The organism is Bosea vestrisii, assembly GCF_030144325.1.
Taxonomy (GTDB): domain Bacteria; phylum Pseudomonadota; class Alphaproteobacteria; order Rhizobiales; family Beijerinckiaceae; genus Allobosea; species Allobosea vestrisii_A.
In genome coordinates this window covers 3,199,203-3,423,161 of sequence record NZ_CP126307.1, presented here as the reverse complement: position 1 = coordinate 3,423,161, position 223,959 = coordinate 3,199,203, and the positions used below count along the sequence as shown (strand labels likewise).

Below are 223,959 nucleotides of genomic sequence, written 5' to 3'. Positions count from 1 at the left end.
CCAACCAGCAGCAGTGACGCGAGCTCCAGGCTCGGGCTACATGACGAAGGTCTGCCTTCGCGCAATGTCGCAACGTCCGCAGGTGGCGCTGCGCGACCGTGCCCCCTTTGCAGCGCGAGTTTTCGGGCCGGCCGTCCGGCGCTCCATTGAAAGGATGGGCTCGTCACCCGCTCGGACTTCGCGATTGGCGGCAGACCCAGGCTTCAGAAGATCCAGCCCAGCGCGCTTGAGAACTGTCGGCAAGTCCGTCATCTGCCGGGGCGTTTCGCTATCGGTCCGCTTGGCCGTGGCGCCCCTCTGCTGATTGGAGCGGAGGCAGAACAGGCCTCTCTATGACCTGACGGAGCGCAAAGCTTGATTGGATCCGTGCAACGTGCGGCAATCGGGATAACTGCGTCTTGTGAACATGCTCAAAGTCCTCGACGTCTCGGGCGACGACAGTGAGCAGATAATCGTCCTCCCCCGACATCAAGAAGCACCTCAGAACCGAGGGGCATTTGGCGACGGCCTTTTCGAATGCAGAAAGGGCGTCTTCGCTCTGGCTGTTCAGAGCCAATCTGATGATGACGGTGACCCCTAGACCAAGCACCTTCTGGCTCAATCGTGCGTGATAGCCGACGATCACGCCCTCCTCCTCCAGGGCGCGTTGTCGTCGGGCTACTGCTGTAGCGGACAAGCCGACGCGCTCGGCGAGCTTGATATGGCTTGCACGGCCATCTTCCACCAGTTCGGACAAAAGGATGCGCGACAGATTATCTAGAGCCATGTTGTGTTCCTGCGACCACGGCCAAGCTTACGCACGATACTAGCGTCATATCCGCAATCATCGCTTGAATCCGATGACACTGGCGATAATTCCACCGCAATTCGTCGAAATTCGCTCAGGCTCCTGCGCTATTATCGCCGCTCCAAACGCGGGAGGATCAAATGCGCGTAGGCGTTCCCAAGGAAATCAAGGTTCATGAGTACCGGGTCGGCCTGACGCCGGAAGCCGCGCGAGAATATGTGTCTGCCGGGCACGAGGTGCTTGTCGAGACGAATGCCGGTGCTGGCATCTCCGCCTCAGATCAGGCTTACGAAACTGCCGGCGCACGCATCATGGCAACCGCAGCCGAGATTTTTGCCAAAGCTGAGATGATCGTAAAGGTCAAAGAGCCTCAGCCGTCGGAGTGGACCCAGCTTCGCGAAGGACAAATCCTCTTCACGTACCTGCACTTGGCTCCGGATCCGGAGCAGACGGCCGGTCTGCTGAATTCCGGCGTAACCGCGGTCGCCTATGAAACGGTGACGGATCGTTTTGGCGGCCTCCCTCTGCTCGCTCCCATGAGCGAAGTTGCCGGCCGACTTTCGATCGAAGCAGCGGGGTCTTGCCTGCAGCGGCACTCGGGTGGCCGAGGCATCCTGATCGGAGGGGTGCCGGGCGTAGCACCCGCGCGCGTTGCCATCATTGGCGGTGGGGTGGTTGGGACACACGCCGCCCGGATGGCCGCTGGGCTTGGAGCTGACGTTGTCATTCTCGATCGGTCCCTCCCCCGCCTTAGGCAACTGGACGAGCACTTTGGTGGCCGCGCAAGGACGCGCTTTTCCACCCAACAGGCCATCGAAGAAGAGGTGCTCGCGGCCGACGTGGTAATCGGGGCCGTCCTCATTCCGGGCGCAGCAGCCCCCGTCTCGTTTCCCGCGAACAGCTTTCGCGGATGAAACGCGGAGCGGTGCTCGTCGATGTTGCGATCGATCAAGGCGGCTGTTTCGAAACATCCCGACCGACGACGCACGCTTCGCCGACCTTCGAGATCGAAGGGGTCATTCATTATTGCGTCGCCAACATGCCCGGAGCTGTGCCGCTCACATCGAGTTATGCCTTGAACAACGCCACGCTGCCGTTCGGCCTGGCATTGGCGGCACGTGGCCTGAAGGCGATCGAAGAAGACCCGCACCTCGCCGCCGGCCTGAATGTGCATCGAGGCCGAATCACAAATCTCCAGGTCGCCGAGAGCCTCAATAAGCCTCACGTGCCGGTTCAAAAGGCGATTGCCGCCTGATGATCGAGCTCTAGCTTCAAGGGACGACAGGGGGCGGAAGCGCACTGTGATCCTGCCCCCTTTCCGTGCTCTTACAAGTCCTGAAACGCCTCCTTCCGGACCGCACTGGGGGCAGCCGACCACAAGCGAATGTCCCCACCAGCCCTTTTTTGGAGAGAATAAGGATGTTCACTCACGTCATGATAGGCAGCAACGACTTGGAGCGGGCTAGAGTTTTTTACGACGCCACATTCGCCGCGTTAGGAGGCGAGCCGGGCGAGATGGATGCCAGGGGCAGGTTGATCTATGCCCACAACGACGGTCGGCTGATGATCACGAAGCCGATCGACGGCAATCCAGCGACCGCGGCCAACGGTGGGACTATCGGGATCGCCGCGGCGAGCCGTGATCATGTTCTCGCGTGGCATAAGGCGGGCACCACGCATGGTGGGACGGCGATCGAGAGCCCACCCAGCGAGCGCCCGAATGGAGCGTTTGTCGCCTACCTTCGCGATCCGGACGGAAACAAGCTCACCGCGCGCTCTCGGCCGACGAAGTAACACAATCGGCAACAGCCGCGCCGAAGATCATCCCGAATTTCTGGAAATCCGCCGGCAAGCGGGCGGTCCGATCTGGGCCTCTCCTTTCGAATCAATCGGCCCGCCAGGAAGCGAACCTCCGCGCAGTCCCAGCGGCTTTCCAAGCGCGAGCCCGGCGACGATCGCGAGCAGCAGCATCCCGCGGCCGTCGAGGACGACATGTCGACGGTCGCGATCGGGGCGGCCTGGTCGAGCTTGAAGCCGGATTTGAGGGCGACCTCCTCGGAGACGAGTTCGGGCACGCGCTGTCGTTAAAGCCTACCGGCGCAAGATGCGAGCCAACGTGCGGCGATTGTCGAAGTCGTAGCAAGCTTGAGGAGCGGTTCTCATTGCCGCTGCGGCGCGTTGTCCTGCTTCGCTTCCTCCCAGGCTCGGATATCGGCAACCAGTCTGCCGAGCTCGTCAGCCTGCGGCGTACCCTCGGCATAATTGGCGAGATCCGCCACTCTTTGTGTCGCCGCCTCATACTGCTCCAGCGAGCTGATTGGATTGGTCATGGCTGCCGTTGCGGGAGAATCCTGCTTCAGCCGATAGGCATTGACGGCATCGATCAGCCCAACCCTTTCCGCCTCCTCGTCAGAACCCTCAGGTGCGATAGCCAGCCTGGCGATCCGCGCCTCTGCGGTCAGGCAATCGTCGGAATTCAGGATGGGGCGTCCGCCGAAGCCGACCTCTGGAGTGCTGAGCATGATGGTTCTCACTAGTTGGCTGTTTGAGCGCAACCTTTCGCGCGCCGCTGTGTTCCGCCCATAACGCGACATACCTAACAGCGTTCGGAACCTTCGCGTGCGGCCGGCATTAAACCCGCGAGCTCAGCGAGACAGAACAATAAGGGAGGATGCCATGAGCAGTCGCAAGCCAAAGCACGACGATACGGTTGGCCAGCCACGTAGGGCCTCAGATAGCCGGCCACGTCCCGGATTCGGCACACAGACAGCCAATGAGCCGCGTGGAAATGAAGGGCCGCCGCCGCGCAGTTCCAAAGGCGAGCGGAAGCCTTCGGAGTCATCGAGCGCTCTCGACCCGGGCCGGCCGTCCAAGGATGATTAAGAACGACGTCCCATCCCAACGAACCCGCCGCCGGCCAAGTTCCATCCATCGACCGAGTTGCGAAGACGCTGGTCAGATTGAAGTCGAGCTGGGCGCGCCAGCGCCCTTGCTCAGCGTCACCGCGCCCCCTGCGGCGGAACCACCGACATTGTTGACGAGGATGTCGATCGTGCCGAACTGCTCGATGCAGGCTCGGACCGCGGCCGCGACCTGGCCGCTATCGCCGCGCCTGCGAGGCTATCGCGTCTTCATCATCAGGACACTGGCGTCGCTCTCCGCCCATCGCTTCAGGACGTTGATGGTCACGTCGTTTTTGTGCCGATGCACGCGCAAGTCGAACTGGGAGCGAGCCAGTTTCAGACCTCGAAGCGTAATGTCGTCGAGAAACGACGGGAGGACCGGGTCGATCAACTTGATCTCGTTGGTGGCCGCCGGCAGTTCCAGCCCCAGACAGGCAGCCAGCATCGCAAAGGGGGCTGCCGCTGCCCAGGCCTGGGGCGAGCAGGCGACCGGATATGCGGTCGGCCCGCGTCGGCGCCTTCTCAGGAAGCCGCAGAATAGCTCCGGCAAGCGTTGCTGGTCCTGATAGGTCGACGCATCGAAGGTCGCCTCAAACAGCCGTGCTGCTTCGGGCTTTAAGCCATACTTGGCGAAGCCCAGCGCGATGAGGGCATTGTCGTGCGGCCACACCGAACCATTGTGATAGGACATTGGGTTGTAGCGGATCTCGCCGGCATTCAGTGTCCGGATTCCCCAGCCGCCGAAGCTGCCTTCACTCATCAAGGTCGCAGCGACTTTGGCCGCGCGCTCAGGCAGAGCAATGCCGGCGAACAAGGCATGCCCAGCGTTCGATGCCCGCACGCGACAAGGCCGCTTGTCACCATCGAGCGCCAGCGCGTAGGAGCCGATCTCCTCGCACCAGAAGGCGCGATCAAACTTCTCCCGCAGAGTAGACGCTGCCTGCTCGAGCTCAATCGCGCGATCGATAAGCCCCATGGCTCCCGCCATCGTCGCTGCCGCCCGCTTGGCGGCGTAGACATAGGCCTGCACCTCGACCAGCGCGATCGGGCCTTGGGCGAGGGACCCGTCGGCATGGGAGATCGAGTCGTGACTGTCCTTCCAGCCCTGATTGGCCAGGCCTTTATCCGTCTCGCGGTAATATTCGACGAAGCCATCGCCGTCGCGATCGCCGAAAGTATCGCACCACTGAAGCGCCCCCTGGATATGTTCCCAAAGTCGCTCGATCGTGGCGAGATCGCCGGTGCGCTCGAAATACTGCCCCGCTAACATGATAAAGAGCGGAGTGGCGTCCACGGAGCCATAGTAGAATCCGAAGGGCACCTCGCCGAGATTGGCCATCTCACCGCTGCGCCGTTCGTGCAGGATCTTGCCGGGCTGCGCGTCGGCTTCGGGATCGGTCGTGAGGGCCTGGGCTTTGGCCAATTGCAGCAGGACACCCCGTGCCACCGCCGGATCGGCCCAGAGCAGCATCATGGCGGTGATGATTCCGTCGCGCCCGAACATCGTCGAAAACCACGGAATACCGGCATAGGGATAGATGCCCTCGGAGCTGCGCGTCATCAGCGTATAAAGGTCCGAAGTCGAGCGCGTGATCAGGTCTGTGAAGAGGGCATTCGTCGATTCGACCTTGGTAATGTTCGACGTCAGCGCGCGCAAATCCCGGCGAGCATCCTGATAGGCCTTGGCAAAGCCTTGAGCCGGCACCCCGGACGCGTTCTGGATAGGTGACGCGTCCCGGCTCTGGGCATCGACCAGATCGCAGGCGACGGCCACGAGAAGCGAGGCTCGCTCGCCAGGCTTGAGAACGAACCGGAACGAGGCGCAATCTTTCGTCACCTGCACCGGTTCGGGGCTAAAGCGAAGGACCGTTCTGCGGATTCTGTCGTCGAGCCCGCGATAGGCGAAGCGCATGATGTTCGAAGCGACGTTCGTTTCCATTTCGCCGCGACGCGCCCGCTTCATTCCCCTGACTTCAAAGAGGTCGCGAAAATCCGCCGCGAAGCGCAAGGTCAGCCTGAATTCATGCGGCAGACGGTCGAAATTGCGCAATCCGATCCGCTCGTAACAGACCGAATTCCAGAGAAATTTCGTCCGCTCAATAGCGATGGCATCGCGGGGAATCATCGTTGTTCCATCCGCTCGCGTAATCTCTGGATTGGCCAGGTCCACGGTCAAGGACACGTTATCGTCCTGGATCACCGAGCTGAGCAGAAGGGGGCGCTTGTCTTCGAAGAACAGCTGCAGCCGCGAAAGGTGCCTGGTGTCGTTGCAGAATAGCCCTTCCGAGGTGTCCGCGGTGGTCCCCATGTCACCATAGCTATCGAGCACCGCGAAGGCGTCGCCGGATTTCAAAGTACGCAGTGGGCGATCGACGAGCGACGGGTGCGCATCGAGGGCATGATCGGCCGATCGTTCGTGCGGAGGCGGAATTTCGCGCTCGCTTGGAGCGACGCTGAGCTCATCCATCCGACTGCTCCTCTGCGGGGATCAGGTTCGAACCGATTGGGCCATGGCTCTGCGTCTATTCTGCGGCCCTGCGCGGTTCTCGTGATGAAGCCAGCAGACGGTCAAATGCGTCGAGATAGTCGCTCGCCATCCTCGCCGCGGTAAAATGGCTTTCGAAATACTGCCGCACCTGGAGGCGGTCTATTATCGCGCTGCGATGGGCGGCGGCGACCGCTTCAGCCATGGTGTCGACGATGATTCCGGACACGCCGTCTTGGACCACTTCGGGCACAGACCCATTACGCCAGGCGATGACCGGTGTTCCCGCCGACATGGCTTCGATCATAACGAGCCCGAAGGGCTCGGGCCAATCGATCGGGAAAAGGAGGGCCCGCGCTCCACCAAGAAATGCTGCCTTTTCTGCTTCGTCGATCTCACCAATAAATTCGATCAGGGGATGATCGAGCAGCGGCTTGATTTCGGTTCTGAAATAGTCGGCATCGACCGGGTCGACCTTTGCGGCGAGCTTGAGAGGCATGCCGGCCTGCTTGGCGATCTCAATCGCGCGATCCGGCCGCTTTTCGGGCGTGATGCGCCCGAGGAATGCCAGATAGTCCCCGCCCTGATTATCGAACGGGCACAAGCCGGGGCCCAGTCCATGATGGACCGTCGCCAACCAGTTCGCCGTGTCCGGCATCGGTTGGCGCTGACAATCCGAAATCGAGATCAGGGGCATCTTCGGAAAAGTTCGGTAGACTGGGAGAAAATCCGGCAGGTCCAGGCGGCCATGCAGCGTTGTCACGCATTTATGGGCGAGATCGCGGAATAATGCATGCTGCAGCAGATCGAGATGGAAATGGATGATATCGAACGCCGACGCCTGGTCTAACACCTTGGCAAGCATGGCAAGATGGCTCGCGGTATGATCGCGAATGCCCGCAAGCCGCAGGCCTTGCGGGGCGCACGATACCAGTTCGGCGGAGGTGGTTGAATCGCCCGACGCGAAGAGCGTAACCTGATGTCCTTGCCGAACGAGTTCTTCGGTGAGCCACGACGCGACGCGCTCCGTGCCCCCGTACATCTTCGGTGGAACTGACTCCGCCAGCGGTGCAACCTGCGCGATCCGCATTCCATTTCTCCGGCCCCCAAACGCCACCAAACTCAAGCCTGCAAGCAACGCCGATTCTGCCGAAAAGTTCGAAATCAGGTGCCGGTGAAGCTTTTTTAAGCTTGGGCTTTGGGAACCGTTTCGGGCATGGCCACCATCATCAGAACAAGGGCGACCAACGCCACACCGGACAAGACGGCAAAAGCGACACTGTATCCGGCCCAGACGACGAGGCTGCCGGCAAACACGTAACTCGATGCTCCGCCGACGCCCTGAATCGTGCCGATGATGCCGCGGGCTAGGTTGTAACGACCGCTGCCCTGGACGGCGCCGAGAAGAACCAGCGGCAGCAAGACGTCGAATAGTCCGGCTCCCACCCCGTCGAGCAGCTGGAAGCCGATCATCCAGTAGGGATCGTCGACAAGGGCAAACAGGATGCCGCGCAGCGGCACGGCGGCGAAGGCCAAAATAAGCAGGGTCCTCCCGCCGATCAGATTGGCCCGCATGACCAGGAAGGCCATCGGGATCGTCGCGAGCTGGGCGACGATGATCGCTGCTGAGGTCACGGCTGACTCGAAGCCTTTTGCCTCGAGCGCCAGTTTCTGGCTCGCGAGGGCCAGCATCGGGGCATTGGCGAAATGGAACAGGGCAGTCCCGAGTGCCAACACCACGAAAGGTCTCTCGGCAAATAACTGCCGCCAGCCGTAGGGGCGGCTCCGACTGTGATCGGTCTCCTCAAGACCGCGAGCCAGTTCATGATCGATGGCATGTGGCGGAATTGAAAGGACCGCAATCGTCGTCAGCGCGGCGAATAGCGGAAGCATATAAAAAACCCCGCGTTGCCCGAAGTAGGTGCCGACCACCCCTGCTAGCGCGGCGATAAACAAATTGCCGAAACGGTCGAATACGGCGTTGCGGCCGAGCTGGGCGGCGACGCCGCGAGACCCGAACAGACCAAGTGTGATGGCGGCGACTGTCGGCGCGAACACCGCGCCCAATAGCGCCATAGTGACATCCGCTACGAAGACAACGCTGAGCGTTGGGAAAGTCACAATCGCGACTCCCAACAGCGCCAGCGCCCAGGCACCGCCAATAATGAGAGCCCGCTTGGCGCGGGTACCATCGATCAGGGCGCCGATCGGTGCATGAAACGCAATACCGATCAGCCCGCTTGCGGTCATGAGAGCGCCGATCGTCGCCTGATCCCAGCCGGCCTCCGTTAGCAGAAACACGTTGACGTAGGGTCCAAGGCCACCCCTTAGGTCGGCCAGCAAGAAGTTCAACCAGTCGAGGCTCGGCCGATACGACACTGGATCCTCGCTTGGGCATGAGCAGGGGTCAGGCGCAAAATTAGTTCCGAGCGAGCTCCAAGCTTTTATCGCTGCGTTCTACGCCGCCTCGGCTTATGGCTTCGCACTCAAAGCAAAAGTGCGGATTCTCCACGAACATCGCGGCCCGCCCATTGTTCCCGATGGACCAGCTGAAGACCTGGCCGCGACTCACGGCCCGCCGGATTCTTCAACACGGTGGATTGCTGACGTCTTCAATGCTAATCCGCCGCCAGGCAACTCGTCTTCATTTACGGTCCGGTCGTCTCGGGAAAGCTAACGATTGCGCGGGAAATCGCCGAGCAAGCCGGCTTCGCGCTGTTTCATAACCACCTGGTCGTGGATAGCGTCGATGCCGAGCCGGGCGGCTTTCGGCAAACTCCGCTCCGTCGAGCTTCTACGGGAACTTCGGCCTGTCCACGTCTTGGGCACCGCACGCGACCAGCAAAGACGTGGATGGTCGGGACGAGCCCGACCATGACGGAGGAGACGGATTCACAGCCTCCGGAATGCATGCCGCACGCGGCCGCCCTCAGAAGCCCTGCGGTAGGACGCCGCTGCCATAAAAGTCGGTCTGCCGGGTCGTGCTGTTGATGCCGGAGCGGACATAGGCGGGCCCGCCCTCGCGAGCCGGAGGCAGGCCGAGATCGAGCGTGCCGCCATCCGGCGGTGGCGCGGACCGCACGACGCGAGTCCGCACCGGAGCGGGCTCCGAGACGCCGATGGGCTCCTCGCGCGAGACGCAGCCGCCGAGCAGGGCGACGAGAACGGCGGTGGCGCCGAAATGATAGAGGTTCATGGGTTTTCCAGTGCGGCGCGCAGGCTGCGGCGAGCGGGATGAGTCCGCCGCAGCCTGCATGACTGGCACGATCGGCGCAAGCGCCGGAAGGCGCTTTAGCGGTGTGTCAGACGCCGGTCGAAGCGCATCATCAAGGCGTTGCAGGTGACGGCGAAGACGGTCAGCAGCAGCGCGATCGCCATGATCGTGTCGATCTGGCCGATATTGATGGCGCTGGTCAGCATGAAGCCGAGGCCGCGCTGCGAAGCGAACATCTCGCCGATCAGCACGCCGAGCAGCGTCAGCGAAAAGCCGAGCCGGACGCCGGAAATGATCTCGGGCAGGATCGCCGGCATGATCACGGTGAAGGCGTTCTGCGAGGCCGAGAGCCGCATCACCTGCGACGTCCGGCGATAGACCGGCTTCATCTGGCGGATGGCGTTCATCGAGAACAGCGTGATCGGGATCAGCCCGTGCATCACGCCGAAAGCGATCTTGGCGGAGATGCCGAGGCCAAAGCAGAGCAGCACCAGCGGATAAAGCACGACCTTCGGAATCGAATAGAGCGTCGTCAGGATCGGCTCGGCGACATTGCCGGCGAGCTTGCGGACGCCGAGCACGATGCCGAGCGTGATGCCGCCGGCAAGCGAGATCGCGAAGGCGGCGACGAAGGCGCGCATCGTCTCGGAGACGTTGAGCCAGAACTCGCCGGTGGCGAGCAGGGCGGCGAGCTTGGTGACCGTGTGTACCGGCGAGGCCAACGAAGAGGCGCCGACCAGCAGATGCAGGCCCTGCCAGAGAACGATGAGGGCCAGGAGGACGAGGAGCGTACCAGCTGACCGTGGCATGAGAGCTGTCATGGCGTCACCGCTGCCGGCGCGCCTGGAGGCGCCGATCGACAATGTTGAGGAGGGTGTTGACGACGGTGACGACGATGAGCACGAGCAGCATCAGCGCGTACATGTGCCCGTTCTCGAACAGGTTGTAGGCATAGGCGATCGCGTAGCCGACGCCGGCACCCGACAGGATGAACTCCGAGGCGATGACGCCGATGAAGGAATAGGCGACCGAGAGCTTCACCCCGGTGAAGAGGTAGGGCATCGCTGCCGGCAGCTCGATCAGCAGCGCGGTCTTCATCCGTGACATCCGGTAGATCTGGCCGGTCTTGCGCAGCACGCGCGGGATGCGGTCGAGCCCGCTCAGCGTCGCTGTGACCATCGAGACGACCGCAAGCAGCACCGCGATCGCGATGATCGAGGCGGAGCCAACGCCGAAGAGGGTGATGAAGATCGGATAAAAGACGAAGGTCGGGACGGCGTAATAGCTCGCCAGCAGCGGCTCGATCGCATCGCGCAGGCTCGGCAGCGAGTAGATGATCACCCCGGCCGCGAAACCGAGCAGCACCGAGAGCACGGTCGAGATCGCGATATTGGTGAAGGTGATCTGGATATCGGCCGAGAACTGCCCGGAGGCGAGGATCTTGCCGAGCTCGACGACCATGTCGGACGGGGCGATCATCACCATGCGCGGGATGACGTCGACGCGGCAGAGCGCCTCGACCAGCAGGATCATCGCGGTGACGACCGCGACGCGCAGCCATTTCTCGGACATGGTTCAGGCCTTTCCGGCCGACATGATCTTCAGCGCCTCGATGCGCAGCTTTTCCCAGAGCCGGGCGGTGATGTCGCCGAAATGCGGCGTCGAGACGACGCGGCTGTCCCGATCTCGTTCCCAGCCGGTCTCGACGAAATCGATGAAGGTGCCGGGGCGGGTCGACATCACGCCGACGCGGTCTGACAGCATCGCGGCTTCGTCGAGCGCGTGGGTGATGAGCAGCACGGTGGCGGAGGTCTCGCGCCAGAGCCGCAGCAATTCGTCGCCCATCAGCAGCCGGGTCTGCTGGTCGAGCGCGCCGAAGGGCTCGTCGAGCAGGATCAATCTGGGCTGCAGCACAAGCGTCCGCGCAATGCAAACCCGCTGGCGCATGCCGCCGGAGAGCTGCGCCGGATAGGAGCCGGCGAAGTCCTTCAGCCCCATGAAGCCAACGGCATAATCGACCCGCCTGGCGATCTCAGCCGGATCCACGCCGGCACGCCTCAGCCCGAAGGCGACATTGTCGCGTACGCTGAGCCAGGGAAACGACGCGTCCTCCTGGAAAACGACGCCGACACCATCAGGCACACCCCTGATCGGCTTGCCCTCGAACTCGGCCGTGCCAGCTTGTGGCTCGCTCAGGCCGGCAAGAATATCGAGCAGGGTCGACTTGCCGCAGCCGGACGGACCGACCACCGAGAAGAACTCGCCCTTGGCGAGATCGAGATCGATCGGGCCAAGCGCATGCAGGGTCGATTTCGGCAGTTCGAAGACCCGGGTGACGCCGCGCAACCTGGCGTGTGCGTCGATGGCTGTGGCCTGGGGCGCGAGCGGCACGATCTTGGCCCCCGATGCCGCCGCGCTCATTGCTTGGCCTGGAGGTCGGCGGGCAGATAGGACTTGTCGAGGATGGCCGACCAGTCGACATCGGCCTTGACCTCGCCGATCAGCTTGAGACCCTCGACCATGCGGTTGAGCTCGGAGACGCTGAACTCGCCCTCGCTCCACATCTTCGGCCCTATCATGTTGTCGACGGCTTCCTTGGCGATCGGCGGATCGAGCTTGTAAATCTTCTCGATGATCTTGGCCGTCTCGGCCGGGTCCTTGTAGATCGCCTGTACCCCGGCGCGGCGGCCGGCGATGATCGCCTTGAGCTTCTCGGGGTTCTCCTGCGCAAATTTGCGCGTGGTGATGCCGACCGAGGTCGTCATCGGCTGCAGGATGTCGCCGGCCTTGTAGAGCGTGCGGTACTTGTCCTTGCGGATGATCGAGAGCGGCTCGATCAGCACCGAGCCGACGACGGCGTTCTGCTCGAGCATGGTCAGGGCCGGCACATAGCCGCCGGCCGCGACGCGCTGGACCTTGCTTTGGTCGACGCCCTTCTCGCGCAGCACCATCAGCAACAGCATTTCCGACACCGATTTCGGCGAGGTGATCGCGACCTTCTTGCCAACGAGGTCCTCGACACTCTTGAGCGGCGAGTCCGGCATGACGACCATCGATGCCTCGGCGACGCTGCGCGTGCCGGTGTTGACGATGATCAAGTCGAGCCCCTGCGCCTTGGCGGCGAGCGCAGCGGAGACGGCGACCTCGCCATAGGGCGTCGCGCTGGCGAGAATGTTGCGGACCGTGGTGCCGCCGCCGCCCGAGCCGATGATGCCGGTGATGTCGATGCCGGCCTGCTTGAACAGGCCCTTCTCCATCGCGACCGCGTAAGGCGCGCCATAGAGGCTCGCGCCCCATTGGGTGACGGAGATTTCCTCGGCGCGTGCCGGCGCCTGCAGAGTGAGCACGGCCGCAGCCGCCATGGCCGCGAGACGGTTGAACGAAGTCAGGCCAAGCCAAGCGGTCATGTCACTCTCCCATTGAGGCACGCCGCCGATCGTTATCGTTGCAGCAGGCCGGACATTCGCGTCCAAATTTCATTTGTATGCAAACAACGATCTCAATGGATTTGAAGCTTGTCAAGCGATTTGAGACCGACGAATTGCAAACTGCAGGCCGCAGCGCGGAAGCGAGACTATCGTGCCAGAATCCGTTCGCAACTGCGAAATCGAACGGGCTTCGAACAGAGCCGTGCCAGCAGAATTCGGCGTGAAATCACCGACTTGCGGCGCGCGCGAGTGGCTTGGGTGCCGAGGCGCAGAGCACAAGGCGATCGGCGACTCGCGCCAGCACTTACCGGCATCGAGACGGATCCCTTCAAACAGGGCCGCTCTTTTTATTTGTATACAAACGACCTGGTGAAGTCCTGGCTGCCGCAGGGAATCGAACTGCCCTATCGTCCCCGCCTAACCTCGGACTCGACTCTGACGTTACGATAAGCAACCATAAGTTGCCGCCGGTTGGAGGGCCATCAGCCGCGGTTGGGGGATGGGGATGGGGGCTCAAGCTTGGCCGCAGGCCGGCACAGGCCGGGCGTATGCGTCCGGCCTGCCCGCGGAGATCGCGTTTCTGGCTGAGCAAGGCGTTCCGCCTGCGCAATTGCGGGAGGCGGCCAGGCTCTCGGAACGGATCGGCGTCTCATCAAGCCGGCAGGTCATCGCGTCGGGCCTTGTCACGGAAGAGCAGTTTTATCGCGCGCTGGCAGCCGAACTCGAACTCCGTTTCCAGCCCGGCTCACCACCCTTGCAACCCGGGGGCGACGTTTCGGCGATCCTGCGCGAAGGCATGGCCGCGACAGTCGCTCGCCCTGAAAGCCCGGTCCGGTTTGCGGTCGCGCCTCCCCCGGGGCGGCGCTGCGCCGCTTTCTCGCAGCGAAACCCTATACCCGCCACGATATCGTGGTTCTGACGCCGGCAACGCTGGCGGCCGAGTTGTGGCGCGCCAATGCCGGAGCCCTCGCCTGCGAGGCAGCCTGGATGGATGAAGCCGGACTTCAGCGTTTCAGTGCGCGAACCGGCACGAGCTGGCCACAGAAGCTCCTGGCGTTTCTCGCCCTCGGTCTTCTCTGCGCAATCGGCGCACTCGAACCTGTCACGACATTGATCGGCGTGGCTCTGGCCCTGGGGGCCCTCTTCTTCGCCACCGTGGTCCTCCGGCTGGCCGCCCTGATCGAAAAGGCGCCAGTTGATCTCTGGCGCGAGCATCGCTGGCAAGTCGATGACAGCCGGCTGCCGGTCTATACCGTCGCCGTCCCGATCTTCGGCGAGGAAGCCGTGCTCGATCAGTTAATCGAGGGACTGTCTGCTCTCGACTATCCTGCCGCCAAGCTCGACATCCGTATCCTTGTCGAGGAAATCGACTGGGGCCTGCGCCGCGCCCTCGCCGCCCGCGAGCTTCCGCCTTTCATGCAGGTCATGATCATCCCGCGCGGCGTCCCACAGACCAAGGCGCGCGCGCTCAACCGGGCACTGGCCGAAGCGCGCGGCGAGCTGTTCACCATCTTCGACGCCGAGGATGTCCCCGATCCCCGGCAGTTGCGTCTTGCTGCAGCCCGCTTCCTTCGCTCGGATGCCGAGCTCGTCTGCCTGCAGGCCCGTCTCGTCATCGACAACCCCGATGACGGCTGGCTCTCCGGTTGCTTCGCGCTCGAATATGCCGGCTTGTTCGACGTGCTCAACCCCGGCCTGTTGCAATCGGGCCTGCCGATCATGCTCGGCGGCACCTCCAATCATTTCCGGACCGAAGCGCTGCGACGGGTCGGCGGCTGGGATCCCTGGAATGTCACGGAGGATGCCGATATCGGCTTTCGCCTCGTCCGCGCCGGCGGCTACATGGCCGACCTGCCCTGCCGCACGCTCGAAGAGGCCCCGCACCACCTGCCAGCCTGGCTGAGGCGTTGGCACAAGGGCTATCTGCAAACGCTGATCAGCCATCTGCTAAGGCCCGCCCGCTTCCTGCGCGAGGCGGGTTTCACTGCCACGCTGACCTTTCTGGCGCTGGTGCTGGGCACCTTGCTCGGAACGCTCTTCTACCCGCTGTTCATCGCGACGACGGTACTGGCAGTGCTCGACGGCTCGTTGTTCGTGCCACGCAATGCCCTGGAGCTGCTGTGCTCCTCACTTGCGCTGGCGCTGGCCGGAAGCGGCATTTGCGCCATCTTCCTCGTGCCCGCGCTCGGCGCCTGGCGGCGCGGCGCAATCGATTTATGGCGTTGGCTGCCGCTCCTGCCGATCTATTATCTGCTCGCCTCGCTGGCAGCGTGGCTCGCGCTCTACGATTACTTCCACGACCGGTTCGGCTGGCACAAGACCGCGCACGGCCTCGCCCGCTCCTCACGCTACCGCAGGCGAGCGCGCGGCCGACCGCGCCTAGACTCAAAGTGAGAGACCGATTCACCGACCAGATTGATTCAATCTGATCGAATTAGGTTCTAGAGATGGCGCAGCCATTCCTGCGCCGCCTCCGCCGGCGGGCGCTCGATATTGAAGGCCCCGACAAAGCCGCCGTTCTTGTCCATCAGATAGACCAGGGCGGTATGGTCCATGGTGTAGTCGCCATCCTTGAGCGGCACCTTGCGGGAATAGGCACGGTAGGCCTTGATCGTCGCATCTATCGCGGCGCGCTCGCCGGTTAGCCCGACGATGCGCGGGTCGAACGAGCCGAGATAGCTCTTCATCGTCTCGGCCGTGTCGCGCTCCGGATCGACCGAGATGAACAGCGCCTTGAGCTTTTCGCCCTTGGCTCCGGCCGCCCGCAGCACCTCCGAGATCTCGAACAGCTTGGTCGGGCAGATGTCGGGACAATGGGTGAAGCCGAAGAAGACGAGGAAGGGCGCGCCGCGCAGATCCTTGTCGGTCAGCGTCTTGCCCTCGCTGTTGGTGAGCGAGAACGGGCCGCCGACGCTCGAGGCAAGGCTCTGCCCGCTCTGACGGGAGCCGGGCGCAAAGGTGATGAAGGCGGCTGCGGCGAGCGCGGCGGCACCCAGCACGAAGACCAGCAGGGGCAGGAGCAGGCGGCGATTCACGGGGGACATCCTCGAATGCGGGCGAAGTGCCGCTCAGAAGCAGGCGAGGAGCGCGGCGATCAGCCCGTCGGTGAACAGGCGATCGCCCTCGCGCCACCAGAGCAGCAGGCCAGCCGCCAGTAGCAGGCCAAAGCCGCCGGCGAGCAGCCAGAGGCCAAAGCGTGGGCTCGGCGCTGCATCCTGCATCTCGGTCTGTAGAGGTGCGCTCATCGCAGCAATCTAGCGCTGCAAAGCCTCAGCCGAAAGCGGCGTTCATGCCGCAGGGGCACACCGCGGAAGCGGGACGCTCGACAATGTCGGAAATTTGGAGCGGGCGATCGGGATCGAACCGACGACATTCAGCTTGGGAAGCTGACGTTCTACCACTGAACTACGCCCGCACTCCTGTCCGTATAGCCGGGCCGGGCTGCCGGCCGCAAGCCGGCCGATCGGAGATTTCCGACCGTGGAACAGAAAACCGCGCCGGACCCCTGTCGTCCGGCGCGGCTTGGTTCAGACGTAGGACGTCTTAGTAGCAGCCGTAATAGCCGCAGCCATAGCCATAACCGTAGCCGTAATGGCGGCGGGACGAAGCGGCGATGACCGCACCGCCGACCGCGCCAGCGACGACACCGGCCGCGACCGCGTTGCTGGCCTGGGCATTGGAGCGGCGGAAGCTCTGGAAGACCTCGCTGCGGCAGCGCTCGAAAGCGCGGGTGCCGGGGCGATGGCCGGCATCGATGCAGACCTGGTCGGACTCGGCCGCCGATTGCTCGACGGACTGGCAACCGGCGAGGCCGGCGGCGAGAACGCCGGCGATGATGAGGGCGCGCATGAGAAATCCTTTCCCTGTAGACGTTTGGCTAGAAAAGCCATTGAGCGGGAGGCCGTCAACTGCGCCCCGCTGGTGACACAAGCATGAACACGCCGCAGGCCAGGGGCCGGCGGCGTCCTCCGCGCTTGCTGCCATCTGACACGGAATCGCCACCATGTCGCCCCGAAGGTTGCCGCCAAGGTAGCATTCGCTGGCAAAACAGGAATCTGCGGCTAACGAAGGCTTGAGCCGACCGCGCAGAGCGAGCGGTTCTTGTAACCAGGCTAGCTGCGGAAATGCTTGGAGAGCTTCAGCGCCTGGCCCTGATAGTTCGAGGTGCCGATCGCGCCATAGAGGGCATCGGGCTCGGCGGCCATGCGCTCGAAGGCGAGGCGACCGACCACCTGCCCGTCCTCGAGCAGGAAGGGCACCTCATGGCTCCTGACCTCGAGCACACCGCGACTGCCGGGCATGCCGCCGGCACCGGCGCCAAAGCCCGGATCGAAGAAGCCTGCGTAGTGGACGCGGAATTCGCCCATGGTCGGATCGATCGGAGCCATCTCGGCGGCATAACCCGGCGGAATATGCAGCTTCTCCTTGGAGGCGAGGATGTAGAACTGATGCGGATCGAGGATGAGCCTCTTGTTTGGCCTTGCCAGGATCGGCGTCCAGAAATCGCCGACTGAATAGTGACCGACGCGATCAACATCGATCACGTCGGTGAAGCGTTGCGCTTGATATCCTATGGTTTCCTGCTCATGGGAGCCGGCAAGGTGGATGCTAAAATTGAGGCCATTGCGAATTGTGGCGTGGCCATCAACGAGCGGCGTTTCTTCGTGGACTTTCTGGAGCTCTTTATCGTCAAGGCGGAAGCCAGATGCCTCGTCTTGCATCGAACCGCGGCGCCGAAAGCGAAGCTGATTGAGGCGGCTGCCCTTACGCACCCTGATCGAAAAACTGGAAGGCGAGATTTCAGCGTAGAGCTTGCCGGAGTAACCGCCAAGAATGGTGTCAAAGACTTCACTGCGGTCGGCGATCAGGCGGGTGAAGACGTCGAGCCGGCCGGTCGAGCTCTTCGGATTGGCGAAAGCGGAGATGCTCGTCGGCAATGCGTGCAGCGACTCCATCAGCTCGACGACATAAACGCAGTTCCTTTCCAAGATGGCACCGTCACCTTCAAGTGACATTTCGTCTTGGGTGAGTTCACTGAGCACCTGCGCGACGCTCTTGTTGGGCCCGGGCAGGAAGCTGGCGCGCACCCGATAGGCCTTGTGGCCGAGGCGCAGGTCGAGGCTGGCCGGCTGGTATTGGCTCTCGGCGAAGGCGCCCGAGGTCGAACGGAGCATGTTGCGTTGGACGAGCTTGCGGATGTCCTGGCGCGGCAGCACGCCGGAGGGGCCGGCGAGCGAAGCCGGGGCAGTCGCGATTTCAGCCAGCATGTCAGGCGCATTTGCCATGGCGCTATCAGACCACCTTGTGAAGTGCGGCGCAAAGCTAAGCCCGCCGCGAGATTGACCGTTCTTCTTGCCGCGGCGGAGCGCGGCTGGCGAGTCCGACGTCGCGTTGTCCACATGCCCGCTCGCCGCCGGGCTGGCCCGCAAGTACAACCGGCTGATGGCATTGACGCTGCGCCGCGCCAAGTCATAACAAGGCCTTCCCGCCCTGCCGGCACGGAACCGCGATCATGTACCAGGCCGAAACGCATGGCGTGCGCGTAACCGCCTCGCCCAAGTTCATGGACTCTGAGTCCACGCCCGACCAGAGCCGCTATTTCTGGGCCTATACGATCGAGATCGAGAATTTCTCGCCGCGCACCATGCAGCTGATGACACGCCACTGGTTCATCACCGACGGGCGCGGCGAGGTGCACGAGGTCCGCGGCGACGGCGTGATCGGCCAGCAGCCGGTGCTGCAACCGGGCGAGCGCTTCAGCTACACCTCCGGCTGCCCGCTGATGACGCCCGACGGCAGCATGCGCGGCTTCTACGCCATGCTCGGCGAGGACGGCGTGATCTTCGATGTCGAGGTGCCGCTTTTCCCGCTCGACTCGCCCTATGTGAAGAAGGTCCTGCATTGAACGCGACAACACCGACCGGGCAGCGCTACCAGCCGCTCGATATGCTTGCCCGCCTCGTCGCCTTCGACACGGTGAGCCATAAATCCAATCTCGACCTGATCGCCTTCGTCGAGGACTACCTCGCGGGCTGGGGCGTGCCATCCGTGCGTTTTCCGAATGCGACAGGGGACAAGGCCGCGCTGTTCGCCACGATCGGCCCGCAGGACAAGGGCGGTGTCGTCCTCTCCGGCCATACCGATGTCGTGCCGGTCGAAGGCCAGGCCTGGTCGCGCGATCCGTTCACGCTGCATGTCGAGGACGGCAAGGCCTATGGCCGCGGCTCTGTCGACATGAAGGGCTTCGTCGCACTGGCGCTTGCGCTCGTGCCGGATTTTCTCGCTGCGAACCTCAAGACGCCGATCCACCTGTTCTTCTCCTATGACGAGGAGGTGACCTGCCTCGGCGTCGTCGACGGCATCGCCGCGATGGGCAAGAGCCTGCCGCGGCCGCGCGCCGTGATCGTCGGTGAACCGACCTCGCTCGAACTCGCCGACGCGCATAAGGGCATCCGGACCTTCTTCACCACCATCACCGGCTTTGCGGCGCATTCCTCGAAGCCGCATCTTGGCGCCAGCGCGATCCATGCCGGGACGCGGCTCGCCGCTGGGCTCGTCGCCATGGCCGACGAGCACGAAGGCCGCCTCGACGAGAGCGGCCGCTTCGATCCGCCCTACGACACCGTCCATATCGGCAAGTTCCATGGCGGCATCGCCCGCAACATCCTGGCCGATCGCTGCGATCTCGCCTGGGAGGTGCGCACGCTGCCGGGCTCCAACCCGCAGGAAGTGCCGGCCCGCTTCGCCGCGCTGTCGCAGGAGGTGCTGGCGCGCATGCGCAGGACCGCGCCATCGGCGGCGATCGAGACGGTGATGAGCTCGGACGTGCCGGGCCTGGCGCCCGATCCCGGCTCGGAAGCCGAGACGCTCGTGATGCGCCTTGCCGGGCGCAACAGCACCATCGCCGTCGCCTATGCGACCGAGGCCGGGCATTTCCAGCGCGCGGGACTGCCGACGATCGTCTGCGGCCCGGGCTCGATCGACCAGGCGCATCAGCCGGACGAGTACATCACGCTGGAGCAGTTCGCCGCGGGCGAAGCCTTCATGCGCCGGCTGATGGCCGAGTGCCGGGCGTAAGCGATACCGTCATGGTCGGGCTTGTCCCGACCATCCACGTCTTCGCTTCAATGCGTGAGAGGGCTGTGTTCAAAACGTGGATGCTCGCCACAAGGGCGAGCATGACGCGTGTTATGGCCCCGCCGAGATCTCCACCTCGACCTCGGCCGGGTCGAAGCTGTAGCGGCGAGAGCAGAATTCGCAGGTGACGCCGAGCGTGCCGTCATCGGCGATCATCGCCTTGCGGTCGTCGGCCGAGAAGCCTCTGAGCATGCCGAGCACGCGCTCGCGCGAGCAGCGGCAGGCCTCGTGCACCGCGACTGGCTCGAAGACATGGGCGCCGCGCTCGTGGAACAGCCGGTAGAGCAGGCGCTCGCTCTCCAGCAGCGGATCGAGCAGTTCGTGATGCTCTACCGTCTCGACCAGCGAGCGCGCCTCGGCCCAGGCGTCGTCGCTGATGCCGTCATCATTGTCGGCGGCAAGGATCTCGTGCCCTTCCGGCGCATCACCGGGATGGAGGTCGGCGGCGCGCATTCGATCGGGCGAATTCGGCATGAACTGGACGATCAGACCACCGGCGCGCCAGGCCAGGCCGCTCCCGGTCAGGACCGTGCCGACGCCAAGGCGAATGCGGCTCGGGATCTGCTCTGACTGGCGGAAATACTGGTGGCCGGCCTCTTCCAGGCTTTGACCGTCCAGCGCGACGACACCCTGATAGCGCGTCGCTTCCGTGCCCTGGTCGACGGTCATGGCGAGATGACCCTTGCCGAGCAACTCGCCGGTCGAGACCGCATTCGTGACGATCGCAGCTGCCAGCTGGTCGGCGTCGTAGCGGGCCATGGCTCGATAGCAGTCGGGCGCGTTGAAATCGACGACCAGCATCGAGATCGGTCCGTCGCTCTTGGTCTGGAGCTGGAAACGGCCTTCACCCTTGAGCGTGGTTCCGAGCATGACGGTCAGCGCCGCAGCCTCGGCAAGGACGCGCGCGACGGGCTCGGGATAATGGTGCCGCTCGAGGATCTGGTCGAGCGAAGGGCCGAGCCTGACGACCCGGCCGCGCACGTCGAGCTCAGGCACCGCGAAAGGCAGCACCCGATCATCGGGTGCGCCCGCTGGCAAGCTGTCAGCCATCAGGCCGCCACCGCACCGAAGCACCAGGCCAGGATACCCTTCTGGGCATGCAGCCGGTTCTCGGCCTCGTCGAACACCGCCGATTGCGGACCATCCATGACCTGATCGGTCACTTCCTCGCCGCGCGAGGCCGGCAGGCAGTGCATGAAGATCGCGTCCTTCTCGGCGCGGCCGAGCAGCCGCTCGTCGACCTGATAGGGCCGCAGCAGGTTGTGGCGCGTGCCTTCCTGATCACCCATCGAGACCCAGCAATCGGTGATGACGCAGTCGGCGCCTTCGACCGCGGCTTCGGGCCGGCTGGTCAGTTGCAGCTTCGCGCCCTGCTCGCGGGCCCAATCGAGCAATGCAGGCGGGGGCGCGAGCTCTTCAGGCGTCGCAATGGCGAGCTCGAAATCGAGCCGGCCAGCGGCATGAACCCAGGAGGTCAGGACATTGTTGGTGTCGCCGGTCCAGGCAATGCGCTTGCCCTTGATCGAGCCCTTGCGTTCCTCGAAGGTCATGACATCGGCCATGACCTGGCAGGGATGCTGGCGCTTGGTCAGGCCGTTGATCACCGGCACGGTTGCGTATTTCGCCATTTCGACCACGGCATCATGGTCGAGCATACGGATCATGATCGCGTCGACATAGCGCGAGAGCACGCGTGCCGTATCGGCGATGGTCTCGCGTTCGCCGAGCTCGATCTCCTGGCCGGTGACCATCATCGGCGAGCCACCGAGCTCACGGATACCGACATCGAAGGAGACGCGGGTCCGGAGCGAGGGCTGCTCGAAGATCATGGCGATGACCTTGCCTTCGAGCAGACGATCGCCGGCAGCGTCGGGCGTGCGCCGACGGGTCTTGATCGCCTCGCCGGCCTTGAGGATGGCGCGGAGTTCACCCGCGGAGAAGTCCGAGAGATCGAGAAAATGACGCACTGGAGTCTCCATGCTCATTCAGCCGCCGGCCGGGTGAGCTCGGCCTCGACCGCGCCCGCCGCCTTGTCGAGCCGCGCCACTGCCTCGGCGACCTCGCTCTCGCCGATGATCAGCGGCGGCAGCAGACGCACGACATTGTCGCCGGCGGCGACGACGAGCAGGCCGGCGGCCCGCGCCTGGGCGACGAAATCGGTGTTTGGCGTCCTGAGCTTGAGACCAAGCATCAGACCTTCGCCGCGGATCTCCTCGATCACGTCCGGGTGGTGATCCTTGAGTTGGGCCAGCGATTGGCGCAGGCGCAGCGCCGTCTTCTGGACCTGCTCGAGGAAGCCCGGCGCCAGGATGACGTCGAGCACGGCATTGCCGACCGCCATGGCGAGCGGATTGCCACCGAAAGTGGTGCCGTGCGTGCCAAGCGTCATGCCGGAGGCCGCCTCTTCAGTCGCGAGGCAGGCACCCATCGGGAAGCCACCGCCGATGCCCTTGGCGATCGACATGATGTCGGGGGCGACACCGTAATGCTCATAGGCGAAGAACTTGCCGGTGCGGCCGACACCGGTCTGGATCTCGTCGAAGATCAGCATCAGACCGTGCTCGTCGCAGAGCTCGCGCAGCTGCTTGAGGACACGCATCGGCACCGAGCGCAGGCCGCCCTCGCCCTGGATCGGCTCGATCATAAGCGCAGCCGTCTCGGGCCCGATCGCCGCCTTCAGCGCGGTCTCGTCGTCGAAGGGCACCTGGTCGAAGCCGTCGACCTTCGGACCAAAGCCGTCGATGTATTTCTGCTGGCCGCCGGCGGCGATGGTCGCAAGCGTGCGACCATGGAAGGCGCCCTCGAAGGTGACGATCCGATAGCGCTCGGGATGGCCTTTCGCGGCGTGGTACTTGCGCGCCATCTTGATCGCGCACTCGTTCGCCTCGGCGCCCGAATTGGTGAAGAAGACGCGTTCGGCGAAGGTCGCCTCGCAGAGCCGGCGCGCCAACTTCTCGCCCTCGGGCATCGTGTAGAGGTTCGAGGTGTGCCAGATGCGCTGCGCCTGCTGGGTCAACGCCTCGACCAGATGCGGATGGGCGTGGCCGAGCGAATTGACGGCGATGCCGGCGCCGAAATCGAGATAACGCTGGCCATCGGCGGTGATCGCCCAAGCACCTTCACCACGCTCGAGAGCGATCGGGGCGCGGGCATAGGTCGGCAGGAGAACAGAGGAAGCGGCGGAAACGGGAGTGGTGCTCATGGAGCGAAATCCTTGCGGCGAAACAGGGAGGAAGCGCGGAACCTCAAGTCGGGAACGGAGATGCGGAGCGCTCGCGGCATGATGCCGGCATGATACGACCCGCCGGCGACATTATCGTCGCTGGCCGTTCCCGCCGTCTCGTCGCGCGTCAAGCCGCATTGATGGAAAGTCCCGATCGCTCAAAAACATAAGCGCCGCCCGATAGGGGCGGCTGCGTGATGCGACTATGCAAAACCGTCCCTGCCCTGTCAATCGCAGCTGACCTCGCGGCAGGCGACCGGGCCTGAACTCAGCCCTCATCCTGAGGAGCCGCATAGCGGCGTCTCGAAGGGTGCTTCAGGAGGCTCCCGAACCGGCTGGAACATCCTTCGAGACGCAAGCTGCGCTTGCTCCTCAGGATGAGGGCTCAAGCTTCATCTGCAATTGCCCCGACCTCACGGCAGCGTTGCCGATTAGACTCACCGTCTCGCCGTCTGCAGTGATTGGCTGGGGAAAAGCCGGATTACGATTCGGCGACTCTTGTGGCCGAGTCAGGCCATATTGTATGGTCCTCTTCGTCAGATACGACATCTCGTGCGGCGTCTCCAGTATCGTCAGTCCCGGGCGTAACGGCTTCCGTTCAGCAACGGAGGCTGCCGGTATCGGATTCCGCCATGATCTTTCCCTATGCCTCGCCGGCCAGCCGGCGGGACATGACGAAGACAGGTGCAACTCCATGACCGAAGCCGGAGCCTGGACCGAGGAACGCGTCGAGCTGCTCAAGAAGCTCTGGAACGACGGCCTGAGCGCAAGCCAGATCGCGGCGGAGCTCGGCAGCGTCACGCGCAACGCCGTCATCGGCAAGGTGCATCGCCTTGGGCTGTCGGGCCGCGCCAAGAGCCCGGGCTCGGCAACGCCGCGCCCGCGCAAACCGATAGCCCGCCCGCCAAGCCATCCCGCTGGCCACCACAGCAGCGGCGGCGCCGGCCTGACCCGCGGCAATACCGCACTTGCCCCGCAGTTCGCTCCGGAGATCGAAGCCGAAGCGCAGGTCGCGCGCGAGCCGGCTCCGTCCGAGGACGTGGTCGTGCCGTTCTCCGAGCGGGTCACGATCATGGAGCTGCGCGAATATATGTGCCGCTGGCCGATGGGCGACCCGACCACGCCGGAGTTCCGCTTCTGCGGCGGACGTTCGGCGACCGGAATGCCCTATTGCGCCTACCATGCCCGCATCGCCTACCAGCCGGCCGCTGACCGCCGCCGCGACCGCAAGATCATTCGCGCCTGACGACAGCGAAGCACTCGAACAGAAAAGCCGGCCGCGAGGCCGGCTTTTTTCATGAGCGCTCGCCTCGCAGAAGCAGCGTCAGCTGCGCGCGAATGTTTCGTCAAAGGCGTAACCGGCGCCGCGCACGGTGCGCAACGGGTCCTTGGCATTGGCCGGCGTGATCGCCTTGCGCAGGCGCCCGACATGGACGTCGACGGTGCGCTCATCGATGTAGACATCGCGGCCCCAGACAGCATCGAGCAGCTGAGCCCGGGAATAGACCCGGCCCGGCGCCTGCATCAGGAATTCGAGCAGGCGGAACTCGGTCGGCCCGAGATGCAATTCGGCGCCGGCCCGGCGGACGCGCCGTGTCGTGCGGTCGAGCTCGAGATCGCCGGCGGCAAGCAGCCCGGCGACATGGCCGGGTTTGGCGCGGCGCAGCAGCGCCTGGATGCGGGCGATCAGCTCCGGCAGCGAGAACGGCTTCACGACATAATCGTCGGCGCCGGTGGCGAGGCCGCGCACGCGCTCGGTCTCCTCGCCGCGGGCGGTCAGCATGATGATCGGCACGCGCTCGGTGTCGCGCCGCGTGCGCAGGCGCCGGCAGAGCTCGATGCCGGAGAGGCCGGGCAGCATCCAGTCGAGCAGCACCAGATCCGGCGTGTGATCGCGCAGATGCAATTCGGCGTCGTCGCCGCGCGCCACGCTGTCGACCTCGAAGCCTTCGGCCTCGAGATTGTAGCGCAGGAGCAGGGTCAGCGGCTCCTCGTCCTCGACGATCAGGATGCGTGCGGGCATGTCTAGCGTCCGTTCAGGCGCGCGCCCGCTCAGCCATTGGCCGAGGCGGGCAGGTCGACGAGGATGTTGGTGGTATCGAGCTTCGGCCGGGTCTCGTCGATCGACTGACCGGTGACGAGGTAATGGATGGTCTCGGCGATGTTGGTGGTGTGATCGCCGATGCGCTCGACGTTCTTGGCGCAGAACAGGAGATGCGTGCAGAAGGTGATGTTGCGCGGGTCCTCCATCATGTAGGTCAGGAGCTCGCGGAACAGCGAGGTGTAGAGCGCGTCGATCTCGTCGTCGCGGCGCCAGACATCCATCGCCTTCTGCTCGTTGCTCGCCGCATAGGCGTCGAGCACGTCCTTGAGCTGGGCCTGGACCAGGCGGCTCATATGCTCGAGGCCGACGACGGCGCGATGCGGCGGCGAGAACTGGCCGGAGATCGCGACGGCGCGCTTGGCGATGTTCTTGGCGAGGTCGCCGACGCGCTCGATATCGGCCGCGATGCGGATCGCCGAGATCAGCTCGCGCAGGTCGTTGGCGAGCGGCTGGCGCCGGGCGATGGTCAGCACCGCCTTCTCCTCGACATCGCGCTGGAGATTGTCGAGGCGCTGGTCGGCACTGATGATCTTCTGGGCGAGCGCAGTGTCGCGGCGCACCAGCGCCACGGTCGAGTCGCCGAGCATGCGCTCGGACATGCCGCCCATCTCGGCGAGGCTGCGGCGCAGGCCCTCGAGATCGGCGTCGTAGGAGCGGACGATATGGTCGGACATCGGGGCGTATCCTGTGACGGAGGCGAGCGGACTTGCGGGTGTCAACCGAAGCGGCCGGTGACGTAGTCCTGCGTCTGCTTCTTGTGCGGGTTCATGAAGATCGTGTTGGTGGCGGCGAACTCGATGACTTCACCGAGATACATGAAGGCGGTATACTGCGAGATGCGCGCCGCCTGCTGCATGTTGTGCGTGACGATGACGATGGTGAAGTCGGTCTTGAGCTGCTCGAGCAGGTCCTCGATCTTGCCGGTCGAGATCGGGTCCAGCGCCGAGGTGGGCTCGTCGAACAGGATGACCTCGGGCTTCTGCGCGATGGTACGGGCGATGCACAGGCGCTGCTGCTGGCCGCCGGACAGGCCCATGCCGGAGCTCTTCAGCTTGTCCTTGACCTCGTCCCAGAGCGCGGCGCGGCGCAGCGCGCCCTCGACGCGATCGTCGAGTTCTGACTTCGGCGGCTTCTCGTAGAGGCGGATGCCGAAGGCGACGTTGTCGTAGATCGACATCGGGAACGGCGTCGGCTTCTGGAAGACCATGCCGATGCGCGAGCGCAATTCGTTCACGTCGACGTTGTTGGAGATGATGTTGCGGCCGTCGAGCAGGATTTCGCCGGTCGCCTTCTGCTCGGGATAGAGCGAGTAGATGCGGTTGAAGATGCGCAGCAAGGTCGACTTACCGCAGCCGGACGGGCCGATCAGCGCGGTGACATGGCGGTCGCGGAAGTCGAGATTGACGTTCTTCAGCGCCTTGTGCTCGCCGTAATAGAAATCGAGGTTCTTCACGGCAATGCGGACGGGCGCTTCGGCATCCAGCGTCTGCGGGCTCAATTCCAGGGTCGAAAGCATCTGCATGGTCCTTCCGATCGGACGCTGATCAGGTGTTGGTTTATTTGCCGCCGCGCACGATGCGCCGGGCGATGATGGAAAGCACGAGGATTGAGACGGTGATGATCAGCGAACCCGCCCAGGCGAGCTGCTGCCAGTTCTCGTACGGAGCAGAGGCGAACTGGTAGATCGTCACCGGCAGGTTGGAGACACCGCCGATCAGGTTCGGCGAGAACCAGAAATTGTTGTTGAGCGCGGTGAAGATCAGCGGCGCGGTCTCGCCGGCGATGCGGGCGAGCGCCAAGAGGATGCCGGTGACCATGCCAGACTTCGCCGCCCGCCAGGTGATCGAGGTGATGACCACCGATGGCGGGGCGCCGAGCGCAGCGCCGGCCTCGCGCAGCGGGCCGGGCACGAGACGCAGCATGTCCTCGGTGGTGCGCACGATCACCGGGATCGCGATGATACCGAGCGCGACGCCGCCGGCCCAGCCGGAATAGCCGCGGAACGGCTCGACCATGATGACGTAGACGAACAGGCCGATCAGGATCGAGGGCGCCGAGAGCAGGATGTCGTTGATGAAGCGGATCAGGTCGGCGAGCTTCGAACCCTTGCCGTATTCGGCGAGATAGGTACCGGCGAGCACGCCGATCGGCGTCGCAACGGCGATGCCGAGGAAGGTCAGCACGATCGAGCCGACGATGGCGTTGGCGAGGCCGCCGCCTTCCGTGCCGGGACCGGGCGTGACCTGGGTGAAGGTCGTGGCGGAAAGCCCGCCGAGCCCTTTCACGATCAGCATGCCGAGGATCCAGAACAGCACGGAGATTGCGATCAGCGTGAAGCCGGTCGCGATGACCTTCATCAGCCGGTCGGCGGTGCGGCGCGACTGGCGGACGCGGCCCCAGGTGACCTCGGGCAGCTTGCGGACGGTGGAGGGGGTAGCAAGGCTCATGATCCGCTCCCGTTCAGTAGCGCTTGACGCGCGAGACGAGGATGCGCGCGATGACGAGGACGACGAAGGTGACGAAGAACAGGATGCAGCCGAGCGCGATCAGCGAGTTGAGCTGCAGGCCGAGCGCCTCGTTGAACTCGTTGGCGATGCGCGAGGCGATGGTCGAGCCCGGATCCATGACCGAGGCCGAGAGCCGGTTGGCGTTGCCGACGACGAAGGTCACCGCCATGGTCTCGCCGAGCGCACGGCCGAGGCCGAGCATGATCGCGCCAATGATCGAGACGCCGGCCTGGGGCACCAGCACATGGCGCACCACTTCCCACGTCGTCGCCCCAATTCCATAAGCGCTCTCACGCAGCACCGACGGGATCTGGTCGAGCATGTCGCGGGTGATCGAGGCGATGAAGGGGATGATCATGAAAGCCAGGATGATCCCGGCGGTCAGGATGCCCAGCCCCGAGGGCGAGCGCGAATACAGGACCGTACCGATGATCGGCATGCCCTCGACGATGTTCGAAAGCGGGATCTGCACATAGGCCGCGAACAGCGGCGCGAAGACGAACAGCCCCCACATCCCGTAGATGATCGAGGGCACGGCGGCGAGCAGCTCGATCGCGGTCGAGACCGGCTGCTTGAACCAGGGCGGCGCCAGCTGGGTCAGGAAGACGGCGATGCCGAGCGAGAGCGGGACGCCGACGACAAGCGCGATCAGCGCCGTCGAGAGGGTGCCGACGATGGCGGGCCAGGCACCGTATTGCTCGTTCTGGGTGTCCCAGACACTGGAGGTCAGGAAGCCGAAGCCGAACTCGCGGAAGGCTGGCCAGCCGCCGATGACCATCGAGGCCATGATGCCGGCGAGCAGCACCAGCACGAACAGCGCCGCCAGGAAGCTGGCGTTGCGGAAGACGAGATCGAAGGTCCCCTTCGGGGTCTTGCGCACCGGCGCACTGGGCGCGGCGAACTGATCGGTCACGGCAGACATCCGTGGTTACTCCGGTCTCGAAAGGCGACTATCGGGGCGAAACGAGGCTCTGGTGGTCATGAAGCGGGGGCCGCAGTCGGCCCCCGCTCTGTTTTCGTATGCGGGAGCGATCAGAAGATCGGCTTGCCCGCCGGGTCGGTCACGCCCTTCCAGGCGTTGCGGACCTGATCCTTGACGTTGGCCGGCAGCGGCACGTAGTCGAGGTCGAGGGCGAGCTGGTCGCCGCTCTTGTAGGCCCAGTCGACGAACTTCAACGCAGCCTGCACCTCTTCCGGTTTCTCGGGCTTGGCGTGCACCAGCAGGAAGGTGGCGGAGGTGATCGGCCAGGCCTGGGCACCCTTCTGGTTGTTCAGCGAGATGCCGAAGCCGGGAGCCTCGTTCCAGTTGGCATTGGCGGCAGCAGCCTGGAAGGCCTTGTCGTCCGGAGCCGGGAAGTTGCCATCGGCGTTCTTGACGAGGGCGTGGGCCAGCTTGTTCTGCTTGGCGTAGGCGTATTCGACATAGCCGATCGAGTTGGCGACCTGCTTGACCGAGGCGGAGACGCCCTCATTGCCCTTGCCGCCGATGCCGACGGGCCATTGCACCGCGGTGTTGGTGCCGATCTTCGACTTCCAATCGGGCGAGACCTTGGAGAGGTAGTCGGTGAACACGAAGGTCGTGCCCGAGCCGTCCGAACGGTAGACCGGGTTGATGTTGGCGTCGGGCAGCTTCAGGTCGCCGTTCAGCGCAACGATCTTCGGGTCGTTCCACTTCTTGATGTTGCCGAGATAGATCTCGGCGATCAGGTCGCCCGAGAGCTTCAGCTTGCCGGGCTCGACGCCGGCGATGTTGATCGCCGGAACGACGCCGCCCATCACGGTCGGGAACTGGATCAGGCCGTCCTTGGTGAGTTCCTCGCCCTTGAGCGGAGCGTCGGTGGCGCCGAAGGCGACGGTCTTCGCCTTGATCTGGCGGATGCCGCCACCCGAGCCGATCGACTGGTAGTTGAGCCCGATATTGGTCTCTTTCTTATAGGCCTCGGCCCATTTGGAGTAGATCGGGAACGGGAACGTCGCGCCGGCGCCGGTGATGTCGGCAGCCTGGGCAACGCCCGACAGGCCGACGGCAGCGGCCGCGAGAATGAGAAGTTTGCGCATGAGATGTCCTCTCTGGGTCGCAAGTGCAGCGGCCCTGCTAGAACACCGGCCATATGACAGCTGGATGACAGACAGTCATGAAAGCGGACCCGGCGTCGTCACAAATCGTTAACGGACCGCCGCGGGCAGGCGCGGCAGGATTGCCCGGAATGTTGCGCCCTGGCCGACCACGCTCTCGATGGTGAGGCGGCCACGATGGCGCAGGACGATGTGCTTGACGATCGCGAGCCCGAGCCCGGTGCCGCCGGCCTCGCGGCTGGCGGCGGTATCGACGCGATAGAAGCGCTCGGTCAGGCGCGGCAGATGTTCCGGCGCGATGCCGGCGCCGTCGTCGCGCACGGCGAGACTGGCCTCCTCGCCGGCCACGGCGACGGTGATGTCGACCTGGCCGCCACGCTGGCCGTATTTGATCGCGTTCTCGACCAGGTTCTCGATCAGCCGCAGCAATTCGTCGCGGTCGCCCGCGACGGTGACGGGGTTTGGCGGCACATCAAGCTTCAGCGTCACGTCGCGCTCGCGCGCCATCAGCACGAGCGAATCCAGAATCTCGCGGGCGATGCCGGCGAGATCGACCGGCGTCTCCGGCGCGAGATGGGCGCGCAGTTCGATGCGCGAGAGCGAGAGCAGGTCGTCGACGAGGCGTGCCATGCGCAGGCCCTGTTCACGCATGATCGCCAGGAAACGATCGCGCGCGGCAGCATCGTTGCGCGCCGGCCCCTGCAAGGTCTCGACGAAACCGAGCACGGAAGCGAGCGGCGTGCGCAGTTCGTGGCTGGCATTGGCGACGAAATCGACGCGCATGCGCTCGGTCATGCGCTGCTCGCTCAGATCCTCGAAGGTCAGCAGCACGGCCCGGCGCGGGCCGCCGCCGGCGAGCGCAGCGATATGGATGCGGAAGGTGCGCTCGACCGGGACGCGCTCGATCAACTCGACGGCGCGGCGGCCGCCATGGCGCGAGACCAGCTCGATCGCGTCGATCAGATCAGGATCACGCATCACCAAAGCGAGCGGCTTGCCGGTGGCGAGCGCCGTGACCAGTGCCGGCGCTGTCGGGCTGAGCGCCTGGATCACGCCCTGCGGGTCGAGCAGTACGGCGGGAACGCCGATCGCTTCGATCAGTGCGGCAGTGACCGGCGCCCGGGGATCGACCAAAGCGTTCATGCGGCTCCTGCCTTCCACGCAATCATTGCGAAGCGAGGTCTCATAGCCTGCTTTCCGCCCCGCTGAAATCGGTCACTGACGAGATGCGGCGACAGATAGGCGAGCGCGCGCGCCGCCAGGCGGGAGGCGGCTAGAGCTCGTGCCGCCTGATCCGCCGGATCATCTCGTTCAGCGCCAGCAGCGCCAGCGCCAGGATGAAAGGCAGGATGTAGTAGATGATCCGGAAGAGCACGAGCGCGCCGACCACCTGCTCATAAGGCAGCCGGTTGAGCGCCAGCAGCATGGTCGCCTCGAACACGCCCGCGCCGCCGGGAGCATGGCTGGCGATGCCGATCAGGCAGGCGAAGATGTAGGCCGCCAGGAAAGCCGGGTATTCGAGGTTGTGCCCGCCCGGGAGCAGGACGAAGAGCACGGCAGCCGCGGCGCAGACCTCGGCGGCGCCGAGCAGCATCTGCGCCAGTGTCACGCCAAGCCCGGGCAATGGCAGGTTCCAGCCGCGGACCCGCAAGGTGCGCTCGCCGGTCGCGACCCAGGCGAGATAGCCGATCGTCCCGAGCGCGACGGCGACACCGACCGCCTGGATCACCAGCGGCGAAGTGCGCGCCAGCTGCGCCACCGGTTCGGTGGCGTAGAACAGGCTGGCGCAAAGGATCATGCCGAGGCCGAGCCAGAAGGTCAGGCCGGCGATCACGGTAAGGCTCGCGACCTCGGAGGCGCGCACGCCCTTGGCCGAATAGACCCAGTAGCGCACCGTGCCGCCGGTCACGATCGGAAAGCCGAGGGTGAAGGCGACGGAATAGCTGGTGAAGGACGCAAGCGCCGTGGTCCGATAGGGGATGGAGAGACCGAGCCGCTTCAGCGCCAGCGCGTCGTAGCCGGTGAGCAGCAGGTAGCTCAGGGCGGTAAAGCCGAGCGCCAACCCGATCTGGCGCCAGCTCGTTCGCGAGAAGGTGCTGGCGATCTCGGCCGGCTCGATCTCGCGAACGATGTAGTAGAGCACCACCAGCGAGGCGATGAAGATCACCGAGCTGGCGAGCGGGCCGAGCCACCACCAGCGGCTGCGCTTGCGCAGCGGCATCCCTGGCTCGTGCGGGCCAAACGACATCAGCACTCTTGTCGGGTTGTGCTCGCACGCAGCGGGCAAGGCGGGTTTATGGCGGCTGGCCCTGACGGCCGGACCCGAGAGATAGCGCCTCCGCCGCGATGCACAAGCCGGTGCACCGCGGCGAATGCGCGCCATGAAGCTGGTGCAGGACACGCCGACGCCGGGCGAGCGGAAGCGTAAGTTGCTAGCCCGCGCCCGCCATGGCCTCCGTGAAGAACGCTTCGGGATCGTCGACCTCGAGCAGCCGCCTCCGGTCGATCTGCCAGAAGCGGTTGCCGATGGCCCGCACGAAGCTGCGATCGTGCGAGACCAGCAGGCAACTGGTCTCGCCGGCGGTGAGCTCGGCTTCCAGGGCTTCCTGCCCCTCGATATCGAGATGGTTGGTCGGCTCGTCCAGCAGGTAGAAATTCGGCCTGGCGAGGCGCAGCGCCAGCATGGCGAGCCGCGCGCGCTGCCCACCCGAGAGCGCGCCGATCGGACCGGTCTGGCGGTCGATGACGATACCGGCGCCGGCAAGCAGGCCGCGGGCCGGCTGGTCGCCGATATCGAAGCGCCGGCTGATCAGCCCGTGCGGCGTGTCGGCATCGGGCAGCTCGGCGAGACTCTGGCTGGCATGGCCGAGCACCAGCGACGGCGTCGGCCTGATGCCGGGCTGGTCGTCGCCTCCGATCGCCTTGTGGAGCATGGCGATGAAGCGCGACTTGCCGGCGCCGTTCAAGCCGAGCAGCACGATGCGGTCACCGGGGCTGATCCAGCGCTTGCCGGTCTTGAACAGCAGCCGTCCGTCCGGCGTCTCGACAGCAGCATCGTCGAGCGCGATCAACGCCCTGACATGCGTGCCGCGACCGGCGAGCCGGATCGCGCCAGCCGAACGCTCGCGATGGGCCGGGCGGGCCACGGCTTCGAGTTCGTCGGCCCGTCGCTTGAGCTGCTTGGTCTTGCTCAGCAGGAGATCGCTGCCGGAATTGATGCCGATATTGCCCAGCTTCGCCGCCTGCCGCCGCATTTGCTGGACCGCCTTGAGATCGCGCTCGTTGCGGCGCGCCATGGCAGCGTCGCTCTCGTCGAGCGCGATGCGGGCTCGCGAATAGGGCAGCGCGAAGAGCTGCGAGTGCTCCTGGCGCAGAAATAGCGTCTTGCCGGTCGCGCTGTCGAGGAAGGCCCGGTCATGGCTCGACAGGATCACCGCCACGTCGCGCGGCAGGCCGGCAAGCCAGCTTTCAAGCAGGCCGATGCGCGCGAGATCGAGATGGTTGGTCGGCTCGTCGAGCAGGAGCAGGTCCGGCTCGGCGACGCCGGCGCGCGCGAGCAGGACGAGCCTCTGCCAGCCGCCGCTCAATTGCCCGAGCGGGCGTCGGCGCAGCTCCTCGGGAACGGCGAGCGCATCGAGCGCGACCTCGACACGCCAATGCTCGCTCTCGCGCTGATCGGCGGGCAAGGCGTCGCGCATCAGCTGGTCGACGGGCCGATCCAGCAATTGCGGCGGAACATCCTGTTCGACATGGCCGATACGCAGGCCACGTGAACGGGTGATCTCGCCGCCGGACGGCTCGACCAGGCCGGCGAGGCAGCGCAGCAAGGTCGACTTGCCGCGGCCATTTGCGGCGACGAGGCCGAGGCGATCGCCGGCAACGAGGGAGAAGGAGAGATCAGAAAAGAGTGGTGCGCCCAGCGTGACGCCAAGATTGCGCAGGGTGATCAAGGTCATAGTCGGTCTCTGGACTGCCCGAGCCGCGCGCCGCCATTCGACCGGAGACCTATCGCCCCGACCATCGCGAATGCGGAACGCCGTGCTCGATGAGGAAACGAAGCGCAGCCGGCCGAGCTTCAAACTCGGAGATGCTGCGCCCTCACGAAGGGCAGACCTGGAAGAGAACCGTGGGGATCGCTTGTGCGGTCAGCCCTGCAAGACGGCTTGCAGGGCCTGAACGGGGCCGCGCTGACGATGGTGACGAAAGAACGTGATCACGCAGCCCTCCTTGTCTCGTGTGGTTCGACGGTGAGAGCTAACGCCATTCACCCGCCGGTGCAATCATCTCGGGCGGCTTTGCGCCTCAGGCGGTCTTGCGGAAGATGCGGAGCGTCTTGAACTCGCCGATCTCCTCGACCGGCCGGGACTTCGCCCAGTCCGCGATGATCGGCTTGGCCGTCTCGTAGGCGAAGGAACCGGTGTAGAACAGGATGTAGCCGCCGGCATCGGTCTGGTCGGTAAAGAGCTGCATCACTTCGAGGTCAGTGAGCGCGCCATAGGCGTCGTTCTTCTCGGTGCGGAACTCACAGGAATGGAAGAGCGTGACGACGTCAAAGCGCGGCAGCAGCTTGGCGTTGCTGGTGTAGATGTCGCCGAAATAAGCGCTGTAGGTCTTGGTGATTGTCGGATTGTCGATCGCGAGCTTGACGAAGGCGTCGTACTCCTTCGGCGAGGCGGTGATGCCGAGCACCGTGTTGTCGAACTCCGGCTCGGCGCAGCGAATGCCGACATAATGGTGGCCGCCGGTGCCGAAATGGTAGACGCGCTTTCCGGTCAGGCCCTGCTCTTCCAGCCATTCGACGAAATGCACGTCGCAGGGACACTGCTCGACGCGCAGGCCCCAATAGACGTCCCAGATGTTCAGCATGCGAAAGCTCCGTTTTTGAAGGGCCGGTCTACCCGGCACTGAATGAATGGATTCCGGATTGCGCCTCGACCTCAGCCGCCCCCGGCTTCGGCGAGCGTTGTCGAACGCGCGGCATCGACAGAGGCGATACGGGCGACGCCGCCGGCGCGGCGCATAGTGAGGTGGCGGTCGGCGGCCTCGGCAAACCCGGGGCTCTGGCCGATCAGCAACATCACCGCATTCGGCCGCGCCGACCTCAGTCGCGCCAGCAATTCCAGCGCAGCATCGGTCTCCAGCCCGCTCGTCGCTTCGTCGAGCACGAGGATGTCGGGCGCCGCCAGTTCGGTCCGCGCCAGAGCGAGGCGCTGGCGGTCGCCGGTGGTGAGCGCCTTGTCCCAGTCACGCGACAGATCGATCTGGGGCACGAGGCCCGAAAGCCCGTAATGCCGCAGCGCAGCCGCCGCCTCTTCGTCGCTATGGCCGCCGATCGGGTCGAGCGCTGCGCGCAAGCTGCCTTCCGAGAGATGCAGATGCTGCGGCAGCACCGCGATACGCGCCTCGTCCGGCAGCGCAACCGAGCCGCGGCCCCAGGGCCAGAGGCCCGCGACGGCCTGGATCAAGGCGGCCTTGCCGTGCCCCATCTCGCCGGCGACATGGATCGTTGCTCCGGCCGGCAGCGCCAGGCCGAAATCGGCGAGGAGCGTACGGCCGTCGCGGTCGGTCAAGGTCAGCTCGTCGAGCTGCAAGCCACCGTCCTTGCTCGGCAGGACGATGATGTCGCTTTCCGCCGAGCCGGCCTCGATCGCGCCCAGCGCAATGGCGAGCTCGTTGACGCGCCGCGCCGAGGCCAGCCACTCGGCAATCCGCATGAAGTTGTCGAGCACCCAGTTGAAGGCGTTCTGCACGGCAACGAAAGCGGCGGCGACCTGGACGACGTCGCCGAGCGACATCTCGCCGGATAGGTATTTCGGCGCTGCCAACAAGAGCGGCACGACCGGGACGAGAGCCCCGCTGCCATTGGTGATCCAGGTCAGCCGGCCGCGCTGGCGGATCATGGCGAGCCAGCGCGCGACCAGCGTGTCATAGGTCGCAGCGACGGCGCGGCGCTCGCCGACCTCGGCGCGAGAGAGCGCAATGGTCTCGCCATGATCGCGGATGCGCATCAGCGCGAAGCGCAGGCGTGCCTCGCCCTCGTTGCGAGCGGCGATGAGGCGCGGCAGCGGCCGGCCAACCAAGGTGATCAGCCCGGAGACCAGGACGGCATAGATGATCGCGGCCAGGACCATATAGGCCGGGATTTCGAAGGGAACGCCATGAGCCTCGACGCTGAGCGAGCCGCCGATCGACCAGAGGATGCCGATGAAGGTGATCGCGGTGATCACCGCCGAGAGCAGGCCGATGGCGAAGTCGACCACCGGCTCGGTCGCCCAGCGCACATCGTCGGCGATGCGGTATTCCGGATTGGCCGGCTCGTAGCCGGAGAGGCCGAGCCGGTAGAAGCGGCGCTCGCCGATCCAACCATCGGCGAGCTTGGCCGTGACATAGGCGCGCCAGTGGACCTGGACGGTCTCGCGCGAGAGCAGAATGACGACGCCCAGCCCCGCCGCGATCAGCACCAATACGGGGAAGACCGCCATGGCGATCAGCGCGCTTTCGCCGTCCTTCTTCTCGAGCGCGTCGAAGAACCAGCCGTTCCAGCGATTGACGGTGACGTTGGCGAAGACGGAGAGGATGATCGCGCTCGCCAGGCACAGCGACCAGAACCAGGCTCGGCCGGCGGTGCCGCCGCTCCAGAAGCCGCCGGTCAGGCGCGCAAAGCTCTTGGCGACCTGCCAATCGGATGGCGGGCCGGCGGCCTGGATACGCTGGTCGACGGCCTTGAGCACAGCCGAAAGATCCCCCGGATCGTGACATCGGAGGCGGGGCCCGCCGGGTGTTCCCGGTCAGGCTGCGCCAGCATGCCGCTTAGCCGGCGGGGGATGAACTGCCGGTGAATGGCGGATGAACGATACTCCGCCCCTTTACGCCACCGCGTTGGCCGGCTCGCCGAGCATCCGGGCCAGGCTTTCGAGCAACTCATGCGAGCCTTCCTCGCGCTGGATCGGGCCGTCCTTGCCGTCGAGATAGGCGCCCTGTTCGGTGAAGACGAACCTGGTGCCGGTCCCTTCGGGCATGAATTCCATCGTCAGCAGCGAGCCCGACAGCGGCGCGCCGTCGATCGCCATGGCGTAGGCGAGGATGATGCGCTCGTTCGGCTGGATCACCTGATAGACGGTGTCATTGGTGATCGGCGGACCGCCCTGGAAGCGGAAGCGGCTGCGCTCATGGCCGCCGACGCGGAAATCGACGTCAAACTGCTCGACCTCCCAGCCCTCGCCCTCGGCGAACCAGCGACGCTTCTGCGCAGGGTCGGCGAAGGCGGCGAAGATCCGGGCGGGCGAGGCGGCATAGCTGCGTTCGATGGTGAAGCTGGCATGGACGACGGGGGTGGCGGTCATCGTTGTTTCCTTTGGGCGATGGCGAGGGTTGAAGACAATCGGACTAGCGGGAGAGCCCGGCATCGCCGGGATTGCGCGGGAAGAACTCGAAATAGGGCTCGGCCTCAGCCAAAGCGCGGGCATAGGACGGACGGGTGCGCAGGCGCTCGAAATAGGCCCAGAGCCGCGGATGGCTGTCGTGGAAGGACAGCGCCCGCTCGGCATAGAACAGCGCCGGCGCGGCCGCGCAGTCGGCCATGGTGAAAGCGTCGCCGGTCAGCCAGTGCCGGTCGCCGAGCTCGGCCTCCAGCACGTCATAAGCTGACGCAAGCGTCGCCTTGGCCTCGGCGACGCCAACCGGGTCATGACTGCCCTCCGGGCGAAGCCGGTCGAGCACCACCTTCTGCATGGGGATGGCGACATAGAGATCGAAAATCCGGTCGAGCCGCCGGACTTCGAGCGCCGCGACCGGGTTCTCCGGCAGCAGCGTCATCGGACCGGGGTAGTGCAAAGCGAGGTACTCGATGATCAGGCTGGTCTCCGGCACCAGCCTGCCATTGCTGTCGTCGCGCAGCAGCGGGAACTTGCCGATCGGCCAGAGCTTCAGGAAGTCCGCCCGCTCCGTGGAATCGCCGAAATCGACGAGTTGCGGCGTGAACGGCGTCTCGTTCTCGTAAAGCGCGACCAGCGCCTTCTGGCAGAAGCCCGAAAGCGGATGGAAATAGAGCGTCAGGGACATGGCTGTGCATTCCTGCTTCTGAAAAAGGAGCGGGCTGAAAGGGTTTTCAGTCGAAGATGGAGCGGTTCAGGCTGGCGCCTGCTCCTGCTCCTGCTCCTGCGCGAGATAGTCCGCCAGCCTGTCGAAGCCGATGCGCGAGCCCTGCTCGCGCCAGTCCGGCCGGTCATGGCCGTCGAGGAAGGCAGCCTGCTCGGTGAAGAGCAGCCTCGTGCCGGCGCCGTCGCGATGGAACTCGATCGTCGCCAGCGAAATCGACAGGCGAATATCGTCGCGCAGCAATTCGTAGCTGTAGATGATGCGCTGCTCCGGCACGATCTCCGCGAAGGTCGCGTTCATCGCAAAGACACCACTTTCCGCCGGAGCGCCGCGCATCGTCTCGCGGCCGCCCTCACGGAAATCGAGTATGTGCTCGCCGAGCCCGCCCTCGTCATGACAGGCCGACCAGCGCCGCTTGGCCACGGGATCGGCGAAGGCGGCGAAGACCCGGGCCGGACTCGCATCGTAGCGGCGCTCGATACTGAAATCGGTATGGACGACGGTCCGTTCGGTCATTGTCCGTCTCCTCCCTTCAAATCCTGGTCCTGCTCGGCGAGGAAGGCGCCGAGCCGGTCGAAACGTCGCTCCCAGAGGGAGCGGCGCTCGCTGATCCAGCGCTCCGCCGCCCGCAGCGCCTGCGTGTCGAGCTGGCAGGTGCGGACCCGTCCGAGCTTCTGCGAACGCACCAGCCCTGATCCTTCCAGAACCGCGAGATGCTGCACCACCGCCGACAGCGTCATCTGCAGCGGCGCGGCAAGTTCGCTGACGCTCGCCGGCCCCTCGCAGAGCCGCTGCACCATCTGCCGGCGGTTCGGATCCGCCAGCGCCTGGAACATCAGGTCGAGCTGCTCTGGTTGGTGAAGCATGCGCTTAAGTATCGCGACTTAAATGAGCTGTCCAGAAAAAAACTTTAGAGGTCACTAAAGTGTCTAACCTGCGGCATCCAGTCGACATCGCCGCATTGCCTCCAAGGGCTCCGAGCGGCTATGAATCCCGGCACGCTCCCTTTCGCCGCGTGCGCTTTTTCACCGTCTGCGCCAGCCGCCGGAGCTTTCATCATGCGCATCGAGAACGATCCGAAACTCGACTTCCGCGACGTGCTGATCCGACCGAAGCGCTCGACGCTCGGCAGCCGCGCCGAGGTCGACGTCAACAGGAGCTTTCGTTTCGCGCATACCGGCCGCGAATGGACCGGCTTCCCGCTGATCGCCGCCAACATGGACGTGGTCGGCACCATGGCGATGGCGCGCGCCTTGCTGAAGCACGGCGCCATGGTGGCGCTGCACAAGCATTACGACGCCGACGAGCTGATCGCCTTCTTCAAGGAGCCGGGCTCGGCCAACGCCTTCTATTCGCTGGGCACGACCGATTCCGACCATGACAAGCTCAAGGCGGTGCATGCCAAGGCGCCGATCGACAAGATCTGCCTCGACGTCGCCAACGGCTACACCGAGAAGTTCGTCGATACGGTCAAGGCGATCCGCGACGCCTTCCCGAACGCGGCGATCATGGCCGGTAACGTCGTCACCGGCGACATGACCGAGGCGCTGATCCTGGCCGGCGCCGATATCGTCAAGGTCGGCATCGGGCCGGGCTCGGTCTGCACCACCCGCAAAATGACCGGTGTCGGCTATCCGCAGCTCTCGGCGATCATCGAATGCTCCGACGCCGCCCACGGACTGAAAGGCCTGGTCTGCGGCGATGGCGGGCTGACCGTGCCCGGCGACGTCGCCAAGGCCTATGGCGGCGGCTCCGATTTCGTGATGATGGGCGGCATGCTCGCCGGCCATGACGAATGCGAGGGTGAGATCCGCTACGAAACCCATGACGGCGAGAAGGTGCCGGTCGCGATGGTCTTCTACGGCATGTCCTCCGACACGGCGATGAAGCGGTATTCCGGCGGCGTCGCCAAATACCGGGCCTCCGAGGGCAAGACCGTCGAGGTGCCCTATCGCGGCCCGGTCGAGGGCACGATGCAGGAGATCATGGGCGGCGTGCGCTCGGCAATGACCTATATCGGCGCGGTCCGGCTCAAGGAGATGCCGAAGCGCACCACCTTCATCATGGTCGGCAGCCAGCTCAACACCGTGTTCGGCAATTGAGCGAGCCCGATATCGCCATCATCGGCGCCGGCCCGGCCGGGTTGATCGCGGCCGAGCGGTTGGCCGGGGCGGGCCACAGGGTCGCGATCTACGAACGGATGGCCTCGCCGGCGCGCAAATTCCTGCTCGCCGGCCGCGGCGGACTCAACCTGACGCATTCGGAGCCGCTCGACGCCCTGCTCGACCGCTATGGCACGGCGCGCGCCTGGCTGGAGCCGGCGATCCGCGCCTTCCCGCCACAGGCGCTACGCGACTGGGCCGATGGGCTCGGCGCCGAAAGCTTCACCGGTTCGAGCGGCCGCATCTTCCCCCGGGCGATGAAGGCCTCGCCGCTGCTGCGCGCCTGGTTGGCCCGGCTCGACGGGCTCGGCGTGGCACTGCATGCGGGCCGGCTCTGGAGAGGTTGGGACGAGAGCGGCGCGCTGCGACTTGCGCTTCGCGATGGCTCGATCGAAACCGTGAACCCCCGCGCAACCCTGCTGGCGCTCGGTGGAGCGAGCTGGCCGCGGCTTGGCGGGGATGGGTCCTGGGTCGAGCTGCTGCAACAGAAGGGCGTCGCGATTGCGCCTCTGCGCCCGGCCAATGCCGGCTTCTCGGTCGCCTGGTCAGCGCTTATGCGCGAGCGCTTCGCGGGGCAGCCGCTGAAGCGGATTGCGCTGAGCTTCGCCGGGCAGCGTGTCCTCGGCGAGGCGATGATCGACGCTGGCGGCATCGAGGGCGGAGCGATCTACGCCTTGTCCGGTCCGTTGCGCGAGGCGCTTGCCAGCGATGGCGAGGCGACCCTGACGATCGATCTTCGCCCGGACCTGAGCGAGGCCGACCTCGCGAGCCGGCTGGCCAAGCGCCGCCAAGGTGAGACGGTCAGCAATCATCTGCGCAAGGCGGCCGGGCTTTCGCCGGTGGCGACAGCCGTGCTGCGCGAGGGAACTGACGGGCCGTTGCCGGCCGAGCCCAATGTGCTCGCCCAACGGATCAAGGCTGCTCCCGTGCGATTGACCGGCATGGCCTCGATCACCCGCGCGATCTCGACAGCGGGCGGAATCCGAACCGAGGAAGTCGATGACGACTTCATGTTGAAGCGCCTGCCCGGCACCTTCATCGCCGGCGAGATGCTCGACTGGGAGGCGCCAACCGGCGGCTATCTGCTGCAGGCCTGCTTTGCGACCGGTGTGGCGGCGGCGGAGGGGATAGGGCGCCGCCTCAGTTCAACCTTTTGAGCTTGTAGAGCGCCTCCAGCGCCTCGCGCGGCGTCATCTCGTCAGGATCAAACGTGGCGAGCGCCTCGCGCAATTCATCGGGACCGGCGACCGGCGCCGCGGCCGGCGCAGGCTTGCGCATCTGCACGGCGAAGAGCGGGAGGTCGTCGACCAGCGCCGCGACCGGCTTCTCGCGCTCGCTCTTCTCCAGCTCGGAGAGGATAGCGCGGGCGCGCTCGACCACCGCCGGCGGCAGGCCGGCGAGCTTGGCGACCTGGATACCGTAGGAGCGATCGGCCGCGCCCGGCACGACCTCGTGCAGGAAAATAACCTCGCCATTCCATTCGGTGACGCGCACGGTGGCGTTGACAACGCGGTCGAGCCGCTCCGCCAGCGCCGTCAGCTCGTGATAATGCGTCGCGAACAGGGCGCGGCAGCGATTGGCCTCGTGCAGATGCTCGATCGCGGCCCAAGCGATCGAGAGCCCGTCGAAGGTCGCCGTGCCCCGACCGATCTCGTCGAGGATCACCAGCGCGCGCGGTCCGGCCTGGTTGAGGATCGCGGCGGTCTCGACCATCTCGACCATGAAGGTCGAGCGGCCCCGCGCCAGATCGTCGGCGGCGCCGACGCGCGAGAACAGCCGGTCGACAATGCCGATATGGGCACTCTGCGCCGGCACGAAGGAACCCATCTGGGCAAGCACCGCGATCAGCGCGTTCTGGCGCAGGAAGGTTGATTTACCGGCCATGTTGGGGCCGGTGATCAGGCAGATGCGGCCGTCGCGGCCTTGTACGGCGGCGGACAGCTCGCTGTCATTGGCGACGAAGGGCTGGCCCTGCCGCTTCAGCGCCGCCTCGACCACCGGATGGCGGCCGGCCTTGATCGTGAAGGCGGCACCGTCATCGATGATGGGGCGCGTCCAGCCGCCATCGACGGCGAGCTCGGCCAGCGCCGCAGCGACATCGATCACCGCCAGTGCCTGCGCCGCCGCCTTGATCGGCTCGGCTTGCGCCAACACGGCCTCGGTCAATGCGGCGAAGATCGAGAGTTCCAGCTTCAGCGCCCGGTCGGCAGCCGAGGCAATCTTGGCCTCGAGCTCGCCGAGCTCGACCGAGGAGAAGCGCATCGCATCCGACATGGTCTGGCGATGGACGAAGACCGCGCGCCACGGCTCTCTCAGGAAGGTCTCGCCGACCGCCTGCGGCACCTCGACGAAATAGCCGAGCATGGAGTTGTGCTTGATCCGCAGCGTCCGGCATTCGGTCTCGCTGGCATAGCGAGCCTGCAGTTGCGCGATCACCTTGCGCGAATCGACCTGGAGCAGCCTGAGTTCGTCGAGCGCCGCGTCGAAGCCCTCGCGTACGAAGCGGCCGTCGCGCTTCAAAAGCGGTAATTCGTCGGCGAGCGTGGCGGAGAGGCGGATCGCCAGATCGGGGTCGGTGCGGCCGAGCGCGAGGGCCGCCTCGCGCAGTTCGTCGGGCAGATCACCCTGGCGCAGCAGCGCCGCGGCAACGCCGCGTCCCGCCTCCAGCCCAGCGCCGAGCGCGGCAAGGTCGCGCGGGCCGCCGCGGTCGAGTGAGAGCCGCGCCAGGGCACGGGCTATGTCAGGCACGCGGGAGAGATCGCGCCGCAGCGCCTCGCGCAGCGACGACGTCTCGACCAGGAGCGTGACGGCATCGTGCCGCCTGCCGATCGCAATCGGATCGGTGAGCGGCCCAGCGAGGCGCTCGGCAAGCAGGCGGCTGCCGCCCGGCGTCTCGGTGCGGTCGATGGTGGCGAGCAGGCTGCCCGAGCGTTCACCGGCGAGGGTTCGGGTCAGTTCGAGATTGGCGCGTGTCGCCGCGTCGATCAGCATGGTCGCGCTCTGGCCCTCGCGGACCGGCGGCGAGAGAGGCGGGCGGGCGCCGAGCTGGGTGCGCTCGACATAGGCGAGCGCGGCAGCGGCGGCGGCAATCTCGGCGCGGCTGAAGGCACCGAAAGCGTCGAGCGTGGCGACGCCGAAGAACTCCTTCAGCCGGCGCTCGCCCGAGGCCGGGTCGAGCCCTTCGCGCGCCAGCGGCGTCACGGGCGCCGCGATATCGCGCCAGAATTCCTTCAGCTCGGGATCGTCATGGATCGCGTCGGGACAGACGATCTCGCGTGGCTCCAGGCGGGCGAGCTCGACGGCAAGGCCGCGCTGGTCGGTTTCGAGCACGGCGAAGCGGCCGGTCGAGATGTCGAGCGCGGCGATGCCATAGGCATAGACCTCGTCCGAGAGCCGGCGCCTGGCCACGGCGACGAGCAGGCTCGCCCGGCCGGGGTCGAGCAGGCGTTCCTCGGTGATGGTACCGGGGGTGACGAGGCGCACGACATCGCGCTTCACCACCGACTTGGCGCCGCGCTTCTTCGCTTCCGCCGGGTCCTCGGTCTGCTCGCAGACGGCGACGCGGTGGCCGGCGGCGATCAGCTTCTGCAGATAATCGTCGGCGCGCTCGACCGGGACGCCGCACATGGCGATGTCCTCGCCGAGATGCTTGCCGCGCTTGGTCAGCACGATGCCGAGCGTGCGGGAGGCGATCTCGGCGTCCTGGAAGAACAATTCGTAGAAATCGCCCATCCGGTAAAACAGCAGGCAGTCCGAATTATTGGCCTTGATCTCGACGTACTGCGCCATCATCGGCGTGACACGGCCGGCATCGACCGATCCGGCGGGCTTCGCTTCCGCAACGTCTGTTGGCGTGGTGTGGCGCATGGGGGGCGCACGCTAGCAAATCGCGCCGGCAAGGCCATCCGTTAGGATGGCTTTCAACAAATTAAAGCAGCCTCATCGCGCCGTTCCCGGCCAAGGGCCCGCCATGTCGCTGTTCATCAACCTGATCGAGAGCCTGTCCTTCCTGCTGCTGGCTGCCTTGATCCTGACGGCGGCCGCCACCTGGATCGACCGGCGCTCGCTGCTGCGCCAGCTCGTCGTCGGCGCCCTTTTCGCGGCTGGCGCCCTTTGCAGCATGGCAAATCCCTTCGTGATCCAGCCGGGGCTGGTCGTCGATTCGCGCAACACCTTCGCGATCCTGGCCGGCCCGATCGGCGGGCCGCTCGCCGCATTGCTGACTGCTGTCCCCCTGGCCGCTGCGCGCTACAATCTGGGTGGCGTCGGGATGCCGACCGGGATCGCCGGAATCGTCCTGCACGCCGTTGCCGGCGTGATCTATGCCGCCTGGCTCGGCCGGCAGAAGCGCTCGCTGACGCTGCGCGACCTCGTGCTTCTCAGCCTGATCAGCGCCGGCTGTCTCATCGCTTCGAACGTCTTCATGCCGAACTGGCCTGCGGCGGAACGCTTCCTGCGCGAGGCCGTGCCGATCATGATCGTGGTCAGCACGATCGGCACCATCCTGGTCGGGCTCGTCCTCAGCAACGACCGCGACCGGCGCGAAACCGGCTATCGCCTGCGTACGCTCATTCAGCGCGCTCCAGGAACTCTTTACCAGCGTATCGTCAGTCCGGATGGCACATTGCGCTATCAGTTCGCATCCTTCGCCATCGACAAGCTCCTGGGGGTAACCAGGGAGGAGGTCGAGCGCGATCCAGAGGCCTGGCTCGGCAAGATGCTGCCGGAGGATCGGCAGCGTTTCGAGGCAGCGCGGGCCGCTCTGACAGCCCTGGACGATGTCTGGCGCTTCGAGGCGCGCTATGCCGCGCCCGATGGCGGCATCGTCTGGCTACGCAGCGAGGCGACGATGCGTCGCCTGCCCGATGGAACGGCGATCTGGGATGGCATCCTGCTTGACGTCACGCCCGAGAAGACATTGGAGACCCGCCGGGATGAGATTGAAAGCTTGCGCCGCGCGGCGCTCGAGGAGCTGGCCGTAAATCTCGAAGTGACAGTGGGCAAGGCATTGCGCCGGGTCGGCGATTCGGCGCGCGGCATGCACGAGGCGGCGCAAGGCATGGCGGCGAACGCCGACCGGACCACGGCCCGGGCCGGGGAAGCGACCGAGCAGGCCGAGCTCGCCTCGCAACGGGTCGGCAGCGTCGCCCAGGCCGCCGAGCGGATCGACGCCTCGATCCGCGAGCTCACCCGCCAGACGGACTTTGCCGCCGAGACCGCCCGGCAGGCGGCCGGCCATGTCCGCACGACGCGCCGCGACGTTCATGGGCTCGCAGTCGCCGCCGACAAGGTCGGTGCGGTGCTCGCCTTCATCGAAGACATCGCGGTGCGCACCAATCTGCTTGCGCTCAACGCGACGATCGAGGCCGCACGCGCCGGCGTGGCCGGGCGCGGCTTCTCGGTGGTCGCTGGCGAGGTCAAGAATCTCGCCGAGCAGACCCAGCAGGCGACGCAGAACATTGCAGCCACCCTGCAGGAGATCCGCGGCGCCGCGGCCACCGCAGCCGATGCCGTCGGGCAGATCGAAGGCACGATGGGCACGATCGAGACCACCTCGGGCGCAATTGCCCAGGTCGTCGCCGGCCAGGGTGGGATCGCCTCCGGCATCGCCCTCGATGCCCAGGCCGTGGCGGGCTCGGCTGCAACCGTCACCGACCATGTCGCTGCGGCGGGGGAAGAAGCCCGCGCCACCGGCGAGGCGGCCACACGCGTAGTCGAGGCGGCACGCCTCGTCAGCGAGCAGGCGGTCGAGCTCGATCGCTATGTCGGCGACTTCGTGACTCGCGTCCGCGCCGGCCTCTGACCCTTCCGGCGCCATCCCGATCCCTGCCGCCACAGGAAAGGTGCTGTCGCGCAATCGCGCCTTGTCGAGGAAAGCGGCGCTACCCTATGGTCGGCTCCCCTGAGGAAACGCCTTTGAAAAAGAACAAGCGCATGAACGATCGCTCCCCGCCGCCCAAGCGCACCCGTCCGACCTTCACCGACCAGGAGGCGCTGCTCTTCCACTCGCAGGGGCGGCCAGGCAAGCTCGAGATCATTCCAACCGTGCCGATGGCAACGCAGCGTGACCTGTCGCTGGCCTATTCGCCCGGTGTCGCGGTGCCGGTCCTGGCCATCGCCGAGGACCCCAGCCGCGCCTATGACTACACCGCCCGCGCCAATCTCGTCGCGGTGATCACGAACGGTACCGCCATCCTCGGCCTCGGCAATCTGGGCGCGCTCGCCTCCAAGCCAGTGATGGAAGGCAAGTCGATCCTGTTCAAGCGTTTCGCCGATGTCGATTCGATCGATCTCGAGGTCGACACCGAGGACGCCGACAAGTTCATCGAAGCCGTGCGCTATCTCGGCCCGTCCTTCGGCGGCATCAACCTCGAGGACATCAAGGCGCCGGAATGCTTCATCATCGAGCAGCGCCTGCGCGAGCTGATGGACATCCCGGTCTTCCATGACGACCAGCATGGCACCGCGATCATCGCCGCCGCCGGCCTGATCAACGCGCTCGACCTGACGGAGCGCGACGTCAAGTCGACGAAGCTCGTCATCAACGGCGCCGGCGCCGCCGCCATCGCCTGCATCGAACTGCTCAAGGCGATGGGCTTCAAGCCCGACAACGTCATCCTCTGCGACACCAAGGGCGTGATCTACCAGGGCCGCACCGAGGGCATGAACCAGTGGAAATCAGCCCATGCGGCGGTCACCGACCGGCGCACGCTGGCGCAGGCGCTGGAAGGGGCCGACGCCTTCTTCGGCCTGTCGCAGAAGGGCGCGGTGACGCCTGAGATGGTCGCCTCGATGGCGGCGAACCCGATCATCTTCGCCATGGCCAATCCCGATCCCGAGATCACGCCGGAAGAGGTGCACGCCATCCGTGACGACGCGATCATGGCGACCGGGCGTTCGGACTATCCGAACCAGGTCAACAACGTGCTCGGCTTCCCCTTCATCTTCCGTGGCGCACTCGATGTCCGAGCCACCACGATCAACATGGAGATGAAGATCGCCGCGGCCGAGGCACTGGCCTCGCTGGCGCGCGAGGACGTCCCCGACGAGGTCGCCGCCGCCTATCAGGGCGCGCGCCCGCGCTATGGCAAGGACTACATCATCCCGGTGCCTTTCGATCCGCGGCTGATCCATGTCGTGCCGATGGCGGTCGCCAAGGCGGCGATGGATACGGGCGTCGCCGGCAAGCCGATCGTCGACACCGGCGCCTACAAGGCGCAGCTCTCGGCAAGGCGCGACCCGGTCACCGGCGCGCTCAACCGCATCTTCGAGCGCGTCCGGCGCTACCCCAAGCGCGTCGTCTTCGCCGAGGGCGAGGAGGAGCAGGTCATCCGCGCCGCTGCATCCTTCGTCAACCAGGAGCTCGGCAAGGCGATCCTGGTCGGACGCGAGGAGCGCATCAACGAGACGGCAGAGCACCTCGGCGTCGACCTTGCCGCCAAGGGCATCGAGATCCAGAACGCCAGGCTCTCGCACCGCAATTCGGCCTATGCGCAGTATCTCTACGAGCGGCTGCAGCGGCACGGCTACCTGTTCCGCGACTGCCAGCGCCTGATCAACCAGGATCGCAACCATTTCGCCGCGGCCATGGTAGCGCTCGGCGATGCCGATGCGATGGTCACCGGCGTCACCCGCAACTACTCGATCGCGCTGGAAGAGGTCCGCCGCGTCATCGACGACCGGCCGGGCCACCGCCTGATCGGCGTCTCGCTCGCGATCACGCGCGGCCGCACCGTGCTGGTCGCCGACACCGCGATCACCGAGATGCCCACGGCGCAGGAGCTGTCGGAGATCGCGATCGAGGCCGCCGGCGTCGCGCGTCGCCTGGGCTACGAGCCGAAGGTCGCGATGCTCGCCTTCTCGACCTTCGGCCATCCGGCGGGGGAGCGTTCGGAGAAGGTGCGCGACGCCGTGACGATCCTCGACGGCCAGCGCGTCGACTTCGAATACGATGGCGAGATGGCCGCCGACGTCGCGCTCAATCGCGATCTGATGGCGCAGTATCCGTTCTGCCGGCTGACCGGGCCGGCGAACGTCCTGATCATGCCGGCGTTCCACTCGGCCTCGATCTCGACCAAGATGCTGCAGGAGCTCGGCGGCGCCACCGTGATCGGGCCGCTGCTGGTCGGCCTCGACAAGCCGGTGCAGATCGTGCCGCTCGGCGCCAAGGATTCCGACATCGTCAACATGGCGGCGCTGGCGGCATTCAACATCGGCGGGTGAGGCCTACCCCGTCATTCCGGGGCGTGCCAAAGGCCCGAGCCCGGAATCCATGAACACCACGCCAAACCATAAGGGCGGCAGTGATGCCGCCCTTTTTTTGCACGTCATGCGGATATGGGTTCCGGGCTCGCCGCTGCGCGGCGCCCCGAAAAGACGGTGGTTGTCAGTTCGTCCGCGGGCCGAGATCGCGCGGAGCCGCGTTGACCGTGACGATCTGGCCGTTGCGCAGTTCGAGCACGGCAAGACCGCGCTCGTTCAACCCATCGGGACGGAAGCGGAAGACGCCGTCGGCTCCGGCGAAGCCGGAGGCGTTGGTCAGCACGCTCTCCGAGAAGCGCTGGCTGCCTTGAGTCCGGGCGAGCGCCGCCGCCAGCGAAACCGCGTCGTAGGACAGGGTCGCGGTGCGCGTCGGCGCGCTGTTGAAGCGCTTCTGGTAGCGGCCGGAGAAGGCGTTGAAGCCGGCGGTGTCGGGCGAGGCGAACCAGCCGCCCTGGATCGCCGGGACGCGGGCGACATTGGCGTCGTTCCAGACGCCGGTGCCGAGCGGCTTGACCTTGGCCGGGTCATAGCCGGCCTGCTGCAGGAGAAGTCCGAGCGTCGGCATCGTCGCCGCGTCGCCCGGCACGAACAGCGCATCCGCCTGCTGCAGGGCCGGCGCCAGCCGCGTCGCGGCGGCGCGCATGCTGTTCTGGTCGGAGCCGAAGCGCTCGATCACGACGACACGGGCTGCGTGATTGGCCACGGCCTGCTGGAACGCGCCTTCGACGACCTTGCCATAGGCGGTCTCGGGCACCAGCGCAGCGAAGGATTTGCGCCCCTGCGCCGAAGCGTAGGCGATGACGCGGTTGACGTCGTTCTCGGGCGGGAAGGAGAGCAGATAGATGCCGCGCGAGGCGACATTGCTATCGCTAGAGAAGGCCATGACCGGCTTGCCGGCGCCGCGGGCGACCTGGCCGACGGCCTGCACCGATGGTGCAAACAGCGGTCCGATGATCAGCTCGGCGCCCTCGCGGAGGGCTTCCTGCGCCGCGGCCTGCGCGCCATCCGGCGTGCCGCGATCATCCTTGACCAGCAGCGTGAGATCGGCTCCGGGGAATTCGGCGAGCGCCATCTCGGCGGCGTTCTTGAGCGAGTTGCCGACGGTCGCACCCGAGCCTTCGGCGGTCAGCGGCAGGATCAGCCCGACCTTGACCGAGCCGGTGCCGATGGTCGGACCGCTGGGCTGAGCATTGCCGCCCTGAGGCGTCGTCTGGCTATCAAAGCCTGGCAGGCCGCCGGTACCGCCGCTGCAGGCAGCGAGTACTGCGCCAACGCCGGATAGCAGGATCAGTCGGCGACTCGGCGGGACGAGGAGCTTCAAGTGACGCGACACGGTTTTCGTCTCCACTCCTCGGCGAGACGCAAGGCAAGCTCGCGCCAGCTGAATGTCTTGTCCCGAACCGTGGACAAGTCCTGCCAGTGAGCGAAGCTATTTTCAAGTTGTTAACTCTAGGTTGCTGGGCCGGCGGTGGCATCTTGCCGACCGCTGTGGCAGTTTCGCCGCCATGTCCGGCCCCGTATCCGCCCCGCCCGCCACAGGTCGCACTCCGAGCTATACGGCCTTCGGGCTCAGGGCCGAGGCAGAACCGCTCGCGCCCGGCCTTCATATCGTCGCAACGCCGATCGGCAATCTGAAGGACATCTCCTTCCGGGCGCTGTCGACGCTCGCGGCCGCCGACGCCGTGCTGGCGGAGGATACCAGGACGTCGAAGACGCTGCTGGCGCATTACGGCATCGCAACGCCGCTCCTGCCCTATCACGAGCACAACGCGGCGCAGATGCGCCCGAAGATCCTCGAACGGCTGCGCCAGGGCGGCAAGCTCGCGCTGATCTCGGATGCCGGCACACCACTGGTTTCCGACCCCGGCTACAAGCTCGTCGCCGAGGTGGTTGGCGAGGGTCTGCCGGTCACCGGCATCCCCGGCCCGTCCGCCGTGCTGGCAGCGCTGGTGCTCGCCGGGCTGCCGACCGACCGCTTCTTCTTCGAAGGCTTCCTGCCGCCGAAGAGCGCGGCACGAAAAGCCCGCCTGACCGAGCTTGCCGCCATCCCCGGCACGCTCGTCTTCTTCGAATCGCCGCGCCGGCTCGCCGAGATGCTTGCGGACGCCGGCGCAGTGTTGGGCGGGCGGCAGGGCGCCGTCGCTCGCGAGCTGACCAAGTATTACGAGAACGTCCGCCGCGGACCCCTGCCCGATCTGGCCGCCCACTACGCGGAAGCCGAGGAGGCCCGCGGCGAGATCGTCGTGCTGATCGGCCCGCCCGACGCCTCCGCTGCGGCCGCGCAGGGCGACACGCTCGATGAGGCGCTGCGTACGGCACTCGAAAAGGTCTCGCTGAAGGAAGCGGTGGCGCAGGTCGCCGCCGCGAGCGGGCAGCCGCGCCGCGTCGTCTATGCCCGCGCCCTCGAATTGACTCGCGTGCCATGAGCGAGGCGCTGCGCAGCCGGCGCGCGCGCCATTCCAGCCTCGCCGGCCGCCGCGGCGAATGGCTCGCCGTCGCCTTCCTGACCATCAAGGGCTATCGGCTGCTGCAGCGGCGCTTCGGCGGCAAGGGCGGCGAGATCGACCTGATCATGGCGCGCGGCGACGATATCGTCTTCGTCGAGGTCAAGGCGCGCGCATCGCTCGACGACGCAGCCATGGCGATTACGCCCGACAAGCGCCGGCTGATCGAAGCGCGCATCAGGCAATGGCTGGCGCGCAATCCCTGGGCGATGCAGCGGAATCTCAGGGCCGATGCCGTCTTCCTCGCGCCCTGGCGCCTGCCCCGCCATGTTCCCCGCGTGTTCGAGCTCGTGCTCTGACGCAAGGCGAAGGCTCTTGCGCTGCCGCTGTGGCGCAGCCGATATAACGGCCGCAACCGGAGCTTTTGCCCATGCCGCTGAACGTCGCCATCCAGATGGACCCGATCGAGAGGGTCCGCATCGCCGGCGACACCGGCTTTTCGCTGATGCTGGAAGCGCAGGCGCGCGGGCACAGGCTCTTCACCTATACGCCCGACAAGCTGACACTGCGCGACGGCAAGGTCACCGCGGTGATCAATCCGGTCGAGGTGCGCGACGTCGAGGGCGACCACTACACGCTCGGCCAGCCCGAGCGCACCGACCTCTCGACGCTCGACGTGGTGCTGCTGCGCCAGGACCCGCCCTTCGACATGGCCTATGTCTCCTCGACGCATATGCTCGAGCGCATCCATCCGAAAACGCTGGTGGTCAACGACCCCACCGAGGTCCGCAACGCTCCGGAAAAGCTGTTCGTCACGCATTTTCCCGATCTGATGCCGCCGACGCTGATCACGCGCGACCGCGCCGAGATCGAGGCCTTCCGTGAGGAATTCGGCGAGATCGTCATGAAGCCGCTCTACGGCCATGGCGGCGCGACCGTGTTCAAGACCGGCAAGGGCGACCCGAATTTCGGCTCGCTCTACGATCTGTTCTCCAACCTCTTCCGCGAGCCCTGGGTGGTCCAGGCCTTCCTGAAGGAGGTCTCGGAGGGCGACAAGCGCATCATCCTGATCGATGGCAAGGCGGCGGGCGCGGTCAACCGCGTGCCGGCGGCGGGCGACCTGCGCGCCAACATGGTGCGCGGCGGCGCGGCCAAGCCGACGGACCTGTCGAAGCGCGAGCTCGAGATCTGCGAGCGCATCGGCCCGGCGCTCAGGGAGCGCGGCCTGCTCCTCGTCGGCATCGACGTGATCGGCGGCAAGCTGACCGAGATCAACGTCACCGCCCCGACCGGCGTGCGCGCCATCAAGAAGCTCGGCGGGCCGGACCTCGCGGCCCAGCTCTTCGATGTGATCGAGACCAAGCGGGCGGCGAAATAGCTCAGGCGGTGACGCCGGCTGCGGTCCCGTTCAGCGGATTGTCCGGATCCCAGCCATATTTCATCGTCTCGAAGCGCATCGCCATCGCGTCGACGAGCAGGAGCTTGCCGACCAGCGGCTCGCCGAAGCCGGTGATCGCGCGGATCACCTCCAGCGCCATCATCGAGCCCATGACACCGGCAAGCGCGCCGAGCACCCCGGCCTCGGCACAGGGCGCGACCGTGCCGGGCGGCGGCTCCTGCGGGAACAGGCAGCGATAGGTCGGGTTCGGCGTTCCGTCGGCACTGGTCTCATGCGCGCGGATCGTCGTCAGCGAGCCGTCGAAGCGCCCGAGCGCCGCCGTCACCAGCGGCTTCTTCTCGTGGAAGCAGGCGTCCGAGACGGCATAGCGCGTCGTGAAATTGTCGGAGCCATCGGCGACTACATCATAGAAGGCGACCAGAGCCCGCGCATTATGCGGGTCGATCCGGGTGACGTATTCCTCGATCTCGACCCGCGGGTTCAGCCGCGTGACGAAATTGGCCGCGGCGACCACCTTGCGCGCCCCGATATCCTCCGCCCCGAAGATGATCTGCCGCTGCAGGTTCGAGAGCGAGACATGGTCGTCGTCGACGATGCCGATCGTGCCGACGCCGGCCGCCGCCAGATAGGGGATCAGCGGCGCGCCCAAGCCGCCCGCGCCGATCACCAGAACCCGGGCGCGCTTGAGCTTGGCCTGCCCGGGGCCGCCGATCTCCGGCAGCACCAGATGGCGGGCGTAGCGCTCGATCTCGGCCTCGTTCAGCGTCATGGCCGGCAAGCTAGGCTGAACTGCTCGCGCCAGCAATCGGGTGCGATTCCGGGGCAGGAAGCGGGTGTCTGCACCACAGTGTACCTGCGACGAAAGGATCCGACAGTCTCGAACGACAACAAAGGTCCCAAAATGACAGCTCTCACCAACAAGGTCGCGATCGTGACCGGCGCCAGCTCCGGCATCGGCCGTGCCGCGGCGCTGCTTTTCGCCGCTGAAGGCGCCAGGCTCGTGATCACGGCGAGGCGACAGGGCGAGCTCGACGCCCTTGCCGCCGAGATCAAGGCGGCCGGCGGCGAGGCGATGGCAATCGCCGGCGACATTCGCGAGGAGGCGCTGGCGCAACGTCTGGTCGAAACTGCGACCGAGCGCTTCGGCGGCCTCGATATCGCCTTCAACAATGCCGGCACGGTCGGTGATCTCGGACCTGTCGCCGAGATGTCCCTGGCGACTTGGCACCAGTTGATCGAGACCAACCTGACCAGTGCCTTCCTCGGCGCGAAGTATCAGGCGCCGGCGCTGGAGGCGCGCGGCGGCGGCTCGCTGATCTTCACCGCGAGCTTCGTCGGCTACACTGCCGGGCTCGCCGGCATGTCGGCCTATGCGGCTAGCAAGGCCGGGCAGATCGGCCTCGTGAAAGCGCTCGCGGCCGAGCTCGGCGGCAAGCGCATCCGGGTCAACGCACTGCTGCCGGGCGGGACCGACACACCGGCGAGCATCACGAATGATCCGGCCTCAGGCCCGGAGGTCACCGCCTTCGTCGAGGGTATGCATGCGCTGAAGCGGATGGCGCAACCGGAGGAGATCGCCCGCGCCGCGCTCTTTCTGGCCTCCGACGCGTCGAGCTTCGTCACCGGCACGGCCTTCCTTGCCGATGGCGGCGTCTCGATCCAGCGTGGCTGAGAGAACCGTTCATATATGACATATATCGCCAAGCCGGCCGCGCAGCCGGCTTGGCCCCACCGGAAAGCCGTGCCATCGTGCCCCCAGGCAGGGGCGGCACAACCACCCCGCGCATGACAGGGGAACGGCTCGATGCAACTGAAAACTCTCGCGCTCGCGCTGGCGGGCGTCGCCCTCTCGGCCATGGCGGCCATGGCCCAGACCGCGATCAAGCCGGCGATCGTCTATGACAAGGGCGGCAAATTCGACAAATCCTTCAATGAGGGCGTCTTCGTCGGGGCCGAGAAGTTCAAGACCGAGACCGGCGTCGAGTTCCGCGATTTCGAGCCGACCAATGACGCGCAGATCGAGCAGGCGCTGCGCCGCTTCGCCCGCGACGGCCATTCGCCGATCATCGCCGTCGGCTTCTCGCAAGCGACCGCGCTGCAGAAGGTCGCGGCCGAGTTCCCGAACCTGAAGTTCACCATCATCGACATGGTCGTCGAGCTGCCGAACGTGCAGTCGGTCGTGTTCAAGGAGCATGAGGCCTCCTATCTCGTCGGCCTCATCGCCAGCCTCGCCTCAAAGACCGGCAAGGTCGGCTTCGTCGGCGGCATGGACATCCCGCTGATCCGGAAGTTCGCCTGCGGCTACGTCCAGGGCGTCAAGGCCGGCAAGAAGGACGCCGAGATCTTCCAGAACATGACCGGCTCGACCCCGGCCGCCTGGAACGACCCCGTCAAGGGCGGCGAGCTCGCCAAGTCGCAGATCGACCGCGGCGCCGACGTGATCTACCACGCCGCCGGCGGCACTGGCATCGGCGTGCTGCGCGCCGCAGCGGACGCCGGAAAGCTCGGCATCGGCGTCGACTCCAACCAGAACATGCTGCATCCCGGCAAGGTGCTGACCTCGATGCTGAAGCGCGTCGACGTCGCCGCCTATACCTCGTTCAAGGAAGCGCGTGACGGCAACTGGAAGCCGGGCGTCTCCGTGCTCGGGCTGAAGGAGGACGGCGTCGGCTGGGCCCTCGACGACAACAACAAGGCGCTGATCACGCCGGAGATGAAGGCGGCCGCCGACAAGGCGCGCGCCGACATCATCGCCGGCACCGTCAAGGTCCACGACTACATGTCGGATTCCAAGTGCACGATGTGACGGGTCCCACCGTCGCAGCGGCGCGATGAAAGTCGCCATTCTCGGCTCCGGCGACGCCTTCGGCTCCGGAGGCCGCTTCAACACTTGCCTCTATGTCGAGGCGGCTGGCGAGCAGATGCTGCTCGACTGCGGCGGCTCGAGCATGGTGGCGCTCAACAATGCAGGGATCGCTCGCAACCAACTCTCGACCCTGCTGTTCACCCATTTCCACGGCGACCATTTCGGCGGGCTGCCGGCCTTCCTGTTGGAAGCGCAGTTTGTCTCGCGGCGGACCCAACCGCTGACCATCGCGGGACCGAGAGGTGTCGAGCAGCGGGCGTTGCAGGCGATCGAGACCGATTTCCCGGGTGCGTCCAACAATGCCTGGCGCTTTCCGATCACCTATGTCGAGGTCACGCCGGACGCAGCGGCGACGCTCGCCGGGATCGCCGTCGAGGCCTTCCCGATGGTGCATGACCAGCGCGCCGGGCCCTGTCAGGGCTATCGGCTGGTCCATGACGGCAAGATCTTCGCCTTCTCCGGAGATAGCGCCTGGACGGATGCGTTGATCCCGCTCTCAGCCGGCGCCGACGCGCTACTCATCGAGTGCTACACTTGGGACCAGGTCCTGGCGAACCATCTCGACTATGGCACGCTGCGGGCGCACAGAGCCGATCTCGGCGCGAAACGCATTGTTCTGACCCATATGAGCCCGCAGATGCTGGCGCATGCGGAGGAACTACCGGAAGAGCACGCCTATGACGGCATGGTGCTGTCGCTATGAGTGAAGCCATAGCCCCAGCCATCGCGCTGATCGGCATCAGCAAGGCGTTCGGCCCGGTCAAGGCCAACAAGGACGTGTCGCTCACCATCGCCGCCAGCTCGATCCACGGCATCGTCGGCGAGAATGGCGCCGGCAAGTCGACGCTGATGTCGATCCTCTACGGCTTCTACGAGGCCGATTCCGGCGAGATCCGGGTGCGCGGCGAGCAGCGCCGCATCCGCTCCTCCTCGGATGCGATCGCCGCCGGGATCGGCATGGTCCACCAGCATTTCATGCTGGTCGAGCCGCTCAGCGTGGTCGAGAACATCGTGCTCGGTGCCGAGGGCGGGGCGCTGCTCAAGCGCGGCATCGGCAAGGCACGGGCCGAGCTGGCGCGGCTATCGCAGGAATATGGCCTCGCCATCGATCCCGACGCGATCGTCGGCACGCTCTCGGTCGGCCTGCAGCAGCGCGTCGAGATCCTGAAGGCGCTCTATCGCGGCGCCGAGGTGCTGATCCTCGACGAGCCGACGGCGGTGCTGACCCCGGCCGAGGCCGACCAGCTCTTCGAATTGCTGCGGGCCTTGAAGGCGCAGGGCAAGACGGTGATCCTGATCACCCACAAGCTGCGCGAGATCATGGCGGTGACCGACCGTGTCTCGGTGATGCGGCGTGGCGAGATGGTCGCCCATGTCGAGACGGACAGGACCTCGCCGGCCGAGCTCGCCGAGGCGATGGTCGGCCGCCGCGTGCTGCTGCGCGTCGAGAAGAGCCCCCGAAAGCGCGGCGTGCCGGTGCTCGAAGCGGCAGGACTGACCGTGGTCGATGAGCGCGGCTGCGAGACGCTGCGAGACGCCAGCCTCACTTTGCATGAAGGCGAAATCGTCGGCATCGCCGGCGTCGCCGGCAACGGCCAGAGCGAACTGCTCGACGTGCTGGCAGGACTGACCCAGCCCGCGCGCGGCGTGATCCGGCTCGGCGGCCAGATCCTCAACGCTGCCGACCGCAACCCGGCCAATCTGCGCAAGCTCGGCCTGATGCACATCCCCGAGGACCGGCTCAGGACCGGCCTCGTTACCGCCTTCGCCGCATCCGAGAACGCCATCCTCGGCTACCATGACGATCCGGCCTTCGGACGCGGTCCCTTCCTGTCCCCGGCGCTGGTCGAGCAGCATGCGCGCACCGGCATGCAGGATTACGACGTCCGCCCGGTCGATCCGACCCTGAAGACGGCCAAATTCTCCGGCGGCAACCAGCAGAAGATCGTGCTCGCCCGCGAGATCGAGCGGGCGCCGAAGGTGCTGCTGGTTGGCCAGCCGACGCGCGGTGTCGATATCGGCGCGATCGAGTTCATCCATCGCCGGCTGATCGCGCTGCGCGACGCCGGCGTCGCGATCCTGCTCGTCTCGGTCGAATTGGAAGAGGTGATGGCGCTGTCCGACCGCATCCTTGCCCTCTGCGGGGGCCAGATCACCGGTGAGCGCGAGGCGACCACCACCGACGAGCGCGATCTCGGCCTGCTGATGGCCGGCGTCAGCGAGCGCGCGGCATGAGTGCCGCCCCGCTCGAGCTGCCGCGCTGGGCCGACACGGCGCTCGTCCCGCTGGTCTCGGTCGCGGCGGCGCTCGTCGTCGCCGGGCTCGTCGTGCTCTCGATCGGCGAGAGCCCGCTGGAGGCGACGGCGCTCTTGCTGAAGGGCTCGCTCGGCAGCCTCGAGGGCCTCGGCTTCACGCTCTACTACAGCACCAATTTCATCTTCACCGGCCTGGCCGTCGCGGTCGCCTTCCATGCCGGCCTGTTCAACATTGGCGGCGAGGGCCAGGCGACCATCGCCGGCATCTTTGCCGCGCTCGCCTGCCTCTGGCTCGCGCCCTTGCCGGGCATCCTCCTGGTGCCGCTCGCGATCCTCGCCGCGGCGGCGGGCGGGGCGCTCTGGGCCTTCATTCCCGGCTACCTCCAGGCGACGCGCGGCAGCCATGTCGTGATCACCACGATCATGTTCAACTTCATCGCCGCGACCCTGATCGTCTACCTTCTGGTCGAGGTGATGGGGAAAACGGGCTCGATGCAGCCGGAAACCCCGGACTTCCCGAAGCAGGCGGTGCTGACGCCGATCCACGAACTGCTCGGCGCCTTCGGGCTGAAACTGCCCTCGACGCCACTCAATACCTCGTTCCTGCTGGCGCTCGCGTCCCTCGTCGCGGTCTGGGCGCTGATCTACCGCTCACGGCTCGGCTACGCGATCCGCACAGTCGGCGCCAATCCGCGCGCCGCGGCCTATGCCGGCATCTCGCCCGCGCGGATCACGATGGTGGCGATGGCGATCTCGGGTGCGCTCGCCGGCGGGCTCGCGGTCAACGAGGCGATGGGCGTGCAGCATCGGCTCGTGCTCGACTTTACCGCCGGCTACGGCTTCGTCGGCATCGCGGTGGCGCTGATGGGGCGTGGGCATCCGGTCGGCGTCGGGCTCGCTGCTTTGCTCTTCGGCGTGCTCTATCAGGGCGGGGCGGAGCTCTCCTTCGACAAGCCGACCATCACCCGCGACATGGTCGTGGTGATCGGCGGCATCGTCATCCTCTTCGCCGGTGCGCTCGACGGGCTGTTTCGGCGTCTCGTCGCCGGCGTGCTCAATCTCGGGCGCGGAAGCTAAGGCGATGGAGATCGTCCAGACCCTTGCCGTCATCCTCGATTCGACGATCCGCCTGTCGATCCCGCTGCTCTGCGCGGCGCTCGCCGGGCTCTGGTCGGAGCGCTCCGGCGTCGTCGACATCGGGCTCGAAGGCAAGATGCTGATCGCCGCCTTCGCCTCTGCGGTCGCCGCCTATCACAGCGGCTCGGCCTGGGCGGGCCTGGGCGCCGGCATGCTCGCCGCCATCGCGCTGTCGCTGGTGCACGGCTTTGCCGCGATCACCTGGCGCGGCAACCAGATCGTCTCCGGCGTCGCGATCAACATGCTCGCGGTCGGGCTCACTGCCATCCTCGGCAATGCCTGGTACGGCCAGGGCGGACGCACGCCGAATCTCGAAGGCTCGGCGCGCTTTCCCGAGCTCGACCTGCCTTTGGTTGGGACCCTCAAGGAGGTCCCGGTCCTCGGCCCGATCTACGACATCGCGATCTCTGGCCATGCCGCACCGGTCTATCTCGCAGTGCTTGCCCTCGTGCTGACGGCGCTGACGCTGAAACACACCCGCTTCGGCCTGCGCCTGCGTGCCGTCGGCGAGAATCCAGCGGCGGTCGACACCGCCGGCGTCTCGGTCGCCGGCCTGCGCTATGCCGCGGTGATCATCTGCGGCGCGCTTTGCGGTTTAGGGGGTACCTATCTCGCCGTTTCGCAATCGGCCGGCTTCCTGCCGCAGATGACGGCCGGCAAGGGCTTCATCGCGCTCGCCGCGGTGATCTTCGCCAATTGGCGGCCCTGGCCGGCTTTGTTCGCCTGCCTGCTCTTCGGTCTGCTCGACGCGGTCGCGATCCGGCTCCAGGGCGTGAGTTTGCCGGGCATCGGCCTCGTCCCGGTCCAGGCGATCCAGGCCCTGCCCTATGTGATGACGGTGGTGCTGCTCGCCGGCTTCATCGGCAGGGCGACGCCGCCCAAGGCCTCGGGCCTGCCCTATGTGAAGGAGCGTTGAAGAGGTGTCCGCCGAACCCGATCTCGACGCGCTCTTCGCCGCGGCTCTAGCCGCGCAGCAGAAGGCCTATGCGCCCTATTCGCGCTTCAAGGTCGGCGCTGCCATCCTGGCCGATGACGGCACGATCTATCCCGGCTGCAATGTCGAGAATGCCGCCTATCCAGTCGGCGCCTGCGCCGAGGCCGGCGCGATCTCGGCGATGGTCGCCGGCGGGGCGCGCGCCATCCGCGCCATCCTCATCATCGGCGACGGTGCCGAGCTGGTGACGCCCTGTGGTGCCTGCCGCCAGCGCATCCGCGAATTCGCCGGCCCGGAGATACCGATCGTCATCGCCGGGCCCGAGGGCATTCGTACGCGTTTTTCGCTGGCCGAGCTGTTGCCAGCCTCGTTCGGACCGGCCAATTTGCCGACCTGATTTGCGGGCGTCCCCTGCGACGACCCGATGAGCGCGGAAAACGCGCCGATGGAGCAGACAACATGGCGGCGGATGCGCTTTTCGACCGAGCGGCATCGGTACTGATCGATCGAGGCATCGATGGCGGCATCGACTGCGCCATCGTACTCGGCACCGGGCTCGGACGCATCATCGACGACATGGTCGATCCGATCTCCGTTCCCTTCGAGGAAATCCCGGGCTTTCCGAAAGGGTCGGTCTCGGGCCATGCCAAGCGGCTCAGCTATGGCGTGCTGCACGGCAAGCGCGTGCTGGTCTTCGAGGGTCGCGCGCATTTCTACGAAACCGGCGATCCCGCGATCATGCGCGTGCCACTCGGCATGCTCGCCGCCTTCGGCTCGCCGCCGCTGGTGCTGACCAACGCCGCCGGCTCGCTGCGGCCGGATCTGCGCCCCGGCAGCCTCGCTTTGATCACCGACCACATCAACTATAACGGCCCCAACCCGCTGGTCGGCGATACCGGCGACGGCCGTTTCGTGCCGATGATCGACGCCTATGACCCGCATCTGCGCGCCCGACTGAAGAAAGCCGCCGCCGCCAGCGGCGCCAATATGGGCGAGGGCGTCTATATGTGGTTCTCCGGGCCGAGCTTCGAGACGCCGGCCGAGATCAAGATGGCCAAGACGCTCGGCGCCGACCTCGTGGGGATGTCGACCGTGCCGGAGGTGATCCTGGCGCGCCGCTACGGCCTGCGTGTCGCCGGCATCTCGATCGTCACCAATATGGGGGCGGGCATCCTGGGCGGCGCGCCCAGCCATGGCGAGACGCGCGATGTCGCCGCGACCGCGACCACCGCGCTGCGGCGGGTGCTGCGCGCCTTCCTGAGCGAGCTCTGACCATGTCCGATGCCGATCTCGCCCTGCGCGCGCTACGCCTGCTCGACCTGACCGATTTGTCCGATCAGGCCAGTGAGACCGGCGCGCTGCAGCTTTGCGCCCGCGCCGTCGCGGCGCCTGGCCCAGTCGCGGCAATCTGCATCTGGCCGCAATTCGTCAAGCTGGCCCGCCAGAGCTTGAAGGCCTCGCCGGTCAGGATCGCGACGGTGATCAATTTCCCGGCCGGCAACAGCAATTGCAGCCTGATCGGCAGCGATATCACCGAGGCGATCGCGGATGGCGCCGACGAGATCGACCTGGTGCTTCCCTGGCGCGCCTTCCTAGCCGGAGATGCCGAGATCGCCCGTGAGATGGTCGCCGAAGCACGCGGCAGCTGCGGCAACAAGACGCTCAAAGTCATCCTCGAGACCGGAGAATATCCCGATCAGGCAGCGGTGCGCGCGGCCTCCGAACTCGCTATCGCGGCCGGGGCCGACTTCATCAAGACCTCGACCGGCAAGACCAAGACATCCGCCACGCCGGCCGCCGCTCGCACCATGCTGGAGGCGATCAAGGCCTCAGGCAAACCGGTCGGTCTGAAGCCGTCCGGCGGCCTGCGTACGCTCGCCGATGCGAAGACCTATCTCGACCTTGCCAATGAGTTGATGGGCCCGGACTGGGCGACGCCTCAGACCTTCCGCTTCGGCGCGAGCGGGCTCTACGGCGTCCTCGCCGACATCATCGCCGGCACCGCCCCGGCCGAACGGACCGACGGAGCCTATTGATGCGCCTGCCACAGGAGATCATCGCCGCCAAGCGTGACGGCGAGCGCCTCAATGCCCAGGACATCCGCCAGATGATAGCGGGCCTGACCGATGGCTCGGTCAGCGAGGGCCAGGCCGCCGCCTTCGCCATGGCGATCTTCTTCCGCGACATGGATGCTGAGGAACGTGTCGCGCTGACGCTCGCCATGCGCGATTCCGGCACGGTGCTGGACTGGCGCGACCTGCCCGGTCCGGCGCTCGACAAGCACTCGACCGGCGGCGTCGGCGACACGGTCTCGCTGCCGCTCGCGGCTGCGGTCGCGGCCTGCGGCGGCTATGTCCCGATGATCTCTGGCCGCGGCCTCGGCCATACCGGCGGCACGCTCGACAAGCTCGACGCGGTGCCGGGCTACGTCACCCAGCCGGGCATCGACCTCTTCCGCCATGTCGTGCGCGAGGTCGGCTGCGCCATCATCGGCCAGACCGCCGACCTCGCCCCGGCCGACAAGCGCCTCTATGCGATCCGCGATGTCACCGGCACGGTCGAATCGATCCCGCTGATCACCGCCTCGATCCTGTCGAAGAAGCTTGCCGCCGGCCTGCATGGCCTCGCCATGGACGTGAAATTCGGTTCCGGCGCCTTCATGCGCGATTTCGACAAGGCCGAGGCGCTGGCGCAGAGCCTCTCCGACGTCGGCAATGGCGCCGGCCTGCCGACGCGGGCCTTGCTTACCGATATGAGCGAGCCGCTGGCCTCGGCCGCCGGCAATGCGCTCGAGGTCGCCTATGCGCTCGACCATCTGACCGGGCGCCGGCGCGAACCGCGCTTCCACGAGGTCACGGTGGCGTTGTCCGCCGAGATGCTGCTGCTCGGCCGGCTCGCTGCGACGCGCGAGGAGGCAGTCGCGAAGATCGAGGACGCCTTCGCCAGCGGCGCCGCAGCGGAGCGCTTCATCCACATGATCGCGGCGCTGGGCGGTCCGGCCGACCTGCTGGAGCATCCCGAGCGGCATCTCGCCCGCGCGCCGATCGTCCGCCCGGTCTTCTCCGACCGGCCCGGGCTGGTCGAAGCGATCGACACGCGCGGCATCGGCCTCGCCGTGGTCGCGCTCGGCGGCGGGCGCACCCGCCCGCAGGACGAGATCGACCATGCCGTCGGCATCGTCGAGCTGGCCGGGCTCGGCGACCGGGTCGGGCCGGACCGGCCGCTCGGCATCATCCATGCCCGCAGCGAAGCCGGCTTCGACGCCGCCCGCATCCGCCTGAAGAGCGCCTATCGCCGCGGCGAAGCGGCTGTTACGCGTGGGCCGCTGATCATCCCCGCCTAGGAAAGTTTCTGCCCATGAGCCTGCTTCTGGCCATCACCGGCTGGCATGTCGAGAGCTGGCGCGAGCGCTTCGCGGCGCTGCTGCCCGAGCTGCCGATCGTCACCCTGGGCGAACCCTTCGATCGGCGCGCCGTCCATTATGTCGCGAGCTGGAAGCATCCGGAGGGTAGCCTTGCCGGCCTGCCCAACCTCGCCGCGATCTTCTCGCTCGGTGCCGGCGTCGACCATCTCTTCGCCGATAGCCGCCTGCCTGAGGCGCCGATCGCACGGGTGATCGACCCGGATCTGACGACACGGATGAGCGAATACGTCGTGCTGCACTGCCTGATGCAGCTGCGCCAGCAGCACCGCTATGACCGCCAGCAGCGCGAGACGCTCTGGGATGACGACCGGAACCAGCCAGCAGCGCGCGAGGTGCGCGTCGGCATCATGGGGCTCGGCGAACTCGGGCAGGATGCGGCGCGCAAGCTGCAGATGATCGGCTTCGATGTCGCCGGCTGGAGCCGCTCGCCAAAAACGATCGAAGGCCTCACCACCTTCGCCGGCGAGGACGGCCTCGCAGCCTTCCTCGCCCGCACCGACATCCTCGTCAGCCTGCTGCCGCATACGCCGGAGACGCACGGCATCCTGAACCGCCCGTTGCTGGCAAGGCTGGCGCGCGACGGCCGGCTCGGCGGGCCGGCGCTGATCAATGCCGGGCGCGGCAAATTGCAGGTTGAGGCCGACATCCTGGCGGCGCTCGACGCCGGCGAGCTCAGGGCTACGGTGCTGGACGTCTTTGAGACCGAGCCGCTGCCGCAGGCTTCGCCGCTGTGGAGCCATCCCGCCGTGACGGTGACGCCGCATAATGCCGCCATGTCGGCGCCGGAAGCTGTTGCCGACCAGATCGCGGCGCAGATCAGGCGGCTGGAGGCCGGCGGCGCGCTCGAGAACGTCGTCGATCCGACGCGGGGCTACTGAGGCGCCAATCGCTTGATCGCAGTGATCGGCCCGCCATTGCGGGCGAGGATGCGGTCGCGCGCCGGGGGCAAGGGCTCGCTGATCACGCTCATGGTGAAGGCCGTGGCGTGCAGCAGCGTGTCCGGGCCGGTCATGATGCCGACATGGCCTTTCCAGAAGACGAGGTCGCCGCGGCTGAGGCCATTCAGACGATCATCGAAGGCGAGCGCCTCGCCGAGCCCCTGTTCCTGCATATCGGAATCGCGCGGCGCGGCCACGCCAGCCGCAGCCAGCGAGAGCTGGACCAGCGCCGAGCAGTCGAGGCCGAGGCTGGTCTTGCCGCCCCATAAATAGGGGACGTGCAGGAATCGCTCGGCGATGGCGACGAAATCGGGCTCGTGCTGATCGCGCGGACAAAGATGCTGCTTGAAGATGTAGCCGCCATGCCCGGTCGTGAAGAAGTCGCCGCTCTCGCCGGTGACTGCCAGTGCCGCACCGATGGACAGCGCCTCCAGCGGCGGCAGTTTGATCGAGGGCCCGGGGTAGACGAAGGTCCGAAGCGCACTGACGCGATGCGTCGGCACCGGCGCGTCGCCCGCGAGGCAGTCCTCCGGCAGGTAGCCGACATAGGAATCGCCGACGAGCTGGCCCCAGGCCCAACCCTCATGCTGCTCGTAGACCCGGACGGCCTCGCCAGCGAGCGCCTCGGTGTCGAGCGGCGCATCGGGCCTGGGCTCGCGCCGCAGCGGCGCTGAGGGCGTGACGACCCGCATCGGGATCGGATCGGCGAAGGCAAGGGCCTCGACCTTGCCGTCGAGATGACGGGCGGCGAGATCCGGGCGGGCGGGCGTGAGGCGGCGGTCAAGAATCGCGGTCATGGCAGCACTCTAGCCGGGTCCGGTTAACGGACGAAGCGCTCAGGCAGCGCCGAGCTCGCGCGCCCGCGCGGTGACCAGATCCGCGAGATGCTCGACCGCGAGGGCACCCGCCACGGTCCGCTGGATCACGACATTCCGCTTGTCGAACTCGTCGCGCTTGCGCGTGACCAGGCCGAGCTTGCCCATGCTGTCGAGGGCGCGGGTGATCACCGGCTTGGTCACGCCGAGCCGCGCCGCGAGGCCACGTACGGTATGCGGCGGCAACTCGAGATAAATGGTCAGCAGGATTGCGGTCTGGCGCACCGACAGGTCGGCTTGCGTATCGCGCACCAGATCGAGATGCACCTCGCGCCAGAGCCTGAGCGCCTGTGTCGGCTTGATCTCCAGCGCCATGCCGTCCCCGGATCGTTACGGGGCCGTATCATTATCGCACCGCGGACAGTGCGCAACCGAAGTCGCAAGGCAGGCTTAACGGGCGCCATAAAGCTGCTTCGCCAAGGCATAGGTCAGCCGCGCCGCCTGACACTCGCCGCCCTCGGGCCGGCCCGGCTTGGTCGAGGGGTTCCAGCCGTAAATGTCGAAATGCGCGTAGGAGCGGCTCTTCTCGACGAAGCGGTTGAGGAAGAGCGCGGCCGTCACCGAGCCGGCGAAGGCGCCGCCGGAGACATTGTTGAGGTCGGCGATCTTGGAATCGAGCATGCCGTCATAGGGCGGCCAGAGCGGCATGCGCCAGACCGGATCGTTCACCGCAGCGCTGAGGCGAGCGATCTCGGCTGCCAGCCCGTCGTCATGGGTATAGAACGGCGGCAGCTCGGGCCCGAGCGCGACGCGGGCGGCCCCGGTCAGCGTCGCGAAATCGATCAGCAGCTCGGGTGCCTCCTCGTCGGCGAGCGCCAGCGCATCGGCGAGGATCAGCCTCCCCTCGGCGTCGGTGTTGCCGATCTCGACGGTCAGCCCCTTTCGGCTCTGCAGCACATCGCCGGGACGGAAGGAGGCGCCGGAGACGGCGTTTTCGACGGCAGGAACCAGCAGGCGCAGGCGGACCTTCAGTTTCGCCTGCATGATCATGCGCGCCGCGGCGATCGCCGCCGCCGCGCCGCCCATGTCCTTCTTCATCAGCAGCATACCGGCATCGGTCTTGAGGTTGAGCCCGCCGGTGTCGAAGGCGACACCCTTGCCGACCAGGGTCACCTTTGGGTGATCGGCCGCCCCCCAATGGAGATCGATCAGTCGCGGCGCCCGCGTCGAAGCCCGGCCGACGGCATGGATCATCGGAAAATTGGCCACGAGCAGATCGTCGCCGACGATGCTGTCGACCTCGGCACCATGGGTTTGCGCCAGCGTCCGCACGGCCGCCTCGATCTCGACGGGACCGAGATCGGCAGCGGAGGTGTTGACGAGATCGCGCGCCAGCGCCGTCGCCTCGGCGAGATTGGTCAGTTCCTCGCCGTCGACGCCCTCGGGCAGGACGAGCCGGGCTGCGATCGGCTTTTGCTTGCGGTAGCGCTCGAAACGATAGGCGGTGAGCAGCCAGCCGAGTGCCGCGAGGCTGGCATCGCCAATATCGCCCGCAAGAGCGTAGTTGCCCGGCGGCAGGCTCGTGACGAGACGGCCGGGTGCGAACGGATCGCGCCGCCGCGGCCCCGCCACATCGACCCCGAGCAGTACGGCCGCAAGAGAACCCGCCACATCCGGCAGCAGGACATGCTGCCCGGTCCGTGCTTCGAAGCCCTGAGCCTGGGCAAAGCTGCGTGAGACGGAGGCGAGTTTTTCTTGCAAGGCCGGCCAGTTGGCCTTGGCGACGCAATGGACGGGGATGGCGGGTGTTCCGGCAGGGAGCAGCAACGGGTGCACGGTCGACGAACCTCGGATGACGAAACCTTGGGGTGCCAGGCGCGCGACGCCGGTGCAACCCACCTGATTAACAATCCGTTAGGGTTAACGTTTTATCACCGCAGGCAACAGTTTCCCGTACCGGCGAGGCGTTCCGGCCGATGTCCATCCGTATCCGCGCGTCCCGTTTCGGCCATCTCGCCGCCGCCTCGGCCATCTGCCTGGCGCTTGGCGCCTGCCAGATGCGCGGCGGTCCCGGCGACGTCACTGGTTCGATAGGCACCAAGCAGACCCAGCCACGCACCGAGGCGCAATGGCGCAGCGAGGAGGCGCAATGGGCCCCGCGCTACGAGGCGAATCAGAAGGATCGAAACGCAGCCTTCTTCTACGCCCGCGCCTTGCGCGCGCTCGACAAGAACGCGCAGGCTCTCGCCATCCTGGAAGGCGCCGTGCTCGTCCATACCGAGGATCGCGAGCTGCTCGGTGCTTATGGCCGCTCGCTCGCCGACAATGGCCGCTTGAAGCAGGCCGATGACGTGCTGAGCCGCGCCCATATGCCGGAGAGGCCCGATTGGCGGATCCTGTCGGCACAGGGCACCGTCGCCGACCAGCTCGGCGAGCATGACCGTGCCCAGCAGCTCTATTCGGCCGCGCTGAAGCTGGCGCCAAGCGAGCCGACCGTGATGTCGAATCTTGGCCTGTCGCTCGCCCTGTCGAAGCGCCTGCCGGATGCTGAACGCGTGCTGCGCGAAGCTGCCGGGGGCCCAGGGGCCGACAGCAGGGTGCGCCAGAACCTCGTCCTGGTGCTCGGCCTGCAGGGGCGCTTCCAGGAAGCCGAGCAGGTCGCGCGGCAGGACATGAGCCCGGCCGAAGCCTCTTCGACGATCGCCTATCTGCGCCGCTCGGTCAGCCAGCCGAACAGCTGGGATTTGCTGCGTGGCGGCAAGGCCAAGCCCGCGGCTCGCGCAGCGGCGCCCGAGAGGGCTTCCCAGCCGACGGGCTGACTTTCCCCGTCGCTCCACAATTGCCAATCCAGCAAGCCGACCAGTTCGCCGACCATCAGATCCGGCTGCGGACGAATACCGAGATTCCTGCTCGGTCGAATAGAAGGCGGAGCCGCCGGTGTCGGGTCTCATTCAAGATGAGACTGACAAGCTCGTTCCTATCAGGAATCTCATTGGGTGTTTTCGCTCCGTAGGACGAGTGCGAGCACCTTATTCGCGATCGCTTTCGGATCACCGGGGGCAAACGCGACGGCTTCGTCGAGCATGTCCGCCGCCCCGTCCTCCTCTCCGAGGCCCAGGAGGCAATGCCCCATGTTGGCCTTGATCCGAAAACGGATCCGGTCCGATGCCGTCGGTTCAAGGCTAGTGAAAAGGGTCTCGAAAACAGCGAGCGCTGCTCGCGGCTTACCCCGCATCAGGGTGTCCCGGCAGCCGTCGATCGTGGTGTCCAGGTGCCTTTCGACCGCGGAGGCAATGGCTGTCGTAGCGTCCGTGGTCAAAGCCACGGCGCTCTGATCGCGCTGCACCAGTGTCTGAAGCATGGCCTGGTTGGCCAGGAGGGCTTCCTGGATCACCCGACTTTGCTCCGCGAAGGCCCGGAACTCGCTGCCGCCGCTTTCGACGGTGACATAGATAATGTTGTCCCCGCCCGCCGTCGCCTGAATGGCGATGACGGGAGACCCATGATCCTTGCCCAATACCGGCGCGCGATCCGGATCGTCGAGCGCGCCGACTATTTTCCCGAGTCTTTTCCGCCGTCCGTCTTCACGCCATCAAGCGTGAAATTTCCGGTCGTCTTGGCTTTCACGACCATCTCGCGAGCGCCTTGGATATCCTTCAACAGAGCGTCGCCACCTACGTCGAGGTCGAGGCCGATCCGGGCGTGAACGACTTGCCGCGCGGTCGTATCCGCACGCAGCGCCTCGATCAGACCGTTCACGAGGGGTTCGAGTTCGACCGCCTCCTGCGGCTCGAGATGGTTGCCGAGATGACGATCGAGATCGCGTCGCCCCTCCTCGCGGGTCGCATGCTGCGGCGCCGGCGAGAAGCAGCGCGGTGATCGTGATCGGCTCGGCCATTCAGCGTCCTTATAGGAGGGGGTGAAGCGGAATCGCTCACGCGAATATAACGGGAACAGAAACAAATGCAGGGCCTCGTATATCCCGCCCACGACACGAGGCGCTGCTAGGAGCCCTTGAATAGGGGCTTGACGGCCGCGTAAGTTCGCAGCGTGAGCTAGCAAGCCCCGACCATCGCCAAAACGAGCGCCCCGCGTTCCGCGGTTGTGCGCTGTTCGAGCATCCTCAAATCGCCGCCCATTCTGGCGCGGTACGTAGCGACGCTCGCTACATCATCGGCCTGGGTTGAGCGGCGCAAGGACGACCGGCAGCGGCCGCGACAGACCCTTTAGCGCGCCCCAAGCGGCGCGTTCATCGGGTGTCTCGGAAAGGCCGCCAACAGCTGCTTGGCTGCAAGGCTCGGCAGGCTGCCCGGAAGCAGACGTTCCGGACGTCGGCTAAGGGCCATCAACGGACTAGGCGCCGATAAGCGAGCTGGTGCGTGCTCAAAAACCTCACTGCAGCGAGACTGAAAACACGTTGTCGATTTCACCCAAAAATCTACCGCTCCAGAGGATGTTTTCGGGATGCGCAATCGCCTCGGGCAGCCCATGCAGCGTCAACACTCTGAAATTGCTTGATTCTCCGATAGGCACCGAGTGCATATCGGTCTCATCCAAGTGAGATTCGAGCACATTTCAGTCTCATCGTGAGTGAGACAGTCTCATCTTGAATGAGGTCCGACACGCCGGCCGCGCCCCGTCAGAATGCCTTGAAGACCTTGAGGATCGCCGGCGTCATAATCACCACGAAGAGCACCGGCAGGAAGAACAGGATCATCGGCACGGTCAGCTTCGGCGGCAATGAGGCAGCCTTCTTCTCCGCCTCGTTCATCCGCTGATCGCGACTCTCCTGCGCAAGCGTGCGAAGGGCGGTTCCGAGCGGCGTGCCGTAGCGTTCGGCCTGGATCAGCGCCGTACACACCGATTTCACCGATTCCAGACCGGTGCGCAGGGCAAGATTTTCGTAAGCCTGCCGACGTTCGGAGAGGTAAGACAGCTCGGCCGTGCAGAGCGAGAACTCTTCCGCCAAAGGCACTGACTGGCTGCCGATCTCCGCCGCGACTTTGCGGAAGGCAAGCTCGATCGACATGCCCGATTCGACACAGATCAGCATCAGATCGAGCGCGTCCGGAAAGGCACGCCGCATCGAGAGCTGACGCTTGGATATCGTGTTGGAGAGATAGATTTCGGGCGCCTTGATGCCGAGATAGGCAGCGCCGATCACGATACCGACCCGCACGATAAAGGTCTGGTCGAAGCTGTTGAGTACGAAGAGGTAAAACAAGGCGAACAGGAAGAGGCCGATCGGGGTGACCAGCCTGAAGAAGAGGAAGCCGACCTCGGCTTGTTGGCCCCGGAACCCGGCCATGGCGAGCTGCTTCTTGGCACTCTCGGTACCTAGCCAGTCGCCGAGCTTGAAGCGCTCGACTATGCTGCGCATGAAAGCCTTTGGCTCCTGTCGGAGCGAGACTTTGTCAACTTTGCGCGCCAGCCGATCACGCTCGCGCGCACGGATTTTGTCGCGCTCGGTAGCGACGGATTTCATGCGCTTGCCCAGCACATTGCCTTCGAGCAGAGGCGCCGCCACGGTCATGATCGTGACCGCGACGGCGAGCCCACCGACCAGCGCAAGCAGGAGCCTCATGTCGGCGAGGTTCTCGATCAGGGGCGCGAGCATGCCGGAAGCTCCTCAGATCTCGAAGTTGATCATCTTGCGCATGATAAGGATGCCGACAAGCATCCAGACGCCGCAGCCGACGAGCGCAATACGGCCTGCGTCGGTCGTGAAAAGCGCATCCATGTAGCCCGGGCTCGTCACGTAGACGAGGCCGGCGACGGCGGGAGGCAGGGAGCCGATGATCGCGGCGGAGGCCTTCGCCTCCATCGATACCGCCTGGATCTTGTCGCGCATCTTGCGGCGCTCGCGGATGACGCGCGACAGATTGGCCAAGGTCTCGGCGAGATTGCCGCCGGTCTTCTGCTGAATCGCCAGGACGATGCCGAAAAAGTTGGCCTCGGCGCAGGGCATGCGCTCGAACAGCTTGGTCGCGGCGTCCGTCAGAGACATGCCGAGCGTCTGCGCTTCGACGATCAGCCGGAATTCGGTCTTGACCGGCTCCTGAGCCTCACTGGCGATGATGCGCACGCAATCGTTCAGCGGCAGGCCCGACTTGATGCCGCGCACGATGACATCGAGCGCGTTCGGAAATTCATTGGTGAAGCGCAGCATCCGCCTCTTGCCGAGATAGGCCAGATAAAAGCGCGGCAAGCCGAAAAGGCCGATAAGGAAGCCGACCAGCCCGACGACCCAGTTGCCCGAGGCGATAAGAAGCGCAGTGGCCAGGGCGATGCCCAGCGCCACGCCGAGCAGCCAGTATTGCTTGCGAGACCAGGACAGACCGGCCTGCTCGATCCGGCTCTCTATCGTGATCTTGTGGCGTGCCTTCTCGCGGTTTTCGATGTCTTTGAGGCTTTGCGCGACCTGCCCGCGTCTGGCCTGGCCCTGCGCCTCGCGATCCGCCGCAGCGCGAATTGCAGCCGGGGCGGCAAACTCGCGGCGCCGCTGCTCGGCGCGCGCCTGGCCGCTGAGCCGGGGATAGAAGAGAGCATAGGCGACGCCGCCCGCGGAGATAGCGGCGAGGATGGCGGCGGCGATCTGGCCATAGTCCATGGCGTGCCTTCTCTCAGCGTCTAGGCGTCGGCCCGGCCTTCGGCCTCGAGCTGGTCGAGCGCCGTAGCGAGCCTCTGCTCGTCGTTGAAATAGCGTGCACGCTCCCAGAGGCGCGGCCGACCGATACCGGTAGAGCGGTGCCGGCCGATCAGTCTGCCATTCGCATCCTCGCCGAGCACATCGTAGAGCATCAGGTCCTGGGTGATGATTACGTCGCCTTCCATGCCCATCACCTCGGTGATGTGAGTGATGCGACGCGAACCGTCGCGCATACGCTGCGCCTGGATGATGACGTCGACCGAGGAGCAGATCATCTCGCGCAAGGTTTTCGAAGGCAGGCTGAAGCCGCCCATGGTGATCATCGATTCAATACGGCTCAGGCATTCGCGCGGCGTATTGGCGTGCAGCGTGCCCATCGAGCCGTCATGGCCGGTGTTCATCGCCTGAAGCAGGTCGAAAGCCTCGGGACCGCGGACTTCGCCGACGATGATGCGTTCGGGCCGCATGCGCAGGCAGTTCTTGACCAAATCGCGCATGGTGACCGCTCCCGACCCTTCGAGATTGGGCGGACGGGTCTCGAGGCGGACCACGTGCGGCTGCTGCAATTGCAGTTCGGCCGCGTCCTCGCAGGTGATCACGCGCTCGTCATGCTCGATGTAGTTGGTCAGGCAGTTGAGCAGCGTCGTCTTGCCGGAGCCGGTACCGCCCGAAATCACGATATTGCAGCGGACCCGGCCGATGATCTTCAGGATCTCGGCGCCGGGCGGCGAGATCGCGCCGAAACGAACGAGCTGATCGAGCGTCAGCTTGTCCTTCTTGAACTTGCGGATGGTGAGGGCCGGTCCATCGATCGCGAGCGGCGGAGCAATGACGTTGACGCGCGAGCCGTCGGCAAGGCGCGCATCGCAGATCGGCGAGGACTCGTCGACGCGGCGGCCGACCTGGCTGACGATGCGCTGGCAGATATTCATCAGCTGCGCGTTGTCACGAAAGCGGATGCTGGTGAGCTGGATCTTGCCGCCGGTCTCGATAAAGGTCCGGCCGGCGCCATTGACCATGATGTCGGCGATGTCGTCGCGGGCGAGCAACGGCTCCAATGGTCCGTAGCCGAGGACGTCGTTGCAAATGTCGTCGAGCAGCTCTTCCTGCTCGGAGATCGAGAGCACGACGTTCTTCAGCGAGATGATCTCGTTGATGATGTCGCGGATTTCCTCGCGGGCCGATTCACCGTCGAGCTTGGCCAACTGAGAGAGATCGATCGCTTCGATGAGAGCACCGAAGATCATGCTCTTCATCTGGTAGTATTCGTCGGATTTTTGCGCCTCGACCGGCGCAGGTGGCGGCGGTCGACGCGCCTCGGCGGCGGCGGAACGCGATTCGACCGGGCGCACCGACGAGAGCGGCGCTGCGTTCGGCTGCATCGTTGGAGCCGGGGCAGTCGCTTGTCGCTTGCCGAACATCTTCAGGCCTTTCGACGCATCAGCTTGGCGACCAGGGGCTCGAACAGGCCGCGCTTGCCGCGCTTCTGCTCGCCGCGCCCGGTGAGAGCGGTTGCGATCTGGACGAAGGCCTCCGCCGTCTTCCCGCCCGACTGGACTTCGGCGATCATCTGACCGTTGTTGGCCGCCGTGCCGAAGAGCTGCGCATCGAACGGGATGGAGCTCAAGACTTCGATCCCAATGGCTTTGGCAAACTCGCCGGCCTCGATCTCGGGCCGCTTGGGCAGGCCGACCTGGTTCAGGATCAGACGCGGTACCGAATCGTTCGGCCGGGCCGCACGCAGGAGATCCACCAGATTCTTGGCGTTGCGCAGCGAGGCGAGCTCAGGCGCGGCGACGATCGCCACCTCGTCGGCGCCGACGAGCGCGCGCTTCGCCCAGCCGGACCACAGATGCGGCACGTCCAGCACGATACAGGGCACGCTCGCGCGCAGCAGATCGAACAGGAGTTCGAACGCGTCGTCGCCGAGATCGATGGTCCGATCCAATATGGCTGGAGCCGCGAGCAAAGAGAGGTTCTCGCTGCAGCGCGACAAAAGCCGGTCGAGCATATTGGCGTCGAGCCGCTCCGGGGCGAACACGGCATCGGAGATGCCCTGCGGCGGGTCCTGATTGAAATCCAGCCCGGCTGTACCGAAGGCGATGTCGAGATCGGCGATCACTGTCGAGGCACCGAGATCGCGGGCGATCGCCCAAGCGACATTATGCGCGACGGTGGAGGCGCCGACCCCGCCCTTGGCGCCGACGATGGCCATGGTGCGCCCGAGCATCGCAGAGCCCGACGCGGCATAAAGCTCGGACAGGGTACGCAGCAGGTCGAGAACGCCGAACGGAGCAACCAGATAGTCGCTGACGCCGCGCCGGATCAGCTCGCGATAGAGCTGGATATCGTTGACGTGCCCGATCACGACGACCTTGGTGCCCGGATCACAGCTCCCGGCGAGCGCATCGAGATTCGCGATCAGTCCCGATGGTTCGCTGACCGTTTCCAGGACGATCACGTTCGGCGTCGGCGCGCCCCGGAAAGCCTCGACCGCCGCGGCCGGGCCCCCATCTGAATGCGGGCCTGGACCTTGTCCATTCGGCGGTCGGCGGCGACAGCCTGCATGGAGTCCGCGACCTCCCGCGTCTCGCAGAAGGCCTGCAAGGTGACACGTGGCAGCGGGGCGATGATCTCCTCGCCGCCGGTACCCGGCTCAAATCCCGGCATGTCCGCCATCATTTGCCTCCGACGGCGTCGCTGAGCTTGGTCTGTTCCTGGCGATACTGCGTCGACGGATCCTTGCCTTCGCGCAGCTTCTTGACCGCCTCCATGCGCTTTTGCGTGTCGAGCCGGCCTTCGCTGCGCGCCCGCACCAGATCGAGCGGATCGGCGATCTGCGCCGCGAGATTGGCCTGGGTGGCGCAGCCGAGATTCCAGTAGGGCTCGTTCGTGGCGCTTGTCTGGTAGCTTGAAGCTCCAAGATCGGTCGGCCATTGCCCGCAGGAATGAGGCAGCCCAGCCTGCAGCGAGGCATAGGTCAGGCGGATCGGCGAGGCGAGCCCGGGATCGGCGATGGGATAGGTCCTGACCGAAAGAGCGCCGGGCGAGACGCCGGCCCGGGCGAGCGAGCGGCGAATGCCCTCGAGTGTGTCCCGGGCGGCCAGATCGCGACCGGTTCCCGTTGGAACCTCAGCGACAAGGCCGCCTTTGCCGCTCCGCCGATAGTCTTCGCCGAAGCGGGCGACGTCGTCGGCCTGGCGTGAATCCAGCCCGCCACCTGCCCGGCCTACGAAGACATCGAGGGAACGCGGCGCGTCGCGCAGCACGATCGGGTGGCGCTCGCGGGTATCGGTGGAAATGCCCGACGTCGAGATGTCGCCCTTGGCGCAAGCTCCGAGCAGGAGCGCGAGGCCGAGTGCGGCTGGCAGCGCAGTTCGGCCTGTAGGGTGCGATCTGCTGGTCACGATCACGATTGTCATCTTTTTCGCAGCCTCATCCTCAGTCGGCGATGAAGCCGACACGGCCCTTGTAGGCCTGCGGGATCGGCCCGCCGCTCGTCGACCCGTAGATCTTGTTCAACCGCCCCATCAGGATGGTCTGGGCATCGTGCGCCTCGACGAAGCCGTCATCTGGGCGCTGCAGCGCGTTGGGCCCGACCGGCTTCACGATGTATGGGGTCACCGAAATCATCAGTTCGGTTTCCTCGCGCTGATAGTCGCGCGAGCGGAACATCGCACCGATGATCGGGATGTTCATCAGTGCGGGCAAACCATTGATCGCCTGGCGCGAGACACGCTGGATCAGTCCGGCCGTCGCGAGCGTGCCGCCGGAGGGCAGCTCGACGGTGGTGTCGGACTTGCGGACGCGGAAGCCGGGCGCGTTCACTGCAGTGCTCTCGGTGGGGTTCAGACGGAGCTGGTTCTCGAAGTCGAGTTCCGTGACCTCGGTGGCGATGCGCATCGAGATCTTGCCCTCTGACATCACGATCGGCGTGAAGTTCAGGGAGACGCCAACGGGTTTGTAGGCGATGTTGAGAACGCATCGATTCGAGAGGTCGCAGGAATAACCGTTCGGGATCGGAATCTCGCCGCCGGCTGTGAACTTGGCGCTTTCGCCGGAGATCGCGGTGACGGTCGGCTCAGCCAGCACTCGCGACAGGCCTGCGCGCTCAAGCGCGCGTAGCGTAATGTTCGTGGAATTGCCGATGCCCGCACCGATCGCCGTGGCGGCCAGCTGCTGCGGCTGCAGCGAGAACGGCGTCTCGATCGTCGGGGAGAGGCTGAATTTGCCGAGCTTCCATTCGCCCGTCGAGTTGACGCCAAGCTGCTTGATCGCCTTGCGGGAGACCTCCGAGACGGTGACCTTGACCATGACCTGATCGCGCCCGCGGATCGTCAGCGAGTTGATCACCGCGCCTTTGGTGGCATTCGCGCCCTCGCCGGAGACACCGACGAAGGCATTGGCGATGTCCATCGCCTGCGTCGCCTCAGAAGCGCTCGCGACATTGCCGACCAGCAGGATCGAGTTCCCTGCAGGCTTGACCTGGATGTCGGCGCCCGGCATCGCGGTCCGCAACGTCTGACGGAGCACGTTGAGGTCGCGGCCGACCTCGATCTCGAGCGCCGTGATCTGGCGGCCTTCGGCGTCCATCACGAACATCGAGGTCGAGCCGTCGGCCATGCCGATGACGAAAAGCTTGCGGGCGGAGCGCACCACCGCGTTTGCCACCTTGGGATTGGCGACGAAGACTTCCTTGGCGTCGCGCGGCAATTCGACGATCAGCGAGCGGCCGATCGAGAGATCAAGCCGGCGCGAAATCGCGTGTTCGCTGGCCCCCACATTCAGGACCGGGGCGGCGCCCTTGCTCTGCGCCAGAGCCGGCCCGGTGGAGAGCGGCAGCACCAGAGGCAGGACCGCCAGCGGCATGACGAGGATATGCCGCTGGCGACGGCGCAGCGACGGAGCGGGCTTCGGCATTGGGATCATGGCTTCACCGCCTTGGTGACGACACCGAAGCGCACGAGCGTGAGCCCGCCCTCATCGCTTGGTGGGCTCTTCTCGCCGGCATCCTGCAGGCTTCGCAGCGCCAGTGAGAGGGTGCTGGTCTTCTGCGCCAGCGTCACGGCCTCGACATGCTTCGGATCGAGCTCGAGTGTCGCGGTCTCGCCGATGACGACCTTCTCGCCGTTTTTCTCCTGGATGCTCTGGCCGATCGCCAGCACGCGGACGTTTGCGACCAGGATCTCGCTTACTGGCGGCGAGCCATCCTTGGAGTTGCTGTCGTCGCGGCTCGTACGGACCACGTCGACGCGGTCATTGGGCAGGATGAAGCCGCCAGCGGTGTTGGCGCCGCGATTGTCGGTGGTGATGGCGACCGCCCGCTTGCCCGGCGGCAGAATCGCCGAGAGGAAGCCGGAGTCGGCCTTAAGCAGCTTCTCGCGACGGACCGGCTCCGAGCTGTAAAGCGGCGCGCGGGCGATCTGGCCGACGAACTCGCTCGCCCCCGGGAAGATCCTGGCGACGGATCACCGCAGGAGGCAGGCTTGCCAGCGGCCAGGCCAACCATTTCAGATCGCTCGCAGCCAGCTTGTTGCCAAGCGGCACATCGACGGCCGCCACCAGCACCTCGACTGTGGGAGCCGGCTCATATCTGGTCTCCGACGGAGTCGTGACCTTCGGCGGGCGGCCGATCAACAGGGCGGCTCCGAGCCCGGCGACCACCGCTACGGCGAGAATGATGATACGAGCGGGACTCATGGCACACGATCCTTGGCCGGCATGCGCCGACCCTCAGCGGGATCGTGGCCCGGGAATCGTCAACTTATGGTTAACCGGAGGTATCTTTTTGCGCGGATCGGCCATTCAGGAATAAGAACGAGCCGCTCAAACGCCGATCGCCGCGCGCCAGAGCGCCGTGTCGGGCAGCACGATCAGGCCGGCGATGGCGAGCGCGATACCGTAGGGAATTCCCTTCTCGACGCCGTGCAGCCTTTGCGCCCAGTTCCACACCCTGGCCGGCCCGGGTAGCGGGAGCGAGCGCAGCTTGACCAGCACGACGGTCAGCACGCCGCCCGCCAGCGAGGCGAATAGCAGATAGGGCAGTAATTGCTCGAAGCCGAACCAGAGCGTAGTCGCCGCCGCGAGCTTGGCGTCGCCGCCGCCAATCCAGCCGGCCGCGAACAGGCCGAAGCAGACTGCCAGCATGGCGAGGCCCGCAGCGACATGCCAGCCGATCGCGCTCCAGCTCAGGCCGAGCGAAGCGGCGCAGACCGCGAACCCAGCAACCAGAAGCAGGCAAAGCCAGTTCGGGATCGTCATCGAGACGAGGTCGCTGGCCGCCGCATAGGCCATGGCCGCAGGGAAGACGACGAAAAGAGCAATCAGTGAAAGCGACATAGCGTCCATCCGGATACGTGCGAACTGCCGATATGTTGCGGCAACGTCCTGACCAAAGCTTTACCGACGCGGGCCTTATGCAGGAGCGGAATAAGAAACGCCCCGGACTTGTCCGGGGCGTTGAAATATTCCTTGGGCGCGGCTCGCCTAGAGCCTTGCGTGAAACTCATAGAATCGATCACGTTTCTCGCATTCGGATGATTCCCCCGAATGCGACGGGATCCAACCTGCGGTCTCAGACGGCCGTGAGCTGCGCTGCGATTCGGTTGAGCAAGGCCAGCAGGTCTGTGCCGACCGTGCGGAAGCCGGCGATGCAGACGACGGCGATGAGAGCGGCAATCAGGCCGTACTCGATGGCGGTCGCGCCGGACTCGTCCTTGGCGAAGCGAGCAAACAGGTTCTTCATGGGTAGTCTCCTTTGCACCACGTTTGACTGCTGCCTTCGCTCTAAGTGGCTTCGGTCAGCGACAGGAGTGACGTTACGGGTCCCGCCTTGCCGATCTGTTAAAGCGACCGACTAATTCCCCGAATTTTACAGGTCTTCACTCGATGGTTAATAGGGCTTTAGCACAAAATCGTAGTTAACTGTTGGTATAAAATTTTCCTGAGAGCCAGTTTATCTGAGCAACCTCGGATAATTGCAAAATATTACGCTGCGTCAATTGAAACGACTTCGTCATACGCTTGCGTTTTTCACTACACCCGACCGAGCTTCGATGGCTGCCGTGCCGGCTCGCTCCTCGCGCAGATCGCCGTCTTAGCGAACCATTCATCATTTTCCGCTTTGCTCGGGCTGTTCGAAACTTTGGGGCGCGGACCATGTCCATTGCGATGCCGGGATCGCGGCTCAGCAAAAGCTTACCGGTGCTCCTCTGCGCCGGGCTCGCGTTGGCCGGTTGGTTGAGCCTCTCACCCGACCTCGCACGCGCACAAGCCAGGCTTGTTACCGCTCCGGCTCCGGAAATCCGTGGCGACGACGCGAGAATCGACGCTGTCACGGTGACGGTCGACCACGCCAAGGTGCTGCGGCTACCGGAGAGGGCCCAGACGGTGATCGTCGGCAATCCGGCGATCGCGGATGTCACGGTCCAGCGCAACGGCGTCATGGTCGTCACCGGCAAGAGCTACGGCGTCACCAACCTGATCGCGCTCGATGCGACCGGCGCACTGCTGGCGGAATCCACCTTGCGTGTCGGTGCCGCGAGAGATTCCATCCTGACCGTGCAGCGCGGCCTCGAGCGCGAGAGCTATTCTTGCACGCCGGCCTGCCAGCCGAGCGCACAGCTCGGCGATTCCAAGAACTTCTTCGATAGCACAAGTGGTCAAAGTGGTGCACGCAACGCGGCTGCGACAGGCGCAGAGAAGAAGTAAGCTCCTCCCCCGCGCCCGGCATCGAAAGCCTGATCAGATCGTCTGGTTGTAGGCGCCGACTTCGGGATTCTCGCGCAGAACGCCGTCGATCGCCTTGAACATCTCGCGCATACGCGCTTCCGAGACCGGGCTCTCGCAGACTACGACCAGCTCGGGCTTGTTCGAGGAGGCGCGGATCAGGCCCCAGGTGCCGTCCTCGTTGACGACGCGCACGCCGTTGACGGTGATGACGTCACGGATCGCCTGGCCGGCGATCTTCTCGCCCGCCGCTTTCATCGCCTCGATGCGCTTGGTGATCTTGTCGCTGACGCCATACTTGATCTCGTCGGCGCATTTGGCGGCCATAGTCGGCGTGCCCCAGGTCTTGGGCACGGCGGCGTAGAGCTCGGCCATCGACTTGCCGGGGTTGCGGTCGAGCATGTCGATGATGGCGATGGCGGTGACGACGCCGTCATCATAGCCGCGGCCGACCGGCGCGTTGAAGAAGAAGTGGCCCGATTTCTCGAAACCGGCGAGCGCGTTCAGGTCGCGCACGCGGCGCTTGATGTAGGAGTGGCCAGTCTTCCAGTAGTCGGTCTTGACGCCGAGTCGCTGCAATTCGGGATCGGTCGAGAACAGGCCGGTCGACTTGACGTCGACGACGAATTGCGCGCCCGGATTGAGCCTGCCGAGGTCGCGGGCCAGCATCACGCCGATCTTGTCGGCGAAGATTTCCCTCGCCATGGTTGTCGACCACGCCGCAACGATCGCCATCGCCGTCAAAGCCGAGCGCGACATCGGCGCCGTGCTGCTTCACGGCGTCGGCCATGGCGTGCAGCATCTTCATGTCTTCAGGGTTCGGGTTATAGCGCGGGAAGGTGTGGTCGAGCTCGGCATCCATCGGGATGACCTCGCAGCCCAGCGCTTCCAGGATCTGCGGCGCGAAGGCGCCGGCCGTGCCGTTGCCGCAGGCGGCGATGACCTTGAGCTTGCGCTTGATCTTCGGCCGGTTGGTCAGGTCGGCGATGTAGCGCGCCGGGAAATCCGGCACGAAGGTGTAGGAGCCCCCGCCGGAGAGGTCGAAATCGCCAGCCAACACGAGATCGCGCAACTGCCCCATCTCGTCCGGGCCGAAGGTGACCGGGCGCTGCGCGCCCATCTTGATCCCGGTCCAGCCATTGTCGTTGTGCGAGGCCGTGACCATGGCGACGCAAGGCACGTCGAGCTCGAACTGGGCGAAATAGGCCATCGGCGACATGGCAAGGCCGATATCGTGGACCTTGCAGCCGGCCGCCATCAGGCCTGTGACCAGCGCCATCTTGATCGAGGAGGAATAGCTGCGGAAATCATGGGCGGTGACGATCTCGGGCTTGACGCCCATGCGCTTGATCAGCGTGCCGAGGCCCATGCCGACCGCCTGCACGCCCATCAGGTTGAGCTCTTTCCCGAAGAACCAGCGCGCATCGTATTCGCGGAAGCCGGTTGGCTTCACCATCGGCAGCGATTCGTAGTCGAAGGTGTTCGGGAAGAGCTCGGGCAGGGGCTTCGGAAACATCGGGCCATCCATTTTCGAGGAGCGCCGGCCGCGAGGCCTGCGCGGAAAACCATGCAGCAAGGCGCTGCCGAACGGACAGGCCACAGATTACATGAATGCAGCCTGAGCATGACGGGGCAAGGACGCAAGGCCGGCATAGCCGATCCGCAGCTCAAGCGGAATGGCGGACGCTGTCGGACGCCAGCTTACAGAAAGCTCTTGCCGACCAGCGTCTCTATTGCGTCGCGGCGCGGCACGCTCGGCTGAGCGCCTGCAACCGTGCAGGCGAGCGAGCCGGCGGCGAGCCCGCGCTGAAGCGCGCCGGAGAAGCCAAAGCCGGCCTGCAGCGCCGCGGCGAAGGCGCCGACGAAACTGTCGCCGGCGGCGACCGTGTCCACCGCTTCGACGGCGGGCGCCTCGAGCCTGCGCCGGACGCCGCCATGCCAACCGACGGCACCGGCCGCGCCGAGCGTGACGATGCAGGCGATATCACGCTCGCTATCGATGCGCTGCGCGATCACATCGGGTTCCGTCTCGGCCCAGCCGAGCGAGCCGGCCAGGATCAGCGCCTCATGCTCGTTGACGATCAGGATGTCGGTGAGCGCCAACAGCTCCGGCGCTGGCTCGCCGGCCGGGGCGAGATTGAGGATCACCCGCCCGCCGCCGGCCCGCACCGCCTGCGCGGCGTGCACGCACTCGCTCTCCGGCACCTCGCGCTGGAGCAGCAGCAGATCGCCCTCGCCCGGTTTCAACGCCTCGACGGCATCGGCCTTCGCCAGCCCATTGGCGCCGGCCGCGACAACGATCTGGTTGTGGCCGGCGGCATCGACGGCGATGAAGGCCGCGCCGGTCGGCGCCTCGACGCGCGCGACATGGGAGAGGTCGACTCCGTCCTCGGCGAGGAGCCCGAGTGCGATCTCGGCGAAGCCGTCGCGGCCGACCGCCCCGACCAGCGTCACCTCGGCGCCGGCACGGCGGGCCGCCAACGCCTGGTTGGCACCCTTGCCGCCGGGATGCAGGGCATAGCCGGGTCCCAACACGGTTTCACCCGCACCCGGCAAGCGCTCGACCGGCGTCACCAGATCGACATTGAGCGAGCCAAAAACGATGATCATGCGTGCAGCCCAGCGGCGAGCCGGGTCACGCCGGCGACAAAGGCGTCCTCGGGCGTGGTCAGAGTGTGCTCGAGCCCGGTTGCGGCGAGCGCCCGGCCATAGCTCTGCGCCAGCACGCCGTCGGCGACGAGATAGAGATTGGCGAGGCCGCCGAACAAGGCGCGGGCGCCTTCGATCTCCTGCGCCACCAGCAAAGCGGAGAGATAAGGGCCGACCGCACCGCCAGCCATGCGGCCACCGAGGACGTCACTGCGGGCATGGAAGGCGGCGTTGAGCAGCCCGCCCGGCCGCTTCGCAGCGGCAAGGCCGCGCCGTGCGCCTTCGGCCGCGTCATCACCCGTCGGCTCGCTCGCCAGCCGCGCCAGGATCGAATGCTCGCGCAACAGACCGTAGATCTCGCCGGTCATGAAACTGGCGAAGCGGGTGATGCGCCCGCCCTTGACCTCAGCCCATTTCGAATGGGTGCCGGGCAGGCAAGCGATGCCGTCGCTGAGGCCGAGGCCGACGATCAGCGTCTCCTCCCCACGCATCACGTCGAAGGCACCCTCGTCACAGGACAGGCCGGGCAGGATGGTCGCTTGCGTGCCGTCGTCGAGCGTGACGGCAAGACCCGCCGCCGCGATCTCTTCGGGGCTCGCAGGGCAGGCGACATAAGGCGCCTCGACCCAGCCATTGCGGCTGCCGACCATGCCGGCGAGCAGCACCGTCGCATCCGAGCGCGCCTGGCGGAATTCGCCGGCGATCTCGGCGAAGGCCGCAGGAAAGCCACCCGGCGGCACCGACTGGATGCCGCGATCGGCACTGCGCTTGCCCAGCACCGTGCCATCCTCGCCGATCAGGAAGGCGCGAGCGCGCGTCGTGCCCCAGTCGAGCGCGATCAGGGGTTTCGGCATGGCAGGCTCCGGCAGGATGCGTGCCTCGTTCGGTATCCCGGCCGAGGCGAAACAAAAGGGCCGGGAATCTCTCCGGCCAACGCGGCCCGGTCAAGTCCGGCGGCGGCTGATCCGCCTCGCGGCGAATCTGGCTCTTGACGATGTCGCCAGCGAGCGCAATCGAGTCGAAGACGAACGAACTCGACCTTCCGGCGCAGACATGGCGCTTGTGGATGCTGCGACGCCTCTGATCGCCTTAAAGGACACTGCGATGCTTACTCTCTCAGCGGAACGCTATTGCGCCCGCATCGCCCCGGAAGCCGGCGGCATGATCGCCTCGCTCGACTGGCAGGGGCCGGATAGCCGGACGCATGCGCTCTTGCATGCCCCGGCCGGCCTCGCGCCACAGACGGAAACGCCCAACAAGTTCGGTATCTGGGCGATGCTACCCTTCGCCAACCGCGCCTTCGACAGCCTGGTCGACGACGGTCATACCCGCTTCAACGTGCCATCCAACAACCCTGCCGGCACGATCCATGGCTTCGGTTGGCAATCCGCCTGGCGGGTCGAGCAGAAGGGCGTCGGCCATACCGTGCTGGTGCACCGGCGCAGTGCCGGCGCCGATCCCTATCGCTACCTGGCGAAACAGGAGATCCGGCTCGACGAGAGCGGTATGACCGTCGTGCTCTCGCTGACCAATGAGGCCGACCAGGCCCTACCCTTCGGCATGGGCCTGCATCCCTGGTTTCCCTGCGCCGCCGATACCCGCCTTGGTATGACTGCGACCGGCGCGCTGATCTTCGGCGACCTGTTCCGCGCGACGGGGACGCAAGCCTTCACCGATGGCGGCCCCTATGCCGGCAATCCGGTCTTCGCCACCGGCGCCGAGAGCGCCTGGAGCTTTTTGGGCTGGGACGGCACGGCCCGGATCGAGACCCCGTCCAGCGGACTCGCCATCACCGTGAGCGCAAGCGAGAGCCTGCGCTGCCCAGTGGTCTGGGCGCCGGGCGGCGTCGATTTCCTCTGCGTCGAGCCGCAGAGCCACGCCGCCGGTGCGCCGAGCGAAAAGATCGTGCGCGAAGCTTCGCCGCTCGCCCGGCTTCAGCCGGGAGAAACGCTGGAAGGATGGATGCGGATCGCCGCAGAGGCGCTCTAGCGCCAGCCCGACCCCGACACAGGCTGGAAGCCGATCGCGCCGGCGGGTATCGCCGGCCTGAGCAGCATCTGCTCGCGTGCCTCGCCCCAGGCCGGAGCCTGGCGTTGCTGCTTGGCGGTGAGAACGGCCTTTTGCGTCTTGATCTTGGCCTTGGCGATCTTGTGCTTGGAGCCGGATGACGCCTTGGCGAAGCGCGAGAGATTGTCCGGCGCAGCGCCGTTCAGCGCGATGCGGGTGCTGCCGGCGCCGTGCTTCTTGACGAGCGCGAAGAGCTTGGCGGCGTTGGCCGGATGCAGGCGGATGCAGCCATGCGAAGCCGGACGGCCGAGCGCGCCGACGGCAGCGGTGCCGTGGATGGCATAGCCGCCGCGGAAGAACACCGCATAGGGCATCGCCCCGCCGTATTTGCGGGAATACCAGCTGCGCTCGAGCCGCGTCGGGCGATAGACGCCGTTGGGCGAGCGGAAGCCCTTGCGGCCGGACGAGATCGCCCAGCTATGGACTTCGCCATCGCTGGTGGCGACGCTCATGCGCTGGGCGACGATGTCGACGCGGACATAGAGCTTGGCCTCAGCTGAGGCCAGGCCGGCTAACGACGTGCATAGAAAGGCAAGAATGCCGAGAAGGCGATACATGACGCTGCTCCTGAACGACGCAACCTGAAGAAAACGGCTCTTTGGTTGCTGCCGCAGGGACGCATGCGCTCTGCGAGGGCAGCTCCGGCCTTGCCGTAAAGGAATCCCGAGGGGCCGGCGCTTGTAAAGCGCAAACCGCTCAAATGGTTTCCAACCGCGCCCTGCCGGAGCGCCCTCGATCGCTAGTCGAAGAACACGATCCAGGCGAGCAGTGCCGCGATCAGCCAGAGCGCCCAGTTGCCCCAGCGATTGCGCGCCGCTTCGGCCCGGCCGATCGCCTGCACGCTGGCCTCGTCAAGCGAGAAGCCATGACGCGAGGAATCCTCGAGCTGGCCGAGGACGCGCTCGGCCCGGCCGACCGTTTCCGGCAGGTTGGCGAGGCTGGCGGCAAGCGTGCGCACGCTGCGCCCGGCATCCTCGAGCTTGCCGATCGGTCCGAGATTCCGGGTCAGCCAGTCGCGCACCACCGGTTCGGCCGTGGTCCACATGTCGAGATGCGGATCGAGCGTGCGGGCGACGCCCTCGACCACCACCATGGTCTTTTGCAACATGACGAGCTCGGTGCGCGTCGCCATGTCGAACAGGCCGGTGATCTCGAACAGGAGCGTCAGCACCTTCGCCATCGAGATCTCGTCGGCGCGCTTGTCGTGGATCGGCTCGCCGACGGCGCGGATCGCCTGGGCAAAGTCGTCGACCGAATGATGGGCCGGGACATAGCCGGCCTCGAAATGCACCTCGGCGACGCGCCGATAGTCGCGGGTGATGAAGCCGAACAGGATCTCGGCAAGGAAGCGCCGCTCCTTATGGCCGAGCCGGCCCATGATGCCGCCATCGACCGCAACAAGCCGTCCTTCAGAATCGACAAACAGGTTTCCGGGATGCATGTCGGCATGGAAGAAGCCGTCGCGGATCGCATGCTTCAGGAAGGACTGGATGACGTTGCGGCCGAGCGCCGCTAGGTCGTGGCCCGCCGCGCGCAGCGCTTCGACATCCGAGAGACGGATACCGTCGATCCATTCGTCGACCAGCATCTCGCGCGCGGTCAGTTGCCAGTCCGGCGCTGGCACACGGAAATCGGCATCTTCCTTGGTGTTCTCGGTGAACTCCGAGAGCGCCGCCGCCTCTAGCCGCAGGTCCATCTCCATGGTGACGGAACGCGCCAGCGTCTCGACGATGGCGACGAAGCGCAGGCGGCGCGCCTCGGGCGATCGTGCTTCCGCCAATTGCGCGCCGAAGCGCATGGAAGCGAGGTCGCGGTGGAAGCGGTCGCGGATCCCGGGCCGCAGGATCTTGACCGCGACCTCGGAACCGTCCTTGAGGCGCGCGCGGTGAACCTGAGCGATCGAGGCGGCCGCCACCGGCTCGCTGAAGTCGACGAAGATCGCCTCGACCGGCTTGCCGTGGGCCGTCTCGATCGCAGCGCGCGCCTGCGCCATCGGGAACGGGGCCATCCGGTCCTGCAACGCCGAGAGGTCCTCGGCGATCTTCATGCCGACGACGTCCGGCCGCGTCGCCAGGAACTGGCCGAACTTGACATAGGACGGGCCGAGCCGTGTCAGCGCCGCGGCAAGGCGCGTCGCCGAGGAGCCGGCGCCGCGGCGCTCGATCAGCCGGCCGAGCGCGATCAGCGCGCGCGCCGCCGGCGGCAGCACCGACGGGTCGACCAGAGCGAGAGCGCCCTCGCGGGCCAGCACGAAGCCGACCCGCGCCGAGCGGGCGAGATGGGCGAGGGCGGAGATCATGCGGGGATGCGGCTGGTCGGCATCGCTGGCGTCGTCACAGCTTCCAGCCGGAATGCAGCGCCACGACCCCACCAGTCATCGGCGTGAAGCTGGCGCGGCGGAAGCCCGCCTCGGCGATCATGTTCGCGAAGATTTGCGGGCGCGGGAATTTGCGGATCGACTCGACGAGATACTGGTAGGGCTCGGCCTCGCCGGTCACCATCCTGCCCATGGGCGGGATGACGTTGAACGAATAGGCCTCGTAGACCTTGTCGAGCAGCGGCACGTCGACATGGGAGAATTCGAGACAAAGGAAACGGCCGCCACGCTTCAAGACGCGGTAGGCCTCGGCCAGCGCCTTCTCGATGCGCGGCACGTTCCTGATGCCGAAAGCGATCGTATAGGCGTCGAAAGTCGCGTCCGGCAGCGCCAGTTCCTCGGCATTGCCCTGGACGAAGCGGATGCGCTCATCGTCCGGAAAGCGCTTCTGCGCCCGCTCGCGCCCGACGCTGAGCATCTCGGCGTTGATGTCGAGCACGGTGACGTCGGTCTGCGGCCCGCCCTCCTCCAGCACCTTGAAAGCGACGTCGCCGGTGCCGCCGGCAACGTCGAGATGGTGGAAAGCCCGGTCGCGTGGCGGCTTCAGCGCCGTAAGCAGCGCCTCCTTCCAGGCACGGTGCAGGCCGGCCGACATCAGGTCGTTCATCAGGTCATAGCGGCCGGCGACCTTGTGGAAGACGTCGTCGACCTTGGCCTGCTTCTCGCCGAGCGGCACGTTCTCGAAGCCGAAATGGGTGGTGTCGGAGGCTGCTGTCACGGTTGGGCCGCTCTTGTGTTCGGGTGAGGCGATGAATAGCGAAAGGCTGGGCCGTTGTCGCGGGCCCTCTCGACGCATGCTGAAGAGCCGATGCCATGCCTGAACTTCCCGAGGTCGAAACCGTCCGGCGCGGGCTGGAGCCCGCCATGCTCGGCGAGCGCTTCGCCAGGATCGAGCAGAATCGGCCCGATCTGCGCTTTCCCCTGCCAGAGCGCTTCGCCGAGCGGCTGACCGGAAGGCGCATCGAGGCGCTGTCGCGGCGGGCAAAATACCTGATCGCCGATCTCGACGACGGGCAGGCGCTGGTCATGCATCTCGGCATGAGCGGGCGCTTCATCGTCGAAGCCCCCGGCACGAAGCCGACCGAGCCCGGCGCTTATTACAACGAGATCGGCCGGCATCTCATCCACGACCATGTCGTCTTCCATCTCGGCTCGGGCGCGCGCGTCACCTACAATGACGTCCGCCGCTTCGGCTTCATGGACCTCGTGCCGCGCGCCGGCCTCGAAACCTCCAAACACTTTGCCGGGATGGGCATCGAGCCACTCGGCAACGAGCTTTCCGGCGAACTGTTGGCGAAGTTGTTCTCGGGGAAAGTCGCGCCTCTGAAGGCCGCCCTGCTCGACCAGCGGCTGATCGCCGGGCTCGGCAACATCTATGTCTGCGAAGCCCTGTTCCGCGCAGGGCTGCACCCGGAGGCCGCGGCCGGCTCATTGGCGACGCCGACCGGCAAGCCGCGCGAGAAGGCGCATCTCCTGGCGCAGATCATCCGCGACGTGCTGGAGGAGGCGATCGCCGCCGGCGGCTCGACCTTACGCGATTTCGCCCATGCCGACGGCTCGCTCGGCTATTTCCAGCATCGCTTCAAGGTCTATGACCGCGAGGGTGATCCATGCGTCACGCCGGGCTGCGGGCATCCGGTCAAGCGGCTCGTCCAGTCCGGGCGTTCGACCTTCTATTGCGAGAGCTGCCAGAAACGGGCTTGAGGACCACGATGCCCGACGCTCCTCGCCCGCCCGGCAAGATCATCCTGCTCAACGGCGCTTCCAGCAGCGGCAAATCCTCGCTGGCGCGCGCGGTGCAGGCCCGGATCGAGGAACCGTTCTGGCATATCTCGATCGACCATCTGCGCGATTCCGGCGTCTTGCCGACGGCGCGCATCCGCAGCGGCGAGTTCCAGTGGGCCGCGATGCGCGACGCCTTCTTCGAGGGTTTCGAGCAATCGCTCTCGGCCTATGTCCGCTGCGGCAACAACCTGATCGTCGAACACATCATGGAAAGCCGCGACTGGCTGTTGCGGCTGGCGCGCCTGCTCGTGAACGAAGATGTCTTCTTCGTCGGCCTGCATTGCGATCTCGCCGAGTTGGAACGCCGCGAGATCGCGCGCGGCGACCGGAAGGTCGGCGACGCCCGCCGCGACTACAACCAGATCCACAGCTACTGCCTCTATGACACGGAGCTGGATTCGGCGTCTCCGCCAGAGATCAATGCGGACAGGTTGATTGCAGCCTGGCGCTCGCGCACGGCGCCTTCAGCGTTCCATCGTTTGCTCGCCGAGGCCCTGTCGTCGAGCTGACACGTCAGATCAGGCCGTTTCGATGAAGCGCGCGAGGTTCTCCAGCGTCGAGCGCAACCCGGCATCGTGATCCTCCTTGCCGTTGCCGGCCGGCACGTTCTCGCAGAGGATCGTCACCTCGGTGCCGTCGCGGACTTCCTTGAAGCGCCAGCTCATCGTCATCGTGCCGGCGAAAGCGGGGTCGTCCGAGACGAAGCCGACCTCCCAGACGATGCGCTCGCCCGGCACCAGCGCGACGAAGCGGCCCTCGACGATATCGCTGTCGGCGCTGGCCTTGCCGGGCGCCCCGGCCGGATCGTCATAGGTCAGGACCATGCGGTAGCTGCCGCCGGGATGAGGCTCGAAGCGCTCGATCTTCGCCCGCATCCCCTGCGGCGGCAGCCATCTGCCAAGCGTGGCGGGATCGACGAAGGCGTTGTAGATCGCGCCCGGCGAAGCCTTGATCAGCCGTGAGGCCGTGTCGGTTCTCGTCTCGGCGGGCATGGCAGGCTCCCTGAACGGTTGGGAAGACTAACGGGATAAAACGCCCGAACCGCGCAGCATGTTTCCACGCGCCTGGTCCGCGAACGCGCAGCCCCATCCAGCCTTGCACCGGCGCGCATGGACTTGCCGCGGCGCCACCCGCTAAAGCTGCGGCGACAGCAGCATCCGGGAGGCCGCCATGGCTTATGAGACCATTCTCGTCGAGGTGAAGGGCAAGGTCGGCACTATCACGCTGAACCGGCCGCAGGCCCTGAACGCGCTCAACGTCCAGCTGATCGCCGACATCAACGCGGCACTCGACGGCTTCGAGCGGGACGACGGCATCGGCTGCATCGTCATGACCGGCTCGGAGAAGGCCTTCGCCGCCGGCGCCGACATCAAGCAGATGCAGGAGCGCAGCTATCCCGGCACCTATCTCGACGACAAGTTCGCCGATTGGGACCGGATCGGCCAGCGTCGCAAGCCGATCATCGCGGCGGTTGCGGGCTTTGCGCTCGGCGGCGGCTGCGAACTCGCCATGATGGCCGATTTCATCATCGCCGCGGACAATGCCAAATTCGGCCAGCCCGAGATCAATCTCGCCGTCATACCCGGCGCCGGCGGCACCCAGCGCCTGACCCATGCCATCGGCAAGGCCAAGGCGATGGATCTGTGCCTGACCGGCCGATTGATGGATGCGACCGAGGCCGAGCGCGCCGGGCTCGTCGCCCGCATCGTGCCGCTCGCCGATCTGATGACCGAGGCGCTGAAGGCGGCCGAGCAGATCGCGGCCAAGTCGCTGCCCTCGCTGCTTTCAGCAAAGGAATCGGTCAACCGGGCCTTCGAGACGACGCTGGCGGAAGGGCTGCGCTTCGAGCGCCGCATCTTCTCGGCGCTGTTCGGCACGCACGACCAGAAGGAAGGCATGGCTGCCTTCATCGAGAAGCGGAAGCCCGAGTTCAAGAACCGCTGAGGCTGGAGGCCTTGGCCGATCAGCGCCATGCATGGCCGGGGTCACGTTCTTTCACTTGAAAGGCCGGCGGCACTGCTGAACCATGCGTGTTCGTCTTGAAGCACGCAGGATTTGCCATGACCGCCGCAGCCCGCTCCCTCACCGACGGCATCACCCTGCCGACCTATTCCGATGTCGAGGCGGCAGCCAAGCGCATCGCCGGCGTGGCACACCGCACGCCGGCGCTGACCTCGCGCACGGCCAATGAGCGCACCGGCGCCAATCTCGTCTTCAAGGCCGAGAACCTGCAGCGCATGGGCGCCTTCAAGTTCCGCGGTGGCTACAATGCCATCGCAGCACTCAGCCCTGAACAGCGTAAGGCCGGCGTGCTCACCTACTCCTCCGGCAACCATGCCCAGGCCATCGCCTATGCCAGCAAGCTGCTCGGCGCGCCGGCGACGATCATCATGCCCCTCGACGCGCCCGCAGCGAAGGTCGCAGCGACCAGGGGCTATGGCGCGGAGATCGTGACCTATGATCGCTACAGCCAGGATCGGCTGGCGCTCGGCGACAGCATCGCCAGGGAACGCGGTCTGACGCTGATCCCGCCTTATGACCATCCGGACGTTATCGCCGGACAGGGCACGGCGACGAAGGAATTGATCGAGGAAGCCGGCCCGTTCGACATCATCCTGGTCTGCGTCGGCGGCGGCGGGCTGCTGGCCGGCGGATTGCTCGCGGCAAAGGCTCTCGACCCGGGCTGCCGCGTCTATGGCGTCGAGCCGGAAGCCGGCAATGACGGCCAGCAATCGCTGCGCAAAGGCGAAATCGTCAAGATCGACGTGCCCAAGACCATCGCCGACGGCGCCCAGACCGCCTTCCTCGGCAACTATACGTTCCCGATCATCCGCGATCTCGTCGAGGACATCGTCACCGTGCCGGACGCCGCCCTCGTCGCGGCGATGCGCTTCTTCGCGGAGCGGATGAAACTCGTGGTCGAACCGACCGGTTGCCTTGCCGCAGCCGCGGCCTTCACCGGGGCGGTGCCGGTCGAAGGCAAGCGCGTCGGCGTCATCATCAGCGGCGGCAATGTCGATCTCGCGAGCTTCGCGCGGTTCATCGGCGAAGGCGCATGAGTAAAATCGAGACGATCCTCACGCCGGACGTGCCGGCGCCGGCGGGGGCACTATTCGCAAGCGGTCGCCTACAAGGATCTGGTCTTCGTCTCGGGCCAGCTCGCGCCACGCCCCGACGGCAGCCATACCGCCGGCGAACCTTTCGCCGTGCAGGCGCGCCAGGCGCTCGACAATCTCCTTGCCGTGCTCGACGCCGCCGGTTGCGGCCAAGCCGATGTGCTGAAAGTCACCGCCTATCTGGTCGGCGCGGCGCATTGGCCGGAGTTCAATGCAATCTATGCCGAAGCCTTCGGGCTCCATAAGCCCGCGCGTGCCGTCGTTCCGGTGCCGGAACTGCACCATGGCTATCTCATCGAGATCGAGGCAGTGGCGGTCCGCCGCAAGGCGGGTTGAAAGCGGCGGCGATTCCACCGTTGACGCCGCGCGCGGCAAGAACTATAGGGTCGGGCCTCGCGGCGGTCTTGCTCGGGCAGGACCGTCGCTCGCATTTTCAACCGAAGGTTCGTGGTCGTGCCAGCCGGCGATAGTCAGGCGCTCGCCACGATGAGGACGAGGACAGACCATGGCCAACACGACTTCGGCCAAGAAGGCCGCGCGCAAGATCGTGCGGCGCACCGAAGTGAACAAGGCGCGCCGCAGCCGCGTGCGCACCTATCTGCGTAAAGTCGAGGAGGCGATTGCCTCCGGTGACAAGAGCGCGGCAGCAGCGGCACTGAAGGCCGCCCAGCCGGAGTTGATGCGGGCCGCGCAGAAGGGCGTGGTTCACAAGAACACCGCCTCGCGCAAGGTTTCGCGTCTGGCTCACCGTGTGAGCGCGCTGGCCTCCTGATCACCGTTCAGCAGAACGGATTTGACGGTGCTTATGACCCGGCCGAGAGGCCGGGTTTTTGTTTGTCGGCTCGCCCTCTGAAGCGGCTCCGATGCTGCGACGCAACACCCGCTGTCAACGCGGATTCCGCAATCTTTCCACTGCTTTACCGGCTTGACTTCGAGGCCGTTTTCGAGGTCGAAAACGGCCCTACCCAGGGCTTTGGACCGCGCAGAATTCCTCCATATTTTTCATCACCTTAGTGGGCAAAGCAATTTGCCCTCAGGAATCGCCCTCCCCCCGAAGGGGTAGGCTGCCCCCTTCAAAAAAAAAGATTCGGAGCCGGCACGAGACTCTCCCGGTAAAGAAAAGCTTAACTTCCCCAACTGATTGCGAGGCACTTACCGGTAGGTCAGGCATGGGTCCATTAGCCCCCAATCCGTGAAGCCGGCTGACGGGGATATTGCCCCCGTTCGAGGCCGCCCTGTAAGGTCTTTTCATCGCCGGGCGGACAGAGATGTCCGGCCGGCCCCCCACAGAATTGTTGATGGTTTTGACTTACAACCGGAAGGGGTTGGAAGAATGAGATTGCGCATCTTGAAGATTTAAAAGCGTTAAAACGGCGAGCGGCCGCGACCGGATTTTCAGGTCACGCGGCATTATCATGAAAAGCGTTGGAGTGACCTCGTTTCGCGGCATCGCGTCCGTGAACAGAGCCATGCTTTTCTACGAACCAGACATCGCACAGCCGGCCCTTCGAGTGGACGGACAAGTGCGTGCAATTTTGAACGGGGCAATCGGAATGTTCGAGCGGATGGTGACTGGCAATCTGGCTGAGGCTGCGGCCACCCCGGCGGTGACGGGGCTTGTCCTGACGGCGCCTGCGGGCACCGCCGGGTTCAAGGAGCGCTGGGACCGGGTCCGCCGGCGCCTGCGCGCTGAACTCGGCGAGGATGTCTTCTCCAGCTGGTTCGCCCGCGTCGAGATTGGTGCGATCGTCGACGGCGTCGCCCATCTCACCGTTCCGACCCGCTTCCTGAAGAGCTGGCTCGAAGCCCACTATGCCGAGCGCCTGCGGACGCATTGCGTGGCGGAGCTCGACGCCCCCAATGGGATTGCCCTCGCGGTGCGCCAGGTGGCGCGGGATAGCTCCGAGCCCTGCCGGGACACCCCGGCACAGCGGGCACGCATGGCTCAGCCCCGTACCACAGCTCCCGTTGCAGAGATTGCTCCCGCCTCGGCGACCCATCCGTCCGGCGAGCGCGATGCCATGGACGCCAATGGCACGCTGCTCGACCGGCGCATGACCTTCCAAAGCTTCGTCGTCGGCAAATCGAACGCGCTCGCCTTCGCCGCTGCCGAGCGGATCTCGGCGGCGCCCGCGGGCTCTACGCCTTATAACCCGCTCTATCTCCATGCCGGCGTCGGCCTCGGCAAGACGCATCTGATCCAGGCGATCGCCCAGGATGCGCGCCAGCACGGCAAGCGCGTCGCCTATTTCACCGCCGACCGCTTCATGTACGGCTTCGTCGCGGCGCTGAAGTCGCAGACGGCGCTCGCCTTCAAGGAGAAGCTGCGCGGCATCGACCTTCTGATCGTCGATGATGTCCAGTTCATCCAGGGCCGCTCGATCCAGCAGGAATTCGGCCACACGATCAACGCGCTGATCGATGCCGGCAAGCAGATCGTCGTCGCCGCCGACCGGCTGCCCAGCGATCTTGAGGCGCTCGACGAGCGCATCCGCTCGCGGCTCGCCGGCGGACTCGTCGTCGAGATCGGCGAGCTCGACGAAGCGCTGCGGGTCAAGATCCTGACGATCCGTCTCGACGGGCTGAAGGCCGCCCATCCGAGCTTCCACGTCAACCCGGATGTGATCGCCTATGTCGCCCGGGCGGTCGCCACCAACGGCCGCGACCTCGACGGCGCCGCCAACCGCATCCTGGCCCATGCGACGCTCACCGGCGCGACGGTGACGATGGAGACCGCCGAGGCGGCGATCCGCGACCTGGTGCGGACGCGCGAGCCGCGCCGCGTCAAGATCGAGGACATCCAGAAGCTGGTCGCGACCCGCTACAATGTCAGCCGCGCCGACATCCTGTCGGAGCGACGCACCGCAGCGGTGGTCAAGCCGCGCCAGATCGCGATGTATCTCGCCAAGGCACTGACGCCGCGTTCCCTGCCGGAGATCGGCCGCCGCTTCGGCGGGCGCGACCACACCACCGTGCTGCATGCCGTGCGCAAGATCGAGAAGGCGATCGTCGAGGACCGGCTGCTGCATGACGAGGTCGACCTGCTGAAGCGTATGCTGCAGGAGTGAGCCCGCCTCTCGTGTTAGCTGTGATTGCGGGCATTCCTGCCCTTGCGCGGGAACCGGCCCTCCGGCAATGTCGCGGGCCATTCTCTCGCCCGCGCGCCTCGCCGCGCGGGCGCCAGCACGCCAGAAGACGCCCATGAAGGTTACGGTCGAACGCTCCACGCTCCTGAAGTCGCTCGGACATGTCCATCGTGTGGTCGAGCGGCGCAACACGATCCCGATCCTGTCCAACCTCTTGCTGCGCGGCAGCGAGGACGGGCTGAAGCTGAAGGCGACCGATCTCGACATCGAGGTCGTCGAGACCGTGCCGGCAGACGTGATCGAGCCCGGCGCGACCACGGTGCCTGCGCACACGCTCTACGACATCGTGCGCAAGCTGCCTGACGGCTCGCAGGTCTCGCTGGAGACCACCGGCGAGACCGGCCAGATGCTGCTGCGCTCGGGCCGCTCACGCTTCACTCTGCAAACCTTGCCGGAGAGCGATTTCCCGGACATCACCGCCGGCGAGATGGCGCATCGCTTCGTGCTGCCGGCCGGCGAGTTCAAGCGCTTGATCGACAAGACCCAGTTCGCGATCTCGACCGAGGAAACGCGCTACTATCTCAACGGCATCTATCTGCACGCCATTGACGTCGACGGGCGGCCGGTGCTGCGCGCGGTCGCGACCGACGGCCATCGCCTCGCCCGCGTCGACACCGCCGCTCCGCAAGGTTCGCTCGGCATGCCGGGCGTGATCGTGCCGCGCAAGGCGGTGTCCGAGATCCAGAAGCTGCTCGAGGATGGTGAGAGCGAGGTGCAGATCGAGCTCTCCGCCACAAAGATCCGGGTCGCCACGGCCGAGGTCGTGCTGACCTCGAAGCTGATCGACGGCACCTTCCCCGACTATCAGCGCGTCATTCCGTCCGGAAACGACAAGTTGCTCACCGTCGACAGGGGCGATTTTGCGGCCTCCGTCGACCGTGTCTCGACGATCTCGTCCGAGCGTGGCCGCGCCGTGAAGCTCTCCATGGCCGATGGCCGCATGACGCTCTCGGTGACCAACCCGGATTCCGGCTCGGCGACCGAGGAGATCGAGGTCGACTACGATGCCGGCCCGCTCGATATCGGCTTCAACGCGCGCTATCTGATGGACATCGCCGCCCAGCTCGACGGCGACACCGCCCTGCTCAAGCTCGCCGATCCGGGTTCGCCGACGGTGATCCAGGACCGCGAAGGTGCATCCGCGCTCTATGTGCTGATGCCGATGCGGGTCTGATCCCGCGAGAGCGTCTTGACCGCGGTCGCCCGCCTCACACTGCAGAATTTCCGCTCCTACCCGGCCCTCGATCTTGCGATCGAGGGCCGGCTCGTTGCGCTGTGCGGCGAGAACGGCGCCGGCAAGACCAATCTCCTCGAAGCGCTTTCGCTGTTCGCCCCCGGCCGCGGCCTTAGACGCTCCGATCTTGCCGACATGGCGCGCCAACCCGGCGATGGTGGCTTTGCCGTCTCGATCGCGCTCGCCGATGACGGGGCAAGGCTCGGGATCGGGCTGGAGGCTCCCGATGCCGAGGGGCGCCGGGCGCGGATCGCCCGTATCGACGGTGTCTCGGCCGGTTCGGCGCTCGCCTTCAGCGATTATCTGCGCCTGGTCTGGCTGACGCCCGATCTAGACGGACTGTTCCGTGGCTCGGCCGGCGAGCGCCGCCGCTTCCTCGACCGGCTGGTGCTGGCGGTCGATCCCGGCCATGGCACACGCTCGAACGCGCTCGAAAAAGCGCTGCGCTCGCGCAATCGAATCCTCGAGGAGAACCCGCACCAGCAGCGCTGGCTCGACGCGGTCGAGCGCGAGATCGCCGAACTCGGCGTCGCCGTCGCCGCTGCCCGGGCCGAGACGGTGGCGCGGCTCTCCGCCATCATCGCCCAGAACCACGATGACACCTCGCCTTTCCCACAAGCCGAGATTGCCCTGGAGGGGGAGATCGACGCCATGGTCGCGAGCCTGCCGGCGCTCGATGCCGAGGATCGCTATCGCGAATTGCTGGCTCAGATGCGCCCGCGCGACAAGGCTGCCGGGCGCACGCTCACCGGGCCGCAGGCTTCCGACCTCGCCGTACGCCATGCGGCCAAGGACATCCCGGCCGGACAAGGTTCGACCGGCGAGCAGAAGGCGCTGCTGATCGGCCTCGTTCTCGCCCATGCGCGCCTCGTCGCGACGATGAGCGACCTGCCGCCGCTCGTCCTGCTCGACGAAGTCGCCGCGCATCTCGATCCGCGCCGGCGCGCGGCGCTCTACGGAACCCTTGCTGAGCTCGGCTGCCAGGTCTGGATGACAGGGGCCGACCCGGCCCTTTTCGGCGATCTCCCGCCCGGAGCGCAGCGCTTCCTGGTCACCCCCGGCGAGGTTCGGCCGACGCCCTAGCCGGCACGACGTCAGCGCAGCAGGTGACGCTAAGGGTGGTTAACCATTTTGAGCGACGCTCCCAGCGATGCATCCCTCGCAACCGTCCTTCACGCAGGCTGAAGCTGCGATCGCCAGCCGCCTGCTGACGATCCTGGAGCCGCATTTCGACGCCTCGGTGCGCAAGCTCTATGTGAAGACGTTTGGCCGCGATCTCGACCAGCTCGACATCTTCGCCGACGAGCAGCTAAAATACCGCAAGCTGTTCAAGCTCGAATTCGATGAGCGCTACCGGCTGGCGAAGCTGCGCATCGTCGCCCGCGCGAATGATCGCGACATCCTGCTCGCCGACTACCCGCAGTTCTTCATCGAGGACTTCTCGAATTTCCTCGCCGTCTTGGTCGCGCGCTGGAAGCGGCGCTGGGGGCCGGTCGACGTGGCGCTGCATGTGTTCACCAAGATCATGCTGACCGACATCTCCTATTCGCTCGCCTGTTTTGACGAAGCGCTCGAAAGCGACGTCAACGACCGCCTCGGCGCGCTGGAGAACGGCTTTCGCGACGGAATCGCCGAACGCATCTCGACGATCGAGGCCAGCATGGGAGATGTCGCCGGGTTCTCTGGCCAGCTCTCGACCAAGGCCGGTGCGACGCTGTCGGCACTCGCCGTCACCCAGGAGCGGCCGGAGCAGGTCGCCGCCTCCGTCGCCGAAATCGTTGCCGCGACGCGGCAATTCGAGCTCGCCAGCGCGCGCATATCGCAGGAAACGGCCGGCTCGAGCCGCGCCACCCAAGCAGCGAACGCCGAATGCCACGCGATCAGCGACAGCGTCGCCCTGCTGCAGCAGGCCAGCGACCGCATCGGCAGCCTGGTCGAGCTGATCCGTAGCCTGGCAGCGCAGACCAATTTGCTGGCGCTCAACGCGACCATCGAGGCTGCTCGCGCCGGCGAGGCGGGCAAGGGCTTCGCCGTCGTCGCAGCCGAGGTCAAGTCGCTCGCCACCGCAACCAACAATGCGACCGAGACCATCCGCCAGGGCGTCAGCGAGGTTGCCAATGCCGGGCGCGCCATCGGAGAAGCGGTGCGGGGGCTCGGCCAGACCATGCAGACGCTGCAGGACAGCGCCGGCGTCGTTGCCGAGTCCGTTGCGGGGCAGGCCAGCCATATCCGCTCGATCGCTGAGCGGGCGGAAAGCTCGTCTTCGGGCGTCGACGCCATCGCGCGCCATGCCGCACTCGTCGAGGGACTTGCCAGCGAAGCTGCTGCCCTCGCCCAGCAGGTCGACGACCGGGTCCGGGCGACCTCATCGCAATCGCAGGCGCTGGAACAGTCGATCGGTGACTTCCTCGGCTCCGTTGCCAAGGCCCGCGCCGAGAGACGGCGCGGTCGGATCCGCCAAACCGGCTGATCCCTCCCATCACGCATGACGATGGGACACGTCCGCCGCAGGCTGCTAGTCTGAGCGCAACAACCCGACATGAGGGAGCAACGCCCGATGGATCTCGCCGGATTGCTGGTTTTCGCCGGTGTCTATTTTCTCGCCGTCGCCTCGCCCGGCCCAGGCATCGCCGCGATCGTGGCGCGCTCGCTCTCAACCGGCTTCCCGCGGGCCGTGCCTTTCGTGCTCGGCATCGCGGCCGGCGATCTGGTCTGGCTGGCCTTCTCGGCGCTCGGCCTGTCCGTGCTGATGCAGAGCTTCCACGGCCTGTTCCTGGTGATCAAGTACGCCGGCTGCGCCTATCTGATCTATCTCGCCTGGAAGCTCTGGACCGCGCCGGTGAAGAGCTTGGAAAACCAGCCGGCGATGCGCGGCGAGGGCGTCCGCCTCTTCCTCGGCGGCGTCGCGCTGACGCTCGGCAATCCCAAGGTGATGGTGTTCTTCGTCTCGATCCTGCCGCTGATCGTCGACCTGCAGGCGATCACGCCGCTCGCCTTCGTCGAGGTCGCCGTGCTGACGATGCTGATCATCAACACGACCCTGCTCGGCTATGCCTTCGCCGCCGACCGGGCGCGGCGGCTGGTGGCGAGCCCCAAGACCATGCGCCGGATCAACCGCGTCACCGGCGGCGTGATGGCCGGTGCTGCGGCAGCGATCGCGGCGCGCGGCTGAGATGGAAGGCATCGCGGCAAAACCACGCGCCATTCGCCGCGAGGACTGGTCCGAGACCCCCGGCGAATGGCATGGCGAGGTCCAGGGCTTCGGCGGCGAGGTCTCGCTGATCTTCGTTCGGGCAGAACCGGGCAAGGGGCCAAGGCTGCACAGCCACCCCTACCCCGAGACCTTCATCGTGCGCGCCGGCCGGGCGCTCTACACGATCGGCGACCGGGAGATCGAGGCGGGGCCGGGAGAAATCCTGGTCGTGCCGGCCGGCGTACCGCACAAATTCCGCAGTCTCGGGCCGGAGACGCTGGAATCGATCGACATCCACGCCAGCGAGCGCTTCGCCACCGACTGGCTGGAGTAGACTTCCCTCAGCGCCCGCCGGCGGCCGCGATCAGCCTAGCGACCTCGCTCTGGCCGCGCTTGCGGGCATGCTGGAGCGGGCTGACGCCATCCTTGTCTGCGAGGTTGGGATCGGCGCCGGCATCAAGCACGAGTCTTGCCACCTGCTGATGGCGCGGGCCGCCATCGCCAAGAATCACGATCTCCAGAAGGCAGGTCCAGCCGAGATTGTTGACGTGGTTCACGTCGATGCCTGACGTCAGCAGCAGCTTCGCCGTCTCGACATGGGCGCGCTCGCAGGCCGGGATCAGCGCATTGCCGCCATAGCGGTTGCGGAGCGAGAGATCGGGCTTAAGCGGCAGCATGGCCGCGATGATCTCGGTGCGGCCACTTGCGCCGGCGAGCAGCCAGGGTGTGTCCTGGTTCGCGGCCTGAGCGTTCGGGCTGGCACCGGCGGCGAGTAGTGCCTTGGCGATGGCGACATGATTGCCGGCGACGGCGAGCAGGAGCGGCGTCTGCCTCTGGCCGTCGCGCTGTTCAAGATCGGCGCCGGCGGTGATCAGGCGGTTCACGGCCACAAGATCACCGCGACCCGCCGCTCCGAGCAGCCCGGTCTGTGCCTCGCTTGTCCCCGCCATCAGCAACACTCCCACCAGGATCGCGGCAGCGCGCAGCAACCGCCTCATCGCCCGCTGTCAAGCAGGCGCCCGACCACCTTGGCGGTATAATCGACCATCGGCACGATCCGGGCATAGTTCAATCGCGTCGGGCCGATGATGCCGACGACGCCGACGATGCGCTGGCCGCCATCGCGGAAGGGCGCGGCGATGATCGACGAGCCCGACATCGAGAACAGGTTGTTCTCCGAGCCGATGAAGATGCGCACGCCGTCGCCGGCCTCGGCGCGCGAGAGCAGGTCGATCAGCTCGGTCTGCGTCTCCAGATCGGCGAAGAGCAGGCGGATGCGCTCGAGGTCCTCCTGCGCCTTCAGATCCTCGAGCAGATTGGCCTGGCCGCGCACGATCAGGTGCCGATCGCTGGAGGGGCCGGAGCTCGTCGCGATGCCCGTCTCGACCAGCCGGGCGGTCAGTTCGTCGAGCTCGCGCTCCATCTGCGAGCGGCTGTCGGCGATCTCGCGGCGCAGTTCATCCAGCGTCTTGCCGACGATGCGCGCATTGAGGAAGTTGCCGGCCTCGACCAGCGCCGAAGCGGGCAGTCCTGGCGGCAGCGCCAGGATGCGGTTCTCGACCGTGCCGTCATCGGCGACGAGGACGACGAGCGCGCGGGCAGCATCGAGCCGGACGAATTCGATATGGCGCAGGCGAGCATTGGCCTTGGTGGTGACGACGACGCCGGCACCGCGCGACAGCCCCGAAAGCAGCGCCGAAGCCTCGGTCAGCGTCTGGTCGAGCGAGCGGCTGCTCGCGGCTGCCCTGATCTGCACCTCGATGCGAGCCCGCTCCTCCGAGGTCAGATTGCCGACCTCCATCATGCCGTCGACGAAGAAACGCAGGCCCCGCTCGGTCGGCAGGCGTCCGGCCGAGGTATGCGGCGCATAGATCAGCCCGGCCATTTCGAGATCGGTCATGACGTTGCGTACCGTCGCCGGCGAGAGTGCGATCGGCAGCAGGCGGGCGATGTTGCGCGAGCCGACCGGCTCGCCGGTGGTCAGGTAACCGTCGACGATCTGGCGAAAGATCTCGCGCGAGCGCTGGTCGATCTCGACCAGGCCGCCGGGCGAATCCGGGCGGGTATGGGCGCTCATCGCCTCGTGAACAGCCTGATGACCATGGCCCATTGTCCCCGGCGCGCGCGGCAGGATCAAGCCCTCATGACCGGCTCGCCTTGCCGCTCTCCGGTTAAACGCCTACAAGCCGCGAATTCAGAAGACAGGATGGCACGATGAGACCCTCGAAGCGCGCAGCCGACGAGATGCGCAAGGTCACGCTGGAACGTGGCGTGGTCCGCTATGCGGAAGGGTCGTGCATGGTGAGCTTCGGCGAGACCAAGGTGCTCTGCGCTGCCACCGTCGAGGAAAAAGGGCCGCCGTGGTTGCGCGGCACCGGCAAGGGCTGGGTCACCGCGGAGTATTCGATGCTGCCGCGCGCCACCCATGAGCGCACCCGTCGCGAGGTCACCTCGGGCAAGCCCTCGGGCCGGACGCAGGAGATCCAGCGCCTGATCGGACGCAGCTTGCGCGCCGTGGTCGACCTGACCGCGATCGGCGAGCGCCAGATCGTCGTCGATTGCGATGTGCTCCAGGCCGATGGCGGCACCCGCACCGCCTCGATCACCGGCGCCTGGGTCGCGCTGCACGACGCGCTGAAATGGATGGAAGGGCGCGGCCTGCTCAAGGGCGCCAATCCGCTGAAGGACCATGTCGCGGCGATCTCCTGCGGCGTCGTCGCCGGCAATCCCGTCATCGACCTCGACTATGTCGAGGATTCCGGCGCACAGACCGATGCGAATTTCGTCATCACCGGCTCTGGCGGCCTCGTCGAGGTCCAGGGCACCGCAGAAGGCGCCCCCTTCAGCGAGGAAGAGCTGATGGCGCTGCTCAAGCTCGCCAAGGGTGGTATCGGCAAGCTGGTGACCCTGCAGAAGGCTACGGTGGCCTGACGCCATGAGCGCGAACCGCCTCCTCAACGGCAAGGTCGTGATCGCGACCCACAACCAGGGCAAACTGCGCGAGATGCGCGAGCTTCTGGCGCCCTATGGGATCGAGCTGGTCTCAGCCGGCGAGCTCGGCCTGCCGGAGCCCGAGGAGGACGGTCACATGTTCGCGGAGAACGCCGCGATCAAGGCGGTCGCGGCGGCTCAGGCGTCGGGCCTGCCGGCGCTGGCCGACGATTCCGGCGTCTGCATCGACGCGCTCGATGGCGCACCCGGCCTGTTCTCGGCGAACTGGGCCGGGCCAGGCAAGGATTTCACCCCGGCGCTGGCCCGCGTCCAGATGGAACTCGCCAAGCGCGGCGCGACCACGCCGGACCAGCGCAAGGCGCATTTCGTCTCGGCGCTGGTGATCGCCTGGCCGGACGGGCATCAGGAGCTGTTCGAGGGCCGCGTCTTCGGCGAGATCGTCAACGCGCCGCGCGGGCTTTCCGGCTTCGGCTACGACCCGATCTTCCAGCCGGCCGGTCATGCCAAGACCTTCGGCGAGATGACGGCGGAAGAGAAGCACGGCATCCCGCAGGACGGCTCGCCCGGCCTGTCGCACCGGGCCCGTGCTTTCCATGTCCTGGCCGCCGCCTGCCTGAGGACGCCCGCTTGATGGCCGCAGCCGCCCTTGCCGCGCGGCGACCCGGCGTGCCGGCACATCCGACTGCGGATGCCGGCTTCGCCGTCTATGTGCACTGGCCGTTCTGCCTGGCCAAATGCCCCTATTGCGACTTCAACTCCCATGTCCGGCATCAACCGCCGGACCAGGCGCGCTACATCGCCGCCTTCCGCCGCGAGATCGCCCAGCGCGCTGAGCTCGCGCCGGGACGCACGGTCAACTCGATCTTCTTCGGCGGTGGCACGCCTTCGCTGATGGAGGGAGCGACTGTCGGCGCGATCCTCGACGCGATCGGCGAGCACTGGACCGTCGATCCGAATTGCGAGGTCTCGCTCGAAGCCAATCCGACCAGCGTCGAGGCCAGCCGCTTCCGCGATTTCCGGGCGGCGGGCGTCAACCGCGTCTCGCTCGGCGTGCAGGCGCTGAACGATACCGATCTCAAGGCGCTCGGCCGGATGCATTCGGCCCAGGAAGCGCTCGATGCGGTCGCGATCGCGCGGCGCTATTTCGAGCGCTACTCTTTCGACCTGATCTATGCCCGCTCGCCCACGCAGACCCCGGCGCTCTGGCAGGCCGAGCTCGAACTGGCGATCAGCCATGCCGCCGAGCATCTCTCGCTCTACCAGCTCACCATCGAGCCCGGCACCGCCTTCGAGCAGCTCTTCCGCGCCGGCAAGCTCGCCATTCCCGACCCCGATGCGGGCGCGGCGCTGTACGAGCTGACGCAGGAGATCACAGCCAAGCACGGCCTGCCGGTCTACGAGATCTCGAACCATGCCCGGCCGGGCGCGGAATGCCGGCACAACCTGGTCTACTGGCACTATGGCGAATATGCCGGCATCGGCCCGGGCGCCCATGGCCGGCTGGTGACCGCGGATGGGCGCTTTGCGCAATCGACCGAGAAGCGGCCCGAGACCTGGCTGGAGCGGATCGAGGCCGGCAGCGACGCACTGGTCGAGAACGAGCGGCTCTCGACCGAAGCGCAGGGGGACGAATACCTGCTGATGGGCCTCCGACTTGTCGAAGGCATCGATCTCGACGTCTTCGAGGGGCTGGCCGGCCGGAAGCTCAACGGAAACCGGATCGGCAGCCTGATCGCCGAAGGCTTCCTCACCCGCAAGCCGAATGGGCGGCTCGCCGCGACGCCGGAAGGCGCCCTGCTGCTCGACGCTCTCGTTGCGGATCTGGCGGCCTGAAGACCATCGCGGCGCCGCGCTCCGGACTCGATATCATTAAACCGATTTAAGTCGATGAGAAGCCCTGCTCGGACAGGGCTTGCCATGACGAAACGTCAGCTTGCCGCCACGTCACCGCCGCAATCGGCGCCCCCGATGCTAACCGCAAGGACGGGACAGTCCGGCTCAGGGAGGTCACGATGCAGCAGAACAAGATCGACGAAACGCGCCCGGCGCTGTCGCGCCGCCGCTTGTTGCAGGTCGCGGGAGCAGGCGCGCTTGCAGCCGCCGCCGATACGGCCCTGGCGCAGGCTCCGGCCGCCCGCCCCGGGCCGCCGAGCACGATCACCAGCCCGCCGCGCGATTTCAGCCGCAGCGGCGCGCCGACGACCTATTTCTGGGACCCAGATGTTATCGCGGTCGATCCGGCCTTCGAGGGCCTGGCCCAGCCGAATGCGCCGATCCAGCGGCTCTGGACCGGCGCGCTCTGGGCGGAAGGGCCAGCCTGGAACGCGCAGGGGCGCTATCTCGTCTGGAGCGACATCCCGAACAACCGGCAGATGCGCTGGCTCGAGGATGATGGCCGCGTCAGCGTTTTCCGTACGCCTTCGGGCAACAGCAACGGCAACAGCTTCGACTTCCAGGGCCGGCAGCTCTCCTGCGAGCATCTCAACCGCCGCGTCGTGCGCTACGAGCTCGACGGCTCGGTGACGATCCTCGCCGACAGGTTCGACGGCAAGCGGCTGAATTCGCCCAACGACGTCGTTCAGCACACCGACGGCAGCTACTGGTTCACCGATCCGCCCTATGGCGGCCAGCTCTACGAGGGCGCGCCCGATGCGGCCGGCGGGCCGAGCAACACCAGCGGCAAGATCAATCCCCGCCTCGGGCAACCGCCGGAGATCGGCTTCTACAAGCGCGAGCTGCCGACGAACTGCTACCGGATCGATCCGAGCGGCCGGGTCGACCTCGTCGTCACCGAGCAACAGGTGCCGGACCCGAACGGCTTGTGCTTCTCGCCCGACTTCAAGAAGCTCTATGTCGCCTCGACCGGCAAGGGTCCGGGCGATACCGGCCCGGGCGGCAAGGGCGACATCCATGTCTTCGACGTCGGCGCCGACAACAAGCTCTCGAACGGCAAGCTGTTCTCGGACTGCATGGTCGACGGGGTGAAATGCGGGCCGGACGGGCTGCGCTGCGACGTGCAGGGCAATCTCTGGGCGTCCAGCAATGCCGGCCGCGCGGTCGGCTACAACGGCGTGCTCTGCTTCAGCCCCGAGGGCAAGCTGATCGGCCGGATCCGGTTGCCGGAGGTCTGCGGCAATGTCTGCTTCGGCGGGCCGAAGCGCAACCGGCTGTTCATGGCGGCGAGCCAGTCGATCTACGCGGTCTATCTTGGCACGCAAGGCGCCGGGCCGGCCTGAAGCGTCAGCTCAGGCCTCGTCCTGCTTAGGCCGCTCCTGTTCCGCAGGGTCGGCCTCGGCTTCCGGCTTCGGCTGGTCGGCGTAGAGCTTGGGCAGGTAGGTCTCGTACCAGGCCTTCAGCTCGGCCAGCGCCGGATGCTCGAGATTGCGGCGCAGATAGGCTTCGATCCGCGGCAGATGCTTGAGATAGCCCGGCTTGCCGTCACGCCGATCGAGCCTGGCGAAGATACCGGCGATCTTGGTGTTGCGCTGCGCACCGAGGATCGCATAGGCGCGGGCAAAGCCCGGCAGGTCGAAGCCGGGATCGGTGCCGCGCCGTGCCCCGGCATAGGCAGCAAGCAGGCGCAATTCCAGCGCCGCCGGCACGTCGACCCGGGCATCCTGCCCGAGCGCGACGAGATCATAGCCGGGATGGCCAAGCACTGCGTCCTGAAATCGATCAGGCCGAGCCTGGCATGGCCGACGCGATCCGCCAGCCAGAGCAGGTTCGGCGAGTGATAGTCGCGCAGCGTCCAGGTCGCCGGCGTCTCGAAGAGCTCGTCGAACAGCTTGTCCCAGATGCGGCTGAACTCCGCCCGCGTCACCGCCGGCAAGGTCACGCCGGCGATATGCGGGCCGTACCAGTCGAGCACCAGTTCGGTTTCGATCGCGAGCGCCTCGCGGTCATAGTCCGGCAGGACGTGGTCGCGGCCTTCGGCGACCGGAAGGATCGTCGGGAGAGCGTGCCGGTGCAGCTCGGCAAGGAGGCGGGCCGCGGCCTCGTAGCGTTCGGGGATCGGACCATCCGCACCGACGACAGGCTCGTCCCCGAGATCCTCGATCAGCAGCAGGCCGGTGACGAGGTCCTGCGCCAGGATCGCCGGCGCGGAGAGGCCGAGCGAACGCAAACCCTTGTCCATGGCGACGAAGGCGTCGACGGTTTCGGCGAGATGGGCGATGGCGCTGTAGGGCTTGCCCTGGCGGATCGCCGGCCCGTCGGCCCGCGGCGGCGAGATCATCAGGATCGCGGTCTCGCCTGAGGGCCTGATCAGGCGCTCATAGGCGCGGCTGGAGGCATCGCCCAGCATGAATTCGCGCCGCGCCTCGCTCCAGCCGGCCTCGTCGATCAGTTGCCGCGCGCCGATGGCGAGCGACAGCCGCTGGCGCCAGAGCACGCCGCCGGAGAGTGTCGCGATCCGGCCCTGTTCGGGGTTTTCGGGATCAACCTCCAGCACGATGTCGAGCCGCCGGCCGGCCGGGAGCCGGGTGCCGGCCCGATCCGGCCATTCGACAATGGTGATCGCAAGATCGAGATCCTCGACCAGGCCGATATCGTCGAGCTCGTCAGGATTGCGGACGCGGTAGAGATCGGCGTGCAGCAGGAGCCCGCGCGGGCTGTCATAGCTCTGGACCAGAGTGAAAGTCGGGCTCGGCGCTTCCAAACCGGGATCGTCGGTGAGGCGGCGCAGCATGGCGCGGGCCAGCAGCGACTTGCCGGCGCCGAGATGGCCTGACAGCGCGACGATGTCACCGGTCTTGAGGATGTCGGCGATGTCCTGCGCCAGCCGCACCGTCGCGGCCTCGGTCGACAGGACGACGACATGGCTGCCCGTCCGCGCGGCTTCGTCACTCATTCCGCCGCGTCCGAGATGCGCATGCCTTCAGGCGGGAAGACGGCGGTGACACGCGTGCCCTGACCGAGGGCGGAATCGAGCTCGACGCGGCCGCCATGCAGTTCGACGATCGAGCGCACCATCGACAGGCCGAGCCCGACGCCACGATGGCGCGAGCCGAGCGAATGGCTCTCGAACCGGTCGAACACCTTCTCCTTGACCTCGTCCGGGATGCCGCGGCCCTCGTCGGCGACGGTGATGCGGATCTCGCCGCCGATCCGGCCGGCGCTGACGCGGATGGTCTGGCCCGGCTGGGAGAAGCCGATCGCATTCGAGAGCAGATTGAACAGGATCTGGCGCAGGCGCTTGGGATCGGCGCGCAGCGGGCCGGTCTGGGGGGCGATGTCGACCTGGAGCCTGAGCTTGCTGTCGGTGAGGCGGTCCTGCAGGCCGGTCGCAGCCTGGGCGATGCTCTTGGCGACGTCGACCTCCTCGAGATCGAGCGCGAGCGCACCATTGTCGATCGAGGCAAGGTCGAGAATGTCGTTGATGATGGCGAGCAGCGCCCCGGAGGAACGAACGATGTGGCCGGAATAGTCACGCTGCTTGTCGTTCAGCGGGCCGACCGTCTCCTCGCCGAGCAATTGCGCGAAGCCGATGATGTTGGTCAGCGGCGAGCGCAATTCATAGGAGACGTGATGGACGAACTCCTCGCGCAGGCGCGAGGCCTTCTCCAAGGCGTCGTTGCGCTCGGTCAGCGCCCGCTCGACGTTCACGCCTGCGGTGACATCGGCAAAGGTGATCAGCGTTGCACCATCCGGCAGCGGTGCGGCAGTGCAGTCGAGCACCATGCCGTCCCGGCGCTCCATATGGCAGCGATAATCCTCGCGCGCATCGCGCACGCCGGCGACCGCGCTGCGGATTTCGGTCCACACGGCATCGTCCGGGAAGAGCGGCCGGCTCAGGCTGACGACCTCGTCGATATGCGGCGCGGTGGCGGTGCGCTCAGGCGAGAGCTTCCAGAGCTGGGCGAAGGCCGGGTTGGAGAGCTTGAGGCGACCATCCGAGCCAAACACGGCGACGCCTTCACGCAAGGAATCGAGCGTCTCGCGCTGGGTACGTGAGAGCGCATTGAAGCGCGATTCGAGTGTGAAGCGCTCGGTCTCATCGTCAAAGAGATAGGTGACGCCGCCCTGGGGGTTCGGGCTGGCAATGACATGGATGGTGCGGCCATCGGGCAGGTACCACCAATCCTCGCTGGCGCGCGTCGCGGTGTAGGCGGCGTGCACCGAGGCCTTCCAGGTTCGATAATCGCCAAGCTCGGGCAGGCGGCGCTCGGTGCGCAGACGATCGAGGATCTCGCCGTCGCCGGGCGCACTATCGAGAAAGCCCGGGTCGAGCGACCAGAGGGCCTCGTAGCCGCTATTGCGATAGACCAGCCGCTGCGAGGCGTCGAAGACGGCGACGCCGGTCTTCAGCCGGTCGAGGGTACGCACATGCGCATCCATCTGGCGCTGCAGATCGGCGCGGACCGCCTCCAGCTCGCTCATGTCGGTAGCGATGCCGGCATAGCCCGAGGGCGTCGGCGTTTCCAGGATATCGACGATCCGGCGCTGGCCAGCCATGACGACGGGCGCACGCAGCTGGAAGACCCGGCCGTCCTTGCGGGCCTTCGTAGCCGCCTCGCGCTCGCTGCGGTCGAAGAGCTCCAGCCCGGCCTGGGCCGCCTGCTGGCCGTCGGTAGCCTCGACCGCCCGGGCATAGGCTCCGTTGACCCAGGTCAGGCGGCCATCGGTGGCGCGCGTCCAGACCGGCTGCGGCACGCCGGCGAGCAGAGTCGTCAGTGCGGCATGGTCGCTGGCGAGCTTGCTGAGTTCATCCTCCAGCGCCAGCGCCCGGGCGCGCTCACCGTCGACCTCGCGCAGCCGGATCACGGCGCGGCCGACCACGGGCCGGCCCTCGGCGTCGACATAGCGTCCAGCCTTCGCCTTGAAGGTGAAGGCGAAGGCTTCGCCATGCTCCTTGAGCGCTTCCGTCGCGAGTTCGAGCCGCTTTGCATCGGCCGGCGGAGCCCAGGTGCCATAGGCCAGCGCCGGTGCGGAGCCGCCAATGCCGAGGAAGCCGCTATCGCCCTCGATCACCGGACTCGCCTTCGGTCCGTGCCAGCTCAGCACCACCTGTCGATCCGCCGCGAGCAGTGCACCGAGGCGCTCCTGATGACCGCGTGTCGCCTCGAGGCCAGCGGCGAGCTCACCTTCCCGCCGGGTCCAGCGCGAGCGCTCGCGGACATAGAGGATCGAGGTGGTCGTAGCAAAGACGACGAGTCCGACGAAGATCATCGAGAGGCCGCCGGCGTTGAGCCAGTCGGCGCGCATGGGCAAGATAGCCTCGACTTGAGCCAAAGCGGGGGCCGGCGCCACGCCGGCAAGCCCGGGCAGGAGAAAGCGGACCGCTCCGTTCATCTCCTGTCCGACCTGCCTTGCCCGTCTCATTCCCGCGTCCGTCCTGTTCCAGACCAGCCTGTGGCCGCAATTGGCGAGGTGCCGTCGGCATGGCAGCCGATCATGGCTCCCCTTGAAGGACCCAAGCCCGCAACCTGCGCAAAGCCACCGCTGCACGAAACCGGACGCCACGTGCGAAGCCTGCCGGCAGCCCGAATCAGTGCCACTGTAATCACCGCAGGACTCCGTCAGGAAGTGCTTAATCGACAGTAAAGGCCGAATGGCGACGGCTGCGGCCGACGCGCCCTGGCGGCAAACAACAAGTAGATGCCAACCAACATTTGGCGTCTATTAGTAGTGCCAAACGTACCGTACTGCGCCACGAATACGACAAAGCCCGGCACGAGGCCGGGCTTTCTCATTAGCGCAGCGGCCGCCTGAAGGCGGGTTCCGCGCGGTATAGCGTCGCCCGGCCGACTGCGGCCGAGCGGAACGTGGCTCAGTAGCGATAGAGTTCCGGCTTGAACGGGCCGGTCGGCGCCAGGCCGAGATACTTCGCCTGCGCATCGTTCAACACGGTGAGCTTGGCGCCGACCTTGGCGAGATGCAGCGCCGCGACCTTCTCGTCGAGATGCTTCGGCAGCGTGTAGACCTTGTTCTCGTACTTGGCGTGGTGGTTCCAGAGCTCGATCTGGGCCAGCGTCTGGTTCGAGAACGAGCAGGACATCACGAAGGACGGGTGGCCGGTGGCGTTGCCGAGGTTCACCAGACGGCCTTCCGAGAGCAGGATGATACGCTTGCCGTCGGGGAACTCGACCTCGTCGACCTGCGGCTTGACGTTGTCCCACTTGAAGTTCTTCAGGCCGGCGACCTGAATCTCCGAGTCGAAATGGCCGATATTGCAGACGATGGCGCGGTGCTTCATCGCGCGCATATGGTCGACGGTGATGACGTCGAGATTGCCGGTGGCGGTCACGAAGATGTCGGCGCGCGGAGCGGCGTCCTCCATGGTGACGACCTCATAACCCTCCATCGCCGCCTGCAGCGCGCAGATCGGGTCGATTTCGGTGACCATGACGCGGCAGCCGGCCTGGCGCAGCGAGGCGGCCGAGCCCTTGCCGACGTCGCCATAGCCGGCGACGAGCGCGACCTTGCCCGACATCATCACGTCGGTGCCGCGGCGGATGGCGTCGACCAGCGACTCACGGCAGCCATAGAGGTTGTCGAACTTCGACTTGGTGACGGAGTCGTTGACGTTGATCGCCGGGAAGGGCAGGCGGCCGGCCTTGGCGAGATCGTAGAGGCGATGCACGCCGGTGGTGGTCTCCTCGGAGACGCCCTTGATCGCGGCGCGGGTCTTGGTGAACCAACCCGGATTGGCCTTGAGCTCGCGCTTGATCAGCTTGAAGAAGATCGTCTCTTCCTCATTGCCCGGCTTGTCGAGGAAGGCGGCGTTGCCGGCCTCGGCCTCGGCGCCGAGGATAACCAGCATGGTGAGATCGCCGCCATCGTCGAGGATCATGTTCGGCGTGCCGCCGTCACCCCAGCTCGCGGTACGCAGGACGTATTCCCAGTACTCTTCCAGCGTCTCGCCCTTGATGGCGAAGACCGGCACGCCGGACGCGGCGATCGCAGCGGCGGCGTGATCCTGGGTCGAGAAGATGTTGCAGGAGGACCAGCGCACATCGGCGCCGAGCTCGGTCAGCGTCTCGATCAGCACGGCGGTCTGGATGGTCATGTGCAGACAGCCGGCGATGCGGGCGCCCTTGAGCGGGGCCTTGCCCTTGTGCTCGGCGCGGATCGCCATCAGGCCCGGCATCTCGTCCTGGGCCATGTTGATTTCCTTGCGGCCGTAATCCGCGAGGCTGATGTCCTTGACGACGTAATCGTGCTTCGACACGGGGACGCTCCAATCGATCGTGCTTTGAATGACGGCGGCTCTCTAGCAGGGTGCTCGCCGGAAGGCAATCAAAGATATAAAGATGTCTTTATATCTCTGATGCCCCGCGTCGAAAGGAGCGATCGGATTGGCAACGGATCTTCGGCCACCCGCTCCGATCCCGCATGGTGCGCAGGGAGGCGGCCCGTCAGGGCATGAAGAAGAACCCAGCCAGCGCCGAAATCATCGCTATCGCTTTGGCACAAGGCATAATGCCTGACGTCAGGCGGGGCGGCCTACTCGCCCTCGCCGAACCTGTCGGCGACCAGCGCGCCGAGCGCTCGGAGCGCGTCCTTCGCCTCCGCGCCCTTGGCGACCACGGTAATGGTCGAGCCGATACCGGCCCCCAGCGTCAGGATACCCATGATCGACGTGGCGCCGACAGTCTCGCCACAACGGCTGACGGTGATGTCGGCGTCAAACTGGCTGGCACACTGCACGAACTTGGCCGTGGCGCGGGCGTGCAGGCCCTTCTTGTTGATGATCTGGAATTCGCCATAGTCGGCACCGGCCGGAATCTCGACCTCGGAGCAATCGCAATCCTCGTCGCGGATGTCTTCTTCGCGGATGTCCTGCACGCCGGACCTCATTTGCCCGCCAGTACGCGGCTGGCCACCGTGATATACTTGCGGCCGGCATCCTGCGCGCTGCTGACAGCTTCGTCGAGGGTCTTCTCCTCGCGCACGCTGGCGAGCTTGATCAGCATCGGCAGGTTGACGCCGGCGACGACGTCGATCCGGCCCGGCTCCATCACCGAGATGGCGAGGTTGGAGGGTGTGCCGCCGAACATGTCGGTCAGGACGATGACACCCTTGCCGTTCTCGACCTGCTCCACCGCCGCGATGATGTCACGCCTGCGGCCCTCCATATCGTCATCGGGGGCGATGGCGATGGTGGCGAGGTTGGCCTGAGGGCCGACGACATGTTCGAGCGCGGCGCGGAATTCCGTCGCCAGGTGCCCATGCGTGACAAGCACGAGTCCGATCATTCATTACCACCGGAGAGCGCCCAACGGCGCCCGGACAAGGTCGCGGTTTATGCGGCAGGTGCGAAAGATAGGCAAGGCTTGTCTCGAACTCCTCGAAACCAGTTCACCCCGGACCGGCAAAGAGCGCAAGCGCGGCGAGCACTAGACGTTCGTCGCCAGCCCTTGGAAGCAGGCACAGCCGCGGCAGGGTGACGCCGGCGATGGTCTCGACCAGCGCCTCCGGCTCCGGCATGCGTTCGGGCTCAGCGCCACAATCGATTACAAGGCGGATCACCGCACCGGCAAGATGCGGTTCGGGGGTCAGTCCGAGGCCGCGCCGCTCGACCAGTCCCTCGATCGGCGACACCGGTCCGGCGATGACACGGCCGGCGCGGACGGTGATTTCGGTGCGGTCATCGGCGACCAGCCTGACGAAGCGGCCCTGGATCCGCGCCATGCCGATCAGCGCCAAGGCGAGGCTCGTCTTGCCGGCACCCGAGGGGCCGCGGATCAGGATGCCGGCCTCGCCGACAACAACGGTGCTGGCGTGCAGGCGAAGCGGCGGCACGTTGCTCATGCCGCTTGCGCCGCCGCCGGCAGACGCACGATGAAGCGAGCGCCGAGCCGCTTGTCCTCGCCCTCGGACTGCTCGGTGGCATAGCGGTTCTCGGCCCGGATCGTACCGCGATGGGCTTCGACGATCTGGCGCGAGATCGAGAGGCCGAGCCCAGAATTCTGGCCAAAGCCGCTCTCCGGCCGGTCGGTGTAGAAGCGCTCGAATATCCGTTCCAGCGCATGCGGCGGGATGCCCGGGCCGTCATCCTCGACCGTGATCAACACATCGCCGGCGACGCGCGACAACTTGACCCTGACCGGCTTGTCCGCCGGCGAGAAGGAGCGGGCGTTTTCGATCAGGTTGACGATGACCTGGCCGAGGCGGGAATCATGGCCGAGAACGTGGAAAGGATCGGCGCCGGGCCGCTGGCCGCGCCGGTCGACCGAGAGCTCGACGGCTGGCTGGCCTTCCCGGCGAATCTCGTTCTGGACCGAGACAACTCCTTCGATGAGCTGGGCGACATCCAGCGGAGCAGTGTCGTCGCGCGCGAGCTCGGCATCGAGGCGCGAAGCCTCCGAGATGTCGGTGATCAGTCGATCGAGCCGTTTCACGTCGTGGCGGATCACCGCGAGCAGGCGGCCGCGCGAGTCGTCGTTCTTCGCCAACGGCAAGGTTTCGACGGCGCTGCGCAGCGAGGTCAGCGGGTTCTTGAGCTCATGGGCGACGTCGGCAGCGAAGCGCTCGATCGCCTCCATGCGATTGTACAGTGCCTGGGTCATCTCGCGGAACGAGCCGGAGAGGTGGCCGATCTCGTCGTGGCGGCTCGAGAAGTCCGGGACTTCCTCGCGCGACTTGACGCCGCGGCGGACGCGTTGAGCCGCATCGGCGAGCTTGCGGATCGGCTCGGCGATGGTGCCGGCGAGCAGCACCGACAGCACGATCATCACGCCTGAGGCGACTGCAAAGACCTGGAAGATGGCGTAGCGCTCGGAGGCGATGACGGCATCGATGTCGCCGCCTTGCGTCGAGAGCAGCAATGCGCCGCGCACGGCCCGGAAGCGCTGGACCGGCACCGCGACCGAGACGATCGTCTCGCCGCGGGTGTTGACCCGCACCACGCTCGCCGGCGAGCCGGCGAGCGCACGGGCGACCTCCGTGTAGGATCTGCCATTGGCGTTGGCGAAATCGTCATAGGCCGGCACATCGGCGCGACCGAGCCGATTGCGGAACATGTTCCAGGTGCGTTCGAACAGCGGCGGCTCGTCGCTCTCGCCGATACGCGGCAGGTCGAGCCGCAAGATGTCGCCGCGCGAATAGAGATTGCGCGAATCGAGCGTCAGCATCCCGTCCTTGTCGTAGATGCGGGCGCGGGTCTTGGTCGGCGTCACCAGCCGGCGCAGAAGCGGGGCGACCTTCTCGGGATTGATCGAGAAATCCAGCGGATCCTCGGCGATGGCGCCGCTCTCACCGGCCTGCATCTGCAGGAGCTTGTCCGGGTCGATCGCGATCGTGTCGGTCTCGACCGTGGCGGAGGCAGCGATGGCGCCGGCGATGATCTCGCCCTGCGTCAGCAGGCTCTGCACGCGCGCCTCGATCAGACCCTCCCGGAACTGGTTGAGATAGAGAAACCCGACGAGCAGGGCGACGAGACCGGCGAGATTCAGGACGACGATGCGACGGGTCAGGCTCGAGGCGGCCCGCCCGGAGATGGCGCGCCACACGCGGCGGCCGAACAGCGCGGCACGGCGGCGCAGCGTCAGCCCCGTGCGCGGCCCACCGGCGCGGGCGCCTTCCTGTTCGATCGTAGCCATGAGCGGCTCATATCCTGTCCCGACGCCCGCGCCGCGCAAGCGCGATCATTTGCGCAAACCCGACCCGGGGCCGCACCGGGGCGCTTCTCAGCCTTCCTTGAAGCGATAGCCGACGCCATAGAGCGTCTCGATCATGTCGAACTCGACATCGACCTGGTTGAACTTCTTGCGCAGGCGCTTGATGTGGCTGTCGATGGTGCGATCGTCGACATAGACTTCGTCGTCATAGGCCGCATCCATCAGCGCGTTGCGGCTCTTGACCACCCCCCGGCCGCTGCGCCAGCGACTGCAGGATCAGGAATTCGGTGACGGTCAGTGTCACCGGCTCGCCCTTCCAGGTACAGGTGTGCCGCTCCGGGTCCATGCGCAAAAGGCCGCGCTCGAGCGCCTTGGCGTCCTCGGTGCGGGCAGGCGCGCTCGCATCCTTGCCGCTGGCGCGGCGCAGGATGGCCTTGACGCGCTCGACCAACAGGCGCTGCGAGAACGGCTTCCGGATGAAGTCGTCGGCGCCCATCTTCAGGCCGAAGAGCTCGTCGATCTCCTCGTCCTTCGACGTCAGGAAGATCACGGGCAGGTCGGATTTCTGGCGCAGGCGGCGCAGCAGTTCCATCCCGTCCATGCGCGGCATCTTGATGTCGAAGATGGCGAGGTCAGGCGGGTTCTGCTTCAGCCCGTCGAGGGCCGAGGCGCCATCCGTATAGGTCTGGATGCGATAGCCCTCGGCTTCCAATGCGATCGAAACCGAGGTCAGGATGTTGCGGTCGTCGTCGACCAGCGCAATGGTTGGCATAAGCTTTTCCAGCTCTTTGTGTTCTGGCGTTGCAATCAAAGGGGTCACTCTCGCGCGAGAGCGGCCAAAGCATGGCTGCAATCTAGCCAAGCCAAGGCGGTTTCGCTACGTCTCCCCTTCGAAAACACTTAAGACAGCGAAAAGTGCCATGGCGACCGATCCGATCAGGCCGACCGATGCCAGCGCGCGCGGACTCGCAAGAGGGCTGCTGCGCAGCGCACGCTCGGCTTCCCTTGCGACGCTGACGCCGGACGGGCACCCCTTCGCCAGCCTGACCAGCCTGGCGACCGATATCGATGGGACGCCGCTGATCCTGGTCTCTTCGCTGTCGGGGCACACGGGCAACCTGATCGCCGATCCGCGCTGCTCGCTGCTGATCGCGCCCGGCGGCAAGGGTGACCCGCTCGCCCATGCGCGGATCACGCTCATTGCCACGGCCGAGACGATCGACCGCGAGACGGATCTCGGCCGGCGCGTGCGGCGCCGCTTCCTGGCGCGCCAGCCGAAAGCCTCGCTCTATGTCGATTTCCCCGACTTCTCCTTCTTCGCGCTCAGGCTCCAGCGCGCCAGCCTCAATGGCGGCTTCGGCCGGGCCTATGAACTCGAGGCCGGCGACGTGCTCAGCGACTGCTCGCAGGCTGGGGCCCTGATCGAGGCCGAGGAAGGTGCGGTCGAGCACATGAACGAGGACCATGCGGACGCCATCCAGCTCTATGCGACGAACCTCCTCGGTGGCGAGGAAGGCGCCTGGCGCCTTTCCGGGCTCGACCCGGACGGCGCCGATCTGATGCTCGGCGACAGGGCGCTGCGCCTTGCCTTCGACGAGCCGGCGACGACACCGGACGCGCTTCGCAACACCCTGGTTGCGCTTGCCGGAAAGGCTCGCAGCGCCGCGTGAGCGCCGTCATTCACCACGGTTGAATTTTTAAACGATTTAGATCGGCGATCGTCATTGGCGGGTTATCGTCATGACTTGAGCCGGCGTCGTCATCCGCCTAAAGAGCCCTCCACTTCACCGGCCCATCGGGCCCATAGTGGGGCCTACCCCACTCCAATCACGGCGCCGGCATCGTCAGGCGGCGGCTTCTCGGCAGGAGGAATTGCCAGTGGAGACCATCGGTCACGTCAACCCGAACAGCGGCGCCGACAAATTCGGCTTCCGCGAGCTCAAGGCGATCTACTGGAATTTCGAGGCGGCGCGCCTCTACGAGGAATCGCTGCGGCGCGGTGAATCGCAGCTCGCTCGCGGCGGCGCGCTCTGCGCCGATACCGGCACGCATACCGGCCGCTCGCCCAAGGACAAGTTCGTCGTCAAGGACGCGCTGACCGAGAAGAGCGTCTGGTGGGAGAACAACGGCGCGATCTCGTCGGAGCAGTTCGAGACCCTGCTCGGCGACTTCATCAAGCACGCTGAGGGCAAGGAGCTGTTCGCGCAGGACCTCTATGGCGGCGCCGATCCGACCCACCGGGTGAAGGCACGGGTCTTCACCGAACTCGCCTGGCACTCGCTCTTCATCCGCAACCTCCTGATTCGGCCCGAGGCGAGCGAGATCGCAGGTTATGTGCCCGAGCTGACGATCGTCGACCTGCCGAGCTTCAAGGCCGACCCGAAGCGCCATGGCTGCCGCAGCGAGACCGTGATCGCGATCGATTTCTCCCGCAAGATCGTGCTGATCGGCGGCTCCGCCTATGCCGGCGAGATGAAGAAATCGGTCTTCACCTATCTGAACTACACGCTGCCTGCTAAGGGCGTGGTGCCGATGCACTGCTCGGCCAATGTCGGGTCCAAGAACGACCCGGCGATCTTCTTCGGCCTGTCCGGCACCGGCAAGACGACGCTCTCGGCCGATCCTGACCGCACCCTGATCGGCGATGACGAGCATGGCTGGTCGAAGGACGGCATCTTCAACTTCGAGGGCGGCTGCTACGCCAAGACGATCCGCCTCTCGGCCGAGGCCGAGCCGCAGATCTATGCGGCGTCGCAGCGCTTCGGCACCGTGCTCGAGAACATCGTCATGGATCCGATCTCGCGCGAGGTCGATTTCGACGATGAGAGCAAGACCGAGAACACCCGCTCGGCCTATCCGCTCGACGCCATCCCGAACGCCTCGCGCTCGGGCCGCGCCGGCACGCCGAAGAACATCGTGATGCTGACCGCCGACGCCTTCGGCGTGATGCCGCCGATCGCCAAGCTGACTCCGGCCGAGGCGATGTACCACTTCCTCTCCGGCTACACCGCCAAGGTCGCCGGCACCGAGCGCGGGCTCGTCGGCGTCCAGCCGGAATTCTCGACCTGCTTCGGCTCGCCCTTCCTGCCGCGTCATCCGTCTGAGTATGCCAACCTGCTGCGCGACTTCATCGCCAAGCACCATGTCGATTGCTGGCTGGTGAACACCGGCTGGACCGGCGGCGGCTATGGCACCGGCCGGCGCATGCCGATCCGCGTGACCCGCCGCCTGCTGACCGCGGCCCTCGACGGCTCACTCAATCGCGCCGATTTCCGCCGCGATCCGTATTTCGGCTTTGCGGTGCCGACCTCGGTGCCCGGCGTCGAGCCCCACATCCTCTATCCCGTGAAGACTTGGCAGGACAAAGCCGCCTTCGCCGAAACCGCGAAGAAGCTGATCGGCATGTTCGCGGAGAATTTCGCGAAGTTCGAGCCTCATGTCGACGACGCGGTGAAGGCCGCCGCGCCGACGAGCTCGCTCGCGGCTTGAACGCAATCAGCGCAAAAGCGTGCTATGGGAGGCGGCGATGCGCCGCCTCCTTCTCGTTTTGCTCCAGCTTCTCCTGACCCTCGTCGTTCTCGGCGCCGCCAGCTGGGGCGCCGGGCTGCTCGTGTTCCGGCTGCCGGGCGCAATCGGCATCGCTGCTGCGATCGGCTTTGGCCTTGCCGGGCTCGCCGGCGCCATCGGGCTCTGGACCGGCGCGCCGCGGCTGCCGCTCGCCTTCGCCATCCTGTTCGTCAGCCTGCTCGGCTGGTGGGGCAGCATGAAGCCCTCGCATGAGCGGAACTGGATTCCGGAGCTGGCGCGCCTGCCGCAGATGAGCGTCGCTGATAACAGCCTGACGGTGACCAATCTGCGCCATTTCACCTGGCGCACCGAGAGCGACTACGACCAGCGCTGGGAAACCCGGAGCTACGATCTCTCGCGGATCCAGGGTGCCGATCTCTTCCTGTCCTATTGGTCGGGCGAGGCGATCGCGCATCTCCTGATCAGCTTCACCTTCGCCGACAGCCAACCGCTGACGTTCTCGATCGAGGTCCGGCGCGAACAGGGCGAGGAATGGTCGGCGCTGGCCGGCTTCTTCCGCAGTTACGAGATGGCCTATGTCGCGGCCGACGAGCGCGACCTGATCGGCCTCAGGACCCAGGCCCGCGGCGAGGATACCCGCCTGTTCCGGCTTGCCGCGACGCCGCAGCAGGCGCGCGACCTGCTGCTCGCCTATGCCAAGGATATCAACGAGCTGGCTCAGACGCCGCGCTGGTACAACACGCTGACCACCAACTGCACCACCGTGGTCTACCATCTCGTCGGCCAGGTCGCGCCCGGCTGGAAGTTCTCGCTGCCGCTCGACCCGCGGGTGCTGCTCTCCGGCTACCTGACCGGCTATCTCAGGGATATCGGCGCGGTGCGCCAGGACCTGCCGCTCGACGAACTGGTCAAGCTCGGCCGGATCGGCGAGAAGGCCCGCGCCCTTGCGCCCGACAGCCCCGAATTCTCCCGCGTCATCCGCGAGGGTGTTCCGGCCGCACGGAACTGAGGCTCACGCCCTCAGCAAACGATCGGCCGATGCTCGCGGAATGCGGCGGCGAGCGTGCGCAGGGCCGCGCGCGACCTGGCATCGGTGAGGGTCGAGACCATGACGATCTCCGATGTCGGCAGGTCGGGCAGGCCGAAACGGCGGCTGACCTCGACCGTGCCGGCGGGAGCGAGCCGACAGGAGAAGGCCGAGACGGCAAGGCCGGCGGCGACGGCGGCATCGACCGCAATCGAGCCGCCGCCGATGAAGACCTCGACCCAGGGGATGCCGACAGTGTCGAGCGCTTTGGTGGCGATGTCGCGCACGCCGCAGGAGGCCGAGAGCATCGCAAGACGTAGCGGCTCGCCCTGGCGATGTTCGAAGCTTGGCGCCGCGAACCAGCCGAACGACTCCGGCGCCAGCACCTCGGCCGGGCGGCGATCGTCATCGCGGCGAACGATCGCCGCATCGAGCTCGCCCTTGTCGAACGCCTCGAGCAGAGATCGGGAATGACCGAGCTGTACCTCGATCATCAGGCCGGGGTCGTGCGCGTTGAGCCGCGCCAGCAGCGTCGGCACCTCCGGCCCGAAGACATGCGCGGCGATGCCGAGACAGAAGCGGCGGCGCGCGTTGCAGAGCGCCGAGAGCGCGCGGTCATGCGCGGCGAGGAAGGCGCGGGCTTCGTCGAGAAACATCGCCCCGTGCGCGGACAGGCGCACGAGCCGCGGCGTGCGTTCGATCAACCGGTGGCCGAGACGCTCTTCCAGTCGCTTCAACCTGAGGCTGATCGCAGCCTGGTGGCAGCCCAGAGCCGTGGCGGCGCGGGTGAAGCTGCGCAGCTCCGCAATCGTGACGAAAGCTCTGACCGCATCGACGTCGAGTGTCATGGTACCAGGCATATCAATTCATCATCACTGAAATAGCAATACATTCGGTTCTGTTATCGCATGGCGCCCGCTAGCTTGCCCGCGACTCGCCGCAGGGCTGCTAGCCCGCCTGCCGACAGGAAAGAGCCGACATCATGGACGCTACTCAAACGCTGCCGGCGTCGCGCTCGCGCGGCATGCCGGCCCTCATTGCCGCCTGCCTGACCGCACTGATGTTCGGCCTCGAGATCTCCAGCGTGCCAGCGATCCTGCCGACGCTCGAAAAGGCGCTGCCGGCCAATTTCAAGGAGATGCAGTGGATCATGAACGCCTACACCATCGCGGTGACGGGCGTGCTGATGGCGGCCGGCACATTGGCCGATCGCTATGGCCGCAAGCGGGTCTTCCTGATCGCGATCCTGGCTTTTGCCGTCGCTTCGCTGGCCTGCGGCCTGGCGCCGAACGCAACGGTGCTCATCGTCGCCCGCGTATTTCAAGGCCTCAGCGGCGGGGCGGGTCTCATCTGCAGCGTCGCCATCCTGTCGCAGCAGTTCCGCGAGCCGGCCGAACGGGCGATGGCCTTCAGCGTCTGGGGAGTCGTCTTCGGCATCGGGCTCGGCTTCGGGCCGGTCATCGGCAGTGCCATCGTCGCGCTCTCGGGCTGGCAGTGGGTCTTCCTCGTCCATACGCCTATTGCTGTCGGGACGGCGCTTCTGGCTCTGGCTTCGATCCGGGAATCACGCGACCCCGCAGCGGAACGGCTCGATATCGGCGGCATCACGACCTTGTCACTGTCGGTTTTCTGCCTGGCTTACTTCATCACGCAGGGTCCCGACCTCGGCTTCGCCAGCCCGCAGGCCCTGACCGTCCTCGCCATTGCGGTGGCGAGCTTCGTCGCCTTCCTCCTCGTCGAGCGGACGGTCAGCCGTCCGATGATCGACGTCTCGGTCTTCCGGATCCGCGCCTTTTCCGGCGCCATCATCGGCGCCGCGGCGATGAACGTCAGCTACTGGCCGTTCATGATCTACCTGCCGATCTGGTTCGAGGCCGGGCTCGGCTATGACGGCCTCACTGCCGGGCTCGTGCTGCTCGCCTATACCCTGCCCACTCTAGCCGTGCCGCCGCTGGCCGAGCAGCTGGCGCGGCGCTACCGGCCGGGCATCGTCATCCCTGCCGGGCTCTTCACCATCGGGCTCGGCTTCATCGTGATGAAGCTCGGCACCTCCGTCGCCATGCCGAGCTGGCTGACCATGTTGCCGGGCTGCCTGCTCTCCGGCATCGGCATCGGTCTCGCCAACACCCCGGTCACCAACACCTCGACCGCAGCCGTGCCGGCCGAGCGCGCCGGCATGGCCTCAGGGATCGATCTCAGCGCCCGGATGATCTCGCTCGCCATCAATATCGCGCTGATGGGCTTCATCCTCGTCGAGGGCGTGCGTGCTTCGCTGACGGAGAAGCTCGCGGCCGGCACCGATGCCACGGCATTGCGCAGCCTGGCGGAGAAGCTGGCCGCCGGCGCGCCCATTTCCGTCGAAACCGGCCTGTCGGCAACGCTCGTACGCCAGGCACTCGCCGACGGCTTCGGGGCGGTCATGCTCTATGGCGGGATCGGCGTGTGGCTGCTCGCCGCGGCGAGCCTCGTGGTCTTCGCCCGGACATCAGCGCCTAAGGGCGCGATCTCCTGCCAAGCGCAGTGAGGGCGGATGATCAGCCATAGCCGTGCAGGCTCGCACCATGGCGCTTGAGCCAGGCTTCCGCATCGTCGGTACTTGGGCAGAGCTTGTGCGTCAGCGCCCAGAAGCGGTGCGAATGGTTCATCTCCTTGAGATGCGCGACCTCATGGGCGGCGAGATAGTCGAGCACCGACGCCGGAGCCAGGATCAGCCGCCAGGAGAAGCTGAGATGCCCTTTCGAGGAGCATGAGCCCCAGCGGCTGGTGGTGTCGCGCAGCGTGATCTTGCGCGCGGGGATGCCGAGCACGGCGGTATGGGTGCGCACCGATTTCTCGAGATCGGCGAGGGCCTCGCGGCGCAGGAAGTCCTTGACCCGGCGCGCGACATGGCCCACCTCGCCGCAGACGGCGATGATCGGCTCGCCCTCGGCGGAGAGCGTGGCGCGGGTCAGCCCGCGCACCCTGGTCCAGTGCACGATGCGGTGCGGCACGCCGCGCAACGGCACGACCGCGCCGGGCTCGAACGGCACGCCCTGCGGCCGCTTGGCGAGGCGCGCCGCGATCCAGCCGCCATGCTTCTCAGCGAAGATGCGTCCCGTCGTGAAGTCGACGCGCTCGGGCAGGGTCAGCGTGATCTCGCCGGTCGCCTGCGAGACGCGCAGCGTCAGCCGCCGCGCCGTCGAGCGCCGCCTGACGGTGACCGGATAGAGCTGGCCGGCATAGCCGACCTCGATCCGGTCGGGATCGGGCTTGCGCCTGAACAGGGAGAACCGCATCCCTGCGATTGTGCGGGATTCGCAGCGGGAGCGGAAGGGGGCGAGCTAACTCAGCTCGCAACCTTCAGCGCCTTGCGCGCCGTCGCTGCAGTCTCGCTGCGACGCTCACTGGCCGCCTTCATGTCGAGGGTGAGCATGAAATCGGAGATGCGCGGCGCGATCTCCGAGCGGAAACGCGAACCGTTGAAGACGCCGTAATGGCCGACGCCCTTCTGCATGTACTCGACTCGCATGTCGTCGGGGATGTTGACGCACAGATCATGCGCCGCCTTGGTCTGGCCGACGCCGGAGATGTCGTCGTTCTCGCCCTCGACCGTCATCAGCGCGACGCCGCGGATCGCCTTGAGGTCGACCGGGTTGCCGCGATGCATCATCTCGCCCTTCGGCAAGGCATGCTTCACGAACACCGTATCGACGGTCTGCAGGTAGAACTCGGCGGTCAGGTCCATCACCGCCATGTACTCGTCATAGAAATCGCGGTGCTTCTCGGCCGAATCACCGTCACCTTCGATGAGATGCTTGTACATGTCGTAATGGGCGGTCAGGTGCTTGTCGAAGTTCATCGCCATGAAGCCCGAAAGCTGCATGAAGCCCGGGTAGACCTCACGGAAAGCGCCTAGATGCGGGAACGGCACGCGGGTGATGCAGTTACGGCGGAACCAGTCGGTGCCGCGCTCCATGGCGAGCTGGTTGACCGCGGTTGGCGAGCGGCGGGTGTCGATCGGACCGCCCATCAGCGTCATCGAGCGCGGCGAAGACGGATCGCCCTCGGCCTCCATGCGCGCGATCGCGGCGAGCACCGGCACGGAAGGCTGGCAGACGGCCATGACATGGGTGTCGGGGCCGAGCTTCTGCAGCATGGCAATGACGTAATCGATATAATCGTCGAGATCGAAGCTGCCGGCCGCGAGCGGCACGAGGCGGGCATCAATCCAGTCGGTGATGTAGACCTCATGATCAGGCAGCAAGGTCTCGACCGTGCCACGCAACAGCGTCGCGTAGTGGCCAGACATCGGCGCGACCAGCAGCACCTTGGGCTGCGGCTTGCGGCGGCCTTCGATCTTGCGGTCGAAATAGATCAGGTTGCAGAAGGGGCGCTGCCAGACGACCAGCTCCTCGACCGCCACCTTGATGCCGTTCATCGTGGTGGTGTCGAGTCCGAAGGCCGGCTTGCCATAGCGGCGCGTGCTGCGCTCGAACAGTTCGCAGGAGGCGGCGATCGAGCGGCCAAACGGGGTATAGGTCAGCGGGTTCGCCGGGTTCTTGAAGGCGAGTTGCATGGCGTCGGACAAAGCCCGCGCCGGGCTGACCATCATGTGAACCGCTTCATAGGCGTGGTAGGCGAACGACATGGTGGCCCTTTCGCTCTTTCGCAGCGCCGCATTCACGGTGCACCGCAACAGAGAACGCAGCCTAAGTATAATTTGTTCTCATTCAATCGTTCAAAGGGCTAAGATTTCCTTGTGATGCCGATTAGCCACAGCTTCTTACTCCCCATTCGCCAGGCGCTTTGCGAAGATTGCGCGCCGTGACGATCGCCGACCTCATCCCATCCGCTCCCGGAGGCATGCCGCGGCATCTGCGGCTCGATACGCTGGTGCGCTTGCGCTGGCTGGCGATCGCCGGCCAGAGCGTCGCCGTCGCCGGCGTCCATTTCGGCCTCGGCTTCTCCCTGCCCTTCGGCTGGTGCTTCCTGGTCATCGCCGTCTCGGCCTGGCTCAACATCGCGCTGCGCATCCGCTTTCCGCTCAGCCACAGGCTACGCGAGGGCGCAGCGACGGCGCTGCTCGGCTTCGACATTCTCCAGCTCGCAGCGCTGCTCTATCTCACGGGCGGCCTGCAAAATCCGTTCGCGATCCTGTTCCTGGCGCCGGTGATGATCTCGGCGACGGCGCTGCCGCCACGGCACACGCTGGCGCTCGGCCTCCTCGCCGCCGGATTGGCGACACTGCTCACTATTCTGCACTGGCCCCTGCCCTGGGCCGGGACGGGGCGGCCGGTCCTGCCGCCGCAATACCAGGTCGGCAATTGGATCGCGCTGCTGCTCGGGCTTGGTTTCACCGGCATCTATGCCTGGCGCGTCGCCAAGGAGGCGCGCGACCTCTCGGAAGCGCTGGCGGCAACCGAGCTGGTGCTGGCGCGCGAGCAGCACCTTTCGCAGCTCGATGGGCTTGCGGCCGCGGCCGCACACGAGCTCGGCACCCCGCTCGCCACCATCGCGCTGGTCGCCCGCGAGCTCTCGCGGCTTGCCCCGCCCGAGGGCGAGATGGCGGAGGACATTACCTTGCTGCGCGAGCAGGTCGAGCGCTGCCGCGGCATTCTGGGCAAGCTCGCCTCTCTGCAGGACGACGATGCCGGCCCGCTCGACCAGCTCTCGCTCAGCCTGCTGATCGAGGAAGCGGCCGGGCCGCAGCGGCCCTTCGGCGTGCCCTTCGAGATCGCGCTCGTCGGCGAGAAGCCGCAGCCGGTCTGCCGGCGCAATCCCGGCATGATCTACGGGCTCGGCAACATCGTCGACAATGCCGTCGATTTCGCCAGCTCGAAGGTGACGATCACGGCGCAGTGGACGGAAGGGGCCGTCCTGCTGACGATCGCCGATGACGGGCCCGGCTTCACGCCCGAGGTGCTGATGCGGGCGGGTGACCCTTATCTCTCGCGCTCGCACGCCAAGGAATCGCGCGCCGGCGGCGGCCTCGGGCTCGGCCTGTTCATCGCCAAGACGCTGCTGGAGCGCAGCGGCGCAACGCTCGAATTCTCCAATCTGCCGCTGCCGGCAACGGGCGCCAGCGTCCGGATCACCTGGCTGCGCGCGGTCTTCGAGCGCGACGATCGCCCGGCCGGACCTTCAAACCCGGAGCTTTTAGCCCCATATGCGACAGAATGAGGCGTTGCGGCGTTTCAACGCGTCGCGCAATCGGTACAGTGGATAGTGAGCCGGGCAGGTTCGCCCGGAGGAGATGATGGCGATGGACACGGCGCCGACGACAGGCGAGCTCACCGACAATGCCGGCAGGGACATGTCCCTGCTGCTCGTCGACGACGACAAGCCGTTCCTGAATCGCCTCGCCCGCGCCATGGAAGGACGGGGCTATTCGGTGCGGATAGCCGAATCAGTCGAGGCCGGGCTCGCGGCCGTCGAAGAGGAAGCGCCGGCCTTTGCGGTGATCGACCTGCGCCTCGGCGACGGCAATGGGCTCGACGTGATCGCGCGCCTCAAGGAGAAACGCCCGGACGCGCGCGGCGTCGTCCTGACCGGCTACGGCAATATCGCCACCGCGGTCAGCGCGGTTAAACTCGGCGCCTTCGACTTCCTGGCCAAGCCCGCCGATGCCGACGAAATCCATTCGGCGCTGGCCGCGGGCCCCAATGCGCGCCCGGTGCCGCCGGAAAACCCGATGTCGGCCGATCGCGTCCGCTGGGAGCATATCCAGCGCGTCTACGAATTGTGCAGCCGCAACGTTTCCGAAACGGCGCGCCGGCTCGGCATGCACCGCCGTACCCTCCAGCGCATCCTGGCCAAGCGCGCTCCGCGATGAGCGGAATTCCGCTGCCGGAGCGGATCACCGAAGAGCTGATCGCCGAACTGGTCGAGACCTTTTACGGCCGCGTCCGGCAGGACCCACTGATCGGGCCGATCTTCCTCGCCAAGCTCGGCGACGACTGGGGCGCGCATCTCGCCAAGCTGCGTGACTTCTGGTCATCGGTGACGCTGATGAGCGGGCGCTATCGCGGCAAGCCCCAACAAGTCCATATGCCGCTCCCGCTCGAGATGCAGCATTTCGAGCGCTGGCTTTCGCTGTTCGAGACGACGGTCGCCGAGCTCTGTACCGGCCCGGCCGCGTTCCTGTTTGTCGACCGTGCCCATCGCATCGCCGACAGCCTGCAGATCAGCCTGAACATCGGCCCGAAAGCGCTCAATTTGCCGCAACGGGCGGTCGGCTAGGTTCCAGGGTCTTCCAGCAGCGCCAGCCGCCCCGCCGCGAGCCTGGCAAAGGCGATGGTCAGCATCTTGCGGCGTGCCGGCGCCAGCTGATGGCGCGGCGGCTCGCGCAGCATCTCACCGCCCCAGGCGTCGGCGACGATCAGGCCGACATCCTCGGGCAGGATTTCCAGCGGAAATTCGGGCGCGACCGCGAACAGGAAGCCGTCGCAATAATCGCGGTAGTCCGGCCATTTACCGTCGACCCGGTAATCCTCGATCCCGGACTTGACCTCGACGACGAGCAATTCGCCCGAGGGCGAGAGCGCGACGATGTCACCGCGCCTGCCATTGGCGAAGGTCATTTCCTTGACGATGGCGTAGCCACGCTCGCGCAAATGGCGCGAGGCACCGCGGCAGACGGCACGGGTGATCTCCGGCCGGGCGGGCGGAGGATTGAGGACGGAATCGGCGACGACCATGCCCGTCATGTTCTCTTTTTGTGCTCGCCGACGCAAGAGCCGCTTGCAGCAAGGCTTGGGTTGGTTATGGTCCGCGCGCCTTGGAACGCTTCGCTCCCCTCCTGCTGATCGTCCTCGCCGCTGGCCTCGCCTTCGTGCTGTGCCTGGTCTTGCGGCCCTTGATGATGCGCTATGCATTGGCGCGGCCGAATGCACGCTCCAGCCACCGCACACCGACGCCGCAAGGGGGCGGCATCGCCGTGCTGGCCGGCGCTTTCCTGGCATTGAATCTGGCGCTGGTCCTCATTCCCATGGAGGCAAACGCGAAGCAGGGTCTCGTCCTCGCGATGGCTGCGGCAGCGTTGCTGGCGCTCGTCGGCGCCTGGGATGACATCAGGCCGCTTTCGCCGGGCTTGCGCCTGCCGCTGCAGGTCTTCTGCGTCGGCATCGTCGTCTTCTACGCCGCGCCTGAGATACGCCTGCTGCCGGACGCGCTGCCGCTCTGGGCCGAACGCGGTCTGGCCCTGATCGCCGGCGTCTGGTTCGTCAATCTCGTCAACTTCATCGACGGGATCGACTGGATCACGCTCGCCGGGCTGGTGCCGCTGACCGGTGCGGTCGCGCTCGCCGGCGGCTACGGCGTCGTCGATCCCGCCACCAGCCTTCTGGCTGCGGCGCTGCTCGGCGGGCTGCTCGGCTTCGCGCCGTTCAACAAGCCGGTGGCGCGGATCTTCCTCGGCGATGTCGGCTCACTGCCGCTCGGATTGCTCGGCGCCTATCTGCTGTACCGCCTCGCCGGCACCGGGGCACTGACAGCGGCACTGATCCTGCCGCTCTATCACGTCATGGATTCGACCATCACGCTCTTCCGCCGGCTCGCGCGCAGCGAGAAAATCTGGCAGGCGCATCGCTCGCATTTCTACCAGCAGGCGACCGATAACGGCTTTAAGGTCATCGAAATCGTCGCGCAGGTGGCATTGCTCAACCTCTGCCTGATCGGACTCGCGGCAGTGACCATCGCCTTGCCAGGATTTTGGGTGCAGCTCACCTGTCTCACGGCCGCACTGGCGCTGACCGGCGCCCTTCTGCGCCGTTTTTCGCGCAAGCGGGCGCGGCGGTGAGCGGCGAACGCGTCCTGCTCACCGGCGCGAGCGGCTTCGTCGGCCGGCATCTGCTTCACGACCTCGTCGCCCGCGGCTACCGCCTGCGGATAGCAGGCAGAAGGACGGTCTCCGCCATTTCCGGTGTCGAACAGGTCGCGATCGGCGATCTCGGCACGTCGGTCGACTGGCGGCCGCTGCTCGACGGGGTCGATCTCGTCGTCCATAGCGCCGGGCTCGCCCATGCCGACGGCACGATCCCCGAAGAGCGCTATCGGGCGGTCAACACCGATGCAACGCTGGCGCTGGCACGGGCTGCGGAGGTGGCAGGCGTCCAGCGCTTCGTCTTCCTGTCCTCGATCCGAGCGCAGAGCGGGCCGATCAGCGACCACCCGCTAAGCGAGGCTGATCCGCCCGCACCCACCGACGCCTATGGCCGGTCAAAGCTCGCTGCCGAACAGGCCCTGATCGAGTTCGATCTCGACTGGGTCGCGCTGCGGCCGGTGCTGGTCTACGGGCCGGGCGTGAAGGCCAACATGGCCGCGTTGCTGAAGCTGGCACGGCTGCCCGTACCGCTGCCGCTCGGCGCATTGTCGGCAAAGCGCTCGCTGCTGGCGATCGAGAATCTCGCCGAGGCGGTGGCTTTCGCGCTGAGCGAAGCCTGCCCGGCAAGGCGCAGCTACATCGTTGCTGACCCGGAGCCCCTGTCTGTCACCGAGATGCTCGCCGCGATGCGAGCCGGCCTCGGGCGTGGGCCGGGGTTGATCCCGGTTCCATCCCCCCTGCTCGCACTGGCGGCGCGGCTCGCCGGGCGCCCCGCGGCCTATGAACGTCTGGCGAACGGGCTCGTGGCTTCGCCCGGCGCTTTGCTCAGCGCTGGCTGGCGACCACCTGCTGAGACGAAGGCCGCTCTGGCGCGGCTGGCAGCGAGCCCGACTGGCGCCGGCTGAAATCCGGAATCGCCGCTTCGAGCACTGCCTCGGCGCCGAGCCTGTCCTGCGCCGCGAGCGCCCGCTCCAATTCGTCGAGCCAGCCCTGCAGTCGGGCGCGCCCGGCAAAGATCGGCTTGGCCGCCATGACGCCGTCGAGCCCGGTCTCGGCCATCGGCTCGTCCTTGGCGAAGAGGATCTCGTTCAGGCGCTCGCCCGGCCGGACGCCGGTGACGGCGATCTCGATATCGACACCGGGCTCATAGCCGGCGAGGCGGATCATGCGCTCGGCGAGGTCGATGATCTTGAGCGGCTGGCCCATCTTCAGGACATAGACCGCGGCACGCTCGTCCTGCGCCTCGTGCTCGGGTGCGTGCGAGGCGGCGGTCAGGACCAGATCGCAGGCCTCGCGAATGGTCATGAAGTAGCGGATCATGTCCGGGCTGGTCACGGTGACCGGCCCGCCGCGCTCGATCTGCGCCTTGAACTTCGGCACCACCGAGCCGACCGATCCGAGCACATTGCCGAAACGGACGGCGACCAGGCGCGTGCCGCGATTGCCGGCGGCGAATTCCGCGTCGCGTGCCTGGGCATACATCTCGGCGAAGCGTTTGGTCGCACCCAGCATCGAGACCGGCTCGATCGCCTTGTCCGTCGAGATCATCACGAAGATGCCGGCGCCGGCGGCGATCGACGCCTCGATGGCGGCGACCGAGCCAAAGATATTGGTCTTGATGCCTTCGCCCCAATCGGCCTCGAGATAGGGCACATGCTTCAGCGCCGCGGCATGGATCACGATGTCTGGCGCGAATGCCTTGAACAACGGTCCTATGCGGGCTTCGTCGCGGACATCGGCGAGTGCGCCGGTGACCCGCATCGGCAGGTCCTGCACCGCCAGCGCCTCGGTGACGTGAAACAGCGCCGGCTCGGAATTCTCGACGACCAGCAGCTCCGTCGCACCGAAGGCGGCGCAACGCAGGCAGATCTCCGAGCCGATCGAACCGCCGCCACCCGTGACGATGACGCGCTTGCCCTTGAGGAGGCCTTCGAGCCGCTTGCGGTCGATCTTGACCGAAGGGCGCACCAGCAGGTCCTCAATCGCGAGCGGCGCCAGCTCGCTGCCGCGCAGGCCCTCGCCAAGTGAATCGAGGCGCGAGATCGGGATGGCGAGCTTGCGCGTCTTGGCGAGCCACTTGTCCGGCTCGGCCTCCGGTGCCAGGGCGCTCGGCGTCGCGACGATGCGGCGGAACGGCTCGCCCCGCTCGCTGGCGTCAGCCGCGATCGTCTCCATCTGCGAGAGCAGGCCGAGCACCGGCACGCCCCGAATGGATTGCCCGAGATCGTCACTGCGCGGCGAGAGAATACCGGCCGGACGCATCTTGCCCATGGTTCCCGATTCCATGGCGCGGATCACCATCTCGATATCGACACCACGGCCAAGGAGCAGAGCTGGCAGCGTCGCTTCGCGCGCCGCCTGGTGCTTGGTGCGGGAGTATCTGAAGTAGCGATAGGCCAGGCGCGGGCCGCCGAGCAGGGCGATCTGGACCAGCCAATAGAGGACGATCGTGATCTTGCCGAAGAAGAAATAGCCGTAGAGGTTCGGCGCGACGAGCACGTAGTCGACGACCAGCAAGGTCAGGGTCAGAACCGTGACCGCCCGGACGATGTTCGACAGGTCCGGCAGCGAGGCGAAGCGCCATTTCGAGCGATAGAGCTGGAAAAACCAGTAAATCGCGCCGGCATAGGCGACGAAAAAGGGCAGGATTGTCGGCAATTGCCGCATCCGCTCGTCGAACAGCCAGCCATCGAAGCGCACGGCGAAGACGAAGACGATCGCGAGCGCGGTCATCGCCAGGTCATGAACGATGACGGCGAGCTTCTTGGCGCTCTGTTTGGAGAGGGTCAGCATGTGCGGCGGGGTATCTCGCTCCCTCGCCGCCTTGTCAACGCAGCTGGAAGCGCTCGCTCAGAGCGCAGGGCGGCGCGCACCTAGTCCTGCGAGGATGAAGTCGATCATCTCTTCGATGCTCGGACCCGGCAATTCGGCGCACTGACCGAGCAGAAGCGGATGACAGAAGCGCAACATCGCCATGCGCACGCAGTGGGTCGCCGTGACCGGATCGCGAGCGGTGAACTCGCCCTTGGCGATGCCGTCGGCGACGACGGCGCGCAGGATCGCGTCATAGCGCTCGATATGGCCACGGATGACGTCCCAGCTCTCCTCCATGGCGCAGGCGACCATCTCGTGCAGGCGGTGATTGTCAAGATAACGAGCCGCGTTGATGCGGCAGGTCGCAGCGAGAATGTCGCGCAAACGCTCGGCGGCGGGACGCTTTTCGGCCGCGATCGCGGCGACGGTCGCCTCGAGCTCGGTCATCGAGCGCTCGGCGACAGCCTCGTTGATCGCCTTCTTGGAGTCGAAGAAACGATAGACGTTCGCCGGGCTCATGCGCAGCGACTTCGCGATGTCGGCGACAGTGGTCTTCTGGTAGCCGATCTGGCGGAAGAACCGCTCGGCGACGTCGATGATCTCGTGCCGTGTATCGCGCTCTATTGTGCTCATGCCAGGGGCAACTTCCCGGTCTGGTGACTTGTTCCCATAGGCCGTCTGCGGACGCCATTGTTGAGTATGACGAATTTCGTCAGTCGTCAACAAATTGAACCGCAAAGCTTTATTTGTGTGCTCCTGACAATTTTTCGCCGAGCGTTCGTCAAAATTGCGATCGCGACCGCGCCAGTTCGAGCAGCGCAGCAGTATCGAGATGATGCTCGAGATGCTCTGCCAGCCGGTCGAGCGCCACCTCCACCGCAGGCTCATAGGCCTCTCCGGCGGCGACCCGTTTTCCCGTCAGGCTTTCGAGCCAGGCACGGCGCAGCGTGTCCGAGGTCAGGACGCCATGGAGATAGGTCCCGACCACCCGCCCGTCGGCGCTGCGGGCGCCCTCCGGCCGGCCTTCGACCCTGAATGGCGCCCGTGCCCGGTCCGGTCCGTCGCTGGAGCCGAGATGGATTTCGTAGGCGCGGCCAATGGCACCGCTGTCGGGATGTTCGACCGCGACCTCCCGCACGGTCTTGTCCGGCGTCAGCTCGGTCTCGATGTCGAGCAGGCCCAGGCCAGGGGCCAGGCCGGCCGGCCCTTCCAGGCCAAGCGGATCGCGCACGACCGCGCCCAGCATCTGATAGCCGCCGCAGAGGCCGAGCACGTGACCGCCGCGCCGACGATGAGCGATGATGTCGATGTCCCAGCCCTCCTCCCGCAACCGGGCGAGATCGCGCAGTGTCGTCTTCGAGCCCGGGAGGATCACCAGGGCGGCATCGCCCGGCAGCGGCGTGCCAGGCCCGACAAAGACGAGCTCGACGCCGGGCTCGAGCTTCAGCGGATCGAGATCGTCGAAATTGGCGATGCCGGGCAGGACCGGAACGACGATCTTCAGCGCGCCGTCACGGACCGGCACGCCCTGCATCAGATCGAGCCCGTCCTCCGCCGGCAGGCGTACGGCATCGGCGAACCAGGGGACGACGCCGAAGCTCGGCCAGCCGGTCGCCTTGGTGATCGTGTCGAGCGCTGGCGTGAACAAGCCAACATCGCCGCGAAAGCGATTGATCGCAAAGCCGCGGATCATGGCGCGATCATCTGCATCAAGCACGGCATGCGTGCCGATCAGGCTCGCTATGACGCCGCCGCGGTCGATGTCGCCGATCAGCATGGCGGGAACGCCTGCCGCACGCGCAAAACCGAGATTGGCGATGTCGCGAGCGCGCAAATTGGTTTCCGCCGGCGAGCCCGCCCCCTCGACCAAGATCAGGTCGGCGCCGTCGCTCAAACGTGCGAAACTCTCCAGCACCTTGGGCAGGAAATCGCCGCGCCGACTGAAATCACCCGAGGCGAGATGGCCGGCGACGCGGCCCTGCAGGATGATCTGGCTGCCGCGCTCGCTTTCAGGCTTGAGCAGCACCGGATTCATGTCGACGTGAGGCGCGATTCGGGCAGCGCGGGCCTGGAGGGCCTGAGCCCGGCCGATCTCGCCTTGGGCGGTCGCGGCGGCATTGTTCGACATGTTCTGCGGCTTGAAGGGGCGCACCTTCAAGCCGCGATCGGCGAAGAGCCTACACAGGCCGGCGACGAGCAGCGATTTGCCGACATTGGAGCCGGTGCCGAGCAGCATCAGCGCGGGAGTTGGGCGGGAGGAACGCATGGTCCTGCCTAGCGCGCTTCCGCCTCCTGAAAAAGCTCACCGGTCCACGTCAGCGTCCCACTGCTCCAAAGGGGCGAAGAAGCAGCAGAAGCTGGCGTGAACCGGCTGAGGGCTAGAGAATACTGACTGCTGACGAATGTCAATATTCATCACTCCGCAGATTCTATCGCTTTTCGGAGACGATGCGCGCGGCTGTTGCGCGTGCTATGGCGGCTTCCCATCGTTCCTGAGCCAGCCGAAGTGCCGCGATGAACCCGATCTTCTCCGCCCTTCCGACGACGATCTTCGAAACAATGTCGCGGCTCGCGCGCGAGCACCAGGCCGTCAATCTCGGCCAGGGCTTTCCCGACGATCCCGGCCCGGAGGATGTGCGTCGCAAGGCGGCCGAGGCCGTGCTCGACGGCTGGAACCAGTATCCGCCGATGATGGGCCTGCCCGAGCTGCGCCAAGCGACCGCCACGCACTTTCGCCATTGGCAGGGCCTCGCGCTCGATCCGGAAACCGAGGTGATGGTGACCTCCGGCGCGACCGAGGCGATCGCCGGCGCGCTGATGGCACTCGTCTCGCCCGGCGATGAGGTCGTGCTGTTCGAGCCGATGTACGACGCCTATCTCCCACTGGTGCGCCGGGCTGGAGGCATTCCCAGGTTCGTCACATTGACGCCGCCCGAGTTCGGACTCAGCGAGGAGGCACTGGCGCAGGCGTTCTCGCCGAAGACCAGGGTGGTGCTGTTCAACAACCCGCTCAACCCGACGGCAACCAATTTCAGCGAAGCCGATCTCGATCTGCTGGCATCGTTCTGCGTCCGGCACGATGCGGTCGCGATCTGCGACGATGTCTGGGAACATGTCGTCTTCGACGGTCACCGCCACGCGCCACTGATGAGCCGGCCGGGCATGCGCGAGCGTACGGTCAAGATCTCGTCGGCCGGCAAGATCTTCTCGCTGACCGGCTGGAAGGTCGGGATGGTGATGGCGGCGCCGGAGCTGATGCGCGTACTGGCCAAGGCGCACCAGTACATCACCTTCACGACACCGCCGAACCTGCAGGCGGCCGTCGCTTATGGCCTCGGCAAGGACGATGCCTATTTCGAGGGGATGCGCGCCGATTTCCAGCGTTCGCGAGACCGGTTCGCCGGCGGCCTGCGTGACCTCGGCTTCAGCGTGTTGCCCAGCGCCGGTACCTATTTCCTCAATGTCGACATCGGTCCGCTCGGCGAGAGCGACGACGTCGCCTTCTGTCAGCGGCTGGTGAGCGAACACGGCGTTGCGGCGATTCCCGTCAGTGCCTTCTATGCCGAGGGCCCAGTGCGCAATGTCGTGCGCTTCTGCTTCGCCAAGCACGACGCGACGCTGGACAAGGCGCTGGAACGGCTCGCCGCGCTGCGCGTCACGGCCTGATCAGGCCTTCCGCAGGGCCTCGACCAACGCGGCGGCGCGCGGAAGCTTCGGCTCGCGCCGCTTGGCTTCGGCCGCGAGGCCGTGACCGCGCATCGTCTCGATCGCCATGACGAGCTCAGCCGTCGCCTTCTCGGCCTCGGAGCGGTCGCGGAGGCGATCAGCCAGCTCGAGACGCGCCTCGGCCCGGTTGGCCGCGCTCTCGGCCCAGAGCGAGGGCACGATCTCGCGGCGCCGAACCTCCAGTGCCGCATCGAAGGCGGCGATCGCCTCCTCCAGCACGACCGGCTCGCGATAATAGGCAGCGAGGCCGACCAGCGCCGCGCCGATCCGATCCTGCACTTCGGCCCAGTCGAGCGGAACGCTCTCGCGGGGACGGTCCTCGAGCACCAGCTTGAAGCAGTTCACGGCCGCTTCGAATGCGGCGACCCCGCTGGCACGCAAGCCGAGCGCGACATGGGCCTTGCCAAGCTCCCATTGCAGTCTCGCCCATTCGCGCGGCATGTCCGAACGCGTCAGGCCGGACAGCCCGGCGCGAAAGGCGGCGACGCTCTCATCGAGCAGCGTTGCATCGTCCTCGGCCTCGCCAAGACGCAGCAAAGCCTCGCCGAGCCTGGTCTGCAACGCAGCCCAGAGACGCGGCGCCTTGGCGCGGGTCAAATCGTCCAGGGTGGTGCGATAGATCTCGACCACCTGCCGCAACAACCCGCCGCCGCCGTCGAAATGCGAGAGCCCCGTGAGCGAGCGCGCCAGCCTGAGCTGCGTCTCGGCCCAGGGCACGGTCTCGTCGAAATTGTCGAGCTTGGCGAGCATGCCGCGCAATTGCTCGATCGCGGCGACGAAAGCGGACCTGTCGGAAAAGTCGGCGCCCTTGCGCGCCAGCGCATCAGCCTGCATCCAGGCATAGCCGCGCCCGCTCTCGGCGTCGGCCGAGGCCGCGATCAGCGCAGCCTCCGCGAAGCGTTCCGCCGCCTCGCCATAAGCCTTCGGGTTGAGCTGCAATATCGCGGCGGCGGCGCGATCGCCGCGACCAGCCGCGGCCGCTAGGAGTCGCTCCTTCGACATCTTGTCGAGCGCGACCGTGCCGTCGAGGTTTCGCTGCTCCGCCTGTGCCAGGATGCGATCCATCTCCGCAAGACGCCCTTCGGCCAGCAGACGCGCCGCCCCCGCGCGCAGGTGGTCGAGTTCTGGATCGACGCCGGACGGCTTCAGCAGGCGGGCATGCAAGGCCTTGTAGTCGCCGGCCTTGCGGAGGAGATCATGCTCGATGCGACTGAAATCAGTCTTGCCAGGCGCTGCCATCGAGGCGAGGACGCCCAGCAGCAGCGCGGGGGGGACGCCCTCGCGCTGCGAGACACGGGCCAGGATGGTGGCGAGTTCCGGATTCACGTTTCGAGACCGCCACCCCCTGCGCAATCGTAGTCAGACCGCGGCGATGACCGCGATCTCGACGGTGTATTGCGGACCGGCGAGCTTGGCCTCGACGGTGGCGCGGCCAGGCGTGTTGCCCGCCGAAACCCAGGAATCCCAGACGGCGTTCATCTCGGCGAAGGTCGAGATGTCGGAGAGCCAGATGTTGACCATCAGCAGCTTCGACTTGTCGGTGCCGGCCTCGGCGAGGAGCCCGTCGATGATCGAGAGGATGTCCTTGGTCTGCTCGCCGACGCTCTTGCCGGCCGCCGCACCGGCGACCTGACCGGCGAGATAGACCGTGTTGCCATGCACGACGGCCTTCGACATGCGGGGGCCGGGGGCGATGCGCTTGATGCTCATGATCTGGTCTCCATCAGAATGGGCCTCGCTGGTAGCCCGAGACCGCAATACGCGCAAATGCTTATGCAGCGACCGCCCAGCCCGCCCAGAGCAGGGCATAACGTGCCGCCTTGCCGATGAACACGAGCAGAATGAAGCGCAGAAGTGGATAGTTCAGCGATCCCGCGACCAAGGTCAGCGGATCGCCACCGATCGGCAGCCAGGCGAAGAGCAAGGACGGCCAACCGAAGCGGGCGAACCAGCCCTGCGCCTTGGCGAAGCGCACCGGGTCGGGCCGCAGCCGTGCCGGCAGGCGCTCGACGCCACCCGTCGCGATCAGCCGGCCGAGCCACCAGTTGACGACCGAGCCGGCCGTATTGGCGAGCGAAGCGACGATGAAAAGGAGCGTCGGATCGACGGTCTTCGCCGCCAGCAGCCCGACGAAGACGACCTCCGACTGCGCCGGCAGCAACGTCGCAGCGACGAAGGCGGCGCCGGCCATCAGGCCGAGGGCGGAAAGATCGAGCTGCTCCAGCACCGTCAGAGGTTCCTATCGCGTCGAATACGCGGGCTGGAGCATCAGTTCAGCATCGCGGCAAGGGCATTGACGGTATTGGCGTTGCGCAGTGTGCCGACGCCGAGTTTCTTGGTCGTCAGATGCGAGAGCAGCTTCGTCTCGCTCGGTTTGGCGCTGAAATCGATCCATAGATCACCGTCGGCAAGGGCGAGCGCAAGGCCGGGCGCGGCGAGCCCGCCGAGCATCGACAGGGCGTCCTGGCCGAGCGGCTTTCGCATGACGCGGATACCGACATCGGCACCGTTCCCGTGCGGGAAGGGATTTTGGGCGGTGAGTCGCCGCCAATCCTGCGCCGTGCGCAGGATGATGTCGACATGCTTGCCGAAACGGGCACGGAAAGCCGCTTCCAAGCGGCTCTCGATCGCTGGGAGGGGCGCATCGTCGCCCTCGAAGATCAGATTGCCGGTGGCGACCCAGGTGCGCGGATCGCCGAAGCCGAGTTCCGCCGCCATGGCCTTCAGATCCGTCATCACCAGGCGCTTGCCGGGGCCGAGCACGATCGAGTGCAGCAGGGCGACATAGGTCGTCATAGTGGTTTCAGAACTGGCGGTTTCACGCCCGCGCTACAACCGCCTAAGAGCGACCCGCTGGATACGGTGGCTGGCGCCCTTGGTCAGGATCAGGCCAGCGCGCTGGCGGGTCGGGACGATGTTCTCCCGCAAGTTTGGCAGATTGATGCCGGTCCAGAGGTTCTCGGCGATCGAGAGCGCCTCCTCCTCGCCGATCTCGGCATATTTGCGGAAGAAGGAGCGCGGATCGCGGAAGGCGGTCTGGCGCAAGGTCATGAAGCGGTTGACGTACCAGCGGTGCAGGTCGTTCTCGTCGGCGTCGAGATAGACCGAGAAGTCGAAAAAGTCCGAGACGAACGGGATGATCGTGCCGTCGCGCGGCATCCGGCTCGGCTGCAGCACGTTCAGACCTTCGAGGATCAGGATGTCCGGCCGCTCCACCGTGACCTGCTCGCCCGGCACGACGTCATAGACCAGATGCGAATAGACCGGCGCGCTGACGGCGCGCTTGCCGGCCTTAACCTCGGAGAGGAAGCGCAGGATCGCCGCGCTGTCATAGCTCTCGGGGAAGCCCTTGCGCTGCATCAGGCCGCGGCGCTCGAGCTCGGCATTGGGCAACAGGAAGCCGTCGGTGGTGACCAGCTCGACCTTGGGCGTGTTCGGCCAGCGCGAAAGCAACGCCTTCAGCACGCGCGCCGTGGTCGACTTGCCGACTGCGACCGAGCCGGCGACGCCGATGACATAGGGAACCTTGACCTCAGCCTCGGCCATCAGGAAGCGCTGAGTCGCCTTGAACAACCCTTGCGTCGCGGCGACGTAGAGCGAGAGCAGGCGCGAGAGCGGCAGATAGATCGCGACGATCTCGTCGAGCGAAATCGGATCGTTGATCGACTGCAGCTTGGTGAGGTCGTCGACCGAGAGCGTCAATGGCGCATCGGCGCGCAGATGCGCCCACTCGTCGCGCGTGAAGCTGCGATAGGGCGAGACGAGGTCGGGGCCAGGCGGCGCCGCGATCGGACGCTGGTCCATGATGCCCCCCGTATTCCAGGCTTCGAGGTTCAACGCGACACTCGCCTCGACTTCAACGGGGCCGCGCCGCTTTCTCGGCCAGGCCGGAACGCGCGGTACGGGCCTCAAGCTGGCTCAATACGTCCCGCAATGCAACATCGCGGGCCTTGAGCACGACCAAAAGATGATAAAGCAGATCGGCGCTCTCGGCGATAAGCTCGTCACGATCACCTTTCACGGCCGCGATCACCGTCTCGACGGCTTCTTCGCCAAGCTTCTTGGCGGCGCGCTCGGGACCGGCGGCGAGGAGCTTCGCCGTCCAGGATTCCTCAGGCGGGGCAGACGCGCGCTCGGCGACGATGCGTTCGAGATCGGTCAGCGAGAAAACTGTCATCGCGTCAATCCAGCCGCATCGCCAGCCCAGCGGCGGCCATATGCGCCTTGGCCTGCGGGATGGTGAAGGTGCCGAAATGGAAGATCGAGGCGGCGAGCACGGCCGAGGCGCGGCCCTCGCGCACGCCCTCGACGAGATGGTCGAGCGTGCCGACGCCGCCCGAGGCGACGACCGGGATCGAGACCGCATCGGCGACGCGGCGGGTCAGGTCGAGGTCGAAGCCGGTTTTGGCGCCGTCGCGATCCATCGAAGTGAGCAGGATCTCGCCTGCACCCAATGAGGCGACCTCGCGGGCATAGGCGACAGCGTCGAGTCCGGTCGGGTTGCGGCCGCCATGGGTGAAGACTTCCCAGCGATCGGGCGAAACCTGCTTGGCGTCGATCGCGACGACAATGCATTGCGCGCCGTATTTCTGCGCGGCTTCACGTACGAACTCGCGGCGCTTCACCGCCTCGGTCATGATCGAGACCTTGTCTGCGCCGGCCAGCAGCAATTGCCTGATATCCTCGACCGAGCGCACGCCGCCACCGACCGTGAGCGGCATGAAGCAGGCTTCGGCCGTGCGCGTGACGACATCGAACAGGATGCCGCGGTCCTCGCTGCTGGCAGTGATGTCGAGAAAGCAGAGCTCGTCGGCCCCGGCCGCATCATAGGCCTTGGCCGCCTCGACGGGATCGCCGGCATCGACGAGATCGAGGAACTGCACGCCCTTGACGACACGGCCGTCCTTGACGTCGAGGCAGGGGATGATGCGGGTCTTCAGGGTCATCGGCAGGCCTGCCCGGGGCGGAACGACAAAGGATCGGGCGCATATAGCGCTGCGGCCATGCTGCACGCAAACGCGGCGCGCGCCGGCTGGATTGATCGCCGGCACGATCCCTGCTTTCTTGCGCGCCATAAGCAAAACCGAGGGGGATTCCCATGACGATCACATCGTCCTTCAAGGCCCTGAAGCTCGCGGCGCTGAGCGCCGCCGCCGGGCTCGGCCTGACAGCCGCCGCGCTGGCGCAGGCCCCGCAGAGTCAGCTCGAGACAATCCAGAGCCGCGGCGCCCTGCAGATCTGCACCACCGGCGACTACAAGCCGTTCACGCTGGCCAAGGACGGCGGCTATGAGGGCATCGACATCGAGCTCGCGAAGTCGCTGGCGAAGGCCATCGGCGTCGAGGCCAAGTTCGTGCAGACGAAATGGGCCGATCTGATGAACGACTTCACCGGCGGCAAGTGCGACATCGCCATGGGCGGCATCTCGGTGACGCTCGACCGGCAGAAGCGCGCCTTCTTCTCCGCGCCCTATCTGATCAACGGCAAGGCGCCGATCGCGCGCTGCGCCGATGTCTCCAAGTTCCAGACCGTCGCAGATATCGACAAGCCGGAGACGCGCGTCATCGTCAATCCGGGCGGCACCAACGAACGCTTCGTGCGCGCCAACTTCAAGCAGGCCAAGATCGAGATCTTCCCGGACAATGTCACGATCTGGGATCAGATCCTCGCCGGCAAGGCCGACATCATGGTCGCCGAGTCGATCGAGACGAAGGTCCAGGAGAAAATCCGGCCGGGCCTTTGCGCCATCAACCCCGACGCTCCCCTGCAATATGGCGAGATGGGCTATCTGCTGCCGCGCGGCGACATCGTCTTCAAGGCGTTCGTCGACCAGTGGCTGCATCTTGCCAAGGCAACCGGCGAGTTCGCCACGATCTACAATCAGTTCGTGCGCTGATCGGGCCGACCAAGGACCGCGCCGCGCCTGGATCGCGGCGTGGTGCAACCTGGAGCATGTTCCAGCACAGCGGACATGCATCGCCCGGTAGCAAGCAATGCGTGCCAGACACGACCGCCTCGCCCGCGCGGCGGTTGAACCCGCCTTTGCGCACTGATCTCCTTGCCGCAACGACAAGAGGGGAAACACGGGCTCATGCTATCGACGATCAGGCGCGGCGGACTCGCCGCTTTCTCAGGTCTGCTCTGCATTGGCGCGGCTCAGGCACAGGCGCCCGTGAGCCAGCTCGATGCGATCCAGAGCGCCGGCACGCTCCGCATCTGCACCACCGGCGACTACAAGCCGTTCACCAATGCCGCCGGCGACAGCTTCGAGGGCATCGACATCGAGATGGCGAAGTCGCTCGCCAAGGCGATCGGCGTCGAGCCCAAATTCGTGCGGACGAAATGGGCCGAGCTGATGGCCGATTTCACCGGCGCCAAATGCGACATCGCCATGGGCGGCATCGGCGTGACGCTGGAGCGGCAGAAGCGCGTCTTCTACTCGGATCCGGCGCTGCGGACCGGCAAGATCCCGCTGGCGCGCTGCGCCGACAAGGACAAGTTCCGAACCGTCGCCGACATCGACAAGCCGGGCGTCACCGCGATCGCCAATCCCGGCGGCACCAATGAGCGCTTCGCCAAGAGCAACTTCAAGCAGGCCAAGGTCACGCTGCACAGCGACAACGTCACCATCTTCGACGAGATCCTGGCCGGGCGCGCCGACGTGTTCGTGACCGAGGCGATCGAGGCGACCGTGCAGCAGAAGCTCAAGCCCGGCCTCTGCGCCATCAATCCCGACAAACCGCTGACCTTCATCGAGATCGGCTATCTGCTGCCGCGCGCGGCGACGTGATCTTCAAGGCCTTCGTCGACCAGTGGCTGCACATCGCCAAGGCGACCGGCGAGTATCAGCGCTATTACGAGCAGTATTTGCGCTGAACGGCCATCGCAGGCCAGCCATTCGAGGATTCCACGATGTGCGATTCTTGTCTCCCGGCCACCGGCAAGACCGGGCTCTCGCGCCGCAAGCTGCTGGCGGCCGGAGCCGGGCTGGCGCTGGCCAGCGCCTTTCAACGTCCATCCGGGCGCAATCGGCCGCGGTCGGTTCCGATGAAGCTCTGAAGCGGCTGGTGGACGGCAATGCCCGCTATGTCGCGGGCACTCTGAACGAGCGCGATTTCTCGGCCGGCCGGGCGGCGCGCGCCGCCTCGCAAGCGCCCTTCGCCTCGATCCTGAGCTGCGCCGATTCGCGCATCGCACCGGAACTGGCCTTCGACCAGGGGCCCGGCCAACTCTTCGTCACCCGCGTTGCCGGCAACTTCGTCAACGAGGACGTGCTAGCGAGCCTCGAATACGGCGCGCAGGTACTGGGTTCGCAGCTCATCCTGGTGCTTGGCCACAGCAATTGCGGCGCCGTCTCCGCGACAATCAACGTCGTCAAGGAGAAGACGCAGCTGCCGGGGCACCTGCCCGCGCTGATCAACGCAATCAGGCCGGCCGTGCTCGCCGCGCAGAAGGAGGGCGCGGCCGATCTGCTGAAGGCGGCGACCATCGCCAATGTCCGGCTCAACGTCGCCAAGCTGAAGAAGGCCACGCCGATCCTGTCGCAGCGTCTCGCGCAGAAGCAGCTTGCCGTGGTCGGAGGCGTCTACGATCTGGCTACCGGCAAGGTCGAGCTGGTCTAGCGGGGCTCTCGAAGCTCAGCTGACTGCCGCGGCGACTCTCGCCAATGCCGCCGCCGGGTCGATGCGGCCATCATAGAGGGCGCGGCCGGTGATCGCGCCTTCAAGGATCGCCGCGTCGGGCGCCATGAGCCGCTCGATATCGGCCATAGAGGCCAGCCCGCCAGAGGCGATCACCGGGATCGAGAGCGCATGCGCCAGCGCGATCGTGCCGTCCCAGTTGATGCCCTGGAGCATGCCGTCGCGGGCGATGTCGGTGTAGACGATCGCGGCGACGCCGGCATCCTCGAAGCGGCGCCCGAGATCGTCGGCGGCGAGCGCCGAGGTCTCGGCCCAGCCTTCCACAGCCACGAAGCCGTCGCGCGCATCGATGCCAACAGCGACCTTGCCCGGGAAGGCCCTGGCCGCCTCACGCACGAAGCCGGGATCGCGTACCGCCGCCGTGCCGATGATGACGCGGGCGACGCCCTTGGCGAGCCAGCCCTCGACCGTCCTGATGTCGCGGATGCCGCCGCCGAGCTGCACCGGGAACGAGACACGCGCCAGGATCGCCTCGACAGCAGCCGCATTCATCGGCTTGCCGGCGAAGGCGCCGTCGAGATCGACGACGTGCAGCCATTGGAAGCCTTGGCGCTCAAAGGTCGCGGCCTGGGCGGCGGGATCATCGTTGAAGATGGTCGCCTGGCCCATGTCGCCCTGCTTCAGCCGAACGCACTGGCCTTCCTTGAGGTCGATCGCAGGGAACAGAATCACGGCGCCCACCTCAGGAAATTGCCGATCAGCTTCAGGCCGAGCTTCTGGCTCTTCTCCGGGTGGAACTGCGTGCCGGCGATGTTGCCCTTTGCCACGATCGCGGTGACCGGGCCGCCGTAATCGGTCAGCGCCAGAACCTCCTGCGGATTCTCCGCCGTCAGCGCGTAGGAGTGCACGAAATAGGCGTGCCAGCCGGAGGGGCCGGTCTCGATGCCGGCGAGCAAGGGATGCTCGTCCTGCGGATGCAGCGTGTTCCAGCCCATATGCGGAATCTTCAGGGCGTCATCCTGCGGCCGGATCAGCGCGACATCGCCGGCGATCCAGCCGAGGCCTTCGGTTGTGACGTATTCGAGCCCGCGGCTCGCCATCAGCTGCATGCCGACGCAGATGCCGAGAAAGGGCCGGCCCTTGGCCCGAACCGTCTCCTCCAGAGCCTCGACCATGCCGGGAACGGCATCGAGACCGCGCCGGCAATCAGCGAAGGCGCCGACGCCTGGCAGTACGATGCGGTCGGCGGCGCGAACCTCGGCGGGATCGCTGGTGACGCGGATGGTCGAGGGGATACCGGCCTCGGCAGCGGCGCGCTCGAAGGCCTTGGCGGCCGAGTGCAGATTGCCCGAGCCGTAATCGACGATGGCGACAGTCTGGCTCATCGTCCGTTCGCCTCGGGGAAGAGGCCGATCACCGGCGCGGAACTCTGTGCGAAACGGACGGGAGGTGGCGCTGCCTCGGCGACCCGCGGCGGCGCGCCGGCCGGCAAGGCCCGCTCGAAGAAGCGGCGCTCGGCGCTGGAGAGATCCGGCGCCTCGACCACGTCGACCAGCCGCCAGCCCTTACGCAGCAGCTTGCGCGCGATCAGGTTCTGGCCCTCGAGACCGAGGAAAATCGCGAGGGCGGTATGCGAGAGCATCACAGCGAGAAAGGAAAAACCCATCTGGCGCTGGAGGTAGATCAACCCAGCCCAGACCAGGGCGTAAACGATGAAGACGAGCCAGAGCCGCTTGAACAGCAGCCAGACGCCGCCGAAGATCAGAGCCGGCCAGGTGAAGCTCTCCGGCAAGAGGCAGGCCTGCTCGATCTCCTCGCGCAAGCCTCCCGCATCCGGCGGCGGGATCAGAGCCTGATAGAACGCCATCGCAGCGATCCCTTACAATGCGCCCTTGGTCGAGGGCACACGGCCGCCCTCGCGCGGATCGACCTCGATCGCCTGGCGCAGCGCCCGCGCCAAGCCCTTGAAGCAGCTCTCGGCGATATGATGGGCGTTGTCGCCATAGAGCGTCTCGACATGCAGCGTGATGCCGGCATTGATGGCGAAGGCCTGGAAGAACTCGCGCACCAGCTCGGTGTCGAAGGTCCCGATCTTTTCCGCCTTGAACTGCGTCCGGAAAACCAGGAAGGGCCGGCCGGAAACGTCGACCGCGACGCGGGTCAGCGTCTCGTCCATCGGCAGATGCACGTCGGCATAGCGACGAATGCCCTTCTTGTCGCCGAGCGCGGCTTTGAGCGCCTCGCCGAGCGCGATGCCGGCATCCTCGACCGAATGGTGATCGTCGATATGGGTGTCGCCCTTCACGGTGACCGTGGTGTCGATCAGCGAATGGCGGGCGAAGAGATCGAGCATATGGTCGAAGAAGCCGACCCCAGTCGCGATCTCGGCCTTGCCCGTGCCGTCGAGCACGAGCTTGACCGCGATATCGGTCTCATTGGTGCGGCGCTTCACTTCGCCAGAACGCATGATCGTCTCTGTCGCTTGCGGAATTTCGCGTCGCTTTAGCAGGCGACCGGCCGGAAGGCCATGGCGATCGAGGAAGCTCTGGTTCGGCCGGCTTGCCTCGTCGCCCCGGTGCCAGACGGATCTGCTGACAGAAGGCGACTGCCGGGTCCGTTACCAGCGGCTCGCCGAGGCAAGGAGAGGTTCGATGACACAGGCTGACAAAGCAGGCCAGCTCGCCGCACTTCATGTCAAAGGCCGACCGCTGGTCCTCTACAATATCTGGGATGCCGGCAGCGCCCGCTCGGCTGCCAAGGCCGGCAGCAAGGCGATCGCCACTGGAAGCTGGTCGATGGCGGCGGCGCATGGCTTCGACGACGGCGAGGCGATCCCGCTCGACCTCATCGAGACGATCGTCGGCCGTATCGCGTCGGTCGTCGCGCTGCCGCTTACCGTCGATTTCGAAGGCGGCTACGCGCAAGACCCCGACGGCGTCGCGAAGAATGCCACGCGGATCATCGCTGCCGGCGCGGTCGGTCTGAACTTCGAGGACCAGATCGTCGGGACTGGCGCGCTCTACGCCATCGCCGACCAGGTGCAGCGGATCAAGGCGATCCGGAGCGCGGCGGATCATCTCGGCATCCCCGTGTTCATCAACGCCAGGACGGATCTTTTCCTGCTGGAGGCCGACAAGACGCGCCACCCGGACCTGATCGATACGGCGATCGAGCGAGCGCTGGCCTATCAGCAGGCCGGCTGCAGCGGCTTCTTCATTCCCGGACTGCTCGACGAGAGCGGCATCGCGGCGATCTGTAATGCGCTGACGCTTCCCGTGAACGTGATGGTGATGGGTGGCGCGCCCGATCGCGAGACCCTGACCGGGCTCGGCGTGTCACGGATCAGCTACGGCCCCGGACCCTATCTGGCGGCGCAGGCCCGTTTCGTCGAGCAGTGTGCCGCAAGCCTGGCCGTCGGCTGACGGCGGAGGCCCGAAGCGCGCCAAAAACGCCTGCGCCCGCGGCATCGCGTCGTGGAGGAACTGACCGGGCTCGCGCAGCCACAGCCCGTCATAGGTTTTCGACTTCGCTTCCGAGATCAGCACATCCTGCGGCAAGGGCACGAGCGTGCCGTCCCAGCCCGGCCACCAGAGCCGGCCCTTGGCCCAATGATGCGCGACCAAGGCTTCTTCACGGCGATAGCCGTGAAAGTCGAAGGCCGTCCTGCCGTTGCTGACGAAGACATGGTTGCCGGTGAAGCCCTCGACCGGCCTGATCCAGACGGCCTGGAAACCATGCTCCGGATAGGCTTCCAGAAAGGCATAGGCGAGGATGTGGCAGGCGCCGCAGGCGAAGAAGACGCGCTCGGACAGATTCCAGCGTTTGACCGGATCGCTCTTGATACCGGGCTTCTGCCTGAACATGTTGGCGGTTCCTGACTGCCATTGACCGAGATCGAATCGCGATGTCCGAGACTAGCAATGCCCCCGTCATGCACGCGACCACCATCCTGATGGTGCGCAAGGGCGGCCGTGTCGTGATCGGCGGCGACGGCCAGGTCTCGCTCGGCCCAACGATCATGAAGGGCAACGCGAAGAAGGTGCGCCGCCTCGCTAAGGGCGCGGTGATCGCGGGCTTCGCCGGCGCGACGGCCGACGCCTTCACCCTGTTCGAGCGGCTCGAAGCCAAGCTCGAGCAGTTCCCGACGCAGCTGCTGCGCGCCTGCGTCGAGCTCGCCAAGGACTGGCGCACCGACCGCTATCTGCGCCGCCTCGAAGCGATGCTGCTGGTCGCCGACAAGGAGGTCTCGCTGTTGATCTCGGGCACCGGCGACGTACTTGAGCCGGAAGCTTCCGAGCATGGCTCGGTGATGGCAATCGGTTCCGGCGGTAACTACGCGCTCGCCGCGGCCAGGGCTCTGGTCGACGTCGAGGCCGATGCCGAGACGATCGTGCGCAAGGCGATGAAGATCGCCGGCGACATCTGCGTCTATACCAATCACTCGCTCGTCCTCGAGACCCTGGAGAGCGCATGAACTTCGTCGCCGACGGCTATGCCTTCGCGCCCGCGACGCCCGACGATTTCCCGCTGCTGGCGCGCTGGCTCGAACAGGACCATGTCCGGCGCTGGTGGGGCGATCCCGACGAGGAGCTCGCCGAGATCGCGCGCATCTTCGGCGATCCCAGCATGGAGGCGCTGATCGTCAGCCATGACGGGCGGCCCTTCGCCCACCAGCAGAGCTGGGATCCCGCGCTCTGGCCCGATTATCCGCTGCAGGATCAGCCGGCCGGCACGCGCGGCATCGACCAGTTCATCGGCGAGCCCGACATGCTCGGCCAGGGCCATGGCACCCGCTTCATCGGCGCCTTCGCCCGCCATTTGCTCGCGCAAGGGGGGTCGCGGGTGGTAATCGACCCCGATCCGGAGAATCTCGCCGCGATCCGCGCCTATGAGAAGGCGGGCTTCACGGCCCTCGATATTCGCGAGACCGGCGACGGCCCCGCGCTGATCATGATCCAGGAACCTGTTTGATGACGTCGTTTTCCCCCCGCGAGATCGTCTCCGAGCTCGACCGCTTCATCGTCGGCCAGAATGACGCCAAGCGCGCCGTCGCGATCGCCCTGCGCAATCGCTGGCGCCGGCAGCAGCTCGAAGGGCCGCTGCGCGAGGAGGTCGCGCCCAAGAACATCCTGATGATCGGGCCGACCGGCTGCGGCAAGACCGAGATCGCCAGGCGCCTCGCCAAGCTGGCGAACGCGCCCTTCCTCAAGGTCGAGGCGACCAAGTTCACCGAGGTCGGCTATGTCGGCCGCGACGTCGAATCGATCGTGCGCGACCTGGTCGAGGTCGCAATCGGTCTCGTCCGCGAGAGCCGGCGCAAGGATGTCGAGGCCAAGGCGCATGTCGCCGCCGAGGAGCGCGTGCTCGACGCGCTGGTCGGCGCCACCGCAAGCGCGACCACCCGCGACGCCTTCCGCCGCAAGCTGCGCGCCAACGAACTCGACGACAAGGAGATCGAGATCGAGGTCGCCTCGGGCGGCTCCACCCAGCCGATGTTCGAGGTGCCCGGCATGCCCGGCGCCTCGATCGGCGCGATCAACCTCTCCGACATGTTCGGCAAGGCCTTCGGCCAGAAGGGCAAGCCCCGGCGCGTCCAGGTCAAGGACGCCTATGGCCCGCTGCTCGCCGAGGAGAGCGACAAGCTGATCGACCAGGACGCGATCATCCAGGCCGCGATTCGCGAGGTCGAGAACAGCGGCATCGTCTTCCTCGACGAGATCGACAAGATCTGCGCCCGCGAGGGCCGCGGCGGCGCCGACGTCTCGCGCGAGGGCGTGCAGCGCGACCTCCTGCCGCTGATCGAGGGCACGACGGTCGCGACCAAGCACGGGCCGGTGAAGAGCGACCACATCCTCTTCATCGCGTCCGGCGCCTTCCACGTCTCGAAGCCGTCCGACCTCCTGCCGGAACTGCAGGGCCGCCTGCCGATCCGGGTCGAGCTCTCGCCGCTCGACGTCGAGGACTTCAAGCGCATCCTGACCGAGACCGAAGCGAGCCTGATCAAGCAGTCGGTGGCGATGCTGGCGACCGAGCAGGTCACGATCGACTTCACGCCGGATGCGATTGCGGCGATCGCGCGCATCGCGGTCGAGGTCAATTCGAGCGTCGAGAACATCGGCGCACGAAGGCTTCAGACCGTGATCGAGCGCATCCTCGACGAGATCTCGTTCACCGCGACCGACCGTGGCGGCGAGAGCGTGACGATCGATGCCGCCTATGTCGAAGCGCGCATCGGCGACCTCGCCAGGAATGCCGATCTGAGCCGGTTCATTCTGTGAGCCCTCCGGGCGAGGCCGAGACATCTTCCTCCCGCCTCGCCCGCGATTCGCTGATCGTCGGTGCGGCGACGATCCTGTCGCGCCTGCTCGGCTTCGCCCGCGACGTGCTGATCGCTCGCCTGCTCGGCGCAGGGCCGGTGGCGGATGCGTTCCTGGCTGCCTTGCGCCTGCCCAATCTCGTCCGGCGCGTGCTCGGCGAGGGCGGGCTGAACGCACCCTTCGTGCCGCTTTATCTCGCCATCAAGGCCGAGCGCGGCGATGAGGCTGCCAAACGCTTCGCCGGCGCGGCGGCGAGTCAGCTCGGGCTGTTGCTGCTCGGCTTCGTCGTTCTGGCCGAAATCTTCGCGCCTTGGGTCGTGCTCGGTTTGGCCGGCGGCTTCGCCGATGAACCGCAGACACTGGCGCTCGCCGCCTTCTACACGCGGCTGATGCTGCCCTTCCTGCTGCTGACCACGCTCGCCGCCCTGCTCGCGGCGTTGCTCAACGCCGAAGGGCGCTTCACCGTGGCGGCGCTGGCGCCGGCACTGATGAATGCGATCCTGCTCGCGGCCTTGCTGGTCGAAACGTTCCGCGGCAGCGACAGTCATGCCAGCGCGACATTGCTCGCCGCCTGCCTCAGCCTGACCGGCCTCGCCCATCTCGTCATGATCCTGTGGCGCCTGCGCGGCATCGGCCTGCCACACCCCAGCCTGCGCTGGACGCCGGACATGACACGATTGGTCAGGACTGGCGGAGCGACATTGCTCGCCGCTTCGGCCGGCCAGCTCGTGCTGCTGATTTCGACCCAGATCGCCTCGACGGAAGCTGGCTCGGTCTCGGCGCTGTATTATGCCGACCGCGTCTTCCAGCTGCCGCTCTCCTTCTTCGGTGTCGCCATGGGCACGGTCGTGCTCTCCGCCATGGCCGGCGAAGTATCTCAGGCCGACCACGATGCCCTGCTCGGGCGGGCGCTGGCGCTCGGACTGGCACTGGCGATCCCGGCCGCGACCGCCCTCTTCGTGTTGGCCGAGCCGATCGTCTCGGTGCTGTTCGAGAACGGGCAGTTCAGCGTCGCCGATCGCGAGCGCACTGCGGCCGCGCTTGCCGCTTTTGCGCTCGGCCTGCCCTTTGCGCTCGCCGCCAAGGTCTTCGGGCAGGTCTATTTCGTACGGCGGCAGCCGCGTTTGCCCGTGATCGCCGGCCTTGCCGCGGTCCTTTTTGCGGCGTTGGCCGGGTTCTTCCTGCTCGGCTCGCGCAATGCGGCGATGATCGGCGCCCTGGCGGCAAGCCTCGCCTTTATCGTCCAGATGGGCTTGATGGGAGTGCATCTCCTGCGAACCGGGCTGTGGCGCCCGCGCTGGACGGATGCCAGGACGATCCTTGCGATCCTGCTGGCATCTGCGCTCATGATGCTGGCGCTGAACGTCGCGATCACACCGCTCCTTCCGGCTCTGAACCCGGGCGAGCCGGCATTGCGGCGGGCCGGCGCACTGGCGCTCCTGTGCTGCGCGGGCGCCGCGACTTACGCCGTCGCAGGCTTCCTGTTCGGCGCCTTCGACGCCGTCCTGCCGCCGGGGCTCTTGCGCCTTCGCGGCGCTTCCGTCAGAACGCCGCGTTCCTGAGCGGATCGACCAACGACTCACGAATTTTTTCGCCCTGACGACGGAGCGCCCCATGGCCGCTTTCTCTCCCCGCGTCTTCTCCGGCATGCAGCCGACCTCGACGCTCCACCTCGGCAATTATCTCGGCGCGCTGGTCAACTGGGTCGCGATGCAGAAGACCCATGACTGCATCTATTGCGTCGTCGACATGCACGCGATCACGCAGGGCTTCGACGTCTGGGGCGGCCCCGCCGAACTGACCCGCGCCACGCGCGAGGTCGCGGCCGCCTATATCGCCGCCGGCGTCGACCCCAAGAAGAGCATCATCTTCAACCAGAGCCAGGTCGCCGGTCATGCCGAGCTCACCTGGGTGTTCAACACGGTCGCCCGCCTCGGCTGGCTCAACCGCATGACCCAGTTCAAGGAGAAGGCCGGCAAAGACCGCGAGAACGCCTCGATCGGGCTCTACGATTATCCCGTGCTTATGGCCGCCGACATCCTGCTCTACAAGGCGACGCATGTCCCGGTCGGCGAGGACCAGAAGCAGCATCTGGAGTTGACCCGCGACATCGCCCAGAAGTTCAACAACGACTTCGCCGAGCAGATCGGCAAGCTCGGGGTCGGCACCGGCGAGCTCGGCTTCTTCCCGCTGCCCGAGCCGATGATCCAGGGCCCGGCGCCGCGCGTGATGAGCCTGCGCGACGGCACCAAGAAGATGTCGAAATCGGACCCATCTGATTATTCGCGCATCAACCTGACCGATGATGCCGACATGATCGCCCAGAAGATCCGCAAGGCGAAGACCGATCCCGAGGCGCTGCCCTCGGAGGAGAAAGGACTGGCGGGCCGGTCCGAGGCCGAAAACCTGGTCGGCATCTATGCCGGCCTCGCCGAGCGGACCAAGGCGCAGGTTCTGGCCGAGTTCGGAGGCAGCCAGTTCTCCGGCTTCAAGGCGGCGCTGGTCGAGCTCGCCGTCGCCAAGCTCGCGCCGATCGCAGGCGAGATGCGCCGCCTCCTGGCTGATCCCAGCCATATCGACGGCATTCTCAGCGACGGCGCCGACAGCGCCGCTGCGATCGCGGCGCCGATCATGCGCGATGTCAAGGACATCACCGGCTTCGTGCGCCGGCGCTGATCCGGCAGGCGACGCGGGGAGCTTGCGCTGACCTTGCGACGCCTGTCACCATGAGACGTCCTGAAACCGGCGGGCATGTTCCGCAAAAGTGGGGACCACTTTTGCGATGAGACCATGCCCTGACCCTAGAGTGGGCGCGAATTCTGAACGGCCGACCGATACCGGCCCATCGGAAAGCGCGCCGAGGCGATAGCAATGGTCAAGAGACGGCGGTCCTATGAGACGGGCCATCGCCCGAAATTCCTCGCTGTCGTCGACGACAGTCCCGAATGCGCCAAGGCCGTGCGCTTTGCTGCACGGCGCTGCGCCCGCCTCGGCGCGTCGATCGTATTGCTCGGCGTGGTCACTCCGCCGACGGACGAGATCTGGCTCGGCGTTGGCGACATGGTGCAAGCTGACGCTGAGGCCGAGGCGGAGGAATTGATCGACGTCGCAGCCGCCGCCGTGCGCTCGCTGGCCGGGCTGGAGCCCGAAAAAGTCGTGCGTACCGGCATCAAGGCTGACGAGATGGTCAAGCTCATCGAGGCCGACGAGGACATCTCGCTGCTGGTGCTGGCCGCCGGCATCGGCCGCGACGGACCTGGCCCACTGGTCAGCGCGCTCGCCGGCAAGGGCGCCGGCAGCTTCCCGATCCCGGTCGCGATCGTGCCCGGCCACCTCGCCGACGAGGAAATCGACGCGCTGGCCTGACGCATGAGCCACAGCTGGAATGATTTCAGCTGTAGGCCTATATCGGTGTCAGGAACGGCGGCCTTGACCCGCCGGCGCCGGAGATCAAAGACATGTTCATCCAGACCGAAGCGACACCCAATCCCGCCACGTTGAAGTTCCTGCCCGGCCGCAGCGTCTCGCCGCAAGGCCCGGTCGAATTGCGCGATCCGGCCCTCGCCGAGCGCTCGCCGCTCGCCACCCGCCTGTTCGGCGTCAAGGGCGTCTCTGCCGTGTTCTTCGGCTCGGACTTCATCACCGTGACCAAGGCCGAGGGCGAGTGGCCGCATCTCAAACCCGCCATCCTCGGCGCGATCATGGAACATTACATGTCGGGGGCGCCGCTGATGAGCGAGGGCGCCCCGACCGATGACCTCGCCGAGAGCGAGGAGGAATTCTTCGCGGACGAGGATGCTGCGACCGTCGAGACCATCAAGGAATTGCTCGAGACCCGCATCCGCCCGGCCGTCGCCGGCGATGGCGGCGATATCACCTTCCGCGGCTTCAAGGACGGCACGGTCTATCTCGTGATGAAGGGCTCCTGCTCGGGCTGTCCCTCCTCGACCGCGACGCTGAAGCACGGCATCCAGAACCTCCTGCGCCATTTCCTGCCGCAGGTGCGCGAGGTCGAGGCGGTTTGATCGCCCTCAGATTGAGGGCATGATTCTGGCTGGGGCATGTCCGCGTTTCCCTGAATCGCGGACATGCCCCAGTCTTTTATTTTATCGCATTTTCTTCACGCGAACCGGTATCCACTTCGCTCGAAAATGCCTTAGCAGCCGCACCGCAATCGTCCGGACCCAGCCCTGATGCGTATCCTCGCGATAGACACCGCGCTCGGCGCCTGCTCGGCCTGCGTCCTCGACGCCAGCGACCCCGCTCCCCTCGCGATCGAGCAGATCGCGATGGAGCGCGGCCATGCCGAGGCGCTGATGCCGATGATCGAGCGTGTGATGGGCAAGACGGAAGGCGGCTTCTCCTCGCTCGACCGCGTCGCCGTGACCATCGGCCCCGGCAGCTATACCGGCCTGCGCGTCGGCATCAGCGCCGCCCGGGCGATCGCGCTCGCCGCCGGCATCCCCGCCGTCGGCATCTCGACGCTGGCCGCCAGCGCCGCGCCCTTCATAGGCCGCGAGGGCGGGCGCGTCGTCGCCGCCGCGGTCGATGCCAGGCACGGCCAGGTCTGGTTCCAGGCGCTGAATGCGCACGGTAAGCAGCTCGTCTCGATTCGCCAGGTCAACCATCGCGATGCCGCCCGCGCCATTGGCGCAGGCCCCGTCTCGCTGGTCGGCTCGGCCGCGCTCGCCGTCGCCAACGAAGCCTGGGCGATCGGGCTCGACGCGCTCGTCGTCGACGATGCCAGGGCGCCGGACGTGATCTGGGTGGCCCGACTCGGGCTGATCGCAGACCCCGAAAGCGCGCCGCCACGCCCGCTCTACCTCAAGGCGCCGGAAACGACGCCGCAGGATCGCGCCCGGCTGCCGCGGCGCTAGACGACGATGGGCTGGCTCCAATCCCTGTTCAGGCGCCGGTCGGCAACGGGCCGAACCGGGTCCCTCGACGTCCGCCATGCCCGGCAAATCGCGGCCCTGCACCACGAGGGCGGCTTCGCGCGGCTCTGGGACCCCAGTGAATGCGCGGCGCTGCTGGCCGATCGCGCGGTCGTCAGCGAAGGTGTCTTCATCGGCAGCGCCAGCGAGCCTTGCGGCTTCGTGATGTCGCGCATGGCAGCCGACGAAGCCGAGGTTCTCAGCATCGTCGTCGGCGGCTCAAGGCGCCGGAGCGGGCTCGGGCAGACGCTGCTTGCCGCCCATCTGGCGCAGCTGGCGGCACGTGGCGCGGCGCGTCTCTTCCTCGAGGTCGAGGAGGGCAACGCCCCCGCGATTGGCCTCTATCGCCGACTCGGCTTCGAGACCGTCGGACGACGCGAGGGCTATTATCCGAAGCCGGATGGCAGCCGCGTCGCGGCGCTGGTGATGCGACGCGATCTCGGTTGAGCTCCACTTTGAGCGCCATGGACGTCGGGAACGGCGACGACTATAGCCGGTGCCGCACTAGCGGGACGCCAACGCAGGGAATGAACGGCTCAGCATGAAAGGCCTCCGTCCCGGCGCCATGGTTCGGCTCGCGCTGCTCGTCCTCGGCACGCTCATCCTGATCCCGCCGCAGCTCGTCGCGATGCGCCTCGGGCGGCCGTTCTATTTCACCCGCTTGTTCCAGAAGCTCGGCTGTCGCTGCTTCGGCGTGCGCATCAGCACGCGCGGTGCGGCTCCGCCGGCCGGGCAGGGCGGGTTGATCGTCGCCAACCACACCTCCTGGCTCGACATCCCCGTCATCGGCACGACCGGTCCGCTCTCCTTCGTCGCCAAGGCCGAGGTCGCGACCTGGCCGGTAGTCGGCTGGCTCTCGACGCTGCAGCGCACCGTCTTCATCGACCGGATGCGCCGCGGCGCCACTGCCGGCGTCGCCAGCGAGATGGGCCGCCGCCTGCAGGACGGGCAGTGTGTCGTGCTTTTCGCCGAAGGCACCACCGGCGACGGGACACGCGTCCTGCCACTTCGCTCCTCACTGCTCGGGGCCGCTCACGAAGCGGTGCGCGGGGCTGACGAGGCCGAGACCACGGTCTATCCGCTCTGCGTCACCTATACGGGTTTTCACGGGCTACGCGGCGGGCGGGCCGAGCGCTCGGCGCTATCCTGGTACGGCGACACCGAACTCGCGCCGCATTTCCAGGCGATGATCAATTCCGGCGCCATCGATGTCGAGCTTTCCTGGGGCGAGCCGATCCGCATGGGCCGCAAGCTCTCGCGCAAGGAGGCGACGCGCCTCGCCGAGATCGCGATCCGGCGGGCGCGGCAGGACGCCGTCACCGGCCGGTCACGCGGCTGAGCCAGATTCGCTTCGCGTTGGACGGCAGCGGCCCGGATATTGCGTGCCTGCCATCCGAAGCGATATGATTCCCATTCGGTGGGTGATCGGGATAAGGAGACGCGGTTGAGGCCGGATCAGCGTTGATGAAGAAAGTCCACATCAAGTCCTATGGCTGCCAGATGAACGTCTATGACGGCCAGCGCATGGCCGACGTCCTCGGCCAGGAGGGCTATGTCGAGACTGCGATACCTGACGACGCCGACCTCATCCTGCTCAACACCTGCCATATCCGCGAGCGCGCCGCGCACAAGGTCTATACCGAACTCGGCAAGCTGCGCGACTTGAAGCGCGAGCGGAAGGCGCTGGGGCGCGAAACCACGCTCGTCGTCGCCGGCTGCGTCGCGCAGGCGGAAGGCGCCGAAATCCAGCGGCGCCAGCCGGCGGTCGACCTCGTCATCGGCCCGCAGACCTATCATCGCCTGCCGGCACTGCTCGCACAGGCGAAGAGCGGCCGCGTCGTCGACACCGATTTGCCGCCCGAGGACAAGTTCGGCCATCTGCCGGTGCCCAAGCGAGCGGCGATCCTGGCGCGCGGCATCTCGGCCTTCGTCACGGTGCAGGAAGGCTGCGACAAGTTCTGCGCTTTCTGCGTCGTGCCCTATACGCGTGGCGCCGAGTTTTCCCGTTCGGTCACGCAGGTGATCGCCGAGGTCGAGCGGCTGGCGGAAGCCGGCGTGCAGGACGTCTCGCTGCTCGGCCAGAACGTCAACGCCTATCATGGCGAGGGGCCGGATGGCGGCGTCTGGACCCTGGCGCGGCTGATGGCCCGCATTGCCGAGGTGCCGGGCATCGCCCGTATCCGCTACACGACGAGCCATCCGCGCGACATGGACGACGAGTTGATCGCCAGCCATCGCGACCTGCCGCAGGTGATGCCTTTCCTGCACCTTCCGGTACAGGCGGGCTCCGACCGGATCCTCGCAGCGATGAATCGGAAGCACACGGCCGACGAGTACCGCCGACTGATCGACAGGATTCGCGCCGCGCGACCGGATATCGCCCTCTCCTCCGACTTCATCGTCGGCTTCCCCGGCGAGAGCGATGCCGATTTCGAGGAGACGCTACGCCTGATCGCCGATGTGCGCTTCGCCTCGGCCTATTCGTTCAAATATTCGCCGCGCCCCGGCACGCCTGCGGCTGATATCGCCGAGCAGGTGCCGCTCGCCGTGATGGACGAGCGACTGCAGCGGCTACAGAGCCTGGTCGAGGAGCACCGGCAGGCGTTCAACCACGCCATGGTCGGCCGCAGCGTCGAGATCCTGATCGAGCGCGCCGGCCGACATCCCGGCCAGCTCGCGGGCAAGACACCCTATATGCAGGCGGTGCAGATCGAGAGCACGACGCACCGGATCGGCGATCGCGTCCTGGTCGAAATCGAACGCGCCGGGTCGAACTCGCTGTTTGGCCGCGCCGTCGAGCGGCCGGACCTGGCTGCCTGACAAGAGTTGGTGCGTAGCGTGCGATGTATCGGCGTTGCGGTGATGGTTAGAGCCCGTTCGGCCTCTAATTGAAAGTGAGAGACGGATTCACCCATCGGGTTGATTCAACCTGATCGGATCCGGCTCTGGTGACTGCGCCTGTCCGACTCATTCCGAATGGAGACAACGGTTTTGGCCCAGGCCGATCAATTCAATCCGAGAGCCGAGCGTGCCGCGCGCCGCGAGGAGGCTCCGACGCGCGAGGGCCTGCCCGGCGCGGAGGTCGAACTCACCTTCGACGACAACCAGATCACCGGCCTGGTCTTCGGCCAGTACGACCAGAATCTGGCGCATCTGGAGCGCCGCCTCGGCATCGTCGTCAGCCCGAACGGCAACCACGTCACCATCAAGGGCCCGCGCGAAACCGCCGATCAGGCGAGCCGCGTGCTGCGGACCCTCTATGCCCGCGCCAAGACCGGCGCTGCGGTCAATCTCGGTGAGGTCGACGGCGCGATCGAGGAGAGCAATGTGCAGCGCTCGCTCTTTCCCTCCGATAATGCCGGCAAGGCTGCCTTCGACGCGGTGGTGACACGCAAGCGCGGTCCGGTCAGGGCCCGCAACGCGGCACAGGACGCTTATCTGCGCCAGCTCAAGCGCCACGAACTCGTGCTTGCCGAGGGTCCGGCCGGCACTGGCAAGACCTGGCTCGCGGTCGGCCACGCCGTCTCGCTGATCGAGCAGGGCGTGGTCGAGCGCATGGTGCTGTCGCGGCCCGCCGTCGAGGCCGGCGAGCGCCTCGGCTTCCTGCCCGGCGACATGCGCGAGAAGGTCGATCCCTATCTGCGGCCGATCTACGACGCGCTCAACGACTTCATGGAGCCGCGCCATGTCGAGCGCGCCTTGCAGACCGGCATGATCGAGATCGCCCCGCTCGCCTTCATGCGCGGGCGCACGCTGACCAACGCCGTGGTCCTGCTCGACGAAGCCCAGAACGCCACCTCGGTGCAGATGAAGATGTTCCTCACCCGCCTGGGCGAGGGCTCGCGCATGATCATCACCGGCGACCCCTCGCAGGTCGACCTGCCGCCGGGCCAGCGCTCGGGCCTGGTCGAAGCGATCCGGCTCCTGTCCGGTGTCGAGGGGGTCGGCCACGCCCGCTTCGAGGAGGGCGACGTGGTGCGCCACGAGCTCGTGCGCCGCATCGTCATGGCTTATGAGGACGCCTCCCGGCGAGAACGCGACGAGCGCGAAGCCCGCCTCGCCGCCTTGCCCGCACCCGATGGCCCCGTCGAGGGCGATGCCGAGGGGCTGAAGCGCATGTTGTCGCGGGAGCGGCCGCGATGAACGACCGACCTCGATCGCGGCGCGCGGCGCCGCGAGCCGGGACATCGGAGCCCGCCATCGGCGGGCCTTCGCTCGACATCCGAATCCAGTCGCGGCGCTGGCGCGAGGTCGCGGACTTGCGCCCCCGGATCGTGGCTGCCGTCGAAGCCGCGCTGGCGCTGGCCCCGGTCAAGCTCCTGCCGGAGGCGGAGCTCAGCCTGCTCCTGACCGACGACAAGCGCATCCGCATCGTCAACCGCGACTGGCGCGGCTTCGACAAGGCGACCAATGTCCTCTCTTTCCCGGCCGCGCCGCCGGAGAAGATCTCGTCCAGCCCGGCCATCGGCGATATCGTGCTCGCCTTCGAGACGGTCGCCCGCGAGGCGGAGGCCGAGGAGAAGCCCTTCGGCGACCATCTCAGCCATCTCGTGATCCACGGCCTTCTGCACCTTATCGGCGAGGACCATGAGACCGAGGACCAGGCCGAGCGCATGGAGGCGATCGAGACATCCGCCCTTGCGCGGCTCGGCATCGCCGACCCCTATGCCGGTTCGGACCCCGAGCCGATACAGCCTCCCCCGACGACCGATAAAAACACGAGCACCCAGCCTGCGTCATGAGCGACGACCCCCGATCTTCTTCATCGTCGGAACCGACTGGCCGCGGCCTGTCGCACTGGCTCAGCCAGTTTCTCGACAAGCTCGGCCTGCGCCAGGGCGGCTCGATCCGCGAGGACATCACCGAGGCGCTGGCGCAGAACAGCGGCGGGGTCACCGATCTCTCCCCGCAAGAGCGGGCGATGCTCTCGAACGTGCTGAGCCTGCGTGAGCGCCGCGTCGCCGATGTGATGGTGCCACGCGCCGACATCATCGCCGTCTCGTCGGAGGCGACGCTCGGCGACCTGCTGGCGTTGTTCCGCACCGCCGGCCATTCACGCCTGCCGGTCTATGGCGAGACGCTCGACGACCCGCGCGGAATGATCCACATCCGCGACTTCCTCGACTTCATAGCCGCTCGCGCCAAACCGGCCCGGCGGGCACGCGGCGAAGCGGAGGTCAGTGCCGGGCCGAGCCTGGGGGCCATCGACCTGTCGATGACGCTGGCCCAGGCCAAGATCCTGCGGCCGGTGCTCTATGTGCCGCCCTCGATGCCGGCCGTCGACCTCCTGGTCAGGATGCAGGCGACGCGCACTCATATCGCCCTGGTGATCGACGAATACGGCGGCACCGACGGGCTGATCTCGATCGAGGATCTGGTCGAGATCGTCGTTGGCGACATCGAGGACGAGCATGATCTCGACGAAGCCCCGGCGATCGCGCCCGCCGGCGAGAACCGCTTCATCGCCGACGCCCGCGCCACGCTCGACGAACTGAAGCAGGCCACTGGGATCGACCTGTCGAGCGCGGCGGTCGCCGAAGAGGTCGACACGCTCGGCGGGCTGATCGTGACCCTGGCCGGGCGCGTGCCGGTGCGCGGAGAATTGATCCAGGGGCCGGCGGATCTCGAATTCGAGGTGCTCGACGCCGATCCGCGCCGGGTCAAGCGCCTGCGCATCCATCGCCGCGACCAGGTCTCGACCGAAGCACCGGCAGCGCCGCCGGACGCGGCATGACGAGCCTTGCGGCGCTAGCCGACCGCGCCATCCTCGCCTGGGGCTGGCCGCGCAGATTGATCGCGCTCCTTTGCGGCGCGTCCGGAGCCCTAGCACTGGCGCCGCTCGACCTCTGGCCGCTGATGGTCGTGCCGATGACCGCCGCAGTCTGGCTGATCGATGGCTCCGTCGCCGAAAGCCGGCGCGGCCGCCTGTGGGCGGCTGCGACGGCGGGCTGGTGGTGGGGCTTCGGCTACCACCTCGCCGGCCTGTGGTGGCTCGGTGCTGCGTTCCTGGTCGAGGCCGACAAGTTCGCCTGGGCGATGCCGCTCGGCGTCGTCGCACTGCCGGCCTTCCTGGCGCTCTTCCCGGCGGCCGGTTTCGTGCTGGCGCGCGCGATCTGGCCCACTGGAGCAGGCCGCATCCTGGTGCTGGCCGCTATGCTGGCGCTAAGCGAATGGCTGCGCGGCCATATCCTCACCGGCTTCCCCTGGAACGTCTACGGCATGATGCTGGCCGGGCCCACCTGGCTCGCCCAGAGTGCCAGCCTGATCGGGCTCTACGGGATGACGGCGCTCGCGGTCGCGATCGGCGCGGCGCCGGCAGTGCTGGGGACAGGCGAGGAAGGCGTGGCGCGCTGGCGGACTCCGGCTCTGGCGGTACTGATGCTTGCCGTCATGGCCGGCTTCGGCGCCTGGCGGGTTCCCACTGAGCCGGTCGCAGCGGTCAGCGGCGTGAAACTGCGCCTGATGCAGCCGAACCTGCCGCAGGACGCGAAATTCAGCCCACGCAATAGCGAGATGATCCTGTCGCAATATCTGGCGCTGAGCGACCGCGCGACCAGCCCGGCGACGACGGGCGTGCAGGACGCGACGCATCTGATCTGGCCTGAATCGGCCTTTCCATTCTTGCTCGGGCGCACGCCACAGGCACTGGCACGGATCGCCGCCCTGCTGCCGCCCAACACGACATTGATCACCGGCGCAGCCCGCGCCGGCGAGACCCTGCCGGGGGAGAGCCGGCCGCCGATCTACAATTCCATCCAGGTGGTGAACGACGAGGGCGTGATCGCCGGCAGCTACGACAAGGTGCATCTCGTGCCCTTCGGCGAATACCTGCCGCCCTTTCTCGAGCGGCTGATCCGCACTGTGGGCCTGTCGGAGTTCGTCTCGGTCCCCGGCGGCTTCGCTTCGGGCAGCCGGCGCACGCCCTTGCAGATCCGCGGTCTGCCGCCCGCCGCGGCGCTGATCTGCTACGAGGTGATCTTTCCCGGCGCGGCGATGCCGAGCGGCCCGCGACCGGGCTTTATCCTCAACCTCACCAATGACGGCTGGTTCGGGCAGACGAGCGGGCCCTATCAGCATCTCGCCCAGGCACGCCTGCGCGCCATCGAGGAAGGCCTGCCGCTGGTTCGCGTCGCAAATACCGGGATTTCGGCAGTGGTCGATCACTATGGACGCATTCGTGCAGCACTGCCCCTCGGCGAGACGGGCGTCCTCGACACCTCGTTGCCACGGGCAGGGCCGGCCACGCCCTATTCCCGCTTCGGCGATCTTTTCTTTGCAGGTGTAGTTGCCAGCCTATTGCTCGCTGGAGTAATAATGCGGCGACGGTGATCCCATTTGGAACTTTCTTCCGGGAAGGCCGCCGACAGGTCCGCACGAAGAACGGCAAGGGGGCCGGCCACAATGCTGATGAAGAAAGTACCCAATCCGATCGATCGCCATGTCGGCAGCCGCGTCCGGATGCGTCGCATGCTTGCCGGCGTCAGCCAGGAACGGCTCGGGGAGGCGCTCGGCCTGACCTTCCAGCAGGTGCAGAAGTACGAGAAGGGCACCAATCGGATCAGTGCCAGCCGCCTACAGCAGATCTCGAAGATGCTGGGCGTTCCCGTGGCATTCTTCTTCGACGGAGCTCCAAACGACGACACGATCGAAAGCGGCTTTGCCGATGCGTCGGCCACGACCTATGTCGCCGATTTCCTCGCCACCAGTGAGGGCGTGCAGCTGACCAAGGCGTTCGTGCGCATCAAGAGCCCGCGCGTGCGCCGCCGCCTCGTCGACCTGGTCGAGTCGCTCGGCGACGCACCCGCCGAGACCATCGAGCAATAGCGCTCGATCGCCTGGGCGGAGCGGCGGCCGGGAAACCGACCCGGGCGGGCTGATGAGACCTGATCGGCAAGCCCGGCTCACGCGAACATTGCCGACCAGCGTCAGTGCAGAGCCGGCGCCTTCTCCTGCGTCAGGACGAGTGTGCTCCGGTTGATCCGCTGCAACTGTGGACTGGGATTAACCAGCAGGAAATCCCGGAGCTTCACCTGATCCGGCTCCGACATGGAGAGAATCTGGACCGCGAGCCAGAGCTCATCGGGCAGGTCCATGCGGTATGCGACGTCCACCAGCTCCTGATGCACCGGTTGATTGCGCAGCAGATTGGTGAGCAGCCCGAGCGCGTATTCAATCTTGGCGCGGCTGCTGTCGGCATCGTGCTGACTAGCCATGCGGAATCCTCCGCTCGCCCGGAGCCCGCTTTGCCTCGCGGCGTGGCTGGATGACCGGTGCAGCAATATCCTTGAAGGCGAGGGTGCGACGGTACGCCTCTTCGCTCACAGTGATGATCGTGCCGACGCAGCTCATGCCATCGATCATCGCCGGCAAGCCGAGCGGCCGGACGTCCCAGCCCAGCTCCAGGAAGCGCGGCATCCACCAGGTCTCCATCACCACCGTGATCGCGGCGATGTCGTTGGCCAGGCAATGCTCGAACATGCCGGCCAGGACGGTGTGCAGGACCTTGCTGTCGCTCCCGCGCCGTTCCGGCACCACGAAAATGCGCGTCCACTCGACGATATCGCTGCCGCGTTGAAGTCCGCGCACATCGGCCAGGAACGGGAACACATCCGCCATCAGATGCGGCGACAGCGTCGGGACGAGCCGTGTACCGCCGACCACACGCCCATTCTCGAGCGCGAGCAGATAAGTCGCGTCGTCAGTGTCGAACTGGTCGACCTCCCGACCATCTGGTCGCTCGAGCGCCATCCATTTTCGCTCGCCGACATAGATCCGGTGCCGAATCCTGAAATGCTGCTCGATCTCGGCCCCGTAGAGATGCCGATTGCCGGCATCGACAATATGGATCATCGCCGCCTCCCCCTCCCTTGAAGGAATGCAGGCTGCCGCCTTTTTCTCGGGCTGGGTATTCCGGAATCCCGGAAGAATGCGGCCGGATCTCAGCTCAAATGCTGATTTCGCCCCGGCGATAGGCTTCGATGACCGTGCGCGTCCGTCCGCGCACGCCCAGCTTCCTCGCAGCATTCTCGAAATGTGCTTCAGCGGTCCCCGACGAAACGCCGAGACGCTCTGCGACACCCTCAGTCGTCTTGCCGACTGCGAACCAGGTCAGGACCTCGCGCTCGCGGACGGTCAGGACGTGCTCGAGCCGCGTCGGGCGCAAGCAATCCGCCGCTTTGCCGTGCGCGTAGATCGACATCAGATGGATGGCCGAGCGGGCCTGGCGCGACAGGTCCGGCCGATCACCCGCCATGGTGACGACGGCCTGGAAGCCGGATTCGCCATGGATCGGCACGCAGAAGCCTTCGACCATGTTAAAGTCGCGCGCCCGATGCATCACCTCGCGTTGACGGACCGAGGCCTCCCCGTCTCGGTAAACGTCCGCCCAGGCAAACGGATCGATCGTCTTCTTGCAGTGGGCTGCGATCGGATCCCAGTCGGAGAACGACCGCTCCAGATAGAGATCGAACCAGCCCGGCGGCCAGCCGTTCAACAGGACGAGCGGATCGATACGATCCCCAACTTCCGGCAAGCCGGTGATCAGAAAGGCATGGAAGCCATAGCTCGCGAGCTTGTCGCGCAAGGCGGCGACCACCGCCGTGGGATCGGCGAGGGCATTCAGATCGTCGATGAAATCGAGCGCGTCCCGTCCCGCGTTGAAATGTCGTCCCGACATGTCCCGCCTTCCCTGACGAGTCACTTTCGGCGCAGAGCGGCCAAGAATCAACGCATACCAACGAATACCACCTCAGTTCCCTTAAGGGGGCGGCGGTAGACGCGAGGTCGGAAGTGCGATTGAGTGCAAAATGAGGTGAGCGGCCATGCTGAAGAAACTCCCGAACCCGGTCGATCGCTATGTCGGCAGCCGCGTGCGAATGCAGCGCATGCTGGCGGGTATCAGCCAGGAGAAACTCGGCGAGGCGCTCGGCCTGACCTTTCAGCAGGTCCAAAAATACGAGAAGGGCACCAATAGAATCAGCGCCAGCCGGCTACAGCAGATCGCCAAGATGCTGGGCGTGCCAGTTGCTTTCTTTTTCGAGGGTGCCCCGGCTGGAGAGGCGGTCGCAGGCGGCTTCGCCGACGCTGCGGCCACGGCCTATGTCGCCGACTTCCTCGCGACGAGCGAGGGTGTTCAACTGTCGAAGGCGTTCGTGCGCATCAAAAGCCCGCGCATACGTCGGCGAGTCATCGACCTCGTCGAAGCTTTGGCACATGATTCCGGCGAAACTGCCTGATTTCACGTTTTTTCGTTCGCCTCGACGAACAAAATATCGACGAAAAGAATTTCCTGCCTTGACGGCGAACCTTTCCGCTGCAAAAGACGCTGCGCTTTTTTATCTCCACCCGGCGATCAGCCGGCACTGCCTCGCAGCTTGGGAAGGATCCCCCGACCGTGTCCCGCCAGAACTATCTCTTCACCAGCGAATCCGTCTCCGAAGGCCATCCGGACAAGGTCTGCGACCGGATCTCCGACGAGATCGTCGATCTGTTCTTCAGGGAGGCGATCAAGGCAGGTCATGATCCGGCGCAGGTGCGCGTTGCCGCCGAAACCCTCGCGACCACCAACCGCATCGTCGTTGCCGGCGAGGTCCGCACCCATCTCGACGAGAAGCAGATCAAGTCGAAGGTGAAGTCGGCCGCGCGCAAAGCGGTCCGCAACATCGGCTACGAGCAGGACGGCTTCCACTGGAAGAAGGCGAAGATCGACGTGCTGCTGCATCCGCAGTCGGCCGACATCGCCCAAGGCGTCGACGAGGCAAACAACAAGGATGTCGGCGCCGGCGACCAGGGCATCATGTTCGGCTATGCCTGCCGCGAAACTCCGGAGCTGCTGCCGGCTCCGATCTATTACGCCCACAAGATCCTCGAGGTTCTCGCCAAGGCCCGCCATGCCGGCGAAGGCACGGCTGCCAAGCTCGGCCCCGACGCCAAGAGCCAGGTCACGGTCAAGTACGAGAACGGCAAGCCGGTCGGCGTCACCCAGATCGTGCTCTCGACCCAACACCTCGACGAGAAGCTCTCCTCGACCGATGTCCGCAAGATCGTCGAGCCTTATATCCGCCAGACCCTGCCTGATGGCTGGATCTCGAAGGATACCGTCTGGCACGTCAACCCGACCGGCAAGTTCGTGATCGGCGGTCCTGATGGCGACGCCGGCCTGACCGGCCGCAAGATCATCGTCGACACCTATGGCGGCGCGGCTCCGCATGGCGGCGGCGCCTTCTCCGGCAAGGATCCGACCAAGGTCGACCGGTCGGCCGCCTATGCGGCGCGCTACCTCGCCAAGAACGTCGTCGCGGCCAAGCTCGCCGACCGCTGCACGATCCAGCTCGCCTATGCGATCGGCGTCGCTGAACCGCTGTCGATCTATGTCGACCTGCACGGCACCGGCAAGGTCGAGGAGGCCAAGCTCGAAGCCGTACTCGGCAAGGTCATGGACCTGACGCCGCGCGGCATCCGCACCCATCTTGCCCTCAACAAGCCGATCTACGCCAAGTCGGCGGCCTACGGCCATTTCGGCCGCAAGGCGGGCCGCGATGGCAGCTTCTCCTGGGAGAAGACCGATCTGGTCGATGCGCTGAAGAAGGCCGTCGCCTGATTCACGCCATCAGCATTTGAGTGAAGGCCGGGGCACCGCCCCGGCCTTTTTCTTTCCGGCCGCTCGCCGTAAAGGCATCGTCATGACTGAGCAGCACGATCCAGACCGGGCCTTCTTTGGCCGGCGCAAGGGCAAGGGACTGCGCCAGGGCCAGGCCGAGCGCATCGCCGAGACCTTGCCGGCGCTTCGCCTGCCGGAAGGGCCGATCGCGGACCTGAAGACGCTCTTCCCCATTCCGGTCGAGGCAGTCAGGCTCGAAATCGGCTTCGGCGGCGGCGAGCATCTGCTGTCGCGCATGCGCGAGAGCCCGCAGATCGGCTTCATCGGCGTCGAGCCCTTCGTCAACGGTATGGCCAAGTTCCTGGCCGTGATCGAACAGGAGGGTCTGCGCAACATCCGGCTCTGGGACGGCGATGCCGCGCTGCTCCTGCCGCTGCTGCCGGCCGGGAGCATCGACGCGGCCGATCTGCTCTACCCGGACCCCTGGCCGAAGCGCCGTCAGCGCAAACGCCGATTCGTTTCCGAACGGACGCTCGCGCTGCTCGCCAGGGTGCTGCGGCCGGGTGGCCGCTTCCGCTTCGCCAGCGATATCGACGACTATGTCGGCTGGACGCTGGCGCGCCTCCTCGCCTCACCCGATTTCGATTGGGCCGACGAAACCGCCGAGGACTGGCGCCAACCCTATCCCGGCTGGGTCCGTACGCGCTATGAGGCCAAAGCGGTCAAGGCCGGGCGGGTGCCGAGCTATCTGACTGCGCACCGTCGCGCATCCTGAGGAAGCCCAGCACACGCTGCGCCGTCGTCGGCGTGAGATTGCGGAAGCTCTGGCGGGCTCGCTCCAGCAGTGCGGCCGACTTGCCATCGCTCTTGCGCAAGCCGATCAGCGCCTTGGTCGTCTCCCAGGACCAGCCCATGCCGCGCGCCACCAACAAAACGGCATCGCGATCCGGGCCGAACACGATCTGCTCGGTCGCCGGCAAGGTCAGGCGAGCCAGGGTGGCGACGCCGCAGATGGCATGCTCCACCGCGCCGGACGTCGCATATTGCGCGATCACGGATTCATCGAGCTTGGCGGCCTCGTCGAGGGCCTTGACGTCAGCCAACGCCTTTCCGAATCGGCCGAGCTCGTCGCCGATGGTCGCCTGGACCGAGACGGCCTCGGCGCCGCGTTCGACCGCGCCGGCGACCGCCCCCATCAGGGTCGGCTCGAGCGAGGCTTCAAGGCGGCGGCGGACCGAGGACTTGGCCGCAGACATCAATTGTTCGGCGAGATCGGCCGGAATGTCGGCGCGGGCGCCGAGCGTCGCCTGCAAACCATCATCCTGTGCGGCGCGCATGACGAGAACGCCCATGCCATGACGCGAAAAGCGGGCGGTCTGGTTGGCAGCGACGGCATGCGTCACGACACGCCCGCCGCGCAGGATCAGAAAATCGGTGACCGGCTCGCCGAGATCGGGGCGCTCCGTGATGGCGAGCATGTGGTCGCGCCCCTTGGCTGCTGCGATGGCGACGAGATCATGGTCGCTGAGGCGAGGCGAGCCGACGAGAACCGGCCGGGCGACCGCAATCTCGTCGAGCGCGAGCTGGCGCATGACGCCGCTCGGCGCATTGGGGACGGGCGCCAGCCGCTCAGCCAGCTCGATACGCGCTCGCATCTCGATCGCGCGGGCCAGTCGGCCGATGACCACGTCGAAGACACCGACCTGGTCCTCGCCCATACCCTTGGCCGTGCTGACGAAGAGGTCCGTCAACCGTGCCAGGATCGCGGCGCGCTCGCCGCTCGAGCCGCGCCCCATCGTTGTCTCGAGATCGCGCAGCAACGCACCGACAGAACTCATCACGCAACCTCGCGACATACCTTTCTCTTGTTGTAGCAACCAAGAATGACCAGCGGGTTAGCGGGATCGCCGCAATCGCGGAGGCGCTTGCAAGATCGTCGAAACAGGACTAGATAGCGGCCAACAGCTCTGGTTTCGGTGTAAGCCGGCGATCAAGAGCGGGCCCACCGGCCCGCTCTTTTTTTTGGCCGGACCCCTACCTCGAGCCTTTTGCAGCCGCAGGAGACGGGCGAGCCATCGGAATGGGCGGTCAGAACGTTCAGGATCAGGAAGCACGGATCGTCGTCGAGAGCGGCGTCGCCGCGCGCGTTGCGGCGATCATCGAGCCGGCGATCATGAATCTCGGCTACCGACTGGTGCGCGTGCGCATCAGCGCCCAGAACGGCTGCACCGTCCAGATCATGGCCGAGCTGCCCGACGGCACGATGAACGTCGAAGGCTGCGAGGCCGTGAGCCAGGCGGTTTCGCCGGCGCTCGATGTCGACGATCCGATCCAGGCGGCCTATCATCTTGAGGTATCGTCGCCGGGCATCGACCGCCCGCTGGTCAGGCCAAGTGATTTCGAACGCTGGGCCGGCCATCTGACGAAGATTGAGACCAGCGAGCCCCATGCCGGCCGCAAGCGCTTTCGTGGCATCCTGCGTGGTGCCAGCGGCACCGATGCCCTGCTGACGCGCGACGACGCCAAGACGGATGAGGAGCGCGACGTCGCGATCCCGATGCGCCTGATCGTCGAGGCGCGCCTGATGCTGACCGACGCGCTCGTCACCGAGTCGCTCAGGCGCGGCAAGTCCGGCCTTGCGCCGCACATGCCGCCTGCCGACGAGATCGCCCAGCCCGCGCCCGGGCGCGGCAAGTCGCTCGGTCCCCGCGATCCCAAGGCCCGCAAGCCGGGCAAGGGTCTCAAGGGGCCGGTGCAGAACACACAGAAAAAGGAGTGAGCGCCATGGCTGTCAGCGCCAACCGGCTCGAGCTGTTGCAGATCGCCGAGGCGGTCGCCCGCGAGAAGTCGATCGACCGCCAGATCGTGATCGACGCGATGCAGGACGCGATCGCCAAGGCGGCGCGCTCACGCTACGGCGCCGAGACCGACGTCCATGCCGAGATCAACACGAAATCGGGCGAACTCAGGCTGGCGCGCCATCTCCAGGTCGTCGATCTCGTCGAGAACGGCGCCGTCGAGATCACGGTCGACGAAGCCAAGCGCCACAACCCGGCCGCCCAGGTCGGCGATGTCATCGCCGACCCGCTGCCGCCCTTCGATTTCGGCCGCATCGCCGCCCAGTCGGCCAAGCAGGTCATCGTGCAGAAGGTGCGCGAGGCCGAGCGCGACCGGCAGTATGACGAGTACAAGGATCGCATCGGCGAGATCGTCAACGGCGCGGTCAAGCGCGTCGAATACGGCAATGTCTTCGTCGATCTCGGCCGCGGCGAGGCGATCATCCGCCGCGACGAGATGATCCCGCGCGAGACCTTCAAGGTCGGCGATCGTGCCCGCGCCTATGTCTACGACGTGCGCCGCGAGCCGCGCGGCCCGCAGATCTTTCTGTCGCGCACCCATCCGCAGTTCATGGCCAAGCTGTTCGGCCAGGAAGTGCCGGAGATCTATGACGGGATCGTCGAAGTGAAGGCCGTTGCCCGCGATCCGGGCTCGCGCGCCAAGATCGCGGTGATCTCGCGCGATTCCTCGATCGATCCGGTCGGCGCCTGCGTCGGCATGCGCGGCTCGCGCGTGCAGGCCGTGGTCGGCGAGTTGCAGGGCGAGAAGATCGACATCATCCCATGGTCGCCGGATGTCGCGACCTTCGTCGTCAACGCGCTGCAGCCGGCAGAAGTCGCCAAGGTCGTGCTCGACGAGGAAGCCGACAAGATCGAGGTCGTGGTGCCGGACGAGCAGCTCTCGCTCGCCATCGGCCGCCGCGGCCAGAACGTTCGCCTCGCCTCGCAGCTCACCGGCTGGGATATCGACATCCTGACCGAAGCCGAGGAATCGGAGCGCCGCCAGAAAGAGTTCGTGCAGCGCACCGAGCTGTTCATGAACGCGCTCAACGTCGATGAGACGGTCGGCCAGCTGCTCGCCTCGGAGGGCTTCCGCTCGGTCGAGGAGGTCGCCTATGTCGAGCCGACCGAGCTGTCCTCGATCGAGGGCTTCGACGAGGACACCGCCGCCGAGATCCAGAGCCGCGCCCAGGAATATCTCGCTGCGATCGAGGCTGAGTTCGACGAAAAGCGCAAGGCGCTCGGTGTCGAGGACGAGCTGCGTGAGGTCGAAGGCATCACCACCGCGATGATGGTGGCGCTCGGCGAGAACGAGGTGAAGAGCATCGAGGACCTCGCCGGCTGCGCCACCGACGACCTCGTCGGCTGGACCGAGCGCAAGGATGGCGAGAACACCCGTCATTCCGGCTATCTCGACGGTTTCGACCTGTCGCGGCAGGACGCCGAGGCGATCGTGATGGCAGCCCGCATCAAGGCGGGCTGGGTCGAGGCGCCGGAGCCCGACGCTGAAGCCGAAGCCGAGACCGAGGAGTCGCAGGCCTGAGCCGGAGCGACATCGAGATGAGCCGGCGCGGCCTGCGCGAGGGGCCGGAACGGACCTGCGCGGTGACGCGGCAGGCGCGGGCGCCGGAGGATTTGATCCGCTTCGTGGTCGGCCCCGGCGACGTGCTGGTGCCGGACATCAGGCGCAAATTGCCGGGACGCGGCGTCTGGGTCTCTCTCAGCGCTGCGGCAGTCGGCGAAGCGGTGAAGCGGCGCGCCTTCGAGCGCTCGCTGAAGGTGAAGGTCGCGGTTTCGCCTGATCTCGCCGCCGAGGTCGATGCCTTGCTGGTCAGGGACGCGATCCAGGCGCTTGCCATGGCGAACAAGGCAGGGCTGGTCTCGACCGGCTTTGCCAAGGTCGAGGCACAGGCGGGAGCCGGGCGCACAGCCGCGGTGATCGCCGCCAGCGACGGCGCCGAGGACGGCAGACGCAAGATCGGCCAGGCGCTCCGACGGGCGTCGACGCCCAAAGAGATACCGGTCGTGGCGATTTTCGCCTCGGCCGAACTGGAACTGGCGCTCGGGCGTGAGCATGTGATACATGCAGCGCTTGCTCCGGGTCCGGCGACTGAGGGTTTCCTCGCGCGCTGGCGTCGGCTCGTCCGGTTTCGGACGAACGATGCTGGCGAAACGGCGTTCATGGACCCGACTGAATCCGACGCACGTGACCAGACGAAGACCGAACCGGTAGGACCGAACGCGGAATGAGTGATACCAAGACCCCCGGCGACAAGACCTTGAGCGTGACGCCTCCCAAGACGTTGTCGCTGAAGCGGCCTGTCGAACAGAGCACGGTCCGGCAGAGCTTCTCGCATGGGCGCTCGAAGCAGGTCGTCGTTGAGGTCAAGCGCCGCGCCGCTGGCCACGAGCCCGCGCCGGCTCCTGTAGCACGCGCGCCCCAGCCGCCCCAGGCTCCGGCTCCCACGCGGCCGCAGCCGCCTCAGGCAGCGCCGCAGGTCAACCGGCCGGCCAGCGGCATGTTGCTGCGCACGCTCTCGGACGACGAGAAGGACGCGCGCCAGCGCGCCCTCTCCGATGCGCGCGCCAGCGAGGCTGAAGCCCGCTCCCACGCCGAGGAGGAAGCGCGCCAGCGCGCCGCCCGCGAACAGCGTGAACGCGCCGAGCGCGACGCCGCCCAGGCCCGCCAGCGCGAGGAAGAAGACCGCCGTCGGCAGGAAGACGAGCACAAGCGCCGCGCCGAAAGCGCAGCCCGCCAGCGCATGAACGAGGAAGCTGCGCCGCCGCGGCCCGCGCCGGTGCGCGACGCAGCGCCCACGGCCGCTCCCGCCGCTTCGACCTACGTACAGACGCCGCGCCCGGCTCCGTCGGGCCCACGGGAATCGCGCGAATTCGGTGGGCCGCGTCCGCCGATGCGTGATGTCGGCGCAAGGCCACCGAGCCTCGATGTCCGCCGTCCGCGTGCCGACCCGCCGCGGCCGCCGCGCCCCGACGCCAATGCGACGGCCGAGCCGCTCGTCGCGCGGCCCGCTCGGCAGGCGCCCTCTTCAGCAGGCGCACCGCGCAGCCGTCCCGATGACGGCGAGGCGCGTCCCGCTTTCCGCCGTCCCGGTGGCGCTCCCGGCGCGCCCCGAGGCGCACCGGCCCCTGCGCCCAAGACGCCGAAGGTCGGCGAGAAGCCGCGCGGCCGCCTGACGCTGTCGACCGCGACCGGCGGAGACGATGAGCGGACCCGCTCGCTCGCCTCCTTCCGCCGGCGCGTGCAGCGCATGACCGGCCACCGTGCTTCGGACGTCGCCAAGGAACGCGTGATGCGCGAGGTGATCATCCCGGAGACGATCACCATCCAGGAACTCGCCAACCGCATGACCGAGCGGGGCGTCGACGTCATCCGACTGCTGATGAAGCAGGGCGCGATGCACAAGATCACCGATGTGATCGACGCCGACACCGCCCAGCTCGTGGCCGAGGAAATGGGCCACACCGTCAAGCGCGTCGCCGAATCCGACGTCGAGGAAGGCCTGTTCGACACGCCGGACACCGACGAGACCCTGGTTTCGCGTCCTGCTGTCGTGACCATCATGGGCCATGTCGACCACGGCAAGACCTCGCTGCTCGACGCGATCCGGCAGACCCATGTCGTCACCGGCGAAGCCGGTGGCATCACCCAGCATATCGGCGCCTATCAGGTGACGACGCCGGCTGGCGCGAAGGTGACCTTCATCGACACGCCGGGCCACGCCGCCTTCACGGCGATGCGCGCCCGCGGCGCCAAGGTGACCGACGTCGTCGTGCTGGTCGTCGCGGCCGATGACGGCGTCATGCCGCAGACGGTCGAGGCCATCAACCACGCCAAGGCGGCCAAGGTGCCGCTGATCGTGGCGATCAACAAGATCGACAAGGCGGACGCCAACCCGGACCGCGTGCGCTCCGAGCTGCTGCAATACGAGATCCAGGTCGAGACGCTCGGCGGCGAGACGCTGGAGATCGAGGTTTCGGCCAAGACAGGCAAGAACCTCGACAAGCTGCTCGAGGCGATCGCCCTTCAGGCCGAGCTGCTCGACCTGAAGTCCAATCCCGAGCGAGCCGCCGAAGGCACCGTGATCGAGGCCAAGCTCGACCGTGGCCGCGGCCCGGTCGCGACCGTGCTGGTCCAGCGCGGCACGCTGCGCACCGGCGACATCATCGTCGCCGGCTCGGAATGGGGTCGCGTCCGCGCCCTGATCGGCGATACCGGCGCCCACATCAAGGAGGCGCTGCCGTCGCTCCCGGTCGAAGTTCTCGGCTTCAACGGCACGCCCGAGGCCGGCGACCGCGTCGCGGTGGTCGAATCCGAGGCGCGCGCCCGCGAGATCACCGACTATCGTGAGCGCCAGAAGCGCGACCGTATCGCCGCACGCGGCGGCGGATCGGCCGCCGGCCGCTCGCTCGCCGAGATGATGCGCGACCTCAAGGAAGGCGCTGGCCGCAAGGAATTCCCGCTCGTCGTCAAGGGCGACGTGCAGGGTTCGGTCGAGGCCATCGTCGGCACGCTCGAAAAGGTCGGCAATGACGAGGTCCGCGCCCGCGTGCTCTCGTCCGGCGTCGGCGGAATCACCGAATCCGATGTCACGCTCGCCCAGGCTTCGGGCGCCGCCGTGATCGGCTTCAATGTCCGTGCCCATAAGGAAGCGCGGGAGGCGGCCGAACGGGCCGGCGTCGAAATCCGCTACTACAACATCATCTACAATCTCGTGGATGACGTGAAGGCGGCGATGTCGGGCCTGCTGGCCCCGACCCTGCGCGAGACCATGCTCGGCAACGCCCAGATCCTCGAGATCTTCAACGTCTCGAAGGTCGGCAAGATCGCCGGCTGCCGGGTCACCGACGGCACGATCGAGCGCGGCGCCAATGTCCGCCTGATCCGCGACAACGTCGTGGTCCACGAGGGCAAGCTCAGCCAGCTCAAGCGCTTCAAGGACGACGCCAAGGAAGTGGTGGCGGGCCAGGAGTGCGGCATGTCTTTCGAGAACTACCAGGACATGCGCGCTGGCGACGTGATCGAGTGCTATCGCGTCGAGGAGATCAAGCGGACGCTCTGATCAGCCCGCTTGCTCCCCGGATATTCCAGATGGCCGGGCTTTCGCCCGGCCATGACGTTTCAAACCCGTCCGTCCGGTCCGATCCCGGAGAACGAGAACAATGGCAAAGAAACCCAATTCACAGGGCTCCGGGCCCTCACAGCGGCAATTGCGCGTCGGCGAACTGATCCGGCATGCGCTGGCCGAGATGCTGGCGCGCGGCGACATCCATGACGACGTCCTCGCCAAATACGTCATCACCGTGCCGGAGGTCCGGCTCTCGCCCGATCTCAAGCTCGCGACCTGCTACATCATGCCGCTCGGCGGCCAGGACGTCGCGCCGGTGCTGAAGGCGCTGAGCGGCCATACGCGCTACATCCGCGGCGAGATCGCCCATCGCGTGAATCTGAAATACGCGCCGAACGTCCGCTTCCTGCAGGATGAGAGCTTCGCCGAGGCCGAGCGCGTCGATGCGCTGCTCTATTCGGACAAGGTGCGCCAGGACATCTTGAAGCAGCCGCTGCGGATTCAGCAGGACGATCAGAGTGATGACTGAGGCCACCAGCCAACCCGCGGCGGAGGAGTCGCAGCAGGCGCCCGCGCCGCGCCCGAAGAAGCGCGACGTGCATGGCTGGGTCGTGCTCGACAAGCCGGTCGGCATGACCTCGACCCACGCCGTTGCAGTAGTCAAGCGCGCCTTTAGCGCCAAGAAGGCCGGCCATGCCGGTACGCTCGATCCGCTCGCTTCAGGCCTCCTGCCGATCGCACTCGGCGAGGCGACCAAGACCGTCCCCTTCGTGATGGACGGGCGCAAGGCCTATGAGTTCACCGTCGCCTGGGGCTCGCAGACCGACACCGACGACACCGAGGGCCGCGTTGTCGCGACCTCTGAGGATCGTCCCGACGAAGCCGCGATCGCTGCGCTGCTGCCGCGCTTCACCGGGACGATCCAGCAGGTGCCGCCGAAGTTCTCGGCGATCAAGATCGCCGGCGAGCGCGCCTACGACCTTGCCCGCGACGGCGAAGAAGTGACGCTGCAGGCGCGCCCGGTCGAGATCACCGCGCTGCGCATCGTCCGGCACGACGGTCCGACCACGACCTTCGAAGCCGAATGCGGCAAGGGCACCTATGTCCGCGCCATCGCCCGCGATCTCGGCCTGGCGCTCGGTTGCCTCGGCCATGTCGCGCATCTGCGCCGGACCCGCGTCGGGCCGTTCGCGGTCACGGAGGCGGCAACGGTAGAGGCGCTGCGCGACGGCGACAACGCCGCGGAGGCCCTGCTGCCGGTTTCGGCGGCGCTGGCGCTGATCCCCGAGATCACCGTGCACCGTGACGCTGCGCTCAGGCTCAAGCGCGGCCAGAGCGTGCTGCTGCGCGGTCGCGATGCGCCGCTGGAAGCGGAGGCGGTCTATGCCGTGAGTGGCGGCGTCTTGATCGCCACCGGCTCGATTGCGCAGGGCGAATTCGTCCCGCATCGTGTCTTCAACCTGTAGGCGAGTGCCTTTCTGGACTGCACGCATGAATCCGGAAATCGCTCGGAAACAGCACCGAAATGGCCTGAAAGTCTTGGTTTGCAGGCCGAAATGGCACCCTTTAAAACGAAATTTACCAGTTTAGAGACCTCCTTGCGTGCCAGCCTGCCCCGGCAAACTCAAGGAGCCGCTCGTGAAGAAGCTCGCCTCGCTCTGGCTACCCATCTCGAACCGGCTCGCCATCCTCGGGATCATCATCATCGCCGCCGCAGTGGCTGCGTCGGTCGTCCTGTCGATCCGCGCTGCCGACAGCGCGATGCGCGAACGGGCTCAGGCCAGCCTGGTCGTCAACAGCAACCTGTTGCGCGATGTCCTGACGTCCAAGGGTGAACCGCGGCTCGAGGGAGACAAGCTCTATTTCGGCCCCGAGCTGGTGAACGGCAACTTCGCCGCGGTCGACAAGGTCAAGGCGCTCTCCGGCGGGACGGCGACCGTGTTCATGGGCGACACGCGTGTCTCGACCAACGTTCAGAAGCCGGACGGCTCGCGCGCGGTCGGCACCAAGTTGGCGCAGGGCCCGGCTTACGATTCCGTCTTCAAGGATCGCAGGACCTATTCCGGCGCCGCCGACATCCTCGGCGTTCCCTATTTCACCATCTACGAGCCGATCGTCCAGACGTCGAACAACGCGGTGATCGGCATTCTGTATGTCGGCATCAAGCAATCGGATTTCCTTACCGTCATCGACGAGATGATCCGCAACAACATCGCCGCAGGCCTTGTGATCGCCGCGATCGGCGGAGCATTGCTGTTCTGGCTGACACGCAGGATGCTGAGGCCGCTCGGCCAGCTCAAGGAAACGATGCTGAAGCTGGCTGCCGGCGACCTCGCCAGCGAGCCGCCGAAGCTGCGTAGCGGTGACGAGGTCGCGGCCATGGCCGATGCGGTCGCCATCCTGCGCCAGGCCGCAATCGAGAAGGCGCGGCTGGAAACCGAAGCGACGGAGCAGTCGGAACGCAGCGACTCCGAGCGCCGCAGCAACCAGGCCGAGCGTGAGCGCGCAACGGAGCAGCAGCGCGACCATGCACGGCAGCAGGAGGCGATCGTCCGCGCCCTTGCCTCTGGGCTGGAACGCCTCGCCCAGGCGGACCTGACCTGCCGGATCGAAGATGCCTTCCCGGCGGAGTACGAGCAGCTGCGCGCCGATTTCAACGAAGCCGTTGATCGCCTTTCCGCGACGGTCTCGACGATCCAGTCGACCGCTTCGGAGGTCGGCATGGCAGCGCGCGAGATCAACACGGGCGCCGACGACCTATCGAAGCGGACCGAGGAGCAGGCATCGTCTCTGGAGGAGACCGCGGCGACAACGGAAGAACTGGCAGCCTCGGTGAAGGCTTCGGCGCAAGGCGCCCGCCAGGCCGCGGCGATCGCCGAGGAGGCGATGAAGGCGGCGCAGGACGGCGGCGCCATCGCCGGCGAAGCGGTTGCGGCCATGGCCCGGATCGAGCAGGCCTCGAAGAAGATTTCCGACATCATCCGCGTGATCGACGACATCGCCTTCCAGACCAACCTGCTGGCGCTCAACGCGGCGGTCGAGGCCGCCCGCGCTGGCGACGCCGGCAAGGGCTTCGCCGTCGTCGCCAGCGAAGTCCGCACGCTCGCCCAGCGCTCCAGCGAGGCGGCCAAGGACATTTCCGGTTTGATCTCCTCCTCGAACAGTGAGGTCGAGACCGGCGTCAAGCTGGTCCGCCGGGCCGGCGACTCGCTGGAGAAGATCCTGTCGGCCTCGCAGAAGGTCACCGGCACGATCCAGGAGATCTCTGCGGCCTCGGCCGAGCAGGCGCATGGCATCGACGAGATGAGCCAGGCGGTCGCCCATCTCGACGAGATGACACAGGCCAACGCAGCACTCGCCGAACAGAGCGCCGCCTCCGCTGGCGCACTCTCCGGCCGGATCGGCGAACTCAACACACTGGTCGCGAGCTTCCGCACGGGGAGCGGCAACACCCTTGCCGCGGCGACCGGATCGCTTTCCGCCGGCCCTGCGGCCCGCCCAGCAATGCGAGCGCCCGCACGCCCTGTCAGCGCCTCGCCACGATCGGCCGGCTCGGCCAACCGCGGTAGCGGTGGCGACTCCGAGCCCGAACGGCTGCGCCAGCTCGCCGAAGCCGCCTTCGCCCAGAGCAAGGCCGCTCCGCAACACGCACCAGCCCGCAAGGCGGCCAACGGCCGCGTCAGCGATGCCGGGTGGGAGGAGTTCTGAGCGCTCTCTCAGCCGCTGAAAACGGCCTCGCCGCCGCGCAGACGAGCGACATCGCGCAGCGGCGGGGCACCGAACAGACGGCTGTACTCGCGGCTGAACTGCGAGGGGCTCTCATAGCCGACCTCGAAACTGGCCGAGGCTGCGTCGTGCGCATTGGCCAGGATCAACCGGCGTGCCTCCTGTAGCCTGAGCTGCTTCTGGTATTGCAGCGGGCTCATCGTCGTCACCGCTTTGAAATGCAGGTGCAGCGCAGAGGGGCTCATCCGCGCCTCCGCAGCGACGATCTCGACGCTGAAGGGCTTGCGGTAGTTGCGCTTGATCCAGCCGATGGCGCGGTTGACCTGCTGTAGCTTGCTTTCGGCCACCGCGATCTGGCGCAGGCGGGCCGCCTGCTCGCCGGTGAGCAGACGGTAGAGGATTTCGCGCTCTGCCATGGGCGCAAGCACCGGAACGTCCGCAGGATTAGCCAACAGGCCGGTCAGCCGGAGCACGGCATCGAGCAGGGCTGGCGTCATTGGGCTGACTGTCATGCCCGGACCCGGTGGCAACTCCCGCTCGGCAAGGGGGCGGCTTCCAGCATGAGCGCACTGATGGCGAGCGGGTCGAGCTCGAGCTTGACGCAGAGATAGGGCTTTTCCGGCGTCGCCTCGATGACCTGGCCGATGACGGGCAGATCGAGCGAGACGACGAGGCTGTGGGCCGCATCGTAGCGATAGATTCGGTCACCCAGGATCACCTGCTTGGCGCCCTGGGCGATGATGCAGAGCGCCGGCTCGTGCAGGCCGTGCATCGGCTCGCTCGGCTGCGAAAGGCGGACCACTTTCAATCGCGGGATCGGCGTCGCGTGAACACCGTCAGTCGGCGCGAAACGCGCGATCAGCGCGGCAAGTTCCTCGACCTGAGTCATGCGAGAATCCTCCTTCGCCAGTGACGGGCGGCCGCCTCAGCTTCGGACTTTCATATAAGGAAGCACCGGGGTTTTGCGATAGCCTGGCCTCATCGCGGGAGGATCAGGCAATGATCGCGGCGGATCGGTCTACCGCGTCTCGCCGGCGCCGGTGCATTGTCCGACCATACCGGCAGCGTTGCTGAACAGCGGACCTCTGGGGCGAACGCCCCGGCGTCCTGTGCCGGTCACTACTGACATGTTCCTGTCAGAGGCGGCGCTATCTGCACCGCCCAACACCCTGAACAAAAGGAGGACATCATGCCCTTCAGCCAGGTCATCCAGTCGCTCGGCGCGATCGCGTCGATCATCACGCCGGCCAAGCGGTCGATCCGCCCGCTCGAGATCGATCTCGAGGTCCCGGAGCCGCTAACCAAGGCCGAGCTTGCCGTGCTCGGCCGCTGGATCAGCGAAGACGGCGCCATCCGGCTCGACCTTCGCCCCAATGGTCGCTTCGGCAAGCAGCGCGATCAGGCGCCAGGTCATGGCGGCCGCTACGAGGTCGATGCGGCGCAGCTCTATTTCGAGAGCGACGCCGGCCATGTCTGGAGCGGCGAACTGCGCCGCGGCCAGCTTGCATTCGGCGAAAAGCGTTTCCGCCGGACCATGCAGCTGAACCCGGTCAGATTGGTTCAACCTGACCGGTAAGCTCACACAGCCTTGAGGCGGGACCCAGCGTTCCGCCTCAATAGCCGACCGTAAAGCGCTGGCGCACATGCGCCGGCTTTTCCAATTCGTCGACCAGCGCAATGGCATAGTCCTCGGCCGAAATCCGGCTCTGGCCGGTGCCGTCGGCCAGGAGCTGGTCCTTGCCGAGGCGGAACTGGCCGGTGCGCTCGCCCGGCGCGATCACGGCGGAGGGCGAGAGGAAGGTCCAGTCGAGGCCGCTCTCGCCCTTCAGCAGATCGAGGAAGGCACCGCCCTTCCTGGCTTCACCCAGATAGATCGCCGGGAATTCCGGCGTGTCGAACAGCTTCAAGCCAGGGGCGACCTCGAGGCTGCCGGCACCGCCGACGACGAGATAGCGCTTCACGCCGGACTGCTTCACCGCTGCGAGCAGCGTCGTTGGATCGCTGGCCGAGAAGTGGACGGCGCTGATCACCGCATCATGACCGGCGAGCAAGGCGGCGAGCCCGTCCTTGTCGTAGACATCGCCGGTCTTCGCGGTGACGCCGATACCCTGCGGCACCTTCTCCGGATTGCGGACGATGGCCGTGATCTGATGGCCGCGGCTGGTCAGCTCGGTGAGCAGGCGCGAGCCGATGAAACCGGTGGCGCCGATGAGAGCAATCTTCATGTTCTTACCCTAGTATCTGATGGGAACCAACATCCCGATAGACACCAGATGGCGCATGTGAGATTTTCTCTCAAGAAGGCACTTTCGCGCCACAAGGTCACCTGACGGAAACCGCCATGCTGCATCGCCCCGACGCATTCGATGCCCGCTGCCCGACAAGGCAGGTGCTCGACCGGATCGGCGACAAATGGGCGGTGCTGGTGCTGATCCTGCTCGACCGGGAGACGCTGCGCTTCAATGTATTACGCCGCAAAATCGAGAACATCTCGCAGAAGATGCTCTCGCAGACGCTGAAAAGCCTTGAGCGCGACGGGCTGATCACCCGCCGCGCCTTCCCGACGGTGCCGGTCACGGTCGAGTACGCGCTGACGCCGCTTGGTCGTACCCTCGCCGGCACGGTCGCAGCGCTGACGCAATGGGCGGAAGCCCATATCGGCGAGGTCGAAGAGGCGCAGCGCCGTTACGATCGCGGCGAGATCGTCGCCTGATCAGCGCTTCAACGACCGCTTCGGCTTGAAGAATGCGGCCCAGGCGTCGTCGGGCGGGCCCTTCTTCATCACCTCCGGCGCCTTGTAGGCATCGGGCGCCAGCCCCTTCTCCAGCAGTTCCCAGGCGACCGGCATGGCGACGGCGGCTCCGGGGCGGGCTCTTGTCGAGAACGGCGCGATCGCGGTCGAGCCGCGGCCGTTGCGGAGATAATCGATGAAGATGCGGCCCTTGCGCGCCTTCTTTGACAAGGTCGCGGTGTAGAGCTTGGGTTCGGCCTGCTCCATCGCCTTGGCGAAATCGCGGGCGAAGCCCTTGACCTCGTCCCAGCCCGCCTTGGGCTTCAGCGGCATCACGACGTGAAAGCCCTTGCCGCCGGAGGTCTTGAGAAAGCTCTCGAAGCCAAGCTCATCCAGGCGCTGGCGCACGCTCAGCGCCGCCTCGCGCACCCGCTCCAGCGGCACGCCCTGGTCGGGGTCGAGATCGAAGATGATCTGGTCAGGCGTCTCGACCGCGTCGATCGTGGCGCCCCAGACATGAACCTCGACCGTGCCGAGCTGGACGAGCGCGGCAAGACCGTCGAAATCGCGGATGAAGAGCAGCTCCTCGCCATCCTTGTCCTTCACCCGCGAAACCGCCTTGTGCAGGCCGGCGCCCGCATGTTTCTGGAAGAAGACCTGGCCGCCGACGCCGTCGGGCGCACGCAGCAGGCTCAGTGGGCGCTCGACCACAAACGGCGCCATGCGCTCCCAGACGCTGGCGTAGTAATCGAGCAGATCCTGCTTGGTGAAGCCGATATCGGGCCAGAGCGGCTTGGCGGGATTGCTGAGCGTCACGGTCGTCTCCGGGCTGGCCTTACGCCTGGTCTTCGTCGTGCGTTGAGCCTTGCTCGCTCCAGCCTTGAGCGATCTCTCCTCGACGACCTCCTGCGCCGGCTTGTCTTCGCGCAGGCCGAGGAAGGCCGAATGCCGCAGGGTTTTCGAGGCCGTCCAGGAGCCGAAGGCGATCTCGGCGACGAACTCGGGCTTCACCCAGACGATACCACGCTCGCGGCCGGCTTTGCCCGAAAAGGGCGAAGCTTCCGCGGCAATGGCATCGAGCTTTTTCTTCAGCGCCGCGGCCGAATTGCGGGTGAAGCCGGTGCCGACACGGCCGGCGGGCTTCAGCTCATCATCCTCGTGATAACCGAGCACGAGCGAACCGAGCTGGTTGCGCGACGCCTTCGACGGCACATAGCCGGCAATGACGAACTCCTGGCGCTGCGTGCATTTCGACTTGATCCAGTCGCGACCCCGCCCGCTGCGATAGGGCGCCTCGGCACGCTTGGAAATCACGCCCTCCAGCCCCATGCGGCAGGCATGACGCAGCATGGTCTGGCCCGGCTCGACGAAATGCTCGGAATAACGCAGCGGCGACTCTGGCCCGGCAGCCTGCAGCAGCTCCTGTAATCGCTCCTTGCGCGCGAGAAGCGGTTCTCCCTTCAGGTCCTCGCCGTCGAGATGCAGCAGGTCGAAGGCGAAGAAGACGAGGTTCGCGGTCTCGCCATCCGACAGGGCGGCCTGCAGGGCGGAGAAGGAGGAAATGCCGTTTTCTCCCAGCGCCACGACCTCGCCGTCGATCAGTGCAGCCTCGCAGGCAAGCGCGGCGAAAGCATCGCCGATCCCTTTGCCGAAGCGCTCGGTCCAGTCGAGCCCGGTCCGCGTGAGCAGCTTGACCTTTCCAGCGGAGATTCGCGCCTGCAGTCGGTAGCCATCGAACTTGACCTCGTGCAGCCAGGCATCGCCGGCTGGGGGCTTGTCCTGCAACGTCGCGAGGCACGGCGCGACGAAACGCGGCAGCGGCTCGCTCTCGGCTTTTGCCGAGCGTCCGGCGAGCTTGGTTTTTGTTGTCTTGGACTTGGCACTCTTGGGCTTGCGGCCCTTCGCGGGCTTCTCATCGGTCGACCAGACGTCCCCTTTGGGATCCTCGCCCACCTCCTCGACACTCTTGCCGGATGTCACCGAATTCGGCGCGGTCTCCAGGATGTCCTCGTCGTCACGGGCGAAATCGTCGTCGACCTTGATCAGCAGCCAGTTGTCGCGCTTCTCGCCACGCCGGGCCTTCAAGCGCACCAGATGCCAGCGTCCGGCCAGCTTGTGTCCTTCGAGCGCGAAGGCAAGGTGGCCCTTCTCCATGCCGCGGACGGGATCGCCTTCCGGGATCCATTTGCCCTCGTCCCAGACGATGACCGAGCCAGCGCCGTACTCGCCTTCCGGAATTGTCCCTTCGAACGAGCCGTATTCGAGCGGATGGTCCTCGACATGGACAGCGAGGCGCTTCTCTTCCGGATCGAGGCTCGGCCCCCGCGTCACAGCCCAGGACCAGAGCGCACCGCGATGTTCGAGCCTGAGATCGTAATGGAGGCGGCGCGCGGCGTGCTTGTGGATCACGAAGGCACCGCCGGCCTGAGTTGCCTTCCGGCGGCCGGCAGCACCTTTCGGCTCGCGGGTGCGGGAGAAATCGCGCTTCGAGCGATAGAGGTCGAGATTGGCCATGGCGCCCTCCGACGCGCGTCAGGCGCTCTTCTTGGCCTTGCCGGCAGCGGGCCTTCTAGTCGACTTGCCTGCAGCGGATGGCTTCTTGGCAGGAGCGCCTGACTTAGAGGGCGGGCGGGCCTCCTGGCCGAGGCTCTTCTTCAGCGCATCGAACAGGTTGACGACATTGGCGGAACGCTCGACCGGCTTTGCCACCGGCGGCTTCTTGCCCTTGCGCTTGGCCTCGATCAGCTCGAGCAACGCCTCCTCATAGCCATCCTCGAAGCCGCTCGGATCGAACTTCGCCTGCTTCTTCTCGATGATGTGGGTGGCAAGATCGACCAATTCCTCGTCGAGCTTGCCCTTGCGCAGGCCGTCGAATATCTCGTCCGGCTGGCGCACGGTCTTGTCGTAGCGCAGCGTGGTCAGCAGCAGCCCCTTGTCGAAGGGCTCGATCATCACCGGCCGTTCGCGACGATAGAGCACGATGCGGGCGATGCCGGCTTTTTTCTGCTTTGCCATCGCCTCGCGGATCACGGCGAAGGCCTCCTCCGAAACCTCGTCGGACGGGCTGAGATAATAGGGCTGGTCGAAATAGATCTGCGGGATCGCGGCGCGGTCGACGAACTGCTCGATCGAGAGCGTATGCGAGCTCTCGATCTGGACCGCGTCGATCTCGTCCTCTTCGATCAGGAGGTATTCGTCGCCGCCGATCTCGTAGCCCTTGACCTCGTCGTCGCTGTCGACCGGCTTCCCGCTGACGCTGTCGATGTACTGACGGCGCACGGTGTTGCCGGTCTTGCGGTTGATGACGCGGAAGGAAACCTTCTCGCTATGGTCGGTCGCCGAGGTCAGCTCCACGGCGCAGGACACCAGCGAGAGCTTGAGATAGCCCTTCCAGGCCGGGCGGGGTGCCATCAGGCCGCCCGCAGCGCCGGGCGGGCCGGGAAGGCCGGCGGCAGGCCGCGCAGCCAAGCCTCGGCCCTGACGATCTCGTCACGGGTCACGACCGGTACGGGATCGGAGAGGATCGCCAGCAGGACCTCACGGTCGAGCTGGCCGTTGGCGATCACGTCACGGAGCGCGTCGCGGGTCTCGCGCTCGGCCCGCAGCTGGGCGCCGAGCGCGGCAATGAGGCGATCCTTCGGCATGGCTGGCATGATACTCGACCCCGGTTTGGAGACCTGCGGCGAGTCAACCTGTGGAACCGGCAGAGGTTCCGGCGAGCCGCGCCTCCGAGTCAGCCGGCCGCCTCGTCGTCGACCAGCACCTCCTCGGGCGGAACCGGATTGGGCGCGCCCTCGGCGAGATATCGCGCCAGGATCGCCGATAGACTCAACGGCGTCAGCGGTTCGCGGATGTTGCCCAGCTCGGCGATCGGCCACCAGCGATGCTCGACGACGTTCTGCGCCTCGACCTCGTCGGTCATGACGGGATCGAAGCGAGCGACCTCGACGATGCGATACTCCTCGCGCTGCGATATCCGGCGAGCGCCCCAGTCAAAGGTGTGATGCCGGCGCCAGACCAGCGCACCGATCCGGAAATCGACAAGCCCGAGTTCTTCGCGGAGCTCGCGCCTCAGGCCGTCCTCGATCGTCTCACCGTGGTCGAGCCCGCCGCCCGGCGCGATCCAGAAGCATCGCGTCTCTCCCGGCGGTCGCAGGCGAAAGAGCAGGATCTCCCGTTCCGGCGTGAGGATGAGCGCGCGCACGGCCCGTCTTTCCGCGACCTGCTGCATGCTCTTCTCCGAACCACGGCGCTAGAACCCTAGCCTTTCCGCCAGTTTCGTGTATATGCCCGGGCAACCGGTCCGATGGCCGGCCGCGTATCCCTTCCACGATGAGGCGGATGCGGGCTTCGGACCTTGCTGGACGACATCCCGGCCTGGCCCGCCAGATCAACACCGAACCAAAGGACATGACGATGTCGATCACTGCCGAGCGCAAGACCGCGCTCATGAAGGAACATGCCACCAAGCCGAACGACACCGGCTCGCCGGAAGTCCAGGTCGCGATCCTGACGGAGCGCATCAACAACCTGACCGGCCACTTCAAGTCGCACACCAAGGACAACCATTCGCGCCGCGGTCTGCTCAAGATGGTGTCGCAGCGCCGTTCGCTGCTCGACTACCTCAAGGGCAGGGAAGAAGCGCGCTACAAGACGCTGATCGAGAAGCTCGGCATCCGCCGCTGATCGAGACCGAATCCCGCCCGGTGCCTCGCTGCTCCGGGCGGTTCTGCTAGAGGCCGAATGATCGGCCTCATCCCGGGAGCGCCGCAATGACGCGACGTTCCCCATTCAGTGCGGCGGCCGCATGGGGCGGCCCACCGCATGATCCGCCGGCGTCAGCGACGTCCATGGCAGGATCGCCGAGCGCCCGGGCGCCGCTTCTTTCGAGCATATCCCGGACGTTCCGCCGTCTTGCCCATGGGCTCGAGCGACGCCGGACGGATCGCATCCGACCGAAAGACATATCCATGTTCGATGTTCAAACCGAAGAACTGATCTGGGGCGGCCGCAAGCTCGTCCTCGAAACCGGCAAGATCGCCCGCCAAGCCGACGCCGCCGTGCTCGCCACCTATGGCGAGACCGTGGTGCTCGCGACCGTCGTCTCCGCCAAGTCGCCGAAGGCCGGGATCGACTTCTTCCCGCTGACCGTGAACTACCAGGAAAAGACCTTCGCCGCCGGCCGCATTCCCGGCGGTTATTTCAAGCGTGAGGGACGCCCGACCGAGAAGGAGACGCTGGTCTCGCGCCTGATCGACCGGCCGATCCGCCCGCTCTTCGTCGAGGGCTACCGCAACGAGACGCAGGTCGTCTGCACCGTGCTGCAGCATGACCTCGAGAACGACCCCGACATCGTCGCGATGGTCGCCGCCTCCGCCGCCCTGACGCTCTCCGGCGTGCCCTTCATGGGCCCGGTCGGCGCTGCCCGCGTCGGCTATTTCGACGGCGCCTACAAGCTCAACCCGCTGGTCGATGAGATCAAGGAATCGCAGCTCGACCTCGTCGTCGCCGGCACGCCCGACGCCGTCCTGATGGTCGAGTCGGAGGCCAAGCAGCTCTCCGAGGAGATCATGCTCGGCGCCGTGATGTTCGGCCACAAGCACTTCCAGCCGGTGATCGACGCCATCATCCGCCTGGCCGAGAAGGCCGCCAAGGAGCCGCGCGACTACACCCCGGCCGACAACTCCGTCGTGCTCGAGGCCGTGCTCAAGCTGGTCGATGCGGATATCCGCGCCGCCTACAAGATCACCACCAAGGCCGAGCGCTACAAGGCGCTGGACGCCGCCAAGGCCAAGGTCGCTGCGCTGATCTCGGACACGCCGGACGGCAAGACGACCTTCACCAAGGAGCAGGTCGGCGGCCAGTTCAAGGAAGCCCAGGCCAAGGTCGTGCGCTGGACCATCCTCGACGACGGTGTCCGCATCGACGGCCGTGACCTCAAGACGGTCCGCAAGATCGTCTCGGAAGCCGGCATCCTGCCGCGCACCCACGGTTCGGCGCTGTTCACCCGCGGCGAGACCCAGGCGCTGGTCGTGACCACGCTCGGCACCGGCGACGACGAACAGTACATCGACTCGCTGGAAGGCACCTACAAGGAGACCTTTCTGCTGCACTACAACTTCCCTCCCTATTCGGTTGGTGAAGCTGGCCGCATGGGCTCGCCCGGCCGCCGCGAAATCGGCCATGGCAAGCTCGCCTGGCGCGCCATTCGCCCGATGCTGCCGGCGAAGTCGGAATTCCCCTACACGATCCGCGTCGTCTCGGAGATCACCGAGTCGAACGGCTCCTCCTCGATGGCCACCGTCTGCGGCACCTCGCTGGCGCTGATGGATGCCGGCGTGCCGCTGAAGGCGCCGGTCGCGGGCATCGCCATGGGCCTGATCCTGGAAGGCGAGCGCTTCGCGGTGCTCTCCGACATCCTCGGCGACGAGGACCATCTCGGCGACATGGACTTCAAGGTCGCCGGCACGTCCGAGGGCATCACCTCGCTGCAGATGGACATCAAGATCGCCGGCATCACCGAGGAGATCATGAAGGTCGCCCTCGACCAGGCCAAGGGCGGCCGCGACCACATCCTCGTCGAGATGAACAAGGCACTCTCGGTGGCCCGTGGCCAGCTCGGCGAGTATGCCCCGCGCATCGAGACGATGAAGATCCCGGTCGACAAGATCCGCGAAGTCATCGGCTCCGGCGGCAAGGTCATCCGCGAGATCGTCGAGAAGACCGGCGCCAAGGTCAACATCGAGGACGACGGCACCATCAAGATCGCCTCGGCCGACGGCAAGTCGATCGAAGCGGCGATCAAGTGGATCAAGTCGATCGTCTCCGAAGCGGAGCCGGGCATGATCTATGACGGCACCGTCGTGAAGGTCATGGAATTCGGCGCCTTCGTGAACTTCTTCGGCGCCAAGGACGGCCTTGTCCATATCTCCGAGCTGGCCCCCAACCGGGTCCAGAAGGTTTCGGACGTCGTCAAGGAAGGCGAGAAGGTCAAGGTCAAGTTCCTCGGCATGGACGAGCGCGGCAAGGTGCGCCTGTCGATGAAGGTCGTCGACCAGACCACCGGCGAGGACATCACCGAGAAGCTGAAGGCCGAGCGCGACGCCGAGAAGTCCCGCGAGCGCCAGGGCGCCGAAAACTGAGGCACCCGAAACGCGCTGAGCGTTTCACGTGAATCAGACGCCCCGCATCCTGCGATGCGGGGCGTTTCTTTTGAAGGTCCCTCTGGTGCATTGCGGCAGATTCAAATAGTCTAGACTTATCGTCTTCGGAGGCTGGCATGACCGCGCACCGCATCACTTCGCCCGATCAGCTCGCCGCGCTCTACCCCAACCCGATCGCGCCGGCTTCGGTGATCAAGGAGATCGATCACATCGACGCGAACTACGGCGCGCTGATCGCAGCCTCGCCGTTTTTTGTGCTGGCGACCAACGGTCCAGGCGGCCTGGATTGCTCGCCGCGCGGGGATCTGCCGGGCTTCGTTGCGGTCAGCGACGCCAAAACGCTGCTGATTCCGGACCGAAGAGGTAATAACCGCCTCGATTCATTGAAGAATCTTCTGTCCGACAATCGAATCGGAATGCTCTTTTTGATCCCCGGCTACGGTGAAACGCTGCGCGTCAACGGCACCGCGGTGCTGTCGACCGATCCGGAGCTGTGCGCGCGCTTCGAGATGGCCGGAAAGCTGCCGGCCTGCGTGATCGTGGTCACGGTCGAGGCGGCCTATTTCCAGTGCTCGCGGGCCATCGTGCGCGCCGATCTGTGGAACCCGGCAACGCAGGTCGACAAGCGCACACTGCCAAGCGCCGGGACGATCCTGCGCGAGATTTCCGCGCGGGCTGCGGCGGAGACGTTCGATGGCGAGGCCTATGACAAGGCGCTGCCGGAACGGGTCCGGGCGACGCTGTACTAGGAGGCGTCATTCTCGGGCGGAGCGAAGCGCAGACCCGAGAATCTCATGACGACAGGGCACCGGCTGCAGCCTCCTCCGGCCTGAGATGCTCGGCTCAAGGCCGAGCATGACGCATGTAGTCAGGCGTGCCTACTCCAGCGCCCCGACGACCGCCTCGACCGCCTCGACGATCGCGCCGGAACGCACCAGTGCCGTCGCCTGGTTCATCTCGGCGGCGTACCAGCGGTCGCCATCGAGCGCCGGCGGGATCGTCTGGCGCAGCGCATCGAGCGCGGCCTGCGTGCCCTTGCCGAGCGGATGGCCCTTGGCGGTCTCGGCGATCAGGGAGAGCGCCTGGCAGGCCATCAGGATCTCTGCGGCGATGATCATCTCGACATTCTCGACGACGGTGCGCGCCTTACGGCCGCACCAGGTCGAGTTCGAGACATGGTCCTCGGCATTCGACTTGCCGGGAATCGAATCGACCGAGCCGGGCGAGGACAAGGTGCGGTTCTCCATCACCAGCGCGGACATAGAGCACTGCACGGTGGCAAAGCCCGTGTTGAGGCCGCGCTTGCCGGCGAGCAGATTGCGCGGCAGGCCATAGCTCATGGTCGGGTCGACAAGGCGGGCGAGGCGGCGCTCGCAGATCGAGCCGAGATCGGTCATGGCGATGGCGAGCAGGTCCATCGCCTGCGCGACATACTGGCCGTGGAAATGGCCGCCGGAGATGACACGATAGCCGTCATCCTCGGGGAAGATCAGCGGATTGTCGGTCGCCGAATTGGTCTCGGTCGCGATGATGCGCGCGACATAATCGAGCGCCTCGCGCGCCGGGCCGTGCACCTGCGGGGCGCAGCGCAGCGAATAGACGTCCTGGACCCGCGGCGCCGGCGGCTTGCCCGGCGTGCGGCCGATCTCGTCGGGATAGATCGTCTCGCGGGCCGAGGCCGAGCAGCGCTTCGAGCCGTGCGTGATCTTGAGCAGATTGCGCGCGACCAGCGCCTGGCCGGGATGCGGGCGGGCGGCATGGACGCGCGGATCAAATGCGGCGAGCTCGCCGCGCATCGCTTCGAGCGAGAGTGCCAACCCGATATCGGCGGCCTTGATCAGGCGCCTGGCATCTTCCGTCGCGAGCACGCCCAGCGCGAGCGAGACGGTCGAGCCGTTGATCAGAGCGGAGGCGTCCTTGGCGCCGAGCTTGAAGTCCGGTTCCAGCCCGGCCTTGGCCAGGGGCATCGCGGGCCTTCATCCGCTTGCCCTTGTAGAAAGCTTCCGCCTCCTCGAAACCGCAGACCGCGGCCGACATATGGGCGAGCGGTGCGAGATCGCCGGAGGCGCCGACCGAGCCTTTCTGCGGGATCACCGGATGGACGCCGGCGTTGAGGCAGGCGAGCAGGCGCTCGACGAGGGCGACCTGCGGGCCAGAATAGTTCGAGGCGAAAGCATTGGCGCGCAACAGCATGGTGGCGCGCGTCACGTCCTCAGCGAAGGGCTCGCCGATGCCGGTGGCGTGGGCGTAGACGCTTTTGCGCTGATACTCGGTCATCTCCGACATCAGCACGCGCTGGTCCTTGAACAGGCCGACGCCGGTGTTGAAGGAGTACATGAACGGCGCCTCGTCGTTCATGAAATTGGCGTCGATATGGGCCCGTGTCGCCGCGATCGCCGCGCGCGCCGCCGGCGCGAGATTCGCCTTCTCATAGCGGCCGGAGGCGCCGGGGCGGGCCACGCGCAGCACCTGCTTGCCCTTCAGGGTGCGTCCGTCGATCGTTACCGCCATGGCCTGTCCTCGTCAGCTTAGCGGCCGATCTAACGGTCCAGCGCGGCAAAGGGAAAGGCCCATTCCCGTCCGGAAACGAAAAGCACCTTATGCGATGCAGTGCGGACCGGGCTAGGATCGAGCATCGGAGCCCCACTGCGGCGCGACATCGGCGCGCCTTTACGCAGCGCCTGGAATCCCTAAAAGGTGCCGCCAGGAGCGTCACGATGGATTTCGAAGCCTTTTTCCGCAGCGAACTCGACAGCCTCAGGGCAGAGGGCCGCTACCGCGTCTTCGCCGATCTGGAACGCCGCGCCGGCCGCTTTCCCCGCGCCGCCTTCCACGGCCCTGACGGGCCGCGCGAGGTCACCGTCTGGTGCTCGAACGACTATCTCGGCATGGGACAGCACCCGGCCGTGCTCGCTGCGATGCGCGAAGCGCTCGACAGCTGCGGCGCTGGCGCCGGCGGCACCCGCAACATTGCCGGCACCAACCACTACCACATCCTGCTGGAGCGCGAGCTCGCCGACCTGCACGGCAAGGAGGCCGCGCTGCTGTTCAACTCCGGCTACATGTCGAACTGGGCCTCGCTCTCGACCCTGGCCGCGCGCATTCCCGGCTGTGTGGTGCTGACCGATGCCGCCAACCACGCCTCGATGATCGAGGGCATCCGGCATTCGCGGGCCGAGAAGCTGATCTTCGCCCATAACGACGCGCAGGATCTGCGTCGCAAGCTTCAGGCGATCGACTCAGGCCGGCCGAAGCTGATCGCCTTCGAGTCGGTTTATTCGATGGATGGCGATATCGCCCCGGTCGCCGAATTCTGCGATCTCGCCGACGAATTCGGCGCGATGACCTATATCGACGAGGTCCATGCCGTCGGGCTCTACGGCCCTCGTGGCGGCGGCGTCAGCGAGCGCGACGGGCTCAGCCACCGGCTCGACCTGATCGAGGGCACGCTGGCCAAGTCATTCGGCGTGATGGGCGGCTATGTCACCGGCTCGGCAGCGCTCTGCGACTTCATCCGCAGCTTCGCCTCCGGCTTCATCTTCTCGAGCTCTCTGCCGCCGGCGCTGGCCGCAGGCGCGCTGGTTGCGATCCGGCATCTCAAGACGAGCTCGGCCGAGCGCGATGGACAGCAGGACCGGGTGCGCAAGCTGCGCGGCCAGCTCGACCAGGCTGGCATCCCGCATCTGCCGAACCCAAGCCATATCGTGCCGGTGATGGTCGGCGATGCCGCGCTGTGCAAGCGGATCAGCGATGAATTGCTCGAGCGCTTTTCGATCTATGTCCAGCCGATCAACTATCCGACTGTGCCACGCGGTACCGAGCGTTTGCGCATCACGCCGACGCCGCTGCATTCGGACGAGGACATCGTCACGCTGGTCGCCGCGCTCAGCGAGATCTGGGGCGCCGTTGGGTTGAAGCGGGCGGCCTGAACCGGCCGCCCTTCTGCCTCAGAGCAGGCCGTTATTGCCCGCGAGCGTCTTCAGGTTGACGTTCGGGCGCGCGCCGACATGGCTGATGACCTCGGCGGCGGCGAGCGCGCCTAGCCGCAGGCAGTCGCGTGCCTCGCGGTTCGTCGTCAGGCCGTGCAGGAAGCCGGCAGCGAAGAGATCGCCGGCGCCGGTCGCGTCGACCACGCGCTCGATCGGGAAGACCGGCTCGGCCACGACCCCGTCCGGCGTCAGCGCCAGCGCGCCGTTCTCCGAGCGCGTGATGACGGCAAGGACGTTCTCCGCCCGCAGCGCCGCCAGCGCCGTGTCGAAATCGGCGCTCTGGTAGAGGCTCTTCAGCTCGTGCTCGTTGGCGAAGACGAGATCGACCATGCGGTTGCGGATCAGGCCGAGGAACTCATCGCGATAGCGGTCGACGCAGAAGGAATCGGACAAGGTGATGGCGACGCGCCCGCCGGCCTTGTGCGCGAGCTCGGAGGCCTTGCGGAAGGCATCCCTTGGCCGCCGGCGGATCCCAGAGATAGCCTTCGAGGTAGACGATATCGGCATTCTCGACCGTCGCAGCATCGACATCGGCCGGTGAAAGGCCCTGGCAGGCGCCGAGATAGGTGTTCATCGTGCGCTCGCCATCCGGTGTGACGATGATGAAGGAGCGCGCCGTCGCGGGCCCTTCATTCGCCGCAGCAGTGTCGAAAGCGACGCCGAGCGAGGCCAGGTCGTGGCGATAGAGCCCGCCGAGCTCGTCGGCCTTGACCTTGCCGATGAAGGCGCCCTTGCCGCCGAAGGAGGCGAGGCCGGCGATGGTGTTGGCGGCCGAACCGCCCGAGACCACCTTGCCCGGTCCCATCGCGCCATAGAGCAGCTCGGCCCTGGCTTCATCGATCAGCGTCATCGAGCCTTTGACCAGCTCGTATTTCGCCAGGAAATCTTCCTCCGCCGAAGCGAAGACGTCGACGATGGCATTGCCGAGGGCGAGCACGTCATAGCGCTTTGAGGTCATGGCGATGTCCGTAATGGCGGGAGAATGGCGGCGTGTGGCATTGCCGGCTGGTGAGGTCAAGCGCTGCCGCGGCGGCGCGCGGCGCTGTCGAGGATCGAAGTCAGCGCCGCCAGATCGGACGGGCCGAGCCACTGCACCTCATGGGCGAGGCGATTGGCAAACAACGTCGCTTCCGGTTCGAGGCCGGCCGTATCGATCACGATGCGCGGATGGGAGAGCTCGGCGAGGCGGATCAGCTCGTCCGCTTCGTCCCAGATCACGCCGAGGACATGGATCGCGCCCTGAATCAAAGTGAAGGTCGGCTGGCCACGCTTGCCGTGCTCCAGCGCCGAGAGATAGGCCGGGGTGACACCGAGCGCTTGCGCCATCTGCGCCAGGGTCACGCCGCGGGCGGCCCGCAGTTCGCGGACGCGGCGGCCGAAGGGCGTCATTCGCTGAAGTCCCGGCTGCGGCGCAGGCGGATGTAGAGCGCACCTGTTCCGCCATGACGCTGCTCGGCCTCGTCGAAGCCGAGCACCAGAGGGCGCAGATCCGGCAGACGCAGCCAGTGCGGGACGTTCCGGCGCAGGATGCCGCGCTCCTCGCCATAGGGGACGTCGCCGGCGATGCCCTTGCCGGTCACCACCAGGACGAGCTTGGCTCCACGCTGCTGCTGCACGCGCAGGAAGCCACGCAGAGCCGCATGCGCTTCGTCCTGGCGCAGCCCGTGCAGGTCGATCACCGCTTCGACGCCCTGCTGGCCACGGCGCAATTGCGTACGCATGCGCCGCTCCAGTGGCACCAGCGGCGGCGAGGCGGGCTTCGTCGGGCGGCCCTTGAGCGCCGGTGCTGGGGAAGGCTGGGCGCTCTCCACGGGCGCGGGCGGCTTTTCCGATTTCGCTTCCGGCTCGGCTTCGACCGCCGTGCGGCCAGGTAGCGGCTTGATCGTGCGCGCGACCTGGCGCCAGAGTTCGAGTTCCGCTTCGGAGAGGAGCTTGCCGCGCCGCCGCATGGCTCAGCGCGGCCAGAGCACGACGAAATCGAAGGGATGCCGGATCAGGCCGGCACGATGACCGGCCTCTGCGCCGGAGCCGACGAAGAGATCGATCCGGGCCGGGCCGATGATCGCCGTGCCGGTATCCTGCGCCAGGACAAGTTGGGCCAGCTTTTCAGTGCCCCCCTTGCCGTCGGGAATCACCGTTTCGATCCAGGCCGGCATGCCGTAGGGCCAGAGCGATCGGTCGACCGCGACGCTGCGCAGCGGCGTCAACGGCAGGCCGGCGCCACCGATCGGGCCGGAGCCTGTCGGCAGGTTGTCGTTGCGAGCGAAGAAGACGAAGGAGCGGTTGAGGCGGATCAGCTCGCGGGCAAAACCTGCATCCGCCTTCAGCCGGGCGATGAGCTTGTCCATGGTCATCTGCTCGGGTGGAATGCTCTCGCGCCGGCTGAGCTCGCGACCAAGCGAGGTATAGGGATGGCCGTTGCGCCCGGAATAGACGAGGCGCGTCACCTTGCCGTCCGGCAGGCGGATCCGGCCCGAGCCCTGGACCTGCAGGACGAAGCGATCGACCGGATCGCGCATCCAGAGGATTTCGAGCCCCCGGCCAGCGAGCGCACCCTCCTCGATCGCCCCACGATCCGGGAATGGCGCCAGCCCGTTGGCCGTCCGGCGCGCCGAGGTCAGGGCCGGATCGAGGCCCTGCCAGTCATCGCCCGGCATTTTGGTCACCAGGTCGGTCGGGCGCCCATAGAGCGGCGTCGGGAAGGCGTCCGAGCGGGTCAGCGAGCCCTCGAACTCCGGCTCGAAATAACCGGTCATGAAGCCGCGGTCGGCGCCGGGCGGGCGAATACGCCAGAAGGTAAAGTTGTCTGCGAAGAAGCGGCGCGCCGCGTCCTGTGTCACGTCACCCGTAGCGAACAGGGCCGCAGCCTTCGTGCACAGGGCTGGCAGAGCGGGGGATGGAACGGCGCCTTGCCGCAGCGGCGGATCGGTCTCGCAGCCCTGCGCGAACAGGCGCAGAACCGCGAGCTGATCGTCAGTGCCCCAGCCCGCAAGCGCAGCGGGCGCCACGGGTTCAGCCCGGGCGCCCGTCGGCAAAGGTGGAGGCGAAGCTTCCGAGCCGGTCATCGATATACCTGCGGCCAGCAGCCCCAGAACGAAACCGGCGGCACGAATCACGCGGCCGATTCGGTAGCGACCAGCAGCCAGTTCGGATCGCGGCCGCCGAGCTGGCGCGAGAAGGTCCAGACATCGTTGACCTCGGAGACGGCGTCGGCGCTGCCGTCGACGACATTGCCCTGCGCGTCGCGAACCACGCTGATCAGTTGCGAGACGAAGGCGATGGTGATCTGGGCGGCCTTGCCCTTGACGTCGACCCCGGTTATCTCGGCCTTGTCGATCGAGACGAAGTTGGATTCAGCCTTCTCGCCGCGCTTCTCGCGCTCGCCGATCGCCTGCTCGAAGCCGTCATAGACTTCCTTGGCGAGCAGACCCTTCAGGGTCTTGCGATCACCACGGGCAAAGGCGGTGACGATGGTCTCGTAGGCCGATTTCGCCCCGCCGAGAAAGCCCTGCGGCTCGAAGCCCGGCTCCTGACGGACGATCGCATCGAGGCCGACAGCGATGGGCGAGCCCGGCTCGGCAATGCCCTTCCAGCGTTCCGCATCGGCCACCGGGGCAGCCGCGGCGTCGTTGGCGGCGCCCGGCAACCGGACGACGTTGTCGCGGCGCTCGCCAGTGCCCGGCTGATCGGGACGAAGCGGCGGCGTCTCGCGGCGCGCGAACGGATCGACCGGCGGCTTCTCGTGCCCGGTCTTCTGGCCCAGAACCGAGCGCAGTTTCCAGGCGACGAAAACGGCCAGGGCCAGGAAGACCAGGGTCGTCATATCGAAATTCTGCATCGCCGGCTGATCCGAACCTCGAAAACTCGTTCCCGCGCGGGCGCGCTTTTGTCGCCCGTCATCGAACGGATATGGTGAGGGAGGCTCGTAACATCCACCCCCGGTGCGCGACAAGGGCGCGAAAGCTCACTTCGCTTGTGCCGGCCCCGCCGCCATGATAGCCGACGCGGGCCCGGCGCCGCCGCCTTGCCCGGGCAGTTCCGGCCACGGCACGGAATTTCCCGATGGTTTTGTGAAGATAATGATGGGATCGATGGCCAACGAAAACGGCAACGGCGCCGGCGCCGCCGACCAGCAGGGGCCCAGCCTCAACACGCTGGTCCAGTACATCAAGGATTTCTCCTTCGAGAACCCCAATGCTCCGCGCTCGCTGACTCAGCAGCAACAGCAGGGCGGGCCGCAGATCGGCCTCCAGGTCAACGTCCACGCCAACGCGCTCGGCGAGAACGACGTCGAGACGATCCTCACGCTCGAAGGCAAGGCGACCCTGAACGACGAGACGCTGTTCGCGTTCGAGCTCAGCTATGCCGGCGTCTTCCGCATCCTCGGCGTGCCGCAGGAGCAGCTGCATGCGGTCGTGATGATCGACTGCCCACGCCTGCTCTTCCCCTTCGCTCGGGCGATCGTCGCCGAAGCCGTGCGCAATGGTGGCTTCCCGCCGCTCTATATCGATCCGATCGACTTCGCTCAGCTCTACCGCCAGCGTCTCGAGGAGATGCAGGCGCAGCAGGGCACCCCGAACGCCTGAGCAACGACCGGCATTGTGAATTCGACAGGAAAGAGCCCTTCGGGGCTCTTTTTTATTGGCCCACCGTTGCGCGGCCGCAGAAGCGTTTCCATCTCCCGCGGGCCTGAGGCCGCCATCCCGGCGTGCCATTCCCGTGAGGTTCACGATTTCCATGGATGCCCTTATGACGCTCGCCGCCGACCCAGCCATATGGGCGGCGCTCGGCGCCCTGATCGCCATGGAGGTCGTCCTCGGTATCGACAACCTCATCTTCATCTCTATCCTGACCAACAAGCTGCCGGAGCATCAGCGTGCGCGCGGCCGCCGGATCGGCATCGGCCTGGCGCTGATCCTGCGCCTCGCTTTGCTCTCGACCGTGGCCTTCATCGTGCAGCTCACCGCTCCGGTGTTCTCGGTCTTCGGCAAGGCCTTCTCCTGGCGCGATATGATCCTGATCGCCGGTGGCCTGTTCCTGGTCTGGAAGGCGACCAAGGAGATCCACCACAAGGTCGATCCCGATCACGGACCAGACATGTTCGACGGGGGCGCAGCCGCAGCCGTGACTTTCGGCGGCGTGATCTTCCAGATCCTGCTGCTCGACCTCGTCTTCTCGATCGACAGCATCATCACCGCGGTCGGCATGACCGAGCATGTGCCGGTGATGGTGATCGCCGTCATCGTCGCCGTGATGGTGATGCTGCTGGCGGCCGATCCGCTGGCGCGCTTCATCGACAAGAACCCGACGATCGTGATGCTGGCGCTCGGCTTCCTCTTGATGATCGGCGGCACGCTGATCGGCGAGGGCTTCGGCGCCCATATCCCGAAGGGCTATATCTACGCCGCCATGGCCTTCTCGGCCCTGATCGAGGGGCTGAACATGATGTCACGCCGGGCGACCCGGAAACGGGTGGAGTAATCGACGAAATCGTCATGCTCGGCTCCGGCCGAGCATGACGGCCGGCCTCATACCTCCTCGGGCAGGCCGAGATAGCCGCGCCAGAGCGGCCCCTTGAGCTTCGCCACGAAGGCTTCGTGGGCGGCTCGCTCCTCAGGCGTCAAACGCGGAGCGAGCTGCCGTTGGCGAACGGGGCGCTCGATCGTAACGGCAAGTCCAACGCCAGCACTGCCGGCAGCAGCTATGCCAAGACCGAGACTGGTCTGCTTGCCGCCGATCAGCTCGATATAGACCTCGGCCAGGATCTCGGAGTCGAGCAGCGCGCCGTGCTTGGTGCGGCGACTGTTGTCGATGCCATAGCGGGCGCAGAGCGCGTCCAGGCTGTTGCTGGCGCCGGGGTGCTTGCGCCGCGCCATCGCCAGCGTATCGACCACGAGCGCGGGCACGATCGAAGGCAGGCCGAGCCGGCCGAACTCCATATTGATGAAGCCGACGTCGAAGGCCGCGTTGTGGATGACCAGCCTGGCATCCGCGATGAAGGCGGCAAACTCGGCGGCGATCCCAGCAAAGACCGGCTTGTCGGAGAGGAAAGCCTCGGAAAGCCCATGCACCCTGAAGGCGCCGTCCGGCATGTTCCGCTCGGGATTGATGTAGACGTGGTAGTTGCGGCCGGTCGGGCAATGATTGACGAGCTCGACGCAGCCGATCTCGACGATGCGATCACCCTTCAAAGGTTCGACGCCCGTGGTCTCGGTGTCGAGAACGATCTCGCGCATGGTCAATCCGCCCTCATCACGCGGCCGAAGCGGCCCGCAACGGCGTTCAGGATAGAGCGGACCTGGCGCTCGGCGGCCACGAGCCCGAGCGACGTGTCCACAAGGAAGTGAGCCCGGCGGCGCTTCTCCGCATCGGGCATCTGGCGAGCGAGGATCGCCGCGAACTTCTCTTCGGTCATGCCGGGACGGCCGAGAACCCGCTTGCGCTGGACGTCGGCCGGAGCGGTGACGACGACGACGGCGTCGTAGCGACTCTCTCCGCCCGTCTCGAGCAGGAGCGGCACATCGAGCACCGCGGCGCTGGCACCGCTCCGATGGCACTGCACCAGGAAGGCCTGCTCCTCGGCGCGGACCAGCGGATGGACGATGGCTTCGAGCTTCGCCAGCGCCTCGGGCCGACCGAGCACCGCCGCTGAGAGCTTCGCCCGGTCGACGACACCATCCACCGTCGTTCCCGGGAAGGCCGCCTCGATCTGTGCCGCCGCAACGCCAGAATAAAGATCATGCACCGCCTGATCGGCATCATGGACGGGAATTCCGGCAGCACGGAACATCGCCGATGTCGTCGACTTGCCCATGCCGATCGAGCCGGTGAGGCCGAGCAGGAAAGTCATCTCATCGCCTTCGCTATCATGTTCACAAAGCCGGAATGTCGGCTTCGAGCTTCGCCCGCAGCGCATCCGTGACCTGCGGACGGACGCCGAACCAGCGCTCGAAACCCGGCACCGCCTGGTGCAGCAGCATACCGAGCCCGTCGACCGGAATGCCGCCACGCGCCCGCGCCTCCGCGAGCAGCGGGGTCTCCAGCGGAACGTAGACGATGTCGTCGACGATCGTACCGGGACGCAATCCAGAGAGATCGATCTCCAGCGGCGGCTGGCCCGACATGCCGAGCGAGGTCGTGTTGACGATCAGATCGCTTTTGCTCACCAACGCCGAAATGTCCTGCCAAGGCCGGGCCTCGACCGACCTCGCAACAGCAGCCGCTAGTTCGACCGCCCGCTCGGGGCTGCGGTTGACCAGGAGGACGCGACAGAGCCCGCGCTCAAGGAGGCCGTGGATCACGGCACGGGCAGCGCCGCCGGAGCCAAGGATCAGTGCAGTCCGGGCCCGCTCCCCCAGCCGGGTACGCAGGCATCGAGATGGGCGAGGAAGCCATAGGCATCGGTGTTGTCGCCATGGAGCCGGCCATCTTCCATCCACAGCGTATTGGCGGCGCCCATGGCCCGGGCTGTCTCGCTGGCCCGATCGAGCAGCGGCAGCACGATTTCCTTGTTCGGCACGGTGACGTTGCCGCCCACGAACTCGCCGGCGCGCAGGCGCGCGATAAGAGTGGGCACCTCGGCCGGCGGCACATCGACGCGTTCATAACTGCCGGCCAGGCCGTGCTCGGCGAGCCAATGGCCATGGATCAACGGCGAGCGGGAATGCGCGACCGGGTGGCCGATGATGAAGCAACGTTTGGTCATGCGATGAGATCAAGGTCGCGAAGTGTGGCGAGCAGGCTCAACATCGGCAGGCCGAGGATGGTGAAATGATCGCCTTCGATCGCCTCGAACAGATGGATGCCGAGGCTTTCGAGCTGGTAGCCGCCGACACTCGTCGTCGCTGCCTGGCCGGCCTGGGCGATATAGCGCTCGATGAAATCTCGCGTCAGTGGGCGCATCGCGAGCATCGCGCTGCTGGCGCCCCGCCCGATGACCTGTCCGTCCCGTGCCAGCACGAAAGCGGAGGTGAGTTCATGGCTCCGACCGGCGAGCGCCGCGATCTGGCGGTATGCGGCTGCAGCATCCTCGGGCTTGTGAAATGGACGCCCCTCTGAGGTCAGCATCTGGTCGGCCGAGAGTACGATCCGCCCCGGAGCGAGCGGCGAGACCGACAACGCCTTGGACTCCGCCAATGCGGCAGCGACTCCTGCCGGCGAGCCGCCCATGGCCAGGAACTCCGCTTCGATCGCGCGCTCGTCGACGATTGGCTTGATCACTTCAACTGGGAGTCCCGCCGCTGCAAGCAGCTGCAGGCGGGTCGCGCTGCCGGAGGCGAGGATAAGGGGCGCATCGCCACGCCAGAATGTCGCCTGGCCCATCACGTCGCGATGAACTTCATACGGTGATCGCGCAGCAGATCGAGGATTCCCGCAGCCGTTTCCTCGATCGAGCGCCGGGTGACATCGATGACCGGCCAGCCCCGGCGCGCGCAAAGCCGACGCGATTGGGTGACCTCGTCCGCGACTGCATCGGGATCGACATAGGGCGTCTCGTCATCCGCCTTCAGCGACAGCAGCCGGTTCTGCCGGATTTGGATGATGCGCTCGGCACTGGCGACGAGACCGACGACCAGCGGCTTCTTCAAAGCCTCGAGCTCGACCGGTAGCGGCACGTTCGGCACGAGCGGGATGTTGGCTGTCTTGATGCCGCGATTGGCCAGATAGATGCTCGTCGGCGTCTTCGAGGTCCGGCTGATGCCGACCAGGATGACATCGGCGCTTTCGAGGTCGCCACCGAGCTGACCGTCATCATGCATCAGCGTGTAGTTCATCGCGTCGATGCGCCGGAAGTATTCGGCATTGAGCGTGTGCTGGGCGCCCGGCCGCGGCGCGGAGGCCTGGCCGAGATAGGACTGGAAGAGCGACAGTACCGGCTGCAGCACCGACAGGCATGGGCAACCGATATCGCGGCAGAAGGCCTCCAGTCGCTCCGCCCATTCCGGCTCGACCAGCGTGTAGAGCACGACGCCGGGTGAGGATTCGATCTCGGCAAGCACCCTGGACAGCTGGTTCTCGGAGCGGACGAGCGGGTAGACATGTTCGATCGCCGAGACCGCTTCATATTGCGCAGCAGCGGCCCGGCTGACCGCGATCAGCGTCTCGCCAGTCGCATCGGAGACCAGATGCAGGTGAAAATAGTTGCGCGCCACGGCTTCCCCCGCTGGCTGTTCTCGATTCAGCTCTAGAGCTGTTCCGCCAGCGTGGGAATCCCCTTTTCCTCCCGGCGAGCGGCCAGCGCATCGGTTTGTGATGGCCGGGACAAGTGGGGATAACTGGACGGAATCAGAACCTTGCCAGAAGCGGGCGGGATAACTCGGCGAAAGCTCAACAGGCTTCGGCCTGTGGGTGGAATCTCGATGTTTCACGTGAATCATTTTGAGACGCGGCGTGAGGCCACGCCTGAGGTCGAAAATCAATTGGTTAAGAAACTGTTAAGGGCCCTCCTCCGGGACAATGGCCATCCAGTTCACCCGAGCGCGGCCTGTGGACCGGTTGTGGACAATCTTGGGGCGGGCTATGTGCCCCCATCAAAGAGTCAAAACAGAAGACTCTCTTAGAAGAGATTCTTTTTAGAAGAAGGGCCCAGAGCCCGGTGCCTTACATGAGCCAGAGCCTTTTCCTCCGCACTCTTTCCGGTGAGACGCTGCCAAAGCCTCCGCTTTGGATGATGCGTCAGGCTGGCCGCTATCTGCCGGAGTATCGCGAGCTTCGCGCCAAGGCAGGTGGCTTCCTCGAGCTCTGCTACAGTCCGGACATTGCCGCGGAAGTGACTCTGCAGCCGATCAGACGCTTTGGCTTCGATGCCGCGATCCTGTTTTCTGATATTCTCGTGATACCGCATGCTCTGGGACAAAAGCTCTGGTTTGCCCAAGGCGAAGGACCGCGGCTGGAACCCGTTGCTGACGAAAGCCGATTTGGCGAGATCCGCGAGGAGATTGATCCGGACGTGCTGGCGCCAGTCTACGAGACGGTCCGGCGGGTAAAGGCGGCCCTTCCCGCCGGAACGGCGCTGATCGGCTTCTGTGGTGCGCCCTGGACGGTGGCGACCTATATGGTCGCCGGACGCGGCACCCCGGATCAGGGTCCGGCGAAAGAGTTGTTACGGCGCGACCCTGCCCTGTTCGCCAGGCTGATCAATCGGCTTGTCGTGAACTCCGCGGCTTACCTCAATGCCCAGATCGAAGCCGGCGTCGATGTCGTGCAGATCTTCGACAGCTGGGCCGGCTCGCTCGGGCCGGAGGATTTCAAGCGCTGGTGCATCGAGCCGACGCGGCGCATCGTCGACCTTGTTCGTGCTCGCCACCCCCAGGCGAAGATCATCGGCTTTCCGCGCGGAGCAGGCGCCGGCATTCCCGATTATGTTCGTGAGACTGGTGTCGACGCGGTCGGGCTCGAAACCGAGATCGACCGGGGCTTCGTGCGCAAGGCGATCCAGACGTTGGTCCCGGTGCAAGGTCACCTCGATCCGCAGGTGCTACGCGCCGGCGGCTCGGAGCTCGATCGCGAGATCGAAGCGATCCGTGCGGCATTCGGCGCAGGTCCGTTCGTCTTCAATCTGGGGCATGGCATCCTGCCGGACACACCGATCGCTCATGTCGAGCGATTGGTCGAATTGGTGCGTGCCTGAAGGATAACCCGCCATGGCCTACGAATGGATCAAGGCTTTCCATGTCATGGCGGTGATCGCCTGGATGGCGGGAATGCTCTATCTGCCGCGCCTGATGGTCTACCATGCGGAGGCGCAGACCGGCTCGATCCAGTCCGAGACCTTCAAGATCATGGAGCGGAGGCTGCTCAAGGGGATCATCAATCCCTCGATGATCATCACCTGGGTGCTAGGGCTCTACCTTGCCTGGAGCGCTTTCGGCTTCAAGGGCGGCTGGCTGCATGGCAAGATCGCCCTGGTCCTTGTTCTCTCTGGCTTGCATGGCTACCTGGTGGGCAGGGTCAAGGCTTTCGCCGAAGACCGCAACGACAAGCCGGCGCGCTTCTATCGCATTCTCAATGAGGTGCCCGCGCTGCTGATGGCCGGTATCGTCATCCTCGTGATCGTCAAGCCGTTCTGAGATCGGCGCGGTTTCCCGCTTGAGCCGGGCGGGGAAAGCGGTTATCAAGCCTCTGCGCCTTCTGTTCGCGTCCTTCCCTATCGTCGACGGTTCGTGCCACGGCAGCTTTCGCCAGCCGGCACGACATCCTGACAAGTGGGGCTCCCAGCCCTTCGTCCCGTCGATCCCTCCGCTGCCGTCCGGCCTGCCTTAGATGCAGGCCTGCTCAACCCGGGTGCCCCATGCGGGAAATCAAACTCCACGAACTCAAGGCGAAATCGCCGACTGAACTGCTCACCTTTGCCGAAGGCATGGAGGTCGAGAACGCGAGCACGATGCGCAAGCAGGAGCTCATGTTCGCGATTCTGAAGCAGCTCGCCTCCCAGGAAACCGAGATCCTGGGCGAAGGTGTCGTCGAAGTCCTGCAGGACGGTTTCGGCTTCCTGCGCTCTTCCGATTCCAATTACCTGCCGGGTCCGGACGACATCTATGTCTCGCCCTCGCAGATCAGGAAGTTCGGCCTGCGCACCGGCGACACGGTCGAAGGCCCGATCCGGGGTCCCAAGGACGGCGAGCGCTATTTCGCCCTGCTCAAGGTCAACACGATCAACTTCGAGGATCCGGAGAAGATCAAGCACAAGATCCACTTCGACAACCTGACGCCGCTCTATCCGGACGAGCGGCTCAAGCTCGAAGTCCAGGATCCGACCAAGAAGGATTTCTCGCCGCGCGTCATCGACATCGTCGCGCCGGTCGGCAAGGGCCAGCGCGCTTTGATCGTGGCGCCGCCGCGCACCGGCAAGACGGTGCTGCTGCAGAATATCGCGCAATCGATCACGACCAATCATCCCGAGTGCTATCTGATCGTGCTGCTGATCGACGAGCGGCCGGAAGAAGTCACCGACATGCAGCGCTCGGTAAAGGGCGAGGTCGTGTCCTCGACCTTTGACGAGCCGGCGACCCGCCACGTTCAGGTCGCGGAGATGGTGATCGAGAAGGCCAAGCGCCTGGTCGAGCACGGCCGCGACGTCGTCATCCTGCTCGATTCGATCACCCGTCTCGGCCGGGCTTACAACACCGTCGTGCCGTCGTCCGGCAAGGTCCTGACCGGTGGTGTCGATGCCAACGCTCTGCAGCGGCCGAAGCGTTTCTTCGGCGCCGCCCGAAACATCGAAGAGGGTGGCTCGCTGACCATCGTCGCGACCGCACTAATCGACACTGGCAGCCGCATGGACGAGGTCATCTTCGAAGAGTTCAAGGGCACCGGTAACTCGGAAATCATCCTGGACCGCAAGGTGGCCGACAAGCGCATCTTCCCGGCGATCGACATCATCAAGTCCGGCACCCGCAAGGAAGAGCTCATCACGCCACGCTCCGACCTGCAGAAGACCTATGTGCTGCGCCGTATCCTCAACCCGATGGGCCCGCAGGACGCGATCGAGTTCCTGTTGGACAAGCTGCGCCAGACCAAACAGAACTCCGAATTCTTCGACTCGATGAACACCTGACGGTTTCAGGACCGCGGGAATGGGAAGGCCACGGCAGTTCGCCGTGGCCTTTTTCATTTGTCACGAGCATCCGCCTGCGCGGGCAGCTGCAACGACTTCAGCCAATCGATTCGGCTCCGTGATGGGCGGCAGACAGTGGCCGTGGGCGCAAACGAAGGCAGAGCCGTCCCCGCCTGCTTGGCATAGGCATGACGGATGCTCGAACGGGAACTCCTCCGGATCCGTACAATCAGTCAGTTTGGTCGTCAGGTGCGGTAGTGCCAGGGCAGTTTGCCGGAATGCCTGGCGGTTTTGGGCCGGCCAGCGGCGCGAGGTCATAGGTGTTGAGGACCTAGCCATGCGCCATCGGTGCATACGCAGCTGCGGCGGGTATGACGTTAGGAATGGGTCGGCCGGCTCGTGGCCCTCCGACAATTTGGTCTGAACCACGATCCACAACAGGTCGGTTCATGCAGTCCGCTGGCGTTCGGTATGGCATTATGAGTCGGTCTGGGTATGACCGGTAGTGCCGCACTGTCGGCCCGAGCTATGGGTAGGAGACCCGCGGTAGTACCGATCGAGATGCGCAATCCAGCGCTGCGCAAGGGCAAAGTCGTGCCGATCTCCGGTGCGGCATGAGAGCTAAACGCACAGGCCATGGATTCGGAAACGAAACGAAAAACACGGTAGGCAAGTTCGCGCCACTCCCGGTGGCGGAGATGCCGGCTGGACAGGCGTATCCAGCCAATTGAGAATGGCGCGACCTTCCAAATCGCTTCCTATGCCATGTCATAATGTCGGGGGCGTCATGTTGCTCCTCGCGGTCCTTGATATTCACGAAGAGCTCGTTCATCACCGCTGCGATCGCAGGGTTCTCGAAGCTCTCGTGCGCCATGACGTGTCACCAATGGCAGGCGGCATAGCAGACAGAAAGCAGGATGGGGCGATCGCTGGCGCGTGCTTGCGCGAGGAGCTCGTCGCTCCATTCCCACCAGTCGACGGGATTGTCGCGGTGCTGCAACAGATAGGGACTGGTGGCATGCTTCAGACGGTTCATCGCGAAAGCTTCAGCCCTGGTGAAAAGGGCGCCTGAGGATGCGAGCCTATCCGACCATTGTGGCACTGTCCTCCGGCAGTGGGCGCGCCGGTGTCGCGGTCGTACGTGTCTCGGGCCAACGCGTCCGATTCGCTCTCGAAACGATCGTCGGGTCTGTGCCGGAGGCTCGCAGGGCGACCTATCGAGCGCTTCGCGATCCCGCCGGCGCCATCATCGATCATGGCCTAGTGCTGTTCTTTCCGGCGCCTGCGAGCTTTACCGGGGAGGATGTCGCGGAGTTCCATATCCATGGTTCACGCGCGGTTCTGTCGCGATTGTTGTCGGTTCTCACCGCCCTGCCCGAGATGCGGCTGGCCGAGGCGGGCGAGTTCACTCGCCGCGCCTTCGAAGCCCGCAAGCTCGACTTGGCCGCCGTCGAAGGCCTCGCCGACCTGATCGATTCGGAGACGGAATGGCAACGCAAGCAGGCGCTGCGGCAGATGGAAGGCGCGCTCGGTCGCGCCGCTGGCGAATGGCGTAACGCGCTGATCAAGGCGATGACGCTGCTCGAGGCCGAGATCGATTTTTCGGACGAAGGTGACGTCGGTGGCCCGTTGATCGCCGACGCCGTTGCTGAAGCACAGGGCGTGCTCGGCAGCCTGCGTTCCGCGCTCGGTAGCTTCGCGGCCGGTGAGCGGGTTCGCGAGGGCTTCGTCGTCGTGCTTGCGGGACCACCCAATGCCGGCAAATCCAGCCTGCTCAATGCGCTCGCCCGACGCGATGTTGCGATCGTCTCGCCCGTTGCCGGAACGACCCGCGATGCCATCGAGGTCAGGCTGGACCTGGGCGGTATCCCCGTCGTGCTGGTCGATACTGCCGGTCTGCGCGAGAGCAGTGACGCGATCGAGGCCGAGGGCGTAAGGCGAGCGCGGCAGAAAGCGGCCCATGCCGATCTCGTGTTGCGTTTGCGATCGCCCGATTCGGACCCGGAACGAGCCGACAGCGAGGGAGGCGACCTTGCTGTCGCGACGATGATCGACCTTGGTGGAGCTGCCCGTCCTGGGGAAATCGGCGTGTCAGCGATAACCGGCGCAGGTCTGCCCGAGCTGATCGACGTCATCGCAGCTCGCCTAAGCAAGCTCGGCCAGGCTGAGCCCGCACTTGTTACCCGCGAGCGTCAGCGCATCGCAGTGGCCGCCGCCGCTGCTGCGATCGAACGCGCCGCCATGCTTCCGCATGAGCAGCCGGAGTTGATCGCGGAAGAGCTGCGCATTGCGGTCAGAGCACTGGAACGTCTGATCGGCAAGGTCGATGTCGAGGATGTGCTCGACGGCTTGTTCTCAGGCTTCTGCATCGGCAAATAAGCGGTTTTCATTGACCTCGCGGCCGGGCTTGGCTAGCGAATGGTCATGTCGAATGAGCAGGCGAACGGGCACTACGATGTCGTCGTGGTGGGCGGCGGCCATGCCGGGGCGGAAGCCGCGGCTGCGGCGGCGCGTGCCGGTGCCAGGACGGCGCTGATCACCCAGCAGATCGCTACTGTCGGAGCGATGTCCTGCAATCCCGCCATCGGCGGTCTCGGCAAGGGACATCTCGTTCGCGAGATCGACGCACTCGACGGGATCATGGCGCACTGCGCCGATCGGGGCGGCATTCAGTTCCGCATGCTCAACCGACGCAAGGGGCCAGCGGTGCGGGGGCCAAGGGCCCAAGCCGATCGCAAGCTCTATCGCGAGGCGGTTCAGGCTGCGTTGGCTTCTCAGGAGGGTCTTTGCCTGATCGAGGGCGAAGTCTTCGATCTTGAGATCGTCGATGGGCAAGTTACCGGCGTGTTGCTCGCGGACGGGCGTCGATTCGCCTGCGGAACGGCTGTGCTCACCACCGGCACCTTCCTGCGCGGTTTGATCCATATTGGCGAAAGGAAGATTCCTGCCGGCCGTGTCGGCGAAGCGCCTTCGCTTGGCCTCTCCGCTACGCTGGAGCGCCACAATTTTCCGCTCGGCCGGTTGAAGACCGGGACACCGCCGCGGCTGGATGGCCGCACCATCGACTGGTCCGGTCTGGAGATGCAGCCGGGTGACGATCCGCCGGAACCGTTCTCGGCGATGACCGATGCGATCACCACCCCGCAGATCAGCTGCGGGGTGACTCGCACGACGCTGGCGACACATGAGCTGATCCGCGCCAATCTGCATCGGGCACCGATGTTCTCCGGGCAGATCGAGGGCCGCGGGCCGCGCTATTGCCCGTCAATCGAGGACAAGGTCGGTCGCTTCGGCGATCGCGACGGCCACCAGATTTTCCTCGAGCCCGAGGGCCTCGACGATCCCACGGTCTATCCGAACGGAATCTCGACTTCGCTGCCGGAGGACGTCCAGCTGGGCCTATTGAAGACGATCCCGGGCTTGGAGGGGGCAGCGATGCTGCGGCCGGGCTATGCGATCGAATATGACTATGTCGATCCGCGTGCATTGAAGGCGACGCTGGAAACGCGCGCGATCAGCGGGCTGTTCCTTGCCGGGCAGGTCAATGGCACGACCGGTTATGAGGAGGCCGCCGCGCAGGGTCTGCTCGCCGGTCTTAACGCTGCCCGCCGGGCTGGGGGCAGCGAACCGGTCAGCCTCGACCGGACGCAATCCTATATCGGCGTCATGGTCGACGATCTGGTGACGCGCGGCGTTACGGAGCCGTATCGGATGTTCACGTCGCGCGCCGAATTTCGGTTGTCGCTCCGGGTCGACAACGCCGATGAGCGCCTGACGCCGCTTGGTATCGCGCATGGCTTGGTCAGCAGCGCCCGTCGTGAGCGCTATGAGAGCCGCCAGTCAGAGATCGTTAAGCTTACCGAAGTGTTACGTCAGCGAACTCTGTCGCCGACCGAAGCGGCAGCCGCCGGGCTGGAGCTGAACCGTGATGGAGTCAGGCGCTCGGCTTTCCAGATCCTGTCTTATCCGACGGTCGATTTCGCGGCATTGGTCCGGGTCTGGCCTGATCTTGGGGCGTTTTCCGAGACGGCGCGCACGCGCGTCGCGGCAGATGCCACCTATGCAGTTTATCTGGATCGGCAGGCGGTCGAGATCGATTCCTATCAGCGCGATCTGGCCCTTCCGCTGCCGAGCGACCTCGATCTTGATGGAATATCAGGCCTGTCGAATGAGCTTCGTGCCAAACTCCGCGTCTCCTGGCCGGACAATCTGGCGCAAGCCGGACGAATCGAAGGCATGACGCCGGCGGCGCTGACCCTGTTGGCAGCCCATGCCCGCAAGCGGCATACCGAGTGCTCGGCCGTCGGTGCCAAAGCGTAAACCCTGTGAGTTCTGTTGATATGGGGGATAACAGGGATCGCAGTCACGCTTTTCGCTTGACGCCTGTTTCACGTGAAACAGAGGAGCGCCTCGTCATTCTGGTCGAGGAGCTGCGGCGCTGGCAGAAAGCGAAGAACCTTGTCTCGGGCGCGACCCTGGACGAGGTCTGGACCCGGCATATCGCGGACTCGCTGCAATTGCTCGGTCCTGTACCGGGTGCTCGGAATTGGCTGGACCTTGGCTCGGGGGGCGGTTTTCCAGGCCTGGTGCTGGGCATCAGGCTTGCCGAACTGGGCGGCCATATCGACCTGGTCGAGAGCAATGCCCGCAAATGCGCCTTCCTGCGTCATGCCGCCCGGCTGACCGGGGCGCCAGTGACGGTGCATAACGCCCGCATCGAGGACGTGGTCGATGAATTTGCCGGCAAGGTCGATGCCGTGACGGCGCGGGCACTGGCGCCGCTGCCGCTGCTGCTCGACTGGTGCAAAGAGCTGTTGAGAACCGGGGTGACGGGAGTCTTTCCCAAGGGACAACATCTAGAGGCGGAATTGACCGCCGCGTCTAAATATTGGAAGATTCAGGCCACAACGTTTCCATCCTTGACGGATTCGGCGGCCGGCATCCTGGTGATACGCGGCGTCGAGAAACGGGCCGATTGATGACCGATTCTCAGCCTATCTCTATTCCCGTGCGTCCGCGCGTGCTGGCTCTCGCCAACCAGAAGGGCGGGGTCGGCAAGACCACGACTGCGATCAATCTCGGGACCGCGCTCGCCGCCATCGGTGAGAAGGTGCTGATCATCGACCTCGACCCGCAGGGCAACGCCTCGACCGGCCTCGGGGTCGACCGGAAGAGCCGGCGAGCTTCGACCTACGACGTGCTCTGTGGCGATATTGGATTGGGCATGGCGATGCAGGCCACTGCTGTTCCCAATTTGTTCCTGGCGCCATCGACACTCGATCTGCTAGGGGTTGAGCTTGAGATCGCCGGTGCCAAGGATCGAGCGCACCGCCTGAAGAAGGCGATCGATGAACTGGTCGACGACCAGCGCTGCAGCGACCTGACTTATATCCTGATCGACTGCCCGCCCTCGCTGAGCCTGATCACGATCAACGCCATGACGGCCGCGGATGCGGTACTGGTGCCGCTGCAGTGCGAGTTCTTTGCATTGGAGGGCCTCAGCCAATTGCTCAAGACGGTCGAGCAGGTGCGCGCCGGCCTCAATCCACGTCTGATCATCCAGGGCGTCGTGCTGACCATGTACGATCCGCGCAACAACCTGTCCGGTCAGGTCATGGCCGATGTACGCGATTTTCTCGGCGACAAGGTCTACGAGACGGTGATTCCGCGCAATGTGCGGATCTCAGAAGCGCCGTCCTATGGCAAGCCGGCGCTGCTCTATGATTTGCGCTGCGCGGGTTCTCAGGCCTATCTGAAGCTGGCCTCAGAGGTGATCAGGCGCGAGCGCACCTTGCGCGCCGCCGCCTGATGGGGGTGAAAGGTTCAAGAGGAATGGCAATGGTCGAGGAACAGGGACGTTCGCGTCTTGGCCGAGGTCTCGCCGCTTTGATCGGCGATGTCGGAGATGAGATCGGCGCCCTCGAGCGCGCGCGTGGTCAGCGCAAGGTTCCGGTCGAGTTCCTGCGTCCGAATGCGCGCAACCCGCGCAAGACCTTCAACGACGCCGAGCTGGAGGACCTTGCGGCCTCGGTGCGCGAGCGCGGTATCCTGCAGCCGATCATCGTGCGCTCTATTCCGGGCATGATCGACGCCTATGAGATCATCGCTGGCGAGCGGCGCTGGCGTGCGGCGCAGCGCGCCGAACTGCACGATGTTCCGGTCATTCTGGTCGAGGCCAATGACCGTGAGGCCCTAGAGATCGCGATTGTCGAGAATGTCCAGCGCGCGGATCTCAATGCGATGGAAGAGGCGGCCGGCTATGAGCGGTTGATCGCCGAGTTCGACTACACACAGAACGATCTAGCCAAGGTGATCGGCAAGAGCCGCTCGCATGTCGCGAACACGTTGCGCCTGAGCAAATTGCCTGAGCCCGTCAAGCAAATGGTCAGCGAAGGCTCGGTTTCGGCCGGTCACGCCCGAGCGCTGCTTGCTGTTTCGGAACCGGAACAGATCGCGAAACGCATTGTTGAGCAAGGGCTTACCGTCCGCGATATCGAGCGGCTCGGCCAGGACGAAGCGCGCAGCGAGAACAAGCCCGTCCGAGCGGCCGCTCCGAAGCCGGAGAAGGATCCGGACACACGCGCGGTCGAGAAGGCATTGGAAGAAGCGCTCGGCCTCGGAGTGTCGATCCAGCATCGTGCCAATGGCGGCGGTGAGATGAAGATCAGTTACAAGACGCTGGAGCAGCTCGACGCGCTCTGCCGCCGGCTGAAGGCCTGATCAGCGGCTCTTGCCGGACATCCGGCTGAGCGTCCATAGCGCGCGCGCAGCGATGGACCTCGCCATGTCGCCGTCGCGGCGCACGGCCAGGATCGCTGCTCCAAGGATGGTCACGGCATCGCGCAGCCGGGTTGCCGGCCAAGCATTGAGCGCTGCTTCCGCCGTTGCGAGGCGCGGATAGGGCATTCGCATGGCACCGACCGCTTCGCGCGCTGGCTTGCCGCCCTCGATCGCCAGCTTCGCCTTCAGCAAAGCAAGCGCATGGCGCAGCACCGCGCCGAGCAGCACGCCCTGGTCGAGCCCCTCGCCGGCGAGCTTGGCGAGGGCGAGATCGAGGCTCGGTAGGCGGCCGGCGAAGACGGCATCGACCACCCCCGCCTGTTCGCGTTGCGCTGTATCTCCGACGACGGCTTCGACATGATCGACCGTCAGGGCCGGGTCCTTGCCGGCATAGAGGATCAGCTTGTCGATCTCCTGCCGTGAGGTCTGGCGATCACCGCCAAGCAGGCTGGTCAGGAGATCGCGGGTGGTTCGATCAATGCTCTTGCCGGCTGCCCGCGCCATCTCGTCGACGATCGTGCCGAGGTCGCGGGCAGCATCGCCATAGCAGGGTACGGCAAGCGCCGATTTCGCGCGTTCGCAGGCGGTTCGCAGCGGGTTGCTCTTCTGCAGGTCGCCAGCCTCGACGATCACGATTGCGTCCTGCGATGGCGTCGCCAATAGCGGTTCGACGGCCGCCAAGAGAAGCCGTGAGGTCGGCGAGACGCGGATTGCGCGGCGCCCGCCGAACAGTCCGATCGTGTTCGCTTCATCGACCAGCTTCAGCGGATCGGAGGCGACGGCGTCGCCGTCCATGCGGATCAGCTGGAAGGCGTCCTGCGGGTCGTCAACGCTGCTGCGGGCCAGCGCTGCGGCCCGTTCGGAGATCAGCCCGGCATCGGGACCATAGAAGAGGAACAGGCGCCAGGATGGGTCCGGACGCGCAAGCGCGCGATCGGCCTCATGCGCCTTGACCATTGCCATCGAAAGCGGCCTCAGCCGCTGACGAGTGCAGCGGCGACGCGAGCCTTGATCAATTGAGCCAGGTTCTTCGCGGCGCGGATCTGGGCGTCGCGCGCGGCGCGCAGCGAGGCGAAACGCTGCTGCGAGCGCTCATAAGGCGCCCGGACGACGCTTTGGCCGGAAGCCACCACCTCGTTAGAACCGGCACGGACCAGTTGCCAGTCGGCAGTGGCGACCAGGACGGCCGAATCGGCGCGGCCATTGGCGTAGTCGACCGTGATGACTTCGAGCGATTCGGTCGTGGTCGCGGTGAGTTTCAGGATCTTCTGCCGGTCCGGCGCACCGCCACCGTCGAACTCGAAGACGAGCTCGTTGCGCAGATGATGGCCGACCAGGCCCTTGATCTCGGGCACTTCGATGCCGAGCATGGCATTGCGGACATTGCCGCCGACCCTGCTGACTGTGCCTTCGCCATAGAGCGGCTGAAAGCAGCCGCCAGCGAGCGCGGCAAAGGCCAGCACGACCGCGACCGCCAGCGGGCGGCGGCGCGTCATGGCTCCGGTCTCAGACGACGACATTCACGATCCTCCCCGGCACCACGATCACCTTGCGGATCGGCCGGTTCTCGAGAGCTTTGGCGACAGCCTCGGAGGCGCGCACGATCGCCTCGACCGCCACCGTATCGGCATCGGCGGGCACCGTCACCTCCGCCCGCTTCTTGCCGTTGACCTGTACCGGCAGCACCTTGCTGTCATCTTGTAACAAATTCGTTTCCGCCTCGGGCCAGGCGGCTTCGCCGGCGAGACCCGGCAAGCCGAGAGCCCGCCAGCATTCCTCGGCCAGATGCGGCATCATCGGGGCGACAAGCTGCGTGGCGATCATGGCGGATTCATGCAGCGCGAAGGCGATATCCGCCGGGACATCGGCCGACTCGGCTGCAGCGTCGAGAGCTTTGCCGATCGCGTTGGTCAGCGTGTAGATATGCGCGACGCAACGGTTGAAGGCGAGCCGCTCGATATCGGCACCGACAGCGTGAAGAGCGCGATGGCTTGCCTTGCGCAAGGCGAGCGCGGGTTCCGAGAAGCTCGCCGGCTTGGCGGGCGCCCCGCCCACCCGCTCGCCGATCTCGGCGACCAGGCGCCAGAGCCGCTGGACGAAGCGGGCTGCGCCCTGCACGCCTTCGTCGCTCCAGATCACGTCGCGATCGGGCGGCGAGTCGGAGAGCATGAACCAGCGCGCGGTGTCGGCGCCATAGGAGGCGATGATGTCGTCAGGGTCGACGACATTCTTCTTGGACTTCGACATCTTCTCGATCGAGCCGATCTCGATCGGGGTTCCGGTCTCGACGTCGAAGCCGCGGCGCTCGTTGCCGGTCGTCTCAATGCGGACATTGCCGGGCTCGACCCAGGAACCGTCCTCAGCCCGATAGGTCTCGTGGACGACCATGCCTTGCGTGAACATGCCGTCAAAAGGCTCGTCCAGGCCGGCATGGCCGGTCGCCTTCATCGCCCTTGTGAAGAAGCGCGAATAGAGCAGGTGCAGGATCGCATGCTCGACGCCGCCGATATATTGGTCGATCGGCAGGAAACGGTCGACGGCCTTGCGGTCGGTCGGGCTGTCGGTGCGCCAAGGATCGGTGAAGCGCGCGAAATACCAGGACGAATCGACGAAAGTGTCCATGGTGTCGGTCTCGCGTCGCGCCGGCTTGCCACATTGCGGGCAGGCGACATGCTTCCAGCTCGGATGATGGTCGAGCGGGTTGCCGGGCTTGTCGAAGGAGACGTCGTCGGGAAGCTTGACTGGCAGATCCTGTTCCGGCACCGGCACGACGCCGCAGCTCTCGCAATGGATGATCGGGATCGGGCAACCCCAATAGCGCTGGCGCGAAATGCCCCAGTCGCGCAGGCGGAAATTGACCTTGCGTTGTGCGACCGGCCGGTTGCCGCGGGTTTCGGCCTCCAGCCGCCTGGCGACGTCTTCTTTCGCCTCCGGAATGGTCATGCCATCGAGGAAGCGCGAGTTGATCATGCGGCCGTCGTCGACATAGGCGGTGTCGGTGATGACGAAGCTTGCCGGGTCCACGCCCTCAGGGCAGACGACAGGGGTGTTCCCGAGCCCATACTTATTGACGAAGTCGAGGTCGCGCTGGTCGTGGGCCGGACAGCCGAAGATCGCGCCGGTGCCATATTCCATCAGGACGAAGTTGGCGACATAGACCGGCAAAGTCCATGACGAATCAAAGGGATGGATAGCCCGCAAGCCGGTATCGAAGCCCTGCTTCTCGGCCTTGTCGATGGCCTCCTGGGCGGTCCCGGTCTTCTTGCATTCTGCAATGAAGTTCTGCAGCGCCGGATTCGTTTCGGCAGCGGCCTTGGCCAAAGGATGGTCGGGCGCAACCGCGATGAACTTGGCGCCGAACAGCGTGTCGGGGCGCGTCGTGTAAACCTCGACTTCGCCCTGACTCAGTGGATTCGATTCGATTGCGAAACGAACCAGCAGCCCTTCCGAGCGACCGATCCAGTTCTTCTGCATCAGTCGGACCTTGTCCGGCCAGCGGGTGAGCCCATCGAGCGCGTCGTTCAGCTCCTGGCCGAACGCGGTGATCTTGAAGAACCACTGCGTCAGCTCGCGAAGCTCGACCGGCGCGCCCGAGCGCCAGCCGCGGCCGTCGATGACCTGCTCATTGGCGAGCACGGTCTCGTCGACCGGGTCCCAGTTGACCTTGGCGGTCTTGCGATCGACGAGCCCGGCTTTCAGGAAATCGAGGAAGAGCTTCTGCTGGTGCTGGTAATAGCTGGCGTCGCAGGTGGCGAGCTCGCGGCTCCAGTCGAGCGACAGGCCCATTGACTGCAATTGGCCGCGCATGGTCGCGATGTTGGCGTAGGTCCAGTCGCGCGGGTGGACCTTATTGGCCTTGGCGGCGTTCTCGGCCGGCAGGCCGAAGGCGTCCCAGCCCATCGGGTGCAGCACGGCAAAACCCTTGGCGCGCTTGTAGCGCGCGACGACGTCGCCCATCGCGTAGTTGCGGACATGCCCCATATGGATGCGCCCCGATGGATAGGGGAACATTTCGAGCACGTAATAGCTTGGCCGCGGATCGTCGTTGCGGGTCTCGAAAAGCTTGCGCTCATCCCAGACCTTGCGCCATTTCGGCTCGGCTTCCTTCGGATTATAGCGTTCGACGGCCATGCTGATCGTGTCGTTCTTGCGTGATCGGAGTTGCGCGGGCGAGAGCCGGATGCTTTGAGATGGACGCGCGCAGCGCGCCCATCTCAAAGCTGAATCCGTCTCTCACTCAAGAGTCAAAGCAGGATTCTGGCGAAAAACCGGTTCCCACTTTTTCGCATCCTGCTTAGGACACGAAGCAGCGCGCCCGGTCAACGTTCAGAACGGCTTGGGCGCCGTGCGTGGCGGACGAAAGGCGATGGCGATGCAGGATGTTGCGGCAAGGCTGCAGGAGACGCGGGCGGTGATCGCTCGCACCGCGCGCGATTTCGGCCGCAAGCCGGAGGCCGTTACGCTGGTCGCGGTCTCCAAGACCAAGCCGGCGGACGCGATTCTGCCAGCGCTGGAGGCCGGGCAGATCGATTTCGGCGAGAACTATGTCCAGGAGGCCACGGCCAAGTGGCCAGCCCTGCGCAAGCGTTTCCCGCAAACCAGGTTGCACATGATCGGGCCGCTGCAGTCAAACAAGGCCCGCGAAGCTGTCGCGCTCTTCGACCTGATCCACTCGCTCGACCGCGAAAGCCTTGCCAAGGAGCTCGCCCGCGAGATCGAGCGCGCGGGCAAGGCACCGCAGCTGATCGTGCAGGTCAATACCGGTGCCGAGCCGCAGAAGGGCGGCGTCCTGCCCGGGGAGATCGACTCCTTCCTCGAGCTGTGCCGGACCCGCTATGGCCTGACGATCGCTGGGCTGATGTGCATTCCCCCGGCCGAGGATCAGCCCTCGCCGCATTTCGGCCTGCTCGCCAAGATCGCCAAGCGCAACGGCCTGACGATCCTGTCGATGGGCATGAGCGCCGATTACGAGGCGGCGATCCAGCTTGGCGCCACCCATGTCAGGGTCGGCAGCGCGATCTTCGGCGCACGCGGCTGAGAAGGCCGCACCGTCGGTCAGCTAGATCGGCTGACCGACGTCGATGCGGTTGCCGTCCGGGTCCTCGAAGACGAAGGCGCGCAGGCCGTAGTCCTGGTCGCGCAGGCCCTTGACGATGCGTAGCCCGTGACCGCGGCAGAGTTCGTGAAAGGCGTCGACATTGTCGACCATCATATGGGCGATGTTGAAGGGCGCGGCCTCGTGATCCTTCTGCAGGGTCAGATGGATTTCGGCTTTGCCCTTCTTGAGGATCATGAAGCCGACCGGCTGGCCGTTCTCGAAGGTCTTGGTGAAGCCGAGCACGCCGGCATAGAAGGCGCAGGCGCGCTCCATGTCCTTGACGGGGAACATCGCGGCAACTCGGCCGAAGCCGATCTCGGTCGAGGATGAATCAGTCATGGCACAGTCTCATGCTGGAAGCCGACCTCGCTGAACGGGACGGTGCCCGCGCAATCTGGCGCTCCTGAAATCGATCGCTGAGACGGTGCTCGAAGTGAGTATTCTCGGTCCGCGCCAGCTTGCAAGCGATTAGCTCACCACGATCGCGCAGCGCCGCGCCAGCCGCGGCAGGACCTTGCCGAAGATGCCGCCGGTCACGGCGACGCAGCCGGCGGTTGGCGTGAAGCCCGGTCGGGCGAGATGCCAGAAAATGGCGCTGCCGCGGCCGCGCTGGACAGGCGCATCATTCCAGCCGAGCTCGACGATGACGTCGTAGAGGTTGTCGGCGCGGGCGAGCCGCTCCTCGGCCTCGCCGGGCGGGCGGTCGATCAGGCGGTTGTAGCGCCGGTCCTTCTGATCGTCGCACCAGGCGTCGCGCGGCGTGATGGCGCGGACCGGCAGGAGGCTTGAGGGCCGTGGCAGCCTGTCGGCGCGGTAGAAGACCCGGCGCAAGGGCAGCTTGGCCCGTGGCGTACCGCCGTCGCCCTCGCGCTTGGCGACGACGATGCCGGAGCGGCCGAGCGCGCAGGGAAAAGCCGCCGAGCCGGCGATCAGGAAGCCCTGGCGGCGATCGCGCACCGAGCGCACCACCACGATCCGGGTCAGCCGCCCGCCGGCTGCGGCGCCATTATCACGTTTTTTCACAGGACATCCATCTTGCGTGATCTGCCGCCTAATTCCCGCCACCCGGCTCGCTTTCCGTTTGACCGGCCTCGGCTGGGCAGTCAGAATCCGCGCTGAACTCAATATGTTGGAGCATGAGCCCTTTGCAAAGGCGGCTCCCACTTCTCCCGAACATGCTCTAATGTCGCGCCAACGCAAACGGGCTGAATCGCTCCATGTCGGCTACCCACCATATCCTGCTGGTCGATGACGACCAGACCTTGCGCGATGCGCTCGCCGAGCAGCTCGCCCTCTATGACGAGTTCAAGGTATCGTCGTCGCCGACTGCGACGGCGAGCCTCAAGGCCGTTCAGGCCGAGCGTATTGACCTCGTGGTCATGGATGTTGGTCTGCCCGACATGGATGGTCGCGAGGCCGTGAAGCTGATGCGCAAGAACGGCTTCAAGGGGCCGGTGGTGATGCTGACCGGGCAGGGCTCGGACGCCGATACCGTGCTCGGGCTCGAGGCCGGCGCTAACGATTACGTGGTGAAGCCGTTCAAGTTCGCAGTGCTGCTGGCGCGCATTCGCGCGCATTTGCGGCAGTATGAGGCGAGCGAGGACGCGATCTTCCAGGTCGGGCCCTACACCTTCCATCCGGGCTCCAAGCTCTTGGTCAGCGCCAAGGGCTCGAAGACCAAGCTCACCGAGAAGGAGACGGCGATCCTGCGCTTCCTCTATCGTGCCGGCCGCAAGCCGATCGCGCGCGAGACGCTGCTGCAGGAAGTCTGGGGCTATAATTCGCAGGTCACGACGCACACGCTCGAGACCCATATCTACCGCCTGCGCCAGAAGATCGAGCCGGATCCCGCCAATGCACGGCTGCTCGTCACCGATGCTGGCGGCTACCGGCTGAACCCTTAAGCGCCGGATGTCGCTCAACGACGACATCACCTTGCTGGCCCGTCAGCCGCTGCTGGGCCTGATGGATCGCGATGCGCTGCGCCTCGTCGCCTTCGCGGCCGAGACCCGGACGCTGCGCGCCGGCGATGTGCTGTTCCGGCGCGGCGAGGGCTCGGATGGGGCTTTTCTCGTCATATCCGGGACGGTGGCGCTGAAGCGCGAGGATGATGGCCGGCCGGCAGACGAGGTTGTGGGACCGGGTGCATTGATCGGCGAGCTCGCGCTGTTCACGGCGCTGGAGCGGCCAGTGACGGCGATCGCGCGCGAGCCGACCCAGGTGATGCGGCTGGCGCGCAGCGTGATGCGCCGCGTCCTCGGCGAATCACCCGATTCGGCGCAGGCAATTGCCGCTGCCGTCGCTGAGCGACTGCATGATTTCAACAGAGAGCTGGCTTCGGTCGGTGCGGCGCTCAGGGCGATCGACCTGCGCTGACGGCGGTCAGAGCTCCAGCTGGACTGTCACCGGGACGTGATCCGAGGGGCGCTCCCAGCCGCGTGCCTCGCTCAGGAAGGAGAGATCGCGCAGCGTCGGCGTCAGCCCATCTGACAGCCAGATATGGTCGAGCCGGCGGCCGCGGTTCGAGGCCTGCCAGTCGGCGGCGCGATAGCTCCACCAGCTGTACAGTTTCTCCGGCTCGGGCCTGAGCATGCGGGCGGCGTCGGTCCAGCCGAGCTCGCTGCGCAGCTTCTCCAGCGTCGAGGTCTCGATCGGGGTGTGGCTGACGACGTTGAGCAGCTGCTTGTGGCTCCAGACGTCGTGCTCATAGGGGGCGATATTGAGGTCGCCGACCAGAATGCTCGGCCGTCCCGCTGGGTTGCGGGCAATGCCCCAGGCGCCGATGGCGTCGAGAAATTGCAGCTTGTGGGCAAATTTCGGATTGGCCTCGGGATCGGCAATATCGCCGCCGGCCGGGATGTAGAAATTATGGATCGCGATTCCGGCGGCCGCGCCAGCGCCTTGGTCGAGCACGACGGTCATATGCCGGGCGTCGTTGCGCTCGCACATCGCCATCGCTTCCTTCTCGGAGAAGGGCAGCTTCGAGACGACGGCGACGCCGTTATAGCCTTTGTTGCCGATAAAGGCCTGATGGATGTAGCCGGCTTCGCTGAAGGCCTTGGCCGGGAACTGCTCGTCCGGCGTCTTGGTCTCCTGCAGGCAGAGAACATCAGGCTGGTGGGTCTTCAGGAAGTCAGTGACCATCCCGATGCGCAGGCGCACCGAGTTGATGTTCCAGGTGGTGACGGAGAGTTGCACGCGGGGGGATTCCGGCCGGGAGGGAAGCCGGAACCTGGGTTGTCAGGCTGTGAAAAGCAAGCGCCGCTGCACTGACGCCGTCATTGCGGGGAGCGGAAGCGACCAAGCAATCAGGGAGCGCGTCGAGCGCTGCCGCTCTGGATTGCTTCGCTGCGCTCGCAACAACGGGGGGCGGCTGCTCAGAGCACGCGCTCGTAGTTGATGACAAAATTCTTCTGGTCGGGCCGACGCTGGGTGTCGAGATTGTAGACCGAGACCGAGGTCTCGTAGCCCTGCGGGTCGATCACCACCCATTGCCGCAGCGCGTTGGCGGCAAGGTCGAAATTCAGCGTGATCTTCGAGGTGCCGCCCAAGGTCGAGCGATCCTCGAGCTTGAGCGAGAGGATGTCGCCCTTGGTGCTGACGCCGGTGACTATGGTGTCTTTCTCGAGGTTCATCTGCTCCTTGAGCAGGAACTTCAGCGGGGTCTGGCCGATCGAGTAGAGGTCCTGGGTGGCGAGCTTCCGGTCGCGGATCGCCACCGAAGTCCCGTCGGCGATGACCTCCATCGTCACGGGCGGCCTGTATTCGAAGCGCATCTTGCCCGGGCGCTGGATATAGAGCTTGCCCTCGAAGCGGCGGCCGTCGGCGGCGAACTGGATGAAATCGCCCTGCAGCGTCGAGAAACCGTTGAAATAGGCGTTCAATCGCTCGACGGCTTCGGCCTTTGACAAGGGAGTGCTAGGCCTCGACGGCTTGGCGGCCGGCGTCGCGCGCGGTTCGTTGTTCGCGGTGACGACTGGCTCCTGCGCGGGGGGCGGTGCCGATGCAGTCGGGACGGACTGAGCCGCAGCCTCGGTCCGCGGCAGGCCGAGGCCCGCTGGCCGGATCGGCGGCAAGGGAAACGCCCGCTGGGCGGCACGGGGCGCGGCCGGCTGCGCCGAGGGCTTGATGTCGAGCGGCTGAGCGAAAACCGGGCCCGATGCCAGCGCGAGCGCCAGAGCGGCGGCTGCGAGGGCTGGCATGGGCGAGAGACTGGTCATGGAGCTCGGATGTCCGGTTGGCGGCCTTCTGGCGGAATATCGTGCCGCCAAGACTGGCCGGCAAGGGTTCAACGCTTCAGTCGGCGGAGAAGTTGCACCGGGGTGATGGCATTTTCAGGACCGGTTTCGCGCCACTTGGCCGCACCCGCGCCTCAGTCCTCATCTTCTCTGGCTCTACCGGCTTCGACGAGGATCTCGCGTTTTCCGGCGTGGTTTGCCGGTCCGACGATGCCCTCGTTCTCCATCCGCTCCATGATCGAGGCGGCGCGGTTGTAGCCGATCTGCAGGCGGCGCTGGATGTAGGAGGTCGAGGCCTTCTTGTCGCGCAGCACGACCGCGACCGCCTGCTCATAGGGGTCGTCGCTCTCGGCCTGGCCCATGCCGCTCTTGTCGAAGACCGCCCCGTCCTCGTCCTCGGCTCCGGCGGCCTCCTCCTCGGCGGTGACCGCGTCGAGATAGTCCGGGCGTCCTTGCGTCTTCAGATGCGCCACGACCTTCTCGACCTCGGCGTCCGAGACGAACGGCCCGTGCACGCGGGTGATCCGGCCGCCGCCGGCCATGTAGAGCATGTCGCCCTGGCCGAGCAGCTGCTCGGCGCCCATCTCGCCGAGGATGGTGCGCGAGTCGATCTTGCTGGTGACCTGGAAGGAGATCCGGGTCGGGAAGTTCGCCTTGATCGTGCCGGTGATCACGTCGACCGAGGGACGCTGCGTCGCCAGCACGACATGGATGCCGGCGGCGCGGGCCATCTGCGCCAGGCGCTGGATCGTGCCCTCGATCTCCTTGCCGGCGACCATCATCAGGTCGGCCATCTCGTCGACGATCACGACGATATAAGGCAGAGGCGACAGGTCCATCGCCTCCTCCTCGTAGATCGCCTCGCCCGAATGCTTGTCGAAGCCGGTCTGGACCGTGCGGGTGATGACCTCGCCGGCGGCCAAGGCCTCGCCGACCCTGACGTTGAAGCCGTCGATGTTGCGCACACCGAGCTTCGACATCTTCTTGTAGCGCTCCTCCATCTCGCGCACCGCCCATTTCAGCGCGACCACCGCCTTCTTCGGGTCGGTGACGACGGGGGTGAGCAGATGCGGGATGCCGTCATAGACCGAGAGCTCGAGCATCTTGGGATCGACCATGATCAGCCGGCACTCCTCCGGCTTCAGCCGGTAGAGGATCGACAGGATCATGGTGTTGATCGCGACCGACTTGCCCGAGCCGGTGGTGCCGGCGACGAGCAGATGCGGCATGCGAGCAAGGTCGGCGATCACCGGCTCGCCGCCGATGGTCTTGCCGAGGCAGAGCGCCAGCTTGTGCTTGGTACCCTCGAAGTCCTGGCTGGCCAGGAGCTCGCGCAGGAAGACGGTCTCGCGCTTGGCATTGGGCAGTTCGATGCCGATCGCGTTCTTGCCCTGCACCACCGCGACACGCGCCGAGATCGCGCTCATCGACCGCGCAATGTCGTCGGCGAGCGAGATGACGCGGGAGCTCTTCGTCCCGGGCGCGGGCTCGAGCTCGTACAACGTCACAACCGGGCCGGGGCGAACCTGGCTGATCTCGCCACGCACGCCGAAATCCTCGAGCACGCCTTCCAGGAGGGTGGCGTTCTGCTCCAGCGCGTCGGTCGAGACGGTGTTGGCCGGCAGCTTCTTCGGCTCGGCGAGATAGGTCAGCGGCGGCAATTCGAAGGTGTCGCGGTCGAGCAGCGAGGGCTGGGCCTCGCGCGACAGGCGCTTGCCCGGCTTGGGTGCGGTCAGCGGCGGCGCGACGCGCGGAGCGTTCAGGTCGCGCACGTCCTGCGCCTCGAACGGCTCGTCGTCGTCATAGGCCGCGGGAGCGTTCGCTTTCGGCCTGACGGCTGCGGCGCGAGCAAGTTCGGGAGCAACGACAGGTGACCTGTAAGGCTCCGGACCGCCGGTGAAATTCGGTTCGCGGCGGACCCGCCCGCTCTGCATCGGCGCGGGCACCGATCCAGTGCTCGCCGAGGCCGGCTGCGGCGGTCGCGGCAGGCGGCGCATGATCGCGGCCTTCAGCGCCATGGCGCCATGGGCAAGCCAGCCGATCAGGATCACCGACAGGCCCGGCTCGTCGTCGCGGCGGTCTTCCGACTCGGCCCAGGCCGGATCATCGTCACTGTCGGGCTCGGGGTCGGCGTCAGTGACGAGGCCGAACCCGGCCGCTGCCGTGACCGAGAGGATAGCGATACCGGCAAAGACGAAGGCGACGAGGCCGCCGAGCGCGGTGCCGGAGAGCCCGACGATGTTACGCGTACCATGCAGCAGCGCATCGCCGATCACGCCGCCCATGCCGGTCGGCAGCGGCCAGCGCGGCGTTGCCGGCAGCGCGCTCGCCACCGCGGCGGTCGAAACGATGCCGACGACCCAGAGCACGAGCTTGAGCGCGCTGCGATCGAAGAGATGGAAGCGGATCAGCCTGAGCGACCAGAGCAGCGGCGGCAGCAGCAGCGCGACCACGCCGAGGCCGAGCAACTGCATGGCGAGATCGGCGATCATCGCGCCCGGCCGGCCGAGGAGGTTGCGCACGGTGCCGCGCGTGGCGTTGTTGAGGCTGGGATCGTCCACCGACCAGGTGGCGAGGGCGACCGCGACGGCGACCATCAGCGCGAGCATCGCCATACCGCCGATCTCGGCGGCGCGGCGCGAGAGGAACTCGCGCACCGGATCGGGCAGGCGGTCGATCAGCGATGAGGAACGTCGGATCGTGCGCATCGGGCCGTGGTCTGCGGGCATGAGGAAGGCGGCAGAGGCCGCCCCATCGAACCGGCAGGTTAGGAAGGTCCGGTTAAGGCCCGCTTAACCTTGCATTCCCGACGCATGCTGTCGCGTGCCTCGGGAAACGATGGTGCCACCAAAGCATTCTTCGACGAGGATCAGCGAGGAGGACGACATGACCGATGGCGATGACAGGATTGCGAGAATTGCCCGGATCTGGCGCGGCCGCACTGTGCCGGAGAAGGCCGACGCCTACGCGGATTATCTGCTCGAGGTCGGAGTCAGGCCGCTGGCCAAAAAGGCGCTCGGCGCGCAGATGTTCCGTGAGGATCGTGATACCGAGAGCGAGTTCGTGACGATCTCGTACTGGGAGAGCGTCGAGGCGATGTCGCGCTTCGCCGGGCCCGATCCACGCAAGATTCACCATCTCGAACGCGATGCCGAGTTCCTGATCGAACTGCCGGAGGCGGTGCAGGTGCTCGAGATCGTGCTTGACCGATCTTCAGACGGGGAGTGAGCTGGATCCACCGTTTCGAGAGCGGTTTTTCCAGCACCATGGCTGGTCTATTGTCGTGGTGCCGGAGCCCGCCTTCTCGACGCGCCACGAGGAGGGTTCGATGACCTCAAGCTTCACCATCCACGATGCGGCCGGCTACGAGCAACTCATGGGCCGCTGGAGCAAAAAGCTCGCGCTCCGGTTCATCGACTTCGCCGGGTTGGCCGATGGCGAGCGCGTTCTCGACGTCGGTTGCGGCACCGGCAGCCTGACTTTCACGCTCGCTGCCTCCGCAGATCTCGCGGAGGTCGTCGCGATCGACTACTCGCCCGTCTTCGTCGCGGAGGCGACCCGGCGCAACAGCGACGCACGTATCAGCATCCGGCAGGCGGATGCCTGTGCCCTGCCATTCGAGGATCGCGTGTTCGACCGCGCAATGGCTCTGCTCGTGCTCCATTTCGTGCCCGAGGCCGGCAAGGCCATCGCCGAGATGGCCCGCGTCGTGCGGCGAGGCGGCGTGGTAGCGGCGGCCGTGTGGGACCACTACGGCGGCATGCCGGGCATGCGCATGATGGTCGACACCGTCGCCGGGCTGAACGAAGGGGGTCGTCAGATGCGCGCCCGTTATTGCTTCCAGCCGATGATGCAGCCGGGTGAAATGAAGCGGGCTTTCGCAGAGCAGGGTCTCGCGAACGTCATCGAGACCGAGCTGATGATCCGCATGGACTATCGGGATTTCGACGACTTCTGGGCGCCGATCGCTGCCGGCGAAGGGCCGCTCGGCAAATATGTGGCGACACTCGACGCTGTGGAGCGGGCGCGCGTCGACGAGGCCGTACGCGACGCCTACCAGGCCGGCCGGCCCGACGGCCCGAGATCTTTTGCGAGTATCGCCTGGGCCTGCCAGGGGACCGTCCATTGAGCTAAGTGGCGACGGGCCTTCCAGCGGCAATGAAAAAGCCCCGGCGGTGTCCCGCCGGGGCGATGATGTAAGTGAGATAAGCCCGCGCTCAGTCGTGATAGGCGCGCTCACCATGTTCGGCGATGTCGAGGCCTTCGCGCTCCTGGTCGGCCGGGACGCGCAGGCCGACGATCACATCGACGATCTTGTAGAGGATCGCCGAGCCGACGCCGCTGAACACGAGGGTGAACAGCACCGCCTTGAGCTGGGCCATGAAGGCGGTTCCGAATTCGTAGGTCGCGGTGACGAGCTCGCCGGGCTTGGTGGCGTAGTCGGGGATGCCGCCGCCGCCAAGCGCCTGGTTGACCAGGATGCCGGTGCCGAGCGCGCCGATGATGCCGCCGATGCAGTGGATGCCGAAGACGTCGAGCGAGTCGTCGTAGCCGAGCGCGTTCTTCACCGTCGAGCAGAAGACGAAGCAGACCGCACCGGCGACGAGGCCGAGCACGATCGAGCCCATCGGCCCGGCAAAGCCTGCCGCCGGGGTGATCGCGACGAGGCCGGCAACGGCACCCGAGACCATGCCGAGCATGGAAGGCTTGCCCTTGACCGCCCATTCGACGAACAGCCAGGCGACCGCCGCCGCCGCGGTGGCGACGAAGGTGTTGATCATGGCGAGTCCGGCGGTGCCGTTGGCTTCAAGATTGGAGCCGGCATTGAAGCCGAACCAGCCGACCCAGAGCAGGGCGGCGCCGATCAGCGTCATGGTCAGCGAGTGCGGAGCCATCAGCTCACGGCCGAAGCCGATGCGCTTGCCGATCAGCACGCAGCCGACCAGGCCCGCGATGCCGGCATTGATGTGCACCACAGTGCCGCCGGCGAAGTCGAGCGCGCCCCATTTGAACAGCATGCCGGCATCGGCGTTGACCGCGTCGAGCGCCGCCTGGGCCGCGACCTTGCCGTCCGCGCCGGCCTCGGCGAGCGCCTTGGCGGCATTGCCGACCGCGTCAGGCCCGCCCCAGTACCAGACCATGTGGGCCATCGGGAAATAGATGAAGGTGACCCAGAGCACGATGAAGAGCAGCAGCGCCGAGAACTTCATGCGCTCGGCGAAGGCGCCGACGATGAGGGCCGGCGTGATGCAGGCGAAGGTCATCTGGAAGGCGATGTAGACATATTCCGGGATGACGACGCCGTTGGAGAAGGTC

218 protein-coding genes, 1 tRNA gene and 9 pseudogenes (1 of these 228 cut by a window edge) are annotated in these 223,959 nt (G+C 66.2%); 106 read left to right on the top strand and 122 right to left on the bottom strand.

All coding sequences use genetic code 11. The annotated features are described in order from the left end of the window. Positions 1–268 precede the first annotated feature (268 nt). Positions 269–766, bottom strand: coding sequence for an Lrp/AsnC family transcriptional regulator (locus QO058_RS16990; RefSeq protein ID WP_284167469.1), 498 nt, complete (start codon positions 764–766; stop codon positions 269–271). A 161-nt stretch (positions 767–927) separates the two neighbouring features. Between QO058_RS16990 and ald the strand changes: the two are divergent. Next, positions 928–2,042, top strand: a pseudogene (gene ald, locus QO058_RS16985) (alanine dehydrogenase). A gap of 164 nt (positions 2,043–2,206) precedes the next feature. Further along, entirely contained in the window at positions 2,207–2,581 is a 375-nt protein-coding gene (locus QO058_RS16980; protein ID WP_284167468.1) for a VOC family protein, read from the top strand. Positions 2,582–2,777: 196 nt separating this feature from the next. Here QO058_RS16980 and QO058_RS16975 read toward each other — a convergent pair. From QO058_RS16975 to QO058_RS16930, 10 genes and pseudogenes are all read right to left on the bottom strand, one after another. Then, positions 2,778–2,868, bottom strand: a pseudogene (locus QO058_RS16975) (NAD(P)H:quinone oxidoreductase); the annotation flags it as partial. 78 nt (positions 2,869–2,946) lie between these two features. Further along, complete coding sequence (locus QO058_RS16970; RefSeq protein WP_284167467.1) at positions 2,947–3,342, bottom strand: hypothetical protein; 396 nt, start codon at positions 3,340–3,342, stop codon at positions 2,947–2,949. Between the two features lie 565 nt (positions 3,343–3,907). Then, positions 3,908–6,157 carry an amylo-alpha-1,6-glucosidase gene (locus QO058_RS16965; protein WP_284167466.1) on the bottom strand — a complete coding sequence of 750 codons (2,250 nt, stop codon included), beginning with the start codon at positions 6,155–6,157 and terminating at the stop codon, positions 3,908–3,910. 55 nt (positions 6,158–6,212) lie between these two features. Then, the gene (locus QO058_RS16960) at positions 6,213–7,265 is read right to left on the bottom strand and encodes a glycosyltransferase family 4 protein (RefSeq protein ID WP_284167465.1); all 1,053 of its coding nucleotides are present in this window, start codon (positions 7,263–7,265) and stop codon (positions 6,213–6,215) included. A 95-nt stretch (positions 7,266–7,360) separates the two neighbouring features. Further along, complete coding sequence (locus tag QO058_RS16955; RefSeq protein WP_284167464.1) at positions 7,361–8,527, bottom strand: MFS transporter; 1,167 nt, start codon at positions 8,525–8,527, stop codon at positions 7,361–7,363. Between the two features lie 577 nt (positions 8,528–9,104). Then, on the bottom strand, positions 9,105–9,371 hold the full coding sequence (locus QO058_RS16950; RefSeq protein WP_284167463.1) for a hypothetical protein: 267 nt from the start codon (positions 9,369–9,371) through the stop codon (positions 9,105–9,107). 95 nt (positions 9,372–9,466) lie between these two features. Further along, positions 9,467–10,198 (bottom strand): ABC transporter permease, encoded by a 732-nt coding sequence (locus QO058_RS16945; RefSeq protein WP_284167462.1) that lies wholly within the window; start codon positions 10,196–10,198, stop codon positions 9,467–9,469. A gap of 16 nt (positions 10,199–10,214) precedes the next feature. Continuing rightward, positions 10,215–10,961, bottom strand: coding sequence for an ABC transporter permease (locus QO058_RS16940; RefSeq protein WP_284167461.1), 747 nt, complete (start codon positions 10,959–10,961; stop codon positions 10,215–10,217). 3 nt (positions 10,962–10,964) lie between these two features. Beyond that, complete coding sequence (locus tag QO058_RS16935) at positions 10,965–11,810, bottom strand: ABC transporter ATP-binding protein (protein ID WP_284167460.1); 846 nt, start codon at positions 11,808–11,810, stop codon at positions 10,965–10,967. Further along, positions 11,807–12,796, bottom strand: coding sequence for an ABC transporter substrate-binding protein (locus QO058_RS16930; RefSeq protein WP_284167459.1), 990 nt, complete (start codon positions 12,794–12,796; stop codon positions 11,807–11,809). Before QO058_RS16930 ends, QO058_RS16935 begins: the two co-directional genes overlap by 4 nt. A 526-nt stretch (positions 12,797–13,322) precedes the next feature. Between QO058_RS16930 and QO058_RS16925 the strand changes: the two genes are divergently transcribed. Both QO058_RS16925 and QO058_RS16920 read left to right on the top strand, forming a co-directional pair. After that, entirely contained in the window at positions 13,323–13,736 is a 414-nt protein-coding gene (locus QO058_RS16925; RefSeq protein ID WP_284167458.1) for a hypothetical protein, read from the top strand. Further along, positions 13,727–15,211: a glycosyltransferase gene (locus QO058_RS16920; RefSeq protein WP_284167457.1), complete on the top strand. Its 1,485-nt coding sequence runs from the start codon at positions 13,727–13,729 to the stop codon at positions 15,209–15,211. The genes QO058_RS16925 and QO058_RS16920 overlap by 10 nt, the downstream gene beginning before the upstream one ends. Before the next feature lie 47 nt (positions 15,212–15,258). Here the strand turns inward: QO058_RS16920 and QO058_RS16915 are convergent, their stop codons facing one another. The 5 genes from QO058_RS16915 to QO058_RS16895 form a co-directional block, all read right to left on the bottom strand. Continuing rightward, positions 15,259–15,861 (bottom strand): SCO family protein, encoded by a 603-nt coding sequence (locus QO058_RS16915; RefSeq protein WP_284167456.1) that lies wholly within the window; start codon positions 15,859–15,861, stop codon positions 15,259–15,261. Positions 15,862–15,885: 24 nt separating this feature from the next. Beyond that, positions 15,886–16,062, bottom strand: coding sequence for a hypothetical protein (locus tag QO058_RS16910; protein ID WP_284167455.1), 177 nt, complete (start codon positions 16,060–16,062; stop codon positions 15,886–15,888). A gap of 95 nt (positions 16,063–16,157) precedes the next feature. Continuing rightward, positions 16,158–16,232: transfer RNA gene (locus QO058_RS16905), tRNA-Gly, on the bottom strand. A gap of 128 nt (positions 16,233–16,360) precedes the next feature. Next, positions 16,361–16,666 (bottom strand): hypothetical protein, encoded by a 306-nt coding sequence (locus QO058_RS16900; RefSeq protein WP_284167454.1) that lies wholly within the window; start codon positions 16,664–16,666, stop codon positions 16,361–16,363. A gap of 263 nt (positions 16,667–16,929) precedes the next feature. Next, positions 16,930–18,084, bottom strand: coding sequence for a 2'-deoxycytidine 5'-triphosphate deaminase (locus QO058_RS16895; protein ID WP_284172933.1), 1,155 nt, complete (start codon positions 18,082–18,084; stop codon positions 16,930–16,932). 245 nt (positions 18,085–18,329) lie between these two features. Between QO058_RS16895 and apaG the strand changes: the two genes are divergently transcribed. After that, the gene (apaG, locus tag QO058_RS16890; protein WP_284167453.1) at positions 18,330–18,722 is read left to right on the top strand and encodes a Co2+/Mg2+ efflux protein ApaG; all 393 of its coding nucleotides are present in this window, start codon (positions 18,330–18,332) and stop codon (positions 18,720–18,722) included. Beyond that, a complete protein-coding gene (argE, locus tag QO058_RS16885; RefSeq protein ID WP_284167452.1) occupies positions 18,719–19,894 on the top strand; it encodes an acetylornithine deacetylase in 1,176 nt (391 codons plus the stop codon). Before apaG ends, argE begins: the two co-directional genes overlap by 4 nt. 111 nt (positions 19,895–20,005) lie before the next feature. Here the strand turns inward: argE and QO058_RS16880 are convergent, their stop codons facing one another. Genes QO058_RS16880 through QO058_RS16870 form a run of 3 tightly spaced genes read right to left on the bottom strand, consistent with a single transcriptional unit; the run spans position 20,006 to position 23,156 of the window. Continuing rightward, on the bottom strand, positions 20,006–21,004 hold the full coding sequence (locus QO058_RS16880) for an Hsp33 family molecular chaperone (RefSeq protein ID WP_284167451.1): 999 nt from the start codon (positions 21,002–21,004) through the stop codon (positions 20,006–20,008). Next, on the bottom strand, positions 21,004–21,933 hold the full coding sequence (gene argF, locus QO058_RS16875; RefSeq protein WP_284172932.1) for an ornithine carbamoyltransferase: 930 nt from the start codon (positions 21,931–21,933) through the stop codon (positions 21,004–21,006). The genes QO058_RS16880 and argF overlap by 1 nt, the downstream gene beginning before the upstream one ends. 2 nt (positions 21,934–21,935) lie before the next feature. Next, on the bottom strand, positions 21,936–23,156 hold the full coding sequence (locus QO058_RS16870; RefSeq protein ID WP_284167450.1) for an aspartate aminotransferase family protein: 1,221 nt from the start codon (positions 23,154–23,156) through the stop codon (positions 21,936–21,938). A gap of 715 nt (positions 23,157–23,871) precedes the next feature. Here QO058_RS16870 and QO058_RS16865 point away from each other — a divergent pair. Further along, the gene (locus QO058_RS16865; protein ID WP_284167449.1) at positions 23,872–24,423 is read left to right on the top strand and encodes a GcrA family cell cycle regulator; all 552 of its coding nucleotides are present in this window, start codon (positions 23,872–23,874) and stop codon (positions 24,421–24,423) included. Positions 24,424–24,501: 78 nt separating this feature from the next. Here QO058_RS16865 and phoB read toward each other — a convergent pair whose 3' ends face one another. The 15 genes from phoB to QO058_RS16790 all read right to left on the bottom strand — a co-directional run bounded on the left by phoB (position 24,502) and on the right by QO058_RS16790 (position 38,827). Next, complete coding sequence (phoB, locus tag QO058_RS16860; RefSeq protein WP_091835441.1) at positions 24,502–25,200, bottom strand: phosphate regulon transcriptional regulator PhoB; 699 nt, start codon at positions 25,198–25,200, stop codon at positions 24,502–24,504. A gap of 29 nt (positions 25,201–25,229) precedes the next feature. Continuing rightward, positions 25,230–25,955: a phosphate signaling complex protein PhoU gene (gene phoU / locus QO058_RS16855; protein WP_284167448.1), complete on the bottom strand. Its 726-nt coding sequence runs from the start codon at positions 25,953–25,955 to the stop codon at positions 25,230–25,232. Between the two features lie 41 nt (positions 25,956–25,996). Continuing rightward, positions 25,997–26,803, bottom strand: coding sequence for a phosphate ABC transporter ATP-binding protein PstB (gene pstB, locus QO058_RS16850; RefSeq protein ID WP_432211945.1), 807 nt, complete (start codon positions 26,801–26,803; stop codon positions 25,997–25,999). Between the two features lie 34 nt (positions 26,804–26,837). Then, positions 26,838–27,728, bottom strand: a complete 891-nt coding sequence (gene pstA / locus QO058_RS16845; RefSeq protein WP_284167446.1) for a phosphate ABC transporter permease PstA — start codon at positions 27,726–27,728, stop codon at positions 26,838–26,840. A gap of 13 nt (positions 27,729–27,741) precedes the next feature. Continuing rightward, entirely contained in the window at positions 27,742–28,710 is a 969-nt protein-coding gene (gene pstC / locus QO058_RS16840) for a phosphate ABC transporter permease subunit PstC (RefSeq protein WP_284167445.1), read from the bottom strand. 110 nt (positions 28,711–28,820) lie between these two features. Continuing rightward, positions 28,821–29,846, bottom strand: a complete 1,026-nt coding sequence (gene pstS / locus QO058_RS16835; RefSeq protein WP_284167444.1) for a phosphate ABC transporter substrate-binding protein PstS — start codon at positions 29,844–29,846, stop codon at positions 28,821–28,823. A 108-nt stretch (positions 29,847–29,954) separates the two neighbouring features. Further along, complete coding sequence (locus QO058_RS16830) at positions 29,955–31,007, bottom strand: ATP-binding protein (protein ID WP_284167443.1); 1,053 nt, start codon at positions 31,005–31,007, stop codon at positions 29,955–29,957. A gap of 130 nt (positions 31,008–31,137) precedes the next feature. Continuing rightward, on the bottom strand, positions 31,138–32,085 hold the full coding sequence (locus QO058_RS16825) for a lysylphosphatidylglycerol synthase domain-containing protein (protein ID WP_284167442.1): 948 nt from the start codon (positions 32,083–32,085) through the stop codon (positions 31,138–31,140). A 211-nt stretch (positions 32,086–32,296) separates the two neighbouring features. Continuing rightward, positions 32,297–33,820: an ABC-F family ATP-binding cassette domain-containing protein gene (locus tag QO058_RS16820; RefSeq protein ID WP_284167441.1), complete on the bottom strand. Its 1,524-nt coding sequence runs from the start codon at positions 33,818–33,820 to the stop codon at positions 32,297–32,299. A gap of 346 nt (positions 33,821–34,166) precedes the next feature. Then, positions 34,167–34,730: a hypothetical protein gene (locus QO058_RS16815; RefSeq protein ID WP_284167440.1), complete on the bottom strand. Its 564-nt coding sequence runs from the start codon at positions 34,728–34,730 to the stop codon at positions 34,167–34,169. Positions 34,731–34,801: 71 nt separating this feature from the next. Continuing rightward, positions 34,802–36,595, bottom strand: a complete 1,794-nt coding sequence (locus QO058_RS16810; protein ID WP_284167439.1) for an ABC transporter ATP-binding protein/permease — start codon at positions 36,593–36,595, stop codon at positions 34,802–34,804. Positions 36,596–36,730: 135 nt separating this feature from the next. After that, the gene (locus QO058_RS16805; RefSeq protein ID WP_284167438.1) at positions 36,731–37,207 is read right to left on the bottom strand and encodes an SRPBCC family protein; all 477 of its coding nucleotides are present in this window, start codon (positions 37,205–37,207) and stop codon (positions 36,731–36,733) included. Positions 37,208–37,250: 43 nt separating this feature from the next. Then, positions 37,251–37,925, bottom strand: coding sequence for a glutathione S-transferase family protein (locus QO058_RS16800; protein WP_284167437.1), 675 nt, complete (start codon positions 37,923–37,925; stop codon positions 37,251–37,253). A 66-nt stretch (positions 37,926–37,991) separates the two neighbouring features. Then, a complete protein-coding gene (locus QO058_RS16795) occupies positions 37,992–38,477 on the bottom strand; it encodes an SRPBCC family protein (protein ID WP_284167436.1) in 486 nt (161 codons plus the stop codon). Next, positions 38,474–38,827: an ArsR/SmtB family transcription factor gene (locus QO058_RS16790; protein WP_284167435.1), complete on the bottom strand. Its 354-nt coding sequence runs from the start codon at positions 38,825–38,827 to the stop codon at positions 38,474–38,476. Before QO058_RS16790 ends, QO058_RS16795 begins: the two co-directional genes overlap by 4 nt. Before the next feature lie 192 nt (positions 38,828–39,019). Here QO058_RS16790 and QO058_RS16785 point away from each other — a divergent pair, with 192 nt between their 5' ends. Continuing rightward, a complete protein-coding gene (locus QO058_RS16785; RefSeq protein WP_284167434.1) occupies positions 39,020–40,063 on the top strand; it encodes a GMP reductase in 1,044 nt (347 codons plus the stop codon). Beyond that, positions 40,060–41,280, top strand: a complete 1,221-nt coding sequence (locus QO058_RS16780) for a BaiN/RdsA family NAD(P)/FAD-dependent oxidoreductase (protein ID WP_284167433.1) — start codon at positions 40,060–40,062, stop codon at positions 41,278–41,280. Before QO058_RS16785 ends, QO058_RS16780 begins: the two co-directional genes overlap by 4 nt. Here the strand turns inward: QO058_RS16780 and mutS are convergent. Continuing rightward, entirely contained in the window at positions 41,264–43,990 is a 2,727-nt protein-coding gene (mutS, locus tag QO058_RS16775) for a DNA mismatch repair protein MutS (RefSeq protein WP_432211944.1), read from the bottom strand. The genes QO058_RS16780 and mutS overlap by 17 nt on opposite strands. 103 nt (positions 43,991–44,093) lie before the next feature. On the opposite strand from mutS, the gene QO058_RS16770 reads away from it, so the two are divergent. Next, positions 44,094–45,926, top strand: a complete 1,833-nt coding sequence (locus QO058_RS16770; RefSeq protein ID WP_284167432.1) for a methyl-accepting chemotaxis protein — start codon at positions 44,094–44,096, stop codon at positions 45,924–45,926. 131 nt (positions 45,927–46,057) lie between these two features. Next, positions 46,058–48,346, top strand: coding sequence for an NADP-dependent malic enzyme (locus QO058_RS16765; protein WP_284167431.1), 2,289 nt, complete (start codon positions 46,058–46,060; stop codon positions 48,344–48,346). A gap of 163 nt (positions 48,347–48,509) precedes the next feature. Here the strand turns inward: QO058_RS16765 and QO058_RS16760 are convergent, their stop codons facing one another. Continuing rightward, positions 48,510–49,718, bottom strand: coding sequence for a penicillin-binding protein activator (locus tag QO058_RS16760; RefSeq protein ID WP_284167430.1), 1,209 nt, complete (start codon positions 49,716–49,718; stop codon positions 48,510–48,512). Positions 49,719–49,890: 172 nt separating this feature from the next. Here QO058_RS16760 and rsmI point away from each other — a divergent pair, with 172 nt between their 5' ends. From rsmI to gshB, 3 genes are all read left to right on the top strand, one after another. Further along, on the top strand, positions 49,891–50,811 hold the full coding sequence (gene rsmI, locus QO058_RS16755) for a 16S rRNA (cytidine(1402)-2'-O)-methyltransferase (protein ID WP_284167429.1): 921 nt from the start codon (positions 49,891–49,893) through the stop codon (positions 50,809–50,811). Beyond that, a complete protein-coding gene (locus QO058_RS16750) occupies positions 50,808–51,188 on the top strand; it encodes a YraN family protein (protein WP_284167428.1) in 381 nt (126 codons plus the stop codon). The genes rsmI and QO058_RS16750 overlap by 4 nt, the downstream gene beginning before the upstream one ends. 71 nt (positions 51,189–51,259) lie before the next feature. Further along, positions 51,260–52,207 carry a glutathione synthase gene (gene gshB, locus QO058_RS16745; protein ID WP_284167427.1) on the top strand — a complete coding sequence of 316 codons (948 nt, stop codon included), beginning with the start codon at positions 51,260–51,262 and terminating at the stop codon, positions 52,205–52,207. 1 nt (position 52,208) lies between these two features. Here the strand turns inward: gshB and QO058_RS16740 are convergent, their stop codons facing one another. Further along, positions 52,209–52,997, bottom strand: coding sequence for a HesA/MoeB/ThiF family protein (locus tag QO058_RS16740; RefSeq protein WP_284167425.1), 789 nt, complete (start codon positions 52,995–52,997; stop codon positions 52,209–52,211). A gap of 132 nt (positions 52,998–53,129) precedes the next feature. Between QO058_RS16740 and QO058_RS16735 the strand changes: the two genes are divergently transcribed. From QO058_RS16735 to QO058_RS16685, 11 genes are all read left to right on the top strand, one after another. Next, complete coding sequence (locus QO058_RS16735) at positions 53,130–53,900, top strand: SDR family oxidoreductase (RefSeq protein WP_284167424.1); 771 nt, start codon at positions 53,130–53,132, stop codon at positions 53,898–53,900. Between the two features lie 132 nt (positions 53,901–54,032). Then, on the top strand, positions 54,033–55,034 hold the full coding sequence (locus QO058_RS16730) for a BMP family lipoprotein (RefSeq protein WP_284167423.1): 1,002 nt from the start codon (positions 54,033–54,035) through the stop codon (positions 55,032–55,034). A gap of 25 nt (positions 55,035–55,059) precedes the next feature. After that, a complete protein-coding gene (locus QO058_RS16725; RefSeq protein ID WP_284167422.1) occupies positions 55,060–55,797 on the top strand; it encodes an MBL fold metallo-hydrolase in 738 nt (245 codons plus the stop codon). After that, entirely contained in the window at positions 55,794–57,329 is a 1,536-nt protein-coding gene (locus QO058_RS16720; protein WP_284167421.1) for an ABC transporter ATP-binding protein, read from the top strand. Before QO058_RS16725 ends, QO058_RS16720 begins: the two co-directional genes overlap by 4 nt. After that, positions 57,326–58,426, top strand: coding sequence for an ABC transporter permease (locus tag QO058_RS16715; RefSeq protein ID WP_284167420.1), 1,101 nt, complete (start codon positions 57,326–57,328; stop codon positions 58,424–58,426). Before QO058_RS16720 ends, QO058_RS16715 begins: the two co-directional genes overlap by 4 nt. Before the next feature lie 4 nt (positions 58,427–58,430). Next, positions 58,431–59,402, top strand: coding sequence for an ABC transporter permease (locus QO058_RS16710; RefSeq protein WP_284167419.1), 972 nt, complete (start codon positions 58,431–58,433; stop codon positions 59,400–59,402). A 4-nt stretch (positions 59,403–59,406) separates the two neighbouring features. Next, on the top strand, positions 59,407–59,817 hold the full coding sequence (locus QO058_RS16705; protein ID WP_284167418.1) for a cytidine deaminase: 411 nt from the start codon (positions 59,407–59,409) through the stop codon (positions 59,815–59,817). Between the two features lie 62 nt (positions 59,818–59,879). Further along, positions 59,880–60,692, top strand: a complete 813-nt coding sequence (locus QO058_RS16700) for a purine-nucleoside phosphorylase (protein WP_284167417.1) — start codon at positions 59,880–59,882, stop codon at positions 60,690–60,692. 2 nt (positions 60,693–60,694) lie between these two features. Further along, entirely contained in the window at positions 60,695–61,456 is a 762-nt protein-coding gene (gene deoC, locus QO058_RS16695; RefSeq protein ID WP_284167416.1) for a deoxyribose-phosphate aldolase, read from the top strand. Further along, positions 61,456–62,763 carry a thymidine phosphorylase gene (deoA, locus tag QO058_RS16690; RefSeq protein ID WP_284167415.1) on the top strand — a complete coding sequence of 436 codons (1,308 nt, stop codon included), beginning with the start codon at positions 61,456–61,458 and terminating at the stop codon, positions 62,761–62,763. The genes deoC and deoA overlap by 1 nt, the downstream gene beginning before the upstream one ends. 14 nt (positions 62,764–62,777) lie before the next feature. After that, positions 62,778–63,722: a 2-hydroxyacid dehydrogenase gene (locus QO058_RS16685; protein ID WP_284167414.1), complete on the top strand. Its 945-nt coding sequence runs from the start codon at positions 62,778–62,780 to the stop codon at positions 63,720–63,722. On the opposite strand, the gene QO058_RS16680 is transcribed toward QO058_RS16685, so the two are convergent. The 3 genes from QO058_RS16680 to QO058_RS16670 form a co-directional block, all read right to left on the bottom strand. After that, complete coding sequence (locus tag QO058_RS16680; protein WP_284167413.1) at positions 63,716–64,579, bottom strand: C40 family peptidase; 864 nt, start codon at positions 64,577–64,579, stop codon at positions 63,716–63,718. The genes QO058_RS16685 and QO058_RS16680 overlap by 7 nt on opposite strands. A 39-nt stretch (positions 64,580–64,618) precedes the next feature. Then, positions 64,619–64,972, bottom strand: coding sequence for a MarR family transcriptional regulator (locus tag QO058_RS16675; protein ID WP_129160184.1), 354 nt, complete (start codon positions 64,970–64,972; stop codon positions 64,619–64,621). 75 nt (positions 64,973–65,047) lie between these two features. Continuing rightward, entirely contained in the window at positions 65,048–66,433 is a 1,386-nt protein-coding gene (locus tag QO058_RS16670) for a leucyl aminopeptidase family protein (protein WP_432211943.1), read from the bottom strand. A 140-nt stretch (positions 66,434–66,573) separates the two neighbouring features. Between QO058_RS16670 and QO058_RS16665 the strand changes: the two genes are divergently transcribed. After that, on the top strand, positions 66,574–67,416 hold the full coding sequence (locus QO058_RS16665; protein ID WP_284167412.1) for a tetratricopeptide repeat protein: 843 nt from the start codon (positions 66,574–66,576) through the stop codon (positions 67,414–67,416). 170 nt (positions 67,417–67,586) lie between these two features. On the opposite strand, the gene QO058_RS16660 is transcribed toward QO058_RS16665, so the two are convergent. The 13 genes and pseudogenes from QO058_RS16660 to QO058_RS16605 form a co-directional block, all read right to left on the bottom strand. Next, complete coding sequence (locus QO058_RS16660; protein WP_284167411.1) at positions 67,587–68,114, bottom strand: hypothetical protein; 528 nt, start codon at positions 68,112–68,114, stop codon at positions 67,587–67,589. Positions 68,115–68,149: 35 nt separating this feature from the next. Further along, positions 68,150–68,560 (bottom strand): hypothetical protein, encoded by a 411-nt coding sequence (locus tag QO058_RS16655; protein ID WP_284167410.1) that lies wholly within the window; start codon positions 68,558–68,560, stop codon positions 68,150–68,152. Between the two features lie 429 nt (positions 68,561–68,989). Continuing rightward, positions 68,990–69,154: a hypothetical protein gene (locus QO058_RS16650; protein ID WP_284167409.1), complete on the bottom strand. Its 165-nt coding sequence runs from the start codon at positions 69,152–69,154 to the stop codon at positions 68,990–68,992. 82 nt (positions 69,155–69,236) lie between these two features. Continuing rightward, positions 69,237–70,214, bottom strand: coding sequence for a type II secretion system F family protein (locus QO058_RS16645; protein WP_284167408.1), 978 nt, complete (start codon positions 70,212–70,214; stop codon positions 69,237–69,239). A 12-nt stretch (positions 70,215–70,226) separates the two neighbouring features. After that, on the bottom strand, positions 70,227–71,207 hold the full coding sequence (locus QO058_RS16640) for a type II secretion system F family protein (RefSeq protein WP_284167407.1): 981 nt from the start codon (positions 71,205–71,207) through the stop codon (positions 70,227–70,229). Between the two features lie 20 nt (positions 71,208–71,227). Beyond that, the gene (locus QO058_RS16635) at positions 71,228–72,667 is read right to left on the bottom strand and encodes a CpaF family protein (RefSeq protein WP_284167406.1); all 1,440 of its coding nucleotides are present in this window, start codon (positions 72,665–72,667) and stop codon (positions 71,228–71,230) included. A gap of 2 nt (positions 72,668–72,669) precedes the next feature. After that, positions 72,670–73,916, bottom strand: a pseudogene (locus QO058_RS16630) (AAA family ATPase). Between the two features lie 8 nt (positions 73,917–73,924). Then, positions 73,925–74,668, bottom strand: a complete 744-nt coding sequence (locus tag QO058_RS16625) for a CpaD family pilus assembly protein (RefSeq protein WP_284167405.1) — start codon at positions 74,666–74,668, stop codon at positions 73,925–73,927. A 19-nt stretch (positions 74,669–74,687) separates the two neighbouring features. After that, positions 74,688–76,175: a type II and III secretion system protein family protein gene (locus QO058_RS16620; protein WP_284167404.1), complete on the bottom strand. Its 1,488-nt coding sequence runs from the start codon at positions 76,173–76,175 to the stop codon at positions 74,688–74,690. Then, positions 76,172–76,669, bottom strand: coding sequence for a Flp pilus assembly protein CpaB (cpaB, locus tag QO058_RS31140; RefSeq protein ID WP_347976586.1), 498 nt, complete (start codon positions 76,667–76,669; stop codon positions 76,172–76,174). The genes QO058_RS16620 and cpaB overlap by 4 nt, the downstream gene beginning before the upstream one ends. Next, positions 76,614–76,946, bottom strand: coding sequence for an SAF domain-containing protein (locus QO058_RS31135; protein WP_347975377.1), 333 nt, complete (start codon positions 76,944–76,946; stop codon positions 76,614–76,616). Before QO058_RS31135 ends, cpaB begins: the two co-directional genes overlap by 56 nt. A 126-nt stretch (positions 76,947–77,072) precedes the next feature. Beyond that, positions 77,073–77,585, bottom strand: a complete 513-nt coding sequence (locus tag QO058_RS16610; protein ID WP_284167403.1) for an A24 family peptidase — start codon at positions 77,583–77,585, stop codon at positions 77,073–77,075. A 235-nt stretch (positions 77,586–77,820) separates the two neighbouring features. Continuing rightward, the gene (locus QO058_RS16605) at positions 77,821–77,991 is read right to left on the bottom strand and encodes a Flp family type IVb pilin (RefSeq protein ID WP_284167402.1); all 171 of its coding nucleotides are present in this window, start codon (positions 77,989–77,991) and stop codon (positions 77,821–77,823) included. 413 nt (positions 77,992–78,404) lie between these two features. Here QO058_RS16605 and QO058_RS16600 point away from each other — a divergent pair, with 413 nt between their 5' ends. Beyond that, on the top strand, positions 78,405–78,956 hold the full coding sequence (locus tag QO058_RS16600) for a pilus assembly protein N-terminal domain-containing protein (RefSeq protein ID WP_284167401.1): 552 nt from the start codon (positions 78,405–78,407) through the stop codon (positions 78,954–78,956). A 33-nt stretch (positions 78,957–78,989) separates the two neighbouring features. On the opposite strand, the pseudogene QO058_RS16595 reads toward QO058_RS16600, so the two are convergent. The 3 genes and pseudogenes from QO058_RS16595 to QO058_RS16585 all read right to left on the bottom strand — a co-directional run bounded on the left by QO058_RS16595 (position 78,990) and on the right by QO058_RS16585 (position 82,477). Then, positions 78,990–80,490 (bottom strand): annotated as a pseudogene (locus QO058_RS16595) (phosphomannomutase/phosphoglucomutase). Between the two features lie 185 nt (positions 80,491–80,675). Beyond that, on the bottom strand, positions 80,676–81,584 hold the full coding sequence (locus tag QO058_RS16590) for a ribokinase (RefSeq protein ID WP_284167400.1): 909 nt from the start codon (positions 81,582–81,584) through the stop codon (positions 80,676–80,678). Next, entirely contained in the window at positions 81,581–82,477 is an 897-nt protein-coding gene (locus QO058_RS16585) for a 2-dehydro-3-deoxygalactonokinase (protein WP_284167399.1), read from the bottom strand. The genes QO058_RS16590 and QO058_RS16585 overlap by 4 nt, the downstream gene beginning before the upstream one ends. Positions 82,478–82,727: 250 nt before the next feature. Here QO058_RS16585 and QO058_RS16580 point away from each other — a divergent pair, with 250 nt between their 5' ends. Continuing rightward, positions 82,728–83,612, top strand: coding sequence for an aldose epimerase family protein (locus QO058_RS16580; RefSeq protein WP_284167398.1), 885 nt, complete (start codon positions 82,728–82,730; stop codon positions 83,610–83,612). Here QO058_RS16580 and QO058_RS16575 read toward each other — a convergent pair. The 3 genes from QO058_RS16575 to ubiE all read right to left on the bottom strand — a co-directional run bounded on the left by QO058_RS16575 (position 83,609) and on the right by ubiE (position 86,785). Next, on the bottom strand, positions 83,609–84,247 hold the full coding sequence (locus QO058_RS16575) for a L,D-transpeptidase (RefSeq protein WP_284167397.1): 639 nt from the start codon (positions 84,245–84,247) through the stop codon (positions 83,609–83,611). The genes QO058_RS16580 and QO058_RS16575 overlap by 4 nt on opposite strands. 182 nt (positions 84,248–84,429) lie before the next feature. Then, positions 84,430–85,989 (bottom strand): 2-polyprenylphenol 6-hydroxylase, encoded by a 1,560-nt coding sequence (ubiB, locus tag QO058_RS16570; protein WP_284167396.1) that lies wholly within the window; start codon positions 85,987–85,989, stop codon positions 84,430–84,432. A 34-nt stretch (positions 85,990–86,023) separates the two neighbouring features. After that, a complete protein-coding gene (gene ubiE, locus QO058_RS16565) occupies positions 86,024–86,785 on the bottom strand; it encodes a bifunctional demethylmenaquinone methyltransferase/2-methoxy-6-polyprenyl-1,4-benzoquinol methylase UbiE (RefSeq protein WP_284167395.1) in 762 nt (253 codons plus the stop codon). Positions 86,786–86,880: 95 nt separating this feature from the next. On the opposite strand from ubiE, the gene mutM reads away from it, so the two are divergent. Both mutM and QO058_RS16555 read left to right on the top strand, forming a co-directional pair. Continuing rightward, positions 86,881–87,771, top strand: coding sequence for a bifunctional DNA-formamidopyrimidine glycosylase/DNA-(apurinic or apyrimidinic site) lyase (gene mutM / locus QO058_RS16560; protein ID WP_284167394.1), 891 nt, complete (start codon positions 86,881–86,883; stop codon positions 87,769–87,771). An 8-nt stretch (positions 87,772–87,779) separates the two neighbouring features. Continuing rightward, positions 87,780–88,361: a chloramphenicol phosphotransferase CPT family protein gene (locus QO058_RS16555; protein WP_284167393.1), complete on the top strand. Its 582-nt coding sequence runs from the start codon at positions 87,780–87,782 to the stop codon at positions 88,359–88,361. Positions 88,362–88,370: 9 nt separating this feature from the next. On the opposite strand, the gene QO058_RS16550 is transcribed toward QO058_RS16555, so the two are convergent. Continuing rightward, positions 88,371–88,844, bottom strand: a complete 474-nt coding sequence (locus tag QO058_RS16550; protein WP_284167392.1) for an SRPBCC family protein — start codon at positions 88,842–88,844, stop codon at positions 88,371–88,373. Between the two features lie 178 nt (positions 88,845–89,022). Here QO058_RS16550 and QO058_RS16545 point away from each other — a divergent pair, with 178 nt between their 5' ends. From QO058_RS16545 to QO058_RS16500, 10 genes are all read left to right on the top strand, one after another. Beyond that, positions 89,023–89,796 carry an enoyl-CoA hydratase gene (locus QO058_RS16545; RefSeq protein WP_284167391.1) on the top strand — a complete coding sequence of 258 codons (774 nt, stop codon included), beginning with the start codon at positions 89,023–89,025 and terminating at the stop codon, positions 89,794–89,796. Positions 89,797–89,912: 116 nt separating this feature from the next. Beyond that, entirely contained in the window at positions 89,913–90,911 is a 999-nt protein-coding gene (locus QO058_RS16540; protein ID WP_284167390.1) for a threo-3-hydroxy-L-aspartate ammonia-lyase, read from the top strand. A 78-nt stretch (positions 90,912–90,989) separates the two neighbouring features. Beyond that, positions 90,990–91,304, top strand: a complete 315-nt coding sequence (locus QO058_RS16535) for a RidA family protein (RefSeq protein ID WP_284172929.1) — start codon at positions 90,990–90,992, stop codon at positions 91,302–91,304. A gap of 169 nt (positions 91,305–91,473) precedes the next feature. Continuing rightward, positions 91,474–91,740, top strand: coding sequence for a 30S ribosomal protein S20 (rpsT, locus tag QO058_RS16530; protein ID WP_284167389.1), 267 nt, complete (start codon positions 91,474–91,476; stop codon positions 91,738–91,740). A 793-nt stretch (positions 91,741–92,533) separates the two neighbouring features. Further along, complete coding sequence (gene dnaA / locus QO058_RS16525) at positions 92,534–94,036, top strand: chromosomal replication initiator protein DnaA (RefSeq protein WP_432212068.1); 1,503 nt, start codon at positions 92,534–92,536, stop codon at positions 94,034–94,036. A gap of 133 nt (positions 94,037–94,169) precedes the next feature. Then, positions 94,170–95,288, top strand: a complete 1,119-nt coding sequence (gene dnaN, locus QO058_RS16520; protein WP_126114589.1) for a DNA polymerase III subunit beta — start codon at positions 94,170–94,172, stop codon at positions 95,286–95,288. A gap of 15 nt (positions 95,289–95,303) precedes the next feature. Beyond that, the gene (gene recF / locus QO058_RS16515; protein WP_284167388.1) at positions 95,304–96,431 is read left to right on the top strand and encodes a DNA replication/repair protein RecF; all 1,128 of its coding nucleotides are present in this window, start codon (positions 95,304–95,306) and stop codon (positions 96,429–96,431) included. A 67-nt stretch (positions 96,432–96,498) separates the two neighbouring features. Further along, positions 96,499–97,818: a methyl-accepting chemotaxis protein gene (locus QO058_RS16510; protein WP_284167387.1), complete on the top strand. Its 1,320-nt coding sequence runs from the start codon at positions 96,499–96,501 to the stop codon at positions 97,816–97,818. An 87-nt stretch (positions 97,819–97,905) separates the two neighbouring features. Next, complete coding sequence (locus QO058_RS16505; protein ID WP_284167386.1) at positions 97,906–98,520, top strand: LysE family translocator; 615 nt, start codon at positions 97,906–97,908, stop codon at positions 98,518–98,520. A 1-nt stretch (position 98,521) separates the two neighbouring features. Then, a complete protein-coding gene (locus QO058_RS16500; protein WP_284167385.1) occupies positions 98,522–98,875 on the top strand; it encodes a cupin domain-containing protein in 354 nt (117 codons plus the stop codon). A gap of 7 nt (positions 98,876–98,882) precedes the next feature. On the opposite strand, the gene QO058_RS16495 is transcribed toward QO058_RS16500, so the two are convergent. Beyond that, entirely contained in the window at positions 98,883–99,491 is a 609-nt protein-coding gene (locus QO058_RS16495) for an ankyrin repeat domain-containing protein (protein WP_284167384.1), read from the bottom strand. A 44-nt stretch (positions 99,492–99,535) separates the two neighbouring features. Continuing rightward, positions 99,536–100,618, bottom strand: coding sequence for a heat-inducible transcriptional repressor HrcA (hrcA, locus tag QO058_RS16490; RefSeq protein ID WP_284167383.1), 1,083 nt, complete (start codon positions 100,616–100,618; stop codon positions 99,536–99,538). 137 nt (positions 100,619–100,755) lie between these two features. On the opposite strand from hrcA, the gene rph reads away from it, so the two are divergent. From rph to QO058_RS16470, 4 genes are all read left to right on the top strand, one after another. Then, positions 100,756–101,472 (top strand): ribonuclease PH, encoded by a 717-nt coding sequence (gene rph / locus QO058_RS16485; RefSeq protein ID WP_284167382.1) that lies wholly within the window; start codon positions 100,756–100,758, stop codon positions 101,470–101,472. 4 nt (positions 101,473–101,476) lie between these two features. Next, positions 101,477–102,124 carry an RdgB/HAM1 family non-canonical purine NTP pyrophosphatase gene (gene rdgB / locus QO058_RS16480; protein ID WP_284167381.1) on the top strand — a complete coding sequence of 216 codons (648 nt, stop codon included), beginning with the start codon at positions 101,477–101,479 and terminating at the stop codon, positions 102,122–102,124. Beyond that, complete coding sequence (hemW, locus tag QO058_RS16475) at positions 102,124–103,326, top strand: radical SAM family heme chaperone HemW (RefSeq protein WP_284167380.1); 1,203 nt, start codon at positions 102,124–102,126, stop codon at positions 103,324–103,326. Before rdgB ends, hemW begins: the two co-directional genes overlap by 1 nt. Positions 103,327–103,505: 179 nt before the next feature. Further along, positions 103,506–104,729, top strand: a complete 1,224-nt coding sequence (locus tag QO058_RS16470; RefSeq protein ID WP_284167379.1) for an SMP-30/gluconolactonase/LRE family protein — start codon at positions 103,506–103,508, stop codon at positions 104,727–104,729. A 116-nt stretch (positions 104,730–104,845) separates the two neighbouring features. Here the strand turns inward: QO058_RS16470 and tsaE are convergent, their stop codons facing one another. The 8 genes and pseudogenes from tsaE to QO058_RS16430 form a co-directional block, all read right to left on the bottom strand. Then, on the bottom strand, positions 104,846–106,342 hold the full coding sequence (tsaE, locus tag QO058_RS16465) for a tRNA (adenosine(37)-N6)-threonylcarbamoyltransferase complex ATPase subunit type 1 TsaE (RefSeq protein ID WP_284167378.1): 1,497 nt from the start codon (positions 106,340–106,342) through the stop codon (positions 104,846–104,848). Next, positions 106,339–108,783 carry a sensor histidine kinase gene (locus QO058_RS16460; RefSeq protein WP_284167377.1) on the bottom strand — a complete coding sequence of 815 codons (2,445 nt, stop codon included), beginning with the start codon at positions 108,781–108,783 and terminating at the stop codon, positions 106,339–106,341. Before QO058_RS16460 ends, tsaE begins: the two co-directional genes overlap by 4 nt. A 478-nt stretch (positions 108,784–109,261) precedes the next feature. Beyond that, positions 109,262–110,662, bottom strand: coding sequence for an adenosylhomocysteinase (ahcY, locus tag QO058_RS16455; protein WP_432211942.1), 1,401 nt, complete (start codon positions 110,660–110,662; stop codon positions 109,262–109,264). A 275-nt stretch (positions 110,663–110,937) separates the two neighbouring features. Then, positions 110,938–111,219 (bottom strand): HPr family phosphocarrier protein, encoded by a 282-nt coding sequence (locus QO058_RS16450; RefSeq protein WP_284172926.1) that lies wholly within the window; start codon positions 111,217–111,219, stop codon positions 110,938–110,940. Positions 111,220–111,287: 68 nt separating this feature from the next. Further along, the gene (locus tag QO058_RS16445) at positions 111,288–111,689 is read right to left on the bottom strand and encodes a PTS sugar transporter subunit IIA (protein WP_129160293.1); all 402 of its coding nucleotides are present in this window, start codon (positions 111,687–111,689) and stop codon (positions 111,288–111,290) included. A 103-nt stretch (positions 111,690–111,792) separates the two neighbouring features. Next, on the bottom strand, positions 111,793–112,245 hold the full coding sequence (locus QO058_RS16440) for an HPr kinase/phosphorylase (protein ID WP_284167376.1): 453 nt from the start codon (positions 112,243–112,245) through the stop codon (positions 111,793–111,795). Next, on the bottom strand, positions 112,242–114,035 hold the full coding sequence (locus QO058_RS16435; protein ID WP_284167375.1) for a sensor histidine kinase: 1,794 nt from the start codon (positions 114,033–114,035) through the stop codon (positions 112,242–112,244). The genes QO058_RS16440 and QO058_RS16435 overlap by 4 nt, the downstream gene beginning before the upstream one ends. Before the next feature lie 87 nt (positions 114,036–114,122). Further along, positions 114,123–114,825, bottom strand: a pseudogene (locus QO058_RS16430) (response regulator). Positions 114,826–114,973: 148 nt separating this feature from the next. Between QO058_RS16430 and QO058_RS16425 the strand changes: the two are divergent. The 3 genes from QO058_RS16425 (at position 114,974) to QO058_RS16415 (ending at position 118,590) form a co-directional block, all read left to right on the top strand. Next, positions 114,974–115,723, top strand: a complete 750-nt coding sequence (locus QO058_RS16425; protein ID WP_284167374.1) for a HugZ family pyridoxamine 5'-phosphate oxidase — start codon at positions 114,974–114,976, stop codon at positions 115,721–115,723. A 208-nt stretch (positions 115,724–115,931) separates the two neighbouring features. After that, on the top strand, positions 115,932–117,542 hold the full coding sequence (locus QO058_RS16420) for a phosphoenolpyruvate carboxykinase (protein ID WP_284167373.1): 1,611 nt from the start codon (positions 115,932–115,934) through the stop codon (positions 117,540–117,542). Between the two features lie 37 nt (positions 117,543–117,579). Beyond that, on the top strand, positions 117,580–118,590 hold the full coding sequence (locus QO058_RS16415; RefSeq protein WP_284167372.1) for an Lnb N-terminal periplasmic domain-containing protein: 1,011 nt from the start codon (positions 117,580–117,582) through the stop codon (positions 118,588–118,590). Positions 118,591–118,601: 11 nt separating this feature from the next. Here QO058_RS16415 and QO058_RS16410 read toward each other — a convergent pair whose 3' ends face one another. Further along, positions 118,602–119,456 carry a LysR family transcriptional regulator gene (locus tag QO058_RS16410; protein WP_284167371.1) on the bottom strand — a complete coding sequence of 285 codons (855 nt, stop codon included), beginning with the start codon at positions 119,454–119,456 and terminating at the stop codon, positions 118,602–118,604. 134 nt (positions 119,457–119,590) lie between these two features. Between QO058_RS16410 and QO058_RS16405 the strand changes: the two genes are divergently transcribed. Further along, on the top strand, positions 119,591–121,132 hold the full coding sequence (locus QO058_RS16405) for an MFS transporter (RefSeq protein ID WP_284167370.1): 1,542 nt from the start codon (positions 119,591–119,593) through the stop codon (positions 121,130–121,132). 10 nt (positions 121,133–121,142) lie between these two features. On the opposite strand, the gene QO058_RS16400 is transcribed toward QO058_RS16405, so the two are convergent. Beyond that, a complete protein-coding gene (locus tag QO058_RS16400) occupies positions 121,143–121,883 on the bottom strand; it encodes a M48 family metallopeptidase (RefSeq protein ID WP_284167369.1) in 741 nt (246 codons plus the stop codon). A 50-nt stretch (positions 121,884–121,933) separates the two neighbouring features. Further along, a complete protein-coding gene (locus tag QO058_RS16395; RefSeq protein WP_284167368.1) occupies positions 121,934–123,235 on the bottom strand; it encodes a polyhydroxyalkanoate depolymerase in 1,302 nt (433 codons plus the stop codon). A 215-nt stretch (positions 123,236–123,450) separates the two neighbouring features. Here QO058_RS16395 and QO058_RS16390 point away from each other — a divergent pair, with 215 nt between their 5' ends. From QO058_RS16390 to QO058_RS16380, 3 genes are all read left to right on the top strand, one after another. After that, the gene (locus tag QO058_RS16390; RefSeq protein ID WP_284172925.1) at positions 123,451–124,767 is read left to right on the top strand and encodes an ActS/PrrB/RegB family redox-sensitive histidine kinase; all 1,317 of its coding nucleotides are present in this window, start codon (positions 123,451–123,453) and stop codon (positions 124,765–124,767) included. Positions 124,768–124,843: 76 nt separating this feature from the next. After that, positions 124,844–125,419: an ActR/PrrA/RegA family redox response regulator transcription factor gene (locus tag QO058_RS16385; RefSeq protein WP_129160317.1), complete on the top strand. Its 576-nt coding sequence runs from the start codon at positions 124,844–124,846 to the stop codon at positions 125,417–125,419. Beyond that, positions 125,416–125,826 (top strand): group III truncated hemoglobin, encoded by a 411-nt coding sequence (locus tag QO058_RS16380; protein ID WP_284167367.1) that lies wholly within the window; start codon positions 125,416–125,418, stop codon positions 125,824–125,826. Before QO058_RS16385 ends, QO058_RS16380 begins: the two co-directional genes overlap by 4 nt. Here the strand turns inward: QO058_RS16380 and QO058_RS16375 are convergent. Continuing rightward, positions 125,823–126,293, bottom strand: coding sequence for an MmcB family DNA repair protein (locus QO058_RS16375; RefSeq protein WP_284167366.1), 471 nt, complete (start codon positions 126,291–126,293; stop codon positions 125,823–125,825). The two genes, QO058_RS16380 and QO058_RS16375, sit on opposite strands and share 4 nt — an antisense overlap. A gap of 71 nt (positions 126,294–126,364) precedes the next feature. Between QO058_RS16375 and QO058_RS16370 the strand changes: the two genes are divergently transcribed. Both QO058_RS16370 and QO058_RS16365 read left to right on the top strand, forming a co-directional pair. Continuing rightward, positions 126,365–127,384 (top strand): MraY family glycosyltransferase, encoded by a 1,020-nt coding sequence (locus QO058_RS16370; protein ID WP_284167365.1) that lies wholly within the window; start codon positions 126,365–126,367, stop codon positions 127,382–127,384. After that, the gene (locus QO058_RS16365; protein WP_284167364.1) at positions 127,381–128,313 is read left to right on the top strand and encodes an NAD-dependent epimerase/dehydratase family protein; all 933 of its coding nucleotides are present in this window, start codon (positions 127,381–127,383) and stop codon (positions 128,311–128,313) included. The genes QO058_RS16370 and QO058_RS16365 overlap by 4 nt, the downstream gene beginning before the upstream one ends. Here QO058_RS16365 and QO058_RS16360 read toward each other — a convergent pair. The 3 genes from QO058_RS16360 to QO058_RS16350 form a co-directional block, all read right to left on the bottom strand. Continuing rightward, positions 128,234–130,201, bottom strand: coding sequence for an SDR family NAD(P)-dependent oxidoreductase (locus QO058_RS16360; protein WP_284167363.1), 1,968 nt, complete (start codon positions 130,199–130,201; stop codon positions 128,234–128,236). The genes QO058_RS16365 and QO058_RS16360 overlap by 80 nt on opposite strands. Positions 130,202–130,258: 57 nt before the next feature. Continuing rightward, positions 130,259–130,855: a TetR/AcrR family transcriptional regulator gene (locus QO058_RS16355; protein WP_284167362.1), complete on the bottom strand. Its 597-nt coding sequence runs from the start codon at positions 130,853–130,855 to the stop codon at positions 130,259–130,261. 148 nt (positions 130,856–131,003) lie between these two features. Further along, positions 131,004–132,488, bottom strand: coding sequence for a cobyric acid synthase (locus tag QO058_RS16350; protein ID WP_284167361.1), 1,485 nt, complete (start codon positions 132,486–132,488; stop codon positions 131,004–131,006). A 248-nt stretch (positions 132,489–132,736) separates the two neighbouring features. On the opposite strand from QO058_RS16350, the gene QO058_RS16345 reads away from it, so the two are divergent. Then, positions 132,737–133,888, top strand: coding sequence for an aminotransferase (locus QO058_RS16345; protein WP_284167360.1), 1,152 nt, complete (start codon positions 132,737–132,739; stop codon positions 133,886–133,888). Here the strand turns inward: QO058_RS16345 and QO058_RS16340 are convergent, their stop codons facing one another. The 7 genes from QO058_RS16340 to hisF form a co-directional block, all read right to left on the bottom strand. Beyond that, complete coding sequence (locus tag QO058_RS16340; protein ID WP_284167359.1) at positions 133,889–135,274, bottom strand: tetratricopeptide repeat protein; 1,386 nt, start codon at positions 135,272–135,274, stop codon at positions 133,889–133,891. A 33-nt stretch (positions 135,275–135,307) separates the two neighbouring features. After that, positions 135,308–135,658 (bottom strand): RidA family protein, encoded by a 351-nt coding sequence (locus tag QO058_RS16335; RefSeq protein ID WP_284167358.1) that lies wholly within the window; start codon positions 135,656–135,658, stop codon positions 135,308–135,310. A 61-nt stretch (positions 135,659–135,719) separates the two neighbouring features. Next, positions 135,720–136,175, bottom strand: a complete 456-nt coding sequence (locus QO058_RS16330; RefSeq protein ID WP_284167357.1) for a YqaA family protein — start codon at positions 136,173–136,175, stop codon at positions 135,720–135,722. Positions 136,176–136,216: 41 nt separating this feature from the next. Next, the gene (locus QO058_RS16325) at positions 136,217–136,744 is read right to left on the bottom strand and encodes a DUF1697 domain-containing protein (protein ID WP_284167356.1); all 528 of its coding nucleotides are present in this window, start codon (positions 136,742–136,744) and stop codon (positions 136,217–136,219) included. 33 nt (positions 136,745–136,777) lie between these two features. Continuing rightward, positions 136,778–137,752 (bottom strand): type I pantothenate kinase, encoded by a 975-nt coding sequence (gene coaA / locus QO058_RS16320; protein ID WP_284167355.1) that lies wholly within the window; start codon positions 137,750–137,752, stop codon positions 136,778–136,780. Between the two features lie 52 nt (positions 137,753–137,804). Continuing rightward, the gene (locus QO058_RS16315; protein ID WP_284167354.1) at positions 137,805–138,125 is read right to left on the bottom strand and encodes a phosphoribosyl-ATP diphosphatase; all 321 of its coding nucleotides are present in this window, start codon (positions 138,123–138,125) and stop codon (positions 137,805–137,807) included. 4 nt (positions 138,126–138,129) lie between these two features. Beyond that, a complete protein-coding gene (hisF, locus tag QO058_RS16310; protein ID WP_284167353.1) occupies positions 138,130–138,894 on the bottom strand; it encodes an imidazole glycerol phosphate synthase subunit HisF in 765 nt (254 codons plus the stop codon). A gap of 152 nt (positions 138,895–139,046) precedes the next feature. On the opposite strand from hisF, the gene QO058_RS16305 reads away from it, so the two are divergent. The 4 genes from QO058_RS16305 (at position 139,047) to QO058_RS16295 (ending at position 141,570) form a co-directional block, all read left to right on the top strand. After that, on the top strand, positions 139,047–139,844 hold the full coding sequence (locus tag QO058_RS16305) for a transporter substrate-binding domain-containing protein (RefSeq protein ID WP_284167352.1): 798 nt from the start codon (positions 139,047–139,049) through the stop codon (positions 139,842–139,844). A gap of 276 nt (positions 139,845–140,120) precedes the next feature. Next, a complete protein-coding gene (locus QO058_RS16300; RefSeq protein ID WP_284167351.1) occupies positions 140,121–140,738 on the top strand; it encodes a transporter substrate-binding domain-containing protein in 618 nt (205 codons plus the stop codon). Between the two features lie 122 nt (positions 140,739–140,860). After that, entirely contained in the window at positions 140,861–141,007 is a 147-nt protein-coding gene (locus QO058_RS31130) for a hypothetical protein (RefSeq protein WP_347975361.1), read from the top strand. An 8-nt stretch (positions 141,008–141,015) separates the two neighbouring features. Further along, entirely contained in the window at positions 141,016–141,570 is a 555-nt protein-coding gene (locus QO058_RS16295) for a carbonic anhydrase (RefSeq protein WP_347975359.1), read from the top strand. A gap of 15 nt (positions 141,571–141,585) precedes the next feature. On the opposite strand, the gene hisA is transcribed toward QO058_RS16295, so the two are convergent. Genes hisA through hisB form a run of 4 tightly spaced genes read right to left on the bottom strand, consistent with a single transcriptional unit; the run spans position 141,586 to position 144,055 of the window. Next, a complete protein-coding gene (hisA, locus tag QO058_RS16290) occupies positions 141,586–142,329 on the bottom strand; it encodes a 1-(5-phosphoribosyl)-5-[(5-phosphoribosylamino)methylideneamino]imidazole-4-carboxamide isomerase (protein ID WP_284167350.1) in 744 nt (247 codons plus the stop codon). Continuing rightward, entirely contained in the window at positions 142,317–142,973 is a 657-nt protein-coding gene (gene hisH, locus QO058_RS16285; protein ID WP_284167349.1) for an imidazole glycerol phosphate synthase subunit HisH, read from the bottom strand. The genes hisA and hisH overlap by 13 nt, the downstream gene beginning before the upstream one ends. After that, complete coding sequence (locus QO058_RS16280) at positions 142,970–143,455, bottom strand: DUF2628 domain-containing protein (RefSeq protein ID WP_284167348.1); 486 nt, start codon at positions 143,453–143,455, stop codon at positions 142,970–142,972. The genes hisH and QO058_RS16280 overlap by 4 nt, the downstream gene beginning before the upstream one ends. A 12-nt stretch (positions 143,456–143,467) precedes the next feature. Continuing rightward, positions 143,468–144,055, bottom strand: a complete 588-nt coding sequence (hisB, locus tag QO058_RS16275) for an imidazoleglycerol-phosphate dehydratase HisB (RefSeq protein WP_284167347.1) — start codon at positions 144,053–144,055, stop codon at positions 143,468–143,470. A gap of 184 nt (positions 144,056–144,239) precedes the next feature. On the opposite strand from hisB, the gene QO058_RS16270 reads away from it, so the two are divergent. Then, positions 144,240–145,010 (top strand): isocitrate lyase/PEP mutase family protein, encoded by a 771-nt coding sequence (locus QO058_RS16270; RefSeq protein WP_284167346.1) that lies wholly within the window; start codon positions 144,240–144,242, stop codon positions 145,008–145,010. Here the strand turns inward: QO058_RS16270 and QO058_RS16265 are convergent. Beyond that, positions 144,924–145,451, bottom strand: a complete 528-nt coding sequence (locus QO058_RS16265; protein WP_284167345.1) for a hypothetical protein — start codon at positions 145,449–145,451, stop codon at positions 144,924–144,926. The genes QO058_RS16270 and QO058_RS16265 overlap by 87 nt on opposite strands. Before the next feature lie 41 nt (positions 145,452–145,492). On the opposite strand from QO058_RS16265, the gene hslV reads away from it, so the two are divergent. From hslV to QO058_RS16185, 16 genes are all read left to right on the top strand, one after another. Next, the gene (hslV, locus tag QO058_RS16260) at positions 145,493–146,062 is read left to right on the top strand and encodes an ATP-dependent protease subunit HslV (RefSeq protein ID WP_284167344.1); all 570 of its coding nucleotides are present in this window, start codon (positions 145,493–145,495) and stop codon (positions 146,060–146,062) included. Further along, positions 146,059–146,559: a GNAT family N-acetyltransferase gene (locus QO058_RS16255; RefSeq protein ID WP_284167343.1), complete on the top strand. Its 501-nt coding sequence runs from the start codon at positions 146,059–146,061 to the stop codon at positions 146,557–146,559. Before hslV ends, QO058_RS16255 begins: the two co-directional genes overlap by 4 nt. Continuing rightward, on the top strand, positions 146,559–147,866 hold the full coding sequence (gene hslU / locus QO058_RS16250; protein WP_284167342.1) for an ATP-dependent protease ATPase subunit HslU: 1,308 nt from the start codon (positions 146,559–146,561) through the stop codon (positions 147,864–147,866). Before QO058_RS16255 ends, hslU begins: the two co-directional genes overlap by 1 nt. Then, the gene (murJ, locus tag QO058_RS16245; RefSeq protein WP_284167341.1) at positions 147,863–149,467 is read left to right on the top strand and encodes a murein biosynthesis integral membrane protein MurJ; all 1,605 of its coding nucleotides are present in this window, start codon (positions 147,863–147,865) and stop codon (positions 149,465–149,467) included. The genes hslU and murJ overlap by 4 nt, the downstream gene beginning before the upstream one ends. 52 nt (positions 149,468–149,519) lie before the next feature. Beyond that, positions 149,520–150,581, top strand: coding sequence for a tryptophan--tRNA ligase (gene trpS / locus QO058_RS16240; protein ID WP_284167340.1), 1,062 nt, complete (start codon positions 149,520–149,522; stop codon positions 150,579–150,581). 195 nt (positions 150,582–150,776) lie between these two features. Further along, positions 150,777–151,271 carry a universal stress protein gene (locus QO058_RS16235; RefSeq protein ID WP_284167339.1) on the top strand — a complete coding sequence of 165 codons (495 nt, stop codon included), beginning with the start codon at positions 150,777–150,779 and terminating at the stop codon, positions 151,269–151,271. Positions 151,272–151,363: 92 nt separating this feature from the next. Then, the gene (locus QO058_RS16230) at positions 151,364–151,930 is read left to right on the top strand and encodes a NifU family protein (RefSeq protein WP_284167338.1); all 567 of its coding nucleotides are present in this window, start codon (positions 151,364–151,366) and stop codon (positions 151,928–151,930) included. Between the two features lie 168 nt (positions 151,931–152,098). Next, on the top strand, positions 152,099–152,782 hold the full coding sequence (gene tsaB, locus QO058_RS16225; RefSeq protein WP_284167337.1) for a tRNA (adenosine(37)-N6)-threonylcarbamoyltransferase complex dimerization subunit type 1 TsaB: 684 nt from the start codon (positions 152,099–152,101) through the stop codon (positions 152,780–152,782). Between the two features lie 6 nt (positions 152,783–152,788). After that, positions 152,789–153,286, top strand: coding sequence for a GNAT family N-acetyltransferase (locus QO058_RS16220; protein WP_284167336.1), 498 nt, complete (start codon positions 152,789–152,791; stop codon positions 153,284–153,286). Between the two features lie 94 nt (positions 153,287–153,380). Next, positions 153,381–154,178: a lysophospholipid acyltransferase family protein gene (locus QO058_RS16215; RefSeq protein WP_284167335.1), complete on the top strand. Its 798-nt coding sequence runs from the start codon at positions 153,381–153,383 to the stop codon at positions 154,176–154,178. A gap of 125 nt (positions 154,179–154,303) precedes the next feature. Beyond that, a complete protein-coding gene (gene miaB / locus QO058_RS16210) occupies positions 154,304–155,659 on the top strand; it encodes a tRNA (N6-isopentenyl adenosine(37)-C2)-methylthiotransferase MiaB (protein WP_284167334.1) in 1,356 nt (451 codons plus the stop codon). Between the two features lie 171 nt (positions 155,660–155,830). After that, a complete protein-coding gene (locus tag QO058_RS16205) occupies positions 155,831–156,982 on the top strand; it encodes a PhoH family protein (protein ID WP_432211941.1) in 1,152 nt (383 codons plus the stop codon). Continuing rightward, a complete protein-coding gene (gene ybeY, locus QO058_RS16200; RefSeq protein ID WP_284167333.1) occupies positions 156,979–157,581 on the top strand; it encodes an rRNA maturation RNase YbeY in 603 nt (200 codons plus the stop codon). The genes QO058_RS16205 and ybeY overlap by 4 nt, the downstream gene beginning before the upstream one ends. Next, positions 157,578–158,573 carry a hemolysin family protein gene (locus tag QO058_RS16195; protein ID WP_284167332.1) on the top strand — a complete coding sequence of 332 codons (996 nt, stop codon included), beginning with the start codon at positions 157,578–157,580 and terminating at the stop codon, positions 158,571–158,573. The genes ybeY and QO058_RS16195 overlap by 4 nt, the downstream gene beginning before the upstream one ends. Continuing rightward, positions 158,570–160,168, top strand: a complete 1,599-nt coding sequence (gene lnt, locus QO058_RS16190) for an apolipoprotein N-acyltransferase (protein ID WP_284167331.1) — start codon at positions 158,570–158,572, stop codon at positions 160,166–160,168. Before QO058_RS16195 ends, lnt begins: the two co-directional genes overlap by 4 nt. 78 nt (positions 160,169–160,246) lie before the next feature. After that, complete coding sequence (locus QO058_RS16185; protein WP_284167330.1) at positions 160,247–160,663, top strand: helix-turn-helix domain-containing protein; 417 nt, start codon at positions 160,247–160,249, stop codon at positions 160,661–160,663. A gap of 101 nt (positions 160,664–160,764) precedes the next feature. Here the strand turns inward: QO058_RS16185 and QO058_RS16180 are convergent, their stop codons facing one another. The 3 genes from QO058_RS16180 to QO058_RS16170 all read right to left on the bottom strand — a co-directional run bounded on the left by QO058_RS16180 (position 160,765) and on the right by QO058_RS16170 (position 162,515). Next, entirely contained in the window at positions 160,765–161,052 is a 288-nt protein-coding gene (locus QO058_RS16180) for a hypothetical protein (protein WP_284167329.1), read from the bottom strand. After that, positions 161,045–161,689, bottom strand: coding sequence for an acyl-homoserine-lactone synthase (locus QO058_RS16175; protein ID WP_284167328.1), 645 nt, complete (start codon positions 161,687–161,689; stop codon positions 161,045–161,047). The genes QO058_RS16180 and QO058_RS16175 overlap by 8 nt, the downstream gene beginning before the upstream one ends. Positions 161,690–161,783: 94 nt before the next feature. Continuing rightward, positions 161,784–162,515: a LuxR family transcriptional regulator gene (locus QO058_RS16170; protein WP_284167327.1), complete on the bottom strand. Its 732-nt coding sequence runs from the start codon at positions 162,513–162,515 to the stop codon at positions 161,784–161,786. A 148-nt stretch (positions 162,516–162,663) separates the two neighbouring features. Here QO058_RS16170 and QO058_RS16165 point away from each other — a divergent pair, with 148 nt between their 5' ends. The 3 genes from QO058_RS16165 to trmB all read left to right on the top strand — a co-directional run bounded on the left by QO058_RS16165 (position 162,664) and on the right by trmB (position 165,213). Next, positions 162,664–163,074: a helix-turn-helix domain-containing protein gene (locus QO058_RS16165; RefSeq protein ID WP_284172923.1), complete on the top strand. Its 411-nt coding sequence runs from the start codon at positions 162,664–162,666 to the stop codon at positions 163,072–163,074. Positions 163,075–163,232: 158 nt separating this feature from the next. Then, complete coding sequence (gene metK / locus QO058_RS16160; protein ID WP_284167326.1) at positions 163,233–164,438, top strand: methionine adenosyltransferase; 1,206 nt, start codon at positions 163,233–163,235, stop codon at positions 164,436–164,438. Positions 164,439–164,520: 82 nt separating this feature from the next. Further along, positions 164,521–165,213 (top strand): tRNA (guanine(46)-N(7))-methyltransferase TrmB, encoded by a 693-nt coding sequence (gene trmB, locus QO058_RS16155; RefSeq protein ID WP_284167325.1) that lies wholly within the window; start codon positions 164,521–164,523, stop codon positions 165,211–165,213. On the opposite strand, the gene QO058_RS16150 is transcribed toward trmB, so the two are convergent. After that, positions 165,161–166,276 (bottom strand): DUF2336 domain-containing protein, encoded by a 1,116-nt coding sequence (locus QO058_RS16150; protein WP_284167324.1) that lies wholly within the window; start codon positions 166,274–166,276, stop codon positions 165,161–165,163. The two genes, trmB and QO058_RS16150, sit on opposite strands and share 53 nt — an antisense overlap. A gap of 242 nt (positions 166,277–166,518) precedes the next feature. Between QO058_RS16150 and rimP the strand changes: the two genes are divergently transcribed. The 7 genes from rimP to QO058_RS16115 all read left to right on the top strand — a co-directional run bounded on the left by rimP (position 166,519) and on the right by QO058_RS16115 (position 176,070). Further along, a complete protein-coding gene (rimP, locus tag QO058_RS16145) occupies positions 166,519–167,217 on the top strand; it encodes a ribosome maturation factor RimP (RefSeq protein ID WP_347975351.1) in 699 nt (232 codons plus the stop codon). A gap of 5 nt (positions 167,218–167,222) precedes the next feature. Continuing rightward, on the top strand, positions 167,223–168,818 hold the full coding sequence (nusA, locus tag QO058_RS16140) for a transcription termination factor NusA (protein WP_284167323.1): 1,596 nt from the start codon (positions 167,223–167,225) through the stop codon (positions 168,816–168,818). 17 nt (positions 168,819–168,835) lie between these two features. Continuing rightward, the gene (locus tag QO058_RS16135; RefSeq protein WP_284167322.1) at positions 168,836–169,525 is read left to right on the top strand and encodes an RNA-binding protein; all 690 of its coding nucleotides are present in this window, start codon (positions 168,836–168,838) and stop codon (positions 169,523–169,525) included. After that, the gene (gene infB, locus QO058_RS16130) at positions 169,522–172,356 is read left to right on the top strand and encodes a translation initiation factor IF-2 (RefSeq protein ID WP_284167321.1); all 2,835 of its coding nucleotides are present in this window, start codon (positions 169,522–169,524) and stop codon (positions 172,354–172,356) included. Before QO058_RS16135 ends, infB begins: the two co-directional genes overlap by 4 nt. A 100-nt stretch (positions 172,357–172,456) precedes the next feature. Then, on the top strand, positions 172,457–172,891 hold the full coding sequence (gene rbfA, locus QO058_RS16125) for a 30S ribosome-binding factor RbfA (RefSeq protein WP_284167320.1): 435 nt from the start codon (positions 172,457–172,459) through the stop codon (positions 172,889–172,891). Further along, a complete protein-coding gene (truB, locus tag QO058_RS16120; RefSeq protein ID WP_284167319.1) occupies positions 172,884–173,828 on the top strand; it encodes a tRNA pseudouridine(55) synthase TruB in 945 nt (314 codons plus the stop codon). Before rbfA ends, truB begins: the two co-directional genes overlap by 8 nt. A 172-nt stretch (positions 173,829–174,000) precedes the next feature. Next, positions 174,001–176,070: a methyl-accepting chemotaxis protein gene (locus QO058_RS16115; protein WP_284167318.1), complete on the top strand. Its 2,070-nt coding sequence runs from the start codon at positions 174,001–174,003 to the stop codon at positions 176,068–176,070. An 8-nt stretch (positions 176,071–176,078) separates the two neighbouring features. On the opposite strand, the gene QO058_RS31125 is transcribed toward QO058_RS16115, so the two are convergent. Then, the gene (locus QO058_RS31125; RefSeq protein WP_347975347.1) at positions 176,079–176,600 is read right to left on the bottom strand and encodes an AraC family transcriptional regulator; all 522 of its coding nucleotides are present in this window, start codon (positions 176,598–176,600) and stop codon (positions 176,079–176,081) included. Further along, positions 176,597–176,977, bottom strand: coding sequence for an AraC family transcriptional regulator (locus tag QO058_RS31120; RefSeq protein WP_347975345.1), 381 nt, complete (start codon positions 176,975–176,977; stop codon positions 176,597–176,599). The genes QO058_RS31125 and QO058_RS31120 overlap by 4 nt, the downstream gene beginning before the upstream one ends. A 300-nt stretch (positions 176,978–177,277) precedes the next feature. On the opposite strand from QO058_RS31120, the gene QO058_RS16105 reads away from it, so the two are divergent. Then, the gene (locus tag QO058_RS16105; protein ID WP_284167317.1) at positions 177,278–177,664 is read left to right on the top strand and encodes an Atu4866 domain-containing protein; all 387 of its coding nucleotides are present in this window, start codon (positions 177,278–177,280) and stop codon (positions 177,662–177,664) included. Positions 177,665–177,701: 37 nt separating this feature from the next. On the opposite strand, the gene QO058_RS16100 is transcribed toward QO058_RS16105, so the two are convergent. Continuing rightward, positions 177,702–178,313 carry an NAD(P)-dependent oxidoreductase gene (locus QO058_RS16100; protein WP_284167316.1) on the bottom strand — a complete coding sequence of 204 codons (612 nt, stop codon included), beginning with the start codon at positions 178,311–178,313 and terminating at the stop codon, positions 177,702–177,704. A 116-nt stretch (positions 178,314–178,429) separates the two neighbouring features. Between QO058_RS16100 and QO058_RS16095 the strand changes: the two genes are divergently transcribed. After that, positions 178,430–178,801, top strand: coding sequence for a winged helix-turn-helix transcriptional regulator (locus tag QO058_RS16095; protein WP_284167315.1), 372 nt, complete (start codon positions 178,430–178,432; stop codon positions 178,799–178,801). Here the strand turns inward: QO058_RS16095 and ligD are convergent, their stop codons facing one another. From ligD to QO058_RS16075, 4 genes are all read right to left on the bottom strand, one after another. Continuing rightward, positions 178,802–181,333, bottom strand: coding sequence for a DNA ligase D (ligD, locus tag QO058_RS16090; protein WP_284167314.1), 2,532 nt, complete (start codon positions 181,331–181,333; stop codon positions 178,802–178,804). Positions 181,334–181,351: 18 nt separating this feature from the next. Next, the gene (gene ku / locus QO058_RS16085) at positions 181,352–182,230 is read right to left on the bottom strand and encodes a non-homologous end joining protein Ku (RefSeq protein WP_284167313.1); all 879 of its coding nucleotides are present in this window, start codon (positions 182,228–182,230) and stop codon (positions 181,352–181,354) included. Further along, complete coding sequence (locus QO058_RS16080; protein ID WP_432211940.1) at positions 182,230–182,463, bottom strand: hypothetical protein; 234 nt, start codon at positions 182,461–182,463, stop codon at positions 182,230–182,232. The genes ku and QO058_RS16080 overlap by 1 nt, the downstream gene beginning before the upstream one ends. Positions 182,464–182,552: 89 nt before the next feature. Next, entirely contained in the window at positions 182,553–183,050 is a 498-nt protein-coding gene (locus QO058_RS16075) for an NUDIX domain-containing protein (protein ID WP_284167312.1), read from the bottom strand. Positions 183,051–183,235: 185 nt separating this feature from the next. Here QO058_RS16075 and rpsO point away from each other — a divergent pair, with 185 nt between their 5' ends. From rpsO to QO058_RS16060, 3 genes are all read left to right on the top strand, one after another. Then, positions 183,236–183,505 (top strand): 30S ribosomal protein S15, encoded by a 270-nt coding sequence (gene rpsO, locus QO058_RS16070; protein ID WP_057192055.1) that lies wholly within the window; start codon positions 183,236–183,238, stop codon positions 183,503–183,505. 284 nt (positions 183,506–183,789) lie between these two features. Then, the gene (gene pnp / locus QO058_RS16065) at positions 183,790–185,961 is read left to right on the top strand and encodes a polyribonucleotide nucleotidyltransferase (protein WP_284167311.1); all 2,172 of its coding nucleotides are present in this window, start codon (positions 183,790–183,792) and stop codon (positions 185,959–185,961) included. Between the two features lie 137 nt (positions 185,962–186,098). Then, entirely contained in the window at positions 186,099–186,731 is a 633-nt protein-coding gene (locus QO058_RS16060; RefSeq protein ID WP_284167310.1) for a pyridoxamine 5'-phosphate oxidase family protein, read from the top strand. A gap of 129 nt (positions 186,732–186,860) precedes the next feature. On the opposite strand, the gene QO058_RS16055 is transcribed toward QO058_RS16060, so the two are convergent. Next, the gene (locus QO058_RS16055) at positions 186,861–187,949 is read right to left on the bottom strand and encodes an HAL/PAL/TAL family ammonia-lyase (protein ID WP_284167309.1); all 1,089 of its coding nucleotides are present in this window, start codon (positions 187,947–187,949) and stop codon (positions 186,861–186,863) included. A gap of 55 nt (positions 187,950–188,004) precedes the next feature. Beyond that, positions 188,005–188,493 (bottom strand): annotated as a pseudogene (locus QO058_RS16050) (aromatic amino acid lyase); the annotation flags it as partial. 206 nt (positions 188,494–188,699) lie between these two features. On the opposite strand from QO058_RS16050, the gene hemA reads away from it, so the two are divergent. After that, positions 188,700–189,911: a 5-aminolevulinate synthase gene (gene hemA / locus QO058_RS16045; RefSeq protein WP_284167308.1), complete on the top strand. Its 1,212-nt coding sequence runs from the start codon at positions 188,700–188,702 to the stop codon at positions 189,909–189,911. A gap of 18 nt (positions 189,912–189,929) precedes the next feature. Here the strand turns inward: hemA and QO058_RS16040 are convergent. The 5 genes and pseudogenes from QO058_RS16040 to QO058_RS16020 all read right to left on the bottom strand — a co-directional run bounded on the left by QO058_RS16040 (position 189,930) and on the right by QO058_RS16020 (position 193,809). Further along, a pseudogene (locus tag QO058_RS16040) lies at positions 189,930–190,929 on the bottom strand (adenosine kinase). A 56-nt stretch (positions 190,930–190,985) separates the two neighbouring features. Next, on the bottom strand, positions 190,986–191,360 hold the full coding sequence (locus QO058_RS16035; protein ID WP_129160409.1) for a helix-turn-helix domain-containing protein: 375 nt from the start codon (positions 191,358–191,360) through the stop codon (positions 190,986–190,988). After that, positions 191,357–191,920: a Smr/MutS family protein gene (locus tag QO058_RS16030; protein WP_284167307.1), complete on the bottom strand. Its 564-nt coding sequence runs from the start codon at positions 191,918–191,920 to the stop codon at positions 191,357–191,359. The genes QO058_RS16035 and QO058_RS16030 overlap by 4 nt, the downstream gene beginning before the upstream one ends. A gap of 3 nt (positions 191,921–191,923) precedes the next feature. Continuing rightward, positions 191,924–192,979, bottom strand: coding sequence for a murein transglycosylase A (gene mltA, locus QO058_RS16025; protein ID WP_284167306.1), 1,056 nt, complete (start codon positions 192,977–192,979; stop codon positions 191,924–191,926). Between the two features lie 104 nt (positions 192,980–193,083). Beyond that, entirely contained in the window at positions 193,084–193,809 is a 726-nt protein-coding gene (locus tag QO058_RS16020; protein ID WP_284167305.1) for a Tim44/TimA family putative adaptor protein, read from the bottom strand. A gap of 253 nt (positions 193,810–194,062) precedes the next feature. Between QO058_RS16020 and secB the strand changes: the two genes are divergently transcribed. Together secB and QO058_RS16010 are read left to right on the top strand one after the other, a co-directional pair. Continuing rightward, positions 194,063–194,557: a protein-export chaperone SecB gene (gene secB, locus QO058_RS16015; protein ID WP_284167304.1), complete on the top strand. Its 495-nt coding sequence runs from the start codon at positions 194,063–194,065 to the stop codon at positions 194,555–194,557. Positions 194,558–194,708: 151 nt separating this feature from the next. Then, positions 194,709–195,452 (top strand): TerC family protein, encoded by a 744-nt coding sequence (locus QO058_RS16010; RefSeq protein WP_284167303.1) that lies wholly within the window; start codon positions 194,709–194,711, stop codon positions 195,450–195,452. Positions 195,453–195,499: 47 nt separating this feature from the next. On the opposite strand, the gene dnaQ is transcribed toward QO058_RS16010, so the two are convergent. The 5 genes and pseudogenes from dnaQ to QO058_RS15985 all read right to left on the bottom strand — a co-directional run bounded on the left by dnaQ (position 195,500) and on the right by QO058_RS15985 (position 199,123). Next, positions 195,500–196,207 (bottom strand): DNA polymerase III subunit epsilon, encoded by a 708-nt coding sequence (gene dnaQ, locus QO058_RS16005; RefSeq protein ID WP_284167302.1) that lies wholly within the window; start codon positions 196,205–196,207, stop codon positions 195,500–195,502. A 2-nt stretch (positions 196,208–196,209) separates the two neighbouring features. Further along, entirely contained in the window at positions 196,210–196,821 is a 612-nt protein-coding gene (gene coaE, locus QO058_RS16000; RefSeq protein ID WP_284167301.1) for a dephospho-CoA kinase, read from the bottom strand. A 22-nt stretch (positions 196,822–196,843) separates the two neighbouring features. Beyond that, positions 196,844–197,676: pseudogene (locus QO058_RS15995) on the bottom strand (shikimate dehydrogenase). After that, on the bottom strand, positions 197,673–198,293 hold the full coding sequence (locus tag QO058_RS15990; RefSeq protein WP_284167300.1) for a Maf family protein: 621 nt from the start codon (positions 198,291–198,293) through the stop codon (positions 197,673–197,675). The pseudogene QO058_RS15995 and the gene QO058_RS15990 overlap by 4 nt, the downstream one beginning before the upstream one ends. Further along, on the bottom strand, positions 198,293–199,123 hold the full coding sequence (locus tag QO058_RS15985; protein WP_284167299.1) for a pyruvate, water dikinase regulatory protein: 831 nt from the start codon (positions 199,121–199,123) through the stop codon (positions 198,293–198,295). The genes QO058_RS15990 and QO058_RS15985 overlap by 1 nt, the downstream gene beginning before the upstream one ends. Before the next feature lie 443 nt (positions 199,124–199,566). Here QO058_RS15985 and hemE point away from each other — a divergent pair, with 443 nt between their 5' ends. The 3 genes from hemE to rho all read left to right on the top strand — a co-directional run bounded on the left by hemE (position 199,567) and on the right by rho (position 202,527). Continuing rightward, positions 199,567–200,601, top strand: a complete 1,035-nt coding sequence (gene hemE / locus QO058_RS15980; RefSeq protein ID WP_432211939.1) for a uroporphyrinogen decarboxylase — start codon at positions 199,567–199,569, stop codon at positions 200,599–200,601. Positions 200,602–200,614: 13 nt separating this feature from the next. Further along, positions 200,615–201,040, top strand: coding sequence for a protoporphyrinogen oxidase HemJ (hemJ, locus tag QO058_RS15975; protein ID WP_284167297.1), 426 nt, complete (start codon positions 200,615–200,617; stop codon positions 201,038–201,040). Between the two features lie 221 nt (positions 201,041–201,261). Next, the gene (gene rho, locus QO058_RS15970; RefSeq protein WP_284167296.1) at positions 201,262–202,527 is read left to right on the top strand and encodes a transcription termination factor Rho; all 1,266 of its coding nucleotides are present in this window, start codon (positions 201,262–201,264) and stop codon (positions 202,525–202,527) included. A 772-nt stretch (positions 202,528–203,299) separates the two neighbouring features. Here rho and QO058_RS15965 read toward each other — a convergent pair. Further along, positions 203,300–203,563 (bottom strand): annotated as a pseudogene (locus QO058_RS15965) (DUF255 domain-containing protein); the annotation flags it as partial. 38 nt (positions 203,564–203,601) lie between these two features. Here QO058_RS15965 and mnmE point away from each other — a divergent pair. Genes mnmE through QO058_RS15940 form a run of 5 tightly spaced genes read left to right on the top strand, consistent with a single transcriptional unit; the run spans position 203,602 to position 209,247 of the window. After that, complete coding sequence (mnmE, locus tag QO058_RS15960; protein WP_284167295.1) at positions 203,602–204,906, top strand: tRNA uridine-5-carboxymethylaminomethyl(34) synthesis GTPase MnmE; 1,305 nt, start codon at positions 203,602–203,604, stop codon at positions 204,904–204,906. Between the two features lie 45 nt (positions 204,907–204,951). Beyond that, positions 204,952–206,847: a tRNA uridine-5-carboxymethylaminomethyl(34) synthesis enzyme MnmG gene (gene mnmG / locus QO058_RS15955; protein WP_284167294.1), complete on the top strand. Its 1,896-nt coding sequence runs from the start codon at positions 204,952–204,954 to the stop codon at positions 206,845–206,847. A gap of 20 nt (positions 206,848–206,867) precedes the next feature. Next, positions 206,868–207,506, top strand: coding sequence for a 16S rRNA (guanine(527)-N(7))-methyltransferase RsmG (rsmG, locus tag QO058_RS15950; protein WP_284172922.1), 639 nt, complete (start codon positions 206,868–206,870; stop codon positions 207,504–207,506). Beyond that, a complete protein-coding gene (locus tag QO058_RS15945) occupies positions 207,506–208,336 on the top strand; it encodes a ParA family protein (protein WP_284167293.1) in 831 nt (276 codons plus the stop codon). Before rsmG ends, QO058_RS15945 begins: the two co-directional genes overlap by 1 nt. 29 nt (positions 208,337–208,365) lie before the next feature. Continuing rightward, positions 208,366–209,247, top strand: coding sequence for a ParB/RepB/Spo0J family partition protein (locus tag QO058_RS15940; protein ID WP_284167292.1), 882 nt, complete (start codon positions 208,366–208,368; stop codon positions 209,245–209,247). Here the strand turns inward: QO058_RS15940 and holA are convergent, their stop codons facing one another. From holA to leuS, 3 genes are read right to left on the bottom strand one after another with little or no spacing between them, the layout of a single operon-like run. Continuing rightward, on the bottom strand, positions 209,248–210,270 hold the full coding sequence (gene holA / locus QO058_RS15935; protein WP_284167291.1) for a DNA polymerase III subunit delta: 1,023 nt from the start codon (positions 210,268–210,270) through the stop codon (positions 209,248–209,250). A gap of 11 nt (positions 210,271–210,281) precedes the next feature. After that, positions 210,282–210,803 (bottom strand): LPS assembly lipoprotein LptE, encoded by a 522-nt coding sequence (gene lptE / locus QO058_RS15930; RefSeq protein WP_284167290.1) that lies wholly within the window; start codon positions 210,801–210,803, stop codon positions 210,282–210,284. A gap of 10 nt (positions 210,804–210,813) precedes the next feature. Next, a complete protein-coding gene (leuS, locus tag QO058_RS15925) occupies positions 210,814–213,438 on the bottom strand; it encodes a leucine--tRNA ligase (RefSeq protein ID WP_284167289.1) in 2,625 nt (874 codons plus the stop codon). Between the two features lie 235 nt (positions 213,439–213,673). Between leuS and QO058_RS15920 the strand changes: the two genes are divergently transcribed. Next, positions 213,674–214,345 carry a YggS family pyridoxal phosphate-dependent enzyme gene (locus tag QO058_RS15920; protein WP_284167288.1) on the top strand — a complete coding sequence of 224 codons (672 nt, stop codon included), beginning with the start codon at positions 213,674–213,676 and terminating at the stop codon, positions 214,343–214,345. A gap of 21 nt (positions 214,346–214,366) precedes the next feature. Here the strand turns inward: QO058_RS15920 and QO058_RS15915 are convergent, their stop codons facing one another. After that, complete coding sequence (locus QO058_RS15915; RefSeq protein ID WP_284167287.1) at positions 214,367–214,744, bottom strand: glyoxalase superfamily protein; 378 nt, start codon at positions 214,742–214,744, stop codon at positions 214,367–214,369. Between the two features lie 129 nt (positions 214,745–214,873). Then, entirely contained in the window at positions 214,874–215,428 is a 555-nt protein-coding gene (locus tag QO058_RS15910; protein WP_284167286.1) for a L,D-transpeptidase family protein, read from the bottom strand. Positions 215,429–215,622: 194 nt separating this feature from the next. Between QO058_RS15910 and QO058_RS15905 the strand changes: the two genes are divergently transcribed. Together QO058_RS15905 and QO058_RS15900 are read left to right on the top strand one after the other, a co-directional pair. Beyond that, complete coding sequence (locus QO058_RS15905) at positions 215,623–216,309, top strand: response regulator transcription factor (protein WP_126114700.1); 687 nt, start codon at positions 215,623–215,625, stop codon at positions 216,307–216,309. Positions 216,310–216,316: 7 nt separating this feature from the next. Next, entirely contained in the window at positions 216,317–216,781 is a 465-nt protein-coding gene (locus QO058_RS15900) for a cyclic nucleotide-binding domain-containing protein (RefSeq protein WP_284167285.1), read from the top strand. 6 nt (positions 216,782–216,787) lie between these two features. Here QO058_RS15900 and xth read toward each other — a convergent pair whose 3' ends face one another. From xth to QO058_RS15885, 3 genes are all read right to left on the bottom strand, one after another. Next, positions 216,788–217,603: an exodeoxyribonuclease III gene (gene xth, locus QO058_RS15895; RefSeq protein ID WP_284167284.1), complete on the bottom strand. Its 816-nt coding sequence runs from the start codon at positions 217,601–217,603 to the stop codon at positions 216,788–216,790. 179 nt (positions 217,604–217,782) lie between these two features. Continuing rightward, positions 217,783–218,625, bottom strand: coding sequence for an outer membrane lipoprotein carrier protein LolA (locus tag QO058_RS15890; RefSeq protein ID WP_284167283.1), 843 nt, complete (start codon positions 218,623–218,625; stop codon positions 217,783–217,785). Positions 218,626–218,777: 152 nt separating this feature from the next. Further along, positions 218,778–221,351, bottom strand: coding sequence for an FtsK/SpoIIIE family DNA translocase (locus QO058_RS15885; RefSeq protein WP_284167282.1), 2,574 nt, complete (start codon positions 221,349–221,351; stop codon positions 218,778–218,780). Between the two features lie 178 nt (positions 221,352–221,529). Here QO058_RS15885 and QO058_RS15880 point away from each other — a divergent pair, with 178 nt between their 5' ends. After that, positions 221,530–221,871, top strand: coding sequence for an antibiotic biosynthesis monooxygenase family protein (locus QO058_RS15880; protein ID WP_284167281.1), 342 nt, complete (start codon positions 221,530–221,532; stop codon positions 221,869–221,871). A gap of 100 nt (positions 221,872–221,971) precedes the next feature. Next, positions 221,972–222,772, top strand: coding sequence for a class I SAM-dependent methyltransferase (locus QO058_RS15875; protein ID WP_284172920.1), 801 nt, complete (start codon positions 221,972–221,974; stop codon positions 222,770–222,772). Positions 222,773–222,860: 88 nt separating this feature from the next. Here QO058_RS15875 and QO058_RS15870 read toward each other — a convergent pair whose 3' ends face one another. Next, positions 222,861–223,959, bottom strand: partial view of an ammonium transporter gene (locus QO058_RS15870; RefSeq protein WP_284172919.1) — the 3' portion only. 326 nt of this gene lie beyond the right edge of the window; the window shows 1,099 of its 1,425 coding nt (coding positions 327–1,425); its start codon lies off the right edge, out of view; the stop codon is at positions 222,861–222,863.

What these genes read in the sequence shown, in the direction of transcription:
- ubiB (WP_284167396.1), bottom strand. Translation starts at nt 85,989, where the DNA reads ATGATCTCCGCCCTCGCCCATCTCGCCCGCTCGGCGCGGGTCGGCTTC.
- QO058_RS16700 (WP_284167417.1), top strand. Translation starts at nt 59,880, where the DNA reads ATGGCGGCGGATGCGCTTTTCGACCGAGCGGCATCGGTACTGATCGAT.
- QO058_RS16195 (WP_284167332.1), top strand. Translation starts at nt 157,578, where the DNA reads ATGAGCGACGACCCCCGATCTTCTTCATCGTCGGAACCGACTGGCCGC.
- mnmG (WP_284167294.1), top strand. Translation starts at nt 204,952, where the DNA reads ATGTCGAATGAGCAGGCGAACGGGCACTACGATGTCGTCGTGGTGGGC.
- pstA (WP_284167446.1), bottom strand. Translation starts at nt 27,728, where the DNA reads ATGAGCCTTGCTACCCCCTCCACCGTCCGCAAGCTGCCCGAGGTCACC.
- QO058_RS16685 (WP_284167414.1), top strand. Translation starts at nt 62,778, where the DNA reads ATGAGCCTGCTTCTGGCCATCACCGGCTGGCATGTCGAGAGCTGGCGC.
- trpS (WP_284167340.1), top strand. Translation starts at nt 149,520, where the DNA reads ATGGCCGCTTTCTCTCCCCGCGTCTTCTCCGGCATGCAGCCGACCTCG.
- QO058_RS15900 (WP_284167285.1), top strand. Translation starts at nt 216,317, where the DNA reads ATGTCGCTCAACGACGACATCACCTTGCTGGCCCGTCAGCCGCTGCTG.
- QO058_RS16675 (WP_129160184.1), bottom strand. Translation starts at nt 64,972, where the DNA reads ATGGCGCTGGAGATCAAGCCGACACAGGCGCTCAGGCTCTGGCGCGAG.
- QO058_RS16230 (WP_284167338.1), top strand. Translation starts at nt 151,364, where the DNA reads ATGTTCATCCAGACCGAAGCGACACCCAATCCCGCCACGTTGAAGTTC.
- QO058_RS16470 (WP_284167379.1), top strand. Translation starts at nt 103,506, where the DNA reads ATGCAGCAGAACAAGATCGACGAAACGCGCCCGGCGCTGTCGCGCCGC.
- QO058_RS16180 (WP_284167329.1), bottom strand. Translation starts at nt 161,052, where the DNA reads ATGGCTAGTCAGCACGATGCCGACAGCAGCCGCGCCAAGATTGAATAC.
- QO058_RS16335 (WP_284167358.1), bottom strand. Translation starts at nt 135,658, where the DNA reads ATGAGCATCAAGCGCATCGCCCCCGGCCCCCGCATGTCGAAGGCCGTC.
- QO058_RS16280 (WP_284167348.1), bottom strand. Translation starts at nt 143,455, where the DNA reads ATGGCGTTCTATCAGGCTCTGATCCCGCCGCCGGATGCGGGAGGCTTG.
- QO058_RS16540 (WP_284167390.1), top strand. Translation starts at nt 89,913, where the DNA reads ATGACCGCCGCAGCCCGCTCCCTCACCGACGGCATCACCCTGCCGACC.
- QO058_RS16055 (WP_284167309.1), bottom strand. Translation starts at nt 187,949, where the DNA reads ATGCCCCTGGCCAAGGCCGGGCTGGAACCGGACTTCAAGCTCGGCGCC.
- QO058_RS16150 (WP_284167324.1), bottom strand. Translation starts at nt 166,276, where the DNA reads ATGAGTTCTGTCGGTGCGTTGCTGCGCGATCTCGAGACAACGATGGGG.
- rho (WP_284167296.1), top strand. Translation starts at nt 201,262, where the DNA reads ATGCGGGAAATCAAACTCCACGAACTCAAGGCGAAATCGCCGACTGAA.
- QO058_RS16750 (WP_284167428.1), top strand. Translation starts at nt 50,808, where the DNA reads ATGAGCGAGGCGCTGCGCAGCCGGCGCGCGCGCCATTCCAGCCTCGCC.
- hemJ (WP_284167297.1), top strand. Translation starts at nt 200,615, where the DNA reads ATGGCCTACGAATGGATCAAGGCTTTCCATGTCATGGCGGTGATCGCC.
- ku (WP_284167313.1), bottom strand. Translation starts at nt 182,230, where the DNA reads ATGGCACCCCGCCCGGCCTGGAAGGGCTATCTCAAGCTCTCGCTGGTG.
- QO058_RS16785 (WP_284167434.1), top strand. Translation starts at nt 39,020, where the DNA reads ATGCGCATCGAGAACGATCCGAAACTCGACTTCCGCGACGTGCTGATC.
- QO058_RS16360 (WP_284167363.1), bottom strand. Translation starts at nt 130,201, where the DNA reads ATGCTGACCCTCTCCAAACAGAGCGCCAAGAAGCTCGCCGTCATCGTT.
- QO058_RS16495 (WP_284167384.1), bottom strand. Translation starts at nt 99,491, where the DNA reads ATGGCGGGGACAAGCGAGGCACAGACCGGGCTGCTCGGAGCGGCGGGT.
- hisH (WP_284167349.1), bottom strand. Translation starts at nt 142,973, where the DNA reads ATGAGCCAGACTGTCGCCATCGTCGATTACGGCTCGGGCAATCTGCAC.
- QO058_RS31125 (WP_347975347.1), bottom strand. Translation starts at nt 176,600, where the DNA reads ATGACAGTCAGCCCAATGACGCCAGCCCTGCTCGATGCCGTGCTCCGG.
- miaB (WP_284167334.1), top strand. Translation starts at nt 154,304, where the DNA reads ATGAAGAAAGTCCACATCAAGTCCTATGGCTGCCAGATGAACGTCTAT.
- QO058_RS16625 (WP_284167405.1), bottom strand. Translation starts at nt 74,668, where the DNA reads ATGACAATCGTGATCGTGACCAGCAGATCGCACCCTACAGGCCGAACT.
- hemW (WP_284167380.1), top strand. Translation starts at nt 102,124, where the DNA reads ATGGCCGCAGCCGCCCTTGCCGCGCGGCGACCCGGCGTGCCGGCACAT.
- QO058_RS16500 (WP_284167385.1), top strand. Translation starts at nt 98,522, where the DNA reads ATGGAAGGCATCGCGGCAAAACCACGCGCCATTCGCCGCGAGGACTGG.
- mutM (WP_284167394.1), top strand. Translation starts at nt 86,881, where the DNA reads ATGCCTGAACTTCCCGAGGTCGAAACCGTCCGGCGCGGGCTGGAGCCC.
- QO058_RS15875 (WP_284172920.1), top strand. Translation starts at nt 221,972, where the DNA reads ATGACCTCAAGCTTCACCATCCACGATGCGGCCGGCTACGAGCAACTC.
- QO058_RS16915 (WP_284167456.1), bottom strand. Translation starts at nt 15,861, where the DNA reads ATGTCCCCCGTGAATCGCCGCCTGCTCCTGCCCCTGCTGGTCTTCGTG.
- QO058_RS16035 (WP_129160409.1), bottom strand. Translation starts at nt 191,360, where the DNA reads ATGACGCCCTTCGGCCGCCGCGTCCGCGAACTGCGGGCCGCCCGCGGC.
- QO058_RS16075 (WP_284167312.1), bottom strand. Translation starts at nt 183,050, where the DNA reads ATGCAGCAGGTCGCGGAAAGACGGGCCGTGCGCGCGCTCATCCTCACG.
- dnaN (WP_126114589.1), top strand. Translation starts at nt 94,170, where the DNA reads ATGAAGGTTACGGTCGAACGCTCCACGCTCCTGAAGTCGCTCGGACAT.
- QO058_RS15920 (WP_284167288.1), top strand. Translation starts at nt 213,674, where the DNA reads ATGGCGATGCAGGATGTTGCGGCAAGGCTGCAGGAGACGCGGGCGGTG.
- QO058_RS16620 (WP_284167404.1), bottom strand. Translation starts at nt 76,175, where the DNA reads ATGATCCCAATGCCGAAGCCCGCTCCGTCGCTGCGCCGTCGCCAGCGG.
- QO058_RS16100 (WP_284167316.1), bottom strand. Translation starts at nt 178,313, where the DNA reads ATGAAGATTGCTCTCATCGGCGCCACCGGTTTCATCGGCTCGCGCCTG.
- QO058_RS16425 (WP_284167374.1), top strand. Translation starts at nt 114,974, where the DNA reads ATGGCGACCGATCCGATCAGGCCGACCGATGCCAGCGCGCGCGGACTC.
- QO058_RS16980 (WP_284167468.1), top strand. Translation starts at nt 2,207, where the DNA reads ATGTTCACTCACGTCATGATAGGCAGCAACGACTTGGAGCGGGCTAGA.
- QO058_RS16645 (WP_284167408.1), bottom strand. Translation starts at nt 70,214, where the DNA reads ATGCTCGCGCCCCTGATCGAGAACCTCGCCGACATGAGGCTCCTGCTT.
- tsaE (WP_284167378.1), bottom strand. Translation starts at nt 106,342, where the DNA reads ATGAGTGACGAAGCCGCGCGGACGGGCAGCCATGTCGTCGTCCTGTCG.
- QO058_RS16355 (WP_284167362.1), bottom strand. Translation starts at nt 130,855, where the DNA reads ATGAGCACAATAGAGCGCGATACACGGCACGAGATCATCGACGTCGCC.
- hslV (WP_284167344.1), top strand. Translation starts at nt 145,493, where the DNA reads ATGTCCGAGACTAGCAATGCCCCCGTCATGCACGCGACCACCATCCTG.
- QO058_RS16610 (WP_284167403.1), bottom strand. Translation starts at nt 77,585, where the DNA reads ATGTCGCTTTCACTGATTGCTCTTTTCGTCGTCTTCCCTGCGGCCATG.
- mutS (WP_432211944.1), bottom strand. Translation starts at nt 43,990, where the DNA reads ATGCGCCACACCACGCCAACAGACGTTGCGGAAGCGAAGCCCGCCGGA.
- QO058_RS16910 (WP_284167455.1), bottom strand. Translation starts at nt 16,062, where the DNA reads ATGAGCGCACCTCTACAGACCGAGATGCAGGATGCAGCGCCGAGCCCA.
- pstS (WP_284167444.1), bottom strand. Translation starts at nt 29,846, where the DNA reads ATGCGCAAACTTCTCATTCTCGCGGCCGCTGCCGTCGGCCTGTCGGGC.
- QO058_RS16965 (WP_284167466.1), bottom strand. Translation starts at nt 6,157, where the DNA reads ATGGATGAGCTCAGCGTCGCTCCAAGCGAGCGCGAAATTCCGCCTCCG.
- gshB (WP_284167427.1), top strand. Translation starts at nt 51,260, where the DNA reads ATGCCGCTGAACGTCGCCATCCAGATGGACCCGATCGAGAGGGTCCGC.
- hisF (WP_284167353.1), bottom strand. Translation starts at nt 138,894, where the DNA reads ATGACCCTGAAGACCCGCATCATCCCCTGCCTCGACGTCAAGGACGGC.
- QO058_RS16345 (WP_284167360.1), top strand. Translation starts at nt 132,737, where the DNA reads ATGAACCCGATCTTCTCCGCCCTTCCGACGACGATCTTCGAAACAATG.
- holA (WP_284167291.1), bottom strand. Translation starts at nt 210,270, where the DNA reads ATGGCAATGGTCAAGGCGCATGAGGCCGATCGCGCGCTTGCGCGTCCG.
- QO058_RS16235 (WP_284167339.1), top strand. Translation starts at nt 150,777, where the DNA reads ATGGTCAAGAGACGGCGGTCCTATGAGACGGGCCATCGCCCGAAATTC.
- QO058_RS16895 (WP_284172933.1), bottom strand. Translation starts at nt 18,084, where the DNA reads ATGCTGGCTGAAATCGCGACTGCCCCGGCTTCGCTCGCCGGCCCCTCC.
- secB (WP_284167304.1), top strand. Translation starts at nt 194,063, where the DNA reads ATGGCCAACGAAAACGGCAACGGCGCCGGCGCCGCCGACCAGCAGGGG.
- QO058_RS16935 (WP_284167460.1), bottom strand. Translation starts at nt 11,810, where the DNA reads ATGAGCGCGGCGGCATCGGGGGCCAAGATCGTGCCGCTCGCGCCCCAG.
- QO058_RS16770 (WP_284167432.1), top strand. Translation starts at nt 44,094, where the DNA reads ATGTCGCTGTTCATCAACCTGATCGAGAGCCTGTCCTTCCTGCTGCTG.
- QO058_RS16800 (WP_284167437.1), bottom strand. Translation starts at nt 37,925, where the DNA reads ATGTCCCTGACGCTCTATTTCCATCCGCTTTCGGGCTTCTGCCAGAAG.
- QO058_RS15915 (WP_284167287.1), bottom strand. Translation starts at nt 214,744, where the DNA reads ATGACTGATTCATCCTCGACCGAGATCGGCTTCGGCCGAGTTGCCGCG.
- QO058_RS16020 (WP_284167305.1), bottom strand. Translation starts at nt 193,809, where the DNA reads ATGCAGAATTTCGATATGACGACCCTGGTCTTCCTGGCCCTGGCCGTT.
- QO058_RS15940 (WP_284167292.1), top strand. Translation starts at nt 208,366, where the DNA reads ATGGTCGAGGAACAGGGACGTTCGCGTCTTGGCCGAGGTCTCGCCGCT.
- QO058_RS16395 (WP_284167368.1), bottom strand. Translation starts at nt 123,235, where the DNA reads ATGTCGTTCGCCTACCACGCCTATGAAGCGGTTCACATGATGGTCAGC.
- ligD (WP_284167314.1), bottom strand. Translation starts at nt 181,333, where the DNA reads ATGGCCAATCTCGACCTCTATCGCTCGAAGCGCGATTTCTCCCGCACC.
- QO058_RS15880 (WP_284167281.1), top strand. Translation starts at nt 221,530, where the DNA reads ATGACCGATGGCGATGACAGGATTGCGAGAATTGCCCGGATCTGGCGC.
- QO058_RS16010 (WP_284167303.1), top strand. Translation starts at nt 194,709, where the DNA reads ATGGATGCCCTTATGACGCTCGCCGCCGACCCAGCCATATGGGCGGCG.
- hemA (WP_284167308.1), top strand. Translation starts at nt 188,700, where the DNA reads ATGGATTTCGAAGCCTTTTTCCGCAGCGAACTCGACAGCCTCAGGGCA.
- QO058_RS16270 (WP_284167346.1), top strand. Translation starts at nt 144,240, where the DNA reads ATGACACAGGCTGACAAAGCAGGCCAGCTCGCCGCACTTCATGTCAAA.
- QO058_RS16930 (WP_284167459.1), bottom strand. Translation starts at nt 12,796, where the DNA reads ATGACCGCTTGGCTTGGCCTGACTTCGTTCAACCGTCTCGCGGCCATG.
- rdgB (WP_284167381.1), top strand. Translation starts at nt 101,477, where the DNA reads ATGAGCGCGAACCGCCTCCTCAACGGCAAGGTCGTGATCGCGACCCAC.
- QO058_RS15905 (WP_126114700.1), top strand. Translation starts at nt 215,623, where the DNA reads ATGTCGGCTACCCACCATATCCTGCTGGTCGATGACGACCAGACCTTG.
- QO058_RS16940 (WP_284167461.1), bottom strand. Translation starts at nt 10,961, where the DNA reads ATGTCCGAGAAATGGCTGCGCGTCGCGGTCGTCACCGCGATGATCCTG.
- QO058_RS16820 (WP_284167441.1), bottom strand. Translation starts at nt 33,820, where the DNA reads ATGACCTTGATCACCCTGCGCAATCTTGGCGTCACGCTGGGCGCACCA.
- QO058_RS16405 (WP_284167370.1), top strand. Translation starts at nt 119,591, where the DNA reads ATGGACGCTACTCAAACGCTGCCGGCGTCGCGCTCGCGCGGCATGCCG.
- QO058_RS16415 (WP_284167372.1), top strand. Translation starts at nt 117,580, where the DNA reads ATGCGCCGCCTCCTTCTCGTTTTGCTCCAGCTTCTCCTGACCCTCGTC.
- QO058_RS16790 (WP_284167435.1), bottom strand. Translation starts at nt 38,827, where the DNA reads ATGCTTCACCAACCAGAGCAGCTCGACCTGATGTTCCAGGCGCTGGCG.
- ybeY (WP_284167333.1), top strand. Translation starts at nt 156,979, where the DNA reads ATGAACGACCGACCTCGATCGCGGCGCGCGGCGCCGCGAGCCGGGACA.
- rimP (WP_347975351.1), top strand. Translation starts at nt 166,519, where the DNA reads ATGGGCGGTCAGAACGTTCAGGATCAGGAAGCACGGATCGTCGTCGAG.
- QO058_RS16555 (WP_284167393.1), top strand. Translation starts at nt 87,780, where the DNA reads ATGCCCGACGCTCCTCGCCCGCCCGGCAAGATCATCCTGCTCAACGGC.
- QO058_RS16580 (WP_284167398.1), top strand. Translation starts at nt 82,728, where the DNA reads ATGCTTACTCTCTCAGCGGAACGCTATTGCGCCCGCATCGCCCCGGAA.
- QO058_RS16590 (WP_284167400.1), bottom strand. Translation starts at nt 81,584, where the DNA reads ATGATCATCGTTTTTGGCTCGCTCAATGTCGATCTGGTGACGCCGGTC.
- pnp (WP_284167311.1), top strand. Translation starts at nt 183,790, where the DNA reads ATGTTCGATGTTCAAACCGAAGAACTGATCTGGGGCGGCCGCAAGCTC.
- QO058_RS16080 (WP_432211940.1), bottom strand. Translation starts at nt 182,463, where the DNA reads ATGCCGAAGGATCGCCTCATTGCCGCGCTCGGCGCCCAGCTGCGGGCC.
- QO058_RS16460 (WP_284167377.1), bottom strand. Translation starts at nt 108,783, where the DNA reads ATGAACGGAGCGGTCCGCTTTCTCCTGCCCGGGCTTGCCGGCGTGGCG.
- QO058_RS16720 (WP_284167421.1), top strand. Translation starts at nt 55,794, where the DNA reads ATGAGTGAAGCCATAGCCCCAGCCATCGCGCTGATCGGCATCAGCAAG.
- QO058_RS16900 (WP_284167454.1), bottom strand. Translation starts at nt 16,666, where the DNA reads ATGCGCGCCCTCATCATCGCCGGCGTTCTCGCCGCCGGCCTCGCCGGT.
- QO058_RS16175 (WP_284167328.1), bottom strand. Translation starts at nt 161,689, where the DNA reads ATGATCCATATTGTCGATGCCGGCAATCGGCATCTCTACGGGGCCGAG.
- QO058_RS16445 (WP_129160293.1), bottom strand. Translation starts at nt 111,689, where the DNA reads ATGATCGGACTCGTGCTTGTCACGCATGGGCACCTGGCGACGGAATTC.
- pstC (WP_284167445.1), bottom strand. Translation starts at nt 28,710, where the DNA reads ATGTCTGCCGTGACCGATCAGTTCGCCGCGCCCAGTGCGCCGGTGCGC.
- QO058_RS16990 (WP_284167469.1), bottom strand. Translation starts at nt 766, where the DNA reads ATGGCTCTAGATAATCTGTCGCGCATCCTTTTGTCCGAACTGGTGGAA.
- rpsO (WP_057192055.1), top strand. Translation starts at nt 183,236, where the DNA reads ATGTCGATCACTGCCGAGCGCAAGACCGCGCTCATGAAGGAACATGCC.
- QO058_RS16830 (WP_284167443.1), bottom strand. Translation starts at nt 31,007, where the DNA reads ATGAACGCTTTGGTCGATCCCCGGGCGCCGGTCACTGCCGCACTGATC.
- QO058_RS16185 (WP_284167330.1), top strand. Translation starts at nt 160,247, where the DNA reads ATGAAGAAAGTACCCAATCCGATCGATCGCCATGTCGGCAGCCGCGTC.
- QO058_RS16060 (WP_284167310.1), top strand. Translation starts at nt 186,099, where the DNA reads ATGACCGCGCACCGCATCACTTCGCCCGATCAGCTCGCCGCGCTCTAC.
- rbfA (WP_284167320.1), top strand. Translation starts at nt 172,457, where the DNA reads ATGGCAAAGAAACCCAATTCACAGGGCTCCGGGCCCTCACAGCGGCAA.
- hslU (WP_284167342.1), top strand. Translation starts at nt 146,559, where the DNA reads ATGACGTCGTTTTCCCCCCGCGAGATCGTCTCCGAGCTCGACCGCTTC.
- QO058_RS16385 (WP_129160317.1), top strand. Translation starts at nt 124,844, where the DNA reads ATGGCGATGGACACGGCGCCGACGACAGGCGAGCTCACCGACAATGCC.
- dnaA (WP_432212068.1), top strand. Translation starts at nt 92,534, where the DNA reads ATGGTGACTGGCAATCTGGCTGAGGCTGCGGCCACCCCGGCGGTGACG.
- QO058_RS16105 (WP_284167317.1), top strand. Translation starts at nt 177,278, where the DNA reads ATGCCCTTCAGCCAGGTCATCCAGTCGCTCGGCGCGATCGCGTCGATC.
- QO058_RS16095 (WP_284167315.1), top strand. Translation starts at nt 178,430, where the DNA reads ATGCTGCATCGCCCCGACGCATTCGATGCCCGCTGCCCGACAAGGCAG.
- QO058_RS16960 (WP_284167465.1), bottom strand. Translation starts at nt 7,265, where the DNA reads ATGCGGATCGCGCAGGTTGCACCGCTGGCGGAGTCAGTTCCACCGAAG.
- QO058_RS16740 (WP_284167425.1), bottom strand. Translation starts at nt 52,997, where the DNA reads ATGACGCTGAACGAGGCCGAGATCGAGCGCTACGCCCGCCATCTGGTG.
- QO058_RS16440 (WP_284167376.1), bottom strand. Translation starts at nt 112,245, where the DNA reads ATGAGCAACGTGCCGCCGCTTCGCCTGCACGCCAGCACCGTTGTTGTC.
- QO058_RS16825 (WP_284167442.1), bottom strand. Translation starts at nt 32,085, where the DNA reads ATGCCGCTGCGCAAGCGCAGCCGCTGGTGGTGGCTCGGCCCGCTCGCC.
- QO058_RS16725 (WP_284167422.1), top strand. Translation starts at nt 55,060, where the DNA reads ATGAAAGTCGCCATTCTCGGCTCCGGCGACGCCTTCGGCTCCGGAGGC.
- QO058_RS15890 (WP_284167283.1), bottom strand. Translation starts at nt 218,625, where the DNA reads ATGACCAGTCTCTCGCCCATGCCAGCCCTCGCAGCCGCCGCTCTGGCG.
- QO058_RS16255 (WP_284167343.1), top strand. Translation starts at nt 146,059, where the DNA reads ATGAACTTCGTCGCCGACGGCTATGCCTTCGCGCCCGCGACGCCCGAC.
- hrcA (WP_284167383.1), bottom strand. Translation starts at nt 100,618, where the DNA reads ATGAGCGCCCATACCCGCCCGGATTCGCCCGGCGGCCTGGTCGAGATC.
- QO058_RS16805 (WP_284167438.1), bottom strand. Translation starts at nt 37,207, where the DNA reads ATGACCGCCACCCCCGTCGTCCATGCCAGCTTCACCATCGAACGCAGC.
- QO058_RS16390 (WP_284172925.1), top strand. Translation starts at nt 123,451, where the DNA reads ATGCCGCGGCATCTGCGGCTCGATACGCTGGTGCGCTTGCGCTGGCTG.
- QO058_RS16505 (WP_284167386.1), top strand. Translation starts at nt 97,906, where the DNA reads ATGGATCTCGCCGGATTGCTGGTTTTCGCCGGTGTCTATTTTCTCGCC.
- QO058_RS16375 (WP_284167366.1), bottom strand. Translation starts at nt 126,293, where the DNA reads ATGACGGGCATGGTCGTCGCCGATTCCGTCCTCAATCCTCCGCCCGCC.
- QO058_RS16795 (WP_284167436.1), bottom strand. Translation starts at nt 38,477, where the DNA reads ATGACCGAACGGACCGTCGTCCATACCGATTTCAGTATCGAGCGCCGC.
- rsmG (WP_284172922.1), top strand. Translation starts at nt 206,868, where the DNA reads ATGGGGGATAACAGGGATCGCAGTCACGCTTTTCGCTTGACGCCTGTT.
- trmB (WP_284167325.1), top strand. Translation starts at nt 164,521, where the DNA reads ATGACTGAGCAGCACGATCCAGACCGGGCCTTCTTTGGCCGGCGCAAG.
- QO058_RS16220 (WP_284167336.1), top strand. Translation starts at nt 152,789, where the DNA reads ATGGGCTGGCTCCAATCCCTGTTCAGGCGCCGGTCGGCAACGGGCCGA.
- QO058_RS16510 (WP_284167387.1), top strand. Translation starts at nt 96,499, where the DNA reads ATGCATCCCTCGCAACCGTCCTTCACGCAGGCTGAAGCTGCGATCGCC.
- QO058_RS16435 (WP_284167375.1), bottom strand. Translation starts at nt 114,035, where the DNA reads ATGGCTACGATCGAACAGGAAGGCGCCCGCGCCGGTGGGCCGCGCACG.
- mnmE (WP_284167295.1), top strand. Translation starts at nt 203,602, where the DNA reads ATGCGAGCCTATCCGACCATTGTGGCACTGTCCTCCGGCAGTGGGCGC.
- QO058_RS16735 (WP_284167424.1), top strand. Translation starts at nt 53,130, where the DNA reads ATGACAGCTCTCACCAACAAGGTCGCGATCGTGACCGGCGCCAGCTCC.
- QO058_RS16215 (WP_284167335.1), top strand. Translation starts at nt 153,381, where the DNA reads ATGAAAGGCCTCCGTCCCGGCGCCATGGTTCGGCTCGCGCTGCTCGTC.
- QO058_RS16325 (WP_284167356.1), bottom strand. Translation starts at nt 136,744, where the DNA reads ATGACGACCTATGTCGCCCTGCTGCACTCGATCGTGCTCGGCCCCGGC.
- tsaB (WP_284167337.1), top strand. Translation starts at nt 152,099, where the DNA reads ATGCGTATCCTCGCGATAGACACCGCGCTCGGCGCCTGCTCGGCCTGC.
- QO058_RS16665 (WP_284167412.1), top strand. Translation starts at nt 66,574, where the DNA reads ATGTCCATCCGTATCCGCGCGTCCCGTTTCGGCCATCTCGCCGCCGCC.
- dnaQ (WP_284167302.1), bottom strand. Translation starts at nt 196,207, where the DNA reads ATGCGCGAGATCGTTCTCGACACCGAGACCACGGGCGTCGAACCTTTG.
- QO058_RS16265 (WP_284167345.1), bottom strand. Translation starts at nt 145,451, where the DNA reads ATGTTCAGGCAGAAGCCCGGTATCAAGAGCGATCCGGTCAAACGCTGG.
- QO058_RS16135 (WP_284167322.1), top strand. Translation starts at nt 168,836, where the DNA reads ATGAGCCGGCGCGGCCTGCGCGAGGGGCCGGAACGGACCTGCGCGGTG.
- QO058_RS31120 (WP_347975345.1), bottom strand. Translation starts at nt 176,977, where the DNA reads ATGACTCAGGTCGAGGAACTTGCCGCGCTGATCGCGCGTTTCGCGCCG.
- QO058_RS16350 (WP_284167361.1), bottom strand. Translation starts at nt 132,488, where the DNA reads ATGCGTTCCTCCCGCCCAACTCCCGCGCTGATGCTGCTCGGCACCGGC.
- QO058_RS16550 (WP_284167392.1), bottom strand. Translation starts at nt 88,844, where the DNA reads ATGCCCGCCGAGACGAGAACCGACACGGCCTCACGGCTGATCAAGGCT.
- deoA (WP_284167415.1), top strand. Translation starts at nt 61,456, where the DNA reads ATGCGCCTGCCACAGGAGATCATCGCCGCCAAGCGTGACGGCGAGCGC.
- phoB (WP_091835441.1), bottom strand. Translation starts at nt 25,200, where the DNA reads ATGCCCGCACGCATCCTGATCGTCGAGGACGAGGAGCCGCTGACCCTG.
- argF (WP_284172932.1), bottom strand. Translation starts at nt 21,933, where the DNA reads ATGGAGACTCCAGTGCGTCATTTTCTCGATCTCTCGGACTTCTCCGCG.
- truB (WP_284167319.1), top strand. Translation starts at nt 172,884, where the DNA reads ATGACTGAGGCCACCAGCCAACCCGCGGCGGAGGAGTCGCAGCAGGCG.
- QO058_RS31135 (WP_347975377.1), bottom strand. Translation starts at nt 76,946, where the DNA reads ATGAGTCCCGCTCGTATCATCATTCTCGCCGTAGCGGTGGTCGCCGGG.
- pstB (WP_432211945.1), bottom strand. Translation starts at nt 26,803, where the DNA reads ATGCAGATGCTTTCGACCCTGGAATTGAGCCCGCAGACGCTGGATGCC.
- rsmI (WP_284167429.1), top strand. Translation starts at nt 49,891, where the DNA reads ATGTCCGGCCCCGTATCCGCCCCGCCCGCCACAGGTCGCACTCCGAGC.
- QO058_RS16730 (WP_284167423.1), top strand. Translation starts at nt 54,033, where the DNA reads ATGCAACTGAAAACTCTCGCGCTCGCGCTGGCGGGCGTCGCCCTCTCG.
- QO058_RS16170 (WP_284167327.1), bottom strand. Translation starts at nt 162,515, where the DNA reads ATGTCGGGACGACATTTCAACGCGGGACGGGACGCGCTCGATTTCATC.
- QO058_RS16640 (WP_284167407.1), bottom strand. Translation starts at nt 71,207, where the DNA reads ATGGACTATGGCCAGATCGCCGCCGCCATCCTCGCCGCTATCTCCGCG.
- QO058_RS16715 (WP_284167420.1), top strand. Translation starts at nt 57,326, where the DNA reads ATGAGTGCCGCCCCGCTCGAGCTGCCGCGCTGGGCCGACACGGCGCTC.
- rph (WP_284167382.1), top strand. Translation starts at nt 100,756, where the DNA reads ATGAGACCCTCGAAGCGCGCAGCCGACGAGATGCGCAAGGTCACGCTG.
- coaE (WP_284167301.1), bottom strand. Translation starts at nt 196,821, where the DNA reads ATGACTTTCCTGCTCGGCCTCACCGGCTCGATCGGCATGGGCAAGTCG.
- QO058_RS16950 (WP_284167463.1), bottom strand. Translation starts at nt 9,371, where the DNA reads ATGAACCTCTATCATTTCGGCGCCACCGCCGTTCTCGTCGCCCTGCTC.
- coaA (WP_284167355.1), bottom strand. Translation starts at nt 137,752, where the DNA reads ATGGACCAGCGTCCGATCGCGGCGCCGCCTGGCCCCGACCTCGTCTCG.
- QO058_RS16400 (WP_284167369.1), bottom strand. Translation starts at nt 121,883, where the DNA reads ATGCGGTTCTCCCTGTTCAGGCGCAAGCCCGATCCCGACCGGATCGAG.
- QO058_RS31130 (WP_347975361.1), top strand. Translation starts at nt 140,861, where the DNA reads ATGTGCGATTCTTGTCTCCCGGCCACCGGCAAGACCGGGCTCTCGCGC.
- QO058_RS16585 (WP_284167399.1), bottom strand. Translation starts at nt 82,477, where the DNA reads ATGCCGAAACCCCTGATCGCGCTCGACTGGGGCACGACGCGCGCTCGC.
- QO058_RS16680 (WP_284167413.1), bottom strand. Translation starts at nt 64,579, where the DNA reads ATGACCGCGATTCTTGACCGCCGCCTCACGCCCGCCCGCCCGGATCTC.
- QO058_RS16635 (WP_284167406.1), bottom strand. Translation starts at nt 72,667, where the DNA reads ATGTTCGGCAAGCGACAAGCGACTGCCCCGGCTCCAACGATGCAGCCG.
- phoU (WP_284167448.1), bottom strand. Translation starts at nt 25,955, where the DNA reads ATGTCCGACCATATCGTCCGCTCCTACGACGCCGATCTCGAGGGCCTG.
- QO058_RS16315 (WP_284167354.1), bottom strand. Translation starts at nt 138,125, where the DNA reads ATGACAGTTTTCTCGCTGACCGATCTCGAACGCATCGTCGCCGAGCGC.
- QO058_RS16545 (WP_284167391.1), top strand. Translation starts at nt 89,023, where the DNA reads ATGGCTTATGAGACCATTCTCGTCGAGGTGAAGGGCAAGGTCGGCACT.
- lptE (WP_284167290.1), bottom strand. Translation starts at nt 210,803, where the DNA reads ATGACGCGCCGCCGCCCGCTGGCGGTCGCGGTCGTGCTGGCCTTTGCC.
- QO058_RS15945 (WP_284167293.1), top strand. Translation starts at nt 207,506, where the DNA reads ATGACCGATTCTCAGCCTATCTCTATTCCCGTGCGTCCGCGCGTGCTG.
- QO058_RS16605 (WP_284167402.1), bottom strand. Translation starts at nt 77,991, where the DNA reads ATGAAGAACCTGTTTGCTCGCTTCGCCAAGGACGAGTCCGGCGCGACC.
- nusA (WP_284167323.1), top strand. Translation starts at nt 167,223, where the DNA reads ATGGCTGTCAGCGCCAACCGGCTCGAGCTGTTGCAGATCGCCGAGGCG.
- QO058_RS16865 (WP_284167449.1), top strand. Translation starts at nt 23,872, where the DNA reads ATGACCGAAGCCGGAGCCTGGACCGAGGAACGCGTCGAGCTGCTCAAG.
- QO058_RS16880 (WP_284167451.1), bottom strand. Translation starts at nt 21,004, where the DNA reads ATGGCTGACAGCTTGCCAGCGGGCGCACCCGATGATCGGGTGCTGCCT.
- QO058_RS16870 (WP_284167450.1), bottom strand. Translation starts at nt 23,156, where the DNA reads ATGAGCACCACTCCCGTTTCCGCCGCTTCCTCTGTTCTCCTGCCGACC.
- QO058_RS16925 (WP_284167458.1), top strand. Translation starts at nt 13,323, where the DNA reads ATGGGGGCTCAAGCTTGGCCGCAGGCCGGCACAGGCCGGGCGTATGCG.
- QO058_RS16030 (WP_284167307.1), bottom strand. Translation starts at nt 191,920, where the DNA reads ATGCGGCGGCGCGGCAAGCTCCTCTCCGAAGCGGAACTCGAACTCTGG.
- QO058_RS15885 (WP_284167282.1), bottom strand. Translation starts at nt 221,351, where the DNA reads ATGCGCACGATCCGACGTTCCTCATCGCTGATCGACCGCCTGCCCGAT.
- QO058_RS16380 (WP_284167367.1), top strand. Translation starts at nt 125,416, where the DNA reads ATGAGCGGAATTCCGCTGCCGGAGCGGATCACCGAAGAGCTGATCGCC.
- lnt (WP_284167331.1), top strand. Translation starts at nt 158,570, where the DNA reads ATGACGAGCCTTGCGGCGCTAGCCGACCGCGCCATCCTCGCCTGGGGC.
- QO058_RS15990 (WP_284167300.1), bottom strand. Translation starts at nt 198,293, where the DNA reads ATGGGCCAGGCGACATTCTGGCGTGGCGATGCGCCCCTTATCCTCGCC.
- rpsT (WP_284167389.1), top strand. Translation starts at nt 91,474, where the DNA reads ATGGCCAACACGACTTCGGCCAAGAAGGCCGCGCGCAAGATCGTGCGG.
- QO058_RS16305 (WP_284167352.1), top strand. Translation starts at nt 139,047, where the DNA reads ATGACGATCACATCGTCCTTCAAGGCCCTGAAGCTCGCGGCGCTGAGC.
- QO058_RS16410 (WP_284167371.1), bottom strand. Translation starts at nt 119,456, where the DNA reads ATGACACTCGACGTCGATGCGGTCAGAGCTTTCGTCACGATTGCGGAG.
- apaG (WP_284167453.1), top strand. Translation starts at nt 18,330, where the DNA reads ATGTACCAGGCCGAAACGCATGGCGTGCGCGTAACCGCCTCGCCCAAG.
- QO058_RS16765 (WP_284167431.1), top strand. Translation starts at nt 46,058, where the DNA reads ATGAACGATCGCTCCCCGCCGCCCAAGCGCACCCGTCCGACCTTCACC.
- QO058_RS16575 (WP_284167397.1), bottom strand. Translation starts at nt 84,247, where the DNA reads ATGTATCGCCTTCTCGGCATTCTTGCCTTTCTATGCACGTCGTTAGCC.
- QO058_RS16710 (WP_284167419.1), top strand. Translation starts at nt 58,431, where the DNA reads ATGGAGATCGTCCAGACCCTTGCCGTCATCCTCGATTCGACGATCCGC.
- deoC (WP_284167416.1), top strand. Translation starts at nt 60,695, where the DNA reads ATGTCCGATGCCGATCTCGCCCTGCGCGCGCTACGCCTGCTCGACCTG.
- QO058_RS16815 (WP_284167440.1), bottom strand. Translation starts at nt 34,730, where the DNA reads ATGCTGAACATCTGGGACGTCTATTGGGGCCTGCGCGTCGAGCAGTGT.
- QO058_RS16600 (WP_284167401.1), top strand. Translation starts at nt 78,405, where the DNA reads ATGTCCATTGCGATGCCGGGATCGCGGCTCAGCAAAAGCTTACCGGTG.
- hisB (WP_284167347.1), bottom strand. Translation starts at nt 144,055, where the DNA reads ATGCGTTCTGGCGAAGTGAAGCGCCGCACCAATGAGACCGATATCGCG.
- QO058_RS16945 (WP_284167462.1), bottom strand. Translation starts at nt 10,198, where the DNA reads ATGCCACGGTCAGCTGGTACGCTCCTCGTCCTCCTGGCCCTCATCGTT.
- leuS (WP_284167289.1), bottom strand. Translation starts at nt 213,438, where the DNA reads ATGGCCGTCGAACGCTATAATCCGAAGGAAGCCGAGCCGAAATGGCGC.
- infB (WP_284167321.1), top strand. Translation starts at nt 169,522, where the DNA reads ATGAGTGATACCAAGACCCCCGGCGACAAGACCTTGAGCGTGACGCCT.